Here is a 177,858-nt window from a genome sequence, read left to right as displayed (position 1 = left end):
TTGGGATAGGATGGATGCATGGCGATACTCCCTGGTTGTGTTCAGTGTAAATGACGTTTGAGCAGAGCGTATCGCTTTTTCCTCTGGATTTCCAGGGGTTCGATGTCGTCGGACACCCCGGGAGACGAGGGACCAACTGCATACAGATGATGGCGGGTTCATACGGCCACACTTGTGGCTGTTCTTCACATGTGAGATACTGAGATGACATGTCGAAAAACCTCCTCGATACAGCTGATGCTTCTCTTTTGCTTCAGTGTATCGTCGGAGGTTTTCTTTTGCTACCTCATCCGTGAAATTCGGGATGACTTATGTTTGCTGACGACGAAGTAGACAGCTTATGTGGAGCGCCAATGTTGGGGCTCCAGAGAAGGATAGGGCTATGAAGACGACCCGGAAACATTTGATCGAGGCAACCAAAGAGCTGCACTGGGAGCGAGGGTACGAGGCGATGAGTCCGCGCGCGGTCCTGGAGCGCAGCGGCGCGGGCCAGGGCAGCCTCTACCACCATTTTCGCGGCAAGGCTGAGCTGGTCTCAACCGCGCTGGACGAGATTGGCACGGACATGACCCGAAACCTGAGCACGTAACCCCAATCAGAAGCAGCTGACCGGGAATACGAAGATCAGCTCGCTTGTTTCTCGAATGTATTAGACTTTGTCTAAAGCAAAATTCTTTCTCTCAGAGCAGGGACACATTTCCGCGACCAGGGATGGGGACACGTGAAAGGGAGGTTGACTCCACGATGTGGAATACAAAGCAGACCGGGCGTGGCGCTTCTGTATCATGTGACATGCTCTTTGATGCCATTCCCCAGTTGGTTTGGACAACAGGACCCGACGGCTTGCACGACTACATCAATCAGCACAGGCGGGACTACACCGGACTCACACTTGAGCAGCTCCAGCGTGACCGCTGGGCGTATCTTCAGTCCGTCCATCCTGCTGATCAGGAAAGCAGCCGAGCGCACTGGCAGCATGCGCTGGAGACCGGAGCCTTGTATGAGCACGAACAGCGGATGCGCCAGGGCACGACCGGGGAGTATCGCTGGTTTTTAGTCCGGCGCCGTGCCAGTGCGTGATGAAACCGGTCAGATCGTCAAGTGGTTTGGCACCTGTACCAACATTGAGGACCAGAAGCGCATTGAGGAGGCCCTGCGCCAGAGTCAGGAGCACGTGAGCATCCTGATGAACTCCAACATTATCGGGATCTTTGTCGACGAAGGTGAGCAGATTGTGGAGGCCAACGACACCTTTCTGCGCATGACCGGCTATACCCGTGAAGACCTATGTGAAGGGCGCATCAACTGGAGGCATATGACCCCTCCAGAGTATCTAGCGCTCACCCTGCAGGCCAATCAGGCACTTGACGCTCAACACGTTGTGACGCCGTATGAAAAAGAGTATGTGTGTAAAGATGGCAGTCGCCTTCCGGCGCTCGTGGGCGCGGTCCTCCTCCAGCATCACCCACGCCAGGCGATCGGCTTTGTGCTGGATAACTCCGCACGCAAGGAACTGGAACAACGCAAAGATGACTTTATCAACATGGCCAGCCATGAACTAAGAAACCCGCTCACCGCCTTGAAGATGCAGACCCAACTGGTGCGCAAACGACTGGAAAAGCAATCCCAGCACGAGGCTGCCACAGCGCTTGCCCGGATGGAAGGTCCCATCAAACAACTCGAACGTCTGATCGCAGAGTTACTGGATGTCTCCAAGATCCAGGCAGGCAGACTAGAGTACGTCCGGGAGCGGGTGGACCTCGACGAGTTGTTGCGGGAGGTCACCGCCACCATCCACCACCTCCATCCAAGCCATACCATCCTGGTCCGTGGGAGCGTGCATACCAGCCTGATCGGGGATCGAGACCGGCTGGGACAGGTCTTCACCAACCTGCTCAGCAATGCCATCAAGTATTCGCCAGATGCCCAGACCGTTGAGATGGATCTCTCCGCCTCCGACGAGGTGGTCACGATCCGGGTCCGCGATCATGGCCTGGGCATCCCGCGAGAGCTGCGCGACAAAATTTTTGAGCGGTTCTATCGGGTCACTGATCCCAAGCGGAAAGCGATTCCGGGCCTGGGCATGGGGCTCTATATTGTGGCCGAGATCATCAAACATCATGGAGGAACCATCACGGTGGAGAGCGAGGTCGGAAAAGGATCGACCTTTACGGTGACCCTTCCTAGGAAGAGGGAGGCCTGGGCATGGAAAGGACGCCACGCGCGTCGTCAGAGGCTGTGAGGGCGGCGAGAGCCGTGTGCGGGCACCCTCGCGCGTTTCATGCCACCTGAGAGAATACTCCCCTCTGGCACGGCTCTCTCCCTGACACCTTTAAAAGCACATGGAGTTGATTGCGTGTCTGGCCGCGCATCAGGAGGAAGTTATCTCGCTGCGTGAGTCGTTACTCCAGCTCCTCATAAATGGCAGGAGGAGGGCTCTAAAGGCCAGGTTGAAGAAGAGCGGCTAACTGTGTAAATCCCTAATTGATTGCGGTGAGTTTTGTCTTATTCTCTGAGGGCAAGGAGCGAAGATGGCCCCCTCTCAAGGATGCCCGTTACCTCAAATAATTGTACAGAGATTACCGCACTCAATGCTAGGATTTACACCCTCTCCACACCGATGTATGCTCCCTTCGCTTTCTCTTCCCCTTCTTCCACCTACCTCCCTCCATTCGTCCGGTTGTCCATATTCCCACCGGGGGTTCAGCGCATTCGTCAAAGCGCGGCACGAGCGCGTTATAGCCCTGGGAATACTATGGTAGTGTCTGTTTGTTTTGATAAAGGAACACGTTATTTGAGTATTCTTCTTAACTTCTAGCAGGAATGCAGCTTCGTTCTCAGGGATGGGGAGGTACATGAAAGGGATCGCTATCACCATATGTCCAATATCAACCCGACCAAACGTCCTCTTCTAGCGTCGCACCAGACGCCCCTACAGATTCTAGAGACACTTCCCGGTGCCTTCTTTCTTGTCGACGACGCCGCCACGATTGTCTATGCCAATGCGAGTACGCAAGCCATCCTAGGCGCCACACGAGAGGATGTATTGGGCAAGCCTTTGTGGCGCGGCGCTCCCCAGTTGGTGAGCACCGCACTCTACCGGGCCGTCCAGAAGACCAGACAAACCAGAGCACCAAGCGAAGTGGAGTATGTGTCTCCCGTGACGGGGACCTGGCTGCACGTGCAGCTCTCTCCCACGGTTGGGGGGCTGATGGTGCAAGTCCACCAAGGCAGAACCGTAGCCCAGCGAGAGGCACCGGTTCCCCAGGGCGAGCGTCTCTCCATCGAGGACCTAGATGGCTTGTATAGCAGAATCAGCGTTCTGACCCCCGAGGGGATCGTCCTAGAGATCAACGAGGTCCCCTTGGCAGAGGCGCGCGTCCGACGCGAGGAGGTGATCGGCAAACCGCTGGCCGAAACTTCCTGGTGGTCCGATACTCCTGCCGCTCAAGAGCAGGTACATGCCGCGATCGCGCGAGCCAGCAGGGGAGAAACCGTGCGGTTCGAGGCGGTGATTCACCCCAGGGAAGGCCTGGACCGTCACCTGGAGGTCGCGATCACTCCCCACAGGGATGCAGATCACCACATCGCGTACCTCATCTTCGCCGGCATCGACATCACCGAGCGCAAGCGCGCCGAAGCGGAACTCCATGTCCTCATCGATGCGATCCCCCAGCAGGTCTGGATCATGCGACCCGACGGCTCTTATGACTCGTTTAATCAGCGCGCGCACGACTATACCGGCCTGAGTACCGAAGAATCTCAGGGGGAGGGATGGATGCAGTGCCTGCATCCAGAAGACCGGTCACGCGTCCGCTCCGCGTGGCAGTGCGCCGTCCAGACCGGCGGGGTGTATGAAACGGAAGTGCGCTTGCGCCAGAACACGACCGGGGAGTATCGCTGGTTCTTAGCCCGCGGCATGCCAATGCGCGATGACACTGGCCAGATTATCAAGTGGTTTGGCACCAGCACCGACATTGAGGAGCAGAAACGGGCGGAGCAGCAGCTCAAAGAAAGCCGAGAGAGCTTGCGCGTACTGACTGAAACGGTGCCCCAGCTAGTATGGGTGGCACGATCCGACGGCCTGCTCGAGTACTCGAACCAGCACTGGCAGGACTATACCAGGTTCACGTTTGAACACATGCAAAACGACCGCTGGGCTCATTTCCAGTTCATCCATCCTGCTGATCAGGAAGGCACCCGAGCTTGCTGGCAGCATGCCCTGGACATGGGAACCATGTATGAACACGAAGAGCGTCTCAGAAATGGCCAGAATGGGGAGTATCGCTGGTTCTTAACGCGCGGCATGCCGATGCGCGATGACACCGGCCAGATTATCAAGTGGTTTGGCACCAGCACCGACATTGAGGAGCAGAAACGGACGGAGGAAGCCTTACGCCAGAGTCAGGAACACGCGAGCATCCTGATGAACTCCAACATTATCGGGATCAATATCATCGAAGGTGAGCAGATTGTGGAGGCCAACGACACCTTTCTGCGCATGACCGGCTATACCCGCGAAGACCTGCGAGCCGGGAACATGAACTGGTTGCACATGACGGCTCCAGACGATCTGGCTCGTACCTTAGAGGCCCATCAGGAACATGCCACTCAGCTGTCTATAACGCCCTATGAGAAAGAGTACGTGTGTAAAGATGGCAGTCGCCTTCCGGTGCTTGTGGGTGGGGTCCTCTTCCAGCATCACCCACACCAAGCGATCGGCTTTGTGCTCGATAACTCGGCGCGCAAGGAACTGGAACAACGCAAAGATGACTTTATCAACATGGCCAGCCATGAACTAAGAAACCCGCTCACCGCCTTGAAGATGCAGACCCAACTAGTGCGCAAACGACTGGAAAAGCAATCCCAGCACGAGGCTGCCACAGCGCTTGCCCGGATGGAAGGTCCCATCAAACAACTCGAACGTCTGATCGCAGAGTTACTGGATGTCTCCAAGATCCAGGCAGGCAGACTAGAGTACGTCCGGGAGCGGGTGGACCTCGACGAGTTGTTGCGGGAGGTCACCGCCACCATCCACCACCTCCATCCAAGCCATACCATCCTGGTCCGTGGGAGCGTGCATACCAGCCTGATCGGGGATCGAGACCGGCTGGGACAGGTCTTCACCAACCTGCTCAGCAATGCCATCAAGTATTCGCCAGATGCCCAGACCGTTGAGATGGATCTCTCCGCCTCCGACGAGGTGGTCACGATCCGGGTCCGCGATCATGGCCTGGGCATTCCGCGAGAGCTGCGCGACAAAATTTTTGAGCGGTTCTATCGGGTCACTGATCCCAAGCGGAAAGCGATTCCGGGCCTGGGCATGGGGCTCTATATTGTGGCCGAGATCATCAAACATCATGGAGGAACCATCACGGCGGACAGCGCCGTTGGGGAAGGCTCGGCCTTTATGGTGACCCTTCCTCTCATGAGGGATGCCTGAGCAGTTGACGCGCGTGGCGTGCGCGTCAACTGAGACAGAGATCATGGTAGACACCTTTACCTTTTTGAGTCCTCCTGCCCCATATCCTCAGTTGTTTGTTCTCATCGTTCCTGATGCGGTCTCTGCCGGAATGCCGCATCGGGAGCAGGAACAGACGGAAGGAGTTGGCCATGCTGTGGTCAAAAGACCTGGGCCAGATTAAGGCAACTATTCGAGATTAAGCATTCGTCGGAAATACCTCAGTGAGTTGCCCCATGGGGCGAATCGTCGCTATCAGGAGAAGGAAGGGGCATCTGCTGGCGATGATTTACGGGTGGAAAGGTTGGCATCCTGTGGACCAGGTCTGTATCGTTGCCAGACCATGTGAGCTTGGTGCGACAGCAAAAAGCAGTGCTCGTTTTGTACAGGGCTGAGCACTGCTGAGCAGCCCTGGAAAAGTTAGCTCGGCGTCAGCGATTCCTGTTTCCATGGATACGATCAGGCTCACCCACTGCCCCGCTTGCGAAAAGCCTCTCAGCACATTACGCTTGAGGTGGTAAATTCACTGAAGGGTGGACCGATTTTACATCGAAGGGTGGGAATTTGCACTGAATGTTGGAAATCGGGGCTTCGTCTCCAGGCTATGCCGCCCCCGCTACGGCTTCTTCCATCGATATCTTGTAAATGAGGCCCCTCATGCTTGGCACGAACCGAGCACAATGGGTTGTATGGGTTGTGGTGGATGATCGGGACGGTGAGGTGAAGGTCAGGTGAAACATGCGGTGTTCAGCTTGCACCTCAAGTGCAGAATGGAAGTGTCCATACTTCTATTGATAGTGGGGAACTCGCCATTCTTCGTGGAGCGTGAATACTGGAAGCTCACTTCCATGTTCGTGTGACACACGTTGCCCCTACGCTCCGCAATGCCAGGCGACGAATTTACACGTCTGGCGTGGAAGGGAACCAGATGTAGCGAGGATGAAGAGGCGGCTTCACGATGATTCTCATGATTCGCGTCAATTTTCCATCCTTCAGCTCAAAATCTGACCACCCTTGAGTTAAATTACCATGAGGGTGCCAAAGCGTGAAGGACCTGAAAAATAGTCCAAGCTCATGGCATGGGGAGGTGGACAGCGATACCAAAAAGCTCCACTGTCCGCCTCTTTCCACGCCCCTAACCTGCATTTACTCCAAAGAAAGAAGGAGAAGCCAACATGATCTCTGCGGCATTTCCGTACCAAAAACAGCGGCGGCGGGTCCAGGGCCTCGAGATGGCGTACGTGGAGGTGGGAGAGGGCGACCCCATCGTGCTGCTGCACGGCAATCCCACCTCGTCGTACCTCTGGCGCAACGTGCTGCCGCACCTGCAGCCACGAGGCCGCTGCATCGCCCCCGACCTGATCGGCATGGGCGACTCCGACAAGCTGCCTGACAGCGGCCCCGGCTCGTATCGCTTCGTTGAGCACCGCCGCTACCTCGACGCTTTGCTCGAGGCCTTGGACGTGCGCGAGCGGGTCATCCTCGTCGTCCATGACTGGGGCTCGGCCCTCGGCTTCGACTGGGCCAATCGCCACCGCGAGGCTGTGAAGGGAATCGCGTTCATGGAGGCGATCGTGGCGCCGCAGGGCCCGGACCACTGGGACAAGATGGGAATGCGTCAAGCCTTGGAGGCGCTGCGTTCGGAGGCCGGCGAGGATATGGTCCTGCGAGACAACTTCTTCGTCGAGCAGATCCTGCCGAAGGCCGTCCTGCGCACCCTCTCCGACGAGGAGATGGCGGAATACCGACGGCCGTTCGCCGAGCCCGGCGAGGGGCGACGGCCAACGCTGACGTGGCCCCGGGAAATCCCCATCGAGGGCGAGCCCGCCGATGTGACTGCGATCGCGGCTGATTACGCGGACTGGCTGGGGACGAGCAATGTGCCTAAGCTGTTCCTGAAGGCTGAGCCAGGTGCGATCCTCGCCAACGATACACTGGTCAACCTCGTCCGCGGGTGGCCCGCGCTGACCGAGAACAAGGTGTCGGGGATCCATTTCGTCCAGGAAGATTCGCCGGACGAAGTCGGGCGGGCTATCGCCGGCTGGATGGGGGCGTTGGGCTGACGGAGGCCATGTAGGGCCACGATGGCGTGGTGTCGTCCAGCTGGCTCGGCTCAGTAAGGTGAATGCCGGTCAAGTGAAGGCTTGATGAGTGCTAGCGATACAGAGATTGTAACCTGCCTCCGTAAAAAGCCGGGTAAGCCAATATTTGCCTCTTGCGGACCAGTAGGCTATTGCACTCAGCCGCTATGGCGAAGCTACCTTAATGGTATGCACAAACCGGTTTATTGCCACAGAGATGAATGGGGAAACCCGATGCATCTCCAGAAAGCCTGGTGAACCTCTGCGCCGGGCTTTTCTTTTGCGCGGCAATGAGAAAGGCCCTGGACGACACCAGGGCCTTCGCTCTTTCAAATGTCGTTGCTCAGAAGAGTTCATTTACCAGAGTTGTTATTTACAACATTCTACGTTGATACGCTAGATGGGGAGTGGGGTGCCCAGGTACAATATGTATCAGTGCTCATATTGGAGGGCAAATGCTTACGTCCGACGTAGGGTAAGAGGCCGGGTCCTGATGACTCAGGAACACCAACCCCTCCCCTCCGAACGCAGCATGCACCCTTTCGATGCACTACGCTCTCACGAAATCACCTACGTTTTTCTGAGGCGTATGGGTTGTACGCCAAGTCAGTAAGACGCATCCCGTCATATTCGCCGCGATGAATCTTCTGGTGACATGATCTACAAACTGGGAGTTGCTTTCGGTTGAGTGCTTGCAAAATGGCATTAAATCCTGTTGGTGGTTTTGCTCCCGTCTTGCGAATATGGCGGACATGGTGCATTTCCACCTGTAAGGGATCGTTGCATACACAGCACGCTTTCCCTAATTTTGAACGCGTTCGCATCGTGATTGTCCACAGCAAGAGGTCAATTTTGGCATTCCCGACCTGGAACCCGTTTCGTTGTTTTTTCCAATCATGGTTGACATAAAACGATACCTTGCGGTCTGGTTTGTCCTTGATTTTCACAGGGATCGTGATCGTTTTGCCAAATCTCTTGTAGATGCGTCTCACGGAGTATCGGTACTTCGCTGCCAGGGTTTTTGCAAGCGAGTATTGGAGAATATATTGAATTCTCATGAAGTGCTGAAAGTTGTCAGCGAACCGGTAGTAATTTTGAAGGCCCCGGTTAATTCCATTGTAGAGTTGAACGATTTGATCCGGATCGAGGGCGATCCACGCCTTTTTCGTCGTAGGTATCCCTTTTGCCGTACAGAACCCTTTGCTCTCCAATTTTTTGATAAGTTTGTGGGTTGGGGCTTCCATGATGATCTCTGAACCCGTTGACCGTCGTTTGAATGGTTTGCTCAGACCATTGTTGATCGTGACGACTCTTTGGATTCCTCCTCTACCAATGAAGAGTTGCGTTCCCAAAAACTGAGCTTGTTCTTCTCGTGCATGGGTGATACGAGTCTTTTCCTCGCTCAGCGTGAGCTTGAGATGGTCACGCAAGAAGGACTTGAGTTCTTCCTTTACTTGTTCTGCCAGCGTTCGTGGACCACATATACCCACCAACCAATCATCGGCATACCTCAGGTATTTGACCCGAATGAAATCGGGGTCGTTGACCTCGACTGCTGGCATACTCCTCATCTGCCTCACCAGTTCGCGGTAGGCTTTGGTGTGTCCTCCTCCTTTCTTTTGTAGTCGTCTTTTGCGTTCTACCAGATTGTGGTAAAGCGGATTCTTCCGTTTCTTTTTCCCTCGTTCTAAGCGTGCGCGTATCCCTTCGACTTTTTCATCTAATTCATGGAGATATACGTTCGCTAATATTGGGCTGGCAATTCCCCCCTGAGGGGTTCCTGCCAGACTATCATGTCTTGCTTCTTGCAGGTCCAGGTATCCTGCCCGAAGCAGTTTCCAGATGAGATTGAGGAAACGTTCGTCTCGGATCTTCTTACGAAGCAGGCCGACGAGCACTCCATGCTCGATGCTTCCGAAACAGTCGGAGATATCGCCTTCTAGGAACCAATTCGTCGCAGGCCATTTCCCGCGAATCTCTCGGAGGGCAGTATGGCAACTTCGACCCGGTCGGAAGCCGTGGCTGGCTTCGTGGAAGTAGGGGCCGTGTGGGCTATCGTAGATACATTCGAGGATCAGACGAATCACCTCTTGTACCACCTTATCCCGTGTAGAAGGGATACCCAGTTTCCGCATTTTTCCATTGGGTTTGGGGATGTAGACGGTGCGAACCGGTTTGAACTGGAATTGCTCCGTTCGCATCTCTTGGATGATTTGTTGGATCGCTTGAAGTGAAAAACCGTCGATGGTTTTTCCATCTGATCCAGGGGTTATATTTCCTGGGGCTGATTTCATCCTTTCGTAGGCTACAATGTAGAGATCAACCTTGTAGAGCAATCGATACAGATTGCTATTGAGCCATTCCCGGTCTGTATTCAGTTTTCGTAGGCATTCAAGTCGCTGTAGGGTCTTCTGTGACTCGTCCAAGTCAACCCTCCTCGATTGAATTTGATTCCCTAGAGTCCTTCGCCCTCATCTTGAGGCACTACTATGACTCCTCCGTGACCGTGGCCTTTACAGGCTTTAGGCCATCCCTCAGTTCCTCCGAACATCTCGGTCTGTACGTAGGTGCTTCGTTCGTCATTTCCCTCTCCATGAGGGCTGGCTCCAACAAGAGCTTGAGCAGGAAGTAGTACCGTTCCCACTCACGTTGGACACAGGCAGTAGTCTCGTTTCCTGTGGGCTGTCACCCGGTTCCGCCGTGACTAAAGTTCAAACAATGCAGTTTTCACCATATACAGCCTGACTGACCGACCTCTGGTTCTTGAGACTAGAACTTCACCGGCCTTTGTTCCGGCATGCTATTGTCCCCCCTCCCTTTCGGGTTGAAGGTAAGCCGTTGTCTTATTCACCTTGCTCTAGTGAACCCGCTTCCCTGCGGGAGAGACGTTCGTGGCACAGAGGCGCACTACTACGAAGACTCCGTCCCCATAGACCTCGCGGTCCTTAGGGGATCCCGCGTTTGCGCAGATGAAACGTTAAGTGCGTGTAGGTCCCCTTCCGTTCCTTCTCAGGCTCCTTGCCTGCCACTTGCTGGAGAGAGCATTGCGCATCCGGCTACAACTGATGCGTATTCCAGCGTCATCACTTCAGGCATGATGTGATGGATATGGATGGTATCGCGCGGAACTCAGATTCGACAGTCCCAGTCTAACCATGCGCACAGGACTTGCGGAGCAGCGACATACATGCCTTCTCTCGTTCTCCACTTTATAGACATGCTGTTGTCCTCTTTGGGTTTCCCCTCTAAGTAAGTCATTGTCCTAGAGGTTGTTTTGCTCTCAACCTCTCCTGCATAGTGTAGGAATTTCATCTGCACCGACACGGCGCACGTAGCCGACCCAACTTGTGCTCCTCTTCTTGCTGTAATGAGCCTCTTCGTCGTAGGGAGAACCGATGTAGCGAGAGGATGGAGGTATATCCTCAGAAGAACGCCAGCGCACGACATCATCAATACGTTGGTAATTTTGCACCCACATCTGCCGCATGATCTCAACAGCTGGAACGTGACGGAGCCACTCTGGGGCGGTTGGATCAAACACGGCTTCGAGCAGCTCCCTTCCCTGCTGCCCAATTTCTTCGGCAAACGCGAGGCGTGCGGCTTCGCCCACAGGGATGCGCGAATCTTCACTGCGAGGGCCATAGCGTTCCACCCACGCTGGGTGATTATGAGCTCGTAGCCAGTCGGGAGCAACCACTGCGAGACTATTGAGGGCCGCGCGCATCGTTTCCCAGACACACAGTACCCGGTTGAGGGCGCGGATCTTGGCCAAGACATGGGTTGAGTCAGTCCGTTGCCTTCTATGTGCTTTGAGCCAGCCTTTTTGCTGAAAGAGGCTGAGCATCTTCTCCAGCAGAAGCTCTTGAGCATGGTTATCTATCAGACGTGAACGAAATTCGGAGAGCACCGAAGCGTCAAAGCCCGGATCCGTGAGTTCCAAGCCCAGAAGATACTTCCAATCGAGCCTCCCTCGTACAGCGTCTGCCGCTTGCCGATCAGAGAGGTTCTCCACAAATTGCATGACAGTAACCAGCGCCAATCGCCATGGAGCTTCGGCTGGCTGGCCTTCCTTAGGAAAGAGATCGGCGAAATCTTCATCGGTGTAGATACTTCCCAAGACAGTGCGCATCTGCATGTAGATATTGCCTTTGGGGTAGGCGGCGCCTGCTATGCGTGCGGTTTCTTGAGGAACTGGACCGATGGCTTGTGCTTTGAGGGACATTGATGCTCTCCTTGTGGTGATTCTTCGCTTGTTGTGTCTTCCTCTTTTTTCTCATCTCTTTCTTTATCGTCAGATTTTTGGGGATTCGACAGCGGTATCAAGCCTGCGGAAGAACCAACATATGTGTCACTGGCAAGGACGAAGAGATTGTCAAATCACAGCATGAAGCCAGAAACGGCCAGCAGAGCGGGACGATTTTTCTCCTAACGCTAAATAAAAAACGCTTCTATGCCTTATTGCTTGTTTTGCAGCTCAATTAATCATCAAATCTCTTCAGACAGTATCGTTGTTCTTGCAGCCATCGCTGCTTTCTTCTCTGTTCTCTGTGTCTTGCCGTCTGTCTGATTCTGCTCCGACACAGCAGAGGGAAGTGAAGAGAGCGTGCTGGCAGACCATGGGCACGCTCCCAGAGGCACACGTCAGCGTCCTGCTTCCACGTCAGGCTGGGAAACGGGCAACCTGCTCGATGGGTGGACGGCAGCGCTCCTCGCCCTCATGGCCCAACTCCAGCCAGGAGACAGCTGGAAGCCTGGGGATGTCAGCGGCGCCGTGATCGCGTTGGCCAAAGAGCAGCCTGAAGGCGTCGTGTCGGCGAACGGCGGACGCAATTCAGGCAGCCTCTTCACGACACTCGCACCAAGCAGGGGATCTTCGGCTCTCTCAGAACGCGTGTCTCATGCTGCCATGACCCTCAGAACGGCCATTTTCTGTCCAGAATCGGATGCATTGATTTCGTCCAAACAAATTCGTGGTCAAGCCGCTCCACGCCTCGAATTTTGGGGGGTGTTCTACAGGAGTAACACTCCTGTAGATCCCCTTTGTTGACGAGTGTCTCTGCTCAGCACTTCTTTCTCCCCAACGGTGTCATCTCGAGTTGCTCCATCTCTCTGGGTCTATCCATCTCAGCCAGGCTTTTCTGTATGCGGTGTTTCTTCAGGTTCCTTCTCCATACGCTCTCTCTCCGCTCTCTCCTTTGTTGTTCCCCTACGTGTTCCATACGCTCCGCAGAGAGCATGCCTCTCTCTTTCGTGTGTTTGCTGTGACCACAGCAAACACACGATCTCCCTCTCCTGGGGGACGTGGTCTCTCGCTGTGGTGGACCGCTGGCTTTCCGTGGCAGCGTGACCTGAGACGCTGCCAGGTGCAGGGCGTGGGAGACGTGCACGGTCGCACGGTGGGCGTGCACGCCGTGTGCTGAGGCACACCACGTTGAGATGCGGCTGGAGGTGCCTGAGAAGGTGGCACGCGTGGGTTGGTATGCTGGAGGCGTGACAGCGGGGCTGAAGGGCTTCCTGGGGGCAGACTGGAGGGCAGACTGGGGCACACGCTCTGGAGGCGGTCTCTGCTTCTGGGAGGCGTCTGGGAGGCGTTGGGAACAGCAGCGGCTCATGATCGTGCGCGTGGATGGAGCGGAGCAGTCCAGTGCATCATGATGCCATGCCCTTTTCCCAGCCAGCCATGGGTGAGCTCACCCATGGCTGGCTGGGAACGCTCCTGCTGAGCGGCTGCCGAGAACTCCGCGCACCGTCTCGGGGTCCTGACCGTGTGTTTGACCGTGTGCTTTGGTTCTTGTGGTACATATATATGTTCCTGTTTGACAAGAATGGAGTAACACAGTATACTCTGACAAGACAGACGTGGAGTTGTGCTTGTGGTGGGCCAGGCTGGTCGGGGCTTGCCACAGGCGCAGGTGAAGGCAAACGTACGCATCACACAACGGAGGGCCGAGATGGCACAGATATTAGGATGGGTACGCGATCGCTGGCTTCAGGCGTTAGAGCCCGTGCTGTGGACCGCGACCACGGCTCAGGAGGCTGAGCTGCGCACGCTGTGGGAGCACGAATTACAGTGGTGGAAGACGCAGCGGGGACTGGCTGGGGATTCGTTACGCAAACCGATCACGCAGGTGCGGTCCTTGATCAAAGCACTCCCGGTGACGGAGCAGAATAGCTGGGAGAATCCGCGTACCGGGGAACGGGAACATATCGGGCTGAAGGTGTTCAACCTGTCGGAGGGGGAATGGGTGCAGATGAATGCGCGCAATCAGGGCGTGACGCAGGAACGACTCAGCCAGCAGGTGTTTCTCAAGGACCCGGACGGCCTGGTGGAGCGAGCCATGTCGTTGTTGTTTTCAGAGACGTGGGCGGATCTGGTGGTGGGCATTGCGGTGTGTACGGGCAGACGTCTGGCCGAGATCATGAAGACGGGAACCTTCACGGTCAAGGAACCTTATACGGTCTGGTTTGAGGGGCAGGTCAAAGGGCGTGGCCGCGAGCCGGGGCGCTCTGAGATTCCCACGCTGGTGCGCGCATTTCTCGTGGTTGAAGCTGTCCAGCGGCTGCGTGCCCTGGTGGATTGCACGGGCCTGGAGATCGAGCAGGTGAGCCAGAAGTATGGCAAGGCGGTCAACGAGGCAGCAGCGCGGTCCTACGGCGATCTGGAGGAGTTGGTGCGAGCGACGCGGGAGAAGGTGAGTGTGCACAACTTTCGCGGCATGTATGCGCGCATTGCCACCTTCTGGTATGCACCGCCCCCCGTCGCCGACATCACCTACATGGCGCAGATCCAGGGCCATCGCTTTGTGCTGGAGCCACGCGTCGAAGCGGGCACCTCGGCGGAGGAGGTGGAGCAGATCCGGCACCACTATGCCAGCCATGCCAACTATGCGGATTATAAGATCGCCGATACCGATGGCAATATTGATGGCCGGCAAGGGGTGCAGTTAGGGCAGCCGGGCGTGACGGTGCTCGATGTGTTCCGCAGCGAGTACGAGGCATGGCGGGAGAAGATGCATGCGGAGCCGCCGGTGGTGGCCCCCACGAAGGGACGCCAGAAAGCGGCCACGGAGAATAAGACGGGCTATTCCGTGTTCAGGCCGACGATTCAGACGCGCGCCTGGGGCGACGATCTGCGCGAAGGAATGCGCCGCCAACTGGGCCATGAGATCAAGGATGATGAGTTGTTGCGCCGGGTCTTTGCCGTCTATGAACAGCAGGACCATCACGCAGGACCGGCGCAGGGGCGTGTGGTGAGGAGTGTTGTGGGGAGTGGGGTGCGGCAGGCTGGAACCCTCTCCCTGGAGCAGCTGGACCTGCCAGCGGAGACGCAGAGGCTCTTACAGGAAGGGATGGCGCTCACCGGGGCCGCGGATCTGCTCGCGTATTTGCTGGCCGCCGGTGAGCGGGAGGCGCGCAATGTGCGCAGCCAGACGCGGCGCCATGATAGTGAACGCTATGCCGCCATGCCAACCTCGAAACTGGCGGGCATGAAGGTCCCAGAGGCGGGCACGGAGCGGTATCGGCGGGCGGTGTATACCCTGATGCAGTGGAATGAGGCCCACCGTCCGTTAGAGCAGTGGTACATTACCACGCTCTCCATTCAGAAGCTCGTCGGTGGCCGCAAAGAGGCGATCAATGCGTACCTGGATGCGCACCGCGACGAGATCGAGGAGCATCATCGGAAACTGGACATCAAACCGTCGTATAATCGCAAGGCCGAACCGATTGGCCAGATGATCACGATTGCCGAGGAGCCAATGGCCTTCCCCTGGGGGTCGGCATCGCCCGCAGCAGGAGCATGAGCATTCCTGCTGCGGGCACGTTGGAGACGTGTGACGTGTCGCTGGTGCGGGCACTTCTGCAGGTCAGGCGGAAATCGGCATCCTCCCGAATATCCTGGAATTCCGACAGTTGCTGAAATTCGGCCCAGGGATCGCCCGTCTGGTTATAACGGGCGACACCTCGTCGTATGATGCCTGAAAATGGTACATCCCACGACTTGCGCAACGAGATGTAACCCGTAGCAAAACGGCGTAGAAATATGCCTCCTTCGAATTCTGACAGAACCATGGGCCTGATAGGGCTCTTCGTGCTTATTGGTGTCTACCTCTTGATCGTCTATCGTGGCTATCGTGTTGCTATGCAAGCCTCGGGTGTCTTTAACCAACTGCTCGCTGCGGGCCTTACGACTATCCTGGCGGGGCTGGTGATCATGGCAGGAGGCAACCTCAAACTTATGCCGCTAACGGGTATTCCCTTGCCTTTCTTGAGCAATGGAGCCAGCTCAATCCTGGCCAACGATAATGAAGTTGGCCTGCTACTGCGCATCTCGCATAACACCGCCATAGAAAATGGTGAGTAGGGAGGTGACCTCCAGCCTGCACCCATACGCATGAAGTAAAAAGACCGTAATCTCTCATTCTGCTACGAGGAGAAATAACCAGCCGCATTGAGGTATCGAACATGCTATGATGTACCTGTGAATATACTCATGCAAGGTTATGAAGCGCTTCCGCTTCCTTCAAGGAGGAGATAGTGTGACGTCAAAAGCTACCTGCTTGTCCTGTCGAGATTGCCCATTAGATATATTGCCCGAATCCGACTCAAAGATTACGTTCTATCGCTGTTCTACGTGTCATCGCCATTTTGCCCAACTCCCAGGTCGATCGCTCACCGAAAGATGGGGGGGATCCCTCAGTCTGGTCTTATACGGCACGATCTTCTCTCAGAAGCCGCAGGCAGATGCCCAGCATATTGCGAGTATGTTGCGCAACCGAGAGAGCCGCGAACAATTAGCTCGCATCGTTGCCGATATTCGACAAGAACTTGCCTATCCGAGTCAGCACGTGCGGGACATCCATGGTCAATCCGCTTCCGAAGAGGACCTGAGAGCATTTTTAGCCCTGGTCGCGGATATCTTAACGGAGGAAGTGAAAGAAGATGCGGTCTTGCAGACCCTGAAGGGACATACGAGTTGGGTGCGTTGCCTTGCCTTTCGTCCCGATGGGCAGATCCTTGCCAGTGGCAGTATCGATGGCACCATCAAGCTTTGGGATCCTTTGCGCGGCCACTTGCTGCATACCCTCACGGGTCATGACGGCGGGGTATTCGCTCTCGTCTGGAGTCCGAACGGACAACTTCTGGTCAGTGGTGGACAGGACAGCACCATCAAACTCTGGGATGCTCACAGCGGGAAACGCTTGCGCACTCTTGAAGGCCATGTCAATGCAGTACGCTCCCTTGCGCTGAGCACTGACGGAGAAACCCTTGTCAGCGCGAGTATCGACAAGACGGTCAGACGCTGGAATCTGCAAACAGGACGACTTCTGCAGTCCTTCACCAAACACCCAAGTCCGCTTTACAGCGTTGCCATGAGTCCCGATCAGCAGCTCATTGCAAGTGGAGACGAGAGCGGCGTGATTCGCTTGTGGCACACTCACACTCGAAAACTCCTCCACACCCTCAAAGGCCATAGCGGGAACGTGCTGTCTTTGACTATGGTGAACGACGGGCAATTTCCCATCAGCTCAACGATGCTGATCAGTGGGAGTGCAGATCGGACCATGAAATGGTGGGGAGCCGATGACGGGAGGCTCATTTCCACCTTCACGGGTCACACCGGGGCTGTCCGTTCAGTAGCTTTTGATCCCGCATGGCAAACGATCATCAGTAGTAGCGAAGACAAAACCATCAAGGAATGGAATCTCTACGGCTCTCAAGAAATTATTCGCACCTTGCCGGGCCATGCAGGTCCTATCTACAGCCTTGCCATCAGTCCCGATAGCCGGTTCATTGCCAGTGGCAGTCTCTCAATCAAGATTTGGGGGAAAACAGGTTGATGCCTGGCTTAATCACTGTAGTCGACTTCACATGGGGCAGGCGATGAAAGGAGAGAAGTCTCTGGTTTCATGCGCAACTCATCTTCACTAACATACGGGATTGGTGCTGGTGCGCGCGAGCGGCTCTTTCGATATCCGAACCAAAATGGCACTTCGGTAGGAATTAGTGTGTATAAAATGCGGGTAGGATGGTGAAAGCAATCGTGAATGTGCGAGAGAAGTGGGGTGAAGAGCTGTTTTCAGAAGGAGGAAAGCCCACGGGTTGCGCAACGAGTTTGAGAAAGCAAGTGATGGAAAAAGAGAGCAGAAAGGCTTGAATATGAATAGAGGAACGATTCTGTCCGCAAGAGAGGATATATTGAGTAGCGAAACGTACAACGTTTCGCGGAAAGATATGTCTCAGGAAAAGTGAGCAGACAGGAGAGAAGAGAATGGCTTCTATTCACAAGGAAATTCTGATCCAGGCTCGCCCCCAGGACGTGTGGGCGGCGATTCGCGATGTTGGCGCGGTCCACCAGCGCCTCGCCCCTGGCTTCGTCATCGATGCGCGCCTCGACGGAGATGCCAGAATCGTGACCTTTGCTAATGGCGCAGTGGTTCGCGAACTGATCGTCACCATTGACGACCAGGCGAGGCGGTTGGTCTACGCAGCGGTTGGTGGGCGAACCACCCACCACAATGCGTCCATGCAGGTCCTAGCTTCGGGGGAGAACCAGAGTCGGCTCGTCTGGATCACCGACCTGCTGCCCAATGAGGTCACTGCAATCATTCGTGAACTGGTCGAGCAGGGAGCGGCCACAATGAAGCGGACGCTGGAAGCGCAGACCACAGGCGGGGAGACGAGGAAGGAGTGAACTCTTCAAGAACCTCATTGCACAATTTGTGGGAAAAGAGACCAAAAAGAGGCCATGGTCCTGCACTCGGAGAAGCAAGCCTGTCCGAGGAGAGAGAATACCGAGATAGCCGAGGCGAGATTTAAGCTGTCACCAAGCCGAGCGAGGTGGCAACGCTTTCTGGGACGCCGAACAGCCGGATCGTTACCTGTCCAGGCGTGAGGGGACGCGCATTACGAGCTAGCCGCTCTGCCCATGTGAGCCGAGAATGTGCCCGTTGCATCCGAGAAAGGATCACCGCCTTCTGCTCTGGAGGGGATGGAGGATCAGTGTGCTTCACCTGGATCTCGACGTTCTGGCTGTCGAGTCCTTTCTTGCATACCCGTCGATGAAGCCTCCGACTCCAATCTTTCCAGAGCAAAGGCGCGGAACCGACACCCAATGGATGTAACAGCACGCTGACTTGGCGTGGCTTCTTGGTGGTGTTACCCTGCCACTGGCACTGCTCACGCAGCGGACAGGGGCGACAACTGCGAATGCTGGCACCATACACGACGCGCAGGCTTCCATCGGCTTCTCTGCGTTGCTCATGCGGAATCAGCTTCTGATCAGCAGGACAACGCAGCGTCCCATCGGGCTGGAGCGCAAAGTCCTGTCCAGAGAAACGACCAGCCTTCCACGGCAAGGCGACAGCGGGCGCACCATAGCCCTGCACGGGCGCCTGCTTCGTCCCTGTCTCCGGGCGACCGACCATGGCAGGGGCGAACGTGGTCGTGCGCAACGGCTGCGCTTCGAGCTGATGTCCCAGTTCAAGCCGCAGGTTCCACACCCATTGCGAGATCACCTGCCAGCACTCCTGCCCGCAGGCCGAGTGCGAGCACCAGCGATCCGGGTCTTGTTCGGCGTCCTCATCGGAAAGGAGCGGCTCAAAAGCGCCGCGGTGCAGATACAGTTCGACGACATCACAGGCCGTAAACGCCTGTTGCGGCAAATTGGTGAAGAAGAGTTCATAGACAATGCCTGCGCGTGTGACCCCAACGGGACTTTTCTTTTTGTCCGCAGGATGCGTGACGACGATCACGCGGCAGCGCACTCCCTCAGACCCCACTGGCACATCTGGGCAGTCGTAAAGGTTACGCACCATCTGGCTTTCCGGCCGTTGTTGAAGCTGATCAGGGGGCAGGTGCAGGCGCGCCTGGATCAGCGGGTGATCGAGCACACTGTACTCACGGCCTCTGGTCACAAACGCGAAGCCCGCCAGATCTGCGAGCGCGGCTCCGGTGCCATATTGCCCATCGAGCCGCAGGAGGGTGCGCGAAGGGTCGAGTTGATGCGCACTGAGATAGCGCCTGATGGCGGCAAGCCCTTTACGCAATTCTTTCCGGTAGCGACCGTTCCCTCGGTTGCCAAACGAACCGAGCCACTGGAAGCTGTGAGCTTGAGAAACCGTCGTGCGCGTCCGAACAACCTCGCCACGTTTACGCCCTCGGTAGCCAGGAGCACAAACGTCATCCAACCGGCGAAAAGGCGGAGGCAGGTCGTCGCTCTGGGGTAAGGCTCGTTGCCGAGCCGCCTCACGCGTGCCATCGATATCAAAGACCATCCAGGCGTTTCCCGCTCGATCCACTAGGCCCCGGTTTGCTTCTCGTGCGAGATCGGGCGATTGAGCAGATCATCGATAAAGAGCGTGCGTAGGGCTCCGACGGGTGCCTCCGTCACCGCCGCTAAAAAACGGGAGAGCGCCGAACGGGAGGGGAGTTGGTCCCGGTCAAATAAGGCCATGAACGGAGCGGCAAAGGGTAGGAGCCGCTCGTAGAACGCCTCCAGAGTGCGTTCGCCGCTGATGGCATAGCCGAAGAGGACGGCAAGAAAATCGATGACCTCGTAGTGCCCGAAACGCCGTCGCGCAAAGCGCACGCGCTCACTGATCTTGGCCAGGACACCGTGCTTCTGAAGATGCGCGGCCATCAGCACGACTTCCTCGAATACGTCATAATGCCTCCCTTTTTGATCGTCTGGTACGTCGGCCTTGACATCGCAGCCATTCGTGAAGTCGTCTTTCATCATCTTCCGTCATGTAAATTTTCCAGGGCATGCTTCTGGCCAGGTGTTCGCCTTTGAGTCTGCCTGTTTTCAGCCAATTGAAAATCGTGTCCTGGCCCACATCCAGCTTTGCTGCAGCACCTTCGACCGAGTAAGAGCCATCTTCCCATTGAGCCAGGTTGTGCTGATTTTTGTTGAGCTTGACCGTGGGGATCTGCCACTGATGACGTAAGTGGCAGACGATCTTGCTCGTAATCGGGTGAACAAGCCCAGGGGTCTGATATCCCTCAGCCTCCAATATCGCAGCAATCTGCGCATCCATTAGCCCTGCTGCGTTGAGCTCACGCACGCGTTGCTCAAGCACTTGGGCACCGGCGAAGAGGACATAACTGCTTATCCGGCGTTGGTACCAGAACTGCTCGCTTGCCCCTGTTTGCCAGTTGATTTGCGCCCAGACCTGGCCTCCAATGCGCCTGCTATCGACGATGACCTCCCGGATCACCAGGCGCAACATCTGCTTGCGCTCAGCACTCGTCGTCGTCGGGGCGTGCCAGAGCGCTGGTAAATCGCTGCCCAGGGCTACAATGGCTTCTCGGTCTGCCTGGGTAAAGGTCCCACCGCGACTGGATTTCCAGGCATGATACTCTTTCTCTACGGTTTCCACTCCCCGGAGTTGCTCTTCCCACTGCCTCTCCAGCGAGCGAGCCACCAAGCGGTTTTCTGGCTCTACCGCCTGGTATTGTCGTTCGGCCCGCTTGGCCTGGTAGCGCGCACGCTCCAGGCGCAGCTCCCATTGCTTGCTTTCGACTTGCTCCTCCTGTTCCAATTGCGCCAAGGCCGCGAGCGCGAGCGCCAGTTGATCGGGCTGCAGCGCCTCCAGAAACCGCTGTTCAACCTGGGTATCCAGAGCCAGCGCGCGCACCCGTTGGCAGTCTGTTCCTCCAAACTGGCTCTGGTCGGCGCTACACCGATACTCGGGATATTCACCCTGCTTCCCAGAGTAGTGGAGGTGGAATAAGGCCCCACAGCGCCCACAGCGCACGATACCTTGCAATAACGCTTGGCCTGTGCGTGCCATGCCGGGTTGCTCCTCTCGATACTTCATGCTATTGGCGCGTAATTGTGCCTGATTCGCTACAAATTCGTCCCACGAAATATACGCTGGATATCTATTGTGTAAACAAATCTCCCATTTGTCAATGGGTTGGAGAATCCGCCCTCCAGATGGATGCCCTGCGGTGCGGCGTGCCGGGTCAAACTGCTTGCGTCCATAGACATAGGCCCCAGCATAGGCCGGGTTGTGGAGGATATCGAGAATGGCAGAGGTGCGGGCGGGTTGCCAGACCACCTCATAGGGAGCAGGGCCGACTCTGGGGCAGGCTGGCAGAGGCAAGTGCGCCGCTCTCAGACACCGCATCACGCCGCTGGCCGAGCGGATTTCACGGAATTTCTCAAAGACCAGCCGGATGCGCGCCTGCACCTCTTCGTCGGGATTCAAGGTCACAACTCCAGCAGGCCCGCGAATCAACCCCACAGGCAATCCCTGGTGCAGTTCTCCCCGTTCGGCTTTGTGTCGGGCTCCCGCCAGCATACGCTGTTTGAGCTGGTGGAGTTCAGCCTCGCTCATCATGCCCGTTAATCCCAACAGTAATCGGTCGTGGTAGAGCCGTGGATCGTAGAGTCGTTCACCGTCGGCGATCAGTGTGCCGAAGATGGAGCAGACTTCCAGCAATTGATACCAATCGCGATTGTTGCGCGCCAGGCGGGAGGCATCGAAGCTGAGCACTAAGCCTGCACGAGCCAGACTAATCTCAGCGAGCAGATACTGGAAACCGCCACGGGAAAAGACATTGGCCCCTGATTTGCCCAGATCCTCATCAATCACTTCCACCCGTTCACGAGGCCATCCCAATTTGACAGCTCGCTCCACCAACGAGTACTGCAGTTCGGTGCTCTCGGCGTGGCGCGTGACTTGCATGAGGGAGGATTGGCGAATGTAGACATAGGCCATCTTCGCCCGCTGTTCGGTAGTCGGCATGAGAGCCAACGACTCAGCGTTCATGGTCGCCCTCCCTCTCTTGTGCGGCTGTGCGCAGGCGTCGAATGAGGTCGGCGATCAGATGGGCGAGTTGCTGCTGGTGGCTCTGGGGAAGCCGTTGGAAGATCGTCGTGGGATCTGCGGACACAGGACGCTGTTGGATGAATGGTTGACATTGTTTGCTCGGCATGGCTTTCCTCCTTGGCCTGCTTGAGTTGTTGCACCAGGCGTGCTAGAGGAAGAATAGTCCGGACCGAGATGGAAGGCAAGGGAGAAGGAGGCGAGACAGTCTCTGCTGGGCGTTCAAGGTTCGTGGCAGCGCGTGGAACCATGTGCCGCCGCCCGCTTGGCAGCAGCACCATCACATGGGGCGTGCGGCGATTGATCCGTACAGGAAGCTGCGGGAAGGTTTGACCATAGAGGGCATGAGTGGGATCAGTTATCGTAACCTCACCACATACCCTGTCTAAAAGTGGGGTTTCTTGTTGGGTTCGATTCTCCGAACCAGGAAGGGGTCGAGGGAACGGACTCGGAAGAGGCCTGGATACGCACCGATCCATCGGCGATACTGGTCATATGTGCCTCCTTTGAAGGAAAATGCTTGATTCTTCCTTCTCAAAAAGGCACATTTTTATCTCTGCTTGCTACAGGGTCCATCTCGTTGCGCAATTCGTGGGTACATAAGCCCAAAACGGAGAAAGTAGTCACTGGAAAGCCGGATGCCGAGAAATTGGCCTGTCCGGTTTGGGAAGGGGCAGTTGGAAACGTGCCGCAAGGCAACGCGCTGGCCACCTACTTCACATGAAGGGCAGAGTAGCAGTTACTATATGCATAAGCTACATACCGCGTTACTCATTGCTAGTACTCAGTCCGCTTAGCTTTTGAGGGATATGATAGTCTAGTGATATGTGAAGGAAGATGTTCCGGATGTTTCTCGGGAAAGGAAGAGGTCGGATAGACCGTGCGGGGAACCAGGTCCTTCCTTCTCCATTTTCCGCTACATCTGTGTCATGTATGGATAGGAGGGACACAAAGTCGGAAGAGGAACGTTGCTCAACAGGGCGAAAAGAACCTATCCGTTTCCTCTGACAGAAAGGATCTTTTTTTGTACCGCAACAATCTCTTGCATTTTTGTTACCCAATGTGTATACTCCTGGGAAAAGAGAAGACCTTGGGTAACAAAAACCGATGAGGAGAGTATGCCAAAAGCCGCCCCATACCATCTGATCTGGCATGTCGAACATGAGAACTATGAACTGTACGACCAGAGAGAGAGACCCATCCTCACGGTCACCCCTGGAGAACCTGGGTGGTTTCCCTGGCTCGATACGATTGCCTCCTTCGCCTTTCGCGGGAGGCAGGGACAACTAACGGTGCGTAAGGAGTCCAGGCAATGGGGCCATGGGTATTGGTACGCTTACAACCGCGTCGGTCCCAAGCTCATGAAGAGATATCTGGGACGGACAGCAGACCTCACGCTCACGCACCTGGAGGAGATGGCAGCTCAGCTCAGTGGTGAAGTGACCTTCCCACCTGATGACGTTTCTGGCGAAACGCTCTCCGATGAGCGGGAACAGAACCCATGGGCAAGCGGTGTGAGCGTGGACGGATCAAAGATGAAAGCTGTGGAAGCAGAGGACAATCGTCTTCGGCCTTCCGAGTTGCCCACGCAGCTCGCGCTCTTGTTCTCAACCAGGCTTCAGGTGCCGCGTCCAAGAGTCCGGTTGGTGTCGCGCACCCGTCTCGTCGAGCAACTCCAACAGGGGAGGGAACGCGGACTCACCCTCATTTCGGCACCTGCTGGCTTCGGCAAGACGACCCTGCTTGCCCAATGGCTTACCGACCAGAAGCATCTCTCGCCCATGTCTATCGCCTGGCTTTCCCTGGAGGCGCAAGACAATGATCCTACCTGTTTTCTCTCCTCCCTGATCGCTGCCTTGCAGACTGTTGATCTGCGTCTGGGCGCGACCGCCCTCTCCTTGCTCCAGACGGGAGAGCGCATGCTACCGGAAACAGTGATGACCTTGCTTGTCAATGACCTGATGCACTACGCAAGAGAGGATCTTGCCCTTGTGCTCGATGACTACCATGTCATCGAAGCTTCACCCATTCATCGCGCCCTTGCCACGCTCGTCGAGCACCTGCCCGCAAGGGTGCATCTCATCCTCGCCACGAGAGCAGACCCTCCTTTGCCGCTCGCCCGCCTGCGGGCACGTGGACACATCCTGGAAGTGCGAGCAGCCGATCTTCGCTTCTCCCTGGAAGAGAGCCGTTCATTTTTTCAGTCTACGATGGGTCTCTCGCTCTCAGAAGAGCACGTCACTAGTCTGCAGAGCCGCACCGAAGGATGGATCGCAGGACTGCAACTAGCTGGCCTCGCGCTGGCGGGGCATCCTGATCCCTCAGGCTTTCTTTCTGCCTTCAACGGCAGTCATCGTTTCGTGCTTGATTATCTCTGTGAAGAAGTGCTCTCGTGGCAACCGGCCTCGATACAGTCGTTCCTCCTGCACACGGCGATACTTCCGCGCCTCTCTGCGCCGCTCTGTGATGCCGTCATGGGACAACGGGCAAGTCAGGAGATGCTGGAAAGCCTGGATCGGGCGAACCTGTTTGTGGTCTCACTGGACGAGAAGCGAGAGTGGTATCGCTATCATCACCTTTTTGCCGAGGTCCTCACTAATCGCCTGAAGCTCACAATGCCCGAGATGGTATCTGAATTGCATCGTCGCGCCAGCATCTGGTATGAGGAGCACGCATTCGTGAATGAGGCTGTACAGCATGGGCTGGCAGCTCAAGATGATGAGCGTGTGGTTTGCTTGATTGAACGAGAGGCAATCGCTCTCGAATTGAGCGGTCAGCATCAAACCGTTCTCAACTGGATAAGAGGGCTTCCCGAGGAAATAGTCCGTACGCGCCCAATGCTCTCTCTTATTTGCGCGATGGGACTCATTTTTGCCAGACAATTTGAGCAGGCTGAGACGCGCCTGCGGGATGCTGAAGACAGCCGATCTTGCGACCACCCTGACGAACAGGTACAGATGATACTGGGTGGGATAGCATATTGTCGTGCAGAACTGAGGAGTCTCTCCTCCAATGATCTGGCAGGCAGCATCGCTCTGGCACGCCGGGCGCTCTCCCTGTTGCCAGAGACGCGAGACGCGGCTCCTCTGCGAGCCGGGGCACTCATGTATGTTGCTCGCGCCTATCAACTCAGCGGAGATGTAACCTCTTCAAACGAAGATGCCGTGTTGGCTGCAATGAGATTGGTGTCTGTCATTGGTCCTCTTGGGCGCTTACGCATCACTCATCAACTGGCGCGATTGAGAGCGCTGCAAGGTCGGCTCAGCGAGGCGCTTGCCATCTATGAACAACTACAACCGGTGGCCGAGGAGTTTCGCTCCTCCGGTGCCAGCGCCTTTTATTATCTCAATCGGAGTCATCTTCTGTGCGAACACAACCAGTTGGAAGCGGCTGAGCGCATCCTGGCAAAAGGGATGGAGGCGATGAGGAAAGGGGTCTTTCTTGAACCCATTACCGTCATGCTTGGATACGCAACGCAGGCCCGCTTGCAACAGGCACGAGGGGAGCTCAGTCATGCTCGCTCTACCATGGACGAACTGGTACGACAGACTGAGCGCGACCACTTCCCCTCTCCCCTTATGAACGACGGTGTATAATTGCGCCCAGTTAAAATTGACCGACCCCCGATATGGCAGTAGTCTGTAGGAGATGTGGTTCACCATTCCTACAGGAGACGGCCATGATCAGGAGCAGGACAGTGAATACGATACACGAATTAGCCGCACAAGGGAAGTCGATTCAAGACATTGCGATCAGTCTAGGGATCGCCAGGAATACCGTACGCAAGTATCTGCGCCATCCAGAGTTATGCACGATGCCGCATCCACGGCCCAATCGTCACTCTAAACTTGATCCGTTCAAAGCACAGGTCAAGCAGTGGACCGAGCAAGATCATTGCTACAATTGCGAAGCGATGTTGCCCCGTCTGCTGGAGATGGGCTACACTGGGAGCTTGAGCGTGCTCAAAGCCTTCGTCCATCCCTTGCGTCCTCCAGCGGGAGGACACTATCCCATCGTGCGCTACGAAACGGAGCCGGGAGAACAAGTCCAGTTTGACTGGGGCGAGTTCACGTATGAGCAGCAGGGAGCGCCCCGCAAGGTCTACGGCTTTACCGCCGTGCTCTGCTACTCGCGCATGCGCTTTGTGACCTTCGTCAAGCGCTGCGATTGTCCCACCATGATCCGGTGTTTGATGGAAGCGTTTGAATACTTTGGTGGATTGCCCAAAGCCGCCTTGACCGACCGCATGAAGAGCGTTTTGCTGGAAATGGAGGACAAGACGCCGCGCTGGAACGCGCGCTTTGCCGATTTCATGGCCTCCATTGGTGTCGCCCCACGGATCTGCAAGCCGTACACGCCACAAACGAAAGGGAAAGTCGAGCGCTCAGTGGGTTTTGTCAAGCAGAGCTTCTGGGCGGGAGTGAACTTCACCGATATCGATGACCTCAACCGTCAGGCCCACATCTGGTGTGAGCGTATCAATAGCCGGGTGCATCGCACCACCCACGAACGCCCCAGAGAGCGCCGCGAGCAGGAACCGCTCTCGCCCTTGCCTGCCGCCTTTGCCTGGGAACGTTTTGCCACTGAAGAGCGCAAAGTGGGCTGGGATGGCTACGTGTCCTACGATGGCGTCTTGTATGGCTTGCCCTCTGAGGCGCGAGTGGCAGGCTCAGTCGTGCAAGTCCGTGAGCGCCACGGCATGCTTTCGGTCTGGTCGGCTGGACAACTCCTGGTGGAACTGGCGAAACGCCCACATTCCCAGGACACAGTCACCCATCCCGACCAATTTCGCACGGTGGCCCCTGCTGCCTCGTTGCGTGAACGGACGATACCGTTGGGACATCAGCGTGCCGCCCCGGTGGTGCTTACACGAGCGCTTGCTGAGTATGATCAGTTGTGTGGACTGGAGGTGCACTCATGCAACCTCAATTGAAGCAGTTGGGGTTAACCCAATTGGAGCAAGCGCTGCCTCAACTCTTTGAGACCGCCAGGCAGGAGCAATGGACGTATGAGCAATTCCTCAAGCAGGCCATCGCCGCTGAGATCGAAGGGAGGGATCGTCGTGCAGCAGAGCGTCGGCTCAGTGCGGCTCATCTGCCTGTGGTCAAAACGTTGGAGGCGTTCGACTTTTCCTTTCAACCCGGCCTCTGCGAGCGTTTGCTGTGGGAACTGGCCGACCTCTCCTTTGTGCAGAGCGCCACGAATGTCATTTTTTGGGGACCGCCGGGCACTGGAAAAACTCGATCAACTGACTACCCCCATTGATCTGATCATGTCACCCCCCGAGGAGACGGTGACAGTGGTCGATCCGCGCCACCCGCTCTTTGGGCGCACATTGCCGTGCCTGGGGATCGCTCATTCCTCGCATCGTGGGCGCTGCTGTATTGTCTGGATTCGCCCAACGGTGGAGCGTCATGTGCCTGTCGAAGCGACCAATCTCGCATACGATCCCGCAACCTTGTACCCCCTTCCCATTTCGGTCGAATCGCTGCAACAATTCTTGCAGGAGTTTTTGTTGGTGTTCGGTGGCTGGAAAGGAGGCCCCACCCATGACGATTCGACCGCTATTGGCCCCTCCGGCTCAGCCGAAGGAGCAACGCCCGCGTCAGATCAGGCCGATGCGAGTCTGGACGACGCTCACGCCGGCGCAACAAACCGCTGTCTTCCAGGAGGTCGTCACCATGTGTCAGGAATGTTTACTTACCGCAGAGGAGGCCAGTCATGATGCCCATTCCCCGCTCGCTGAAAATTACGTCCACCCATCTTGAACGCAAGGCAGTGGTCTACATTCGGCAATCCACTCCCAAGCAAGTACGGATGAACACCGAGAGCCAGCACAATCAACGAGCACTGGTGGAGCGTGCCCAAAGTCTGGGATGGAACTCTTCCCGCATTGTGGTGCTCGACGCCGATCTGGGCCACACGGCCACGACGACCGAAGGTCGTGATGACTTTACCGAGTTGGCTGCCGAGGTCGCGCTGGGTCATGTGGGCATCATCTTTGGCTGGGAAGTCTCGCGTCTGGCGCGCAACAATGCTGACTGGTACCAGCTCCTGGATCTGGCTGCTGTGGTGGGGACCTTGATTGCTGATATCGAAGGGGTGTATGATCCTCGTAGTTACAATGATCGTCTGCTGCTCGGGTTAAAGGGGACCATGTCCGAAGCGGAGCTGCATATGATGCGTCAACGCCTGAATGCAGGCCGGCTCAGCAAAGTTGAGCGCGGCGACTATGTACAACACCTGCCCACCGGTCTGGTGCGGACCGAACAGGGTCAGGCCGAGTTCGATCCGGATGAGCAAATCCGGAGCTGCATCGCGCTGCTCTTCTCCACCTTTGCCGAACTGGGCAGTGCCATGAAGACGCTCCACTACCTCAAAACCCATCACATCCTGCTCCCGCGGCACCAGACGAGTGGACTGCGCAAAGGAGAACTCCTCTGGAAGGAGCCCACCGAATCGATGCTGATTGAGATCCTGCATAATCCAGCGTATGCGGGAGCCTTTGTCTACGGGCGCCGTCCGACGAATCCACTGCTCCGCCGACCCGGCCATCGTGGCTCAGGAGTCGTACGCAAGCCCATGGAGGAATGGGTGACGATTCAACACGGCGTCTATCCTGCCTACATTAGCTGGGAGCAATACCTGCGCAACCAGGCACGGCTCGCCGAAAATGCCCAGGAGGCTCATGCTAAACAAGCAGCCATGCGAGGAGCGCACGGAGCCCCGCGCGAAGGCGAGGCTTTGCTGCAAGGACTGATGTGCTGTGGCATGTGTGGACATCGCATGCGCGTCGCTTACAAAGCCCATGTCCGCTATCTCTGTGATGGCTTGAAACGCCATTATGCAGGTGTCACCTGCATGTCTCTGGATGGTCCCTCAATTGAGGACGTGGTGGTGCAGGCATTCTTTGATGCGCTGCGCCCGGCGCAATTGGATGCCCTTCAAGCCTTGCTGGCCCAACAAGTGAAAACAGAGCAACAGCTCCAGCAGTATCACCGCGACCAGGTGACGCGCGCCACGTATGAGGCGCACCTGGCTCGACGACGCTATGAGGCGGTTGACCCTGACAACCGGCTGGTGGCGGCCTCACTGGAGCACACCTGGGAAGAAAAACTGGTGGCCCTGCACCAGGCGGAGGAAGAGGCCGAGCGAGTCGCGTATCGCACTGCCTTTCCTCTCCTGACGCCAGAGCAACGTCAGCAACTGGAGCATATTGGGCCTGCGCTACCAGCGTTGTGGGCCAGCGGGAAAATCAGCAATGAGCACAAAAAGCGCTTGTTGCGCTCGCTCATCAGTCGCGTGATTGCCACCCGGCTGGCCTCCGATCGCATCGAAATCAAAATTGTCTGGATCAGCGGGCACTTTTCGGTCGTGCAGGTGATCCCCCCGATTCACCGGCAAACGGATGCGAGCAACTACGAGGGACTGGTAGCTCGTCTGGATGAACTGACCAGGCAGGGACTGACTGATCCAGAGATTGCTGCACAACTCACCGCCGAGGGCTTTCACACGGCTCGCCGATTAGCTGTCACACCTGGCACGATCCACAAGCTGCGGAAGAACCATGGCCAGGTCAGTTCCCTGCATCGGCATCGGAAGGTTTCCATGATCGATGGGTTCTGGACCATTCCTGGCTTGACCCGAGAACTCGGCGTTGGCCAGAAATGGCTCTACCAGCAGATTTATCAGGGCAAGCTGCAAGTGCCGGATATTGAGCGTCTCCCTGGCTATCGTGTCTACTTGATCCGTAACGATCCTGGTCTCTTAGCGCGACTTCGCGCGGAAGCTGCTGCTTCTCGCCGATATGATACAACATCGCGCCACCAATCTCACTCTTAGGAGGGCATTCTGATGGATGGACGAAAACGCATCTCTCGATTGCGCTCTCGCTCAAAGCCCTGGCGGCGGGCTATTCGGCGTTGTTTACGACGCTCTCGCATCTGGCTGAAGCCCTGGAAACCGCCTCCTATCCAACCTTGTTGCGCCAGCGGCTGCGTCGCTACACGACACCCAGCGTGCTGGTGATTGATGAGGTCGGCTACACCACACTCTCACCCGCGCAGGCGCATCATTTCTTTGAGCTCGTCACGGCGCGCTATGAGCATGGGTCGATTCTGCTGACCTCCAACACCGTCTTCTCTCACTGGGGCAAGTTGCTTGGAGACGAGATTCTTGCCGCCGCCCTGCTGGACAGGCTGCTGCACCATGCTGAGGTGATTGCCATTAATGGGCGGAGTTATCGCATGAAAGATCGACGAGAGACACTGGGAACAGGAGATGAAAAATGAACAGAGGGTCAAAATTACGTTGGCGGATCAAAATTATGCTGGCGCATGCCGAGTCGACGTCAGGATGACCACATCCTGGCGCGATGCGGCTGGCGTTTGAGGGTACAAGGTGATCATGTACGAGGGCGGGAAGGCCCTGTTCTGCGGGCATCCAGAGTGAGTGAGTTGAGGCATGGGGGGCGGCAGGTCATCCCACCTGGACCTCCTGTGATCTACGGCTGGTGCCGAGACGAGCGTACGACGGATATACCGCAGAACTCCTGCGTACGCTCGTCTCGGCCACCCAGCCTACCACAGGGGTCCAGGTGGAGATGGCCTACCGCAGGGTGGAGGGAAGCATCGATCTATTACGTAGGGCAATCAACGTAGAGAAGAACTTTGGAGATGGTCCACGTATGGAAAGCGGAGAGCAACCAATGGGTGGTCAAAATGAAACGGGCGCAAAAGTGTGCGGGCGTTGACACCCCTCAGAGCATTGGCAATGGCGGTACGGGCGCAGCTCCTGTTAGCCCAGGGTAATCTGGAGCATGCCATTGCCTGGGCAAATGCATCTGGCCTGTCCACCGAAGACGAGATCAGCTACTCACGCGAGCTGGAATACCTGATTCTGGCACGAGTCCGCATCGAAGAGGGACGCACCGACCCGGCAGGGCCGCTACTGCACGCTGTCCTGAGCTTGCTCTCCCGCCTTCTCAAGGACGCGGAGGAGAAAGCACGCATGGGCAGTGTGGTGGAGATCCTCATCTTGCGGGCGCTGGCTCTCCACGCAAGGCGAGATCAATCAGGTGCCCTCACCACCCTGGGACGTGCCCTTGCGCTGGCAGAGAGAGAGCATTATATCCGCCTCTTCATTGACGAGGGGACACCGCTGCTCACTTTGTTGCGTCAGGCACAGGAACGTGGCATAGCGCCTGACTACGTTGCGATACTTCTTTCCGCCTCCGGGGCAACAGCACTCGGCTTGCAGGCTTCGCCCCCTCCACGTCTGGGGGAGCTTGTCGAACCCCTCACCCAGCGCGAACGCGAGGTGTTGCAACTCTTAGCTTCGGGGGCCTCCAATGGCGAAATTGCGCATCGCCTCGTCCTGAGTCTGGGCACCGTCAAAAAATATGTCTCGAACATTACCGGGAAACTCGGGGTGCAGACCCGTACACAGGCGGTCATTCGCGCTCAAACACTCCGCCTCCTCTAGCAGAGTCTCGCTGGTACATGACCCGAAATATGGGCTCTATACCAGTGAGGCTCTACTCATCTTTTCCCTCCAAAACCAACCTTCATCATCCACTTTGGTCTACTGTATCCCAACCTCTCTCCGCTCTATACTCGGCACAGATCACGAAAACACGCTATGGCAGAAGTGACAAGGCGAAGGAGGGCACAACGATGACCATTTACGAATTCCATATTCAGGGACATCTCGATCAGCATTGGTCCGCCTGGTTTGAGGAGTTGACAATCACGTATCAAGAAGATTACACCGTGCTGCGCGGCCCTCTTGCAGATGAGGCCGCTCTCCACGGAGTGCTTATCAAAATACGTGATCTGGCTTTACCCCTGCTTGCGCTAAAGCGGGAGGACCTGGACGTTTCGCGCCAATCGTGAAGAAGCCTACCCACTCCGTTCACCGACGTAATCTCGAAAGGATCAGATATCATGAATTTCTCTCCCTCTGCGCTGCCTTCCCATGAAGATGCAGCTCTCACTAGCCTGAGTGCATCAGAGCTAGCTCGCCGCATTGCTGATGGTCTCATTTCCTCGCAGGAGGTCGTTGAGGCGCATATTCGCCGGATTGAAGCGGTCAATCCCCGTCTGAACGCAGTTGTGGTATCGCTTTTTGAGCAAGCGCGCGCTGAGGCCAGCCGCGCTGATCGTCTGCGTGAGCAAGGAACGCTTCTTGGTCCACTCCATGGCGTGCCCATCACGCTCAAAGAGCAATTTATGGTCTCTGGAACCCCAACCACGGTTGGTATTCTGCATCAGAAATCTCAGCCTATGGAGCAGGAAGGTCCCCTGGTGCAGCGACTTCGCCAGGCAGGGGCTATTCCACTGGGGAAGACCAATGTCTCACAACTGCTGATGTACCACGAATCTGATAACCCGGTCTATGGTCGCACAAATAATCCCTGGGATCTGATGCGTACTCCTGGCGGAAGCAGTGGAGGCGAGGCCGCTATTATTGCCGCTGGTGGCTCTCCTCTCGGCCTGGGAGGCGATTTCGGCGGCAGTATTCGCGTGCCTGCACATTTCTGCGGTCTCTATAGCTTGCTTCCCACTGCCAGAAGATTGACCCATCACGATACCGCCCCCCATGCCTACGTTGGTGGGCAGGAAGGCATTATCGCTCAGCCAGCTCCCATTGCTCGTAGTGTTGAGGATCTGCGTCTGGCGATGAGCATTCTGGCGGCTCCTGGCTTGAACGCGCTTGATCCATTGGTGCCACCTGTTCCCTGGCCCGACCCCACCGCCGTCTCTCTTACTGGCCTGCGTATCGGTATGTATACCGAGAATGGCATTTTTTCCGTGGCTCCGGCTGTCCGTCGTGCGGTGGAGGAGGCGGCGCAGGCCTTGCGTGCGCGTGGTGCGATCGTTGAGTCCTGGAACCCGCCCGATGTGGCAGAAGCGGTCCGGCTCTATGTTGGCCTGGTGGGCGCGGATGGTTTTGCAACCTATAAGCGCAATCTCGCAGGAGATCCCCGTGATCGCCGCATCAGCTTCAATATGCGGGTAAGCAGTCTGCCTGGGATCGTTCGTGCGCCACTGATAGGTCTGCTCAGGCGAAGTGGACAGGCTCACCTGGCGTCTTCGTTGCAGCACATTCGTGGCGCGTTATCGGTCGATCAGTACTGGCATCTGGTAGAAGAGCGCAATCAGTATCGTCAGCGTTTCCTGGCCGCCCTTGATGCCGAACGTTTTGATGCTCTGCTCTGCCCGCCGCACGCACTTCCAGCCCTGACCCATGGCAACAGTGGCACCTTAAATCCGACCAATGCCGGCAGCTATGCCATCCTTTACAATTTGCTTGGTCTGCCCGCAGGCGTGGCGCCCATGACCCGCGTGCGCCCAGGTGAAGAGAGCGAGCGGAGTGTTGGGAAAGATAGCGTTGAGCGGACAGCTCGTACCGTTGAGATGGGCAGCGCCGGTCTGCCGGTAGGCGTGCAGGTAGTGGCTCGTCCCTGGAGAGAGGATATCATCTTAGCGCTGCTGGCCGCACTGGAAGAGCATACAGGTATAAGCATGCCCGTTTCGGGAGATGCTCAACTATCATAGATGATACGTTTTCGGAAGGAAAGAGAAGGATATGTTTTCAGAACAGGAACGCGCATTTCTTCAAAGCCAGACACTGGCAAGGCTTGCAACAGTGGCGGTAAGTGGTCAGCCAGACGTTGATGCGGTCGGCTTTGGATTTGATGGGGAGCGCTTCTATATTAGCGGCTATGCCTTAGAGCGCTCACGCAAGTATCAAAATGTCGCCGCCGGGCACACCCTGGTCTCGCTCATCATCGATGACCTGCCCTCCGTTGAGCCGCTGGTGCCACGGGCGATCAAGATCCATGGGGAGGCTGAGATTGTCACCCTTGAGCAAGGATACCGAGGTCCTGGGATCTATATAGTCATTACGCCCAGAGTCTCCTGGAGTTGGGGCGTCGATGCCCCGGCCTTTCAAGATGGGCAGTTTGTCACCAAGAAAATCACCTGGCAATAAAGCAAAAGGGGTGTCATGATGAAAGCAGTTCGTATCATTCATTGGATCAGTAATATTGCGGGCACAGGAGCATTGGTGTTAGGGCTTTTGCACTGGTTCGCTAATATCAGTTTCCTTTCTGCGCATATGTTGTTCGGTTTTACGGTCACGCTGGCTCTGTTCGCCTTGAGTATCATTTTGCTCTTGACCAGAGGAATGAGGGTAGTTGGAACGCTGGGCATCATCTATGCGCTGATCATCCCGCTCTTTGGCATGAATCAGTTTCTGCTTCTCATTGGCGATTGGCATTGGCTCGTTCGGGTGGCGCACTTGCTGGTCAGTGCAGGTGCGATGGGGTTTGTGGGTATCATGAGTGCGCGCTATCTCAAGCGGAAGCAGGCTGAGGAAAAAGAGGCACCTCAGATGCCTACACTCCAGACCGCAAGATAAGGGATGCACTCCCAACGCAGCTATCTGCATGTGTGTTGGGAGTGCGTTGGACACCGACTCACATGATAGGGAATCTCCCGCTAATTTGATGAAAAATACTGACTGCTTGTTGAAAAGGCCAAGATATTAATAAGCTTTTTATGTCATCGGAAAAGCACTTCTGCTACACTTGCAGCATTACGAGAAATCTGCTAGGCGTGGATGACTTTTCATTTTGCAAGAGAAAGACCTATGGAACGATCCTGATTGATTTAGAGCGACGAGTGCTCATCGAACTCCTTCCTGACCGTGAAGCAACGACTTTAGCAACTTGGCTGCAAAATCATCCAGGGGTTGAGATCATCAGCCGCGATCGTGGAGGTCCCTATGCTGATGGGGCCAGGCAAGGAGCACCTCAAGCCAGGCAAGTTGCGGATCGGTTCCATTTATTGATGAACTTGAGTGAAACCATGAAGGGGTTCTTCTCGAACCCAGCAGGCGCAGCTCAAAGCTCTCGTTCAAAAGCCGCCTCAAGAGGTTTCTGAGGAAGAGGCCAAGCAACTCTCTCCCTGGTACGCTGGAATGAACAAGCGTCAAGAAGAGAAAAGCGAGCGACTTCATCAGGAGCAGGTCCAGCGCTATCACCAGATCCATGATCTGCATGCGAAAAAGGTGGATACAGCTAACATCGCTCGCCAAGTGGGAGTCAGCCGTAGAACCGTCTATTATTACCTGAAGATGACAGAGCCCCCAGCGCGTACTCGTATCAATCGCCAATACAAACCAGTCATTGCGCCATACAAGGAGTATCTCATCAAGCGCTGGAACGAGGGATGTCGGAATGCTCAACAAGTTCATCGTGAACTGAAAGAGCAGGGCTACACGGGCTCGGATCAACCGATTGTGCGCTACTTTGCTCAGTTTCGTACCAAAAAGGATGCCAGGAAATTCAAGCAAATTGATCCCCAAACCGCTACTCCGGTCAAAGCACCTCCGAAGCGCCCGCCAACTGCTTCCCAGGTGGCTCATTGGATTACCTTCAAAGAAGATCAGCGTCTGGATTGGCAGCAGCAGTACCTCATTCAACTGTGTGAGGCCGATCCACAAATCGCTCAAACGTATGAACTGATCCAAAGCTTTACGACGATGCTGCGAGAGCGAAAGGGCGAAGGGTTGGATACATGGCTCGCCCAGGTCGAAGCACAAGGTGTCTCTGAACTCAAGAGTTTTGCTCAGGGATTGAAAAAGATTACGATGCCGTGAAAGCAGGACTCACCTTGCCTTGGAGTCAAGGACCTGTGGAGGGCCATGTGCATCGGTTGAAGCTCACCAAGAGACAAGCGTATGGTCGGGCAAACTTCGATATCCTGCGCAAGCGGGTGCTACAATGCGCCTAGCCACAGGTCCGGAGGCGGACACATCTTCGAATCATCAAAAGTTCGGGAGAGAAGCCAACATGCTTTACGCCGTTGGGGAGCTCAAACTGGCAAAGCCCCTTGCCAGCTCCCGCGCCAGTTCTTACACTGAGAACAAAAGCGCAGGACCCGCGCAAACAACCTCGGCGAAAGGAGTGGCGTATGCAGTCAACCAATATCCGCCAGATCAAGGCGGCTATCTACGCGCTGAAAAAGGGCTTGATCTGGCTGGGAGAGAGAGATCTGCCTTGATCAAGCCCCACCTGGAGAGAGATGAGTGAACCAGATTGCCTTCAAGCAACGATGACAATATCGGTAGTATCTACTAATCGTCCTGGATAGCTGTTGAGCACCATGCCACTTTTTGACCAGACTTTTATCTTCTGCCCAGTTTTCAGGTTGCTTAATGGGGCGGGTTTGCACTCGTTTCCTTGTTGACGGAAAACACGTGTAGAAGAGTTTACCCCGACAATGAGATTCACTCCCGCCAGACTGGGATCAGAAGCCTGTGTCGAGTCGTGGATGCCGATGTCTTCTCTGATAGTGGACTGCCGTTTCCCCCCATCTAGCCGAACGATGGTACCAGAGGCAAAAGCTTGCTTGCTACAAAGAGAGGAAGCTGGCCCCGAATCGGACACAACGTTTTTAGCCAGAATGAAGCCTGCTGGAAGAGTGAACAAGAGTAGAACCAGGGTGAGTGGTATCCATACCTTCGGTGATCTGATGAGTCGCATCTGTGTGGTCCTCCTCATTTATCAGAAATATCTTCTTGATGAGAAAGACGTACGTGAATAAGGGAAAGTTCCTTGGGAGGCTCTGGAAATGTGGTTCCTCATTATGCTGTGGGTCATACCCTACCCGGTCGCGCCAAATTCAGGTAGGACGAGTTGCTCGGCCAGAGCAACGATCGTGCTTCGTCTCTTCCGTGGACCTGGCTCTAGACGCCGCAGAGCCAGGAGCCATTCGTGTCAGAGACCTGCCACAAATCTAATTGGGGACTGCGAAAACGCGTTTCCAGGCGACGCGGATTCGTGACCTCTGTGATCTGTTGATCGGGGGAAAGGCGAACCGAGTACAACGAGAGGGCCGTTGTCTGGTACTCAATTTTGAGCGTCCCATCGTAGACCCACACTGACACCTCTTCTCCGGCAAGTCCATTTTCCCCGAAGAGCCGCCAGTTCTTGAATTTGATATATCCATGCCGATCGAGATGGCGCGTAAATTGCGTGGCATACAAGATCCGCGAGAGCACCTCTGGCGGATACGTGCGCCCCAACACCCCACGGAGCACCTTGGATGGACTGTGCCGCCCGTCCTGGCGCTCGCGATGGGCGTAGTGGTCTTCTTGATTGTAGTTGGTCCACCAGGTCTGGTGGGCCTGCTGGATTTCCGCCCAGGTGCGCACGTTGGAAAACGCGTGGTCCGCTAGTGGTCTGACCACCAAAATTTAACAGGTTCAAAAGTCAACGTTCAAAGCCATCGTGCTAACGCTAACATGATGGCTTCTCCTTCCCAGCGTGGTTTCACGTCACCTCGGCGCAGAGCCGGAGTGGACAGATGTCGAACCTGGGCAAGCGAGAGCTTTCATCACCCACCCAAATCAAGACGCGCGCTAGGTTCGCGCCCTTTCAGCAGTCTAGGGAGCCCGCTCGACGCCTGAGTCCAGGATCACGAGATCGAGATGGCGAAGGTGCTCGGGGTCGGCGACCATAGTGATCTCGACGATCTTGCCGCTCTCGATCGTGAGATGGAAGACGAGGATCTGTTGTCCACGCTGGGCAACAGCTCCCACGGCTCCGTTCACCAGCGCTGGTTGTACTCCCCTGGCGCGCCCGGAGAACTGCCGGGCCACGGCTCTTGCCCCGCGAACTTCGCCTGGCGCGCCCCCAGACACGGCGGCATGGTCGGCCCGCAGGACCACATCCGGATCCAGCAGCGCGAGCAGCGCGTCGAAGTCCCCCTCGCGCGAAGCCTTGAGGAAGGCTTCGACCACTGCTCGGCTTCCTGGATAATCCGCTTCTTTTCCTCTCCCGGCCTCCCGCACTCGGCTGCGTGCACGGCTCGCCAGCTTCCTTGCCGCTGTCTCTGAGCGCCCGACAATGGGGGCAATCTCGTTGAAAGGCACGTCAAAGAGATCGTGCAGCACGAAAGCCAGACGCTCGGCGGGCGAAAGCGTGTCCAAGATGATCAGTAGCGCCTGGCCGACCGAGTCGGCCAACTCTATCTCTTCCTCAGGGTCGATCCTGCCCTGCCTTTCTCCGCCAGGTTCCGGTGCAACCAATCCGATGGGCTCCTCACGGCGCGATGTGCGCGAGCGCAACATGTCCAGGCAGATTCGCGCAACCACGGTCGTCAGCCATCCGCGCAGATTCCCGATCCCGCTCGTGTCGGAACGGCTGAGGTGGAGCCAGCCCTCTTGCACGGCGTCCTCTGCTTCGGGACGCGAGCCGAGCATGCGGTAGGCCACTGCCCACAGGCGGGGACGTTGTGCCTCAAATTGTGCGGCCAACCAGTCGTGTTCGTCCATTCCTCATCTTCCCTTTCGCTCATCGGTCACACTTCTTTAGTGTGTTCCGTCACTTTATTGACGGAAGAAATTCACGCAATGTGACCGGGAAATAGGCTCTCATGGAACGAGAGTGAGCGACACCGTCTCGATCGAAGTGGCGATGACCATTTCGGAATCTGGGATCGGCGTCATCGGACTCTGCCACTCACTCGGGTTCCTCCGTCGGTCACCTTCCTTCCTCGTCTTCCATCAAAGGAGTGACAAGAGCAATTCCCCCGATCTCATCGGGAGACCAGTTCGAAGTGGAAGATCGAGTGGGCAATATGGTCAATCAAGATCGAAACTGGGGCCATGAACGTCCAGGTTTTAGGAAAAGGAGAAATTATGAAGTACATGCTACTGCTTTACGGAAACACGTCTCAACCGCCAAACTATACCCCTGAAGAAGCGCGAGCCGCAATGCAAGGCTGGTTTGATCTGGTAGCGGAAATGAAAGCGGCCCAGGTGTATCTTTCGAATGATGGACTTTCCCCGGTCACCGACGCGACGACGGTGCGTGTCCGCAACGGCGAGACGATGACCACCGATGGCCCGTTTGCCGAAACGCCTGAGCAATTGGGCGGATACTTTCTGCTCGACTGCAAGAACCTCGATGAGGCGGTTGGTTGGGCAGCGAAAATTCCCTATGCGATGTTCGGCTCAGTTGAGATCCGCCCGGTGATTACCTACACCGAGGGGTGACAAGAGAAGCAATGCTCATCAGATTGGGAGGTGGCGGCCCGCCCGCCATTTCCCTGTCTGATGCCGATTTCCTCTCCATTTCTCTGCGCGCGCGTCGTGGGATGACTGCTGGAGGAAAACTCGTTGCACAACCCGTGGGAAGAACCGACAAGTGAGCAGCTTTTGAGGTGAAGAGTGAGCAATCAGCACGAAGCACTACAGTCGCACTTGTTGAGAATCAGAGGAGATCATTGACAGCAAAGAGCGCGACAATCTAGCGCGCTTCGATGTCAGATTGGAGCCTGGCAGCTGTGCGCTCCAGGTTGGCAATGGTCAAGCTCTCCGTCATGCCAAGATACTGCTTGTAGGTATGACGGCGGACACAACGAGAAGCCGACCAATAGCGCGTCTGTTGACCATCCTTGTATCCTCGATGCTCCGTAAAGCGCCCCATAGGCCCAACGAAACGGAAGGAGGAAAGGGTAGCCAACCAGTCAAACCACGCGCGCGAATTGGGTTCCAGATGCACCTCGCCTTCTTGCGAACTGATGATCACGTAGGTGCCCGGCGCGCTGTATTCGATCAGGGGAGGCATGCGAGAGCGAGCGCGTTGTTCAACGGGATGCAGAGGTCTCGGTACGGGCTGTGGACCAGGAGGTTCTTGCTCAACCCCAGGAATCGACAGTGCGGAGAGCTGCGTTCCCACCAGTGGTTGCAGGAAGGATTCTAGGGCTGTGAGACGATGCTCGACCGATCGCTCCCGCTCCTGGAGCAGCGCCAGCGTGAGCTGGGCAATCTGCTCCTGAAGAGTCACCACCTTGGTTTCCAGGGAAGCCAGCCTTTGGATCTGGTCCGCTTCCTGCATGTGGGAGGGGGGCAACGAGCAGGCGGTGGAGGCCGGTTCCCTTTCATTTTTAGGCGCTGAGAGGGCTTGCACTTGAGAAGGGACGAGAAGAGGAGAGGCTACATCCAACGGCCGAGATGCCTGGAGTGGGCGGCCATGCAGACTGGCTACCTGTTGCAGGTGTTCCTCCATCACACATTTAATTCGTGCATCCGTCGGATGGGTGGACAAGGGCACATGGGCCTCTTTGAGCCAGTGGTGGAGCGTCTTGGGATGAATGCCAAGCAGACGAGCACCGTCTGCGACAGGAAGAAGAGTCATATGCTCAGAACTCCTTTCGAGGAAAGAACAAATGGGAGACAACACGCGCACAAATTTCCTGGAAGTGCGGGAGTTCCAGGAAATTTGTGCGCGTGTCTAGGAAATGACACGCGCCAGGGCAAAGCCAAGAGCGTAGGAATCAGCCAGGATTAGCCGGCCTTCAAACGACGTTTGATGTGGTAAGAGCTCGCCGTGCTTTGGTGGCAACGACGCCACCACGACCAGGCAAGCACCCGGCGTGTGGACGAAGGCAAAGGCCAGATGAGCCGTGCGAGCAAATGGCGCACTTCAGGAATGGTCAAGGGAAGTACGGGAGGTTGGGTAGCAGACGCAGAAGTCGTAGGATGACCAGTGGGGAAACGCTCTGTTGCGCAAATTCCTGCAAGATAAGCAAGAGCCAACAGCACGAGTGTCATGTGCCGGTACCAACCGATGAAGCTCCGCACTTCGTAGTGGTCCATGCCGAGATCTTTGCCGTTTTCAAAATGTTCCTCAACATGCCATCTGGCGCCAATGGCCTTGACCATTGCTGGCAGGGTGGTTCCTTGCGGGGCAAAGACAAAGTAGTACGCTTTCTCAGATGGATCAGCGAGGCTACGACGAATGAGCAACCAATGTTTTCCATCATCCTCCCACTGGTGCAGCATGGGGATGATGGCCCAGTCGAAAAGTCTGGGGCCTTTGGTGCCTTCGCTCATTGACAGGTGCTGCCAATCCCCATCGTGAAGGACGGACGCTTCGACCAATGCTGCCTCTTCGCGTCTCCGTCCGGTCGGTATCTGGAATCCGATAGGTTCATTGCAAGCCACAGCCATCACATAGGGATACCCATGCGCTTCCAACCAGATACGCAGGTCCAGATTGCCACCGTAGACCGTATCAGCCACGACCCAGGAAATGGGGACCTGAGCCTGGAAAATCCGCTCGATCATCTTTTGAGCCAGTTGTGGCTTTGTCTGGAAGCGAACTGAGTCCGGGATGCCTGCGGCTCGACACCGATCGCGATCCTCACACCAGTCTAAGGGCAGATACAGTTCGCGATCAATCAGAGTATGTCCTTCGGCCGTCACATATGAGAGAAAGACTCCGACCTGGCAATTCTCGACTCGGCCCGTGGTTCCGCAATACTGCAGGCCAACGCCAGCTGATTTTTCGCCTCGCTTGGGAAAGCAGCTTTCGTCGATGACCAGGATAGGCGATTGCAAGCCCAGTTGTTCAAGCACATGCGTACGCAAATCATCACGTACGCCATCGGTGTCCCAAACGGCTTGCGAGAGCAGGCGTTGCATGCCATCAGGACGAGCTTCTCCGGCGTGTTCAGCTAATTGCCAGCCATTTTTGCGGGATGTTTCGCTCAAAATCCCTTGCAGGTAGGCCAGTACCCGGCGATGTGGCTCTGGTCGGGCAAAGCGCTGGGCGAGGCGCTCATGCAGACGAAAAAGGGGTTGGACCCAGCGACAGACATCGGCAGGGGTCGTCTTGGTTCCGGTGAAGGTGGCATGCTTGTTTCGCTTCATCTTCTTCTCCTTTTAGATGTCGCTATCTGATTTCAGGTTTCACACCTATAGATTGCCACATCTGGAAGAAGATAATGCTGTTGCTTTTCTTATACTTTTCTGGTTCTTATTGCTGAGTTAACAAGTGCGACTGTAGTGACGAAGAGAGAGCAACTCAACCATTGACGGCGGGAGAAAGCGCTCCAGAGGCAGATTGTTACGCACCATTTTTGGAAATTCGCTGGTTTTCGGGAATATTCTCTCATCCTTTTTACTTATAACTAGCAAGATGCTCATCTATCGAAAAGAGAGACAAAAACCGTTGGGCTGGCTGGCGATGAGAGGGTGATGAGCATCGTGTGAACTATTTTTGTTGATGCAATTGATATGAATAAAGGGAGGAATGATTGAACGATTTTGAGGCTTGGAATCGCCAAGTTATAGAGAAATTTCGTGCGAACGAAGGCAAGGTTGGTGGACAGACTGAAGGAATGCCTCTGCTCCTCCTTACCACAACGGGCGCGAAGAGCGGCAAGCAGCGTATTAACCCGCTGGCATACACAACTGATGGTGAGCGCCTAGTCATCATCGCCTCCAAAGGCGGCACACCAACCAATCCTGATTGGTATCACAATGTCGTCGCCCATCCCGATGTGACTGTTGAGGTCGGAGCCGAAACCTTTGAGGCCAGAGCCACCGTCGTAGAAGGCGCGGAACGGGATGAGTTATACGCCAAACAGGCAGCTATTATGCCCAATTTCGCCGAGTACCAGGCGAAGACCACACGCAAAATCCCGGTTATCGTACTGACACGCAAGTAGTAAATAAAACTCGATTTGCCGGTTCATTTGCTCGTATCTCGCATCTTTTCGCTGAAAAGATGCGAGATACGAGGCGAACCATTTTGCCGTGAATTTACATCAGTCGAGTGCCGTGATCCGCTCCAGAGGCGGCTTCTTTGGTTGTCAATAGCAGAGCTGCTTACTCTCCGTGCTGATTACTCACTCTTCACCTTAAAAGCTGCTCAACTCTACACGCTTACTACCACCTTCTCCACAGGAATTCTCAACCATCCTGACCTACATCCAAAACCAGCATACCTTTTCAGCCGAGTTCCCGTTCACACAGCAGCAACTCACTGAGGACATCACTGCCAAATTACGGCTCATGGCCGGATTTGGTGAATCAGCTCGTTTGCTCCTTTTTGCCGTAAAGTAAGAAAAAATGATATACTCCCTTTCATTAGAAACCTCTGGAGTGCGGTTTTGCTTGAGAAGCGAGGTTACGATGGAAGGGTCCCCATTTCTACTGCTGCCCAAAGGGATGCTCATCGATCAAATTCAGATCACCGAAACTGGCCTGCTCATTGCAGTGATCGCCACGCATCCGACGTCTCGTTGTCCTCTTTGTTCTGAAGTATCGTCGTCGATTCATAGCTTCTACCGCCGAAGTTTACGAGATGTTTCCTGCTGCGGGCGCCAGGTCCAGCTGTCCCTTACTATGAGGAAATTCTTCTGCAGCAATGCTCTGTGCTCGCGCAAAGTCTTTACCGAACGGATACCTCAGTTTGTTAAGCCGTGGGCGCGAATGACCCTCCGACTGTGTCAGGCGCTGCAATCCATCGGCCTAGCGACCTGTGGCAAAGGGGTGACCCGGCTCGCTGCTCGTTTAGGGGTTCTGTCAGAACTGAGGACACAGAAACGTATCAAAGTTCTACGGAAGGCTGGCTCCTGCTTGTCTCTTGCTATGAGGCTGCTTGTAGCAGGGTTTGTAAGGCAACAAACCGATTGAGGAAAACCTGTCGCCGTTCGGAGAGTGAGATCGTTTCTCCCATGAAGCGGTGCGGACGGAGATAATTCCGCAATCCGTCAAAGGCACAACAGAAACGTGATGCTGCTTCAAATGTCCCAAATCCGCGCATCGGATAGTACCGTTGTTTGATGCCACAGTGGTCTTGCTCCAACCGATTATTGAGATAGGCATTGGTTCGGTGCACGACCGCATTGCCAATCGTCTCGTGAACCGCACGTGGATAGGAGTCATGTCCATCGGTCGTCACCCGTTTTGGGGCGTGACCAACAGTTGCCACAGCCTGGCTGAAGAACCGCTTTGCCGCCTCCATATCTCGCTTCTCACTCAGACGTGAATCGACCAGATTGCCATCTCGATCAATCGCACGATACAGATAACACCACTTTCCATGCACTTTCACGTAGGTTTCGTCAACGTACCACGATGTTCCCGCTTGTCCACGTCGCTTAGCGCGCAGGTGCTCAGCAAGCAAGGGAGCAAAACGAGCTTCCCAGTCTCGAACAGCTTCATGAGTAAACACAAAGCCGCGTTCTAAAAACATTTCAGCGAGATCACGCAAGCTCAACTTGTACCGTAGCCGCCATACAACGACGAGGAGGATAATATCGGTGGGGTATTCGAGATAATTGAAAGGGGTCCCAGTCCGCTCGTTGAAGGTGCATCGGCACGCCGAACATCGGAACGTTCGATAGCCGAGCACGGTGGTCTTGCGTTGTTCTTTCGTTACAGGGGATGTGCAGTGTGGGCAGTTCATGCTTCCCTCCTCATAACGATGTGTGCATGTTCTTCATGATCAATGATCATCAGTGTACCACAAGAGCGATTTCTCCTCTCATTGTTCTCAGTTCTGACGCTTCCAAAAATTGAGCTCTTAAGTTTGGAAAGAACAGGACGAAATATATCTTTAGAAAGAGCCCTCGTCTTCTCCTTGTGATGGCTCAAGGCTTTCAAATACCGCTGTAACGGTAATTTGTGAACTCGGGAAATCGCAACTGATCTCAGGCGCCTATCCTGAGCAATTTGAGCTCAGATGATCAGTACGTGATGGGTTTAAAACGAGACAAAATCCTGAGTCCACAAACTACCGGTAGTGAAAGCAGGGTCCAGGGTCTCCAGGCAAAACATGCGCTGCGTATGGAAGATGAGACTCCCTTCCTCTCTCCTCCGGGTTTGTAGCTTTGTGGCAATTGGCACGGTGAGACGTGCATCAGGCCCGGTGACACAACCTGGCAGAAGAGGGGTCATGGCCATGGAGGTGCGACGTCGTTGTTGATCAACTGCTGGCATGCAGCGTAGCCGCACGAAAAACGCGTGCCTCCTTGCTCAGGAACAGGAGGCACAGGGCTCATCCCATTCTTGATGAGCACACGGAGTGAGTGGCCGTGACTCTGCTGATGTACGACTGGACACGCTGATGGTTTTTTCCATCTGAACACGGGAGGTTATGGCGATGCCTACCATTGAGGAAAACCGACAAAATTGGACGAATTATAGCTGGCCCCAGCAAGGCAATGAATGGTCTGGGTTCTGGGGCGGAACTGAGTTTTTGTGGTGGGGGACCTTGTTTCCTCGTATCCATGCCTTTGTCCCAACTGAGACGATCTTAGAAATTGGGCCAGGATATGGTCGTGTAACGACCTATTTAAAAGATCTGTGCAAAAGATTGATCGTTGTGGACGTCACGGAAGACTGCATTCAGGCCTGCCAACAACAGTTTGCGGCCAATTCCCATATTACCTATTATGTCAATGATGGCAAGTCTCTCGAGATGATCCCAGCGGAATCGATCGATTTTGTCATCAGTCACGATTCATTGGTGCATGCTGAGCGGGACGTCATCGAAGCCTACCTGAGTCAAATGAGTAGAATCCTCAAACCAAATGGGGTCGGCTTTCTGCAACACTCTCATGTCGGTGCCATTCCCCCTCTCTTTAGAAGCGTCCCTCCGCTACGAAAAAGACTGGCCAGGATCTGGCGCGCCGAAAGTATGACTGCTAGGTTGTTTCAGCAGTATTGTGAGAAGGCGGATTTGCAATGTGTGAGTCAAGAAATTATTAATCGGGCCACCAAATATCCGCTCCCGCATGACTGCTTTTCCCTGTTTGCTCGGAAACATTCTGTGTGGGCTCGGCCGAACCGTGTCTTTACAAACGTGCTTTTTTCATATGAGGCCTTGTATCTCACCAAATTAGCGAGTCTCTACGCTGCCTCCTCCTTTGAGGAACGGTATCGATTGCTGCACTTACAATGATAGCGGCTCAGGAGACGGACGGGTTCTGTTGCAAAAAAGTACGGAGGAAGCAAAGAAAGTGTGAATGCCCCTCTCACTCGTTTTTAGATTGCCACTCCAAAGAGCTTGGCAACCAGTGCAATCTGGCTTCTCACATCACCTTTTCCCACTTCGGGTACTTGCCCTTTCCGTATCATGTTCATCACCTCGAATCCTTGGAAGGTTCGCCAGGCCGTCTCAAACGAGAAAAAGCCCATTCTGGTTTCGTCAAGCGTTTGATGAAGCGATGATCTTGTTCAATCAGATTGTTGAGGTATTTCACCTGCCGCAATTCCACGTGCAGAGGCAGCACTCCAGCGGCTTTTAAGTCAGCAATGGCCTTGGGATAGGCCGCGTTCTTGTCGACGTTGATCAACCGAGGAACTGCCGTGGTGATGGGGTCAGTCGAAATCAGAGGTTGGGCGACAGGCTCTTCAATTGGATGATTTAGAGGAGCTGAACACGTAGAAACGTGCAGCGCTTTGTCGAAAAAGCGTGTGGCCGCCTCGGCATCGCGGGTTGGACTCAAAAGAAACTCCAGCGTGTTCCCCTGCGAATCCACGGCCCGATACAGATACATCCAAACTTTCTTGACTTTACTATACGTCTCATCCACTTTCCAGGAGTCGTTGCAGGCTTTCAGGTACGGTCGACAGCGTTTCTCCAGTTCGGGTGCGTAGCGCTGCACCCAGCGAAAGATGGTGGTGTGATCGACAGGCAGACCCCGTTCAGCCATCATCTCTTCCAGATCACGATAGCTGAGCGCATAGCGCACATACCAGCGCACGCACAGGAGAATGATTTCGGGCTGGAAATGACGCCATTTGAACGGGGTTTGCTCAATCATGATGAAGAACTCCTCTGCTCTGTTTCAAATAAGGAAGAGTTTATCATCACGCCTTCATTCTTGCAACATAACCGCAATCGTTCGGTGATCGACTGCTGGACGACCTGTCCATGCTTTTTGAGGCGGCAGCAAGGGAGACAAAAGATCCCAAATCTCGTCCGTTAACACGGGTAGACCTCGCAAGCGCATCGGCTCGCAGGCACCCGATGAGCACATGAACGGTGCCTGACGAGTACGGCGCTAGTAATGACATCGCTGTGCTCCTGCCTGGTGCTCTCGCCGGAAGCGTGACCAGCGCAGCCGCATCTGACGCACCTCTTCTGACTCTTGGAGCGCGCAGAACACACGGCGCACTTCGGCAACACTTACCTGGATGAGACCTTCCCCTCCCCCATTTTTTTTCCTGTGTATTGAGCTGGGCACGGAGCACGACAAGGACGGCATGAGCTAGCAGAGCCCACGAATTGCGCAACGAACTTGTTGAAGAGTTAATTTCTGATCTGGTGAGAGAAACCATGCGGAACTGGACGCTCCACTCCTGAGAGAGGCAGAAACAGGGGATGGAAGGTGAAAAGAGCAGAAGAGAAGAGAAATCGAGGCGCGGCCAGGAAAAGAGGCCATGAGGCTTCGCGCAGAGAAGCAAGCCAGTCCGAGGAGAGGGAACCTAAAGACTGCTGAGGGCGTGTTGTTAAGCTGTGGCCAGTCCGAGCAAGGTCGCCACGTTTTCTGGGATACCGAACAGCTTAAGAGTGATCCGACCAGCCGTTGGGGCTCGCGCGTTGCGTGCCAGTCGCTCTTGCCAACCGAGCCGATAATGCGCCCGCTGTGCACGGGAGAGAGGCAAAGGGGTGACAGATGGAGCGGATGGGAGAGCTGACTCCATCTGGACTTCCAGGCGTTGACCGTGCAGGTGGAGAAAGGCCCGTCGATGGTGCCGTCGGCTCCAGTCACGCCAGAGGACAGGAGCAGATCCTAAGGCCAGAGGATGCAACAGGGCACTGACCTGACGCGGCTTCTTCGTGGCGTGGCCTTGCCATTGACACTGCTCCCGCAGCGAGCAGGGCCGGCAACTGCGAATGCTGGCCGTATAGACCACGCGCAGACTCCCATCGGGTTCTCTGCGCCGCTCATGCGGGTGAAGACGCTGGTCTGCTGGACAGCGCAGTGTGCCATCTGGCTGGCGAAGAAAGTCTTGACCGGAGAAGCGACCCGTTTTCCAGGGCAAGCCCACCTGGGGAGAAGCATAGCCTGAGGGGAGAGGCGTGTGCGCTGGGACAATGAGAACGCTTGTGGTCTTTCTCCTCAAGGAGGCATATTTTTCAGGGAGCTGGCTACTGGGTAGCAGTTCGTCATGCATCGCGTGTGGTTTGCTCCAGGGGATCAAGACGGAAGGCGGGGCAGCGTGGTGCCGCCGCTGCGAAGGCCTCTGGATTGCCGGGCAGGTTGAGCAGCTTTTCGAAGTAGGCAACGCCGTGTGGAACCTGGCGTGGAAATTCGCGAAGAATTGACCCACGCTCTTCAACCGGCAGCTCGACCACAGCCACCTTCTCTTTCTTCCACCCACGCCGTAGCGTCCCCCAGCCAACTTGGCGGGCATTCTTGACCCACTGCGTCTCAAAGCCGGTGACCACATACCGCCGCCCATTCACGTGTAGCACGGAGACAGGAGTGCTGCGCATTTTCCCCGTCTTGCGGCCCGGTATGGAAAGAATAGACCAGGTTCCAAAACCAATGCCCAGATAGTTGAGAGCAATAATCAGACGATTAGCCACTTTGAGCCACTTCGGGAAGGTAGGTTGAGTGGACATATGTGCTCCTTCTCATACATTTGTCAGTGTTTCACCAGCGATCTGAGCCGCAATGATGCGTTCCCGCAGTCGCTGCGCCCACGCACGCTCTAACTCCCACTGCTCTGCGGCTGTTGCCATAAGATCGAGCGCCGAAGCCCTCAACATCTCGCTTGAAGTCTCGCGCTTGAGAGCATTTGTCTTCATATCCTGCGCTTCCTCTCGCAGATAGTGTGCGGCTGTCTGGCAGTAATACAGGTAATGGTCCACCAGGAAGAGCTGATCCTTGGGTGGAAGAAACTCCAGGTGCAGGGCTTTCAGGCGGAAGATGCGCTGATAGTTCCCTGGATTTGAGGTGGTATCCATCATGAGCTGGAAAAAGCGCTCCCTGCCCGCTGCGGTAATGGCAAAGACTCGCGCTGGCCGAGTAGGCGGAAATGGCACGAGTGCCGGGTCTCCCTGTTCAATCATCCCACTGTGCTCTAACTTTGCCAGCAGTCCCGAGAGCGATCCCCGACTGATCTTCTCCCACGGTCCCATGATGCTATTGGTGATATCTGCAATGAGGTAGGCATGCAACGGCCATCGCATCAACAAGGCCAGCACAAGCAATTCATACATAGTCATCCTCATTTCTATGAGAACGTTCTATTAGAACTAACAAGAATAGAATATCCCAAAGAGGGTTCTCTGTCAAGGGGAAAATTGCTGTCCAATTCTCAGTCGAGGTTTGGAGTTTGTGGGAGCTTTCCGTTCTGAACGGACTGCTTCTCCTCACACGGTCATTAGCTCAGCTTCAAACTCGTTGCGCAACTCGTGGGTAGGGGGAGCAGAAGGACCGGAAGGTGGATCACGCCTTCCTGGCTCCCCCTGACGCATTGGTGATGCTGCCTAAACACGGTGGATCACGTGCTTCCTACGAGGTTTCGGCTGTCGAGGTGGTGGGTTTGGTGGGGATGAGCCACGGCCAACTGGCGCGTGCTGTGTGTTCGGGGTTGTTGGAGGCACATACATACTGCTGGCGGTCTGGGTCCCGGCGCCAGCAGGTTTCTCCACAGACATAGCAGGCCCGCTGGGGAGGCGGGTAGGGGGCATCTCCCAGTGGGGTTCGTTCAGGAGTGGATGATGGTGTTTCAAGTGCTGTGGGGAACCAGGACGTCCAATAGGTAAACGCAGGAGCACAGACCTCGCACAGGTGCCAGGTAGGGAAATGCCGGCGGCTATCGACCCCCCAGGAGTTCGCATCGACCTGTGGGACAGAGATCAATGGTGTTGAGCGTCCAGCGTCCAAGTTCTGCATCATAGACATAACTGAGAGGATGATGTCCCAGTGCTGTAATCTCCAGGTTCCAATGCTGTTGATGTGGAGCAATCGTGGAAAGGCCCTGTGGCATGATCTCGCGTGGATGACTTTCCAGGTAGGAGGTGACGGCATGGGGAATGCAGCTGAAATACAGATTCGTTGATTGAGCATCATCGAGCATCATCCAGATGCCGGTGCCTGGCAGCGTCAGAACCCGTGATGTTTGCTCCGGTTTGAGGTGTGCGATCATCGCAAGCGCCGAAGGTTTGATCCGGTATTTCTGGGCAGTGTCTACCTCCCAAAGCATGATGTTACATGTTGTTCGAGCATCCCTGCGTTCCTGGCTGGTCTGGGCATGTGCGATAGTATGTTCAAAAGACGCGATTGTCTTAGCGGTATAGTCTTTTAGGGCTGCAAGCGGTGTCAGGTGTGGCTGCTTGGTATGCTTGCCTTTCATGGAAGTGAGACCTCATAGTTCGGTTGCTACTACCATTGTATGTGCCTATCCAACACCGATTGTATGTGTGGCAAACGGTGATAGAGATAGCATATGCTCGAGCTGCAAGCAGAGCGTTGCAGGTGCTTTGCATTGGTGGGTTGATGGTGTGTGTGAGCATTATATCGCCGTGGAGATGGGTGGAGCACGCCGGTTCCTGATGATGGCGAGCCTTCTTTGAGCTCAAAGGGAGGCTCGCTGTTGCGAACAGTTTTCTGAGGCGCTGGCGTCAACGCTTGCGATAACGGACACAGGATGCAGATAAGCAGGGAGGAAAAGATTTTCCTCCCATACCGCCTCTTGGTTTGCAAGGTGACCTGATTGGATAGGATGCGCCCATGATCTAGAACACGGGCGATGGAATGGTTCTACCAGACTAGGGCTCCGTTTCCATTATCGTTCTCGATGGCATTGTACAATTGCTGTTGAGAGATGGTATAGTGGCCCGTACCCGCCGTTCCACAGACTCCTGCCGTGCAGGTCTCAGCATAGGTGAAGGTGCCTGCATTGTTGTCGTAGCCGATGACCGCGACATCATGGCTGCCGCCACGGTATGGGCTGCTGCTCCAGTCCGGTAGGTAGGCATCGTTGACCGAGACCACTGGAGGCACATTATAGTTGGCGATATCGGAGGCGACATTATTTTTCAGGGTGGTCAGTGATAGATTGCCGGGTTGGACGAGCAGATAAAAGTAGGTAAACCAGTTCGAGCTATTGTGGTTCGATGCCTCCCAGTTCAGAGCGTCCGTCAGATCCTGATTGGTGGTGCCGGCGTTGGGATAACTCCCGTAGCTCATTTCGCCGGCGGATGTATAGTAGGGGGGATAGACCTGAGTGGCGATATACATCATATAGGCGCGTTCATGGCTATCGTTCCAGTAGGTTGTGACGTGCGGATCACTATAGTTGTGGCCACCTACAGCACGGGTGTTGACGTTATTCCAGTAGTCCAGGGCGACAGTGGTTGCTCCGGGACCACACATCTGGCCCATGTAGTAATCGGTATAGGAGTGGCCAGCGGCATCTGTGCCGACTGTGGCTGGCTCCCAGATAGTATCAGAGTAAGAGGTACTGAGCGTTTTGGTCGCCGGCACTGATAAAGGGTGAACCCCATAGCCGGGCCGAACCACCTGATAGGCCTGTTTGCTCCGGGCCCAGGCCGTGTTCTGCTGGGTATGATGCGATTTTCCTGCCCGGTTCAATTGACCATAGGAGAGATTTTGCCCCGGCCCTGTCATTGGGATGCTAGCAGCGAAAGCGGCAGGGGTACACGCTAACATCAAAGCAAGCACGGCAGCAAACAGCCATAAACCGGACCAGCGAGGCGTTAAAACAACTTTCATTGGTTCCTTCCTTACACATTATGTAGAGTTGAACAATAACCATATCGGATACCCGCCATTGAACGTTTGCCTTCACGTTTCGAACGGAGAGATTTTGCTCCTGAATGTGCTCTTGCCGCTTCGCCGTTCTCCACATCGCTATCTCCGTGCGGCTCCCTGGCGCAGATCTCGCGTCCGAAAACCGAACGGCTTCCCTGGCATTCTCATTATGGGCGGGACCTGCTTCGACTATACGCGGATCAGCCCACCGAATCTATGCCGTTTTCCTGTCGTTTTCCTGCCTTTTGTACGGCTACATGGACATTTCCACCTTATCTGGACTTATTTAAAAAGAGCATGCGATCTTGTATAATATTCTGGCGTGAATTATTGATTTTACCGTCAATTACCTGCTAGGGAGATGTTCATGGATGAAACTCAAAGAGAGCAGAAAAAGCGTGATCCTCTAAAGAAGACCCAATATGCACCCAATTTGAAATTAAAACACGAGCGAGAATTACGGGGCTGGTCTCAGGCACTGGTGGCGGAACAGATTGGAGCACAGACTAACCTGATAACGCGTTGGGAAACCGGGGCCGCTTTTCCCAGTCCTTATTACAGGCAGAAGCTGTGTACGCTCTTTGAAAGAGATGCCGCCTATCTTGGATTGGTGAAAGGTGATGCGGCTGGCGCCGTGAGTGAATTTCACAAGGATGTCCCTGTTCCTCATGCGCAGCAGACCGACCCGGAAGTCGGAAGTGCGTTTCAACGAGAACAAGTAACTGAGCCGCCTGTCCGTGGGACTCCGGTTGTGGCCCGACGAATGCTCATTTTAGGAGGGTTGGGTGGAGTTGCTCTGACTGGAATAATCGGGGGGAGTGTCTGGTGGCTCGGAGGGATGGTAAAAACGTCTGCCTCTGCGTCGCCCAGAGCACACACTCCATCAAATCCTTTGCGGTATAGATATACGCCACAAGCTGATGTATTCGTCAATGATGTAGCCTGGTCGCCGAATGGAACACAAATTGTGTGCGCTGTAGGAGATAATACGGCGCAGCTTCTTGATGGGAGAAGAGGAACGGTGATCCGTGTTTATCGCGGCCATAAAGGTTACGTGAATTGTGCGCAATGGGCTTCTGATGGGGTACGGGTGGCGTCTGCCAGTGCCGACAAAACCGCACAGATATGGAGTGCGACGACAGGGACGTTGCTGACAACATACACCAGGCATCAAAAATCGGTGCTATATCTCGCGTGGTCGCACAGTGGAACGATGGTGGCTTCCGGCAGTCGAGATGGAACGGTTCATGTCTGGGACGCGTTTACCGGCGAGAAAATGAGTATGTACACGGGCCATACGGGGAGTGTCTGGAGTATCCGTTGGTCTCCTGATGATAAAAGCGTGGTTTCTGGTGGAGATGATGGTATTATTCACGTCTGGGAGCCAGCTGAGGGGAAACCAAGTGCTGACTTTCATTATGTTGGCCCTGCCACAAGTGGCATCAATGAAGTTGATTGGTCCCCGAATGGGAAATGGATTGCTTCTGCTCATGGAGATGGACATGTCTATATCTGGGATGCCTTGACCGGGACCCATGTCTTGACCTACCCTGAGCACAAGGCAGTGGTCAGAACGGCTAGGTGGTCGCCATCTGGTACATTGATTGCCTCGGGCGGCGCTGATAATGCGGTTCATGTCTGGAATGCAGTAACTGGGAAACGCCTGTTGGAGTATCAGCAGCAGACGAATGACATTTTGGAAGTTTCGTGGTCACCTGACAGTAAACAGCTTGCCTCTGCCAGTAAAGATAAATCCATGGTTGTGTACACAGTAGACGTACCTAATATGTGACTACCCCCGGATAAATCAGGTGGCTTCAAGGGGCAAGCCCAAGCCCTATTATCGTCCATGGGCAATCTTCATATACAGATGCTTTGCCCATGTCCAATCGTCTGGTTGCGGTGGGAGTTGTCCTCTGGTCATCTTTTGTGTTTTTCCCCAGTCGGCAGGTGTGAGCACAGGGGCATGTTCATGATCCAGTTGAAGAATTTCTCGACCCTCTACGTGTAGGAGGCGGCATTCCGCAGCGCGCAGGTGGTGATGTGTTTGACGTTTGTAGTAGTCCGTGACATAGTTTCTCCACAGAGCTTCATCGAAGTGATTTGGTGTGCGGAAAGATCCGTAAACAGCCGATGCAGGCTCAGTTCGGCCCAGACCACATCGATGGAAAGATCTGGTGTGGTCTCAAGGAGGGCGGAGAGGCAAATGCCGGGGTGACGTTCGACAAGATCATGGAGAAGGGCGGCTTGAGCTGTTTCAATGGGAACAGGATGCGCCCAGAAATCCTGCAAAAATTTGAGATTCTCAATGAAGAGCGGATGATACTCGGCAGATGAACGGAGGCGATACGTCAGCCCGAACTGCTCCGCGTAGGCTTCTCCTGGTGGACAGCGAAACTTTCCGGTGGCATCACGCATGTAGCGTCCAGGCTGGTCCTGGGCAAGCTTGTCGAGGCGTGATGCCGGTTTCCATTCTTCCCACCCAGCAAAATCCCGCCTGAGCACAAAAAAGTCTGGAGTATGCCACTGGGTCGTAGCGCGGCCAGACTTGGCGCGGTAGTGCAAGGGGATGCGCGCTGACTGATCGTAGAATTCGAGTACATCGTCATCGCGCTCCATCGCATAAATCGCCCACAACTCGACATACTGGCTTTCAAATTGAATGGAGACCCCCATTTTGAAACTGGGATACCGCCCTGAAACGTTGTTAGCTCGCCCTCTGACCTTGCGAACAGGGGGCGACTCCCGAATCGTGGCACTGAGTGCTTCGGTTTCTTTTGAAAGATGTAGGTGCTGGCACCAGGAGTGAAACTCCTCTGCTGTTAACCTCATGACATCCTTCCATAGATGCGATATCTCTCTGCTTCATGCTTCTTGAAGCAAGTATACCTCAAGAGAAGGGAATATACGAGTTTTTGTCGCATTTATTGCGTTTTTGCCAAATATGTTGTTGGGAGGAAAAAACAGTCAGGAGATCGCTTGTGAAGAGGAAGCCTACCACATCGACGTTACATTATGCAATGTCCATATTGCATAATATAACGTGATACCACCCATCAGGAGATCAATCGCATTTCTGCTAGTAGCAGGTGTCCGAATGTACGGTCACCTGTCCTTTTGTTGATTCCTCTTGCCCTCGCGCATCGGTTTTCGTACCGTTGTAGCCTGGTGCTCTCTGACACCTCGTGGCCTGGCTATGAGATGATCCCACAATGGGTGATCGAGGGATACGCGACCATCCTGCAGGAAGTTGACGAGGAATTGGCACGAGGGCAGCAAAGTGGGCCTGACCTTGTCATCGTTCAGATATCTAGGACAGCCACTGGGAGATGACAAACACCTCCCTCATACTTTCCCGGTCTTTGCAGAGTAACCTCATCAAGAAGAGAGTTGATAAAGCATGCATGGTGAGTTCAAAGGTTGCCAAGCTGTTTGGAGTAGCAGCCTGACCGGAACGAGGAGAACCCTTCATGCCATTCTCGCCTTCGTCATCGTTTTATAGGATAGACACACAACGCCTTAACCTGTTTCATGTCAGGTTTCTGTGTGTCTTCCTCCGAACCGGACGGACCAATTTCTTGGTATCCGGCTCTCCAGCCATTGCCAAGAATATTCTTGGTGCTCAGAGCATCCCATTGGCTCATTTGCATTACGCATACCGTTGTTGGCTTTCAACTCAATGGCCTGCTTCCCTTCGCCATGTAAGAGGCGTTATCTCTCTCAGACTACTATAGAAGCTCTGGCACCATATCAGGTTTCCCTGACGTAGGTGCTCTCCGTTTAGCGCTTTTTCCACGTTCGATTGGTTTAGGCTCCTGTTCGTTTCTTTCACACACTTCTTGTGCGCTCAGAGGTGTTAGAGAGTCCAGGTGTCGTTGCAAATAACCCCTGGAAACATCCTCTGTGGACGTTTCAATCAGCCTTCGTCCACCCCGGTTGTTAAGGCCAAGAAACGAGGTTTCAAGCAGTGTAGCTTTGGCCATGCCAATCCTTGGTCTTGCATCACGTCCTGTACACTGATTTTCAGAACTGACGCTTTGCGAGCATGCTCTGTTCCCATGTAACGTTTCCATCTCCGGTAATCTCGTTGACCACGCGGGTTCTCTCTACCCGCCACTTCCTCAGAAGCGATGTAAAAAAACGCCTTTTATGGACGCACTGCAACACTACCCTTGTGAGAACGTCCTCGCCCTCGCTTCACCGATTTCTTCGCGGTGTTTCTTCAGAGAGGCTTGACAAATTCTATGGCTTCTGTAGGAGTAGATTTTCTGCTCACAACTCACCATCCAAACAGTGGCGGCGATCCACGGAATACAGCGCATCGCGAGTCTCTCCAATGAATCGCCGTCAGCAACGCACTCAGCGCCGCCGGAACATGGAGGTGTGACCAGGCTCCACACATCAGGATTTCAAGCCACTCAATGCATTTGCCTATCTAGACAGAAACATCACAGAAACATCCCCATCTGTTATCCTCTGTTCGTATTGGAAGCCTCATCAGTTCATGTCTGTCTCTTCACCTCCAAGATATAAAAGGAAGAAACCCCCTGTTAATGGACTTATCACCGGCCTTCTTTGACCTCCAGCTACGCTTTGCTGACTCCATTGTTCGGGTAAGCCACCTCAGCTTCGAGGAGGCATTGCTCAACTTCACCAATCTGTATGTGCAGTTTATCGGGCGATCCTTTAACCCAGCTCATCCAGTAAGGCGGCCTCCTTCGTTGACTGATCTTTTCGTTGTTTTCAGTCTACCTCTTGAGGTCGCCTTTTGTTTCCTTTTTGGCCTTTAGGCCATCCGTTTCAAAACTTTATTCTGGATCATGGGAAAGGCATCCTCAGGGACTTCAAGCCGCTCACGATGCTAAACTTAAGCCAATGAATGGCATACTGTCAAGAAGCTCCAGGCACGCGCAAGGATGGTTCGCCTTGCCTTACAAAGAGAGGCTAGTGCGATTTATCGTCGTGCGCGTTCAGTCATCACGAGCTCACGCGTGGCGGGTGCTACCTCGGCCGCGAAAAGTTCAATTGCGCGTGCATCATCTTCCATAAGGATGAATCCGGTAATCCCGTATGTAAGCGTTAGCTCCGCTAGCTGTTCTGCCCATTGTTGAGGCGTTCCCTTGAGCAGAGCGCCGTGACCGGATCGCGTGAACTGACCCGTAATATTCAATAACCGACGTATATCGGATGGGTCGCGTCCCACAGAGGCGGCTCCCTCGTCAATGTAGTTGTTCAATTCTTCAAGGCCAGCCAATCTCCCAGAAAAGTACGACATTGTTGGGAGCCATCCGTCGGCGACACGTCCAAGCATATGTAGAATCTTTGGTCTATGTGCACCGATCCATATGCCAATATTGTGCGCTGGTCTGGGACCGCGCCTGACACCTTTGACCTGATAGTATGTACCGTCAACATGTACTACACCGGGCTTCTCGGCCGCCCAGATCTCGCGGATAATCTGGATCGCCTCTTCCAATGCATCAATTGATTGGGCTGGTTTCAGGCGTCGTCCGCCCATTGACTCGATCGCGTCCCAGTGGCCGCCAGCACCTATACCCAACTCGAAGCGACCGCTGCTGAGGAGATCCAGGCTAGTGGCGCTACGGGCGATGACCGCTGGTTGCCTCAAAGGCAAGTTGAGGACATTCCCACTGACATGGATCCGCCTGGTGCTCGCCGCGACATATGAAAGCAATGTCCAGGCATCGTGGAATGTCGGTTGATAGGGATGGTCCTGGAACGTCACCAGATCGAGACCAGCACGATCCGCCACCTGAGCGAGTTCAACAGCGTGCATGATGGGCCGGACCACCGGCGTGATAAAGGCACCGAACAACAGATCGTGTCCGTAGTCTGTATTTGTCATAAGATACTCTCTTTCGTGTGGCTAAACAATAGAGGCGGAGCTATGGTGTCCGCATGTCGCCTCAGACGATGAGCGTCTGCGGAGCGATATTGAAATTATCTCGAAAGACATTCTCAGGATCATAGTGGGCCTTCAGCGTTCGCAGGCGTTCGATAGTACGGGGCGGAAACGCATCGTTCAGACGTTCTGGACGCAAGTCAGTCTCAAAGTTCAGATAGAGTCCCTTAAAATGGACCGCCATCTCGTCCCACAACGCATCCAGGCGTGCGCGTCTTGCTCCAAAAGCTACCACTGAGAAACTGGCGGAGCGGTTACCATAAGCTGTTGCATCAGGGTCAACGTCTGATACGGCTCCTCCCACAGAGCGAATGTGGAAAAGGTGGACCTCGCCGCTACGGATCAGCCGTGTTGCCGCCGCTGCGAACGCAGGAGTAATGTGGTCAACAAGCCCGGAGCGTGAGACCGGCTCGCCCTGCCCGTTGTGTTCATTGCCCTGTGCATTTGCTATGAGGTCGGCATAAGACGTGATAACGACCTGTTGATCATACAACGGAGCAATATTAGCAATTGGCTGCAGCCGATTGATGATGGTGTCCGGTTTATCCGAATCAATAACCGCCGTTACCTGCGCCACTACCGGTTGTCCTCCGCGCGCTGGACCGATGATGAGGGCGCTGGTGATATCACGCGGTGACGCCTCGATGGTTGCGCCCCACTTTTCAATGAAATGAGCCGTATCGCTCGCATCGAGGACAAGTTGCGCCCAGCCAACAGGACCCGTCTCGTCAACTTCAAACTCAAACGATGTGACGATGCCAAAGTTTGCTCCGGCGCCACGAACCGCCCAGAACAGATCAGTATTTTCTTTTGCGTCTGCATGCACTACCGAACCATCCGCGAGCACCATATCGACGGCGCGTATATGATCGATAGTCAGACCGTGTTCGCGTGCAAACCAGCCGACACCGGCTGCAGTTGCAAGACCACCGACACCGACACCGCCGTAATCGCCTGAGCTAAGCGCCCACCCATGTGGAGCTAACGCGGTCGCAACATCCATCCAGCGTGCGCCCGGTCCGATGCGAACGCGACGCGTTGCCTTATCAAGGATCTCAATCGTATTCATTTGGGATAGATCGATGACGATACCACCATGATTGGTCGACCGGCCACTGATGCCGTGCCCACCGCTACGTACTGAGAGCGGCAAATTGGCATGCGCGCGCGCGAAGGCGATGGCATCGATGATCTGGCTTGTATCCTTCACCTGAAAAACGATACCTGGAGATCCACCACGCAGAAAGGTTGACTTCACACGTGCGTAACCAGTATCTCCTGGTTCTATCACGGCATCGACCAGTGAGGCAGGGACATGATCATAATCTACGCCCGCATGTCGCTTAGCACGCACCGACGCACGACGTAACACGGGGCCTGAAGCGTCTGGACGCATATGTTCCACCGCCTCGCGCAAGACTGGAATGACCTCACGTGCGAACTGCTCGATCGTCTCAGCATCATCCGACGTTAGAATAAACGTCCCGACGCCATCTTCGACAACGAGCGGGAGGAGGTCATCGACCCATTGTTTACTCGGCCCACGCAGAAAGCCCTCATGAGCAGATAAGAATTCCCCTGAGATGTTCACAAGCCGTCGCAGTTCACGTGGGTCTCGTCCGGCCTTGATCGCGGCCTCGTCAATAATCTTATGAGCAGCCTGGAATTCACCAGCTTTCATGGATCCGATCGAGGTTAGCCAGCCATCGGCCTGCTGCCCGACCAGGCGGAGCACCGACAGCTGAGTGCCTTCCAACCAGATCGGAATGTCATGTGCTGACACAGGCCCTCTCTGCGCACCAGCGAGTTGATAATAATTGCCGCGGAAGCGCAGTGGCATTCTGGTTGATCCGGCCAGGAGGCCGCGCACGACTTCCATCGCTTCGTTGAGGACATCAGCAGCCTCGCTCTGTGTCAGCCGGAGGCCCCCCATCGCTTCGATCTCATTCCAGGATTGCCCGGCACCGAGCGCAAGATCCAACCGACCAGCCGAGAGCAGGTCAAGGCTGGCTGCGGCGTGTGCCAGGACCGCTGGTGGTCGCATCGGTACATTGAGTGCAGTGGCGGCAATATGGATGCGCTTCGTCTGGGCCGCAACCCACGACAGAAGCGTCCAGGTATCGAGAAGTTCTGGCTGATCAGGGTGATCCTGAAATGCCACCAGATCATAGCCAAGCTCCTCGCTGCGCTTTGCGAGAGAGACAGCCATCTCTGGCGTATCGTGTACTGGAGTAATGGAGGTACCAAACTTTAGCAGATGACCATAATTCATAGGTAGACGCTCTCTTTCGATATCGTTGGTTGATATGTCAACCAATGATATCCCAAAATTGTTGATATGTCAACAGCGATATCCTGACATTGTTGACGTGCCAACCAATAGAGAGATATAATGGGCAGCATGATGAAACAAGTACCTCTCGATCAAAAAACAGCGGCTTGGATCAGTTATCAGCGTATGCGTGCGCGACTGACCGAGCGCATCGGCCGAGAACTTGCCAGGGTCGGGCTGTCAGAAGCAGACTTTGAGGTATTGTCTGCCCTCACGGACGCACCGGGCGCGTCCGTGAGGGCGTTTGCCCTGCGTTGCGGACTGGAATGGGAAAAGAGCCGGCTCTCCCATCAGCTTCGGCGTATGGAAGCGCGAGGGCTCATCACACGAGAAGAGTGCGTTGAGGACAACCGGGGATCGGTCATCAGTATAACTGATGCTGGACAAGAGCTTTTGGCAGAAGCTCAGGTCTACTATGATCAGGCTGTGCGACGCTACGTTACAGATATTCTCACCATGGAGCAGATAGAAGCGCTCGGAACAATTGCGGAGACTGTACTCAGCCGGCTCGAAGAACCATCTACCCCATAGCGTTCGTGTCGATATCGATCTATACCATCCCGGACCGATAGACATGCTCCCTGTGGGCATTGTTTATCTATTGTTTTTCTTATCTATTAATGAGCCTCACATCTAGAAGACGCACCTTTGCATACGATTGTCCGTTCCTGGCGACAATACACCTGTTCAACATCATATCAATCAGGACTCAGATCGTCGTGAAGATCCACATTGTGCGTTTGCCTGTACAGATCGTGGGCGCATTGGGCGTCCGAACCTCAAAAAACAAAGGATATTGCCCAGTGATCCTTTGAGGAGGAAAGATGTGCTGAGAAAAAGCTTATCAGGCAACAATGGCAGATGAGAACGAAGGGAAGAGGCTCGTTATGTCACTGTTTTCTCAGCGGTAATCTCATGCCACGTCTGAAATCGTGCCTTCATGAGGGCACGAGAGCCCAAAGCTGTAAGAAGATGCCTCTTTGGTCGAAAATGATCTGAGCCAGATCGTATTCTCGATAAACTCGCGCCGCTCGTTTCTCTCCTTATGCTACCTGTCTCACGATCATCAATTTAAATTCACGCGTGTAGGTTCTTCTCGTCGGTGTCATCATTTTCTCCTCGCGGGTCTCTCTTCTTCACACGGTGGTTTTCTCACCCCGATGATACTTGGTCTGGCACAAGGGGTTCAATTCATTTTTCTATGCGTGTTTTTGTTACTGGAGCGACCGGGCACATTGTAAGGTTTCACTGGACCCTAATAAGGATAATTCACACGAGTAAAACGGACGATTATACGCGATACTTATCCCCGCGGCTTCTTCTAAAGAGGCGAAAGATGGAGTAGTAAGTCCATAGTACTATACCTGCGCCTAAACAGATCAAAATAATAGCTGTCGTGAAAGGCTTCTCAGGGATAATATGGCTGAATAATGTTCCAGCGATAAGCTCCCATGATACCATGGATGGTAGTGTAATAAGAGGACACCATCCCGAATCATGGAGTGGTCGCGGCTCTTGATCAGCATCGAGAGGAACAGGAGCAGGGACGGATGTGCGTGGATCATCCTCTTCTTGAAAAAGCTCCTCCAGATGGTTTTGGAAAGCTTGGCGTGCCTCGACGGCAAACCGCGTGGTCAGAGAATCCACGGAGGCATTGGCATCGACTTTCGTCGCGTCGATGTAGAGTTCTTTTCCCCAGATCAATTTGGCGCGTTGACATTGTTCAAGAATAGCATCAAAAAAGCGGCGAAAGATGTCGAGGCCATAACGGGTTCGGATACGGCTTAAGCTCGAATGATCGGGCAACGGCTCATGGAAATCATAGCCCAGGTACCACCTCACACTGAGGCGGTCCGCAACCAGGCGCATCAGTAAGCGCTCCGAACGGATCCCCTCAAAAAACATGACCAACTGGAGTTTAAAAAACACAACGGGATCGAGAGACGCTCGTCCGACAGGAGCATAGGACCTGCGTACCAGATCAGGCACAAAGGAGAGATCCAGGATCTGTTGCAAATGGCGATAGAAGTGATCCTGGGACACTAGCTCCTCGAGGGATACTGCGACGCAGGGGGCAAATGTGCGTTCTTTGAAACCCATCATATGTGTTTTCCTCCTCCTGCAGTGCACTTCACCCGTGGTCTTTTGTCAAGCTCTACAAACAATAAGCCCAACAAAGACTTTTTCAACAGGCTGCGGTCAATTTCAAGACGCAACGACAAAGCCGCGCGGGAGGTTTGCTGCGGGTTGAGTATCTTGCAGATCTTCAGCGTCGTGTAATAGAGAGATGCGCGTATATGCTGGCGATACGACGAGAAGCATATCATGTTGCTTTGAGAGGGCAGAGCGTTGGTCTGGTAAACTCAGCTTATTACAGGGACTGGAAGAAAGAAAGTTCGATCCACAGAAGCGAATCCTCCCGGAGCGCGAAAGGGGAGTGTGGGGTTTGCGCATCACCCGGCTTTTCCCAGATGCCACGCGGCGGGCAGAAGGCTTGCGGCTTGTGGAGCCCGACCTGGCTTTTCTGCGGCATCGGCTTCTTCCTCGCTCTTCCGTGGAGCAGGGCTTTCCACGTTGCAGCATCGAGAAGACATCGTACAGGGATCACTACGAAGAAAGAAGCAGAGGAGTATGTCAACAGTCTTGGTCACAGGTGGAACAGGAGGGCTTGGCAGCCAGGTGGTCACACGCTTGCTGCAGGGGCATCATCGCGTGCGCATCATGAGTTCGCGGCCAGCTTCCCCGCAGTCGCAGGGACTGCGCGTCTATGGGGACATGGCATCGCGCATAGGCTTACACGAGGCCGTTGCTGGCGTGGATGCGATTATCCATTGTGCCACCAGTCTGAAAGACACGCAGGGGGTAGATGTCGAAGGCACGCGGGCGCTGGTGACTTCAGCAAAAGAAAGCGGTTCGCCGCATCTCATCTACATCTCCATTGTGGGCGTCGAGGCGAGCGATTTCTTCTACTACCAGAAGAAATATGAGGCGGAACAGATCGTGTTGCAATCCGGCCTCCCTTGGAGCATCCTGCGTGCCACGCAGTACCATAGCTTCGCACAATCCATTATCGAATCGCTCTTGGCCCGGAGCGAAACAGAGGTAAGGGTTCCCGCTGGTGTGCACATGCAGTCCATCAATAGCGGTGAAGTGGCTGATCGCTTGGTCGCCATCGCAGAACTCGGGCCGCTCTACCGCGTGGTGGAGTTTGGCGGACCGCAGGTCCTCACCATCGAGGAGATGACGCAAGCCTATTTACAGAGCCGTGGTCGGACGGCAGTCGTGCGCGCGGAGCCGTTCTCCGACCCGCTGTTCAGCGCGCTCAGTTCCAACTCCATTCTGACCCCCAATCACGCGACAGGTCTGATGACCTGGAAGGAGTTTTAGGAAGACCATTATCATTCTATAATTTTGCCAGGTAAAGCACTTCGGAGCCATATGCAGGTATGTATCCGTTCAGAAGCTCCCCTTTAGCTCAAGACTTCTCGGCGTCTGCGGCATTTCGTTGGGTCATGCGTAGGTCCTGCTGGAGAGATCAGCGTGGAAATGCTCTGGAAGAATGGGGAATAACAAGGAGACATGTGAACGATGAAAGTCATTTGCCTAGATGGTCAGAATGACCACCTGACGTTCGAAGATGCGCCACAATCTCGGCCAGGAATGGGAGAAGTCCTGATTCGTGTCCATGTGGTAAGTGTGATGTGGCAGGAACCTCCCTGGTCGGAAACCTGAAAACCACCGAATGAAGGAAAGGAGGAATATGAGCAATGATTCTTGTTACAGGTGCGACAAGCGCTGTTGGGAAGGCCATCATTAAAGAGCTTCTGGCAAGGAAGGTTCCAGTACGTGCCTTCGTGCGTAAACCGGTTGATGCCGCGAAATTACAGGCTCAGGGAGTGGAAGCTTTTTTAGGTGATATGACGGAGCAAGCGAGCGTTACGCAGGCACTGCAAGGAATCGAGAGCATTTATCTCATTACTCCGGTCACAGAGCATCTCTTAGAAACCGAGGTGTTATGGGCACAGGAAGGTAAAAAAGCCGGTATACGTCACCTCGTCAAACAATCTGAAATAGGGGCGGACCCTCGATCGTCGAGTCCATTACTGCAATATCATGGGAAAGCTGAGGACGCAATTCGTGCCTTAGGGGTACCGTACACAATTCTACGTACACTTTTTCTAATGCAAAACTTTGAGCCAATGTATGCCCGGCCAATTATCACTCAGGGGATGATGTATGCTCCGCTGGCGGATGCACGTATGAGCTACGTTGATGCACGTGATATCGGCGCTGTTGCGGCACATCTGCTCGGCGAGGAGAAATACCAGTACAAGGAATATGATGCGACCGGTCCAGAGGCGATCACGTGCACACAACTGGCGGAGATATTCTCTTCGTTATTGCATACCCCGGTTCACTACGCAACCATCTCTGACGAGGAGGCAGAAAAAGCATTCCTGGGGCTTTACTCCCCCTGGACGGCGCATGCGGTTGTTACGCTGCTACAGTTTTATCGTCAGGGCGGTGGGGACCTGGTTACCCCGGTTGTGGATGAGGTCACAGGCCACAAGCCTTGTACGGCAACCACGTTCATTTCTGAGCACTTACAGAGCTTCCAGACTGCCTGAAGAGAGGAAAAGATGTGTTGTTAAGACAAGTGGTGTATGTTCCTTCGTTCCTGTCAAGTAAGGAGTGTGTCTCGTAACATGCTTTACGTAGATGGGGAGTCCAAACTGGCTAACATTTCCTGATTCCTTGCAACCTTTTGAGGATTGGGTACGCTTGAAGTAAGTGTTGTTGGATTGGAAGGCAGGGGGAGATGCCTGGACCGAAACGCAATCGTCGAGAGTGCACTGAGGGGTGGACCTCGATCAAGCAATGGACGCTGTGGCCTGAGCAGGAGTTGTACGAGCAAATCAGACCCCTCGTCCTGTTCCACGAAACCCCAGGGGAGCGAGCCAAAGAAATCGATGTCCCTCAGCGTACGCTTGCCCGTAAAGCCGATGAATTTGAACGCTATAGGATGGCGAGCCTGTTTCCTTCCGAGGAACAAGGCGGGGAAAGAGAAACCTCAAAAACGCTCCCACCCGAGATCCGCCAACACATCGTGGACCTGCATGCTGAATTACCGACGATGTCCTGGCGAGAAATTGCTGAGATTTGCTACATTCGTTATGGAAGAAGGCCAGACCATAAGAGTATCAAACGCATCGCCACGAACTCTCCCCCGCCCAAGAAGCGAGAGCGACGCTACCAACCCTGGCACCTGATCGCTGATCCAGAGGAACGCAAACTCGTGGTGGTTCGGCTCCATAGCGAGGGATAGTCCATTACATCCATTGCAGAGTATCTACAAACCACTCGCCCAACCATTTACGCCACGCTCCAGCGCTGGACGGAGGAAGGAGTGGCAGGCTTAGAACCAAAGTCTAGAGCACGCAAGGGACCGCGCAAGGTCACGCTCAAAGTTACGAATGAAGTCAGGAAGCTCCAGAAGAATCCTCTGCTCGGAAAGTGGCGGATGCATACGACGCTCAAACGGCTGGGAATCGAGGTGAGTCCTGCTACCTGTGCCCGCATCATGGCTGCGAATCGACAGATCTATGGCATCGAGAAGCCCCCGCGTTCTCCGCGTCTCAAGCGAGAGATGCCATTTAAAGCCTCCAGGCGTCATGAGTATTGGAGCTGTGATGTCAGATATATTGAAGAGCATCTGCTCGAAAACCCCAGGCCGGTCTACGTGATCACCATTTTTGAGAATTTTTCGCGGATGGTGCTCTCCTCCACCATCTCAAGAACGCAAAATCAATGGGACTACCTCATGGTCTTGGCTGATGCCATTCGTCGCTATGGGGCACCAGAAGCCATTGTGACCGATGAGGGTGGAATCTTCTACGCTCATGTCGCCCTAGAACTGTATGAGATGCTTGGTATTCGTAAAGAACGCATCCGATCCTGGGGAACCATTGAATACCAGGCCACGATGCTCTCAGAATATACGCTCCACTTTTCGCCCGATCATAAGAACATCGAAGCAGTGAAGAACCCTCGGCGTATCGAAACCTCTTTTCGCAGCCCTCAACTTCACCTGTGGCAACGTGGTGAGACCTCGTGGCTCTTGGTGATGCCCCAACCCGCACGGCACAAACGAAAGATGAAGCGTTCTGACGATTCCGTCGTGCAACTTCGATTTCCTGAAATGAACGATCAAAAGGCAGATGCTGCCCTCTAATGGGCCTGCCGGTGCGATCCTGACAAAACATACGATGCATCATAGAGTCGGAAGACATTCAGGTCCTGGTCCTCCCTCGTATATAGTAATAGCAAATGGTTCATAATGTAATACAGCAGAAAGGAAATCATCATGGCTGGAATATCTCATCCGGCGGAAATAACGATCGTTCTTGTCCATGGTTCCTTCGTGGACGGGTCCAGTTGGGAGGGCGTTTATAAGATCCTGAAGAAGGACGGTTACCATGTCGCTATCGTCCAGAATCCAACGATCTCGCTGGCCGATGATGTCGCCGCAACCAAACGCATTGTTCACGCGCAGGCCGGCCCGGTGATTCTCGTCGGCCAACTCCTACGGAGGAGCGGTGATCACCGAAGCTGGCAACGATCCACAGGTCGTGAGGCTTGTGTATATCGCAGCCTTTGCCCCCGACAAGGGCGAGTCCGTGTCCACACTTCTCAAAGAGGCCCAGCCTGGCACGCCTGCGTCCTCAATACTGCCGCCCCAGGATGGCTATCTGTACCAAGACAAGAGCACGCGTTCTGACCAACACACGATTGGGAGAACGCCTCTAACACCTCTCCAGAATCACAAGGAATGAATTCCGACATCCTCATGCACCTTCATGCAAGATCAATTGCTCCCCATGTATGCGATGCTCATTGCTCGTCATGGACGGCTGGGCGAGGGAGCTTGATGCTCCTCGGTTGGGTCGAGCACAAACAATTGATGATATGGCTTAGGCGGGCGGAAGAAGGTGTAGAGGTCTACGAGAATCTCTGTCGCAAGCTCCGCTATGCGACGAGAGGAATGTGTTCGGCTCCGTTTGCCACGCTCCGCACGCCAGATCCAGCGGGCCGTCGTCGCCTTCCAGGCGCAATTCCAGACAGCGTGCTATCTCTTTGTCTCCGGATCGCTGCTGCCAACCGGACACACCTGTCTGGCCCCCACCTGGCTCTCCGTGTGCCGCATTGACCCCGAACTCGATCTGCTCGCCATCGGTGACCCCAACGAGGATACGACCGACGCCGACGACGAGAACACCCTTGCCTGGGTCGCGCAGACCGACCACGCCACGCTCCTGCTCTCCTCCGCACTCCCGCACCACTGATCCACTCAGCGCCGCGCACTCCAGCGCACCACCAGGATATCCATCCTTTCCCGTGCCTCTCCCTCTCCCAGCCGAACACGCTCCCCGGCTCTCCAGCAGGCGGGGATTTGTCCGGTCGTCCTTTTCCCTACCAGGGTTCGGCGCAGTCAAACGCACGCAGCACGAGAGAATGCATTCTCTCGTGCGTTTCAACGTAAGCGTAGAAAAGTGAGATCCATCAGCCCACGCGTAGAAAAACCATATCGCCCTGCCAAAATCAGTTCAGATCAGTTTCTTCTCTGTCTACGCTTGCGTTGAAACCCACATGATGGCACCGGGGATAGTATGGTACAGCTTGCTTGTCGCTTGAAAATATCACATCATGAGAGAAGACATGTTGAGCTTCGAGCAGGAATGCGGCTTCGTTCTCAGGGATGGGGAGTGCATGAAAGGGATCGTTATCGCCATATGTCCACTACCAATCAGACCAACCATCTCCGACAGATTCTAGAGGCACTGCCCGGTGCCGTCTTTGTCCTCAATGACACCGACACGATTGTCTATGCCAATGCACGTGCACAGGCCATAACCAGAGCAGCACCAGAAGCATTCCTTGGAACCTCCTTCTGGCGCAGCGTGCCCCATCTGGTAAGCTCCACGCTCTACCAGGCCGTGCGCACGAGCACACAACGTCAAGAACTCACCGAGGTGGAGTATTGTTCTTCCATCACCCACACCTGGCTGCACGTGCAGCTCGCTCCGGCTGGTGGAGGGCTGCTGATGCAGTTCCAAGAGCGGAAAGAACCAACCCGACAGCAGGAGGGAGTGACTCAGGGCAAATGCCTCTGCATCGATGACCTGGATAGCTTGCAGAGCCGGATCGCTCTGCTGACCCCTGAGGGGCTCGTCCTGGAGATCAATGCGGTCCCCTTCGCCGATGCGCACTTCCGACGCGAGGAGATCATTGGCCAACCGCTGGCCGAAGCCCCCTGGTGGTCATTTTCCCCTCGGAGTCAAGAGCAGTTGCACGCCGCCCTCAAACGCGCCAGCAGAGGCGAAACGGTGCGGTTCGAGACGGTGGCTCAGCCCCGGGAAGGCCTAGACCGTTACCTTGACGTCGTGATCACTCCGCATCGAGATGCGGATCATCACATCGCCTACCTCGTCATGGTTGGCAACGACATCACTGCCCGCAAGCGCACCGAAGCGGAAATCCATGCTCTGATCGATGCCATCCCCCAGTTGGTCTGGACCGCGCGACCGGACGGCTCCAATGACTCTGTGAATCAACGGTACCGCGACTATACGGGACTGACCAGTGAAGAAGCCCAGGGGGAAGGATGGACGGAGTGTCTCCATCTGGAGGACCGACCACGCGTCCTCGCGGCCTGGCAGCGCGCTGTCCGGACCGGCGAGGTGTATGAAACGGAAGAGCGCCTGCGCCAGCACACAACCGGAACCTATCACTGGTTTTTAGCCCGTGCTGTGCCCATGCGTGATGAAGCAGGTCAGATCATCAGGTGGTTTGGCACCAGCATCGATATTCATGAGAAAAAGCAGGCTGAAGAAGAACTGCGTGTCCTGATCGATGCTATCCCCCAATTTGTCTGGATGATGCACCCCGATGGCTCAAGTGAATATGGCAACCAGCGTTGGTATGACTATACTGGCATGACCCCTGAACAAACACAAGGGGATGGCTGGCTCCAGGCCCTCCACCCCGACGATTATCAACGCACGCTGTCGCTCTGGCGTCATGCGCGCCTCGGGAGAACCCTTTGAGATCGAATATCGTTTCAAGGACGGCAAAACAGGAGGCTATCGCTGGTTCTTAGGTCGCGCTATGCCGGTGCGTGATGCAACAGGCCAGATCCTCAAATGGTTTGGCACCAGCACCGACATCGAGGACCAGAAACAGGCCGAAGAGAGAAGCAAAATCAGTGAGGAGAACTGGCGCATGCTTGCCGAAGCGGTACCACAGTTGGTCTGGACTATCCAATCCAATGGTCGTCTCGAGTATGCGAATCAACGGTATCGTGACTGGATGCAGCCCGATTTTGAGCTCAGTGGGGACAATTTCTGGCGTCAGTTTGTCCATCCTGCGGATATTGAGCGCACATTGGCGCTTCGGCACCAGTCGCTGGAAACGGGTGAGCCGTATGAGAATGAATACCGTCTCAAGAATCGTCAGACTGGTACGTATCACTGGTTCTTAACCCGTGGCCTGCCAGTGCGTGACGAAGGAGGTCACATCGTCAAGTGGTTTGGCACCAGCACCGACATTGAGGAGCAGAAACGCCTGGAGGAAGCCTTGCGCCAGAGCCAGGAACGCGTCAACGTCCTGATGAACTCCAGGATTATTGGGACCTTTCTCGCCGAAGATGAGCAGGTGGTGGATGCCAATGACACCTATCTGCGCATGACTGGCTATAGCCGGGAAGATTTGTGCGCTGGGCGCATCAACTGGATGCAGATGACGCCTCCAGAGTATCTGGCTCGCACCCAACAGGAACGCCAGGAACTCGTTGTCCACCAATATGGAACGCCCTACGAGAAAGAATATATCTGTCAAGATGGCAGCCGCCTTCCGGTGCTCGTGGGAGTCGTGGCCTTACAACTCGACCCACTCTACACGATCGGCTTTGTGCTGGATAATTCGGCGCGCAAGGAGCTAGACAACGCAAGGATGACTTTATCAATATGGCGAGTCACGAACTAAGGAATCCGCTCACGACCTTGAAGATGCAGATCCAGCTGGCGCGCAAACGACAGGAAAAACAATCACATTATGAGGTGGTTACAGCGCTTTCCACCCTGGAGGGGCCCATCAAGCAACTCGAACGTCTGATCGGAGAGTTACTGGATGTCTCCAAGATCCAGGCAGGCAAGCTGGAGTATCGGCAGGAGCGAGTGGATCTCAACGAACTCCTCCGGGAGATCACCGACACCTTGCAACACAGCAATCCAGACCATAGTATTGTGGTACGTGCACCAGCGAGAGCCTACATGATCGGGGATCGAGACCGCCTGGGACAGGTCTTCACCAACCTGATCAGCAACGCCATCAAATACTCCCCCCAGGCAAAGACGGTCGAAGTGGAGATGGACACCACTGAAGATGTGATCACAGTTCGGGTGCGCGATCATGGCCTCGGCATTCCGCGAGAACAGTGCGAGAAAATCTTTGAACGCTTCTATCGGGTCGCCAATCCCAGACAGAAAGGGATTGCCGGTCTGGGCATGGGGCTCTACATTGTGGCCAGGATCGTCAAGGACCATGAGGGTACCATCACGGTGGAGAGCGAGGTTGGAAAAGGCTCCACCTTTACAGTCACCCTTCCCAATATGAGGTGCGCTTGAACCACTTAGACAGAATTATTCGATGAATGATTCTGTCTAAGTGGTTCAAGCGCATCCAGCGAAGGGAGTAAACTATCCTTGTGGAAGAACCTGGTGCTATTCACAAAGTCAATCGAATAGGTCTCAAGAAACCTCGCCAAGATCCTCTTGACACATACCCGACCTACCTATTGGACTAAAACCTTGTCAGGACAACCGAGTCTGGTAAGAGGTTTACAGGGAACACCCACGCTTTTCATCGACACCAGGTAGGTTGAAGGGAGAGCTATGCCTAAACGGCCTAATAGGCTGATTCTATCTTCAAAGACGAAAGCCTCTGAGAAGTCACTATTTCATTGATTTGCAAAATACGTGATAATAAAGTCGCGAAATTCGCGTGCGGCAACGGAGAGATATCGCTCTTTCGACCAGAGCAGAAGCAATTCTCGCTGACAGCGTGGCTCTTCGATATGGACGGCGACTCCTATCTCAGGTATACTCTTCCAGATAAGAGCGGGAATAAAGGCAATGCCCAGTCCAGAATTGACAAGGTGCAACAGCGCCGTAGGTTCGTCTCCCTCAAACACGACCTGTGGAGTAAAACCTGCCTGTTGGCAAAAAGTATCAGTGAGTTTGCGCAGACTATATTCCTGTTTGAGTGCTAAAAAAGGCTCTTGCGCAACTTCGCTCAAACGGACTGTCTCGCGGTCCGCCAGCCAATGCCCCGGAGGGACCGCAAGCACAATTTCCTCCATCATTAATGACGCTTGCTCTATCCCTGGCTGTTCGATTGGGCGGGCAACGAAGCAGAGATCAATCTCTCCGCGTTCAAGTTGAGCGAATATTACCTGACGAGGATTGCTAAAAAGGCGAATGATAAAGCCTGGATGACTATCACGAAAGCACTGGAGGAGACCCGGGAGGAGATACTCACTCATAGACGCAATCGCCACCTGCCCCTGCTTTCCTGCTGCCAGATCAGCCAATTCGCGTTGTCCTTCATTCAATGTGGTAAATACCTGCTCGACCCGCCGAAGAAACGCTTTGCCATACTGGTTGAGTTGGATTCTGCGTCCCTGGCGATCGAACAACGAGACGCCCAGTTCGTGTTCAAGATGGATAATGGTCTTACTCAGCGAGGATTGTGAAATATAGAGTTCCTGTGCTGCCCGAGTCATGTGCTCAAGCCGGGCAACGGTCTGAAAATAGCGAAGTTGGAGCAGATCCATTAACGTTGACCTTTCCTCCTCTTATGGCCTACATGCCATGAACAAATGGATATATATGTATTGTATCGCATAAGCAAAGCAGACTACAATGAAACCACAAGGTTAAGAGCTTCTATTGAGCATATTTTCTCTATAGAAGAGAAGTATAGAAAAGGAGAATTTTGTAATGGATAATTCATTAATGGGAAAAAGTTGCAATAGTAACCGAGCCTCATCCGGTATTGGTGAGGCAACGGCTTGTGCTCTGTCCGCTCAGAGAGCATCCGTTGTGCTGGCAGTATGCCGTATGGATCGTTTGAATGTGCTGGCTGCACATATTCGCAATCAAGGGGGCAAAGCTGTGCCCGTGGATGAGGGCATATGAAGAAAGTCAAAAACAGAAATGAGTGAGTCATAGTATGAGAGAAGAACCAGGACTGAAACCCCTAACGCTCAATAGTCGTGTCTTCAGCAAAAGAGCGACTGGCGAAGCGTCTTGCTGGTGCCGGAAGAGGTTCATCTATTGCTCTGTTGTAAGGAGGTATTATGGAACTTGGAGTTGCATTACCTACATCTGGTCATTTTGTCTCACGTGAGGCTATTGTGCGCGTAGCTCAGGAAGCTGAGCGCCTGGGTTACAAAGGACTCTGGACATATGAACGCTTGCTTTATCCTCTCGCGGAGGTTGATTATGTTGGCAAAGGTAAGACCGCGCCTCTTGATAGATACTATCGTATAGCGTTTGAGCCTATTGAAACCCTCTCTTATGTTGCAGCTAAAACTGAGCATATCAAACTGGGTACCAGTATCGTCAACACCCCGTTTCATTCACCGGTTGTCCTTGCGCGCCGCTTTGCGGCGCTTGATCAGTTCAGTAATGGGCGAGCCATTGCTGGTCTGGGTCAGGGATGGATGGAACAGGAGTTTATCACGTCGAATGTCACACGCAAATATCGGGGGCGTGGCTCAGAAGAATTCATTGCTGCCATGCGTGCAGCCTGGGGACCTGATCCGGTCCAGTTCAAGGGAGAGTTCTATACCATTCCACCTTCCCTCATTGACCCCAAACCTATTCAAAAAGGAGGAATCCCTGTTATCATGGGGGGATTCTCCACTGCTGCTCTGAAGCGTGCTGCGCGTATAGCTGATGGATTCAATCCACTTACAACGAGTTTCGAGGGGTTGGAAGAAGTGATTCGTACATTCCGCTCGTATGCACAAGAATTTGGACGCGATCCATCCACACTCAAGATTTATGTTCGTGTGAACGGATTGATCACCACCTCTCCTATGCCTGAAAATCGCCGACCTTTCCTTGGTGGCTCTCCAGATCAAATCGCACGTGACCTGGACCGCGTGCGCAAGTTAGATGTTGAGCAGATCTTCTTTAGCGAAATGGTCGATCCCGATATGGATGAGTATGTCACTTCCAATCTAGATGATTACATCGATAGTCTTGCACGCTTACAATCTCTTGTACATGCGTAAATTTATCAGGAAAACGCAAAAGCAAGGAACTTGGGAACCGATCTGGGAGGAGTTGCTGAGCCAACTCAAACCAGCGGTGCCCAACGACTCTGGTCAGTTGTGATCGTGGCATCAGCGGAGCAGCTTGTTCTCTCACATCGTGGCCCTGGGATGGCACCCCTTCTTGCGTCTGAAGCATTGGGCAATGTGTGGGTGCAGGGCCGAGACGATTACCAGCCGATGAAAGAGGTGCTGGCCCGGCAAGGCATTGGCTGATGTGGCAGGGTCGTCTGTTATTCGGGCGTCCAATTGGCTTGCACGATGCTGACCGGGCAAGGGGAGAGGCAGAAGCAGATCTGGATTGTGATCAGTGATCTGGAGCCGGACGAAGCGGTGTTGGGATAGTATCAAATGCGCTTCTGGATCGAATGTGGCTTTGCCGATCTCAAAAGTCGCGGATGGAGATGGCAGCACAGCAAGATCGAGTAGGCCCATCGCATGCAGTGGTATCTGCTGGTGATGGCAGTGAGCACGTTATGGCAGATCAGCCAGGCCCCCGAGGCGGAGGCGGCGATCCCCCAGACGCATCTGGAACGCCTGCCCCAACAGCATCCGACGCGCAAAGCGGCCACAGGCCGGCAGCCACCACGGGAATTGAGTTGCTTGAGCCTGGGAAATTTATGGATGCTTTACATGGCCATCTTTGACTGCTGGCAAATGCAGGGACGCTTTCCAGCTTTTGCCTGGCCCGAACATCTGCCAGCGGCCACGCGCAAACGGGGTCCCAACAAACGACCCCAAAAAGGGAAGGAGGCTACCAAACGTACGCGCCAACGCCACTCTCTTGCTCGCAAACAGAACGGCATTTAAAAAACTACCCTTGCAAAGATCCCGCCACCCACCCGGAATTTTAGTCCAAGGGATCCGACGAGTATGTGTCAAGACGGTCTTGGCGAGGTTTGAGACGCGAACCAACACTTCTCCCTGACCAGGATGTGGTTGTGGCACATCTTCATAAACAAGCCCCTCTGGACCGCCACGACCATGCATACGGATTGCTTTCATCTCGTTGTGTCCTTCCCAAAGGATCTCCCTCTCTCAACGCCAGATCAACTGAAAGGAGCTGACTGGAGCTGGATTCAATGATACTACTCGGCAAAGGCAACCCATGGTCATTCATTCCATGGAGACTGCAGGACGAAGTCACAATAGTTCGGACGTTTGTAGCCAGGAAGGTAGCGCTCACAGATGTCGGCATTGATATTGCCATACGTGGTCTCTGGTTTGTGTCGAAAGCCATCAAGAAACGTCTGCAGAATCTTCTGCTTGAACCCATCACGAGGGAAGGCTGACACGACTTGAGAGCGAGTCTCCTCGGAAAGTTCTGCAAAGTGATCCCCTATCACATCGAAAACGACACCACGATAGAGAAGTGCCACCACTGGCTCCTTGTATTGAGCTACTCCTCTCGTGGTATGGAGCGCAATCGCGTCCCACACCAGCCGGGTAGCCTCATGAGAAATGCCATGTTGCTCCAGGAAACTGCGTGCGGCATTGGCTCCATCAACCTCAAAGCGTTTGTCTGGACTCCGGTAATGGCTGGTGAGGCCAAGGTCATGAAACAGTGCACTAATATAGAGGAGCTCAGGGTCGTACGTCAGCTTGTCTTGACGACTAAAGAGCGACCCAAAGAGGAATACCCGATGCGAATGGTTCCACAACAGTGAACTGCCGTAGTTGTGAAGCAGATCTGCGGCTTCCTTTGCCAATTGACTATCCGGAATGGCGATACCAGCAATATGTTTTGTCATACTCCCATGCTCCTTTAGATTTGCTCGACATCCAGGCTCAGTTTTTTAAAGGCGTTCTGAGCTTGTGGGTCGGCTTTGACATGACAAGGACGCACCACTCGTTTGCTGAAACGGAGACGTCGAAGTTACTCCATCCACATTGGGTATGAACCCTGCGACCAACCTGCTCGGTAATCCAATTGGCGACTTTGGGTCCTGACCAGAGCCCTCCATTGGGTGGACGCACTCCAGGGCTTCTTGCAATTGGCACTACTGTGGTGGCGACAAGATGTATGGACACTAAAGTTCTCATGATGTCCATCACTCACGGCCTTGGCCTGTCTTGATTGTAGCGCTGGACCAGCATCCACACCCATGTGTAGCCGTAACTGGTCGTGCCGTGCAGGCATAACTTGTACGGTCAGCCAGATGACCTGCAAGCCGTCACGTGCGATGCCGTCTTTTTCCTTGCGATAGCGCCTTTCTATTTCCTCGCAGGGCAAATGCTCTGCCATACGAAATTTGTCTTCATGGCACAAGTGTAGCATATCTCATTCCCACGAGTTGCGCAACGAGATTGTAGAAGAGCTATCCGTTGGGGAAGGGATGCCACTCTCTTGAAACTGGACCATATGCACACGAGAACCGGTCGTCACCGAGGAATATGGGTCAAAGAGAAACGCCACGAGAGACCAGCGAGAGCAAACAGGCAGCAAGAAGTGCTCGGAGCAACAGGTGTTCCGAGAAGCAAGCCAAACGATATGGCACGGAAGCGGGGTTACAGCGTCGCCAGACCCAACCAGGTCGCAAAGGATGCAGGAACGCCAAAGAGGGTGAGGGACACGCGACCAGAGGTCAAGGTCTTCTCATTGCGTGCGAGCCTGTCTTCCCCCGAGAGCCGAGTATGGGCTCGCTCTGCCCGAGAAAGGATCGGGATCGGCTCCGACAAGGCCGAACCAGGTGATCGAGCCACTTCCACCAGCACCTCCACCCGTTGATGGCGCAGGAGGTCTCTGCACGCTCGCCGATGACGTCTGCGACTCCAATCACGCCAGAGGAGCGGGGCCGATCCAACGGCCAGAGGATGCAGGAGCACACAGTGGACGCAATCGGCGATGAGCGAGAGGCGAGTTCTGAGTCCTGGGTAAGGCTCGTTGACGGGCCGCTTCCCGCGTGCCAGCAATATCGAAGACGATCCAGCAGGTTGCTTGCCGATCCCATAAGCCGGCCAGATGCTCCTGTGTATCCAGCGGACGAGCCAATTGATCCGAGAGGAAGAGCGTGCGCAGAGCGTCGACAGGCTCAGGGGAGAGTGCAGCCAAAAAGAACGTCGTGCAGGCGAAGGTGATGAGCCATGAGCGTTACTTCGCCCATCCAACTAGGAGTGGAGAGCGCAGATCGGGCAGAAGTCTGGATAGTCACGGCAGAATCGGCGATACTGTTCATATGGCCTCCTTAGTAAGGGAATTTCTTTTGCTTCCCTCTTAAGAAGGCTCATTTCTTCCCTCCACCGCTACCCTTTACAACCTCGTTGCGCAACCCGTGGGCCAGTGGAGCAGGTGGCAGATGCAGGGAATTCATCTGTATTTGCCGCCTGCTCACAATCTCCTTACCTTACTGAACAACTTTCCTTTATAGCTGCTAAAGATGTGCCATAGGTTTCGGGTGAGGATATGTTCTTGTTAAGCCCTTTCTCTTTTGCCCGAAACGTTTAAGATTGGGCTTTTAGAACTTCCTGCATGAAGCGGGGCTCAGGGAGTGCCCCGGTAAATTCAACACGGTCATTGATGACAGTTTTGGGTACTGCCTGAACATGGTAACGTTGGGCAAGATCAATGAACTCGGAGGCTTCTATCACGTCGGCGGTAATATGCACGTTCTCAATAGCTAATTGGTGGGCCAACCTGGCCGCTCTTGGACAATAGGGTCAAGTGGGAGTTACGAACACCTGTATATGCAGGTCATGATCGATTTTTGAAACTGCCTCCTGTGTGGTGGAGTGCAACTTCGTCGTTCCCTTGGAGATATCCAGAATGTCTTCAATCAAGGTAGAAAATTCATACCCTGCTGGAACTCCAAAAAAGCGAACGGCCCCTTTAGCGCTTCCCTGAAGGATAGTGGCTGGAATATGCGTGACACCAAGGCGTTGGGCCTCTGGCTCGTCTTGAACAAAATCCTTCACAGTGAGATGAATTTTCTCCGAGAGGCCAGTAACCTCTTCAAGCAACTCACGAGTATCCTTACAAGTGGTACACTCCTGGCCTCGAACTCGCATTACTGACTCCAGTTGTGTGAAGTACAGAAGAGTTACGTCATTCTGAAGCTCTTGTGAGAAGAGTGTTCGTAATGTCTGCTGATCTTGGGGCGAGATGAAAGCCATGTGCTTTCTCCTCTCATGGTAGTGTATTGATGACTATTATCGGGTAGCCATCAAGTGTACTTCATAAGTAGACGAAACAATGACCTTGCTTGTTTTAGTCTACACCTTAGAGGGAAAGAAAAGCAACAAGTTGTTTTCCCTTAACCAGGGCTGAGACAAGGACCGCTTTATGCATTCCAAAAATCTTAACTTTGGCCTGAGTAGATAGGCAGTGATTGCGAGTTGATGGTAGAATAGAGATCAAAAAGCTTGGATTTCAGAGCATGAAAGAATGTAGGCCACTTTTAGCGCAAAGGAGTCAGCGAGAGATATCGCGACGGACCCTTGTTTAAGGTCTTCTAGGAATGGCAGCAGCGGAAAGCGTACTGACAGGTTTCTCTGCGTGCAGTGCGACGGTTCTGTCAGAACTGAGGGCATGAAAGCCAAGGGGTGGAAGTCCCTCAACCATATCCGTTGAGTTAGGAAGCCATCCGCATCCAAAGTTGCAGGGTAGCAAGTTTTTCACAGAACAACCGTCGTTGCTCCAGAAGAGACTGTGTTTCGCCCATGGTGTGGCGTGGGCAAAAATACTTGCGCAATTCATCAAAAGCATGGCAAAAACGCGCCGCTGATGCGAAATTCCCAAAGCCACGCATCGGGTAGTACCGTTGTTTCACTCCTCGATGGTCTTGCTCCAACTGATTATTGAGATATGTATTGGTTCGATGCTGTACATCGCTCCCAAGGATCTCACGAACTGCTCGTGGATACGCTCGTTGAAGCGGCGTTTGCAAGCTGAGCAACGAAACGTTCCATAGCCAAGCGTAGTCTTCTGGGTTTGTTCGCTGGTGATGGTCGAGGCACAATGTGGACAGTTCATGAGGCACTCCCGATCAGAGAAATTGTGCTCTTAGCATACCTGCAAACGGTGTCCAAGACAAGCCTTTCTCTGAATTCTGACAGAACCCACTGAGAGAACTGAGACATGTCTTCTGCGAAAGACTTGCGACATTGCAACACCTGATGCGAACAGCCTCATAGCCCAGCGAATGATGTTGGGGAACTTTCCTGTGGACCTCAATATTCTCAGTTCTGACAGAACCGCTCTCTTAACAATCTCCGACCGCTCCGCGTGAACCTGTCCAATGAGGAGGCACCTGCGGCAAGCAACGTCGCCGATTAAATCCCTGCAATTCGTGCCAAAATCGTTGGTTTGTTGCCACAAACAGGAGAGTTCAAGAGAACGGAAGTTGTTTCGATAGCTGCGTGCACGGCTATGAGGAATGAGCAGCACACGAGGCTTTGCGCAGTTCATCGGAAACGTGCAGAGAATGTGCACGTTTCCGATTTTATGGCTCTGTATTGCATTTCTCGTGTCATAAAGCGGCTACAGGGAGAAGAACTCCACAAGCGCTGGCACCAAAACATCAGGGTCCACATTGTGGCTTTGACCTTCCAGCACACGGAGTTCTGCATGAGGCATTGCCTGACTCAATGCTCGTGCCGTGTCATGCATAAAGGGATAACTCGCGCCACCGCTCATTACGAGTACAGGTATGGTTACCCTGGCTGCCCATTGGGTGGGGACTGAGGCGTCTTCGCCCAAGATGGCAGCGTGGTCATAGGCAAGTGTCGGTGCTATGGCCTCCAACAGTGGCCATATCAGGGCATGGCGCATTCCCTCAATCTGCTCGGTCGGAGTCTCAACCAACTTCATAAACAGCGCTACGGCATCGCCTCGGCGGTCGGCTGCTAAAAGCTCTGTGAGGTGTTTGAGGTATTCCCTCCAGGCCCGCTGGGCCTGAGAATCATCATTGTAAGGAGCCTCGTACATAGCAAGCTTCTTGACTTTCTTGCCAAGCCTTATGGCTGTTTCCATGGCAAGAGCCGCACCCGAGGAATGGCCGTAGAGATACGCTGCCCCGCCAGCTGCATCAATCAATGCCTCAGTATCCTCAATCTCCCGCTCGACGGCATAGGGTTTGGTATCCTCGCTGTCACCTCGCCCCCTACGATCATAGCTATAGACCGTAAAGTGCGCCGCAAGGAGCTTGACCAGTTCTGGTTTGGAACCGGTTGAGCGGGTGCATAGCGCACCGTCAACCAGAAGAACTGTCGGCCCCTCGCCTTCTTTGTCGTACGCAATCTTTGTACCGTCTTTTGAAGTTACTGTGTTCATTATTGTCTCCTTGTTTGTGTTATCGAGTGAAAGTCGTCATCGAAGGTTCCTTGTTTGATTCCTTATGCCAAACGGCTCAAACAAGATAGAACAGAACGTCTTACGGGCACAAAGGCTGCTTTCCTGGTCTGGAGTTCGTTGCAGGCTGTTTCTGGATGAAAACCGCAGCAATCAGTGCTCCAAGAGCTGCACCTCCTGCTAGGACCAGGAGCCCTGCATGTAAGCCACTGAGTGGCGCCATCACCGATGGGGACGAGTTCGGCGCAAAGTCCTGAACAGATGCCGTACTCATTGCCACCACTGCCGCCGTGATGGCAAGCATGAGCTCCTCCGCCAGCCTGCCCCACGGTCCCCTGGAGGCCGGCTGCCAGGCCCTGCTCACCCTGTTCGATCCCGATAACGGCAGCAATAGAGAACGTAGGAATACAAATGCCCATGCTGATCTGGCAGAGAATGGTGGATGGCAAGATGATTCCAATATAGTCAGCGCTCGCTCCACTTCTGAATGAGTGCTTGTTCACTCCTTCTTTTCCCTGCCAATCCGCTTTTCCTTTGCGCTTCATGGCCGCTTGCGTAGTACTGGGCCTACTTGGTCACCACCCGCACCGGCCGGCGGCGCTCCTGCGGTGTCAACTCCCAACACGGCACCGAGCACGACCATCGTGAGTTGGCCGCGCTGCACGCCACCGCCGCGTCGGTTCTGATCAAAAGGCTCACAGCTGGTTTTGGCTGCCGTGTGGGTCGGGGGAGGGAGCCCTGGTGCCGAGGTCGTCGGAGCATCCGGCCGCAAGCCGGGACCATTGGGCGGTAGGACGTCCGTCCGTGCGGAACTGGTCGCCGGTGTTTTCCCACCGTTGCGGCCAGCTAGCAGGCGAGTCTTCCCAGGTCTCTTGCCGACCGTACACGGTCATGTCCAACAGCCCGTAGCTGGGGGCCATCGCCTCCACGCCGCGACCGGTGGTCCAGTAGGTCTTGAACACGCGGTCGCCGTGCCGCAGGTAGCATACCAGCATGCCGAACCCGCGCCCAGCGAACAGAGCGTCGGCGGAGTCTTGTACCGAGTACCATGGGACATCCCACCCCATGAAGTCGCGGTAACGGACGCTCTCCTCGTACGGGCCTTCGCAGAACGTGGCGTAGGTGACGTCGCGGGAATGCAGGTAGGACAGCTCGTGGACCTGGCCATTGAAGAAGGTGCAGCCCTCGCACTGGGCACTGGTGGGTTGACCGGTGTGCCACATGTGAAAGTAGACGATTAGTTGCCGGCGACCCTCGAAGACCTCCAGCAGCGTGACCGGTCCGTGCGGGCCGAGAAGCTGGATGGTGGGGTCCACCTCCACTATCGGCAGATGCCTTCGAGCCGCCGCGATCGCATCCCCTTGGCGGGTGTGCGCCTTTTCCCGAACCAGCAGCTTGTCCAATTCCGCCTGCCAGGTGGCCCGGTCAACTACCGCAGGCAGCGCAGAGGTGTCGAGGCCGGTGGTGAAATGGTGCTGATCACGTGTGTTCATAGTGTTTCCTTCTTTCCTTTCCCTCTTCCATTGGGAATGACTCATGGGGGCGTAGATCTGCTTGCAATTTGCAAGTGCATCTATTCTACTGGCAGAGAAAGAAAAAAACTTCTCCTGGCTTGCTCTTCTTACCACGCAGGGCCACCGCTGTGCATTCCAAAACACGCTTACTACAGTCCCACTTAGAGAGCGGATGTGATAGACTGCTGCCAGGAGGAACAGCAGATGATCACGGAAGCACAGGACCAGGAAGGTCCGATCCCCGAAGAAGTGGTACTCCAGCACGCCCTCGAGGAATTGGCCCAGGTGCAGGTTCGCATCGGAGCACATTTCCGCCGAGCCGAAGCCCGCAACAGGGCAGGCCGCTTCGTGCGCGCATTTTGCCTGAAGGGGGCGAGCCCCTCGAGGAAGCAGACGAGAAGAGCAGCGAGAGCTGCCAGGCACGGTTTCTGCTGCTGTGGCGTTCGCTCTCTGATCCCAGCCACCGGGCGTACTACCGCGTGGCTGGCCCGGCTACACTCACGCTGCCGGAGGTGGTGCGCATCACAGGCCGACGCTGGACCATCGAAGAAGGAATTGAGGAGGCAAAAGGCGAAGTTGGTCTGGATCAGTATGAAGTTCGCACGTATCGCGCCTGGTACCGGTTCATGACGTTGGCCCTCTTTGCACACGCTGTGCTGGCCGTGGTGCGACACCGGACGCGCGAAAAAAAAAGCTCCAGCGAGCAGCTTGGTCTCCCGCTGAGTCTGGCAGAAGTGCGCCATCTCTACTCATTCTTCTATTACGGGAAATCCAACTCAGTGTTCGCTCCACCACCCACCGTCTAGGTAAAATACTGAAGCCGCGTGTGCTGGGCGTGCGCTCGACCACTTCGAGATCCCAGCCACCTTCCGCCTGGCACCAAGCAGCCAACTCCTGTCCACGGTACGCCGCATCGGCCCAGATCTTTTTGAGACGTAGGTGCAATGGAGCGAGTCCGGCGAGCAGGCACCGAGCCCCTTTCCCACCGTGCAGATCAGCGGGAGTGACATATACAGCCAGGAGAAGGCCAAGCGTATCGACAAGAATGTGGCGCTTGCGTCCTTTCACGCATTTATGCGCATCGAAACCACAAATCCCGGCAGATTCCTCGACAGTCTTGACGCTTTGCGCATCCATGATGGCAGCACTGGGCTGGACATTTCTCCCGACCCGCTCACGTTCAGCTTCTCGTAGCGCCGTGAGCAGCCGAAACCAGGTGCCTTTAAGAACGAGTTTGGGAATGGGTCAAAGTGCTCTTGATCGGAGCCATGCTGGCTCCAGGAGAACGGATGGTGACAGCGATTTTGCGGGTGATGGGTCTCAATCAAGAACGACAATTCCAGAATTATCACCGGGTGCTCAACCGAGCGAAGTGGTCTTCGCGAGCACTCAGCTGCGTGCTCTTGCGCTTGTTGATCCTGTTCTTTGTGTCGGAGGATGCGCCTCTTGTCGTGGGTATCGACGAGACCATTGAACGTCGTCGTGGAGCCAAGATAGCGGCCAAAGGCATCTATCGTGATCCGGTGCGTTCGAGCAAAGAGTTCTTTGTCAAAACGAGCGGGTTGCGATGGATCTCGATGATGCTGTTGACGCCTATTCCCTGGGCGCAGCGTGTCTGGGCCTTGCCCTTTTTCACTGTCCTGGCTCCCTCGGAGCGCTGCAACCAGCAGCACCGCCGCCGACACAAAAAGCTCACCGATTGGGGACGACAAATGATTCGGCAACTGCGTCGGTGGTTGCCTGAACACGAGTTGGTGGTCGTCGCAGACAGCACCTACGCGGTGCTGGAGTTGCTCGCCTGTGCGGCCAGGATGATTCAACCCGTCACTATCGTCACCCGTTTGCGCCTGGATACGGCTCTTTATGATCCCGCTCCAGTTCGCCAACCGGGAACCAATGGGCGCCCCCGCCTCAAAGGAGCACGTCAGCCTACGCTGGCGCAGCGGCTCGTCGATCCAGCCCACCATCTGGCAGCGTGTCACCGTGGCTTGGTATGGCGGGACGACACGCACCGTCGAACTGGCGAGTGAAACGGCGGTGTGGTATCACACCGGACTGCCACCGGTGGCGATTCGTTGGGTGCTCATTCGAGATCCACAGGGGCAGTTCGATTCCCAGGCGCTTCTGTGCACCGATCAGCAGGCTTGTGCCCAAGCCATCTTGGAGTGGTTTGTGCCGCGATGGCAAATGGAAGTAAACTTTTCATGAGGTCCGCGCTCATCTGGGCGTGGAGACACAGCGGCAATGGTCTGACCTTGCCATCTTGCGCACCACCCCTGCTCTGCTTGCCCTCTTTTCTCTGGTCACTATCTTTGCTCATCAGTTGCTCCAGGGTCAGCCTTTGCCTGTTCGCCAAGCAGCCTGGTATACCAAAGCGCTTCCCACGTTTTCTGATACGCTGGCTTTTGTCCGCTGCTTCTTTCTTCCTCTTCTCCATTTCTCTCAAAAGCTCTTCAACTTCTTCATCAAGTTGACAATACCGTATGGCATCTCCCTTGTGTGATCTGCAGTCAAACTAAAGGATGTCTCTTTTTCCCCCGCTTCGTCCACAAGGGTTGTGGAAACGCAAAAGCTGGAAAAATCGCTGCTGTGCGTTCTCTTTCTCTCACCAAAATGCAAGGCCTGGCTGACCATCAACAGCGTTGTTGGTGATCACCCAGGCCTTGCATAGAATCAATCGGCGGTACGAGCATTCTGATCAGCATTTGTGTCATGAAGAAGCACATTCGATAGACCTTCCCGCTATCGATCGAGAAGGTTCACGATACCGTTTATACGCCTATGCCAGACTCACCTGTACCAGAGTATGGGCCTCTTCTATAGGCTCAGGAACACGTCCCATTACCTGATGAGGACTCGTTACAACAAGAGCAAGTACATGCCTTCCCGCCTTTGTCATCGGATCTGCCCTCAGCGAGAGGCGATAGAAACCTGGCAAACCTGCGCTGCGTAGCTCTGCAACAGTGAGATCGGTATCACTGGCGATATTACGCACAATAAAGTTATTCTCGCTCAGATTCTGAATCCCTAACCCATCGCTATCTGTAACAGAGACCGCAACGGTGAAACGCGACGGGCTTCCATTCTGATCCAGGGCCAGGGCCGTAACATTAAAGCCAGCCATGAGACTTCCTTCTTTCTCACATATGGTTATGGTGTACTCCGTTCAACCATATGAATGTACAAAAGATGACGTAACGTACTACTGACGCAATATACTACGCAAGAAAGACTTATTCTACATAGAGGGAGTACTTTCAATCGCTCACACGCGAAATGCCCCCACCAACTCATGAGAGAGGTATCGTAGCTCAATGTTAAGGTCTGATATGGTCAGAGAGATCAACAATATATATCGTATTTTGCTTCTCAGACGCGCCAAAAATTGGTTCTAGTCGTACAATGCCCACCCAGAATTGTGTCCCTTGTGTGATCTGCAGTCAAACTGAAGGATGTCTGTTTTTCCCCTGTTTCGTACACAAGTGTTATGGAAACGCAAAAGCTAGAAAAATCGCTGCTGTACGTTCTCTTTCGCGTAACAAAACACCCCACATCGGGCGAATCAGGGTGAAGTTTTTTGCCCAATTCGAGTGCGCACCCCTTTCAAGCATCATGGGTCTCCCCGTAGGGCAGGCCGCCAGCGAGGTACTGTTGTCAGTCCTTTTCTGTCGGCTCGCCGAGTAGCCGGGAGGCGTTACCGCCTCCAAGCCCTCTAAGAACGGCACGTGCAAGTTTCCCTGCATGCCGCTCAAGCCTTTCTAACGCCCCGGGAGGGAAGCGGTTTCGAGACGGTTAACCCTTGGCGATGAAGTCGTTCATGACAATCAGGAAGGAAGTGAAGTATTTCTTCGGGAGTCTTTCTGCCTTGGTTTTCCGTCACTCGTTTGACGGCAAGTGCTTTGCCGCTGAATGAGTGGGTGAGAGACGTTACAGGGCTTTAACTTTGCCCCATCTGCCTTCCTTCGTTGCCTGAACGATACGCATTTGGAGCCGACGCACGTTTTGGTGAGTTGTATTCCAATCAATGGACTCCCACTCATCCTCAACGTGAGAAACCGCACCAGCATCCGTTCGGTGGTCATACGGGATCTCTCTACCCGTAGTCCTTTCCAGGACATTACAAAACGTACCTTACGGGCGCACATCTGTGGCCCATTTTGTGTTGGGCTCCGTTGCCGTAAAATTCCGCTGTGAGAGATTGGGAGCCACAGGATGGGAAACGTCTCTGCGGGTCGTGATCACTCGACGTCGTTTTCCTTTGGCACCCAGCCCCGCCTCACGCATCAGCCGAGCCACCCGTTTGCGAGAGATCCGTTTCCCTTGGTCTTTCAGCTCAGCGTGCAGGCGCGGGCTTCCATATCTGCCTTGATGCGTGGTAAATATCTGCCGAATCTGGGTGCGAAGGTGAGCATCTTCTCGTTTGCGCCGGCAGTCTGGACGCTTGCGCCATGCATAAAAGCCACTTTCTGAAACACCCAGGACCTGGCGCATGACGATAATGGGGAATTCCTGCTTTTGCTGTTCGATAAACTGATATTTCATTTGGATTCCCGTGAAAAGATGCTCACTACTTTTTTAGGATATCACGCTCCTGATGTACTCTCTCCAACTCGCGTTTGAGGCGGCGGTTTTCTTCTTCCAGTGTCGTTTGGTGCCCACTGCTAGGAAAAGCTTCTTGACCATGCTGAGCCAATTCCTTGCGCCATTGATGAATAGATGTGTCAGAGATTCCTAGCTCGCGTGCCACCTGCGTGATCGGCTTGCCGCTCGTTTGGGCGAGTCGCACCGCTTCTTCTTTAAACTCTCGCGTGTAGACTTTTTGGATTTTTCCCATGTTGGTCCTCTTCTTCATTTGATAGAGTATATCTCAGCTTTCGGGACTCTATCAAATCGGGGCAGGATCACGGCAAGAAATTGAAATGTACTTTGCGGCACTTGTGAAGTCATGGGAAAACAACGGGAACTCAAGGATATCAAAGTCCACACGTATGTCTATGGAAGGGGTGCTCTGATCAGCCACCAAATGGAGCAAACAGCTTCAGTGCATAAAAAATAACGCCAGCAAACAAAGAAGTCAGAAGTTCAAAAACACCGTCTCGAACTCCTGGCTTCTTTAACAACTTGCCACAGGCTCTTATTTCAGCGCACCCTGCGTCAGACCGGTCAGGAATTGACGCTGGAAGAACAAAAACATAATGATGATTGGCAATGCTCCCAACGCAGCCCCCGAGAGCAATATACCATACTGAGCATCATAAGTCCCGACCAACGACGAAATACCAAGATTAATGACAAACATCGAAGTATCGGTAGTTACAACCATCGGCCAGATGAAATCGTTCCAGAAACCGGTAAATGCAAGGATGCCTAGCACAGCCAGCCCCGGTCTCACCAAAGGCAACACAACACGCCACCAGATACCAAACTCACTGGAACCATCAACACGCGCTGCATCCAGCAGTTCACTGGGTACATTCACTGTATACTGTCGCATCAAGAAAATACCAAAGGCTCCCACAGCACGTGGAATAATCAAACCTTGATACGTATTAAACCAGTGAAGAGCACGGATAATCTGGAATTGTGGCAACAACAACACCTGATAGGGAATCAGTAGAGTCGCCAGCATGACAAAAAAGAGAACGTTTTTGAAGCGAAAATCGTATTTCGCGAATGCAAAACCCGCCAGCGAACTCAAAGCCACCGATAAAAATGTGCCAACAAAAGCTACAATAGCTGTATTAAGGAACCAGCGAGCAAAAGGAAATTGCGTCAGGAGAGCTGCTATATTTGCCAGCGTTGGATGCGCAGGCCAGAAGGTCAGCGGTACTCCAAAAATCTCAGTGTTGGGCTTAAACGCACTGAAGATCATATAGAGGAATGGAAATACAGTTAACCCAATTAAAACCAGGAAGACCAGGTTAATACACAGAGCTCCCAGGTAAAATCGCCCATTCCTGAGAGAGAACGACATACCGATAAATTTCATGCGGGTTTCCGACATACTCAATTTTGTATGTGCCATGAGCTTATCCTTTCTTACGCTCGCACAGATACACGTCTCCCTATGTACAGTTACAGACATGATGTAGAACGCTTGTCTGTGCTATCATCCTGTGCCTCTCGGATAAAGAGAGGATATGGTCACGCTAGGAATCTGCAGCTGTACCAAAGCCACCAAAGAACTTAATATTGAGAATGGAAAGGATCAGGAGTAGCGCGGTCATTGTATAGGCAATTGCGCTTGCGTAGCCAACATTCAGACTTTCAAAGCCCTGGTTGTAGAGATAGAGTGTGATCGTCAAAGATGCATCGGATGGTCCACCATTCGTCAGCAAAAGTGGTTCGGCAAACAAATTATAGGAACTAATGATCATCTGTATCACCACAAAAAGCGTCACAGGACGCAGAAGCGGCAACGTCATCTGAAAAAAAGACTGCCAACGTCCGGCACCATCAATCGATGCTGCTTCATAAATCTGCTGATCAATTCCATTCAAACCCGCCAGCCAGAAGAGCATCGTAATACCCAGATTCGTCCAGATTCCGATCAGGATAAAGGATGGCATCACGATAGGCTTGTTAGAGAGCCAGCCGACAGCACCAATATGGAACCAACTCAGCAGCGCGTTGAGCAAGCCATACTTCATATCAAACACCCGCGCAAAGATCACCGAGATAATCACCGAGGATGTAATAATTGGAAAGAACAGCGCTGTTTTGTAGAGTCCTTTCCAGCGTACAAATGCCGAGTTAAGTGCAACCGCAAGCAGTAGCGCCAGAGGCGCAAGAATGAGCACATTGCCAAGCACATACTCGCTTGTATTGAGTACCGCACTATAGTAGCGAGGATCTTGAAAGAGAAGCATATAGTTGCCCAGGCCAAAAAAGGTCTTGTTATCAAAACCAAAGCCTTTAAAAAAGCTCAATATGAACGAATAAACGATCGGATAGACCCCAAAGATCAGAAAGATGATGAAGAAAGGCGCGATGAAAATATATGGCGCCATTCTACGTTGATAACGCTGCCACCACGCCTTCGTAGCTTTTGTGACGTTCGTTGTAAGGACTGCATCTGTGACGGCCATAGTTTATACCTCCCTATAGATACTATGCGGTTTCCAGACTGACAATACGATTGACCTCATGTTGCGCAGCCAGCAGTGCCGCTTCGGGTGCATTCCCCTGCAATAAACATGGTGTCACGGCTTTACGCACGAACGCATCAGTGGTCTCAGACCAGAAAGGCGAGGTGTACCATTTGTTAATCTCAGGTGAGAGGGTCCTGATCAAGTTGCCAACACGTTGATGATCAAAGAAAGCAAGTGGCTCATTCAGGCGGGGATCTAGCAGAGCTGGTTTATATGCTGGCCAGATCTGGCGTGCTGCAAAGTCAAAGTAGAGTGCATCGGGAGTCGTATGTTCAAACAGGATAAAATCTATAGCTTCGTCAGGATAATGTGATGTTTTAAGGGTTGTGGTACCCGTTCCTCCCCAGGTAGCGGTCGGCGAGCTATGGGGCGTCCAGCGTGGCAGAGGTTGTACGTGCCACTTGCCACTGGTGTTGGCTGCTACCTGTTCAACCTGACTTCCAAAGTTCCAGGGAGGTCCCATGACACAGGCAATCGCACCAGTTGATAGAGCGGTATTGTACGACTGACCCAGAGGACGTAATACCGACCAACTATCAATCGCTTGCTTCTGATACTGTAACGTGTTGAGGCCCTGTGCAGAGGTGAAGGTGAGTTTTGAGTCTGGCCCAAAGAAGCCACTGTCCTGCTGCAAAGCCATCACCCACCAGCTGGTCCAATCATTATAAGGGAAATCTATCAGATATTGACCGGTATTTTGATGATAGCGCTTTGCCTGTTCAGCGAAATCATCCCAGGTGATAAATGGCGTCTTCACACCAGCTTTCTCTAGCAAATCCCAGCGGTACGCCAGAAAACAGGTATTCAGCTGGCTCCCCAGTCCATACACTTTGCCCTGCCAGCTCCAAGGCGCGAGAGCAGAGGGCCCGTAAAAATCATCCAACACGCCCGCTTGCTGCAACCGGGGGGTCAAATCAACAAAAATAACATCCCCTTTGATGAAACGTGAAAATGCGCTGATCTCGATATCTGCGATGTCGGGCCCACCAGAACCGGCCTGCGAAGTGATCAACACCATGTCGTGCATCTGCTGGTAGGGCAGAAGAGTCCAGTCAATCACAAAATCCGGGTTTTTCCGTTGCTGATAGAGCTTCCAGGATTTCACATGCCATTTATAGCGTCCGCTTGAAAATACCCAGGCCTTGAGCACTTTTTTCGCGCCCGTGTTGACTGCCGGGGCACAACCACTCAAGAGTATCTCGCTTACGCCACCACTCACGATCAGACCACCTGTTCCACTGAGAAAGGTTCGTCGACTGATCGACTTCATTGTATGCTCCTCTCTCTCATAGAGAGCTATCATGAGAAGGGGTACCACGTTAACGATTCGATCCCCCACCGTGTCATTGACGCTATACCCCTTCAATGTCCAGTTGCCACTGCCAACAGACATGCTATGCTGCGCTCGTTATTTTCTCCAGCTATGCAGTGACATTTCTATCCATGATCTTGATTCTGTGATGCTCTTTACAGGTCTAAAAACGGGAACGCCAGCATCACCTACTACTTCCCGGCCCGAATCCGTTTAAAGCGTCTGGTGTTCTCGGTCATTGCAACCTCCGTTGGTAGGCGCTCCATACTGGATGCGCCGAAGAAGCCAACGACACCGCGAGTATGAGCCAGCACATATGCCGCATCGTCAGGCTCTGCAATTGGACCACCGTGACAAAGCACCAGAATATCCGGATTGACAGATGTAGCTGCATCATGCATGGCCTGAACGCGCTCGACACATTGATCCAGTGTCAGGGCTGTATGCGCACCGATTGAACCTTTTGTCGTCAATCCCATATGTGGCACCAGAATATCCGCCCCAGCTTGCGCCATTGCACGCGCATCCTCCGGCGAAAATACATATGGTGAGGTCAACAGATCCAGTTCATGCGCCTGATGAATCATTTCCACTTCCTGACTATAGCTCATACCTGTCTCTTCCAGGTTCTGTCGGAAGGTTCCATCGATGAGACCTACCGTAGGAAAATTCTGCACACCTGTGAAGCCAAGGTCCTTAAGCTGCCTCAGGAAGTATGGCATGAGACGAAATGGATCCGTACCACAGACACCCGCAAGCACCGGCGTATGCTCAACAATCGGCAACACTTCACTGGCCATATCAACGACGATGGCATTAGCGTCACCATATGGCATCAAACCTGCCAGTGAACCACGGCCAGCCATGCGATAGCGGCCAGAATTATAGATGATAATGAGGTCAACACCACCAGCCTCGACACATTTGGCCGATAAGCCCGTTCCCGCCCCAGCACCGATAATCACTCCACCAGACTGAATGGTATTTCGCAGACGCCGAAGCGCTTCAGCTCTCTCCATAGTATTTCTCCTTAGTGCGCGGCTACTGCTTGAGACGCAAGCAATTCGTCCATACGTTGGGCCATAGCCTGCGCGAAACGCGGATCATTGATATCCATAGTCAGTTCATGGACCTCAACATGGCTCTCCAGTCCTGCCTTCAAATTCTCAAAAAGGCAGTGATCTGCTTCGGCATCGTAGAAAGCTCCATCGGGGGTGGCAATCAACGAAATACCATTCAAGGGAATAAAGAGAGCGACAGGTCCCTGTGCTTGATTCAGCTTGCGCGCGATCGTACGACCAAGCTCAGCACATTCTTCAGGTGTGGTACGCATTAATGTCACTGTCGGGTTGTGCTTATAGAGGGTACGCTGGCGAAATTTTTCGGGGACGGTGTCCATTGGCCCAAAGTTTACCATGTCCAACGCTCCCAACGAGACAACCTGCGGAATACCATGCTTGCCTGCTGCTTCCAATCGCTCTGGTCCCGCGCTAAATACACCTCCAACAAGGTTATCAGCAAGTTCGGTCGTCGTGATGTCGAGTACCCCTGCGAGAAAACCTCCATTAACCAGGGCTTCCATAGATTGGCCGCCCGTTCCAGTAGCGTGGAAAACCAGAACCTCATAACCTCGCTCTTCCAGGTACTTACGGGCTTCGTTGACACAAGGAGTGGTGACGCCAAACATGGTTGCACCCACAAGAGGCTTTGTTGATGCAGCTGGCAGAAATTCTGCATAATTCCTGGCCATGGCTGCAATAGCTACGGCGGCATTACTAAGGATGCGCTCGGAAATACGATTAATGCCTGCAATATCAACCACAGAATACATCATCGTGATATCAAGTGCCCCTACATAGGGACGAGTGTCGCCTGATGCGACGGTGGATACCATGAGTTTCGGGACGCCAACAGGAAGCGATCGCATAGCCTGCGTGACCAGCGATGACCCTCCGGTACCTCCAAGTCCTAGCACCCCATGGAGACGCTGGCGAGCAAATAAATCGGTGATGATGGTTGTGGCACCACGTGCCATCGTTTCTACCGCGACACCACGATCTCCTGCGGCGGCCAGCTGCGCAACATCTGCACCAACTGCTCTAGCAACTTCCTCCCGTGAAATGTCGGGGCTGGTCAAGGGCACTCCCTTAATACCCGCATCGATAAGGATGACATCACATCCAGTAGTCTGTATAGAGGTACGTAAAAACTCGTACTCGATACCTTTTGTATCAAGCGTTCCCAGAAGTACAACCGTTGCCATGCTCTTAGATTCCCCTTTCTGCATCTCTTAATCTTCAATAAAGCATATAAAAATACTGGTGCTCATTCACAAGAGGAAAATTATGCGCGTAATCGGAAAACGAATGTATAACTCTCCGGCTGTATGACGATCAGCATATTTAGGAATGCTCTCGATGAAGAGAGATACTCCATTGTTCTCCTCCTATTTGTTCTAGCTGCATTGACATAACCCATCGGTCGCTTCTCTCATCACGCCCACTATCGCACATACAACACTGTACTGAGCAGACTATGCGGGAGCGAAGGCTAGCAACGCATAGGGTAATTCTCTATCCCGGTTGTCATAAACTTATCTTTATGCTAGAATATACAATATACAATATACCAAGTCAATAGTTCCGCATCAGGAAGGGGCTGGTGGAAGATGAACGGCGAGCGTTCAATCGGCGCCTGAAGCGCCGTAAATAGAGTAAAATATTCGTAAATAGAGAACCCTGATGGAGGAACACTATGGAAGAAAGCACCATGATGAACGAACTGGAGCATCATCCCCTTAATCGACGCATCTACTATAAAGTTCGCGATCTGATCGCATCGGGCCGTATTCCGCCGGGGGCACAACTCGATGAGCGCTCATTAGCAAATGATCTGGCGGTAAGCCGGACTCCCCTGCGCGAGGCTATTGCCACGCTGGTCGAAGAGGGACTCGTCGAACGTCGCCCGTATCGCGGCAACTTTGTGCGTATGTTCACGGCCAAACAGGTGAATGATCTGTATGTGGTGCGCAAAGTCCTTGAAGGATTGGCCACGCGCCTAGCAGTCCTTTCGTTAACAGAAGAGGACTTGCACAAGATTCGCGCTATCCTGGATGAGACGCAACAGGCTCTGGCACAGGATGATATGGCGGCGTATAGCATCGCCGATGAGCGTTTTCACGATACTATTGCCCAGATGTCGAAAAACGAGACGCTGATAGAATCCATTGGTCGCCTCAAACGACAGATTCAGATTGTACGTCTGGGCGCTAATCGGGATCCACAGGTTGTAGCACGCACTGCGCTTGAAAGACCTCAAATTCTGGCGGCACTGGAAGCACGCGATGCTGATCTGGCAGCTCGCCTGATGGAGGAGCACATTGATGGCGTTCGGAACTCAATGGTAGCGTTGCTCCAGTCATCGGAGGCACCAGAGGAGGATCTCTCCTGATCCTTTTGTATTTATCCTGATGGCAGTGGTATGGGCTGTCCACGTTGATATAGCAGTAAACATCTGCTGCCATTTTTATACATATATGCCAATGTATTTCATGAAGCGCATTATGAAAGGAGTCTTTGTTGGACAAGAATGATGTAATCAGACAGGTGCAGGAAGAGAACACAGATCGGCTCAGTTGGGGAAACCTCTCATGGCTAGTCGGCGCGTCTCAGATGCCGGGAGCGGAGCAAACATTCGGCATTGTCACGATCCATCCAGGAAAACGCAATCCATTGCACCTCCACCCCAATTGTGAGGAACTGCTCTACGTCATTTCAGGTGAATGTGAACACAAGTTGGGAGATGAAATCTTCTCACTGGCTCCTGGCTCGGTCATTCGCATTCCACGTGGTATCCCCCACTGGGCCCGATGCACGAGCACAGAACCGCTCGTAGCTGTCATCTCCTTTTCGTCGGCCGATCGACAGGCGGAAAGTTTAGAAGGGGATGAAATCGCTTAATAGAATAGAATAGTACAATTAGACGCGGAAGGATCAACGACAAGGTAAAGGAGTTCAATCAAAGATGAAGCAATTTCGTATCGCCATTGTTGGTTGTGGTAATATTTCACGTATGCATTTTGACGCTTACCTGCCCCATCCTGAACGGATTCAGATCGTAGCTGCATGCGATACCGTTCCTGAACATGTGCAGGAGGCACAACAGAAATATGGTTTCGCTCAGGGCTTTTCTTCTCTTGAAGAGATGATTGAGGGAGCCGAATGGGACGTCGCGGTGGTATGTACCCCAACAAACGTTCGGAAGCAGGTCGTCGATACGCTTGCCGCCGCAGGCAAACATATCTTCGTTGAGAAACCCTTCGCCGATAGCTATCAGGATGCTCAACATATGGTCGACACATGCTTACAGGCTGACGTGAAGCTAGCGGTCAACCAGAACTTCCGCTATCATTATCCCTTTGAGATGGCTCGTCAGCAAGTAGCACAGGGAAGGATCGGCCACGTTGCCGCTATTGTGCATCAAGACCTGATGTTCCGTCAGGACTCAGGGTGGCGTATCCAGCTGCAACGGCACGCTCTGGCGATTATGGGTATTCACTGGTTCGATGGTTTTCGCTGGATTCTGGGTGACGAAGCAACATCATTGACCTGCGCGCTCAATTCATCGAAGGCCATTCAATGCACAGGCGAGACTGAGGCATCGATTACGGTGAATTTCTCCCAGGACACTCTGGTCTCTTATGTGGAAAGCTTTTCGGCACCCAGGGGAAGAACGGAAACAATTATTCTTGGTGAAACAGGGGAACTGGTCCTTACCTATAATGAGATGAGTTTGTTTGACCGAGACAACCGCAGTACACCTCGTGAGCAATGGGAGAATCCCTATCGTGGCAACAACAAACCAAAGGCGTCCTTTACCGGCCTGGACCAGTTGTTGACAGCGATAGAACAGGGTGGTGAACCGGCGAATAGTGGTCGCGATAATCTGAAGACGGTTGCTCTACTGGATGGTGCCTACAGATCAGCAGAGACACAGCAAATTGTAACGTTCCTCGAGGGCACACCGCTATGAAGATGGCTTTTTCCAAACCAACGACGGATGCAACTGAGCAACAATTGCTGTTCTCGCACTTCCGCTCTGCTGGTTATAACGGCCTACAACTGAAGGCCGGTCAGTACCGTGAGTATATTGCTCAGCCGGAGCGCTTCCTTGATCAGTGGGGAGATGACGCCAGTGCTCTTGCCTCTGGCTTGATCACTGGAGGCTTGCTAGACGAAGCAGGCATTGCGGATCTGCGTGCCCTCTTCACGTTCGCCCAGAGTGTCGGATCGGAACGGATCGTCTTTTGCCATGCGCAACCCAGAGAGGGGTTGTCACATGCCGATATTCAGGGCTATGCTCACATTCTCTCAGATCTGGGTAAAGAAGCGCAACAGCATGGGGTTGTGTTATCGCTCCACCATCACTATAACCAGCCAGTCATGTATCGCCAGGACTTCGCCGTCTTTTTTGATGCGGTGAGTGACCAATCGGTCAAGCTGACCATTGATACCGCACACCTGGTCAAGTCTGGCATCGACGATATCGGAGGCGTCATTCGCGAGTACCGGGCGGTCCTCGATAACATGCATATCAAGGATATTGCCAGGAATGAATTCAAAGTGCTTGGGAAGGGGACCATTGACTTTGCACCCGTATTCGCCGCGCTGCATGATATCGGATACCAGGGATGGCTCTGTGCCGATGAAGAAAGCGGCGACGATCTTACGGGGGCCATGGAAACCTGTGCACGGTTTCTTACAAAAAACTGCTCAGAAAGCCCTGCCTTCAGGCGAGGGGATGAATGAGCGTTCCTTGTTGACAAAACAGTAGAATAGTCATTCTACCCATGTGTAGAGAAAGGAAGCCACTGCAACAGAGCCTCCTGTGGGCGATGAGGCATATGACCCACCTCACGGTCGGTTTGGCTTCAAACATCCACACATGTATGGTGTTGGTACCGTAGGGCATACGGGAACCTGCAAACCTCGGTTTGTGCAACGATTCTGGACACCTGGCCTCTCCCTCCTGGTTGCAAGACCATGGGGCGCGTCGGATGGCTGAAAGAAGAATCCCCCGGATTTGATCCGGGTGAAGTGTCAAATTCCACTATGTGTACGATATCGGCATTCGACGATCACGCTAGATACCATTGACGTGTAAACCAGCATAGAAAAATGGTCCTTTCTTCTTTATATGAGACTCTCGTGTAAAGAAGAAAGGACCATTTTTCACAATAACATACAAGGTGTGCGCTCTCTCCCACGAAGCCAAATAGCAGGTTGTGTTGCAAGAAATAAGAAGAAACAAGATGAGCGTGGTATGCCTCTCCTTGTTCAGCTTAGGCAACAACTCCAAAGAGTCTGGCGACCAGTGCGGCCTGCCCTTGTACATCTCCTTTGTTCACTCCTTGTACCTGCCCCTTCCTCAGCATGTTCATCACCTCGAAGCCTTGGACGGTTCGCCAGGCTGTTTCGAAGGAGAAAAAGCCCATCCCTGGCTTGGTCAAGCGTTTGATGAACCGATGATCTTGCTCGATGAGATTGTTGAGATATTTGACCTGCCTCAATTCCACGTGCTGAGGCAGCACTCCAGTGGCTTTGAGCTCAGCAATTGCTTTGGGATACGCCGCGTTCTTGTCGACATTGATCACGCGAGGAGGTGACGTGATGATTGTGGTGTCAGTCGGAGTCGTGGGTGGAGCTACCTGCTCTGCAACCGGACACGCTTGAGAAACTGATCGAGCAGTCGATGCGAGCGCTTTGACGAAAAAGCGCTTGGCGGACTCGGCATCCCGCGTTGGACTCAAGAGAAACTCTCGGGTATTGCCATCTGAATCCATGGCACGGTAGAGATACATCCAAACTTTCTTAACCTTGATGTACGTCTCATCGACTTTCCACGAGTCATTGCAGGCTTTCAGATGCGACCGGGAACGCTTCTCCAGTTCGGGTGCGTAGCGTTGGACCCAGCGATAGACCGTGGTGTGATCGACGTGCAGACCCCGTTCCATCATCATCTCTTCTACGTCACGATAGCTCAATGCATACCGCAAGTACCAGCGTATGCACAAAAGAATGATCTCAGCTTCAAAGTGACACCATTTGAACGGACTCGCATTGTTCATGATGAAGGGCTCCCCTGCGATGCCCCAAATAAAGAAGAGTTTACTGCTCTGTCAATCATTCTTTGCAACATTGCCTGTTGGAGAGGTCGACTTCTTTTTCTCAAGGGATGGGTAAAGCCGTTTGAGCTTGATACGCGCATCAGCGGTGGTAAAACGCCAATTGACAGTGATGGCCTCCTCATTGCGATTCTGTTGCCAGGTCAAGACCTCTCGCTCCAGTTCCTTCTGTGTCCCAATGCGACGGGAAAGACATTGGCGGGCCAGAGCAGAGAGCTCAATTTCGGCCATATTCAACCAACTCCCATGGACGGGCGTGTAGTGGATTTCCAATTTCTTGAGGAGGCGAAGGGCTTCCGGCGGCGCAAAGGTGGAATACAAGGAAGATGGTGTGTGGGTGTTGAGATTGTCCATCACCAGCACAATTTTCTCTGCCTTCGGATACTGGACATCGACGAGTTCACGAATGAAATGAGCCCAATCCTCGCTTGTCCGGCGCTCTGTCACTTTGACGAATCTCTTGCCCGCCAGCGGCTCACATGCCAGAAAAAGCTTGCGCATCCCTGCTGATTCAAAGGTGTAATCGACCCGCTCAGGCTGGCCCGGTTGCATGGGCAGGCTTTCTCGTTTGTCCTGCAGCAGCAGTTTGGCACTTTCATCCATGCACACCTGTGGAAAGCGTGGGTCAAACGGACGCGTGTAGATCTCTAAGATATCTTCCATGCGCCAGACAAAGGCGGCGCTCGCTTCTGGGGGAATACACCAGCATTGTTTTAACCAAGGCTTGAGCTCGTTTTTTTGAGCGTTTTGCGCACGGTTTCGTGACTCACGTGTTCCACATAGCCCAGTTCCACCATACGATCAGCTAGAAAACGTAACGTCCAGCGGGCTTGGCCGGTAGGACATGGGCTGCACGAAAGGGCAATGAGATGGGCTTCTTGCTCTCCATCCAGGGCTCGGGCTCGTGTTTGGGTATGGAGACGGTGGTTGAGGGCATCATCCAGGCCGCGGGTGACAAAGCGCTCACGAATACGGATCACGGTGTAGCGGCTCATCTCAAATGCTTCGGCTACTTGCTCATCGGTCCAGCGCGGACCGGGAGCGTTCTGGTCGATTTTGAGTAAGATACGAGCGTGCGCTTGTTGCCTGACGGGTGCCTTGCCTCCCGCCAGCAATTGTTGTAACAGAAACCGTTGTTCCTCGCTCAATGTGACCTCATACTTGTGGGGGCGCTCTCTCATCTGTCTCTCCTTGCAAAAACTATTCTTGAGCTTTCAAGGATAACAGATTGGCTCTTCCGTTGCAAACCTCGCTTGACAGAGCATTACCATCACCCCTTCATTCTTGCAACACAACCCTCCGAGACATCTCAGCGGCCTCACAGCGATGGAGCGTTCCATGCCCAGGCTGGTTCGCGGTTCGACCTTTGGGTGTGGTATACTTCTGCGTGTTGGGGATTGGGGGGATGGAATACCCAACGGCAAGGGAAGAAAACGATGCCTAAACCATTAGTCCATGCGCTCATCTGGTCACACGAGCACAAACACTACACCCTCTATAGCCACGGCCAACCTGAGCAGGATTTCCTTCCAGAAGACCAGTCAACATTTGCTCGCTGGTTAGACGGACATGCCGCTTTTGCCTTTGAGGGGCAAGCGGGAAGGATCTCGGTCCTCAAGGAAGCCCGCTCCCGTGGAAGCGGCTATTGGTATGCCTATCGCACGCACCATCGCCGCACCCGCAAGCGCTATCTGGGGCGGACGCAGACCCTCTCGCTGGCTCGCTTAGAGGAGACCGCCAGGATGCTCTTGCCCGAACAGAAGCCCGCGCCCGCAACTTCCCAGGGGATAGCGCCGCTTTCCAGCAAGCTCTCTCCGCCGCGCTTGCCGAACGTGTTCGTCGAGCGCGAGCGCTTGCTTTCCGCCCTCGATGCGGCGCTTGCTACGAGGCTCTCCCTGGTCTCGGCTCCGGCAGGTTTTGGCAAAACGACGTTGCTGGCCACCTGGGCCAGTCGGCGAAAGAGCCAGGTCGCCTGGCTCTCGCTGGACGAACTGGACACGACGCCGACGCGCTTCTGGGTCGCGCTCATCGCAGCTCTGCGCCACTGCCCCGGCTTTCCCTCCAGCTTTGGAGCAGGCCCGATGGCGCTGCTGCAATCCCCCCAGCCGCCACCACTATCCACCGTGCTCACGGCGTTGCTCCAGGAACTGGAAGGTTGTGAGGGACATGCTGCCCCCATCGTGTTGATTGTCGACGATTATCAGGTAATCCAGGACCCAGCTATTCACGAGGGCTTGTGCTTCTACCTGGAGCATCTCCCTGCGCACGTCCACCTGATCCTCTCCAGCCGCGTCGACCCGGAGCTGCCCCTTGCACGCCTGCGGGTGCGCGGACACCTGACCGAGATCCGTGCAGACGAACTGCGCTTTGCAGAGGGGGAGGCGAGCCAGTATCTGGGCCAGCTGCTCTCCCCTGCGCTCGAAGCCGACGAGGTGCGCAAGCTGGTGAGCCGAACCGAGGGCTGGATTGCCGGCTTGCATCTGACCGCGCTCACCCTGCAGAAACGCGCAGATCGCGCGGCCTACCTTGAGAAGTTGACCGGCAGTCAGCGCTATCTTCTGGACTACGTCCAAGAGGAGATCCTGGTCCATCTGCCTGAGAGCGTGCGCGACTTTCTGCTCAAGAGCGCTCTCCTCTCGCACATGTCAGCCGCCGCGTGCCAGGCCGTGACCGCTGCCCCCACCAGGGCAGCCAGCCAACAGATGCTCGTCTTCCTGGAGCGAGCCAACCTCTTTGTCGTGCCGCTGGATGAGGAGCGCCGCAGCTATCGCCTGTACGAGCTCTTCCGTGAAGCGCTGCTCGCCGTTCTGCACGCTACCCAGCCAGATCTGGCGACACTTTTGCACCGCCGGGCCGCCGCCTTTTATGAGGCAGAGGGCGACGTTCACGAGGCGATGAGCCATGCCCTCCAGGCTGCTGACTACTCTATGGCAGCCAATCTCATGGAGCAGACGGTCGAAGCGTTCTGGCTGCGTGGAGAGATAGCGACGATGGCCCGTTGGGCACTGGTACTGCCGGAGCAGACGGTGCGCGAGCACGCACCTCTCTTGCTCACGACAGCACTCTACCTGCTCTCCACGGTGACCCAGACCCCCCAGGACCGGCGCACCAGAAGCTCCCAGGAGGCCCGGCAACTCATGGCGCGGGTGGAAACGCTCCTGCGGCTACCTGGTAGCGAGATCGATCAGGAGCTCTCGGCCACAAGAGCAGGCGCCCTCTCTTTCGCCGAAGGTCGAGAAGCCCAGCCCGGCCAGGACATCCTGCTGCCCCGGCGTCTGCGCCTGCTCCAGATCCATCTGGCCTTTTGGGAAGCTGTGGCCCATGGGGATGAAGAGCGTATGAAGAATATGGAGCAGGAGATCGAGGAGGAGCTTGAGCGCGAGGAGGAGGCGATCTGGCAGCTCGTGCCGCTCGCCTGTAGCTTCCTGCTTCACTACGGGGTCCGGCAAGAGGGAGCAAGCCTGGTGCCACGGCTGCTCTCTGCTAAAAAGCAGGCGAGCCGGTCGGAAAGCCGCTATGCGACCTACAAGGTCGGGCAATGGCTGGCAATGGCGGTGCTGGAGGCGGGACAACTGCGCCTGGCGTATGAGGAGAGCCTGGCGGCTCTCGATCTGATCGGGCAAACTGCAGGCTATGCTCTGCTCAAAGGCTACTTTGAAGTCGTGCTGGCACGGGTGTATTACCAGTGGAACCGCCTGGAGGAAGCACGCAGTCGGCTCCACACGGTCGTGCAGGACGCCACTACCTGGCAGCATCTGGATGTGCTCGCAGAAGGATACATCGAGGGCGTCAGAGTTGCGCTCGCGAGAGGTGCGTGGTCGGAGGCCGAGCTCGCGCTGCACGAGCTGGAGCGGTGGATGCAACGCGAGCGCTCAGCGATCTTCTCTGACTGGTTACCCATCGTGCGAGCGCAGTGGTGGCTGGCGCAAGGACAGCTCAAGGAGGCGTCCGATTGGGTGCGTGGCGTCTTTTTTCCAGAGGGGCCATGGGACAGAAACCTGTATGAAGCTTTCCCGGTTGTGATCCGCGTGTATTTCGCCCAGCGTCGCTTTCGAGAAGCATTGAACTTGCTGGACGGCTTTAGCGGACACCTGGATCGACCGGCCAATGTCAGGATCACCATGACGTATCTGGCTCAGTTGCTGGTAGCGCTGCAGCAGGTAGGCCAGCGTGAGCAGGGACGCGTGATCGCGGAGCGCCTCTTTGCTCTCACGGAGCCAGAGGGCTACCTGCGCGTGTACCTGGATGAAGGCAAACTGATGAAGGAGGCGCTCCAGGCGCTGTTCACCCCACATTCCCAGCAACACGAGTGGGCAGTTTCTCCCACGGCCTCCATCGCAAAGTTGCTAGCTGCCTTCGAGCAGGAGCAGTCGGGCGCGAGCAGATCGCTAGAGGGGGCAATCACATCCGAGCCTGCGCTTTCCTCGGCTCGGCAGCCATCGGTCATCTCCTCCGCGCCAGAGATTTCATTCACTCGACGCGAACAGGAAGTCCTGCGCTTGTTGGCTGCCGGAGCCTCCAATCAGGATATCGCTCAGACCCTGGTGATTTCTCTGGACACCGTCAAGAAACATGTCAGTCACCTGCTCGGCAAGCTGGGAGCGAGCAGCCGCACACAGGCAGTGGCTCTGGCGCGTGCCCACTCGCTGCTCTAGCACCTCGTTCTCCCCAACAGGGCGTCATCCTGCCTTTCAAAACTTCCCCTTTTCTTCCACTTTTGAGGGCTGTGTTGGAGGGCATGCCCCATCTATACTTTCCCCATGAACAGAGCACTCCACAGAGACAGAGGAGGAGACCGATGTACTACCGCATTCGCATCCAGGGACATCTGGACCCATCCTGGCAAGACCGGTTTGGGGGATTACACCTCGAGCAGCAGGAGACTGACACCACGCTGCTCTCAGGAGTGCTGCCGGATCAGTCAGCGCTCTATGGGGTGCTCTTACAGCTCATCCGGCTTGGCCTGGTGCTGCTCTCGCTTGAAACGAGCCAGGCGGAAGGTGCGTGAGCAGGCACGAGATCGCCCATGAAAGACAGATGATGTGCGCGTGACTCCGAGGGGTCATGGCGATTGAAGCACTCAGACGAAGGAGAACATCAATGAGCAATTTAGAGAGTATTGTTGATCGCTTCGAGATCGAGGCGCTGCGCGGCGAGTTCACTGACGCAGTGATGATGCGTGACCCCGACCGCCTGGCGTCGCTGTTCACCGAGGACGGCGTGTGGCAGATACCCCCCATCGTCGAACTCACTGGCCGGGAGCAGATCCGCGCCGGGAGCAAGCGGTTGCAGGGGCAGTGGGACTACTTCGTGCAAACTACGCATCCAGGCACGATCCAGCTGGAGGGCTCCACCGCGGCCGGCCGGGCCTACATCTGTGAGCTCGCGCGCCTGCGCGACGGCAGGTCTGGGCTGAACTACGCCGTGTACCACGACCGCTACCAGCGCACTGAGGGCGGCTGGAAGTTCGCCGAGCGCGTCTACGAGGTCAGATACCTCGACCACACACCGCTTGCGGGCTCGGCGCCCCAGGCAACGGAGGAAACGATGACAGTTGAAGACAACAAGAAAAACGATGAAGCCGCAATCAAAAGGGTAATAGAAGGTGGAGTCGAGGCGATTCGCGCGAAGGACCTCGATGGGGTGATGTCCATGTACGCGCCCGAACTGGTGTCGTTCGATATCGTGCCCCCGCTGCAATACGTGGGAGCAGATGCATACAGGAAACAATGGAAAGAGGTGTTCTCGTTGTTTCCAGGTCCGATCAACTATGAAATGGTTGACCTGTCCATCACGGTGGGTGATGACGTGGCATTCGCCCACAGCTTCAATCGGCTCAGCGCAACCCTGCCCACCGGGCAGAAGATCGGGAACTGGTTGCGTTGGACCGCTTGCTTTCAGAAGATGAACGGTAAGTGGCTGATCGCGCACATGCAGGCTTCGGTGCCTGTCGATTTGGAGCATGGCAAAGCGGTGCTCGACCTCAAGCCATAGCCATAATTGAAGAGACATTTTGAGATGAATCTGATCACCTGTGGACCTTTCTTCTGTTGATGAATGCTTCTCTCAGCAACGAGAGGATCGACCAGATGAGGTGAGAGGGGATAACTCATCAACAGAGTCGTCAGCAACCTTCCATCAGGTTCATCTCAAAATGGACAAAAGATAAGAAAGAGAAAACAATCGCAATGACGACTAATCTATCACAGACCGAATTCACGCAACTGGCATCAGAGCAGCAGATCGAGAAAACCGTCCAGACCCTGCAAGCGCACGGCATACAAGCTGTCATCTTTGAAACCGGCGAAGAAGCACAAAAGTATGTGCTTGACCTGATCCCCGAGGGCGCAGCGGTCTATAATTCGCCCTCGCGTACCCTTGAGGTGATTGGCCTGGCGGAGCAGATCGAACACGCAAGCCACTTTCAAGCGGTGCGCACTCAGTTATCGACACTTGATTACGCGACCCAGCGCAACGAGATGCGCAAACTGGTCGCAGCCCCCGATGTCCTGGTGGGAAGCGTCCAGGCGATCACCGAACAGGGTGAGGTGCTCATTGCATCAGCCGCTGGCAGCCAGTTAAGTGCCGCCGTCTTTGGCGCGAACACAGTGATCTGGGTGGTTGGCACACAAAAGCTCGTGCGCACGCTGGAAGAGGGACTTCGCCGTATCCGCGAATATAGCCTTCCCTTAGAAGAGGTACGTGCCCAGCAAGCCTACGGCCGGCCCAGCGCGATCAATAAACTGTTGACCATCAATGCAGAGCACGAGCCCGGTCGTATCACGATGGTCCTGGTCAAGCAGCAGCTTGGCTTCTAGGAGATCTGGTCGCAGAAAAAGAAGTAGAAGAATAAGAAAGGTGCTATAGATATGCAGGATGGAACAACAACAGGAACGCAAGAAAAGCCACGGCAGGCAGTGGTGATTGGTGCAGGCATCGCTGGCCTGCTGGCGACACGGGTGCTTGCGGAGTATTATGAGCAGGTACTGGTGGTAGAACGAGACGCATTGCCCGCAGAACCTCGACCACGTGCAGGCACACCACAGTCCCATCATCTTCATCGGGTGTTGCCACGTGGCAAGATGATTTTGGAACGCCTGTTTCCTGGTTTTCTTGATGGCTTGCTTGAGCACGGAGCTTTCTCGCTGGAGCATACCAAAAGTCTTCTGATTGCCAGGGATGGACGCACGGCCCTCAGCGCTCCCAACGCGACGGGCAAGGATGTATCGTGTAGCCGGGCTCTGCTGGAGTGGGAAATACGGAAGCGGGTGCAAGCGCTTGCAGGCGTGGGTTTTCTGTCTCATCAGGACGTGATTGGCCTCGTCGCGTCACATGACCGCAAACGTATCACAGGGATCTGCGTGCGTGAGCATGGACAACTCGCCGAGCGGACAACCTTAGCTGCGGACCTGATCGTTGACGCCAGTGGACGTTCCTCCAAACTCACCCACTGGCTCCAGGAACTGGGCTATTCTCTGCCTGAGGATGAGCAGGTCCATTCCGCCATTGGCTATAGCACTCGCTATTACCAGTTCCCGCCAGACGCGCATCACGAGTGGAGTACCGCGCTCAAACCATTCTCTCAGAGCGATGGGGTTGCGTTCTCGCTCCTTGAGAACCACACCTGCGCTATGATCATCGGCAATATCGGAGGCCATTATCCTCCTACCGATGCCGAGGCGTTTGAGCAACGACTCGCCGCCATCGGGCCATACCTTCCCACCTTGTTGCAAGACGCTCAGCCACTGAACGATCCGCGCGGCTACCGCATCCCGGTGTGTGTGCGCCATCACTTTGAGCAGATGGAGGATTGGCCCACTGGTCTGCTGGTCATGGGAGACGCCTTCTGCAATTTTGACCCCATCTACGGACAAGGCATGAGCGTGGCCGCGATTGAGGCAGAGACCCTGGCGCGTTGTTTACACGAGCAGCAGAGCTATCCTCACCCCGGCTTTGAACGGTATGTGCTCCAGCGCATGCAGGAGGCCATTGCCCCGGCCTGGTGGCTCAGTAGTGTCTCTGATCTCAATACGGCTGGAGTGACCTATACGGGTTCCTCGCCATTGCGCGGCGTCAGGTTAATCCAATTGTATCTCGACCTGTATCTCAAATATGGCCCGGTGCTTGATCGGGAATTGATCCAAAAAGGCATGCAGGGGCAAACGTATATGCTCAAAAACTTCTTGATGAATGGACTGCTGATCTCACCACGCGAAGTGATTAATGCACGCGTGCTCGCCACCTTACTCGCTGTGGGAGAAGCTTCAGAGGAGCGGCAACTGCTAGCAGAGCTTCTCCAGGGCTATCCTCAACGCTTCGAGGCGATCCTTGATGAGATCATCCCCGACTTTTCCCGCTCTTTTGAAGATCTGCAAGCCTTTGCGCAGGAGGAAGAAGTCTTAGTGTCTCAGTAGTCTGACTGATTGCAATACGGAAAACAACACGTATGGAGGAATATATGTACGTATCAATTCACTTTGTTGATGATATCATTCTTTTTCTACTGCTTATAGTATGGATCATTGCTGGATCTCAGGTTTTTCTTCTTCCCAGACAGGCGTCGTCGAAGAGGCAACGGCTGGGAATACGGAGAAGTTTGTTCTGGTTGGGATTCTCTGAACTGCTTGTGCTGATAAAGTTGGGGGCTGTTGTTGCTAAATGGGTCCTCTTTGGCTGGATTTTTGCTCAGGAGAGAATGCTTCTGGACCTCCCATTGCTGTTTCTGCCGGCTTTCTCCGTTCTCCTTTTCTCGTTTCCGTTCTTGCGCAGAATGTCGCGTAACCTCCCGCAAGATGGAGAGTCACCTGCCAAACAAGATGCTACGGCACCGGCTTTGTTGGTACCAACTCTGATAACGGTCGTTGGTGTTGTGCTCGATACCTACCTTACGCTTATATACACCGACCCTTCGTCTTTGCCTCTTATCCTGATTTTGTTTGCGCTCTTTTGTGTTGTTCTTTGGTTCTGGTATACATTTGGAAAGAAGCTACCTCTCTTCTCCAATGGGAGGAAGACACCTCAATTGGCGGAAACGCGGGTGAGATGGTGGCACCTTCCATTACGCATTGTGATTGTTCTCGCGGTAGTAGCTCTCTGCCTGACCGGCTGGTTTTCCTGGTCCGTTCAAGCGAGTCGTCTTCCTGATCGCATCCCTATGACAGGCAATATGATGGACAATATGACGGGCGGTATGACAGGTCACAATATGCAACATAGTCAGCAAAATGACGTTTCTGTGACCAGCCTTGTCGGACCGCAGAGTGGAGAGCCGAATGAGCGTTTTACTCTTGTTGCGCAGGAGGCGCAGATGCGCTTAAGTTCTGGGGCTACGGTCAATGCCTGGACCTTTAATGGACAGTTCCCAGGGCCAGAATTGCGGGTTCATCAGGGAGATCTGGTTGAGGTAAAACTGATCAACAAGCTTCCCAAAGAAGGCGTTACGTTACACTGGCATGGGCTGGATGTCCCAAATGCAGAAGACGGCGTTGCCGGGGTCACACAAAATGCCGTTCAGCCGGGAGAGAGCTTTACCTATCGTTTTGTGGTAAAGAACCAGCCAGGAACGTATTGGTATCATTCACATCAAGCGTCTCAAGAAGCGGTAGAGAAGGGGCTGTTTGGCGCGTTGATCGTGCTCCCACGAGACGATTCATTCACCGGAAAGGATATCCCGGTTCTTGCTCATAGCTGGCCAACAAAGGAGGGAAGCTATCAGCAGGCATTTGATACGTTCGATACGTTAAAACGGCTGGCCGTACAGTTGGGGACTCCTGTTCGCTTACGCCTGATTAATACCGATAGTCTCCCGATCAATTTTGTCCTCTCTGGCACCTCCTTTAAAGTAATTGCTATCGATGGGACGGATCTGCATGCTCCTACAGAACTGACCAGGCAACGGCTTCTGGTCGCCGCTGGCGGGCGGTATGATATTCAATTTACGATGCCAGATACGGCAGTGTCGCTCGATTGGCTGCAAAAGAGTTCGAAAGTGGGATTACTCCTGAGCCGAGACGGGACAGGGAACGCCCCTGCGCTGGCAGATGGTCCCGTCTTCAATCCAGCCACATATGGGAGTCCACAACAGACGCCATTTAGTCTGTCAAGTCACTTTGACAAGGAATTCTCGCTCGTGCTTGATGACATGATAGGCTTCTACGATGGCAAAATGCAATCTGTATGGCCCATCAATGGAAAAGTGTTTCCGAATACACCGATGCTGATGGTGCATGAAGGAGATCTGGTCAAAGTGAGCTTTGTCAACCGAAGCTGGATGGATCATCCAATGCATCTGCATGGACACCATATGTTGGTGCTGAGCTACAATGGGCGACCTGTCACAGGAAGTCCCTGGTGGGTTGATACGCTCAACATCGCTCCGGGAGAAAGCTATGAAGTTGCTTTTCGTGCCGATAATCTGGGGATATGAATGAATCACTGTCATAATCTCGATCATGCGGCGGCGGGGATGATCCTTCACCTGGCGTATGAAGGGGTTTCCAGCCCCTTTGAGGTCGGGCCTGGCACGGTAAACCAGCCAGAATGAAGCCCAACGCGCTGGGAGTGCTTTAGATCCACAACGAAGGGACCCACCGCGACCATCGTGCGCCGTTTCGTCGCGCGTAAGATCCTCTCTTGAGGGGGTCAAGATCACGTGTCTGACAGATCACTCTACTGAATAGAAGCCATAACATTTGTCAAGCCCCCTTTTGGGGGCGGGAATTTGTTCTCGTTTGACTGGAGAAGATCTGTTTTGGAAAAAAGACACAATCTCTCCCCCTAGCGCCTGGAAGCCTTCCAGGTGCAACCCCACCGCATTCCCTTGGGGTGGGGGGCGCATTCAATGGGTGAGCTAGCCGCGCGGCTAGCTCACCCATTGAATGCCAACCTTGTTCGCATCGTAGAAATCCTGCGTCTTGAGCAGGTGAACAGCTACGATGATCATTTTTCGCATCACGGCAACTAGAGCCATCCCTTTTTTCATGCCACGATCCAGCAGACGCTGATAGTAGTCCTTGAAGGGAGAATGTTTCTCATGCAGCGAGCGCAAGGCCGCCAGGTAGAGCAAGCGACGTACTCGTCCGCTCCCCTGTTTGGAGAGCTTGCGTTGTCCTTTCCATTTTCCGCTCTGCTTGACCTGGATATCCAACCCAACGTAGGCCACGACTTGATCCATACGGGTAAAGCGCTGCACATCCCCCAATTCGGCTCGCAGCACCACAACCGTCAGCGGCCCAAACTCGGTAACAGCAAGCAAGCGCCTTGCCTGGGGATCGTTGCTGAGCAACTGATCGATTTCTTGCTCAAGCTGAGCCAGATTGGCTTGGGTATGTTCCAACTGGTCACACACTATCGAGAGGCTCTTGGAGCGCGCGGCTACGGCTCTCCCGCTGGCAATCGAGGTGCGAGCCAGTTCAACGAGCGCTTGAGCCGTTGGGCCCACGGGTTGCGCAACCCGTGGGAATAGTCAGACCTTTCTTCCTTCTCTTCATATGCCTGAAGAACCTGTTCAACCTCCTCCATATGTTCTTCTGCCCACTGTCGCAGGGCAGCCATCAGCGGGATGAGGGTGGTTCCTAGCGGAGAGAGTGAGTATTCTACGGCAGGCGGAAGAGTCGGCGTGACCTTGCGTTCGACAATTCCCCTGCGCTCCAAATTGCGTAGCGTTTGCGTGAGCATCTTGTGGGAAATTCCTTCAATCGCACGCTCTAGCTCATTGAAGCGCGTGGGCTGCTTTTCCAGCAGAGCAAAGATGAGGGCGATCCACTTATCAGCAATCAGATCGAATACTTCCCGCGAATAACAGCGGGCCATCAGCACACTATGGGCTGAAGATCTTGGCAGTGTTCTTTTTGATCTGCTTGATCGAGACGACTGTCACGAGAAATTGAGCGGCCTTACCCAGGTCACACACATTTTCTATGCCGCATACCAGGACCGGCCAACCTGGGCTGAACTGGTTCCGCCCAATCTTGCCATGCTTGTCCATGTAATCGAGGCAATCGAACCAATTGCACCCAATTTGCAGCATGTGAGCCTGATGCAGGGCTATAAGGTCTATGGCGCGCATCTAGGCCCGTTCAAGACACCAGCTAGCGGGACTGACGCCCCTCATATGCCTCCTGAGTTCAATGTTGATCAGCAGAACTTCCTTGAGCAGCGGCAGAAGGGCAAAACCTGGACGTGGTCAGCGATTCGTCCATCTGTGGTCGGAGGCTTCGCACTGGGCAACCCGATGAATCTGGCCGCCGTGATCGCAGTCTACACCTCCATCTCGAAGGAACTAGGGCTGCCGCTGCGCTTTCCAGGCAAGACAGGCGCATACGATAAGCTGCTAGAAATGACCGACGCGGGACTACTGGCGCATGCGACCGTCTGGACCGCCACCGACGAACGATGCGCCAATCAGGCGTTCAACATCAACAACGGTGATCTTTTCCGCTGGAGCGAAATGTGACCGAAGATTGCGCACTTCTTTGACCTGGAGGTGGCTCCTCCGCTGCCAATGTCGCTGAACGTCGTTATGGCCGACAAGGAGCCACTTTGGAATGCCATGATCGAGAAGTACGGGCTTGCTCCCCACCCCTATCAAAAGATAGCGCCCTGGGGCTTCGGTGATTTTGTCTTCTCCTGGGACTATGACATGTTCGCGGACGGTTCAAAAGCTCGTCGCTTTGGCTTCCACGAGTATGTTGACACAGAAGTGATGTTCTTGAACATTTTCGAGGATTTTCGTCGCCGCAAGGTCATCCCTTAGATCGGTCATGCAGTAAACTGGTCATACTGTTCTCTGTGAGGACAATGGAGGGAAGCGGACACCCATGCCAATGACTCGCAGCATCCACCGAGGAACCTGGAGAAACAGGTGGAGCAGTTGCAAAGCAATGGGGCGCAGGTAGAGATGATCGCGCCTGATGAGGCCAGGAAAGCGGTCCTGACTTCCATCGGAGGAAACCCGCTCGCCCCCTCAGTACGAGATCTGGCTGCCCGTGCTGGTCGTGATCAGGGGCGAAGCATCGCAAATTGTGTGGCCGCCTGTGGCAATAGGCTCATTTCAGCGGCAATAAAAATAACATGTACCGATCTTCAAAAGAAGAGAAAGGATATTTTACATGATAGACATACATCATCCAAAGATTCAGAAGATCTTGCAATCGAAGGCATTTGCCTTCCTTGCGACGATTGGATCTCACGGCGAGCCACAGTCTTCTCCAATGTGGTTTTTGTGGGATGGGGAGTATCTCAAATTCACCCATACCACCAATCGACAGAAATATCAGAATATCCAGCGAGACCCGCGTGTCTCCATTTCTATTGCAGACAGGGATGATCCCCACCTTTATGCTGAGTTTCGTGAGATGGTTGAACGAATAGACGAAGACCCCAATGGAGTCTTTTATAATGCGCTGTCCGACCGCTACGAAAGTTCCTGGCGTTATCAGGATGAACCGCGTGTGATTCTCTCTGTGAAGGTGCATCACATCGTTGGTCAGGGTCTCTAATCTCTAAGAAGGAAAACAAACATGGTACTCCATCTCTCAACACGCCGATTTTTCTCGGTCAGCGCTCTACTCATTGTTCTCCTGATTGCTACCACCTTGTTTTTTTCGGTGGAACCAGTGCGAGCCTTCAATAGGACCAGTATCCATCAAAGCACAACCACGAGCAAACCAGGGTGGGTAGGGTCTTGGACTGCAAGTCCACAAGCCGCTTCTTCCCTGATCCCCTCGTTTTCCCCGCGGATCTGGCAGCACATGGTTTCGATGATCAGACGGTACGGAATATTCTCTTCACCAGCATAGGCGGTACGACAGTTCGTATTCGACTGAGTAATACCTTTGGCACTCAGGCGGTCACAATTGGCCGGGCGACAATCGGAACTGAGTTGAGTGGTGCGCAGCTTGTGTCGAATACGGTGAAGGCCGTGACATTCTCTGGACACACGGAAGTGACGATTCCTCTAGGTGCCGAAGTGGTCAGCGATCCGATTCCGCTGGCGGTGCAACCATTTGAAAACTTGGCCGTGAGTTTGTACCTGCCTCACGAGACGGGTCCGGCGACTCATCACGCGGATGCGCAACAAATCAACTTTGTGGCAGCAGGCAATCACGCCACTGATTGGGGTCTGTGGTGCAATGGAACAGAAAAGTGGTTTAGGAAAAAACGGTAAAAAGAGCAGAAGGCGCATAGAACGGAGGCACCTTCTGCTCTTTCATAGGGGAAGAACCATTTTTATGGTTCGTCGTCAGGCTGCTCTGGTGTGCGCAATGGACGATGTTGCCCAGCAGAAAGATTGTCGGGTAAGTGAAAATGATACGTGCCCGAGAAATTGATGTGCTGGGAGATCAACGGAGACAACCGGGCTACATCAGAAGCCAGCACTTCTTTGCCTGCTTCTCAAAGTTCTTCTAAGGCATCTTGCATATGGCCATTGAGTATGAATGGAACGAAAAACAACGCTAAGGAAACTGGATCAAAAAAGGCCAATTGATCAAGGGTTTGTCACGATCGGGTGAGTCGTTCTGTGGGGCATGTCTTATAGAGGCAGGCTCAGGATACGTATAAAGCTCGATCACAAAGCAATGTGTTCTATTTTCTCTTGGCAGGTGTTCTTACAAGAGAGAATTACTTATCATTATGAAATGGACGATGCCGTATCGGACGGGCATTCTGGCTCAGCGGTCAGAATAGGTGAGAACCTCTTCCCGCAGCCGTTGCACGTCGCGCATGGGTGGAACGCCGAAGAGGCTTTTGTACTCGCGATTGAAGTGGGAGGCATCCTGGTAGCCCACGCAATAAGCCGCTCCTTGAGCATCGAGATCTTCCGAAAGCATCAGACGCCGCGCCTCTTGCAGCCGCAGCCGCTTCTGGAATTGCAGGGGACTCAGCGCGGTGACGGCTTTGAAGTGCTGATGGAACGCCGAGACGCTCATGTCCAGTTCGCGGGCGAGCTGCTCGACGCGCAGAGGCTGGTCGAAGTTGTGACGGAGCCGCTCGACCGCCCTCGCGATGCGAGAAGAGTACCCCTCCGGAGTCGCCAGGTGGCGGAGCCGGGCACCCTGCTCACCCATCAGGAGCCGATAGACAATTTCCCGTGTGATCAGCGGCAGAAGGACCGGCGCTTCGGTAGGGGAATCCAGGAGCCTTACCAGCCGCACGGTAGCGTCCAGCAGGTTTCCGTCCAACGGACTAACATCGATGGCCTTCACATCCGTACGATCTCTCGGTGAGGCATGGCCGGCATCAAGCATGACCGAAGTGACAAGAGTGGGGACAAGATCCAGACGGAAACCGAGGTAGGGTCGCTCCTTCGAGGCTTCCAGGATCTGGCCGACGGTGGGCAGATCGACCGTCACTAGAAGGTAGTGAAAGGGGTCGTATCGGTAGCGGCTCTCGGCCAGGAGGAACTCCTTACTCCCTTGGGCCACCACGCACACCGACGGATTGGTCACGCTGTGAACTGGCTCAGGAGGCACGGAGTGGCGGTACAGGTGCAGCCCTTGGAGCGGTTGGACGGTCCCATCTTCGCGGATGGCTCGCCCGATCCGCTCAACCAGTTCCTTGCGGTTGGCTTGCACCCACAGGGCCTCATGTTCTCCCTGCTGGTAAATCATGACAGTCATAGCAACCCCTTTCCTGGTTTCTGTCTTGCCCATCTGGAAGATGTGCAGAATCAGACAATCATTTTCGAGAATTATTCTACCACCCTGTACGAAGGCGCGTCTATAATGACCTGCAGAGAACCTTCTTGGAAAGGGCTTTCTGACAGGAAAGATCAGCGAACACATGACGTTCGATCGTGTTGACTTCCGCAACACCATCCCTCGCTTTACGCCTGAGGCTCAAGAAGCGAATCAGGCGTTGGTTGAGCTGCTTGGCACGATCGCAGAACGCAAGCAGGTAACACTTACTCAGATAGCGCTCGCATGGCTGCTAGCGCAGAAGCCGTGGATTGTTCCCATTCCCGGCACCACGAAGCTCTCTCGCTGGAGGAAAACATCGGAGCAGTTGCCGTTAATCTCTCGTCCGACGATCTGCGCGAGATCGAGAGCGTTGCCTCACAGGTCACGATACAAGGGGCTCGGTATCCCGAACAGATGGAGCGAATGAGCGGTCGCTGAGCGAAAAAAAGGGGGTATGACGTACGTCGCATTTTGGTTTATCACGAGTGAAAAGGAGATGAAGTCGTTATGAAAACAGCAATATTTAAGGGTAAAGGCCAAATCGAAGTAAGCGAACGCCCAAAACCAACGATTCAAGAACAGACTGATGCCATCGTACGTGTTATACGGGCCTGTGTGTGCGGTTCTGACCTCTGGTTTTATCGGGGGATCTCACCACACCAAGAGGGTCCGGTCGGTCATGAGTTTATCGGCGTGGTCGAAGCAGTCGGAACTGACGTAAAAGACATCAAGAAAGGCGACTTCGTCATTGCACCTTTCGCTTTCAGCGATGGCACGTGCCCGAACTGTCAGGCCGGTTTTCACACAGCCTGCACGCATGGCGGTTTCTTTGGCATGGGGAACGAAGGTGATGGTGGGCAGGCAGAGTTTACGCGTGTCCCACACGCTGACGGTACGCTCGTTGTTGTTCCAGGTTCCGATTTTTCTGATGAAACACTGGCTTCGCTCCTGACCCTTTCAGACGTGATGGCTACTGGCTATCATGCGGCAGTCTCGGCTGGGGTGAAACAGGGAGACACCGTGGCTGTTGTTGGTGATGGTGCGGTTGGCTTGTCTGCAGTGCTGTCCGCCAAGCTCCTCGGTGCCAGGCGCATTATTGTGATGAGCCGCCAAGCTGAGCGCCAGGCGCTTGCTCATGAGTTCGGTGCAACTGACATTGTCGAGGAGCGTGGTAATGAGGCCGTCAAATCCATCATGGCTTTGACGGATGGCATCGGTGTTGACGCGGTGCTTGAGTGTGTCGGAACAAAGGAAGCGAACCAGACATCCTTTGCGATTGCGCGAGCCGGCTCGATTGTCGGTCGTGTTGGTGTGCCACACGATGTAGAGATTCCGGCCGAGGGGACGTTCTATCGCAATGTTGGGATGCGCGGTGGTCCCGCTCCGGCTCGTGCCTACATGGCTGAACTGCTGGATGCGGTCCTCACTGGTAAGATTCACCCGGGCCGCGTCTTTGATTTCACCACCGATCTTGACCATATTGCCGACGCCTATGCCGCGATGGATGAGCGCCGCGCGATTAAATCCCTGATCAAAGTAGGGGCGATGTAGAAAACGTGAAAGAAACGGCTGGACGGCGCACAACGATCTTAGCAATAATTCTCATGAGCTATTTCATGGTTGTGCTGGATTGGTGCGAGCTTTAGTTTTCTCTACTTCTTCTCACAATTCCTGCAAAACGGCAGAGGCTACAGCCCGTTCCAGACGGGCATAGCATTCCTGCCGTTGCCGCTTGCGCGACTATTACGCAAGCTTGCAGCCGCCGTTCATTCCAGGAATGGATATTGCCGGGGCTATCGACGAGGTCGGCGACGGAGCCGAACGGTCGCATGGCTGGTCAGTCGGCCAGGATGTCGTGGCAGTCGTCGACAATCACGGCAGCTACGGCGGCTACAGTCAGTACGTCGTCGTCCCGGCATCCTCGGTTGCCCGCAAGCCAACGGGATCGACCTTTGTTGAGGCGTCGACATTCCTGATGAATGCTCTCACTGCCCGCGTTGCTCTTAACACCCTCGCGCTGCCCGCCGGCGCCACGCTGGGAGTTACCGGCGGAGCCGGTGCCTTCGGCGGCTACGTCAATCCAGCTTGCGGCCGCCGAGGGTCTTCATGTGGTCGCAGACGCCGCTGAGACTGACGTCGACCTCATCCGCTCCTTCGGTGCCAGTGAGATTGTGCGTCGTGGCGACGGTATGGCGCAACGGTTCCGCAATGTCGTGTCCGCTAGGCTCGACGCAGTCGCCGACGGCGCGTTGTTGTGCGAGCAGATCACCCCGGCAATCCGCAACGGCGGGCAAATCGTCGTCGTGCGTTTCTGGGATGGTGAGCCAGGCCGCGACATCACCGTGCACCGGATCAATGTCCGCGGTTCAGTGACTGACCACGCGGACATTGCGCGTTTGGCCGAGCAGGTCGAGTCCGGAGTCCTTACTCTCAGGGTGACCGCCGTGTTTCCAGCCGACCAGGCAGTCGACGCGCACCGGATGCTCGATCGTGGTGGGGTTCGGGGCCGCATCGTTTTAGAGTTCTAGACAGGAACTCCTTGCTGCCTTGCGCAGCCATGCATAGAAATGGCTCGACCACACAGTAAACCCGCTCCAGAGGCACAAAGTGGCGATACAGATGCAACCCTTGGAGCGATTGGGCGGTCCCATCTTCGCGGATGGCCTGCCCGATCCGCTCCACCAGAGCCTCACGGTTGGCTTGCATCAGTTCGGCCTCGCGTGCGCATCATCACATCCATAGCAATCTCTTCTCTGGTTTCTCTATCATCTCTTGGGAAATTCTGCAGCATCAGGCAATCATTTTCCGCAATTATTCTATTACCCTGCGCTCCAGAGCGTCTATACTGCTCTCAGATAGAGGATACTGTTCCAGATAAGTTGGGACGTCCCTTTGAGGAAAGATCTGCCATTGTATAGGCATGAGACCTGTCAGATAGAGGGGCCAATTCATCAGCGAATACTCATGGAAAAAGTTTTCCGAAGCAAGTCAGGGTCATCAGCATTGATGACTTTATCGCGGAACAAACATGATAGAAAAGAGTGTAAAGTCGGTATGCATCCTAAAATTATTTGTCATATGGTCAGTTCAGTTGACGGTCGCTTGCTGGTTGATCGGTGGGCCAAACCTGCCGCCGGAATCGATGAGACACTTTTGCACGGATACTACAACCAAATTTCCAGTCGATTTCATGCCGACGGCTGGATGGTCGGACGCACTACGATGGAGGATTATGCCAAAGGCACCGCCCGCAAGATCGAAAAACCGATGATTGACCTGCGCGAACCGTTCATCGGCAATCGTAACGGGCGCGCTGTCGCGGTCGTCATCGATCTTCATGGGAAGCTCCATTACGGACAGGACCACGCCGATGGCGACCACATTATCGCTGTTCTCAGAGAGAACGTATCGGACGATTACCTTGCTGAGCTTCATCATGACGGCGTTTCCTACCTCTTTACCGCCTCGAAGGGCGATGAGGGCAATGAATCCCAAAGTAGAGAGCTGCAGTATGCGATGAATGTTCTCAGTGACACCTTCGGCATCAAAACCCTTCTTCTCGAAGGAGGTGGCATGACGAATGGCTTCTTCCTGAAAGCCGGATTGATCGATGAAATCAGCCTGCTGGTCTATCCCGGTATTGATGGCCTTGCTGGTGTGCCGAGCATTTTTAATTATCTCGGCAAAGCCAATGAACGGCCCGCTGAGGGTCAATCGTTACGCCTTATCGGCACGGAATTCCTAGAGGGAGGGATGGTATGGCTCCATTATGCAGTGGAGAAAAGTCCGTCAGGCCAGTGAGAGGGATGAAAGATGTGCAGAATTAGACAATCATTTTCGAGAATTCTTCTACCACCCTGTGCGAAGGCGCGTCTATAATTGTGACAGACAGAGAACATGTTTCGCTGCTTGTGCATGCAAGCAGGGCCTTTCTTCAAGAAGGAACAACCTGAAAACCGCAAGATACGGGATCGTGAGTCTTCATGCGTGACCAACAAAGCTCTCTCGTTGGCGGATTTTGTGGATATTTAATGCTGTGAGTCACATTATCTGCCTTGTTTGAAAGAAAGGGGAAAGATATGCAGTACACACGTCTTGGGCGAACGGGACTCAAGATCAGCCGTTTATGCCTTGGCACGATGAACTTCGGCATGGTGGCGGACGAGACCACCAGCTTCGGGATCATGGACAAGGCTCTGGAGACCGGGATCAATTTCATCGACACCGCGGACGTGTACGGGGGCCCGCAGTCCCCAGACATGGAGCAGGGCTATGGTATCTCCGAGGAGATCATCGGGCGATGGCTGGCCCAGAGTGGCCGGCGCGAGCGGATTGTCCTGGCGACCAAGGTGTACCAGCCGATGGGGACCGGCCCCAATGACCGGCACCTGTCCGCCTACCACATCCGCAAAGCCTGCGAGGACAGCCTGCGTCGCCTCCAGACCGATCACATCGACCTCTACCAGATGCATCACATCGACCGCGCGACGCCGTGGGAGGAGATCTGGCAGGCGATGGAGCAGTTAGTGCGCGAAGGCAAGGTGATCTATGTTGGCAGTAGCAACTTCGCCGCCTGGAACATTGCACAGGCCAATGAGACGGCCCGTCATCGCCACTTCCTGGGGCTGGTTTCCGAGCAGAGCCTCTACAATCTGCTCACCCGCACGGTGGAGCTAGAGGTGTTGCCTGTCTGTGAGGCATATGGATTGGGTGTCATTCCCTGGAGTCCTCTGGGCGGTGGCTTGCTCTCTGGCGCGTTGCGGAAGGCAGAAGCGGGTCGCCGAGCCAGTTCCGGCGTAAAGGTCGCCATAGAGCAAAATCGCACAAAACTGGAGGCGTATGAGCACTTGTGTACCCAATTGGGAGAGGAACCGGCACAGGTGGCACTGGCCTGGCTGCTGGCGAACCCCGTCGTGACGGCACCCATCATCGGGCCGCGCACCACCGAGCAGCTTGACGAGAATCTGCGTGCGCTTGAGATAGCCATGTCGAAAGAGACGCTTTCCAAACTCGACGAGATCTTCCCCGGTCCAGGTGGGGCTGCTCCCGAAGCTTATGCCTGGTAAGAAAGGCAGGCTGCAATGCCTGGGGATATGCTCAAGCCGCTCATCATGAAAAGGAGATGAAATCAAGATGAACGAATGGTTCGACGGGAAAGTTGCGCTGGTGACTGGGGCCGGTTCAGGCATCGGTCTGGCGACCGCGAAAGCCTTCGCGGAGGCGGGGGCGGCAGTGGTGCTGGCGGACATCCAAGAGGAAGCGGTATGTGCTGCCGCAGAACAACTTGAAGCCTCCGGTCGGAAGGCTCTCGCTCTTCGCTGCGATGTGACCAATGACGATCAGGTGGCATCCCTGATCGAGCGAACCGTGTCCAGCTTCGGGCGACTGGACGCGGCATTCAACAACGCGGGTGTCATGCAACGCCGTGCTGACACGGCAGACATCAGCAGCGACGAGTGGGATCGCGTGCTGGCAATCAACCTGCGCGGGGTGTGGAGCTGTATGAAATACGAGTTGCGCCAGATGCTCAGGCAAGGCGGCGGTACCATTGTCAATTGCTCGTCGATTAGCGGTGTCGTCGGCAATCCCGGACTGGGGGCCTATCAGGCCGCCAAGCACGGCGTGCTCGGCCTGACGCAGACTGCCACCCTCGACTACGCCGCCCGTGGCATCCGTATCAACGCGGTTTGCCCAGGGACCATCCAGACGCCAATGACGCAGGCGATGATCGGCGGTAATTCTACTACCCTGACCCGGATGGTGCAGGACGAACCAATTGGGCGTCTGGGCGAGCCAGAGGAGATTGCGAGTGCCGTTCTCTGGCTCTGTAGCCCTGGTGCCAGCTTTGTAATCGATCACGCGCTCCTGGTGGACGGTGGCTATACGGCACGCTGAAGATGACTGTTATGAGCTATTCCGTAATAATGAGCTTAACGCCCAGCACACGCTGCTGACAAGCGTCCTCAACAAGAAGGAGATGGAACATGCGAGCAACTAGGGGTCCCGACATTTTTGCCCCCCCAAAATCCCCGCTAAGGGGGCGAGGTGATGCTGCCTGATTTTTTCCCGCTAAGCCCTGTCTGTCGATTACGTGTTCACAAAGCAATGTGTTCTATTCGCTCCTCAGTCCGTTTCCCATCATGCATCCTCTTTTGTGGCGAGGAGAGCAATGCGTGCGTTCACGGAAGAGCGATAGATGACGGTTCTGGCGAGTTGTTCGAGATCAACTCCAGAGGCTGTCAATTGTTCAACACCAGCCGAGGCGATCATAGTGGCGAGCGTTTCGCCTGGACAGATGTGGGGACCTGCCCCGAAGGTAAATATGTGTCGGTCCTTTCTAAAAATGTCAAATTGCTCAGGGTTTGGATTGGCCAATGGATCACGATTTGCAGCTGCCAAAACGACGAGAACAACATCACCCTCTTTCATTTCTTGATTCGCAACCCTTCCATCCTGAGCGAGGAAGCGGCGTGTATTCTGAATGGGTGGGTCGTATCGAAGCACCTCTTTGATCACAGAGCGAAAAAGACTGGGATCGGCTCTCACCTGTTCACGCACAGTGCGATGAGAAGCTAACGCGACGATGGTATTGCCGATCAAACCAGCCGTTGCCTCATAGGCTTGAGATAAGAAGCCGATTCCATTGGCGACAATAACCTCTGTCTCTTCACATCCGACTTGCTTCGCCTCTTCTGCGAGCGTTGCAAGCAGACCAGCGGAGCGTCCCACTTGTTGAGAGCTTAAAAGAGAGTGAAACAGATCACGCAAATGATCTGCTGCTTCCTTCCCTCGTTTCACCTGTTCAGGACTGCTGGATGGCGCGAGACAAGGGACAAAATCACTCATCCACAGTGCTATTTGGTGCAGGGTATCGTGCGGGACACCGAGCAGGCTCGCGATTACATAGACTGGCAGATGAAAGGAAAAATCAGAGCAATAGCTGGAAGCCGCCTTTTGTCCGACCTCGTCGATGAGAACCTGTGCCCATTTGTGGCTCTGGTCCGCAATTTGAGTTGCATCAATTGATTTTAATATTGTAGAGACGGCTTGCTTGAAAGGGCAATGGCCGTTGCTATCGTTCATACGAACGAGGTATCGAAAGATATCAGCGACCGATGATCCAAGCAATGTTTTGGGAATAGGTTCTGTCAGCGGTCGTACTCGACAGTGATCACTTGTCAGAACAGCGTTCACCGCAGCAGCGCTTGAGGCGATCCAAAGTTCTTGTGTTTCGTCGCGATAGATTGGTTTTCATGCGGCCAAATCTGCATAGTAGGGATAAGGATCGAGGTGGGTCACCGCTGCGATCGCATCTTGCGGAAATGTCATCTCTATCTATTCTCCTTTCGCTTCCATAGGCCCTGAGAGGGAATGCGTAGTGCCCGGTTAAATTTGCTCGAAGCGTTTTCCCAGGCAATGATCTCCGTTAACTCGACCAATTCATCCTCGTTATAGAATAGGCGCAGGCGGGCGAAGAGTTCATCGCTCACCTCTCGCTCTGTAATCGTCATACTCTCGGCGTATTCCAGCGTGACCCGCTCCATCTCATTATAGAGCGGACTGGTCGCATAGTCCGCTAGCGCGAGGATTTTCTCATCAGAGATCCCCAGATTGCTACCCACGGCAGCATTAATATCTTGTCAGAACTCGCACCCGTTCAACGCCGCCACGCGCCGGTTGACCAGGGCTTGTAACTTCTCATCGATCAGGCCGGAGGTGCTAATGCCCGTCCACATCGCGCGTGCCCCTCGAAAGATCGAGGGGCGCCGCGCGTAGACCAGATGGTTAAGTAGCGGCGCCCCCCAGGTTTTTGCCTGTGCCTCCAGGACCTTTTTGATGTAGCTTTCTACCTCTTCCGGGTTCACCCCATCGATTCGTGCCATGATTTGGTTCTACCTCTTTTCTTATCTTTGCCTCTGTTTCGTATCGTTACAAAACAATATTTCGCGTGAGATTCACTATCTGGACACTACCAAAGTATAGTGAGCAGTTTCCCCATTTGTCAAATAGATAGCTTTTATCCTTGCCATCAGTTATACTGATAGCTATGGAACTGAGTGAAATTGAGGCATTTGTCACCATCCATCGTGCTGGTGGCTTTACGCGGGCTGCAGAGCTCTTACACCTGTCACAACCGGCAGTCAGTCGACGAATCGAACTGCTGGAACGCGAATTGGGAGCACCTTTGTTTGAACGCCTCTCCAGTGGGATTCGCTTGACCGAGGCGGGTCTGGCGTTTCTGCCCTATGCGCAGCAGGTACTGGCCGGAATTTCGGATGGAAGAACAGCCGTGCATGCGCTTGAAGAGGAGGAGCAGGGAACTATTACGTTCGCGCTTGTCGGAACATTAGCCAGCACCAAACTGACGACACACTTGCAAGCATTCCGTGAGACCTATCCGCGTATTCGTTTGAGGCTTCGCACTGCACGAAGTGATGAGGTGAGTACTCTGGTGCAGCAAGGCGATGCGCACCTGGGTCTGAGATACTTTGCTGATCCTCGCCCGGATATCCATTCATTGTTTGCCATAAATGAGCCATTACTGGTGATCAGTGCGGCTCATTCACGCTTCGGAACGTCAGAACCAACCGAGCCAGCAGCATTGCTTGGCGTCCCCTGGGTAACGTTTCCTCGAAGTAGTGGGTCATCTGGCGAACCATTCGCTCGCCTGCTTGAACGGCAGTTAGTGCGGCATGAACTGGATACCGCCGAGAGGATCGTGATCGATAGTTTGACAGCACAAAAGCGTCTGATCGAAGCAGATTTTGGGGTTGGGCTTTTGCCAGCAAGCAGTATCGAAGAAGAACTTCATCTCGGGACGGTGCGCGTACTGCCTATCGCTGCCCTGCAAACGAGTGTCCCTGTAATGATTATTCATCGTCGTCAGGCCTATCTCAGCCGTGCAGTTCGCCTTCTGCCGGCAATGTTCTCATCACAGTCTAGTACTTCTTGAAAGAAGAAACCTGATAAAAGGGTAGGTTACAAGCGTCATTTACGAATAGCTACTTCTATTTCTTCTACAGCTTTTGCTTAAACTACTTTTCTGTTCCACTGCACCATAGACCCCTTTACTGCCGAGTATGAACACACCATGCCGTTTTGGAGCGTGCAAGAACACGCCTTTACTCTTCTCGATCGGCAACGCTTAACACGCGTTGCTGAGTATATGGTCAACGAGGTGAGCTGCGATGAAATCGCCTTTGAATGGGAGCATATTGACTCTATGGCCCGGCGCTTCAAGCAACATCTCCGCCCTCTCTTGCGCGCCATCGATCTCTCTGCCACCCGAGTCAACGCGCCCATTCAGGAAGCCATTCACTTTCTCAAGGCCGCCTTTCAAAAAGACCACTCACTCCATCAGATCGCGTCGGGAGACTTTCCCACCGATTTCGTTCCCGTCCGAGAGAAACGCTACCTCTACCAGCGGAATGAAACTGGTCAGAAACCCATCATCCCCGACCGCTATGAATTTCTCGTCTACCGTCTGGTGCGTCATCGACTTGAAGCAGGCGATCTCTTTTGCCGCGATAGTGTCCACTTTCGCAGCTTTGAGGATGATTTAGTGGACGATCAGCAGTGGGCTAACAAAGAGGTGTTACTTGCTACGACAATATCATTAGCAGCCTCTATTTACTCGATTTTGTAGACTCGCCGCGTCTGCGCAAGAACGTCTAGACTGCGCTCAATCGGGGCGAAAGCTACCAACAACTTCGCCGTGCTGTTTTCTACGCCAATTTTGGGAAATTGCGCTTCACGTCAGAAGATGACCAACACCTCGGGCATGAGTGTAGCCGATTGGTCACCTCGCACCTGCCCCCGATCCGCACGTCCTCCTGGCGCCAAACCGCTTAATCCCTCTTCCCGATACACCCGCATCCACTGCTGCACCGTCGACAAGGAAGGACACCTGCTGCTCTCGCGCCACCCTCGACTGCGTCATCCCCTCTTCCAGACACGGCCGCAGCAACGCATACCGCTCCAGCGCACACTCCTGCTGCCTCGGCGTTAAACCCACCAACATCACCGACTGCTCTTCTTCCATCCCCTTTCCTTCCTCCTCCTCGCTCTCTCATCTCCCTCCGCCTACCACGCACTCTATCAAGCAATACATCCTCTGTCAATCAATACGCGTGACACTATCTTCATACTTCACTCTATTCACAAAGATGTATTTCCATCACGAGACAAAAAACGGAATCACTTTCTCCACTCTTTTCCGCAATTCTTTCGCCGCTTTTTCACGAAGCAACCTGTCTTTCCCTACACTGCAGATCCCCTTCACCCCGCTTCTCAGCCTCTCCTAGATTATCATTAAATGCCTATATGAAAATGAAGCCCTTCACATACTTCGCAAAAATATACTCCATTTTGCGTGACAATTTACACCTGATGAGGACCTTTTGGGGATTGAAGCCATCTATTATGTTTCCGTTGAAACGTCTCTGAGATCTAAGGCATGGGCGCAAGGAAAATAAAGTTCCAAAGGATACTCTCGCGCCTTCAAGGCTGTGAAGCATGAGGTTGGCAAGATGAAAGCGATTTCGATCAGTATGGAGAACTCACGCAGGTTCTGACGCTGCGGGAAACGCCAATACCTGATCCAGGAAAGGGGGAAGCGCGCGTTCGTATGATTGCCAGTCCCGTCAATCCATCTGACCTGCTGTTTGTGCACGGATGGTATGTAGGCGTTCAACCGCACTTCCCAGCCCCTGTCGGATTTGAAGGGGTAGGTCTCGTGGATGCAATGGGCCCCCAGACGCAAGGGTTTGCCCATGGGCAACAGGTGGCGGTGCTCAATGGAGGAGGCAACAGGGCAGAATACGCTGTTGTTCCCATAAATCGCCTGGTTTCTGTCCCCAATGACTTTTCCAATGAGCAGGCGGCTCCTTCTATATTCATCCCACATCGGCCCTTGCCATGGTTCATCACATCCTTGCTGTGCCACAAGGCGAGTGGCTGCTCCAGTCCGCTGTGGGTTCAGAACTGGGACGCATGATCATCAAATTGGCCAGGCGTGATGGTATTCGCACGGTCAATGTCATTCGCCGACACGCATCGATCGCGGAACTCGAACAACTGGGTGCCGACGCTGTCATTGCCTCCGAAGACGGACCGATTGACGAGCAAGCGCACAGGATTGTCGGTCCTCAAGGGGTCAAGTACGCCATTGACCCGGTGGCAGTCGACACCGGAACCCAAATATTTCAGGCGCTCAACGATGATGGTCACATGTTCGTCTATAGCTCCTTAACAGGTGAACAAATCCGTGTTGGAGCTGACCCATGCTTCATATTAGCTGGCAACCGAACCCTGGAAGTCTATTGGCTTGGCTATTGGATACGGGGGCTTGGCGATACCGCGAAACAGAATCTGTTCAACGATAGCGTCACACTCATACGCGAGGGCATTTTAGGAACTATAAGTGCGCACTCTTTCTCTCTCGACGAGATTGGAGCTGCCGTCAAGCAAGCGGAGACACCAGGTCGGCACGGAGAGGTGTTGCTCGTGCCTACCAAACCGTAGAAGTGGAGTGAGCGTGCGTCAAGTAGATTATGCTGCAAAACAGAAAACGCCGAATTTTAAGCGTTCATCAAGAAAATTTAAAGAGGCCTAGAAATGAATCTTAAGCTCGAAGCCGTTATCATTCTCGTCTCGGACGTCGATCGTGCCAGGGAATTCTATGAAAAGGCTCTGGGTTTCAGGGTCGATGTCGACCATCGCGCCGCCACCTACGAGGAGGCCCTCGGCTTTAGGCATCGCGGCCAAAAGAGCTATCGCATCGTGCAGCTGACGCCGCCGGGATCGGAGTGCTCGATCCAGATCGGTGAAGGGATCACGCAGGCGACACCAGGTTCATACCAGGGGCTGTACCTGATCACGTCAGACATTGATGCCACGCGGGCTGAGCTTGTCAATCGTGGAGTGCAGGTGAGCGAACCCTTCCACTTTGGACCGCAAGGACTGACGCCCGGCATTGAACCCGGGCGGGCTGACTACAACAGTTTCGCACGTTCAGCGACCCGGACGGTAACGGCTGGTTGATCCAGGAAGTCAAGCAGCGCGCTCCTGGACGGTAATGGCAACAGGCCCTTACAGAGGGTATGTGGCAAAGAGCAAGGTCGCTTGCTCTCAAAGCAAACGAGCGAGGACCAGGTATGGACGGGGGAGATCCTGGTGTGCTCTCCTGAACATCGTCCAGGATGCTCAGGATCAATAAGGGATTTTTATTCTACCATAGCAATACCTCAAGGAGATTGAGATGAAATTAGAACACAAAACGGCCCTGATCACTGGAGGAACCAGTGGCATTGGCCTGGCAACGGCGCGCGTGTTTATCGCGGAAGGGGCTCAGGTGGTGATTACAGGCAGAGATCAGCAGAAGCTTGCCACTGCAATACAAGAACTGGGCTCAAACGTCGTGGATGTCCAGGCCGACGCATCCGACATTGAGGCGATGGAAACAGCCTTGGTGCCGGCTCTCGAGAAGATAGGCCATCTCGACATCCTTTTTGTCAACGTTGGCATTAGTGGGAAGACCCCGCTTGGGGAAACTGCGCTGGCAGACTTTGAAAAGATCCTGCGCACTAATCTAACAGCGGCCTTTTTCACCGTTCAGACCTGCCTCCCTTACCTCAGCGATGGCGCGTCGATCATATTCAATGGCTCAATCAGAAGCATATCTGGTGCGCCCGGAAGCTCAGCCTACGCGGCTAGTAAGGCCGGGTTACGCTCCATAACTCGTGTGTTAGCTACTGAACTCTCTCCGCGAAAAATCAGAGTGAATATTGTGATCCCCGGGGGCACTGAGACACCGATCTGGGATAAATCAGCACCCACGCCCGAAGCATACGCTGAGCTCGAAAAAAAGTACTCTCGACAAGTTCTGCTGGAACGTTTTGGCCAGGCAGAAGAGATTGCAAAGGCCGTGTTGTTCCTCGCTTCCGATGATGCGTCCTATGTTCAAGCAACCGAAATTGTCGTCGATGGTGGCCAGACCGGATCTCCTGAGGGCGCTCCAATATATCAGCAGAAGGGATAGTCAATTGCAGGAAAATGGCAGAGATGAATAGAAAAGCAACGAAAAAAGTTATGGGGAAGAAAAGGGATATAGAATATGAGTCACGTCAACTTCAACCCTGATCGCCGCCGCTCCACTCAGCATGAGCGGTTGTGCGCAACTCATGCAAGTGACCGAACTGGAGCAGGCGTACACCAAAGCCGAGCAAGAAGCGAGCTTCACCCTTACTCCAGAGGAACGGGCAGCCACGCAGACCCTTGCCGGAGATCTTTCGGCGCTGTGGCAGGCAGAAACCACCACCTATGCAGACCAAAAGCAATTGCTCCGTTTGGCAATTGAGTCGGTACAGCTCAATGGGGTAAGCCAGCCTGGCTGGATCGAACTCCAAATCCGCTGGCGTTCAGGCGTGGTCACGCGCTTAGAGGTGAAGCGTATTCAGCGGGGAGAATGGTCGTTGAAAACGCCTGTGCAGGTTGTCGCACGGATTCACGAACTCGCTGCCAACTTGAGCTATGCCCAGATTGCGAAAGAGCTGAATGCGGCAGGTTGGCACACGGCTTTTGGGCGGCCCTTTACCAGCCAGCACGTCGGCTATATTTGTCGACGGGATGGGTGTGGGCACAAAGGGCATCGTGCGTTGGGAGACGCTGATCAAACCAGGGTATGAGAGAAACGTAAGATGAGCCGAGAGGTGTCGGCCACGGTCGAAGTGTGCAGACACCTCTGGTCTCGTTGAACAAGAGGTGTTTTATGACGCAGGTCTTTTCAATCCGAGCAAGAGCCGATCATTAAAGGTGGAAGGATCGTAGAGACCTTCTTCATCCAGGATCAAGGTATGAGTGGGCGCGCAGATTTCCAACAGATGATGCCAATCGCTGGAGTTGCGTGCGAGCCGAGAAACCTCCAACCCTAAGACCAGCCCCACCGGTCCGAGTCCCACGGACGCGACAAGGTGCTGGAAGCCGAGGCGGTCAGCAGTGAAGGCGGCTGAATGACCCAGATCTTGGTCGATCACGAGGATACGCTCATCAGCCCATCCTAACGCCACAGCCCGTTCACGCAAGGCATATTGGCGAGCTGTACTTTCCGTATTTTCAAACACCTGCAGGAGCGTGCTTTGCCGAACATACAAACACGCCAGACGCGTGAGATGATGAGCGGCTACCAGATGAACCATATCAGCGATCCTCCTGAGCGTAAACTGTTGTGTGTCTAAGGAACTGCGTGAGCCGTTGTAGATCTTGCCAGCGTAGCACAGCGTTGCCGTCGGCTACAATGAGAAAAGGATCAGGTGGGGCAACGCTTGTCCACGTCAGGGGCAGAGAGCGAACCTCATGAGTCTGCGGGTCGAGAAAGAAGATGCGCTGCTCTCCCCAAGCAAATCGTTGCGACAGCAAGGGAAAGGATTGCCGAAAGAGAGGATGAAACGGATGAGTAATGGTAAGGCCATGCTCACCATTCGGGTTATCAGGTGTAGTTGACAGTTCGTTTAAATGGCCAGACCGAGGGCCAGGTGCATCGATTGAAACTTTTGAAGAGACAAATGTATGGCCGCGGCCGCTTCGATCTCCTACGGAAACGCGTTCTGAAGCGAGCCTAGAAAAAGTCCTCCAGGAAAGAGCACAACCACAAAAGCTGGGGCGCGTTTTTTGCAGGCGAGATCAGCTTATTACTCAGCAGAAAGGAGGCCAAGCGTTCGCGCTCGTGCAACTGCCTGGGTGCGATTGGCGACTTCGAGTTTGCTGAGGATATTGCTGACATGATGCTTTATCGTGTCGATTGCAAGCACCAATGTTTCCGCAATCTTCTGGTTCGAGGCACCGCGTGCGAGCAGGTGTAACACTTCCTGTTCACGCGCGCTCAAAGGGTCTAGCAACATCGAGGATGGCCCGCTTTCCAGATGGGTTGGTTGGGCCCTCGGCTGCTGGCTGAACGCACGCAAAAGCGTCTCCAGATAGGGGAGATCTTTCTCCTGGAGCTCCTGTTTTCTGAGTTGGGAGAGCAATTCAGCCATGAGTGGTCCTTCGTCCACAAAGCGACGGATGTAGCCTTCTGGTGCGCTCAGATGCACAGCCTGCGAAAGCCGTGCCAATGCTTCTTGCTGTTGCTGGAGCATGTGATATGCCTGTATCTGCAAGAGCCACATTTCCAGCACATCGTACCACCGCTGCGTAACTGTTGCTCCTTCTACCAGGGAGAGAAGCAGGTGCAAGGCATGTTCCGGTTGGGCTTCGGCAAGCAGCAGTCGGACGAACGCTACGCCCTGTTTTTCCCGTGCCAGAGGAGAGACCAGCGGCGCTTCTCGCTTTATATCTCCCACCCAGCGTCGTGCCTGTTCCAGGTCGCCACAGGCCAGCCAGAAACGCATCTGATCGACGCAACTCCAGAGAGCTGCGCGATACGGCGATGACGTGATTCGCCCGACGTATGCGAGTTGTTGAGAGACTTTCCTGGCCTCCTCCCATCGCTCTTGCGAGAGGGCAAGCTGCAACAACACGGCATATCCGAAATGTAAAAACGCCAGCATTTCGGTCTGTTCGCCCTGTTGGATCGCCTGTTCGGCCAGGCGTTGGGCTTCCTCTAATCTGTTCCATTCATGCAAGATCTTTGCTTGATAGCCATAGGGCCAGCATAACAGAGCTGGCAGGGGTGGCAAGGGCTCCTCAATGGTTTGGAGAGCGTGGATTGCCTGCTGGCTCAACTGCCATGCCTGGTGCAATTGACCCGCCATCATGCTTTCCCAGACTGCCTCGCGCCAGTAGATACTCTCGAGCGTTTGATCGCCCTCCGTTTTGATCCGGTTCCATGCGATTTGCATTTGCTGCATAGCACGCTCGAAATCCCCCTGAGCGATGTTTGCCCGAGTCTGGGCAAACATCACCTGGAGCTGTGCCTCCCATTGCTGCTCCTCAAGATGGGTCAGAGCTTCCTGACAGAAGGCCTGTGTTGCTCCTGCATCCCCATGATAGAAACCCGCAACCGTGGCCTGCAATGCTGCGATTTCCCCCAGGAGAGACGTTGGCGCCTCTGGTTCGTGGATGCCTCGCGCTCTGTCGGTCTGTTCTTTCCGCTGATGGGCTCGTGTCCAGGCGCTTCTGGCATCGCGCACCCAGCTTTCAGTGATCCCTGGTGGGACTATCCAGAACAGGCTTGAAGCCTCGGCCAGACATAAACGAGGCCGCTCACGTACGACCTCGCGGGGAAGCTGCTCAATCCAGGAACGGAGCAACGCATCCTTGAACCGACTCCAGATGTGCTGACTGGGGATCTTGTTCCATCAGCGTCGCAGCCCAGGACCACTCGTGCGCCTGCAGCGCGTGCTGGATCGCTTCGTTGTGCATCTGATGTGCCGCATACCACTGACTGGCTCGTAGATGCAGAAGTGGCACCTCTGTGGGAGCGGTCTGTTCCAACCGAGCACGCAGTACTTCAGCAAAGAAGGGGTGATAGGCATACCACTGGCGCTGTTCATCAAGGGGACTCAGAAAGAGATTGGCTCGTTCTACTTCCTCCAGGAAGAGTTGGCAGTCCTGTTGCTCCAGGACTGCATTACCCAGGGAGTTGCACAGGCGGGGTAAGATAGACGTTCGCAAGAGGAAGGTCTGCACCTGCTCTGGTTGGCGGAGCAGTACCTCCTGCACCAGATACTCGAAAAGAGCAGGCTGGTTTCCCTGGGACACTTGCAGCAGATTTTTCGGAGGTGCCTTCCCTTTGAAGGCAAGCGCCGCCAGTTGCATGCCCGCCCACCAACCCTGGAGACGTTCGTCCACTTCCTGGATGTTCTGCATGGACAGCCGAAGATTCATCACACCGCGGAGAAAGGTGGTCATTTCCTCGCTCGTTGCGCGCAACTGCTCGGTGCGTAATTCCAGAATCTGTGCCTGAGCGCGCAACCGAGCAAGGGAAAAAGGGGGATCAGTCCGTGTTATCAGCACCACACACAGAGTAGGTGGCAGGTGATTGAGCAACGAGGAAAGCAAGCCATGAATCGCTGGCTCCGTAATCTCCTCGTAATTGTCCAGCACCAGCACCAGGGGTTCGCTTTGCCGAGCCAGGCTATTGATCAGTGCCGTGTGTACCGCTTGCCAGGTTGGTTGTGGCATTTCTAACAAGGTAGCAAAAGGGAGAGTCGAGATCCCGGGCCGGCACTGCTGCAGTGCAGTGAGAACATACGTCCAAAACTGAACGGGAGCATTGTCGCCTGCGTCAAGCGACACCCAGGCTACTGGTGGGTGACCTGGATTAAATGAGCGAACCCAGCTTGCAAGCAGCGTGGTCTTCCCAAAGCCCGCGGCGGCGGATACGAGAATGACGCGTTGACGAAGACCAGCATTGAGCAGGGCTAAGAGGTGTGGGCGAGCAATGAGTTCATGGGAGGCGGCCGGGAGAAGGAACTTGGTCGCAAGTAGAGAATCAAGAGACGGGCGTGAGATGGGCTCGGGTGCGTTGCTGTGGTGCCCATGGTTCTTGTGGTCCATGATGGTTCTTCCTTTCTGACATCTCCCTGACTTTTTGTAGCAAGCATCCTTTGCGAAAATGCTTTGGCACAATATAGTAGAGAAGGCCCCTGCATCTTGTCGCGAGAGCATCGTTCTCCTGATTGGCTGCATCCCTGCTCATGCGCTTCAACGGGCAAAGATCGCTAGCACTTTCGTGTCGATCCCTGGCTGTTATTGTTCCCTGAGAATAGCTCTTTCTCGCCATGATTTCCCCCCTTCTTTCCAAGTATACTCCAATTGTCTTTGAACGGAGACGTTCGAGAGATCGGAAATTGACCCGTCAAGTGACCAATCTGAAAGACTCCGACTCACATGATGCTAGGTCTTACGACAAGTTGATGAGTACTGCTTGTTTGTTGGCAGCATCATGAGGATAGGGTAGTATGAGAGGCGGATTCAGAAAATGGCCAGCAATGGTCACAACCACTAACAATCCTCTTCATGACGATTCATCCTCAAATCATCAACTTCGTGGAAGACCCATGATGCTTGACTCATGTGAGTCGGAGTCCTCTGAAATGTATCAAAACAAAGGAGAACTCTTATGGACACCCACGAAATCACATCGACCCGCATGGCGCTTCGTCCCTTCCGCGTCGACATTCCCGAAGAAGAACTTGTCGAGCTGCGCCGACGCATCACGGCTACACGCTGGCCCGAGAAGGAGACCGTCGCAGATCAGTCGCAGGGCGTGCAACTGGCGACGATTCAGGAACTCGCACGCTATTGGGCGACCGCGTACGATTGGCGCAAATGCGAGGCGAAACTGAACGCCCTGCCGCAGTTCATCACCGAGATCGATGGGCTCGACATCCATTTCATTCACGTTCGTTCGAAGCATGAGAATGCGTTGCCGCTCATCGTCACGCACGGATGGCCCGGCTCGGTCGTCGAGCAGTTGAAGATTATCGATCCACTGACCAATCCCACAGCACATGGCGGTAGCGCATCGGACGCGTTCCATCTGGTGATCCCGTCGATGCCCGGCTACGGGTTTTCCGGCAAGCCAACCACAGCCGGCTGGGGTCCCGACCGCATCGCACGTGCCTGGGTGGAACTGATGAAGCGCCTTGGATACACGCAATTTGTGGCGCAGGGCGGCGATTGGGGTGCGATTATCACAGAACTCATGGCTGTGCAGGCGCCTTCGGAGCTGCTCGGCATTCACACCAACATGGCTGGCGTTTTTCCACCCGACATTGCAACGACGTTCGATGTGTTCCAGCCCGGCAATCCGCCATCCGGTCTCTCTGCCGACGAAAGACGCGCGTATGAGCAGATGGACTACTTCTATAAGCACGTCGGCTACGCAGTCATGATGGGGACACGCCCGCAAACGCTAACCGGATTAGCAGATTCCCCCGTCGGCCTGGCTGCCTTTATGATTGACCACGACACGCGCAGTTACGAGCTGATCGCACGCGCCTTTGCCGGACATCCCGGCGGCCTGACACGAGACGACGTGCTCGACAACATCACGCTCTTCTGGTTGACGAACACGGCTATTTCTGCGGCTCGTCTCTACCGGGAAAATAAGTTCGGCTTTTTCGACGTCAAGAACGTCTCCATCCCGGTTGCCGTGAGCGTCTTTCCTGACGAGCTCTATCAGGCCCCGCGCAGTTGGGCCGAGCAGGCATATCCCAAACTGGTCTATTACAACGCGCTTGACAAAGGCGGGCACTTTGCGGCCTGGGAACAGCCCCAACGCTTGTCAGAAGAGGTTCGCGCGGGCTTCAGATCCCTGCGCTAATCGGAAAGGGGGACGGCGGGCCCAGAGCGTGCCCGCCGTCCTACAGCACCGCATAAACGATGGGCTCGTTGGCCAATCAGTCAACGATCCTCTTGACTGATTGGCCGACACGTATCCAGGAAAGGAACGCTCCTGCCTCAGACCCCCTGGCGCGGCTGGGCCTCTCACCTCGCCCAGATCATGTGGCGAGAACGTACGCACAGCGATGCTGGTGTGCCGCATGGGGCAGGCGCGCATCACTGAGACATCCAAACAGCGGAAAGGCATTTATGATGAACAGAAACCCGTTCTTGCCCGCTGCGAGACACCCCGCGGCGGTTTCATTCCCCGTTGAGGGGGAGCTGCCGTCTTTGGGCGGCGCGACCACGTGGCTCAATTCGCCGCCCATCTCGGCGGCCGACCTGAGAGGAAATGTCGTCCTGATCAACTTCTGGACCTACACCTGCATCAATTGGCTGCGCTCACTTCCCTATGTGCGGGCATGGGCCGAGAAATACCGGGATCACGGCGTGGTGGTGATCGGCGTGCACACGCCTGAGTTCTCCTTTGAGCACGACCTGGAGAACGTGAGCCGGGCGGCCAGGGACCTGCGGGTCTCCTATCCTATCGCCATCGATAACGACTATGTGATCTGGCGAGCTTTCTATAATCACTATTGGCCGGCCCTCTATTTCGTTGATGCGCAGGGCCGTATTCGACATCATCACTTCGGGGAGGGCGCCTATGAACAGTCGGAAATAATTCTTCAACACTTGCTGGCCGAGGCTGGCATCGGTGGTATCGGTGATGAACTGGTTTCGGTCGATGCCCAGGGGGTTGAAGCGGCCGCTGATTGGGGTGACTTGAAGTCTCCAGAAAATTATCTCGGGCACGCGCGTACCGAGCACTTTGCGTCTCCCGGTGGGGCAGCCCTGGGTACGCGTCGCGTCTATGCTGCTCCCGCGCGATTGAGCCTCAATCGTTGGGCTCTTTCAGGCGATTGGACAGGGGAGAGAGAAGCCATTGTGCTGAACACGGCCAACGGGCGCATCGCGTCCTGCTTTCATTCCCGTGATGTCCATCTCGTCATGGGGCCGCCAGCGCGAGGAACGCCCGTGCGCTTTCGCGTGTTCCTCGATGGACAGGCACCGGGGGCGGCTCATGGCATTGACGTTGACGAGCAGGGCAACGGTATGGTGACCGAATCCCGGCTGTATCAACTGATCCGGCAACCCAAGCCCATTGCTGATCGCCAGTTCGAGATCGAGTTTCTCGATGTGGGCGTGCGGGCTTTCGCGTTCACGTTCGGCTGATCCACGATAGAGGCACTTCTCTGCCAATTCGCGAGTGAAGTGGGGGGATTGGTAAAAATTTTGGGAATGAAATGGGAAAGCAAGCAATTAACATGAATCGGCGCGACACGAGAGATCTCGAAACTTCGCCTCGATGGGTAGCACAAATGTTGCTCGTCTTTTGCCTGTTCTACCGCCCATTTGATTGTCAAGATTTAGTCAGAATCCGTCCACTTCATACACAAATTGACACTTGCAGGCAATCGTTGGGCAATGAGGCTTGATTGTTCTAGGAGAGGCTCGATTCTACCGGGTAAAAGAGAGAAAACATATGATGACAATACGAGAAGAGAGAAAAACATATAATGACAATACAAGAATTGCAAGAAATCGTTGGGCAATTGGGATTGATTGATCTAGGAGAAGCTCAACAGTATTGGGGAAATGGAACAACGGAGAAAGAAGTGAACGGCAACAATGGAACAATGGGGAAAGACGTGAACAACAACAATGGAGCGATATAAGTACTCAGCCTTGGGCCTACGTTTTGCAACATATCGCTGTCGAAACCCCTGGAACAATTGAAGTCGCCTTGCAGCTTCATGGGATCTCCACACGCGTGATTCGTTCTTTTGCAGGGAGCCAGGCAGGCACATTGTCGCTACTGATGTGTTTTCACCAGGATTGGGCCAGTTCCACCAAGTGAGCAGGTTGAGCCCTGAAACGTGAGCACTTGCCCTGAAGAGTGAGCACTGCTGATTCAGAATCAGGAGAAACCGCTCCCGAGTTGGCTTCTTCCATTAACAGCTTGTAAATGAGCTTCCAGAGCAAACCGCTCAGAAAAGGCTTGACATCCTTTTCTCTTTCTGTTATTCTACTAGTAACCATTGGTAAATTAAAATAACAAAGGTAAGTTTATGGGTAGGAAAGAACGACGGCTGCGAGATCAGCAAGAGCTCAAACAGAGTGTGTTGGAGGCAGCGCGCACCATCGCTCTGGCCGATGGGTGGAGCAATGTGACGATGCGCAAGATCGCTGACCACATTGAGTACAGCCATGCCGCCATTTATGCCTACTTTGAAAACAAAGAGGTGCTTCTCTTAGAACTCGTGCACGAGGGCTTTCGTCTGCTGGAGGCAGATCTGAAGCGAGCCCGAGCACAAGCTCATGATCCAGAGGAGGCGATGCGACTCATCGCTCATGGCTATCTCGAATTCGCCTGGCGCTATCCCGAGCTCTACCGCCTGATGTATGGTCTGGACGGCGTCACTTTCAGCATCTCAGAGCCAGAGAAAGAGGGACTACAAATAGAGGATGTGGTAACACTGACCGTCAAAGATGTCCTTGATTTTCATGGCTGGTCAACAGAGCACCTCGCTGACCAGGTGAATATCCTCTGGGGGACCGCGCATGGGCTGGTAACGCTCACGCTGGCAGACCGCATTCGCGGTGGACAGGCGCAGGCAGCACAATTAATCGAGCAAGCAATTCAAGGCATGCTGCCGGCCTGGGAACACGAGACGGATACCGCCCACTCGGCTTCCCCTTCCGAACATGGAGCTCCACTCTAGGTCCATTTCATCCGTAGCGAACCTGAGGAACATCGTCGCTTTTATTTACCAAAGGCCATTAAATAAACAAAGGTAAGTAGCAATACTCATGGAGGAGACATCATGCTTTATCCTTATCTGCTTTTACTCCACATTGTCGGTGTGTGTGGCCTGTTTATCGCTCTCAGCCTGGAAGTGATTATCGTGTCTCGTCTACATGCGGCGAAGACGACGCTGCAAGTCCATGAATGGCTCACTCTCAGCCGTGTGATTGATCTGGTTTTACCAGCCTCTGCTTTCTTCATTCTCGTCAGTGGCCTCGCGCTAGCATGGACGGGGTGGGGATGGGAGCACGCCTGGATTGTGTTTTCGCTGGGTTTACTCGTTCTCCTGGGTATCCTGGGACCGGTGATCAACGGGCCTCGCATGAAGGCGATTCACGTGGCAGCGCAAGCCACGCCCGTGGGCGAGATCTCTCCCGCGCTAAGAAAGGTCATCGCTCATCCAGTGCTACGGGCTTACGCACCCATCCCGAGCCTGGCCGCGTTGGGCGCTGTTATCATGATGGTCTTGAAGCTAGATTGGCTTGGTTCGGGGGTCGTGATCGCTCTGATCCTCATCGTCGGCCTCATCCTGGCCTTCGTGCGTAAAGGGTAGAGCAGGTATGGTGCGAAACGGCCATTGTAAAGGCATATTCGTAAAGCAATAGTGAGAGAAAGAGAGAAAAAAGATGTTTTCGGAACAAGAGCTCGCATTTTTGCGCACACAGCCGCTCGCCAGACTGGCAACGGTAGCCATCACTGGTCAACCAGATGCAGATGCGGTTGGCTTCGCCTTTGAGAATGGGCGCTTCTATATTGGCGGGTATTTTCTCGAACGCACGCGCAAGTATAAAAATATCGCTGCCGGACAGTACAAGGTGTCACTCCTTATTGATGAACTACGCTCACTCGATCCTCTGGAACCACGCTCGATCAAGCTTCATGGAGAGGCCGAGATTCTGCAACTTGAGGAGGGATTCCGAGGTCCTGGCACCTATATTGTGATTACGCCAAAGGTCTCCTGGAGTAGCGGCATTGAAGGGCCGGCTTTTCAGGATGGCAAGCCGGTCATCAAGAAAATTACCTGGGAATAATAGTCTGTTTTTAAAGAATCTTTGAGGCGTTTTTCTGCTTTCCGGGGGGCAAGAAGAACGAGGTATCAGGAGGAGAACTCTCTCCAGTTCCTTTGCCTTCACGGCAGGCGACCTTCCTTTTCCTTTCTCGCCCTGAAAAATTGGACGCCGAAGAGCAGGAGACGCTTCGTCAGCTTTGCCACTGCCATCCGGAAGTCGACCTGACTTATGACCTCGTTCAACAGTTTGCCCAGATGCTGCGCACGCGCACCAGAGAAGATTTCGATGCCTGGCTAACCAAAGCAAGAGAGAGCCAGATTCCCGAATTGCGTAGCTTTGTTCAAGGAATTGAACGAGACAAAGCTGCGGTCAATGCGGGCCTGACTTTGCCCATCAGTAACGGTCTTGTCGAGGGGAAAGTGAATAAGCTGAAGCTTATCAAAAGAATGGGCTATGGTCGGGCTGGGTTTCCTCTGCTCCGTCAGCGCGTCCTCCATGCATTGTAGGAGATGCTCAAACAATGGAAGATGTTAGCCAGCAACCTTGCTGTCTCGCTTTGGTACTGTCAACTTGTTCGCAGGAATGAAATATATTGATGAGTTAGGAAGAGAATAGGTATCGAAGGCCAGGAAGAGCGAGGAGATCTGTGTGGCTATGCGACCAGTTTGACGCCAGTCACCTCATTCCAGGTTTGAAATCGGTCCTGTAAAATGGCACGATATTCCTCGGCTTCCAAACAATGACGTCGCGGTTGAAAATGTCTAGCAATGAGACCGAAGCAGAGAGAAAGCGCTGTGCCTGTTTGGCGGACTTGAATCGCCGCATCTTCTTTTCACGCAGTCGCGTGGGCTGGTGCGAATTTTCCGCACGATTGTTCAGCCCTTTGTGCTGACGATGCTCCACACCAGGCAAGATTTCTCGTTTCGCCGCGCCATAACTCTTCAGCTTATCAGTGAGAATCACGCGCGGAACGTATTGCAACCCTTTGAGAAGCTTGCGGAAAAATCGTTTGGCGGCTTTCTTGTTCCGTCGGCTCTGCACGAGGATGTCCAGGACGTTGCCGTCCTGGTCCACTGCTCGCCAGAGATACTGTCTCTCGCCACGGATCGTGAGAAAGACCTCGTCCAGGTGCCATTTGTCGCCACAATGGGAGCGACGGCGACGAAGTTCATTCGCGTATGTCTGCCCAAACTTCAAGCACCATTGTCGCACGGTTTCATAGCTCACGACCACTCCTCGTTGTGCCAGAAGCTCTTCCACATCGCGAAAACTGAGCGAGAAGCGAAAATACAACCACACTGCGTGGGCTCACGATTTCAGGCGGGTAAGGAAGCGAAAACCTTTGTAGTTGGTGGGAGTGGTGTGTGTTTTCATACAGCTATTCTAGCATATTGTTCAGCTATCTTACCAAGTTGACAATACCCACAAAATTGGGGAGAGAATCTGTGGATAACCCCCTCGCCAGGATACGTGCCGCTCCAGTACACTTACGGAAGAGAGACAAACATCCGTATCGCTGATCCCGTTACCAGCTCAGCAACAGCAGGAGAACAAGCCATGTCTTCCACGATAGGACTCACCCCGCGCAGCGCGCTTCGCCACCGCCCAATTGGTAGCGCATTGACCGACATCCCGCCCTGGGTTCGCGCCTCGCAAGCGCTTCGCAAGCAGAGGCGCAGGTAGCCGTTTCCGGGCCAGGCGATGCTGCTCCGCTTCACGGCACGATTCCCATCGGCCTCGCTCGCCACCCTGGTTGGCCTGGGGGATGGCGATTATGCTCGCGCTCATCCTCGTCGGGCAGTGGGTCGCTGGTTGGGGAACCATGGTGGTCAACGATTGGCAGTACGGCCGGCCGCGCACCTATCAAACCGATGCCTTTGTCGGCCACGAACACACGGAGCAGCTCAGCCACTTTGTGGCGCTCAATATCCACGGCCAGGCGGAAGTCCTGGAACTCCCTGGTAATGACCCCACGCACGCTCGCCTCATCCTGGGGCCTCGTCTTTCCGGGCCGCAGGCGGATCTCGTTCCCGTCACCATCCAATTTGTGCCATCGTCCAACCCTCACACGCCTGATATGCGCCTGGATATTGGAATAACATCCATCTTCTTTCAAAACAGCCACGGGCAGTTCCAGATGCATAAATAGCCAGTAGAGCTCCCATATTCTGAGTATATTGCTTGAGTTCTGGAACTGGTCCAATCTTGGTGAAAACACATCAGTAGCGGTGATTTTGCCCTTCTTTCCATGCTCAGAAAAAGAGAGAGCAATCGTCAGATACGCTCATCATTCGCCAGGAGTGAGCCAGGGCCAGGTTATGTAAGCAATTCTTGCTATGTCCTTTGTGTTCGGCTATACTCGGTGGGAAGGAAATATGGGAGAGCTTTGAAAGAGAACATCCCATGAGAGAATGTCGCTCGTCCTTGGATTTGCTCCCATGCTTGTTGTGTGATGAAGGATGAGCTAAAAAGGCATTGAGAAGAAGGAGAGGATCATTGAAACAGTTCACCTGTGAGGCAGTGTTATTCGACCTGGATGGAGTGCTCGTTGATTCAACAGCCTGTATTGAGCGCCACTGGAAGGACTGGGCGCAGAAACATGGGCTCGATCTTCAAGAGATTCTTGCGATTGCGCATGGTCGGCGAAGCATTGACACCATACGTCTCATAGCCCCCTCCCTCTCGGCAAAGAGGGAGGCTCACCTCCTTGAGCAGATCGAAGTTCAGGATACCGAAGGAGTGATCACCTTGCCTGGGGCTGCGTCCTTGTTAGCCACTCTTGCGCTTTCACACTGGGCTGTGGTCACGTCTGGCTCGCAAGCTCTTGCAGCCGCACGCTTGCAGGCTGCGGGCTTACCTGTACCCACCGTGCTGATTGGAGCAGAGGATGTCGTCGAGGGCAAGCCGCATCCAGACGGGTATCTGCAGGCAGTTCAGCGTCTGGGCTTGAAGCCGCAACACTGTCTCGTGATTGAGGATGCGCCAGCAGGCATTGCCGCGGCCTGCGCAGCACAGATCCCCGTGATTGCTGTGGCTACGACACATGCTCCAGCTCAATTGCAGAACGCGGATGTCTGTGTTCCCTCACTGGAAGTGCTCTGCGTCTCACCCACACCCGTTTCAGGGGCGACTCGGACTGCTTCTCTGACCCTGACCGTCACTGCTGAGCCTTCTCATGGATAGGGGAGTTTGCCCGGACGTTTCTTTTCTCGCTTTACCCCATCCTTGACTGGCAATATGCAGGAGCCGGATGTTCCATTGGGTGGATGGAGATCGTCTCCTTCCGCTTTCTGAGGCGTACATCGACGTCTCGTGCAGCGAAAGCTGAGAAAGAAGGTGATGGCGCGTGTTGACTGACGATGATTTTCATCTCTGGTGTTTGCGCAATACTATCACGCCAGAAACGGCAGCCTACAGTGAGCGGATTCGGCAGTCGCAGCTCGTGCGAAAGATGCGCAGCCGCGCTTCCAACGTCAGTATGAGAGCAAAATATATTACATTTCTTGTGCAGTATCTCAAATTACGCTCTTATGCTATCATAGTACTCGCAAAAATCTGGAACTGTTCTTTATTGCTTTCGCGGACAGTTCCGGTGTCATGCAGCACTGCATCGCTGCCAGCTCCCTTGGCGCCCTTTTTTTTCGGTGATACGCGGTGATGCCAGAGTGGTGGTGAGTAAGTAGTTCTTCTCTGAATGAGGTAGGAATGATAGCGAATGAGATGCAAGACCATATGTCCCCGTTTGAGGCAATCCGGCAGATCAATGAGCAGGGGCAGGAAGTATGAAGCGCACGCGATCTCTATAAGATTTTAGGCTATAGCGAATGGCGGAATTTCTCGACGATTGTCATCCAACGGGCAAAGAAAGCATGCGAGGAGAACGGGCAGCCCGTGTCGGACCATTTTGTACAATCATACAAAATGGTTTTGTTAGGCAGCGGGAGCCAGCGCAGGATGGAAGATGTGCTGCTCTCGCGCTACGCAGCCTATCTCACGGTGATGAATGGTGACCCGAAAATGTTGGTCGTCGCCCTGGGGCAGTCCTACTTTGCAGTGCAGACCCGCCGACAGGAACTGACCGATGCGGATGCGCTGGGAAGGCTCACTGAAGATCAGCGGCGATTGCTGATGCGCGACCAGGTCACACTTCAGAACCGGCAACTCGCGGAAACAGCGAGCCAGGCGGGCGTAATCACCGCCAAAGACTTCGCCATCTTCCAGGACCACGGCTACCAGGGACTCTACGGGGCAACCAGTTCTTTCTCTGGATCAGCATTCTGAATTGTCGGATAACAGCCATAGCGAGAGAGATGGACATCATCAACTTCCCGCTGCGCACCAGAGCCAATTGAGACCATTTTGCGCATGTGCGCAAAATGGTCTGCAACCGCTTCATTGCTATTCTGACACGCTTCTTCAGCCTTGCGAATAGCCTTTTGAAAGTTACGATAATTCGTGGAATATCCTAAAATACGTCCTAGACTACGAGCTGACCAATATTCATTACCATACTCATCAATCTGCCGAATGGCCTCAAACGGAGACATACGCCCTTGCTCGTCACTCGTCATAATCCGCCACCCTTTCAGAGAAACATTTATCATGTATATACAGCATTATTTTACATGAAACGAGCCAGAAAGCCCAGTCTTTTAAGGCTGATTCTTACCCACAATTTACAAACGGAGGTGAAAAGCGAGGTGAACCCCCTCAAGCAGTGTTTGCAACTCAAGCCAGCCTTTCCAGATGGTCCGCCACCCAGGAGGACCATCATGGGAGCGTGCCAGATAGCCGCCCAGGCGTGCCACCTCCGTCCAGAAGGTGCCCAGGGTCATGCTCTCAAGAGATTGACCAGCACGTTGAGCCAACACGGCCAGCATCAGAGGCTCAATCACCTCAGTTGCAGGGCGCTCGGGCTCTTGACGAGCATGCTCACGCACTTGCATCAGGCGCTCGGCAAGAGGGGACAACAGACCCAACAAGCGTATCAAGCCATCAACACTTTGCAATTGCCGTTCCTCAATGCGGCACCCACTCTTGAGGCATTGATGATAGTCGACCAACCAGCGCTGCCGATATCATTCCACGCGTTCCCAGGCCTGTTCGAGCGTGGTGGTGGATACCGAGGTCACCAGGAGCCATTCCAGCGGTTCTTCACCTTCTGGCGCCTGTTCTTCCCAGACGCGGATCACTCAGACGGTCAAAGGCTCCTTGTGCTGGCGGGGATCAAGGCGTGGTGGCAACAACGTCATGTGCCCAAACGCCAGGTGAACCTGAGTCGAACGGGCCTTGTGCCCATGCCGAGCAGGGACCTCCAGCGGACGGATCGCTTGGCTCGGCCAAGACCGTGCGCGATCCAGAGAATAACGGATCTCTTCTTCGCTGTGCTCGACACGCCGATTTTGAGCCGCTCGCACCAGAAAGTGCGTCTGGGTGGCTTGGCAAGCGTGAAAGAACGGAAATATATCGGCACCGCGATCTCCGACGTGGACCCAGATGCTTGCTGGACGAGGAGTGCCAATATGGCGCACCTGGCGCATCCAGACATCGGTTTCGCGCGCTGCTCGCTTTCTGCGCTCGTGGCGTTGTTCTCCTTCGGGAGCAGGAATGCGCACAAAGGGTTCTTGAGCGATGCATCCAAGCACTTCCCGGTGCTCAGGACACACCGCCAACACCGTCTGCACGAAAAAGCCTCGCCCACGTTCGTTCCCGATTTGTCCCACACCACTGATTTTGTGACGGTGCGACAGATCAATATCCGTCGTATCTTGCACCAACAGAACCACCGGAGAGGCATTCGCTCGTTCTCTGGTCTGGTGGAAATGCGGGTGCATCAATGCCGGAAAGGTCACATCTGGCTCATCAAGCAAACGATACAAGGCTTTCGTCTCCTTCCAGGCGTGCATTTGAGCTGGCAGCGAGTCCAAAGGCTTCTCTGCCAGCTTGCTGGCCGCTTTTACCATGCGTCTCGTTCGACGCAGATCATGCAGTTGGACATTCCCAAAGGTTTGCTCGGCCCAGCTTTTGAGATCCAACAGTTCTTGTGCGTTCATCCTCGATTCTATTCACTTTGTCAATTGTGGGTAAGAATCAGCCATCAAGGGCAAGAGCTTCCTACAGAGGAAATTGCGGCACTTCCAATTCGCTCTGGCAGTAAGAAGAACGGTTCCTATATGGAACCACTGGGCGCCCAGAGCTTCACCGATTTCGATTGGTTCGCTGTCCTGGATACGTGGTAAATTGACGGCATACAATGGGTGGGGCCATCTCTCAAAGGCTGGAGCCCACGTTCCGAGCAATAACGTCCTCCGATCGCGAGATGCGCGGACGCTGAGTGAGAAAGAGACCATTCCAATTTGAAGGCAAACAAAAAAGCGGAGAGCCTCCGTTTTGGAGTGGTCGCTACCTCGTCATACCTTTTGCCTTGCTCGCGAAAACTGAAATTGCAGACGTATTGCACCTGGCGGAATTCAACAGGTGGTTCTTTCCGTAGCTCCAGTTGGTGTTGCATCATCCCCCATTATCCCAGCGACGAGAGAAGCAATAATTTGCTCGCGTACATGTGTGTCCTTCGACTCGAAGGGCCTACTTCTACGCCTCTGCCCTGACCAGGAGACAGCGCGTGGCCGCTCCCCCTGCGCCTCTCGCTCTACTGGACCTCCGAGGAACAGCTGACGGAGGCCCTGGTGGAGATCCCCTATCGCGCGGACGATCTCAACCAGTTGGAGCAGAATCTGCACGAAACCATCACCCGCATTCAGTAGCAGCAATTCGCCGTCCTGGAGCCGCCTCCCAGACTGTCTGCAAAAGCTGCGACATCCGCTCGCTCTGTCGCCGGGAACAGATTATCGGCTAGCCAGACCTATTATAGATACTGGCTGGTCAGGGAATTTTTGGCGTTGAGCAGGTCGCGCGGGGTGCCTTCGAAGATGACAGTGCCGCCCTTGTGGCCGCCTTCGGGTCCCATGTCGATGATCCAGTCGGCGTTGCGAATGATGTCGAGGTGGTGCTCGATGACGACGACGGTGTTGCCGCCATCGACCAGGCGGTTCATGATGGTGAGCAGGCGACCGATGTCCGAGAGGTGCAGGCCGGTGGTGGGCTCGTCCATGACGTAGATGCTGCCCCGCTTGTGGAGTTCGCTGGCGAGTTTGATGCGCTGGCACTCACCGCCGGAGAGGGTGCTCAGGGGCTGGCCGAGGGTCAGGTAGTCCAGGCCGACATCGCTCAGCGCCTGGAGTTTGGGCCGCACTTCTTTGATGGTGAAAAACTCCAGCGCCTGGCGCACGGTCATGCCCAGCACGTCGGCGATGGATTTCCCATTCAGGGTGTAAGCTAGCACTTCGTCCTTGAAACGCTTGCCGCCACAGACCTCGCAGGGGAGTTTGACGCCCTCAAGGAAGCCGAGGTCGGTGTAGGTGACGCCAAGTCCCTGGCAGTTGGGGCAGGCGCCTTTGGAGTTGAAGCTGAACAGACCGGCGTCGGCGTTGTTGGCGGCGGCGAAGGCTTTGCGCACGTCGTCCATGATGCCGGTGTAGGTGGCGGGATTCGAGCGGCTGGAGGTGCTCAGGGAGCCCTGGTCGATCACGACTGCCTCGCGATGCTGGCTGAGGAAGGCTTCGTTGATGAGCGAACTCTTGCCCGAACCGGCCACGCCGGTGACGACGGTCAGGATGCCGGTGGGGATGTTCACGCTGACGTTTTTCAGGTTGTTGACGGTGGCGCGCACAATCGGCAGGCTGCCGCTCGCCTGGCGAAAGCTCTCTTTGAGCGGCCTGGTCCGCAGAAGGTGGTTGCCGGTGAGAGTGTCGGCTTGAAGCAGACCGGCGTAACTGCCTTGATACACGACTTGGCCGCCCTCGCTGCCGGCGTATGGCCCCATGTCGACAACATAGTCGGCGACTTTGATGACATCGGGATCGTGTTCTACCACAATGACCGTGTTGCCTTTATCACGCAGCTTCACCAGAAGTTCGTTTAGACGGTGCACGTCCCGCGAGTGCAGGCCGACGCTGGGTTCGTCGAAGATATACATGACATCGACGAGGCTGCCGTTGAGGTGTTTGACCATCTTGACGCGCTGGGACTCGCCGCCGGAGAGCGTGTCGGTGGCGCGCTCCAGGCTCAGGTACTCCAGGCCGATATCCACCAGGTGCTGGAGCCGCTCGACCAGCGTGTTGACCAGCGGGGCCACCGCAGGATCATCGATCTCCCTGACGATCTCGATCAGGTCATCGATTTCCAGCGCCGCCAGTTGCGCGATATTGTAGCCGTTGATCTTGCAGTTCAGCGCCGCCTGGTTGAGCCGGGCACCCTTACAGAGCGGGCAGGGGCCGAGCTTCAAGAAGGGCTCGACCTGGCGCCGGGTGCGCTCCGAGAGGGTTTGAATATCCCGGCTGATAAACTTCCGGTTAAATTTGACAACCAGACCCTCATAGGTAGCATTCATCTCCTGGTTGCCGATGGCCAGTTTGTATTTGCGCGGCCCACTGTTGAGCAGCAGCTCCCATTCCTCGGGCGTGTAATCGGCCAGTTTCTTGTCGTTGTCAAACAGACCGGAGCGCTGATAGAGATCGCGCTCCCAACCGGCCAGGCCGGGGGCGATGACAGCTCCCTCGTTCAGAGACTTCGTGCGGTCAACCAGCGCCTCGGGGTCCACACCAATCTTGCGGCCAAGACCATTGCACTCCAGGCACATGCCCTGGGGATCGTTGAACGAAAAGACATTCGCGTAGCCCACGTGCGGCTGGCCGAGCCGCGAGAAGAGCATACGCAGCAGCGGCGCGATGTCGGTGACCGTGCCCACCGTCGACTGCGAGCCGCCGCCCAGGCGCTTCTGGTCAACCAGCACCGCCATGTTCAGGTTCTCAATTGCCTCGGCGTCCGGCTGGGGATAGCGCGGTAAGAAGTTGCGCACAAACATACTAAAATTCTCAAACAGGAGCCGCTGCGCTTCATTGGCAATAGTATCAAAGACCAGAGAGGACTTCCCCGAACCCGACACGCCCGTAAAAATGATTATCTTGCGCTTGAGCAAGCGCAGCGAGACATCCTGCAAATTGTTCTCGCGCGCGCCCCGAATCTCAATATATTCCTGAGCCATACTCATGGATACTCCCTCTCCTATCGCCAGCAACATGCCAGCCAGATCAACCATTCTCGTGTTAACAGCTTACCAATTGTTGTTCTTTTTTGTCCAAAGACCCAGTATAGCAGAGATGGAAAGGCAAAACTTCTCCGATGTTGCTCATACTCGAGGGCCATAAACTGTAAACCCCAACATTCAGTTGGGGTTTTACACATACTCTTTCCGCCAGCAGAGTGTTTCAAAGGGGAATGGAGGCCAATACGCACGAGGCAAAATCTTGGTCTACGAGAAACAACAGGGCGTGCGCATCTCATTTGTTCATGGCAAGAAAACCGTCTTCTGTCATTCTGGACTACTTATGAAATTGACCCATATTTTGTCCGACTTCTCTTTGACTCATATTTTGTCCGAAAATGTGACTGGAAGCAATTTCTGGCGGTCCGCGCGGGGCTATTTAATTTTCCGTCAGAGACGGAAGCAAGAGACGAACGGCTCGAAGCGGTTGAGCATCAAGGAGTCGTAGGAACAGCTTGGCATTGGTGACCTGCCAGAAATCGAAGAGCCCCAACACAAACGAATTGAGCACGGCGAGTACATGAGGAGCGCTTCCTTTGCGAACTTGACACGCATCCTCTCCCAAGGTGACATCACGCCGATAATGCAGGCGGTTTTCAATGGTACAATCACAAATGACAAATTTTGCTTGAGTCGGCTGAGATATCTTCCCAAAAGGTCAGCACGAAAAGGCTTCCCACATGAGAGACAATACGCTTCAGAGACCATCAAGATCATAGATTGCCCGAAGGTAGAAGTCTATGAACAAACGACAATGGAGCATCCATCATTCCACGATTGAGGCTCCTGGTGCTGAGCGTCGATGGGATCAAGCCTATCAGCTGCTTCTCCAATGGAGCAGGCCATCTTCGCCTTCCACCTTCCAGGAGTCAGGACACCGGGAGGATGACAATGAACATCGCAGTCTACGTCCGCGTTTCAACGCAACGACAAACACAGACACAAACGATCGAACAACAACTCGACAGTTTGCACAACTATCATGAAGCACAAGGCTGGCCGTGGCAAGAGGAACACATCTTTCGTGATGATGGCTACAGCGGGGCCAAACTGCGTCGTCCGGGGCTAGATCGGTTACGAGAGCAAATCGGACGGGCCATCTTTGATCGCGTAGTGATCACGGCCCCTGATCGACTGGCTCGTAACTACGTGCATCAGATGCTGCTCATTGAAGAATTTGAACAAGGTGGATGTCAGGTGGAGTTTGTGGATCGTCCCATGAGCCATGATCCCCACGATCAACTTCTGCTCCAAATTCGCGGAGCCGTTTCCGAGTACGAACGCAGTTTGATTGCCGAGCGTATGAGGCGGGGACGACGTCAGAAGTACCTGGCAGGTGGGTTGCTTCCTTGGACCCGCGCACCCTATGGATATCGGGTTGATCCTGCCCATCCCCGTGATCCGGCAGGGGTCCGTCTTGACCTGGCAGAAGCCGCGGTCGTGGCAGAACTGTTCTCAAGCTACCTGCAAGAAGGCAAGAGCTTAAAGGCGGAAATCCAACGCTTAACAAACCTGGGTGTGGCCAGTCCTGCCGGGAAAACCCGATGGAATCAGGCCACCCTCCGAGGCATTCTTACCAACCCTGTCTACACGGGAACTGTCTACATTGGACGCAGTCGTCCTACTGAGGCTCGTGGACGACACTCAGCCCTGGTCCCTATTGGCCGAGGTCGAGGAGGACATGTCCAGACGAACCAGGAGGAATGGACTGCCATCACTCAAGTTCCAGCAGTGATCAACCAGGAGCAATTTGATTTGGTGCAACAAAAACTGGTACACAATCAGCAATTTGCCCGTCGCAACAATACCGCCTATCCCTACCTGCTACGTGCCATGGTCAGTTGTGGGACATGTCGGCTTGGCTGTATTGGTCGCAGTAGCCGCGGAGGCTATGCGTACTATGTCTGTGTGGGCAAAAGCCATGGAACTATCTCGCACCGAGATGAAAAATGTCCAGCACGTTCGATTCCTGTTGAGCAACTCGATGAACTGGTCTGGCAAGATGTCTGTGAGATACTCACGCATCCCAACGCCATTACCACTGCGCTCGCTCGTGCTCAAGGTGGGCTGTGGCTTCCTCAAGAACTGCAAGCTCGTCGGGAGAATCTGCGCAAGGCGAGAGTTAGTTTGGAACAGCAGATGGAACGGCTAACGGATGCCTATCTGGCGAATGTGCTTCAACTCGAAGAGTACAAGAGACGCAAGATTGAATTGGAACAGCGCCTGTCTGTTATTGCCGAACAAAAGCGGCAATTGGAAGCTACTGTGGGATGCCATGATCAGCTTGCTGGAATGGTGCAATCGATTGAAATATTCTGCCAGCGCGTTCAGCAAGGGCTCAGTGCCGCCACCTTTGAACAGAAGCGGCAGCTCATCGAATTGCTTGTTGATCGTGTCATCGTCACGAACGAAGAGGTTGAGATCCGCTATGTGATCCCAACCTCTTCCAAGGGCGAAACGACTCGTTTTTGTCATTTGCGATTAGACTATTTCGATCGCCCAGTGTCCACGAGCCAGTTCCAACAACTGCGAGGCATCGGCCTGCTTGGGCGTCAAACTGGTGATACCATAGACGATGTGCTGGGTACAGATGAGGCTATGTTCCACTCGTCGACGCAGATGAAAGACTTGTCCCACGCCACACCAATCGCGCGCCAGAAAGTCATTAAGCTCGCTTGAGGTGGTCAAGTGCCGCTGTTCGAGGCGACCATGTCCTTTCGTGATGCTTGAGGCGCTACGCCAATCCCGGCAATCGTGGGGCGGCTCCTCAAAAAAACAGCGCGAGATCCTGGTGCAAGCTCGGCTGATTCTGTTTCACAAAGAGCAGATAATCGCCTCCGGCAGCCACGACCTGCTGGCACACGTGGCGCTGGGTAAAGAGCGCGTCGGCGCTCAAGAGGCGGCCCTTCATCAAGACAGGCGTGAGGAACGTCTCGATCCGGCTGAGCTCATGCTCTTTCTCGGCCACCATCTGCTCTTTGAGCACAATGCCCGTGTGGGCTTCGTAGAGGTTCATGTGGTGCATTCTCCTCTGGTCCGGCGCCAGAGCGAGGCCGAGGCTACCCTGGAGAATGAGGCAGCCTCCTGATGAAGCCAGGGTGAGAATGGTAACTTTATGGTGACAAATCCAACCAGGAGAGACTGCCCGAATCAGAGGAAGGCGGCTTTCTGCTGCCTTCCTCTGGTGTGATGTTCACGGTCTCTGCGACATCTTCTTCTGCCAGTGTAAGTCAGCCCGAATCTGTACGGCGGTTTTACGGTAAAAATGCTTGACATCTTCCCGGATGTGTTCGTTATAAGAGTCCCACGCGTCCAGGTGACCAAGCAGCAAGTGGTGATCTCTGCCCTTGGCTTCACATAGCGTAATCAGGTTATCTGGGTCAAGTTCCAGATGAGGATGAAGATGGAAAGGTTTGATATGATGGACTTGCAGATCTTTGCCTCTATAGCCACAGGCCATACATGCAGGCTCGCGGAGTCGGTGCTCTTTCGCTATTCTGGCCCACTCTGAACTTCGTTCACGCCCATGCTTTCTGGCTATGTGTAGTCCATGGTCCCGCCTCCTGCGCCTTGTGGGTCGCAAGAGAGCGTAGCCCAAGATGAGTACCGCAACCACCGCCAGGAGTAACACCGGTAACGGAAGATGAAGCAGCCAAGAGATATTCATGTCTCCTCCTTAAATATATGTCAAAATAATAACTTTGTCGGAAGCAATCATTATAAAAACCAGATTTCATGGTGATTGCTTCTGAACACAGTGGGCAATGATTATAATTTACATCTCTAAAAGTGTTATTGTCCCAATGCCTGATACGAGAGAAGCTCTATCATCTTACCACCACCACCGCAACCTATACATCAGGATGGCATTTTATTTGAATATGGGTCATTGTTTCGGGATGCTCGCTCCCCGTTCCTTGTGCTGTTCCTGACTATGCTGGCATTATACTACTCTTCCTTCTCATTGTCCCAAATGATCGCGCAAACCGCCTGAAGTGTTCGCCAGTTTTCCATATCAGACTTTCGCCTCCCCTCATTTTTCTTTTTTCCTAGAGGGATCTTGACAATTTCTATAGCTTCTTTTAAATAGCCCTGGATACTCAAGGGCCGTAGTTGACAACCAGCGACAGATTGTTCTCTGTCTATTTATAGGAATTTATTGCACTATTGATTTATATCTTTATTTATGCTATACACTTTCATAAGAAATAGTGATAGATTATTAGTCGTTCTTTTTATATAAAGCATAGTAAAGAGCACCTATCATTGATCCCTACCTCAAACATTTCCCATGAAACAATGCGCACTCCACGGAATCGGGCCAGGGTCAATAGCAAGCTTGTTTCAGAAAGAGTGTCCTTGAGATTGTATGGAGGCGTAAAGATAAATGTATCGCTAACAAATTGTTGGCAAAGCCGAGCATAAAGGGAGGAGTATCTGCTATGACTAGCATCGATTCTGCTATTATGTGGCCTAATGGGAAAATCTACTTCTTTAGTGGGAATCAGTACTACGGCTACGACATTCAAAACGAGAGTGTTGATCTTACTATCTACCCACGCCCGATCGCAGGTAATTGGCCAGGGCTAGCGGGTGTTGATATACAGGGAGCCATCGTCTGGCCTGAGCTTGTAGGAGGGCGGCAAAAGGCCTACTTCTTCAGCCAAGACCAGTTTTATAGTTACGATCTTGCAAACAACCAGGTTGATCCGGGATCGCCCCTGCCTACATCCCTGAACTGGCCAGGAGTATTAGCAGGCCCCCAACTGGATCATCGTGTTGATGTTGCCGTACAGTGGCCAACCGGAAAAGTATACTTGTTCCAATATGATAGATATTATGGCATAACAAATCTCGTCCAAAAAAAAGTTGATTTTAACTACCCGCAATTTATCCAGGGAAACTGGCCAGGGCTGATGGCAACAGGCCAGGAATTTAGGGCTGCTATTGTCTGGCCCAAGCTAGTGGGAGGACGGCAAAAGGCCTATTTCTTTCTCAATGGCTTGTACATGAGTTATGACATTGCAAACGATGCAACTGACCCTAACTACCCGCAACCTATTCAGGGAAACTGGCAGGGGTTATAGCATGTTTCTATTGAGAATCGCTGCGGACAGACGGGGATCATTTACATGTAAGGAGTCCGACTGTGGATCACAGGGAACTAGCAAACGCGCTCATCGAACTGACGGGCTCACTTGAACCTGGACAGGAAGCAACCAGCGATGATTTACAGCTTGCACGCATCGAATTGGCACGTGTGCTCCTGTCCGGACAATCGCTCGAAACTGTGCGTACGGCGGCTAGCCAATCCCTGGCGATGGTGGAAGCGCTCCATCGCTCGACACTGCAGCACCTTTCTGACGAATTGCTCACTTGTATTGATAATCTCTCTGCGATCGCCTTGCATGAGAGCGTCGATGGACCTCCTACCGACTCCTGTATGCTGGCCACTCTCCGCACGACACCGCTGCAAACAGATTTTGACCCCTCACTCCCCTCGTGGGCGCGAGGGATGAAAATCACTCGCTCACTTGGCCCGTTCTCTGGGCCAGCAGGGATTCAGGTCTGGGTCGACTTCTTCCACAGCGAGAAATTGCTCCCACTTGTATATGACCAAAATAACAAGATACGCTGCAAATTTCTCTGCTCGTGGCATAAGTGCGAACGATACACCGATTGGTTTGCTCGGGGCGACGATCAATTGGCACACAACTGTTCAACCTCATCTCATGCTTACGGTGGCGTCTGAAACAAGCGCGCAGAGTAAGAGCATATCTGAGATTCTATTAGAGACAGCGACAAGCAATGCTGTGAATGAGGCTATGGAACCTGCCGCTCTCGCGCTGCTTGATGTTTCAAGTAATGCCGATCAGCTAGGCGTGGTGTTACTGGCACAGGAGAGTATAGACAGCACAGGTGTGACTATCGATAACCTCGTGCTGGCTGCGAGACAAAGGTCCCTTGCCATTTTTACCATGCCTGTTGTTTCATGGGAACCGATGGCTTCAGTCCCCTTGACGCACTCTGCCGGAAATTTGCCCGTTCCCTTGCCACCTGGTGATGGGGGCGCTACTCTACTCCAGGTACCGACAGTACACCTATCCCCAATTAAGCCGCTACCGTTGCTCAAGCAATATATCAGCAATGTTAATACTGAAGGAGCCTCTATTCTGGCCGATTTCAGTCTGCCGTTTGGCCTGCGGGCACATGTTCAGGTTGTGAATCTGAAAAAGCAGCGGGGGAAGTTTCAGCTTAATCAGCCTATCTTTAGTAACGCGTGCGTTGGTGGTTTACAGCTTACTATGACTCCTCCCTGGCCCTGGCGTGAAAATGCTTCTTTCCCAGGCTATACCCTGGTAATTCCCCCCTATCTCCATCGCCTTCAGCCGATCAGCGTCGACAATCTGCCGTCGCCGCTAGCCACCGGCTGGCTGATTTGACCGGTGGAGGGCCAGACGAACACGATGTTCCGCTAAACCAGGCTCCCGCTAATACGACACAGTGTCTATTTCAGCGCTTCGTTCCTCCTAAGTCTGTCCGCATTAAGACGACGCCTCCGGTGTCGGACGGCTCCAATCCATATCCTGCGTTCCAGCCAATTGATACCATTTCCGTTTGGCGGCCGCTCCTGGGGTATCCTGAGTTCACCTTTGCCGGAATTACCGACCCTGCTGTCGTACAGAAGTTGATTACCCGCGTTTCAAGCGCCCAGGCCAATAAGGAGATTCTTGGCGTCAATGATCCGGGAGTCGAGAAATTGCGCATCGCCATTGAGATACGCGCACCAGTTTATGATACCGGCACCCAAGGTGAGATGCCAGGCAATCTCGATGGCTCATTCCGTGTTGCCTACCAGCTTGAGCGCGCTTTTCCACCCTTACCTGCTGATCCGCTCGATCCCAGCAAGGCGCTTGAGCTTGCGCTGGATTTCCGTGACATCAAAAATATTCAAGAACTCGAAACGCTCGTTATTGGAGATGGGGACCCGTTGCCTATCCCACGTGCGCGAGACGTGCGTATCCGTTTAACACCCATTGGGCATAATCTCGCTAACTACTGGGGTAATGATGCGGTACGCGCTGATTTGACCACCGATCTGATCACGCGCAAGGAAGCGGTGATGGAGCAGGATCTGTATGTCCCCAACATAGACGCACAGCAGTTGAACGCGATCTTCCTCCAACCAGGCAGTGACATTGCCCAGTTGCTGGCCCAGCAACTCGACCTCGCGGTGAGCGGACTCACCTTCTCAGCCAGACCAGGACAACGAATAGTATTTGGAGCTTCCAAATCGCTACGGCATACGCTTTCCAGCGACCATTCGGCGATTACCTTCGCCGCTCAGAGCGAATTATTACACCACTGGGTGATTGCCATCCTGTTAGACCTCAATCGCGATTGGACGTGGGATTGCCTGACCGACGCGGGCTTCGAGGTGAAGCGCGACGGGGAGATGGTGGGAACATTGGAGGTACGGCAGACGGTCAGTGCATTGGCAGTAGCATATGGTCCGATAGTCGATCCCAAGAAGCGAGATGTGACGCATCTGGTCTTTTTCGACGCGGTTAATCCAAATCCGCCCGTTGGTGAGCCACCGGTGTTACTTTCGCCAACCTGGATGGTAATGCCGAGCTTCAAGAGTCAGTCCTCTACCATTGGTAATACCAAGATGTTGAGCGCCACTCTGCCTGTCGCTGTTCAGCCACAACAGACGCCGAAGATCGTGTCCGCTGGCATTGCACTCACTCCCTATCAACACACTCCGGATTATGCAGCGACGGAGCCGCGTCAGCGCATGCTCTGGCTAGAGTTCGAGGAGCCGGTGCAGGATCCCAATGACCGTTATTTTGCTCGCGTGACCCCCTGTTAGTCGGCAGGCTGGTCGCAAGCCTGGAACAGAACGATGCTCCCTTGCCAAAACCGGTCGAGCCAGTATTGCCCATCGATCCGGAGCCGATACGGGTGATTACCCCAGGTCAATCAGCGGACACGTCGGGCCTGGATGCTATGGTGGAGCTTATTCCCTCGCCGTCCTCCAGGGGAAAAGGAGATTGAGAGGATTCTGAGCGAACTGGCGCTCCCACTTGACTCGCCGTTGAGCGTTCTGGCCGTAGAGTTACTGCCTGGAGGCTCAACGGCACCCAGGGACCCACTTGGCACGAATCTCGGTCAGCAACGTATCCTGCGTACCTCGCCATTGACACCGGTGCCGGCAGTTTGCCTGATCAGAGAATGACTGGAGTCCCTCTTCATCACGGGAAGCTGTATTTCCCACGAAGTGCGCAACGAGCGTTTTGAAGAGTTAATTCCTGATCTGGAGAGAGAAACCGCGTGGAACTGGATGCCTTCCTGCTGAGAGAGAGCAGAAAGGCGAGCGTTGACGGCAGGGCATGTGAAGCTGACTCTCTTCGGGGTTCCCGTCGCCTTTGCAATGTGGTTGGGTTTGCCCACAACGTAACACCGTTTGGTGGCCTCATCTGTTTTCTTGCTGTTCGGGACAACGGCTGTTGCGCGGATCTCCTGCTGCCCACAGGAACCTGTTGATCCCTGGCTTCTTTCCTCTATTGCTCTTGGTGTGCTCTTTTCCTCAGGAAGCCCGCTGCTTTTTGGTGGATGATCTCTTGCTGAGCAGCTTCTGTCTCCTCTCTTCTCTGCTAGCTCTTCCACAATCTCGTTGCGCATCCCGTGGGCTAAGCCAGCCAGTCTCGTTTTCATCATATTGCTGAGCACGAAAGTTGCGGAAGATCCGCTTTGGTGGAGTTGAAGAACGAGGAAGAAGGGCAACGAGCGGGACACTTGTTCTCTCATCTATTTTCTGCAAAGGATCTACTTTCTTCGAACATCAAAAGGCACATAGAGTGATAATCGCTCAACGAAGGATTGACATTTATCTCTTTATGCGTATACTCTTATTAAGAGCATCTAGTGCCACAGAGTAGGTAGCAACTCTGACTACGTATTCATGATGTATGCTCGATACATGTGCAAAGAGGAATTGTGCATCTCCTTGGGCAGGAAGCCGCCTCGCACTTCACAATATCGGCCTTCTTTTCCTCTTGCCTGTTTTGAGGTCTGGTGTGTCCTTGTGTAGGCAAGCTGTGCAATGGAGCGCCTGGGCTTGCGCAATAGATGCACGAGCTCTCCTAGTCTCTTTCAGGAAAAAAGGGATAATGCAGATGAAACAGTATTTTCGTCTTCTCTGTTTAACAACCGTCGCATCCCTCGCCATTCTGGCCTTCTCCGCGCCTGCGTTTGCCAAGCAAACCTCGAATGGGTTTCGATCCCATCACATCTGCACGACCGCTGCTGCTGGCTTTGCCCAGTGTAGTGCCATTCAGGTTGATAGTACCAACCAAGGCCTGACCCCCAAAGCCAGCAATCCTTCGGGACTCAATCCAGCTGACTTACAGGCTGCGTACAACCTGCCGTCCGCAACAGCGGGCAGCGGGCAAACGATTGCCATTGTCGATGCCTACGATGATCCCAACGCTGAATCAGATCTGGCTGTCTACCGCTCTCAATTTGGCCTGCCTGCCTGCACGACGGCCAACGGCTGCTTCCGCAAGGTGGACCAGAATGGTGGCACCAAGTATCCACGCGGCAACAGCGGGTGGGCGGAGGAAATCTCACTCGACCTGGACATGGTGAGCGCGATCTGCCCCAACTGCCACATCTTGCTGGTGGAGGCGTCTTCCAATTCGTTCACCAACCTGGGGACAGCGGTCAATACCGCCGTCAGCCTGGGCGCCAATGCCGTCAGTAACAGTTACGGCGGCAGCGAGTCCAGCGGTGAATCGTCGTATGCCTCGTACTACAATCATCCCGGCCATATCATCACTGCCAGTTCTGGTGACAATGGCTACGGCGTCGAGGTCCCTGCCGCCTACAATACCGTAGTGGCAGTTGGTGGTACCTCCCTGAAACGGAGTAGCACGACACGTGGGTGGACGGAAACCGCCTGGAGTGGTGCCGGAAGCGGGTGCAGCGCCTATATCACCAAACCAAGCTGGCAGAGTGATAGTGGGTGTGCCAGACGAACGGTTGCCGATGTATCGGCGATTGCCGATCCAAATACAGGCGTCTCGGTCTACGATACCTATGCTCAGGGGTCTGGCTGGATGGTCTTTGGTGGGACGAGCGTTGCCTCTCCCATCATCGCCAGTGTGTATGGTCTAGCTGGTAACGCGAGTAGCGTCAACGCAGCCTCCTCCCTCTACAGCCACACCGGTAGCTTGTATGATGTGACCAGTGGCAGTAACGGCAGTTGCGGCGGTTCCTACCTCTGTACCGCCACAACGGGCTATGATGGCCCGACTGGTCTGGGAACACCAAACGGGACAGGTGCTTTCTAACGAAAGGCATCCTGCTCGAAAAAGAGACCTTGCACGCGAGGCAGCAAGGCCTCTTTTCAACTTGAGGCCACAACTATGCAGTTTAGAACGCGCGAACCTCATGAGGAGGAAGCTATGACAAACAAGAAGGGTGCTCTCCGTCTACTCGGCATCTTTACAGCACTGTTGCTTCTCTTTGTTCACGTCCCCCTGAGCAAAGCTGCATCTCATCTGGCAACCACTACATCACCCCCCATCTCGGTCTATGGCGCCTGGCATTGTAGCAACGATGCCTGTCTCTGGGGTACAGTACGCAGTGTGACCGAATTTGACAGTAAGAACCATTGGCTCATTGATCGAGGTGATGGTACCCCCTCTGTGAATCTGGTCGTTTTGAGTTTTGTCCAACCACTCAAACTCCTCAACAAGACAACGGATGCCCAGACCATTCAGGGGATTCCCATTGGGATGACATCAGATATCGTGAACTATTTCAAGAGCCACAATATCCGCGTCATGCTCTCCATCGGCGGAATTACCTACGTCAGTGCCTGGAATCAGGCACTTGCCACCAATCCCACCCAACTGGGGCTCAATGCAGCAGCAGTCGCACAGCAATTGGGGGTGGGCATTGAGATCGACTACGAAGAGTCAAGCTCTCCGAACCTGACAGGACTGCAAGCGTTCATTGATGCCTACCGCTCTGTGGAACCCTACGATGCAACAGGCAATAACCCCGCCGCGCGCCTGACCATTGACCTGGCTGCTGGAGATCGATGGCTCATAGGATTAACGACCAAGGCAACCACGTCCTGGCTGACGACCTCTACTCCCGTCCTCGATTATGCCAACGCCATGGTGCCGAGCAGACAACCAAACAGTGCGAGCAGTGCCGAGAGCAATTGGCAAGAACATATCGATGGCAAGCCACAGTATAGTCCCCCGATCCCCCCTCTCGCCCCGGCCAAGTTCACGGGAAGCCTCTACATTACCAGTGCCAGCGGGTCCGTTCAGCCGGAATGCTACCACTTCAGTGGGTCGCTCATCGACACCACCGGGAGCTATGTGCAGTCCGTGGCGCCCAATGGGGTGGGGACCACGAATGGAATGTTGGGCTATATGTTCTGGGCTGCCGAGTGCCCTTCATCGCGTGGCAGCTGTACAACCCCTCCGAATACATGCGAAGGGGGAGTAGGCGTGGGTGGTCAGACCTATGCCATTCCGATTCCCATGCCTTCGCTTCGGCAGGGGTGAGTGAACCCGTCTGGGAAAACGTGGCTATGGAGGAGAACAACTCTACGTTGTTCTCCGTCATCCTCTTCCCAGAGATCTATTCTTGGAGAACTATGGAAGAAAAATCGTAAGCGTCACATCGCAATTTCTCAACGGTACATCGTCGTCCGCTTTGATCAGGTGATCAAGGGAAAGGATAGGTTTATGCTTACGCGTACACCTTTCGCGCTGAAGTTGCTCGGGAGTTACCGCCCGAGACACTTTGCCACGGCAACGCTCTCTGTGATTGTGATACTGCTGATATGGCAATTGATATTGCCAGCCTACGCTGCAAATGCTCGAACACTCTCACGTCTTACCCCTTTTGCTTCCGGATGCATTTCGCCCAGTGACTGTGTCTCGAAGATGACCCTGCCTGAAAAAGAGGGGCAGATGACCCAGGTAGAGAAAAACGCTTTCACCATGGCTGGCAACTCGATAACGGATATTACGACCTATTTTATCGGGTCGGTGTTGAGTGGCGGCGGCGGTGGCCCGAATGGCGCGGGTGGCACCGCCACACAGTGGGCGGATATGGTGGACAATTTCCAGAACTACGCGCTGCAGACCCGTTTGGGCATTCCGCTCATCTACGGCGCCGACGCGGTCCACGGGCACAACAACGTGTATGGCGCAACGCTCTTTCCACATAATATCGGGTTGGGAGCAATGCATGATCCTACCCTGATCACCCAGGTAGAGCAGGTGACCCGTGACGAGGTCTTGGGGACAGGCGTACGGTGGACGTTTGCTCCATGTGTGTGTACACCGCAGGACATTCGCTGGGGACGCACCTACGAGGGCTATAGCGAGGTTCCATCTGATAATGCGACTGACGGTTCGGCTGCCATCGTGGGGTTCCAGGGGTCGAATGGTGCATTGGGACCAACCAACATCCTGGCGACGGCCAAACACTTTATCGGCGATGGCCACACCACCTGGGGCACTGGATCGCCTTACCTCAACGAGGGTGATGATCAAATTTCCGAGCAGCAGCTGGATGCCATTGATCTTCCGCCCTATCAGTCAGCAGTTTCGAACAAAGTCGGTTCGGTGATGATCTCGTACAGTAGCTGGAATGGACTCAAAGATCATGCTAATCAGTATCTGATCACGACCAAACTGAAAGGCACGGGAACAGACAGCTACGGCACACCCAATTTAGGGTTCCAGGGCTTTGTCGTCTCGGACTGGCAGGCCATCGACCAGATCTCTTCGGACTACAACTATGACGTCCGTACCGCGATAAACGCTGGTATCGATATGGTGATGGTCCCGGACAAATACAAAACCTTCATCAGCACCCTCGATACCGAGATCAAGGCGGGGAACATTCCGATGTCCCGCATCGATGATGCGGTCACGCGCATCTTGACCGCGAAGTTCGCGGCAGGCCTGTTTACGCAACCTTACACGGATCGCAGCTATACCCCCAATGTGGGATCGGCAGCGCATCGCGCAGTCGCGCGGCAGGCAGAGCGGGAGTCGCTGGTATTGTTGAAGAACAACGGTGTGCTGCCCCTATCGAAGACCGGGAGCTATACCCTGGTTGTGGGAGGCGATCACGCGGATAATCTGGGCTATCAGTTGGGCGGTTGGTCAATCTCCTGGCAGGGAGGGAGTGGAACCACCACCGTTGGAACAACGCTCTGGCAGGCTATTCAGCAAGCGGGACTGTCATCCTCAGTGAAACTCAACTTCGTCGGTACCCGTACGAAGGGAAATTATAGAGGGGATGTCGGGATCGTCGCTGTTGGGGAAACGCCGTATGCCGAAGGCAATGGTGATACCAGTACTCTGGCACTCAGCAGCACTGACACGTCTGAAGTCTCGGACGTTTGCAGCCGGGTAACGAAGTGTATCGTTTTCTTATTCTCCGGGCGTCCGATGATCATTAACACCCAGTTGAATCAATCCTCCGCATTCGTTGCCGGGTGGATCGGTTCAACGGAAGGAGAAGGGATCACCGATGTGCTGTTTGGCGATTATGGTTTTCAGGGCAAACTGACCTACACCTGGCCAAACGCGGTGACGCAGGAACCCTGCAATCAGAATAATGGCTGCACAGGTGCCTTATTCCCGTATGGGTATGGCATCACTCCCTTCTAATCGAAGTTCCCATGAAACCCGCTCCCCTGAGACCTCAGGGGAGCGGGTTTCATGGCTTTTCTGGGTATTGTCAACTTAACGGGTGAAAGGGAGAGCTTTTCTAAAAAGGACAACGAGAGGAAGGGAAGAGGCAGAAAATCACAAGGCTGAGACGGTGCTATGCGGCAGTTTGTACGCTGGTTACTTCGTTCTATTCCTGGAATTGTCTCTGAATGAGGGCTCGATACTCTGAGGCGTTGAGACGATGCCTCTGTGGCTGAAAATGCCCATAAATGGGACCGAAGGCAGAGAGAAAGCGTTGGGCCTGTTTGGCGGATTTGAAACGCCGCATCTTCTTTTCACGCAGTCGCGTGGGTTGATGCGAATTTTCCGCACGATTGTTCAACCCTTTGTGCTGCCAATGCTCCACCCCTGGCAAGATCTCACGTTTTGCTGCTCCGAAACTTTTCAGTGTATCGGTGATAATCACCCGTGGCGCGTATTGAAGCCCTTTGAGGAGCTTGCGAAAAAAACGTTTTGCCGCCTGCTTGTTGCGGCGGCTCTGCACCAGGATGTCCAGCACGTTGCCATCCTGATCTACAGCCCTCCAGAGATAATGCGTTTTCCCGTTGATCTTCAGATAGACTTCATCCAGGTGCCATGTGTCGCCACAACGAGGGCGGCGGCGACGTAACTCATTGGCAGAGGTCTGCCCAAACTTCAAGCACCACTGACGTACGGTTTCATAGGTCACGACAATCCTGCGCTGTGCCAGAAGCTCTTCCACATCACGAAAACTGAGCGAGAAACGGAAATACAGCCACACCGCGTGGCTGATAATCTCTGGTGGGAATCGGAATCCTTTGTAGGGTGAGGTTGAGATGTTCGTTTTCATGAGGGCATTCTATCATATTACTCAGCTGTTTGTAGAGGGCCACGCCAAGTTGACAATACCCAGCCACCACCATCCAGCCTGGCTCTCCTCGTCTGGACCTTTGGGGGATTTGCCCTCATCTACTATCATCTCCATAGAACAAATGAGTGGAATAGCATCGTTTGTAAGACACAATACGATGTGTTGAATGGGCAAATGAAATGGCAGTAGCAGCGAACGATGAGGTCACATCTATGAAAAAAGGCAAGTATACTGAGCAGCCACGCCTGACGCCGCTTGTCCTCCTGCACGGTGCCGGGATGGATAGTGCAGGTTTCGATGTGCCTGTTGAGAATATTTCGCTCGTCGATGCACTTGCTCGTAACGGATCACGGACGTTTGCCTTCGATTTCCGTGGTCATGGTCGCTCCAGCCGAGTCGCCGATGGTTTCTCCGTCACAGTAGAGACCAGTGTGGCCGATACCATTGCCGTGCTCGACTATGTTCAGGAAGTGACAAGTGCCAGTCAGATCGTTTTGGTGGGAGTAAGTTATGGGACCGTTGTAGCCTCGGTAATCGCTGTGCGTTATCCTGAGAGGATCACAGGTATTGTCTTGCTCGGTCTGATCTATAAGACTACTGGCGTCTCGCTTGATGATGCGCTTGCTGAGGCGACCAAAGATCCTGCTGGCTATGCCTTCACCACTGAAGAGGAATGGCCTGAGTTGTTCATTAGAGACAAAGGAAAAAAGGAGTTGCTCTATGTCCATTGTCGATGAGTTTTTACAGGCAAACAACGCGTATGCAGCACACTTTCAGAAAGGTGATCTTCCCTTACCTCCTGCGCGCAAAGTAGCAGTCCTTGCCTGTATGGATGCTCGCCTTGATCCGGCTCGCATCCTGGGCCTGGAGGAAGGCGATGCCCATATCATTCGTAACGCAGGTGGACGAGCGGCTGACGCCTTGCGTTCTCTGGTGATCTCTGAACAACTTCTTGGCACCAATACGATTGTCATCCTCCATCATACCGATTGCGGCATGTTGACATTTACCGATGACACTATCCATGAAAAAGTGAAGAAGGAGTTATCTGCTGACGCCGACCACATTGCCTTCCTGCCATTTAAGGACCTGGAACAATCTGTGCGTGATGATATTGCTTTCCTGCGCTCGTCGCCGCTCATTCCCCAGAGCATAGAGATTCGCGGCTTTATCTACGATGTGAGAACGGGGAAACTCCAGGCAGTGGAATAGTTACGTAGTCCGATAGGCCAATATTGGCACTCTCGCAAGCAGTACCAAATTGGCCTATCGGACTACCTAGCTTGGTAGCGTTGCAAAAAAATTTGAGCTGAGAAAATGGAACGGGTAATGACGGCACAAGAATCATTGCCGCAGAGAAAAGGTGCATGTTCTGCATCTTTTTCCTGGCGAGAGATGTTCGAGTGCACTTCAATTTGCTGAGCTTTAAATTTTTTGCAACACTACCTGCTATGGTATCCTCTTTCCTGATGAGCTTGTTGTGGGCTTTTTCAACAGGATGCTTGGGTTCTTGCAGCGAAGGCATCAGGACACGATGGCAAGATGCGAGAAGTTTTTTCCTTTTCAACATGCTATACTGATCGAGTAAAGCGTTTGGGTGAGAACTGTCACATGACAGGCAATCAAGTTGCGAGGCCGAATATACTGGCAAGGAAGGAGATAAACCTATGACAGACAAAAAGCTCTTCGCGACTATTGACGAATACATCAGCATCTTTCCGGCGGATATCCAGGTCATCCTTGAAAAGGTGAGGCAGGCAATACACAAAGCGGCTCCCGAAGCCGTGGAGACAATGAGCTACGCGATACCTACCTTCGACCTCAATGGCAAACACGTCGTGTTCTTCGCTGGTTGGAAACACCATATTTCCTTGTATCCGCTCCCAGCAGGCGATGAAGCTTTCCAGCAAGCCATAGCGCACTATAAAAGAGCAAAGGGCTCCATACAGTTCCCTTTAGATAAACCGATCCCTTACGATTTGGTGGAGCACATCGTGACCCTCCTCATAGAGGAAACCCCAGAAAAATGATCCTGACCGTTTTCCAGAGCGCGAGATTCAGATAAACGAGCAACCCAGGAGATGTTATGAAGCACGTCCAGTCAGCCGATGGCACAACCATCGCATACGATCAAATTGGACATGGACCCGCAGTAATTCTGGTAGATGGAGCATTAGGCTCTCGAGCGTTTGGATTTCTGGTGCCGCTAGCAACCGGGCTTTCACCACACTTCACGGTCATCATCTATGACCGTAGGGGACGAGGCGAGAGCACGGATACGCAGCCGTTTGCCCTTGAGCGCGAAATTGAGGATATTGAGGCCCTCATCAACGAAGTCGGAGATGAGGCATTCTTGTACGGGATCTCCTCCGGCGCCGCTCTGGCTCTGGAGGCCACCGTCAAGCTCGGCCACAAGGTGAAGAAACTGGCTCTATACGAGGCTCCTTATGACTCTGATGCTGCCAGAAAGCTCGCATTCAGAACCTATAGAAAACAGCTGGTGGAAGTCCTTGCAGAAGGACGGCGAGGCGACGCGTTGGGCCTCTTTATGATGTTCGTGGGAATGCCGCCCGAACATCTTGAGGGAGCGCGCCAGCAGCCGATGTGGCCGATGTGGGAAGCCGTAGCTCACACGCTGCCCTATGATGCCGCCGCTCTTGGCGAGGATGGCTCAGTCCCCACTGAGAAAGCCACCCGGGTTCCTGTGCTGACGCTCGTCATGGACGGTTCTGCATCATTCCCTTTCATGAATACCACAGCAATAGCGTTGGCGAAGGCTATCCCTAACGGCGAGCATCGTACCTTGGAAGGTCAGACCCACGAAGTCGAGGCAAAAGTCCTTGCTCCCGCGCTGGTGGAATTCTTCAACACGTAACACTGCTATTGATCTTGGCAGATGGGCTTTCTCTCATAATCTGGCTCATGGCCGCGTTTGGTGCACACAGCTCTCTTGCTTACGGCAGAGAGATACAAAATGATATACTCTTCCATAAGACTCCTTTACAATTCAGTTTGAACTGAAAGAGCGAGGGGATGCGTCACCAGTCAGATCTCGCGGTGATCAGTCGTGATCATGGAGGAGAATATGCCTCTGCAGCACGAGAAGGCGCTTCCCAGGCCATCCAGTGCGCGGACAGATTTCACATCGTGAAAAATTTGACTGAGGCTATCCAGGTGCTTCTAGCTCGTTGTCAGGCAGAAATCCTGGCTGAAAAGAAACAGCGAGCGTCAGGCTCAGATGAGCAGAAGACCCCTGTGATCTCCATCGAAGAATGGCGTCCTCCAGAGCCTGCATATGTGGAGAAAGTCCGATTGGCCCGACGAGCTGGTCGCTATGCCCACTATCAGCAAGTCGTGGAGTCGCGACAGCAGGGAATGAAGCCTCAAGCCATTGCACAGCAACTTGGCCAAAGTGTGCGCACGATGCAACGATGGCTTGCGGCTGGGACCTTTCCCGAAACCAAGAAACGCCGCAAGAGGCAAAGTTCTTTTGATGTCTTTGCTCCCTACGTCCTCAAACGCTGGCAGGAAGGGGAACGCAATGGACTGGCTCTTTGGCGAGAGATCAAAGCCCAGGGCTACACGGGAACGGCGAATGGCGTCTATCGTCACCTGGAAACCCTCAAGCAAGCCGAAGTAAGGGCTTCGATCAATCCAGAGCGCATCCAGAAATATTCGGTGAATACGGCGATCTGGCTGTTTATGCGTGATCCCCAAAAGCTGGATGAGATCGAGCGAGAGGATCTGGTTGCCTTCTGCCAGGCCAGCGCTCCCCTCTAGAAGGCGTGTGATCTCCTCCAAGATTTTTTATCCATGGTCCACAAACGAGAAGGGCAACGGTTAGATGCCTGGCTGGCCAGAGTAGCGGAGAGCGGACTTCCAGAACTCCAATCCTTTGCGGCTGGAGTAGAAAAGGACAAAGACGCCGTGAAAGCTGGTTTGACTTGGCCGATCAACAATGGCATGGTCGAAGGCCATGTGACGAAGCTCAAGCTCATTAAGCGCCAAATGTATGGAAAAGCCGGATTCGCTTTGCTTCGCCAACGTGTCCTTCATGCATTGTAACGGGCGAGACGCTAAAGAAACGAGGAGTTGATCTGGGTCAGAATCTCTTCCACAATCTCTTCTGGGCGCTTTTCATCGGTTGGGATCTGCACAGCGAAACCAGGAGAAGCAAAGGCAGTCAGACACCGATCAAGCCGCTCTTGAATCCAGACAAGAGCTTGTGCAGTGTGTTCCTGTTGGCGTTGTGCAAGGCGATTGAAATAGTCTAATCGCAAATGACAAAAACGAGTCGTTTCGCCCTTGGAAGAGGTTGGGATCACATAGCGGATCTCAACCTCTTCGTTCGTGACGATGACACGATCAACAAGCAATTCGATGAGCTGCCGCTTCTGTTCAAAGGTGGCGGCACTGAGCCCTTGCTGAACGCGCTGGCAGAATATTTCAATCGATTGCACCATTCCAGCAAGCTGATCATGGCATCCCACAGTAGCTTCCAATTGCCGCTTTTGTTCGGCAATAACAGACAGGCGCTGTTCCAATTCAATCTTGCGTCTCTTGTACTCTTCGAGTTGAAGCACATTCGCCAGATAGGCATCCGTTAGCCGTTCCATCTGCTGTTCCAAACTAACTCTCGCCTTGCGCAGATTCTCCCGACGAGCTTGCAGTTCTTGAGGAAGCCACAGCCCACCTTGAGCACGAGCGAGCGCAGTGGTAATGGCGTTGGGATGCGTGAGTATCTCACAGACATCTTGCCAGACCAGTTCATCGAGTTGCTCAACAGGAATCGAACGTGCTGGACATTTTTCATCTCGGTGCGAGATAGTTCCATGGCTTTTGCCCACACAGACATAGTACGCATAGCCTCCGCGGCTACTGCGACCAATACAGCCAAGCCGACATGTCCCACAACTGACCATGGCACGTAGCAGGTAGGGATAGGCGGTATTGTTGCGACGGGCAAATTGCTGATTGTGTACCAGTTTTTGTTGCACCAAATCAAATTGCTCCTGGTTGATCACTGCTGGAACTTGAGTGATGGCAGTCCATTCCTCCTGGTTCGTCTGGACATGTCCTCCTCGACCTCGGCCAATAGGGACCAGGGCTGAGTGTCGTCCACGAGCCTCAGTAGGACGACTGCGTCCAATGTAGACAGTTCCCGTGTAGACAGGGTTGGTAAGAATGCCTCGGAGGGTGGCCTGATTCCATCGGGTTTTCCCGGCAGGACTGGCCACACCCAGGTTTGTTAAGCGTTGGATTTCCGCCTTTAAGCTCTTGCCTTCTTGCAGGTAGCTTGAGAACAGTTCTGCCACGACCGCGGCTTCTGCCAGGTCAAGACGGACCCCTGCCGGATCACGGGGATGGGCAGGATCAACCCGATATCCATAGGGTGCGCGGGTCCAAGGAAGCAACCCACCTGCCAGGTACTTCTGACGTCGTCCCCGCCTCATACGCTCGGCAATCAAACTGCGTTCGTACTCGGAAACGGCTCCGCGAATTTGGAGCAGAAGTTGATCGTGGGGATCATGGCTCATGGGACGATCCACAAACTCCACCTGACATCCACCTTGTTCAAATTCTTCAATGAGCAGCATCTGATGCACGTAGTTACGAGCCAGTCGATCAGGGGCCGTGATCACTACGCGATCAAAGATGGCCCGTCCGATTTGCTCTCGTAACCGATCTAGCCCCGGACGACGCAGTTTGGCCCCGCTGTAGCCATCATCACGAAAGATGTGTTCCTCTTGCCACGGCCAGCCTTGTGCTTCATGATAGTTGTGCAAACTGTCGAGTTGTTGTTCGATCGTTTGTGTCTGTGTTTGTCGTTGCGTTGAAACGCGGACGTAGACTGCGATGTTCATTGTCATCCTCCCGGTGTCCTGACTCCTGGAAGGTGGAAGGCGAAGATGGCCTGCTCCATTGGAGAAGCAGCTGATAGGCTTGATCCCATCGACGCTCAGCACCAGGAGCCTCAATCGTGGAATGATGGATGCTCCATTGTCGTTTGTTCATAGACTTCTACCTTCGGGCAATCTATGATCTTGATGGTCTCTGAAGCGTATTGTCTCTCATGTGGGAAGCCTTTTCGTGCTGACCTTTTGGGAAGATATCTCAGCCGACTCAAGCAAAATTTGTCATTTGTGATTGTACCATTGAGGAGCGTTTCCTTCCGCGCAGTGAGACAGAAATGGTAGAAGTGTGGATCAATCTGGCGAAGGCCATCGGTAATCTCCTCAAAGTAGGGGCGGTGCCACAAGGTCATGGGAATGATTAACGTCCGTCCATACACCTGCTTGAGCACGCGTGCTGTTTCTATCACGAGGGGACGCCATGCGGTCAGATCCTGAAAGTCGGTAAAGGCTTCGATGGGTTTGACGATAGCGGCTAACCCAGCTCCTACTATCTCGGGGTCATAGAGCATGCTATGGTACAGACGCTGAACCAGTAGTTCTGCTGTCGTGGTCTTCCCGGATGCAAACGAGCCATTAATCAGAATGATCATTGGTATGAGCTTCTTTCAATGTTTTTCTCGTCTATTATCCCCAATGCCTCGCGCCAGCGCAATCAAGTCGCCTCTTTTTCTCAACTCTCCCATGTTTTGAGCAAGCAGGTAGTATGCACCAAACGCGGCCATGAGACATTTTATGAGAGAAAAATTGGCCATTTCACTCTACAGGCTGATGAAGAACGCAATTTGAGCTTGGATCATGAATTGGGCTACAGAGTCAATGTATGTATAGCGCCCTGGCCTGGGGCCTTCCCACCGAACTCGTGATCCATGATATGCGTAACGAGTACGCCGGGAAAGTGGCTGCCCGGTATCGCATTCGCTACACGGTGCCGTCGGATTGGCAGCATCTGGGCCTGTTTATGATACCGCGAGACGTGGTGACCGGAAACCAGCGCGATCGACATACGTGGATCTTTCCAGGCAATTGCGCCAGTATCCTGGCTCTTTACTAGCCAGAAGCCGCACCAGATAGTCTATATGGCAGATGCATAGCGGACATAAAAGGCTTTTGTTTGAGCTTTGACGCATATCTCCCCTTTTTGGCGAAGTAAGGAGCAACCGCTTCGTCTCATTTTCTTGCCATCTGCCCCGAATATAACTATACTTGAATATATATCTATCTATAGCTCGCACCAAAGGAGGGTCGGTCGTGTTTTACATTGCGCTGTTATTTTTGATCCTGCTGGTCGCAGCTGCCCTGGTTATGCTGATACAGAACTTTGCGATATTGTTATCCAGCGTTCACCTGACTTTCTTTTCCTGGCATCTTCCAGGCATTCCGGTGTTCCTGCTCTTTTTCTTCGGAGCCTTCCTGGGTGGGCTCTTGCTCTACATCTTTTCGACGCGCTCGGTTCGGCACGACGCTCGGGAGATCAAGAGACTGAACGCGCGCGTAAAGGAGTTGTGTGCCCAGATCGAGGAACTAGAAAAGTTGCAGATGAGATCGCCCAGCGGGGCGCTGTCCACGAATTTCGCGCCGCCCGCGGTGCCCGTTCCGGTTTTTTCGCCTTCTGGTGCTCTAGGGCCCTCCGGCCCTCTCGGACAGAGGCAGACCGTGCAGCCTCCCCAGCCTGCTCAGCCTCCACAACCCAAGCAGCCGAAATGGCGCCAGGATTCCAACTGGCTCAAGTAAGAGCGTGTCTGATATCAAATCTGGTTGGGTAATACCTATTGCGTGAATATCGCAGGCGAGGGATGCAATGCTTCTTTTTCCGTTGCAAAGAGTGTTGTCCTCATCTGAGTCCGTTTGTATCGGATCGGGGCGTGCAATATGCCAGTTCTGCTTACACTGAGCGATTGATGAGCATGGGTATCCAAATCAGCATGTCAGCCAAAGGCAATGCCTACGACAATACCAAAGCGGAAAGTTTCTTCAAAACCTTGAAACAGGAAGAGGTCTATCTTAAGCAGTACCAAACGTTTGAAGAGGCGTCGGCCAACATTGGACAATGTATTGATGAAGTTTACAATGCCAAACGTTTGCATTCCAGCCTTGGCTATGTACCTCCCATCGAATTTGAAGCCGCGTATTATCAAGGGTTAGGGTGTTGACTTCGGTTGTGGTCTGGTGGCAAGGGGTCACTCCAGTTGTGCAAGTTCTCGATACCAACCATCATCAGAACCAGACGAGCAATCACCACCCGTTCACGCGACGCCATATGGCATCAATGGTTGCGGGTCTAGCGTCCTCAATGGCTGACGTGAGATGAATCACGTGGTACTTGTCATATTGAGCAGCCGTCGCGCAGGCGTGATTTGGCAGAATTCGCACCCGGGTCCCGATAGGGAGAGAGGGAAGAACAGCGGCGCTATCGGGACGGATGGTGAGGATGCCATGCTCTTGGCTGGCGTGACTCATGATCAGGTCCGTGTAAGGAACACCATCGAGGTCGGTGACCATGCCATATCCCTGGTCAACCCGTTGGCGCGCGGTCCCGCGGTCGCTGGATGTTGCCATCCATCCGCCATCAGTGACGATCCATCCCCGGCTTTCGCGGTGCCCGATCACCGTGACAACTACAGAGAGCGCCAAGTTGTCAATGTCGCAGACTCCGACGCCTGCCATGACGAGGTCGAAGAACATATAGTTGCCGGCACGGACCTCTGTGACGCCTGTGAGATCGACGGCTGCATATGCAGTCGGTGTCGAACCAACACTCACGACAGGACACGGCAGGCCCATGGTTTGCAGAGCATTCGCTGCGGTAACAGCAACTGCGCGTTCATTTTCGGCTGCGACTGCTAACGCTTCTGGGGTGTCAGCAAAGTACGACTCGCCAGCGTGTGTGAGCACGCCCCGCAACTCCGCAGCGCTGTCCAAAATCCGGCCAATGTCGATCAGGGCTGGATCGTCTACCAGGACACCACCACGGTGTCCATCACAGTCGATCTCAACGAAGGCAGGGATGCGCGTCCTTGCCTCACATGAGGCCTGGGCAACGGCCTCAGCCTGTTCTTGACTGTCAAGCAGGACAGCGAGATCGACGCCACGCGCACGAAGTGCGAGGACGTGTGGGAGTTTGTGTGGAGCGATGCCAACAGCGTATATCATGTCAGTGTACCCAGCATCCGCGAAGGCGTCAGCCTCGGCCAGTGTCGAGACCGTGATGGGTCCAGGAACGTCGTCGAAGAGGCAGTTCGCAACGTCGACGGACTTCGCTGTTTTGATGTGGGGCCGAAGTGTCACCCCAAGCCGATCGATGTGTTGCCGCATGCGAAGAATATTTTGGAGCAGTTTGGCGTGATCGAGCACCGCGAACGGCGTGTCGGGACCGACGATCGTCAGTGAATTCATAGCGAGGGTTTCCTCCAGTTCTGGATGGTCCAGCGACAGTCTGTGCGACTATCGACGTCCCTCCAAGCGCAATAGGTGATGTGTAACAATGATGGAGCTGAGAGAAGATGCTTCATTTACAAAGCTCTGCCCAAGTATACCAGATGAGAAACGATTTGCCCAAGCAAGGCTTACATCTCTAGGGAAATATGTAGGCGCTGGCACCACATACGGCAAGTACGATATACTTAATGCGGCGCCTACAACCACTCCTCAAAATTGCCAGATTGGGTCACGTAGCCAGTCATTTTGATTCATACCCTACCCTCCGCCACATTCCAGTCTATTTCCTCTTCTCACCTGGCAGCCATACCTGCTCCTGCCTTGCATCAAAACAGCACCATCCCTTCCCTCACTTGCCCAGTCCGTACATGTGACGACGCATCGCCTTATTTACACGCAAACACATACGCCGCCTTCCCCATCGACGCGATCCCACCACGAGTCGTCACCAGGCGTGGCTAAGTACAATCACACAACTTTTGCGGCATCGAGGTATACTGCTGAGATAGCAAGAAACATCTTCGGGCAATTGCCTTGTAGTGCCGGGACAAACTCTGTACAATAGTGCCAGCATGACTACACAATCAGCAAAGGAAGGGAGATATGTCCTCGATCCTACCTCCATTGCACTTCAACGAAGCTTTTCTTTCTTGGTTTCGAGAACGAACCGAGGCAGCCTGGAACAATTGTCACACCATCACCCTTGATGATTATCCCAATGCTGAGGCTGGGGAGATATACGATTGCGATTGGCAACAAGGAACGGATGCCATGCCGAGTTCTGTGTCTTTACACAGAACTCGGCATGGCATCGCGCTGATAGCGACGGTATCCATTCATACTCAAGGGCCTTTTTTACCAGGATTGTTCTTGAAAAATCATAACCAGCTTCTAAGCAATACCCGATCCTTCCACGATCCGCGCCTCATCGCACTTCTCAAACACACACTCCGGCTGATCGCCTCGCCGTACCGCTCTGTTTATCAGCCAGACGCTCCAGAACAACACGATGAGGGCAATCAATTCCCAGCCGCTACCTATCCAGCCGAGCGTGGTCAGTGGCGTGAAACGCACCATCAGACCCCCAGAGCAGACCCCCGGCAGAGCCAAGGTAGATCGCGGAACTATTGAGCGAGAGGACCACGCCCGGCCCCTCCGGCGATAACGCGATCAAACGATGCTGCTGGGCGGGCAATATCGTTGTTCCGGCTATGCTCCACATGGCAATCGCCACAGCAACGGTAAGAAACGAAGTAGCCGCCAGCGAGAGCGTAAGAAACGCCAGCCCAACTACGACCACGCAGGGTACAATGGTCCGTACAGCTCCCCAACGGTCGATGCTATAGGCACCGATGGCGTTCCCCAGCAGACCCACTAGTCCGAAGAGGAAGAAGACACTACTGATGCCAACGCCATTCAGATGCGTCACCTGCTGCAAGAAGGGGCCGAGATACGTATAGACGGTAAAATTGCCGACGATACAGGCAAGCGTGACCAGTAATGTTACGAATACGGTTGGCTTGCGTAATAGAGCCAGGCGAGTGCTCAGCTTAATCGCTGGGGGATTGGCAACAGTAGGAAAGAGAGCCAGTACCCCGACCAGGGCAAGCGCACTCAAGGTCGCGATCAGCACAAAGGTCATCTGCCAACCAAATTGCGAGCCGATCACAATGCCCAGCGGCACGCCCAGGATCAGCGAAACGGTCATCCCGGTCATTACCAACGAAAGAGCCCGCCCGCGCTTCTCAGCCGGGGCTAAGGCAGCCGCTACCGCCGACGCGGTAGGGGTATATAAAGCCGCGCCAATTGCAGCCAGGACTCGCGCCACGATCAGGACACCAAAGCTGGTCGCTACAGCCGCCAGCACGTTCGCCGCGACAAACAGAGACAGGCTGAACAATAACAACCGCTTGCGTCCTACATTACCTGCCAGCGTAGCCAGCACAGGCGCTCCCAGCGCGTAGGTCAGGGAAAATACAGTCACTAATTGACCGGCCAGATCAACCGATATGTTGAGCTGATGTGCCATATCAGGCAAAATGCCGGAAATCACAAATGCGTCCGTCCCCAACGCAAAGGTTCCCACCGCCAGCACCAGAATACGAAACCACATGCAGTCTCTCCTCAACTATTCGTTTCATTGTTCACGAACAATTGAAATTATGCTCCCAAAAGTGCTACAATAGGGATGAAAAGAACGCCGTACCACACCACCAGATGTGTTAAGCAACGCGCCGTTTCTCTCCACACAATTTCTATTGTTCTACAATCATCGAACAATTGGGATTGTACCATAGAAAAAAAGGAATGACAAGTGAGAACGCAGCATCATCCAGCCAGAGATGATATCAAGCTGTCGGATATCTTCTACGCCTTGAGCGACCCTAGCCGGCAGAGCATTATCAAAGAACTGGCTAAGAAAACGGTATTGAACTGTAAAAACTTTGAGCTTGAGGTTGCCAAGTCAACACTGTCGCATCATCTCAAAGTGCTGCGCGAATCTGGCCTGACGCAGACTCGTCAGAGCGGGACGATGGCCTTTATATCCCTGCGGCGCGAGGATCTTGATGCACGCTTTCCCGGCCTGCTGGATGCAATTCTCGGTGCCTACGCAAAAGAAGAGCAGGATGCCTCTGGGGCCTGATGGTGTCCCCTGCCGCTTGGTCGTCGCCACACATCCTGCACGCAAAAAGAAGAGCCCGGTGGGCTCACACGTTCAGGCGTCGTCTACGAGCTCTTTTTCACCAATCTCCCGCCGCAAGCATTCACCACCTGCGATGTCGTCGAGCTGTATTTGCATCGTGGCGCCTTTGAGCCTGCCCTTTCCGATGAAGATCAGGAAATCGATCCCGACCGGTGGTGCTCTCATTCGACCTGGGGACAGGAATGCTGGCAGATGGTATCCCAATGGTCTGGAACCTCCGCCTGGAATTAGGGCATATACTTTCGCCTGAACCGGAGCGCACCACCGAGTTTGCTCCTGCTCTCTTCCCGCCTGCACCACACACGGCCCTGCCTCTGGCAATGCTCCTCCAGAGGTGGGCTCCACATGGAAGGCTGGTCGCTTCTCGGGCCACGATTTCACCCTCCAATCAGACGGGACCCTGCACTGTCCCGCAAACCAGGAGCTTCCCACGGGTTGCGCAACGAGAATCAAAACTGAACAATAAGAGCGGGCACACGAGCGGAAACCATGTCTCCTTGAGCGAGAATACGTCAAGAGACCTATTTCGAGACAAGGAGGTGTAAATTTGGGCAATCTGTGAGCGAAATTCGGATAAGTCGGTGAGTGGGCTTTTGGCTCGGCGAAGGGGCAAACCAACCACAAATGTATCAAAATCTGCTCACGGATTGCCCAAATTTACAGCTTGGCCTGGAGCTACGTAAGCTGTCAGGCTTAGCCGTGCCAACCGGGGCTGCCAGATAAAGCCCGCTCATGCTCAGCCATTCCATCGTCCCTGATGACACTGGCAACGCCGAGCCGAGAGTACTCGAATGCCTTGCTAGTCTTGATCCTGCCGATCACGTTCCCGTGCAGGAATGAGCACTGCGGCCCACCACAGCAACTCGTTTACCATCTTCTCCAAAGCCCGGTCCAGAAATGCCCCACTTGGCGAATCAGGCTTGTCGGATACGTTGGGAACCACGCCAGGGACCAACGAGATGCCAACTTGCTCGCGAATGGGGACCATTTTCAACTCGATGAGCACCAGGCGCAACTGCTCGGCTACCCGATATCCTGCGGAGAAACCACCATAGTTCACGATAGCCGCTGGCTTATGGACCCACTGGAGGTACAGGTGGTCAATGGCATTCTTGAGCACAGCCGGATAGCCATAATTATATTCAGGGGTGACAAAAATAAAGCCATCAGCCCGCTCAACCTGTGCTGCCCACCTCTCAGCTTCGGGAGCAAGATGTCCATACACTGGCAAGGTGGGGGAATCAAAGAAAGGGAGGGAGATATCGCGGAGATCAATAAACTCATATGTTGCATCGGTGCGCAAAGCTAGGCGATCCATAAGCCAGTTTGCCACAACTTCACCTCTGCGGCCTTGCCGCGTACTCCCAAAAATCACCAAAATATGGGGATTGGTACTCATTTTTTCTCCTCTTGTTTGTAGAATGAGTCAGCAGAGACACTGCTCTCTCTTTGTGCTATACTCACTATAAGAGAGTCAAAGCCTTGAGACAAGAACGCACTTTTGGGTGCATGACTTACCAGGAGGTGAGTGCCATGGAAACAGGAGCCTTGCTTGGGAAGATTCGTGGATCTGACGTGTGGAGTGCACGCTGCCCATCCCGACGCTTGCTCGATCTGATTGCCGACAAGTGGACCACGCTGGTGATTGTGGCCCTGGCAGACGGACCCAGGCACTACAGCCAGTTGAAGCGCGATGTGAGTGGGATCTCGCACAAGATGCTCAGCCAAACGTTACAGCGGTTAGAGAAACAATGCTTTGTCACACGGACGGTCTACCCGACCGTGCCCCCGCGTGTCGAGTATGCGCTCACGGCGCTTGCTCAAACGCTGCTTCCAACACTGTGTGCGCTCATCGATTGGGCCCAGACCCACGCCGCCGAGTTTCCCATGCTTGAGGAAGAGGTCAAGTGAGTGGATAGGATGCTGCGGTCCATTTGGGTTTTGCGATGATATGCTTCATGTCCATGGATGGTAGGTTTCCGGGCTGCTTGTCTGTGTCATCGAACGGGATGTTTCGTCTGGTAGTGTTCTCCTTGCATACAGCAAGCGAGCGCTTTTCCCCTCATAGAGGTATGCGGCATGTCACCCCAAAGTAGATATGTACCCAAATATTCTTGCTCTCCTGAACGATTGTGAGCGCCCGGTGGCTACTGCGGATGCTCTGTTGCACCTGTCCACTATTCACTTGCGCGAACGCCTGGAATGCACAGCACATGGCTTCTGACGCAAGATTTGCCAAGGGTTGGGTGGGTGGAGCACCGATCAGGAAGTGTGCCAGTGAAAGTTCTCGCGACGCGCCTGGCTCGGTGTCCAATGCTATGTAAAACCCCAGGGATGTTTCCAGATAGGGCATAGCTTCCTCAAAGTCTCCTCTCAGAATATGGATCACGCCAAACGTGGAACGACTTCGCGCTTCCAGCTCCTTATCATGGCTCGCTTGTGCCAATTCCAGCACATGTTCTCCATGAGTTAAGGAGCTCGTGAGAGCGTCCCAGACGATGGCGATGATCTGTGCCAGGTCCCATTCTGTTTCTACCAGTGCTTGCTGATCACGACTCGTCTCGGTCATGCGCCACGCTTCCTCCAGGAGCGCCTGCACCGGTAGTTTGTTATGCGACTGTTGGACGGCCAGAATCGCCAGGAGGTTGAGCGTCAGACTCACCAGCCGGGCAGCTGGTGGCGCTGCGCATAAGCGACTAGCTCTTTGATAGGCGTCCTGAGCCTGTTTCCAGGCCTGCTGGAAGGTGTAGGCCTGCCCCAGGTGGGCGTAGAGACATTCGACCACTGGGGCCCCTAACACCATCTGGACTCCTGCAACAAGGTGCGCGCCTGGTGGGGTTCACTATCGGGCCAGAGGAAGGCGGCCAGCTTGCAGCGGGAGTGCATTATTCCTCCGATTGCCAGGTAGAGCAGCAAGGCCTGCGCTTTGCGTAAGGCAAAACTAATGCCACAAGCCAATTGAGGAAAGCTCTCCGTAGTTCGGAGAGTGAGATCGATCTTACCAAGTGAGAGAATGCTATGCTATAGTATTCTTAGCAGATAGAAAGGTCAATCCCTTTCTGGGAATGGAGCAGCGTTCCTAGGGAAGCAATACTAGAAACGTCTACGTGCATAGACATATATTGGTTTGTTCGTACATCCCTCTGAACAAGGGATCGGACCATACAAAGTTGTCACCGACATCTCGAGGAGAACGTATGGGGGCTGGAGAAGCGCTCTCCCTTCTTGCCATCCGCTTCTGAGAAAAACCAATCAATAAGGAAAGAGGTCGATGACACAGAGAATATATCTGGTGGTCCCTGCGAGTTCGCGGGGCTACCGCCAGGGAGGTCGAAGCGATGAGCTACCGTCTGTCGCCGGCTGATGACGCCGGCGCGTTTCCCACACTCGATGACTCTGAGCTTGCCGTTCTCGAGGCGCTTGGGACCCGACGGTCGGTGGCCGTGGGCGAGTACCTCTATCGGGAAGGGGACATCACCTACGACTTCTACGTGATCCTCTCGGGAGCGGCCGAGATCGTAGTCCACTCCGACGGCGAGGAACGGTCCATCGCTCGCCACGGTCCTGGTCGATTTCTGGGCGAGCTGAACTTGCTGACCGGCCAGCGGGTGTATCTATCGGCTCGTGTTACTCAGTCCGGCGAGGTCATCGTAGTACCGAGGGCAGCACTGCAACATGTGATCGCGACGAACCCCAGCCTCAGCAACACGATCCTCGCCTCCTTTCTCGTCCGCAGGTCCATGCTGCTGAGCGGGGCATCAGCTGCCATTCGCGTCGTGGGTTCCCGGTTCTCGCCCGAGTCGCTCCGGGTCCGGGAGTTCCTGGCCCGCAACCGCATTCCCCATGAGTGGCTGGACTCGGATCACGACGCTGCCGTCGAACTCCTCCTGCGCGAGTTCTCTGTCCACCCGGGCGAGTTGCCAGTCGTGATCGCCTCCGGCTGGGTCTTGCGCCACCCGACCCCTGGAGAGCTGGCGGAGTACCTCGGATTGACCATCAACAGCCTTCCCGAACGCTGTTTCGACCTCGTCGTGGTCGGTGCGGGGCCAGCCGGTCTCGCAGCAGCGGTCTATGGCGCCTCCGAGGGACTGCGAACCCTGGTCGTCGAGATGGCCGCTGTCGGAGGCCAGGCAGGGACCAGCTCACTCATCGAGAACTACCTCGGGTTCCCGACCGGGATTTCCGGCGGCGACCTTACCCAGCGGGCCGTTGTGCAAGCGGAGAAGTTTGGCGCCCATCTCACAAGTCCGTGTACAGCCTCGTCGCTACGTGAGAAGGCCGGCCATCTCGTGATCCGCCTTTCGGATGGGACTGATGTCGCTGGTCGTGCTGTGATCGTCGCCAGCGGGGCTCGCTACCGACGACTCGCAGCGGCCCGTCTCGCGGATTTCGAAGGCAACGGGGTGTACTACGCAGCTACCGAAATGGAAGCGCGCCTCTGTGCCGGGTCACCGGTCATGGTCGCAGGCGGAGGCAACTCAGCCGGACAGGCTGCATTGTTCCTGGCAGCGGCAGGCAGCCCGACTACTATCGTCATCCGCGGCCATGACCTGAACGCTAACATGTCGCGCTACCTCGTCGACCGGATCGAGGCCGATGCTCGAATCAACGTGCGAACCAACACCAAGATCGTCAGTCTGGACGGTGACCGGACCCTCGCGTTAGTACGTGTCACAACCGTTGGCGGAGATGCCGTGGTGCCGTGCAACGCTCTGTTCTCCTTCATCGGCGTAGATCCTGCCGCGAATTGGCTATCAGGATGCGCGGCCCTCGATGAGCACGGTTTCGTGCTTACCGACCGGTCCCTAGGCGAAGAGCGCCTCGACGAACGATGGGAAGCGCTGGGCCGACGACCGCTGCCCTTTGAGACTAGCTATCCCGGATTGTTCGCCGTCGGCGACGTCCGGGCGGGCTCGGTCAAGCGGGTCGCGGCAGCCGTTGGCGAAGGCTCGGCCTCAGTACGTTCCGTCCACGAGCACCTCGCATTCGCTCGCTGAGCAGCGAGCGAATGCCATCTGTGAACGCTTTTTGGGAAGTGTGCGGCGCGAGTATCTCGATCACCTGTTCACATTGGTTTCTCTGGCTCGAACAGCAAAGATGTTGCCTCTCATCACAAGCTCAATTTTTGATTTCGTCACCAATATCTTCTGCAGTGTGTATGCCTCATCGGGGGTGGTGCGTCCACGACGCATGACGTTTCAAGATTGGGCCAGGTCCGTTTTTTCTCTTTCAAGTTTACTCATTTCACAAAGGTTGACCATAGCCATTCCTGTTTCTCTCCATCAAGCATGGGACGAAAGGACATGCTTTCGACTGCGGTAGGTGGGTGTGGTGTCATTGTCGCTTGCTTGTTCGTGTTAGAGAGGAACAGGGGAGAGCACTCTCGTATTGTTGAGGATGTCAGAGGGAGAGAGACAACCATGTGAGTTTTAGACGATGTGAGGATCGCGTGGTATCGGTGCGACAACCGCTCGTACGCTCGCTAAGAATGGTGCTGATGTCGCGATAAGCTCTAGGCGTCTATTGCCACGGTAAATGCCATTGCCCCTGGCCCAACATATACTCCGGGAACAGCAGGCGTAGAAGAAATTCTGGCGCAATTGGCAAGTACCTCTCCGGCTAGAAGAATAGCTCAGGCAACAGAACTGGTTGGCCCCGCCGTCTTCCTTGCCAACGATGAAGCAAGCTATGTGCATGGCATAACCCTTCCAGTTGAAGGAGGCGGCACTGCCGTCTAAACGAGAAAGGAAGAGTGTAAGACCATACAACGCTTCGATCTATCATCGCTCAAAGACCTTTAAATTGGAAGGGATACGCAGGTAAATCCCAGCATTATTCGGACCTTAACCACATCGGGGCTTGCAGCTCTCTTCCATGCTTTTCGAGGAGACCTTCTATCTCCTCCTCAAAAGCACCCACGGTCCATCTGATCAGGTTTTGACAGAGAACCTATGCTGATTGGCTTGGAAAGAGAGCGCTCACTGAGCGTATCTGACACATCCCTCGCTTCCATTGATAGCACTAACCCGTAGGGTAGGCCGCCAGCGAGGTACTGTTGTCAGTCCTTTTCTGT

164 protein-coding genes and 26 pseudogenes are annotated in these 177,858 nt (G+C 54.2%); 109 read left to right on the top strand and 81 right to left on the bottom strand.

Annotated features, from left to right (window positions below; translation table 11 throughout):
- The coding region (locus JMI88_RS39650) for a hypothetical protein (protein ID WP_236023064.1) at nt 1–211 on the bottom strand (211 nt) is incomplete at its 3' end.
- 129 nt (nt 212–340) lie between these two features.
- Between JMI88_RS39650 and JMI88_RS25430 the strand changes: the two genes are divergently transcribed.
- From JMI88_RS25430 to JMI88_RS25410, 5 genes and pseudogenes are all read left to right on the top strand, one after another.
- Complete coding sequence (locus tag JMI88_RS25430; protein WP_201364755.1) at nt 341–589, top strand: helix-turn-helix domain-containing protein; 249 nt, start codon at nt 341–343, stop codon at nt 587–589.
- A gap of 215 nt (nt 590–804) precedes the next feature.
- Nucleotides 805–2,242 (top strand): annotated as a pseudogene (locus JMI88_RS25425) (PAS domain-containing sensor histidine kinase); the annotation flags it as partial.
- A gap of 636 nt (nt 2,243–2,878) precedes the next feature.
- Nucleotides 2,879–5,443 (top strand): PAS domain S-box protein, encoded by a 2,565-nt coding sequence (locus tag JMI88_RS25420; RefSeq protein WP_201364754.1) that lies wholly within the window; start codon nt 2,879–2,881, stop codon nt 5,441–5,443.
- The gene (locus tag JMI88_RS25415) at nt 5,436–5,645 is read left to right on the top strand and encodes a hypothetical protein (protein WP_201364753.1); all 210 of its coding nucleotides are present in this window, start codon (nt 5,436–5,438) and stop codon (nt 5,643–5,645) included. Before JMI88_RS25420 ends, JMI88_RS25415 begins: the two co-directional genes overlap by 8 nt.
- A gap of 991 nt (nt 5,646–6,636) precedes the next feature.
- Complete coding sequence (locus JMI88_RS25410) at nt 6,637–7,524, top strand: haloalkane dehalogenase (RefSeq protein ID WP_201364752.1); 888 nt, start codon at nt 6,637–6,639, stop codon at nt 7,522–7,524.
- 584 nt (nt 7,525–8,108) lie between these two features.
- On the opposite strand, the gene JMI88_RS25405 is transcribed toward JMI88_RS25410, so the two are convergent.
- Both JMI88_RS25405 and JMI88_RS25400 read right to left on the bottom strand, forming a co-directional pair.
- A complete protein-coding gene (locus JMI88_RS25405; RefSeq protein ID WP_201360246.1) occupies nt 8,109–9,968 on the bottom strand; it encodes a reverse transcriptase/maturase family protein in 1,860 nt (619 codons plus the stop codon).
- An 854-nt stretch (nt 9,969–10,822) separates the two neighbouring features.
- Nucleotides 10,823–11,764 carry a transposase gene (locus JMI88_RS25400; protein ID WP_201364751.1) on the bottom strand — a complete coding sequence of 314 codons (942 nt, stop codon included), beginning with the start codon at nt 11,762–11,764 and terminating at the stop codon, nt 10,823–10,825.
- Nucleotides 11,765–12,145: 381 nt separating this feature from the next.
- On the opposite strand from JMI88_RS25400, the gene JMI88_RS25395 reads away from it, so the two are divergent.
- The 3 genes from JMI88_RS25395 to JMI88_RS25385 all read left to right on the top strand — a co-directional run bounded on the left by JMI88_RS25395 (nt 12,146) and on the right by JMI88_RS25385 (nt 15,344).
- Nucleotides 12,146–12,589: a hypothetical protein gene (locus JMI88_RS25395; protein ID WP_201364750.1), complete on the top strand. Its 444-nt coding sequence runs from the start codon at nt 12,146–12,148 to the stop codon at nt 12,587–12,589.
- Nucleotides 12,590–12,978: 389 nt separating this feature from the next.
- On the top strand, nt 12,979–13,197 hold the full coding sequence (locus tag JMI88_RS25390; RefSeq protein WP_201364749.1) for a hypothetical protein: 219 nt from the start codon (nt 12,979–12,981) through the stop codon (nt 13,195–13,197).
- A gap of 296 nt (nt 13,198–13,493) precedes the next feature.
- Nucleotides 13,494–15,344, top strand: a complete 1,851-nt coding sequence (locus JMI88_RS25385; protein WP_201364748.1) for a protelomerase family protein — start codon at nt 13,494–13,496, stop codon at nt 15,342–15,344.
- Here the strand turns inward: JMI88_RS25385 and JMI88_RS25380 are convergent.
- Nucleotides 15,280–15,612 carry a hypothetical protein gene (locus JMI88_RS25380; RefSeq protein ID WP_201364747.1) on the bottom strand — a complete coding sequence of 111 codons (333 nt, stop codon included), beginning with the start codon at nt 15,610–15,612 and terminating at the stop codon, nt 15,280–15,282. The two genes, JMI88_RS25385 and JMI88_RS25380, sit on opposite strands and share 65 nt — an antisense overlap.
- Nucleotides 15,613–15,631: 19 nt before the next feature.
- Between JMI88_RS25380 and JMI88_RS25375 the strand changes: the two genes are divergently transcribed.
- From JMI88_RS25375 to JMI88_RS25365, 3 genes are all read left to right on the top strand, one after another.
- A complete protein-coding gene (locus tag JMI88_RS25375) occupies nt 15,632–15,904 on the top strand; it encodes an FtsW/RodA/SpoVE family cell cycle protein (RefSeq protein ID WP_236023063.1) in 273 nt (90 codons plus the stop codon).
- 175 nt (nt 15,905–16,079) lie between these two features.
- Nucleotides 16,080–17,381 (top strand): WD40 repeat domain-containing protein, encoded by a 1,302-nt coding sequence (locus JMI88_RS25370; RefSeq protein ID WP_201364746.1) that lies wholly within the window; start codon nt 16,080–16,082, stop codon nt 17,379–17,381.
- Between the two features lie 431 nt (nt 17,382–17,812).
- Nucleotides 17,813–18,235 carry an SRPBCC family protein gene (locus tag JMI88_RS25365; RefSeq protein ID WP_201364745.1) on the top strand — a complete coding sequence of 141 codons (423 nt, stop codon included), beginning with the start codon at nt 17,813–17,815 and terminating at the stop codon, nt 18,233–18,235.
- A gap of 121 nt (nt 18,236–18,356) precedes the next feature.
- Here JMI88_RS25365 and JMI88_RS25360 read toward each other — a convergent pair whose 3' ends face one another.
- The 5 genes from JMI88_RS25360 to JMI88_RS40220 all read right to left on the bottom strand — a co-directional run bounded on the left by JMI88_RS25360 (nt 18,357) and on the right by JMI88_RS40220 (nt 22,871).
- Entirely contained in the window at nt 18,357–19,841 is a 1,485-nt protein-coding gene (locus tag JMI88_RS25360) for a hypothetical protein (protein WP_236023062.1), read from the bottom strand.
- Nucleotides 19,841–20,182, bottom strand: coding sequence for a hypothetical protein (locus tag JMI88_RS25355; RefSeq protein ID WP_201364744.1), 342 nt, complete (start codon nt 20,180–20,182; stop codon nt 19,841–19,843). Before JMI88_RS25355 ends, JMI88_RS25360 begins: the two co-directional genes overlap by 1 nt.
- Before the next feature lie 22 nt (nt 20,183–20,204).
- Nucleotides 20,205–22,319 carry a recombinase family protein gene (locus tag JMI88_RS25350; protein ID WP_201364743.1) on the bottom strand — a complete coding sequence of 705 codons (2,115 nt, stop codon included), beginning with the start codon at nt 22,317–22,319 and terminating at the stop codon, nt 20,205–20,207.
- Complete coding sequence (locus JMI88_RS25345; protein ID WP_201360191.1) at nt 22,309–22,485, bottom strand: hypothetical protein; 177 nt, start codon at nt 22,483–22,485, stop codon at nt 22,309–22,311. The genes JMI88_RS25350 and JMI88_RS25345 overlap by 11 nt, the downstream gene beginning before the upstream one ends.
- 260 nt (nt 22,486–22,745) lie before the next feature.
- Nucleotides 22,746–22,871, bottom strand: coding sequence for a hypothetical protein (locus JMI88_RS40220; RefSeq protein ID WP_268906016.1), 126 nt, complete (start codon nt 22,869–22,871; stop codon nt 22,746–22,748).
- A 623-nt stretch (nt 22,872–23,494) separates the two neighbouring features.
- On the opposite strand from JMI88_RS40220, the gene JMI88_RS25340 reads away from it, so the two are divergent.
- From JMI88_RS25340 to JMI88_RS25280, 13 genes and pseudogenes are all read left to right on the top strand, one after another.
- On the top strand, nt 23,495–25,972 hold the full coding sequence (locus JMI88_RS25340; RefSeq protein ID WP_201364742.1) for a winged helix-turn-helix domain-containing protein: 2,478 nt from the start codon (nt 23,495–23,497) through the stop codon (nt 25,970–25,972).
- 101 nt (nt 25,973–26,073) lie between these two features.
- Nucleotides 26,074–27,309, top strand: coding sequence for an IS21 family transposase (gene istA / locus JMI88_RS25335; RefSeq protein WP_201364741.1), 1,236 nt, complete (start codon nt 26,074–26,076; stop codon nt 27,307–27,309).
- Entirely contained in the window at nt 27,294–27,641 is a 348-nt protein-coding gene (locus JMI88_RS25330; RefSeq protein WP_201364740.1) for an ATP-binding protein, read from the top strand. The genes istA and JMI88_RS25330 overlap by 16 nt, the downstream gene beginning before the upstream one ends.
- On the top strand, nt 27,580–28,101 hold the full coding sequence (locus tag JMI88_RS25325; protein WP_201364739.1) for a hypothetical protein: 522 nt from the start codon (nt 27,580–27,582) through the stop codon (nt 28,099–28,101). The genes JMI88_RS25330 and JMI88_RS25325 overlap by 62 nt, the downstream gene beginning before the upstream one ends.
- Nucleotides 28,098–30,218, top strand: a complete 2,121-nt coding sequence (locus JMI88_RS25320) for a recombinase family protein (RefSeq protein WP_201364738.1) — start codon at nt 28,098–28,100, stop codon at nt 30,216–30,218. Before JMI88_RS25325 ends, JMI88_RS25320 begins: the two co-directional genes overlap by 4 nt.
- Nucleotides 30,194–30,667, top strand: coding sequence for an ATP-binding protein (locus JMI88_RS25315; protein ID WP_201364766.1), 474 nt, complete (start codon nt 30,194–30,196; stop codon nt 30,665–30,667). The genes JMI88_RS25320 and JMI88_RS25315 overlap by 25 nt, the downstream gene beginning before the upstream one ends.
- A 457-nt stretch (nt 30,668–31,124) precedes the next feature.
- A complete protein-coding gene (locus JMI88_RS39645) occupies nt 31,125–31,859 on the top strand; it encodes a LuxR C-terminal-related transcriptional regulator (protein WP_236023061.1) in 735 nt (244 codons plus the stop codon).
- Nucleotides 31,860–32,050: 191 nt separating this feature from the next.
- On the top strand, nt 32,051–32,269 hold the full coding sequence (locus tag JMI88_RS25305; RefSeq protein WP_201364737.1) for a DUF8691 family protein: 219 nt from the start codon (nt 32,051–32,053) through the stop codon (nt 32,267–32,269).
- Between the two features lie 51 nt (nt 32,270–32,320).
- The gene (locus tag JMI88_RS25300; RefSeq protein WP_201364736.1) at nt 32,321–33,934 is read left to right on the top strand and encodes an amidase; all 1,614 of its coding nucleotides are present in this window, start codon (nt 32,321–32,323) and stop codon (nt 33,932–33,934) included.
- A 31-nt stretch (nt 33,935–33,965) separates the two neighbouring features.
- Nucleotides 33,966–34,370 carry a PPOX class F420-dependent oxidoreductase gene (locus tag JMI88_RS25295; protein ID WP_201364735.1) on the top strand — a complete coding sequence of 135 codons (405 nt, stop codon included), beginning with the start codon at nt 33,966–33,968 and terminating at the stop codon, nt 34,368–34,370.
- Nucleotides 34,371–34,385: 15 nt separating this feature from the next.
- Nucleotides 34,386–34,799 (top strand): NfeD family protein, encoded by a 414-nt coding sequence (locus tag JMI88_RS25290; protein ID WP_201364734.1) that lies wholly within the window; start codon nt 34,386–34,388, stop codon nt 34,797–34,799.
- A 224-nt stretch (nt 34,800–35,023) separates the two neighbouring features.
- Nucleotides 35,024–35,240: pseudogene (locus tag JMI88_RS25285) on the top strand (transposase); the annotation flags it as partial.
- 120 nt (nt 35,241–35,360) lie between these two features.
- A pseudogene (locus JMI88_RS25280) lies at nt 35,361–36,175 on the top strand (ISL3 family transposase).
- A gap of 311 nt (nt 36,176–36,486) precedes the next feature.
- Here the strand turns inward: JMI88_RS25280 and JMI88_RS25270 are convergent.
- From JMI88_RS25270 to JMI88_RS25260, 3 genes are all read right to left on the bottom strand, one after another.
- On the bottom strand, nt 36,487–36,927 hold the full coding sequence (locus JMI88_RS25270; RefSeq protein ID WP_201364730.1) for a hypothetical protein: 441 nt from the start codon (nt 36,925–36,927) through the stop codon (nt 36,487–36,489).
- A 203-nt stretch (nt 36,928–37,130) separates the two neighbouring features.
- Complete coding sequence (locus JMI88_RS25265) at nt 37,131–37,637, bottom strand: hypothetical protein (RefSeq protein WP_201364729.1); 507 nt, start codon at nt 37,635–37,637, stop codon at nt 37,131–37,133.
- 192 nt (nt 37,638–37,829) lie between these two features.
- The gene (locus tag JMI88_RS25260) at nt 37,830–38,720 is read right to left on the bottom strand and encodes a sigma-70 family RNA polymerase sigma factor (protein WP_201364728.1); all 891 of its coding nucleotides are present in this window, start codon (nt 38,718–38,720) and stop codon (nt 37,830–37,832) included.
- Nucleotides 38,721–39,086: 366 nt separating this feature from the next.
- Here JMI88_RS25260 and JMI88_RS25255 point away from each other — a divergent pair, with 366 nt between their 5' ends.
- Nucleotides 39,087–39,443, top strand: coding sequence for a YciI family protein (locus JMI88_RS25255; protein WP_201364727.1), 357 nt, complete (start codon nt 39,087–39,089; stop codon nt 39,441–39,443).
- 253 nt (nt 39,444–39,696) lie between these two features.
- Here the strand turns inward: JMI88_RS25255 and JMI88_RS25250 are convergent, their stop codons facing one another.
- Together JMI88_RS25250 and JMI88_RS25245 are read right to left on the bottom strand one after the other, a co-directional pair.
- The gene (locus JMI88_RS25250) at nt 39,697–40,587 is read right to left on the bottom strand and encodes a hypothetical protein (protein ID WP_201364726.1); all 891 of its coding nucleotides are present in this window, start codon (nt 40,585–40,587) and stop codon (nt 39,697–39,699) included.
- Nucleotides 40,588–40,736: 149 nt separating this feature from the next.
- Nucleotides 40,737–42,104, bottom strand: coding sequence for an IS701 family transposase (locus tag JMI88_RS25245; protein ID WP_201364725.1), 1,368 nt, complete (start codon nt 42,102–42,104; stop codon nt 40,737–40,739).
- 386 nt (nt 42,105–42,490) lie between these two features.
- Here JMI88_RS25245 and JMI88_RS25240 point away from each other — a divergent pair, with 386 nt between their 5' ends.
- Complete coding sequence (locus JMI88_RS25240) at nt 42,491–42,904, top strand: nitroreductase family deazaflavin-dependent oxidoreductase (RefSeq protein WP_201364724.1); 414 nt, start codon at nt 42,491–42,493, stop codon at nt 42,902–42,904.
- 403 nt (nt 42,905–43,307) lie between these two features.
- Nucleotides 43,308–43,874, top strand: coding sequence for a transposase family protein (locus tag JMI88_RS25235; protein WP_308438864.1), 567 nt, complete (start codon nt 43,308–43,310; stop codon nt 43,872–43,874).
- On the opposite strand, the gene JMI88_RS25230 is transcribed toward JMI88_RS25235, so the two are convergent.
- Both JMI88_RS25230 and JMI88_RS25225 read right to left on the bottom strand, forming a co-directional pair.
- Complete coding sequence (locus JMI88_RS25230; protein ID WP_201364722.1) at nt 43,828–44,649, bottom strand: IS6 family transposase; 822 nt, start codon at nt 44,647–44,649, stop codon at nt 43,828–43,830. The genes JMI88_RS25235 and JMI88_RS25230 overlap by 47 nt on opposite strands.
- 296 nt (nt 44,650–44,945) lie before the next feature.
- Nucleotides 44,946–45,197, bottom strand: a complete 252-nt coding sequence (locus JMI88_RS25225) for a hypothetical protein (RefSeq protein WP_201364721.1) — start codon at nt 45,195–45,197, stop codon at nt 44,946–44,948.
- Between the two features lie 148 nt (nt 45,198–45,345).
- On the opposite strand from JMI88_RS25225, the gene JMI88_RS25220 reads away from it, so the two are divergent.
- Nucleotides 45,346–46,146, top strand: a complete 801-nt coding sequence (locus JMI88_RS25220) for a class I SAM-dependent methyltransferase (RefSeq protein WP_201364720.1) — start codon at nt 45,346–45,348, stop codon at nt 46,144–46,146.
- An 83-nt stretch (nt 46,147–46,229) separates the two neighbouring features.
- On the opposite strand, the pseudogene JMI88_RS25215 reads toward JMI88_RS25220, so the two are convergent.
- The 7 genes and pseudogenes from JMI88_RS25215 to JMI88_RS25185 all read right to left on the bottom strand — a co-directional run bounded on the left by JMI88_RS25215 (nt 46,230) and on the right by JMI88_RS25185 (nt 51,940).
- Nucleotides 46,230–47,011, bottom strand: a pseudogene (locus tag JMI88_RS25215) (IS6 family transposase).
- A 688-nt stretch (nt 47,012–47,699) separates the two neighbouring features.
- Complete coding sequence (locus JMI88_RS25210) at nt 47,700–48,368, bottom strand: hypothetical protein (protein ID WP_201364719.1); 669 nt, start codon at nt 48,366–48,368, stop codon at nt 47,700–47,702.
- Entirely contained in the window at nt 48,361–48,819 is a 459-nt protein-coding gene (locus JMI88_RS25205; RefSeq protein ID WP_201364718.1) for a PNPOx family protein, read from the bottom strand. Before JMI88_RS25205 ends, JMI88_RS25210 begins: the two co-directional genes overlap by 8 nt.
- A 12-nt stretch (nt 48,820–48,831) precedes the next feature.
- Complete coding sequence (locus JMI88_RS25200) at nt 48,832–49,419, bottom strand: PadR family transcriptional regulator (RefSeq protein ID WP_201364717.1); 588 nt, start codon at nt 49,417–49,419, stop codon at nt 48,832–48,834.
- 295 nt (nt 49,420–49,714) lie between these two features.
- The gene (locus JMI88_RS25195; RefSeq protein WP_201364716.1) at nt 49,715–50,065 is read right to left on the bottom strand and encodes a hypothetical protein; all 351 of its coding nucleotides are present in this window, start codon (nt 50,063–50,065) and stop codon (nt 49,715–49,717) included.
- Nucleotides 50,019–50,558: a hypothetical protein gene (locus tag JMI88_RS25190; protein WP_201364715.1), complete on the bottom strand. Its 540-nt coding sequence runs from the start codon at nt 50,556–50,558 to the stop codon at nt 50,019–50,021. Before JMI88_RS25190 ends, JMI88_RS25195 begins: the two co-directional genes overlap by 47 nt.
- Before the next feature lie 407 nt (nt 50,559–50,965).
- Nucleotides 50,966–51,940, bottom strand: coding sequence for an alpha/beta hydrolase family protein (locus tag JMI88_RS25185; RefSeq protein WP_201364714.1), 975 nt, complete (start codon nt 51,938–51,940; stop codon nt 50,966–50,968).
- Nucleotides 51,941–52,346: 406 nt separating this feature from the next.
- On the opposite strand from JMI88_RS25185, the gene JMI88_RS25180 reads away from it, so the two are divergent.
- The gene (locus JMI88_RS25180) at nt 52,347–53,771 is read left to right on the top strand and encodes a WD40 domain-containing protein (RefSeq protein WP_201364713.1); all 1,425 of its coding nucleotides are present in this window, start codon (nt 52,347–52,349) and stop codon (nt 53,769–53,771) included.
- Between the two features lie 209 nt (nt 53,772–53,980).
- Here JMI88_RS25180 and JMI88_RS25175 read toward each other — a convergent pair whose 3' ends face one another.
- The 3 genes from JMI88_RS25175 to JMI88_RS25165 all read right to left on the bottom strand — a co-directional run bounded on the left by JMI88_RS25175 (nt 53,981) and on the right by JMI88_RS25165 (nt 60,174).
- Nucleotides 53,981–54,811, bottom strand: coding sequence for a TnsA endonuclease N-terminal domain-containing protein (locus JMI88_RS25175; protein ID WP_201364712.1), 831 nt, complete (start codon nt 54,809–54,811; stop codon nt 53,981–53,983).
- Nucleotides 54,812–56,933: 2,122 nt separating this feature from the next.
- Nucleotides 56,934–57,845 (bottom strand): LLM class flavin-dependent oxidoreductase, encoded by a 912-nt coding sequence (locus JMI88_RS25170; protein WP_201364711.1) that lies wholly within the window; start codon nt 57,843–57,845, stop codon nt 56,934–56,936.
- Between the two features lie 61 nt (nt 57,846–57,906).
- Nucleotides 57,907–60,174, bottom strand: a complete 2,268-nt coding sequence (locus JMI88_RS25165) for an LLM class flavin-dependent oxidoreductase (RefSeq protein WP_201364710.1) — start codon at nt 60,172–60,174, stop codon at nt 57,907–57,909.
- 129 nt (nt 60,175–60,303) lie between these two features.
- Here JMI88_RS25165 and JMI88_RS25160 point away from each other — a divergent pair, with 129 nt between their 5' ends.
- Nucleotides 60,304–60,765 carry a MarR family winged helix-turn-helix transcriptional regulator gene (locus JMI88_RS25160; RefSeq protein ID WP_201364709.1) on the top strand — a complete coding sequence of 154 codons (462 nt, stop codon included), beginning with the start codon at nt 60,304–60,306 and terminating at the stop codon, nt 60,763–60,765.
- 759 nt (nt 60,766–61,524) lie between these two features.
- On the opposite strand, the gene JMI88_RS25155 is transcribed toward JMI88_RS25160, so the two are convergent.
- Both JMI88_RS25155 and JMI88_RS25150 read right to left on the bottom strand, forming a co-directional pair.
- Nucleotides 61,525–62,337: a transposase gene (locus JMI88_RS25155; RefSeq protein WP_236023060.1), complete on the bottom strand. Its 813-nt coding sequence runs from the start codon at nt 62,335–62,337 to the stop codon at nt 61,525–61,527.
- A gap of 268 nt (nt 62,338–62,605) precedes the next feature.
- Entirely contained in the window at nt 62,606–62,767 is a 162-nt protein-coding gene (locus tag JMI88_RS25150) for a hypothetical protein (protein WP_201364708.1), read from the bottom strand.
- A 98-nt stretch (nt 62,768–62,865) separates the two neighbouring features.
- On the opposite strand from JMI88_RS25150, the gene JMI88_RS25145 reads away from it, so the two are divergent.
- From JMI88_RS25145 to JMI88_RS40870, 6 genes and pseudogenes are all read left to right on the top strand, one after another.
- Nucleotides 62,866–63,621, top strand: a complete 756-nt coding sequence (locus tag JMI88_RS25145) for an SDR family oxidoreductase (RefSeq protein ID WP_201364707.1) — start codon at nt 62,866–62,868, stop codon at nt 63,619–63,621.
- Between the two features lie 201 nt (nt 63,622–63,822).
- Complete coding sequence (locus JMI88_RS25140; RefSeq protein WP_201364706.1) at nt 63,823–63,966, top strand: hypothetical protein; 144 nt, start codon at nt 63,823–63,825, stop codon at nt 63,964–63,966.
- A 35-nt stretch (nt 63,967–64,001) separates the two neighbouring features.
- Nucleotides 64,002–64,862 carry an NmrA family NAD(P)-binding protein gene (locus JMI88_RS25135; RefSeq protein WP_201364705.1) on the top strand — a complete coding sequence of 287 codons (861 nt, stop codon included), beginning with the start codon at nt 64,002–64,004 and terminating at the stop codon, nt 64,860–64,862.
- A gap of 191 nt (nt 64,863–65,053) precedes the next feature.
- Nucleotides 65,054–65,560: a hypothetical protein gene (locus JMI88_RS25130; RefSeq protein WP_201364704.1), complete on the top strand. Its 507-nt coding sequence runs from the start codon at nt 65,054–65,056 to the stop codon at nt 65,558–65,560.
- Nucleotides 65,561–65,563: 3 nt separating this feature from the next.
- Complete coding sequence (locus tag JMI88_RS25125) at nt 65,564–66,466, top strand: helix-turn-helix domain-containing protein (protein ID WP_308438865.1); 903 nt, start codon at nt 65,564–65,566, stop codon at nt 66,464–66,466.
- Between the two features lie 132 nt (nt 66,467–66,598).
- A pseudogene (locus JMI88_RS40870) lies at nt 66,599–67,001 on the top strand (alpha/beta fold hydrolase); the annotation flags it as partial.
- Nucleotides 67,002–67,205: 204 nt separating this feature from the next.
- Here the strand turns inward: JMI88_RS40870 and JMI88_RS25115 are convergent.
- Complete coding sequence (locus JMI88_RS25115) at nt 67,206–67,727, bottom strand: hypothetical protein (RefSeq protein ID WP_201364701.1); 522 nt, start codon at nt 67,725–67,727, stop codon at nt 67,206–67,208.
- A 297-nt stretch (nt 67,728–68,024) separates the two neighbouring features.
- Here JMI88_RS25115 and JMI88_RS25110 point away from each other — a divergent pair.
- Nucleotides 68,025–70,916, top strand: a pseudogene (locus tag JMI88_RS25110) (PAS domain S-box protein).
- 332 nt (nt 70,917–71,248) lie between these two features.
- Here JMI88_RS25110 and JMI88_RS25105 read toward each other — a convergent pair.
- A complete protein-coding gene (locus JMI88_RS25105) occupies nt 71,249–72,124 on the bottom strand; it encodes a LysR family transcriptional regulator (protein WP_201364700.1) in 876 nt (291 codons plus the stop codon).
- 166 nt (nt 72,125–72,290) lie between these two features.
- Here JMI88_RS25105 and JMI88_RS25100 point away from each other — a divergent pair, with 166 nt between their 5' ends.
- From JMI88_RS25100 to JMI88_RS25085, 4 genes are all read left to right on the top strand, one after another.
- A complete protein-coding gene (locus tag JMI88_RS25100) occupies nt 72,291–72,488 on the top strand; it encodes a hypothetical protein (RefSeq protein WP_201364699.1) in 198 nt (65 codons plus the stop codon).
- Between the two features lie 161 nt (nt 72,489–72,649).
- On the top strand, nt 72,650–73,591 hold the full coding sequence (locus JMI88_RS25095) for an LLM class flavin-dependent oxidoreductase (protein ID WP_201364698.1): 942 nt from the start codon (nt 72,650–72,652) through the stop codon (nt 73,589–73,591).
- Between the two features lie 30 nt (nt 73,592–73,621).
- On the top strand, nt 73,622–73,846 hold the full coding sequence (locus tag JMI88_RS25090) for a hypothetical protein (RefSeq protein WP_201364697.1): 225 nt from the start codon (nt 73,622–73,624) through the stop codon (nt 73,844–73,846).
- Nucleotides 73,847–74,068: 222 nt separating this feature from the next.
- Nucleotides 74,069–74,440 (top strand): hypothetical protein, encoded by a 372-nt coding sequence (locus JMI88_RS25085; RefSeq protein ID WP_201364696.1) that lies wholly within the window; start codon nt 74,069–74,071, stop codon nt 74,438–74,440.
- 96 nt (nt 74,441–74,536) lie between these two features.
- On the opposite strand, the pseudogene JMI88_RS40865 reads toward JMI88_RS25085, so the two are convergent.
- From JMI88_RS40865 to JMI88_RS25030, 12 genes and pseudogenes are all read right to left on the bottom strand, one after another.
- Nucleotides 74,537–74,635, bottom strand: a pseudogene (locus JMI88_RS40865) (quinone oxidoreductase family protein); the annotation flags it as partial.
- A gap of 107 nt (nt 74,636–74,742) precedes the next feature.
- Nucleotides 74,743–75,381, bottom strand: a complete 639-nt coding sequence (locus tag JMI88_RS25080; RefSeq protein WP_201364695.1) for an HD domain-containing protein — start codon at nt 75,379–75,381, stop codon at nt 74,743–74,745.
- A gap of 14 nt (nt 75,382–75,395) precedes the next feature.
- Nucleotides 75,396–75,494, bottom strand: a pseudogene (locus JMI88_RS40860) (helix-turn-helix domain-containing protein); the annotation flags it as partial.
- A 12-nt stretch (nt 75,495–75,506) separates the two neighbouring features.
- Nucleotides 75,507–75,875: a hypothetical protein gene (locus JMI88_RS25070; RefSeq protein ID WP_201364694.1), complete on the bottom strand. Its 369-nt coding sequence runs from the start codon at nt 75,873–75,875 to the stop codon at nt 75,507–75,509.
- Nucleotides 75,876–76,138: 263 nt separating this feature from the next.
- Nucleotides 76,139–76,333, bottom strand: coding sequence for a hypothetical protein (locus JMI88_RS25065; RefSeq protein WP_201364693.1), 195 nt, complete (start codon nt 76,331–76,333; stop codon nt 76,139–76,141).
- A gap of 73 nt (nt 76,334–76,406) precedes the next feature.
- A complete protein-coding gene (locus JMI88_RS25060; RefSeq protein ID WP_201364692.1) occupies nt 76,407–76,682 on the bottom strand; it encodes a hypothetical protein in 276 nt (91 codons plus the stop codon).
- Complete coding sequence (locus JMI88_RS25055) at nt 76,663–76,806, bottom strand: hypothetical protein (protein WP_201364691.1); 144 nt, start codon at nt 76,804–76,806, stop codon at nt 76,663–76,665. Before JMI88_RS25055 ends, JMI88_RS25060 begins: the two co-directional genes overlap by 20 nt.
- A 265-nt stretch (nt 76,807–77,071) precedes the next feature.
- Nucleotides 77,072–77,275 (bottom strand): annotated as a pseudogene (locus JMI88_RS25050) (thioredoxin family protein); the annotation flags it as partial.
- 12 nt (nt 77,276–77,287) lie between these two features.
- A complete protein-coding gene (locus JMI88_RS25045; protein ID WP_201364689.1) occupies nt 77,288–77,740 on the bottom strand; it encodes a thioredoxin family protein in 453 nt (150 codons plus the stop codon).
- Nucleotides 77,741–78,198: 458 nt separating this feature from the next.
- Nucleotides 78,199–78,507: pseudogene (locus JMI88_RS39640) on the bottom strand (DDE-type integrase/transposase/recombinase); the annotation flags it as partial.
- Between the two features lie 599 nt (nt 78,508–79,106).
- Nucleotides 79,107–79,898, bottom strand: a complete 792-nt coding sequence (locus tag JMI88_RS25035; protein ID WP_201364688.1) for an alpha/beta fold hydrolase — start codon at nt 79,896–79,898, stop codon at nt 79,107–79,109.
- Between the two features lie 100 nt (nt 79,899–79,998).
- The gene (locus JMI88_RS25030; protein WP_201364687.1) at nt 79,999–80,220 is read right to left on the bottom strand and encodes a hypothetical protein; all 222 of its coding nucleotides are present in this window, start codon (nt 80,218–80,220) and stop codon (nt 79,999–80,001) included.
- On the opposite strand from JMI88_RS25030, the gene JMI88_RS25025 reads away from it, so the two are divergent.
- Complete coding sequence (locus JMI88_RS25025) at nt 80,219–80,407, top strand: hypothetical protein (RefSeq protein WP_201364686.1); 189 nt, start codon at nt 80,219–80,221, stop codon at nt 80,405–80,407. The genes JMI88_RS25030 and JMI88_RS25025 overlap by 2 nt on opposite strands.
- A 204-nt stretch (nt 80,408–80,611) precedes the next feature.
- Here the strand turns inward: JMI88_RS25025 and JMI88_RS25020 are convergent, their stop codons facing one another.
- On the bottom strand, nt 80,612–81,409 hold the full coding sequence (locus tag JMI88_RS25020; RefSeq protein WP_201364685.1) for a DUF899 family protein: 798 nt from the start codon (nt 81,407–81,409) through the stop codon (nt 80,612–80,614).
- 542 nt (nt 81,410–81,951) lie between these two features.
- Here JMI88_RS25020 and JMI88_RS39635 point away from each other — a divergent pair.
- Nucleotides 81,952–82,236 (top strand): annotated as a pseudogene (locus JMI88_RS39635) (hypothetical protein); the annotation flags it as partial.
- Here the strand turns inward: JMI88_RS39635 and JMI88_RS25010 are convergent.
- Nucleotides 82,172–82,666 (bottom strand): annotated as a pseudogene (locus tag JMI88_RS25010) (transposase); the annotation flags it as partial. The pseudogenes JMI88_RS39635 and JMI88_RS25010 sit on opposite strands and share 65 nt — an antisense overlap.
- Between JMI88_RS25010 and JMI88_RS41170 the strand changes: the two are divergent.
- Nucleotides 82,657–83,873, top strand: a pseudogene (locus JMI88_RS41170) (IS701 family transposase); the annotation flags it as partial. The pseudogenes JMI88_RS25010 and JMI88_RS41170 sit on opposite strands and share 10 nt — an antisense overlap.
- Before the next feature lie 336 nt (nt 83,874–84,209).
- Here the strand turns inward: JMI88_RS41170 and JMI88_RS25000 are convergent.
- From JMI88_RS25000 to JMI88_RS24960, 8 genes and pseudogenes are all read right to left on the bottom strand, one after another.
- Nucleotides 84,210–84,554 carry a hypothetical protein gene (locus JMI88_RS25000; RefSeq protein WP_201364683.1) on the bottom strand — a complete coding sequence of 115 codons (345 nt, stop codon included), beginning with the start codon at nt 84,552–84,554 and terminating at the stop codon, nt 84,210–84,212.
- 726 nt (nt 84,555–85,280) lie between these two features.
- A pseudogene (locus JMI88_RS40855) lies at nt 85,281–85,456 on the bottom strand (reverse transcriptase N-terminal domain-containing protein); the annotation flags it as partial.
- Between the two features lie 114 nt (nt 85,457–85,570).
- A pseudogene (locus tag JMI88_RS41165) lies at nt 85,571–86,264 on the bottom strand (IS3 family transposase); the annotation flags it as partial.
- Nucleotides 86,265–86,564: 300 nt separating this feature from the next.
- Nucleotides 86,565–87,455 (bottom strand): carbohydrate ABC transporter permease, encoded by an 891-nt coding sequence (locus JMI88_RS24980; protein ID WP_201364680.1) that lies wholly within the window; start codon nt 87,453–87,455, stop codon nt 86,565–86,567.
- A gap of 124 nt (nt 87,456–87,579) precedes the next feature.
- Complete coding sequence (locus JMI88_RS24975; RefSeq protein WP_201364679.1) at nt 87,580–88,518, bottom strand: carbohydrate ABC transporter permease; 939 nt, start codon at nt 88,516–88,518, stop codon at nt 87,580–87,582.
- Between the two features lie 22 nt (nt 88,519–88,540).
- Nucleotides 88,541–89,974 carry an ABC transporter substrate-binding protein gene (locus JMI88_RS24970; RefSeq protein ID WP_236023057.1) on the bottom strand — a complete coding sequence of 478 codons (1,434 nt, stop codon included), beginning with the start codon at nt 89,972–89,974 and terminating at the stop codon, nt 88,541–88,543.
- A 110-nt stretch (nt 89,975–90,084) separates the two neighbouring features.
- Nucleotides 90,085–90,912, bottom strand: a complete 828-nt coding sequence (locus tag JMI88_RS24965) for a phosphoenolpyruvate hydrolase family protein (protein ID WP_201364678.1) — start codon at nt 90,910–90,912, stop codon at nt 90,085–90,087.
- Nucleotides 90,913–90,923: 11 nt separating this feature from the next.
- Nucleotides 90,924–92,156: a Tm-1-like ATP-binding domain-containing protein gene (locus JMI88_RS24960; RefSeq protein WP_201364677.1), complete on the bottom strand. Its 1,233-nt coding sequence runs from the start codon at nt 92,154–92,156 to the stop codon at nt 90,924–90,926.
- A 491-nt stretch (nt 92,157–92,647) separates the two neighbouring features.
- Here JMI88_RS24960 and JMI88_RS24955 point away from each other — a divergent pair, with 491 nt between their 5' ends.
- The 4 genes from JMI88_RS24955 to JMI88_RS24940 all read left to right on the top strand — a co-directional run bounded on the left by JMI88_RS24955 (nt 92,648) and on the right by JMI88_RS24940 (nt 95,700).
- On the top strand, nt 92,648–93,343 hold the full coding sequence (locus tag JMI88_RS24955; RefSeq protein ID WP_201364676.1) for a GntR family transcriptional regulator: 696 nt from the start codon (nt 92,648–92,650) through the stop codon (nt 93,341–93,343).
- 128 nt (nt 93,344–93,471) lie between these two features.
- Complete coding sequence (locus tag JMI88_RS24950) at nt 93,472–93,852, top strand: cupin domain-containing protein (RefSeq protein WP_201364675.1); 381 nt, start codon at nt 93,472–93,474, stop codon at nt 93,850–93,852.
- Between the two features lie 64 nt (nt 93,853–93,916).
- Nucleotides 93,917–94,924, top strand: a complete 1,008-nt coding sequence (locus tag JMI88_RS24945; protein ID WP_201364674.1) for a Gfo/Idh/MocA family protein — start codon at nt 93,917–93,919, stop codon at nt 94,922–94,924.
- Nucleotides 94,921–95,700: a sugar phosphate isomerase/epimerase family protein gene (locus JMI88_RS24940; RefSeq protein WP_201364673.1), complete on the top strand. Its 780-nt coding sequence runs from the start codon at nt 94,921–94,923 to the stop codon at nt 95,698–95,700. Before JMI88_RS24945 ends, JMI88_RS24940 begins: the two co-directional genes overlap by 4 nt.
- 533 nt (nt 95,701–96,233) lie before the next feature.
- Here the strand turns inward: JMI88_RS24940 and JMI88_RS24935 are convergent.
- Complete coding sequence (locus tag JMI88_RS24935; RefSeq protein WP_201364672.1) at nt 96,234–97,019, bottom strand: IS6 family transposase; 786 nt, start codon at nt 97,017–97,019, stop codon at nt 96,234–96,236.
- Between the two features lie 51 nt (nt 97,020–97,070).
- Nucleotides 97,071–98,257, bottom strand: a protein-coding gene (locus JMI88_RS24930) for an IS630 family transposase (protein WP_201364671.1) whose coding sequence is annotated in 2 segments (ribosomal slippage) — nt 97,071–97,816 and nt 97,816–98,257 — 1,188 coding nt in all. Because the reading frame shifts where the segments join, the coding sequence is not laid out codon by codon here.
- Between the two features lie 255 nt (nt 98,258–98,512).
- On the opposite strand from JMI88_RS24930, the gene JMI88_RS24925 reads away from it, so the two are divergent.
- From JMI88_RS24925 to JMI88_RS24895, 7 genes and pseudogenes are all read left to right on the top strand, one after another.
- Entirely contained in the window at nt 98,513–101,731 is a 3,219-nt protein-coding gene (locus JMI88_RS24925; RefSeq protein WP_201364670.1) for a winged helix-turn-helix domain-containing protein, read from the top strand.
- 143 nt (nt 101,732–101,874) lie between these two features.
- The gene (locus JMI88_RS24920) at nt 101,875–102,084 is read left to right on the top strand and encodes a DUF8691 family protein (RefSeq protein WP_201364669.1); all 210 of its coding nucleotides are present in this window, start codon (nt 101,875–101,877) and stop codon (nt 102,082–102,084) included.
- A gap of 92 nt (nt 102,085–102,176) precedes the next feature.
- Nucleotides 102,177–102,623: pseudogene (locus JMI88_RS40850) on the top strand (nuclear transport factor 2 family protein); the annotation flags it as partial.
- A complete protein-coding gene (locus JMI88_RS40845) occupies nt 102,624–103,070 on the top strand; it encodes a YybH family protein (protein ID WP_201364762.1) in 447 nt (148 codons plus the stop codon).
- 194 nt (nt 103,071–103,264) lie between these two features.
- A complete protein-coding gene (locus JMI88_RS24905; RefSeq protein WP_201364668.1) occupies nt 103,265–103,894 on the top strand; it encodes a lactate utilization protein in 630 nt (209 codons plus the stop codon).
- A gap of 51 nt (nt 103,895–103,945) precedes the next feature.
- A complete protein-coding gene (locus JMI88_RS24900) occupies nt 103,946–105,490 on the top strand; it encodes an FAD-dependent oxidoreductase (RefSeq protein WP_201364667.1) in 1,545 nt (514 codons plus the stop codon).
- Between the two features lie 44 nt (nt 105,491–105,534).
- Nucleotides 105,535–107,502: a multicopper oxidase family protein gene (locus tag JMI88_RS24895; protein ID WP_201364666.1), complete on the top strand. Its 1,968-nt coding sequence runs from the start codon at nt 105,535–105,537 to the stop codon at nt 107,500–107,502.
- A 435-nt stretch (nt 107,503–107,937) separates the two neighbouring features.
- Here the strand turns inward: JMI88_RS24895 and JMI88_RS24890 are convergent, their stop codons facing one another.
- Nucleotides 107,938–108,516: a transposase gene (locus JMI88_RS24890; protein ID WP_236023055.1), complete on the bottom strand. Its 579-nt coding sequence runs from the start codon at nt 108,514–108,516 to the stop codon at nt 107,938–107,940.
- On the bottom strand, nt 108,450–108,887 hold the full coding sequence (locus JMI88_RS24885) for a winged helix-turn-helix transcriptional regulator (protein ID WP_236023054.1): 438 nt from the start codon (nt 108,885–108,887) through the stop codon (nt 108,450–108,452). Before JMI88_RS24885 ends, JMI88_RS24890 begins: the two co-directional genes overlap by 67 nt.
- Nucleotides 108,888–108,927: 40 nt before the next feature.
- Here JMI88_RS24885 and JMI88_RS40840 point away from each other — a divergent pair.
- From JMI88_RS40840 to JMI88_RS24865, 3 genes and pseudogenes are all read left to right on the top strand, one after another.
- Nucleotides 108,928–109,830: pseudogene (locus tag JMI88_RS40840) on the top strand (SDR family oxidoreductase); the annotation flags it as partial.
- Nucleotides 109,831–110,185: 355 nt separating this feature from the next.
- Nucleotides 110,186–110,575 carry a PPOX class F420-dependent oxidoreductase gene (locus tag JMI88_RS24870; RefSeq protein WP_201364663.1) on the top strand — a complete coding sequence of 130 codons (390 nt, stop codon included), beginning with the start codon at nt 110,186–110,188 and terminating at the stop codon, nt 110,573–110,575.
- A 173-nt stretch (nt 110,576–110,748) separates the two neighbouring features.
- Nucleotides 110,749–111,243 (top strand): hypothetical protein, encoded by a 495-nt coding sequence (locus JMI88_RS24865; protein ID WP_201364662.1) that lies wholly within the window; start codon nt 110,749–110,751, stop codon nt 111,241–111,243.
- A 62-nt stretch (nt 111,244–111,305) separates the two neighbouring features.
- Here the strand turns inward: JMI88_RS24865 and JMI88_RS24860 are convergent, their stop codons facing one another.
- Both JMI88_RS24860 and JMI88_RS24855 read right to left on the bottom strand, forming a co-directional pair.
- Nucleotides 111,306–111,455 carry a hypothetical protein gene (locus JMI88_RS24860; protein ID WP_201364661.1) on the bottom strand — a complete coding sequence of 50 codons (150 nt, stop codon included), beginning with the start codon at nt 111,453–111,455 and terminating at the stop codon, nt 111,306–111,308.
- Nucleotides 111,456–111,748: 293 nt separating this feature from the next.
- On the bottom strand, nt 111,749–112,696 hold the full coding sequence (locus tag JMI88_RS24855; RefSeq protein WP_201364660.1) for an AraC family transcriptional regulator: 948 nt from the start codon (nt 112,694–112,696) through the stop codon (nt 111,749–111,751).
- Between the two features lie 124 nt (nt 112,697–112,820).
- Here JMI88_RS24855 and JMI88_RS24850 point away from each other — a divergent pair.
- The 9 genes and pseudogenes from JMI88_RS24850 to JMI88_RS40830 all read left to right on the top strand — a co-directional run.
- Nucleotides 112,821–113,194: pseudogene (locus tag JMI88_RS24850) on the top strand (aldo/keto reductase); the annotation flags it as partial.
- Nucleotides 113,195–113,263: 69 nt separating this feature from the next.
- Entirely contained in the window at nt 113,264–114,307 is a 1,044-nt protein-coding gene (locus tag JMI88_RS24845) for a zinc-dependent alcohol dehydrogenase family protein (protein ID WP_201364659.1), read from the top strand.
- Nucleotides 114,308–114,533: 226 nt separating this feature from the next.
- Nucleotides 114,534–114,635, top strand: a pseudogene (locus JMI88_RS40835) (NADP-dependent oxidoreductase); the annotation flags it as partial.
- Nucleotides 114,636–114,731: 96 nt separating this feature from the next.
- Nucleotides 114,732–114,884 (top strand): hypothetical protein, encoded by a 153-nt coding sequence (locus JMI88_RS24835; protein ID WP_201364657.1) that lies wholly within the window; start codon nt 114,732–114,734, stop codon nt 114,882–114,884.
- Entirely contained in the window at nt 114,865–115,284 is a 420-nt protein-coding gene (locus tag JMI88_RS24830; RefSeq protein ID WP_201364656.1) for a zinc-binding dehydrogenase, read from the top strand. The genes JMI88_RS24835 and JMI88_RS24830 overlap by 20 nt, the downstream gene beginning before the upstream one ends.
- 91 nt (nt 115,285–115,375) lie before the next feature.
- Nucleotides 115,376–115,498, top strand: coding sequence for a hypothetical protein (locus tag JMI88_RS40205; RefSeq protein WP_268906015.1), 123 nt, complete (start codon nt 115,376–115,378; stop codon nt 115,496–115,498).
- 312 nt (nt 115,499–115,810) lie between these two features.
- The gene (locus JMI88_RS24825) at nt 115,811–116,557 is read left to right on the top strand and encodes a dihydrofolate reductase family protein (RefSeq protein WP_201364655.1); all 747 of its coding nucleotides are present in this window, start codon (nt 115,811–115,813) and stop codon (nt 116,555–116,557) included.
- A gap of 278 nt (nt 116,558–116,835) precedes the next feature.
- Nucleotides 116,836–117,822, top strand: a complete 987-nt coding sequence (locus JMI88_RS24820; protein ID WP_201364654.1) for an aldo/keto reductase — start codon at nt 116,836–116,838, stop codon at nt 117,820–117,822.
- Between the two features lie 67 nt (nt 117,823–117,889).
- On the top strand, nt 117,890–118,651 hold the full coding sequence (locus JMI88_RS40830) for a glucose 1-dehydrogenase (RefSeq protein ID WP_201364653.1): 762 nt from the start codon (nt 117,890–117,892) through the stop codon (nt 118,649–118,651).
- Between the two features lie 243 nt (nt 118,652–118,894).
- Here the strand turns inward: JMI88_RS40830 and JMI88_RS24810 are convergent, their stop codons facing one another.
- Together JMI88_RS24810 and JMI88_RS41235 are read right to left on the bottom strand one after the other, a co-directional pair.
- Nucleotides 118,895–119,950: a cytochrome P450 gene (locus JMI88_RS24810; RefSeq protein WP_201364652.1), complete on the bottom strand. Its 1,056-nt coding sequence runs from the start codon at nt 119,948–119,950 to the stop codon at nt 118,895–118,897.
- Nucleotides 119,951–120,087: 137 nt separating this feature from the next.
- Complete coding sequence (locus JMI88_RS41235) at nt 120,088–120,639, bottom strand: YciW-related (seleno)protein (protein WP_505712012.1); 552 nt, start codon at nt 120,637–120,639, stop codon at nt 120,088–120,090.
- Between the two features lie 140 nt (nt 120,640–120,779).
- Here JMI88_RS41235 and JMI88_RS24795 point away from each other — a divergent pair, with 140 nt between their 5' ends.
- The 9 genes and pseudogenes from JMI88_RS24795 to JMI88_RS24765 all read left to right on the top strand — a co-directional run bounded on the left by JMI88_RS24795 (nt 120,780) and on the right by JMI88_RS24765 (nt 126,441).
- Nucleotides 120,780–121,709 carry a LysR family transcriptional regulator gene (locus tag JMI88_RS24795; RefSeq protein WP_201364650.1) on the top strand — a complete coding sequence of 310 codons (930 nt, stop codon included), beginning with the start codon at nt 120,780–120,782 and terminating at the stop codon, nt 121,707–121,709.
- Nucleotides 121,710–121,847: 138 nt separating this feature from the next.
- The gene (locus tag JMI88_RS24790) at nt 121,848–122,402 is read left to right on the top strand and encodes a hypothetical protein (RefSeq protein WP_201364649.1); all 555 of its coding nucleotides are present in this window, start codon (nt 121,848–121,850) and stop codon (nt 122,400–122,402) included.
- Nucleotides 122,354–122,563: pseudogene (locus JMI88_RS41160) on the top strand (Tn3 family transposase); the annotation flags it as partial. The gene JMI88_RS24790 and the pseudogene JMI88_RS41160, both read left to right, overlap by 49 nt.
- Nucleotides 122,520–122,765 carry a hypothetical protein gene (locus JMI88_RS39610; protein ID WP_236023052.1) on the top strand — a complete coding sequence of 82 codons (246 nt, stop codon included), beginning with the start codon at nt 122,520–122,522 and terminating at the stop codon, nt 122,763–122,765. The pseudogene JMI88_RS41160 and the gene JMI88_RS39610, both read left to right, overlap by 44 nt.
- 618 nt (nt 122,766–123,383) lie before the next feature.
- Nucleotides 123,384–123,752 carry an alcohol dehydrogenase catalytic domain-containing protein gene (locus JMI88_RS39605; RefSeq protein ID WP_236023051.1) on the top strand — a complete coding sequence of 123 codons (369 nt, stop codon included), beginning with the start codon at nt 123,384–123,386 and terminating at the stop codon, nt 123,750–123,752.
- Complete coding sequence (locus JMI88_RS39600) at nt 123,749–124,279, top strand: zinc-binding dehydrogenase (RefSeq protein ID WP_236023050.1); 531 nt, start codon at nt 123,749–123,751, stop codon at nt 124,277–124,279. Before JMI88_RS39605 ends, JMI88_RS39600 begins: the two co-directional genes overlap by 4 nt.
- 93 nt (nt 124,280–124,372) lie before the next feature.
- Nucleotides 124,373–124,798 (top strand): VOC family protein, encoded by a 426-nt coding sequence (locus tag JMI88_RS24775; protein WP_201364648.1) that lies wholly within the window; start codon nt 124,373–124,375, stop codon nt 124,796–124,798.
- 217 nt (nt 124,799–125,015) lie between these two features.
- Nucleotides 125,016–125,795, top strand: a complete 780-nt coding sequence (locus JMI88_RS24770; protein WP_201364647.1) for an SDR family oxidoreductase — start codon at nt 125,016–125,018, stop codon at nt 125,793–125,795.
- A 142-nt stretch (nt 125,796–125,937) separates the two neighbouring features.
- Nucleotides 125,938–126,441, top strand: coding sequence for a hypothetical protein (locus JMI88_RS24765; RefSeq protein WP_201364646.1), 504 nt, complete (start codon nt 125,938–125,940; stop codon nt 126,439–126,441).
- 96 nt (nt 126,442–126,537) lie between these two features.
- Here JMI88_RS24765 and JMI88_RS24760 read toward each other — a convergent pair.
- The 4 genes and pseudogenes from JMI88_RS24760 to JMI88_RS39590 all read right to left on the bottom strand — a co-directional run.
- A pseudogene (locus JMI88_RS24760) lies at nt 126,538–126,951 on the bottom strand (recombinase family protein); the annotation flags it as partial.
- A gap of 1 nt (nt 126,952) precedes the next feature.
- Nucleotides 126,953–127,213, bottom strand: coding sequence for a DUF5372 family protein (locus JMI88_RS40825; RefSeq protein WP_373323974.1), 261 nt, complete (start codon nt 127,211–127,213; stop codon nt 126,953–126,955).
- 230 nt (nt 127,214–127,443) lie between these two features.
- The gene (locus tag JMI88_RS39595; RefSeq protein WP_236023049.1) at nt 127,444–129,003 is read right to left on the bottom strand and encodes a LuxR C-terminal-related transcriptional regulator; all 1,560 of its coding nucleotides are present in this window, start codon (nt 129,001–129,003) and stop codon (nt 127,444–127,446) included.
- A complete protein-coding gene (locus JMI88_RS39590; RefSeq protein ID WP_236023048.1) occupies nt 128,984–130,252 on the bottom strand; it encodes a winged helix-turn-helix domain-containing protein in 1,269 nt (422 codons plus the stop codon). The genes JMI88_RS39595 and JMI88_RS39590 overlap by 20 nt, the downstream gene beginning before the upstream one ends.
- 565 nt (nt 130,253–130,817) lie before the next feature.
- On the opposite strand from JMI88_RS39590, the gene JMI88_RS24745 reads away from it, so the two are divergent.
- From JMI88_RS24745 to JMI88_RS24715, 7 genes and pseudogenes are all read left to right on the top strand, one after another.
- Nucleotides 130,818–132,023 (top strand): epoxide hydrolase family protein, encoded by a 1,206-nt coding sequence (locus JMI88_RS24745; protein WP_201364644.1) that lies wholly within the window; start codon nt 130,818–130,820, stop codon nt 132,021–132,023.
- Nucleotides 132,024–132,082: 59 nt separating this feature from the next.
- Complete coding sequence (locus JMI88_RS24740; RefSeq protein WP_308438863.1) at nt 132,083–133,315, top strand: thioredoxin family protein; 1,233 nt, start codon at nt 132,083–132,085, stop codon at nt 133,313–133,315.
- A gap of 344 nt (nt 133,316–133,659) precedes the next feature.
- Nucleotides 133,660–133,818, top strand: coding sequence for a hypothetical protein (locus tag JMI88_RS24735; RefSeq protein ID WP_201364642.1), 159 nt, complete (start codon nt 133,660–133,662; stop codon nt 133,816–133,818).
- 393 nt (nt 133,819–134,211) lie between these two features.
- Nucleotides 134,212–134,865, top strand: a complete 654-nt coding sequence (locus tag JMI88_RS24730) for a TetR/AcrR family transcriptional regulator (protein ID WP_201364641.1) — start codon at nt 134,212–134,214, stop codon at nt 134,863–134,865.
- A gap of 102 nt (nt 134,866–134,967) precedes the next feature.
- Nucleotides 134,968–135,501, top strand: coding sequence for a DUF2269 family protein (locus JMI88_RS24725; RefSeq protein ID WP_201364640.1), 534 nt, complete (start codon nt 134,968–134,970; stop codon nt 135,499–135,501).
- Between the two features lie 73 nt (nt 135,502–135,574).
- Nucleotides 135,575–135,979, top strand: coding sequence for a PPOX class F420-dependent oxidoreductase (locus JMI88_RS24720; protein WP_201364639.1), 405 nt, complete (start codon nt 135,575–135,577; stop codon nt 135,977–135,979).
- 104 nt (nt 135,980–136,083) lie between these two features.
- Nucleotides 136,084–136,464: pseudogene (locus JMI88_RS24715) on the top strand (ISL3 family transposase); the annotation flags it as partial.
- Between the two features lie 146 nt (nt 136,465–136,610).
- Here the strand turns inward: JMI88_RS24715 and JMI88_RS24710 are convergent.
- Nucleotides 136,611–137,332: pseudogene (locus JMI88_RS24710) on the bottom strand (IS6 family transposase).
- 183 nt (nt 137,333–137,515) lie between these two features.
- Between JMI88_RS24710 and JMI88_RS40200 the strand changes: the two are divergent.
- The gene (locus tag JMI88_RS40200; protein ID WP_268906014.1) at nt 137,516–137,641 is read left to right on the top strand and encodes a hypothetical protein; all 126 of its coding nucleotides are present in this window, start codon (nt 137,516–137,518) and stop codon (nt 137,639–137,641) included.
- Between the two features lie 31 nt (nt 137,642–137,672).
- Here the strand turns inward: JMI88_RS40200 and JMI88_RS24705 are convergent, their stop codons facing one another.
- Entirely contained in the window at nt 137,673–138,083 is a 411-nt protein-coding gene (locus tag JMI88_RS24705) for a hypothetical protein (RefSeq protein ID WP_201364637.1), read from the bottom strand.
- Between the two features lie 371 nt (nt 138,084–138,454).
- Here JMI88_RS24705 and JMI88_RS24700 point away from each other — a divergent pair, with 371 nt between their 5' ends.
- The 3 genes and pseudogenes from JMI88_RS24700 to JMI88_RS41225 all read left to right on the top strand — a co-directional run bounded on the left by JMI88_RS24700 (nt 138,455) and on the right by JMI88_RS41225 (nt 140,239).
- On the top strand, nt 138,455–139,141 hold the full coding sequence (locus JMI88_RS24700; protein ID WP_201364636.1) for an HAD-IA family hydrolase: 687 nt from the start codon (nt 138,455–138,457) through the stop codon (nt 139,139–139,141).
- A 618-nt stretch (nt 139,142–139,759) separates the two neighbouring features.
- A pseudogene (locus JMI88_RS41230) lies at nt 139,760–139,963 on the top strand (DNA damage-inducible protein D); the annotation flags it as partial.
- Complete coding sequence (locus tag JMI88_RS41225) at nt 139,958–140,239, top strand: hypothetical protein (protein WP_505712013.1); 282 nt, start codon at nt 139,958–139,960, stop codon at nt 140,237–140,239. The pseudogene JMI88_RS41230 and the gene JMI88_RS41225, both read left to right, overlap by 6 nt.
- Here JMI88_RS41225 and JMI88_RS24690 read toward each other — a convergent pair.
- The 5 genes from JMI88_RS24690 to JMI88_RS24675 all read right to left on the bottom strand — a co-directional run bounded on the left by JMI88_RS24690 (nt 140,200) and on the right by JMI88_RS24675 (nt 145,061).
- Entirely contained in the window at nt 140,200–140,529 is a 330-nt protein-coding gene (locus tag JMI88_RS24690; RefSeq protein WP_201364634.1) for a BRO family protein, read from the bottom strand. The genes JMI88_RS41225 and JMI88_RS24690 overlap by 40 nt on opposite strands.
- Nucleotides 140,530–140,634: 105 nt before the next feature.
- The gene (locus JMI88_RS39585; RefSeq protein WP_236023047.1) at nt 140,635–140,967 is read right to left on the bottom strand and encodes an IS4 family transposase; all 333 of its coding nucleotides are present in this window, start codon (nt 140,965–140,967) and stop codon (nt 140,635–140,637) included.
- 183 nt (nt 140,968–141,150) lie between these two features.
- Nucleotides 141,151–142,011, bottom strand: a complete 861-nt coding sequence (locus tag JMI88_RS39580; protein WP_236023046.1) for an IS4/Tn5 family transposase DNA-binding protein — start codon at nt 142,009–142,011, stop codon at nt 141,151–141,153.
- Between the two features lie 417 nt (nt 142,012–142,428).
- Entirely contained in the window at nt 142,429–142,728 is a 300-nt protein-coding gene (locus tag JMI88_RS24680; protein ID WP_201364633.1) for a hypothetical protein, read from the bottom strand.
- Nucleotides 142,729–142,823: 95 nt separating this feature from the next.
- Nucleotides 142,824–145,061: an ATP-binding cassette domain-containing protein gene (locus JMI88_RS24675; RefSeq protein ID WP_201364632.1), complete on the bottom strand. Its 2,238-nt coding sequence runs from the start codon at nt 145,059–145,061 to the stop codon at nt 142,824–142,826.
- A gap of 945 nt (nt 145,062–146,006) precedes the next feature.
- Between JMI88_RS24675 and JMI88_RS24670 the strand changes: the two genes are divergently transcribed.
- Nucleotides 146,007–147,800: a recombinase family protein gene (locus JMI88_RS24670; RefSeq protein ID WP_236023045.1), complete on the top strand. Its 1,794-nt coding sequence runs from the start codon at nt 146,007–146,009 to the stop codon at nt 147,798–147,800.
- An 88-nt stretch (nt 147,801–147,888) separates the two neighbouring features.
- On the opposite strand, the gene JMI88_RS40820 is transcribed toward JMI88_RS24670, so the two are convergent.
- Both JMI88_RS40820 and JMI88_RS24660 read right to left on the bottom strand, forming a co-directional pair.
- On the bottom strand, nt 147,889–148,137 hold the full coding sequence (locus JMI88_RS40820) for a transposase (RefSeq protein ID WP_201364631.1): 249 nt from the start codon (nt 148,135–148,137) through the stop codon (nt 147,889–147,891).
- Nucleotides 148,138–148,314: 177 nt separating this feature from the next.
- Nucleotides 148,315–148,788, bottom strand: a complete 474-nt coding sequence (locus tag JMI88_RS24660; RefSeq protein ID WP_201364630.1) for an HNH endonuclease — start codon at nt 148,786–148,788, stop codon at nt 148,315–148,317.
- Nucleotides 148,789–149,563: 775 nt separating this feature from the next.
- Here JMI88_RS24660 and JMI88_RS24655 point away from each other — a divergent pair.
- The 8 genes from JMI88_RS24655 to JMI88_RS24620 all read left to right on the top strand — a co-directional run bounded on the left by JMI88_RS24655 (nt 149,564) and on the right by JMI88_RS24620 (nt 158,836).
- Nucleotides 149,564–150,208, top strand: coding sequence for a hemopexin repeat-containing protein (locus JMI88_RS24655; RefSeq protein ID WP_201364629.1), 645 nt, complete (start codon nt 149,564–149,566; stop codon nt 150,206–150,208).
- 62 nt (nt 150,209–150,270) lie between these two features.
- Nucleotides 150,271–150,873 (top strand): hypothetical protein, encoded by a 603-nt coding sequence (locus JMI88_RS24650; protein WP_201364628.1) that lies wholly within the window; start codon nt 150,271–150,273, stop codon nt 150,871–150,873.
- Between the two features lie 73 nt (nt 150,874–150,946).
- Nucleotides 150,947–151,564, top strand: a complete 618-nt coding sequence (locus JMI88_RS24645; protein WP_201364627.1) for a hypothetical protein — start codon at nt 150,947–150,949, stop codon at nt 151,562–151,564.
- Entirely contained in the window at nt 151,561–152,994 is a 1,434-nt protein-coding gene (locus JMI88_RS24640; RefSeq protein WP_201364626.1) for a hypothetical protein, read from the top strand. The genes JMI88_RS24645 and JMI88_RS24640 overlap by 4 nt, the downstream gene beginning before the upstream one ends.
- 132 nt (nt 152,995–153,126) lie before the next feature.
- Nucleotides 153,127–153,360, top strand: coding sequence for a hypothetical protein (locus JMI88_RS24635; protein ID WP_201364625.1), 234 nt, complete (start codon nt 153,127–153,129; stop codon nt 153,358–153,360).
- Between the two features lie 934 nt (nt 153,361–154,294).
- Nucleotides 154,295–155,476, top strand: a complete 1,182-nt coding sequence (locus tag JMI88_RS24630) for a S53 family peptidase (RefSeq protein ID WP_373323969.1) — start codon at nt 154,295–154,297, stop codon at nt 155,474–155,476.
- Nucleotides 155,477–155,590: 114 nt separating this feature from the next.
- Nucleotides 155,591–156,709, top strand: coding sequence for a glycoside hydrolase family 18 protein (locus JMI88_RS24625; RefSeq protein ID WP_201364623.1), 1,119 nt, complete (start codon nt 155,591–155,593; stop codon nt 156,707–156,709).
- 183 nt (nt 156,710–156,892) lie between these two features.
- On the top strand, nt 156,893–158,836 hold the full coding sequence (locus JMI88_RS24620) for a glycoside hydrolase family 3 protein (RefSeq protein ID WP_201364622.1): 1,944 nt from the start codon (nt 156,893–156,895) through the stop codon (nt 158,834–158,836).
- A 190-nt stretch (nt 158,837–159,026) separates the two neighbouring features.
- Here JMI88_RS24620 and JMI88_RS24615 read toward each other — a convergent pair whose 3' ends face one another.
- Entirely contained in the window at nt 159,027–159,710 is a 684-nt protein-coding gene (locus JMI88_RS24615) for an IS6 family transposase (protein ID WP_201364621.1), read from the bottom strand.
- Nucleotides 159,711–159,943: 233 nt separating this feature from the next.
- On the opposite strand from JMI88_RS24615, the gene JMI88_RS24610 reads away from it, so the two are divergent.
- The 5 genes and pseudogenes from JMI88_RS24610 to JMI88_RS24590 all read left to right on the top strand — a co-directional run.
- Complete coding sequence (locus JMI88_RS24610; RefSeq protein WP_201364620.1) at nt 159,944–160,468, top strand: alpha/beta fold hydrolase; 525 nt, start codon at nt 159,944–159,946, stop codon at nt 160,466–160,468.
- Nucleotides 160,452–160,943, top strand: coding sequence for a beta-class carbonic anhydrase (locus tag JMI88_RS24605; RefSeq protein WP_201364619.1), 492 nt, complete (start codon nt 160,452–160,454; stop codon nt 160,941–160,943). Before JMI88_RS24610 ends, JMI88_RS24605 begins: the two co-directional genes overlap by 17 nt.
- 455 nt (nt 160,944–161,398) lie before the next feature.
- Nucleotides 161,399–161,761: an iron chaperone gene (locus JMI88_RS24600; RefSeq protein ID WP_201364618.1), complete on the top strand. Its 363-nt coding sequence runs from the start codon at nt 161,399–161,401 to the stop codon at nt 161,759–161,761.
- A gap of 56 nt (nt 161,762–161,817) precedes the next feature.
- Nucleotides 161,818–162,606, top strand: a complete 789-nt coding sequence (locus JMI88_RS24595) for an alpha/beta fold hydrolase (protein ID WP_201364617.1) — start codon at nt 161,818–161,820, stop codon at nt 162,604–162,606.
- Between the two features lie 158 nt (nt 162,607–162,764).
- Nucleotides 162,765–163,796, top strand: a pseudogene (locus JMI88_RS24590) (transposase); the annotation flags it as partial.
- Nucleotides 163,797–163,807: 11 nt separating this feature from the next.
- Here JMI88_RS24590 and JMI88_RS24580 read toward each other — a convergent pair.
- Nucleotides 163,808–165,601 (bottom strand): recombinase family protein, encoded by a 1,794-nt coding sequence (locus JMI88_RS24580; protein WP_236023043.1) that lies wholly within the window; start codon nt 165,599–165,601, stop codon nt 163,808–163,810.
- Between the two features lie 104 nt (nt 165,602–165,705).
- Nucleotides 165,706–166,236 (bottom strand): P-loop nucleotide/nucleoside kinase family protein, encoded by a 531-nt coding sequence (locus tag JMI88_RS24575; RefSeq protein WP_201364614.1) that lies wholly within the window; start codon nt 166,234–166,236, stop codon nt 165,706–165,708.
- 230 nt (nt 166,237–166,466) lie between these two features.
- On the opposite strand from JMI88_RS24575, the gene JMI88_RS24570 reads away from it, so the two are divergent.
- The 3 genes and pseudogenes from JMI88_RS24570 to JMI88_RS24560 all read left to right on the top strand — a co-directional run.
- Nucleotides 166,467–166,697: a hypothetical protein gene (locus tag JMI88_RS24570; protein WP_201364613.1), complete on the top strand. Its 231-nt coding sequence runs from the start codon at nt 166,467–166,469 to the stop codon at nt 166,695–166,697.
- A 197-nt stretch (nt 166,698–166,894) separates the two neighbouring features.
- Nucleotides 166,895–167,377 (top strand): hypothetical protein, encoded by a 483-nt coding sequence (locus tag JMI88_RS24565; RefSeq protein WP_201364612.1) that lies wholly within the window; start codon nt 166,895–166,897, stop codon nt 167,375–167,377.
- A 119-nt stretch (nt 167,378–167,496) separates the two neighbouring features.
- A pseudogene (locus JMI88_RS24560) lies at nt 167,497–167,796 on the top strand (transposase); the annotation flags it as partial.
- 82 nt (nt 167,797–167,878) lie between these two features.
- Here JMI88_RS24560 and JMI88_RS24555 read toward each other — a convergent pair.
- The 3 genes from JMI88_RS24555 to JMI88_RS24545 all read right to left on the bottom strand — a co-directional run bounded on the left by JMI88_RS24555 (nt 167,879) and on the right by JMI88_RS24545 (nt 171,194).
- Nucleotides 167,879–169,039, bottom strand: a complete 1,161-nt coding sequence (locus JMI88_RS24555; RefSeq protein ID WP_268906013.1) for a DSD1 family PLP-dependent enzyme — start codon at nt 169,037–169,039, stop codon at nt 167,879–167,881.
- Between the two features lie 933 nt (nt 169,040–169,972).
- Nucleotides 169,973–170,158, bottom strand: coding sequence for a hypothetical protein (locus JMI88_RS24550; protein WP_201364609.1), 186 nt, complete (start codon nt 170,156–170,158; stop codon nt 169,973–169,975).
- On the bottom strand, nt 170,115–171,194 hold the full coding sequence (locus JMI88_RS24545) for an MFS transporter (protein ID WP_201364608.1): 1,080 nt from the start codon (nt 171,192–171,194) through the stop codon (nt 170,115–170,117). Before JMI88_RS24545 ends, JMI88_RS24550 begins: the two co-directional genes overlap by 44 nt.
- A 201-nt stretch (nt 171,195–171,395) precedes the next feature.
- Here JMI88_RS24545 and JMI88_RS24540 point away from each other — a divergent pair, with 201 nt between their 5' ends.
- Nucleotides 171,396–171,725 (top strand): ArsR/SmtB family transcription factor, encoded by a 330-nt coding sequence (locus JMI88_RS24540; RefSeq protein ID WP_201364607.1) that lies wholly within the window; start codon nt 171,396–171,398, stop codon nt 171,723–171,725.
- Nucleotides 171,726–171,937: 212 nt separating this feature from the next.
- Nucleotides 171,938–172,330 carry a WecB/TagA/CpsF family glycosyltransferase gene (locus JMI88_RS39570; RefSeq protein ID WP_236023042.1) on the top strand — a complete coding sequence of 131 codons (393 nt, stop codon included), beginning with the start codon at nt 171,938–171,940 and terminating at the stop codon, nt 172,328–172,330.
- A 254-nt stretch (nt 172,331–172,584) separates the two neighbouring features.
- On the opposite strand, the gene JMI88_RS24530 is transcribed toward JMI88_RS39570, so the two are convergent.
- Nucleotides 172,585–173,184, bottom strand: a complete 600-nt coding sequence (locus JMI88_RS24530; protein WP_201364606.1) for an NADPH-dependent FMN reductase — start codon at nt 173,182–173,184, stop codon at nt 172,585–172,587.
- Nucleotides 173,185–173,318: 134 nt separating this feature from the next.
- On the opposite strand from JMI88_RS24530, the gene JMI88_RS24525 reads away from it, so the two are divergent.
- A complete protein-coding gene (locus JMI88_RS24525; RefSeq protein ID WP_201364605.1) occupies nt 173,319–173,696 on the top strand; it encodes a winged helix-turn-helix transcriptional regulator in 378 nt (125 codons plus the stop codon).
- 151 nt (nt 173,697–173,847) lie between these two features.
- Here the strand turns inward: JMI88_RS24525 and JMI88_RS24520 are convergent, their stop codons facing one another.
- Nucleotides 173,848–174,588 carry a hypothetical protein gene (locus tag JMI88_RS24520; protein WP_201364604.1) on the bottom strand — a complete coding sequence of 247 codons (741 nt, stop codon included), beginning with the start codon at nt 174,586–174,588 and terminating at the stop codon, nt 173,848–173,850.
- Nucleotides 174,589–175,123: 535 nt separating this feature from the next.
- On the opposite strand from JMI88_RS24520, the gene JMI88_RS24515 reads away from it, so the two are divergent.
- Complete coding sequence (locus tag JMI88_RS24515) at nt 175,124–176,782, top strand: FAD-dependent oxidoreductase (protein WP_201364603.1); 1,659 nt, start codon at nt 175,124–175,126, stop codon at nt 176,780–176,782.
- Nucleotides 176,783–177,307: 525 nt separating this feature from the next.
- The gene (locus tag JMI88_RS24510) at nt 177,308–177,523 is read left to right on the top strand and encodes an SDR family oxidoreductase (RefSeq protein ID WP_201364757.1); all 216 of its coding nucleotides are present in this window, start codon (nt 177,308–177,310) and stop codon (nt 177,521–177,523) included.
- The last annotated feature ends 335 nt before the right edge of the window (nt 177,524–177,858 follow it).

This window comes from Dictyobacter formicarum (genome assembly GCF_016587435.1).
This window is presented reverse-complemented; position numbering and strand designations above follow the sequence as displayed.

Excerpts from the sequence above, each read along its gene's own strand:
- JMI88_RS24945 (WP_201364674.1), top strand. The coding sequence starts at position 93,917 with ATGAAGCAATTTCGTATCGCCATTGTTGGTTGTGGTAATATTTCACGT.
- JMI88_RS25150 (WP_201364708.1), bottom strand. The coding sequence starts at position 62,767 with ATGCCGCAGAAAAGCCAGGTCGGGCTCCACAAGCCGCAAGCCTTCTGC.
- JMI88_RS24575 (WP_201364614.1), bottom strand. The coding sequence starts at position 166,236 with ATGATCATTCTGATTAATGGCTCGTTTGCATCCGGGAAGACCACGACA.
- JMI88_RS25430 (WP_201364755.1), top strand. The coding sequence starts at position 341 with ATGTGGAGCGCCAATGTTGGGGCTCCAGAGAAGGATAGGGCTATGAAG.
- JMI88_RS24550 (WP_201364609.1), bottom strand. The coding sequence starts at position 170,158 with ATGGTGCGTTTCACGCCACTGACCACGCTCGGCTGGATAGGTAGCGGC.
- JMI88_RS25185 (WP_201364714.1), bottom strand. The coding sequence starts at position 51,940 with ATGAAAGTTGTTTTAACGCCTCGCTGGTCCGGTTTATGGCTGTTTGCT.
- JMI88_RS24855 (WP_201364660.1), bottom strand. The coding sequence starts at position 112,696 with ATGACTGTCATGATTTACCAGCAGGGAGAACATGAGGCCCTGTGGGTG.
- JMI88_RS39610 (WP_236023052.1), top strand. The coding sequence starts at position 122,520 with ATGACCAACACCTCGGGCATGAGTGTAGCCGATTGGTCACCTCGCACC.
- JMI88_RS24725 (WP_201364640.1), top strand. The coding sequence starts at position 134,968 with ATGCTTTATCCTTATCTGCTTTTACTCCACATTGTCGGTGTGTGTGGC.
- JMI88_RS24635 (WP_201364625.1), top strand. The coding sequence starts at position 153,127 with ATGCTATGGTGGAGCTTATTCCCTCGCCGTCCTCCAGGGGAAAAGGAG.
- JMI88_RS24905 (WP_201364668.1), top strand. The coding sequence starts at position 103,265 with ATGACGACTAATCTATCACAGACCGAATTCACGCAACTGGCATCAGAG.
- JMI88_RS24745 (WP_201364644.1), top strand. The coding sequence starts at position 130,818 with ATGGACACCCACGAAATCACATCGACCCGCATGGCGCTTCGTCCCTTC.
- JMI88_RS25340 (WP_201364742.1), top strand. The coding sequence starts at position 23,495 with ATGCCAAAAGCCGCCCCATACCATCTGATCTGGCATGTCGAACATGAG.
- JMI88_RS40220 (WP_268906016.1), bottom strand. The coding sequence starts at position 22,871 with ATGACCAGTATCGCCGATGGATCGGTGCGTATCCAGGCCTCTTCCGAG.
- JMI88_RS25325 (WP_201364739.1), top strand. The coding sequence starts at position 27,580 with ATGTCATTTTTTGGGGACCGCCGGGCACTGGAAAAACTCGATCAACTG.
- JMI88_RS39600 (WP_236023050.1), top strand. The coding sequence starts at position 123,749 with ATGATCATCAAATTGGCCAGGCGTGATGGTATTCGCACGGTCAATGTC.
- JMI88_RS41225 (WP_505712013.1), top strand. The coding sequence starts at position 139,958 with ATGAATGGTGACCCGAAAATGTTGGTCGTCGCCCTGGGGCAGTCCTAC.
- JMI88_RS24620 (WP_201364622.1), top strand. The coding sequence starts at position 156,893 with ATGCTTACGCGTACACCTTTCGCGCTGAAGTTGCTCGGGAGTTACCGC.
- JMI88_RS24935 (WP_201364672.1), bottom strand. The coding sequence starts at position 97,019 with ATGAACAATGCGAGTCCGTTCAAATGGTGTCACTTTGAAGCTGAGATC.
- JMI88_RS25290 (WP_201364734.1), top strand. The coding sequence starts at position 34,386 with ATGATGAAAGCAGTTCGTATCATTCATTGGATCAGTAATATTGCGGGC.
- JMI88_RS25365 (WP_201364745.1), top strand. The coding sequence starts at position 17,813 with ATGGCTTCTATTCACAAGGAAATTCTGATCCAGGCTCGCCCCCAGGAC.
- JMI88_RS25410 (WP_201364752.1), top strand. The coding sequence starts at position 6,637 with ATGATCTCTGCGGCATTTCCGTACCAAAAACAGCGGCGGCGGGTCCAG.
- JMI88_RS39590 (WP_236023048.1), bottom strand. The coding sequence starts at position 130,252 with ATGGACCACAAGAACCATGGGCACCACAGCAACGCACCCGAGCCCATC.
- JMI88_RS40205 (WP_268906015.1), top strand. The coding sequence starts at position 115,376 with ATGCAACCCTTGGAGCGATTGGGCGGTCCCATCTTCGCGGATGGCCTG.
- JMI88_RS24770 (WP_201364647.1), top strand. The coding sequence starts at position 125,016 with ATGAAATTAGAACACAAAACGGCCCTGATCACTGGAGGAACCAGTGGC.
- JMI88_RS24735 (WP_201364642.1), top strand. The coding sequence starts at position 133,660 with ATGACAATACAAGAATTGCAAGAAATCGTTGGGCAATTGGGATTGATT.
- JMI88_RS25420 (WP_201364754.1), top strand. The coding sequence starts at position 2,879 with ATGTCCAATATCAACCCGACCAAACGTCCTCTTCTAGCGTCGCACCAG.
- JMI88_RS24820 (WP_201364654.1), top strand. The coding sequence starts at position 116,836 with ATGCAGTACACACGTCTTGGGCGAACGGGACTCAAGATCAGCCGTTTA.
- JMI88_RS25270 (WP_201364730.1), bottom strand. The coding sequence starts at position 36,927 with ATGCGACTCATCAGATCACCGAAGGTATGGATACCACTCACCCTGGTT.
- JMI88_RS25020 (WP_201364685.1), bottom strand. The coding sequence starts at position 81,409 with ATGAACACACGTGATCAGCACCATTTCACCACCGGCCTCGACACCTCT.
- JMI88_RS25415 (WP_201364753.1), top strand. The coding sequence starts at position 5,436 with ATGCCTGAGCAGTTGACGCGCGTGGCGTGCGCGTCAACTGAGACAGAG.
- JMI88_RS24845 (WP_201364659.1), top strand. The coding sequence starts at position 113,264 with ATGAAAACAGCAATATTTAAGGGTAAAGGCCAAATCGAAGTAAGCGAA.
- JMI88_RS24625 (WP_201364623.1), top strand. The coding sequence starts at position 155,591 with ATGACAAACAAGAAGGGTGCTCTCCGTCTACTCGGCATCTTTACAGCA.
- JMI88_RS25245 (WP_201364725.1), bottom strand. The coding sequence starts at position 42,104 with ATGAAGCGAAACAAGCATGCCACCTTCACCGGAACCAAGACGACCCCT.
- JMI88_RS24605 (WP_201364619.1), top strand. The coding sequence starts at position 160,452 with ATGTCCATTGTCGATGAGTTTTTACAGGCAAACAACGCGTATGCAGCA.
- JMI88_RS25130 (WP_201364704.1), top strand. The coding sequence starts at position 65,054 with ATGCCTGGACCGAAACGCAATCGTCGAGAGTGCACTGAGGGGTGGACC.
- JMI88_RS24790 (WP_201364649.1), top strand. The coding sequence starts at position 121,848 with ATGCCGTTTTGGAGCGTGCAAGAACACGCCTTTACTCTTCTCGATCGG.
- JMI88_RS24870 (WP_201364663.1), top strand. The coding sequence starts at position 110,186 with ATGATAGACATACATCATCCAAAGATTCAGAAGATCTTGCAATCGAAG.
- JMI88_RS24580 (WP_236023043.1), bottom strand. The coding sequence starts at position 165,601 with ATGACAATGAACATCGCAGTCTACGTCCGCGTTTCAACGCAACGACAA.
- JMI88_RS24975 (WP_201364679.1), bottom strand. The coding sequence starts at position 88,518 with ATGGCCGTCACAGATGCAGTCCTTACAACGAACGTCACAAAAGCTACG.
- JMI88_RS25045 (WP_201364689.1), bottom strand. The coding sequence starts at position 77,740 with ATGGCTTTCATCTCGCCCCAAGATCAGCAGACATTACGAACACTCTTC.
- JMI88_RS24970 (WP_236023057.1), bottom strand. The coding sequence starts at position 89,974 with ATGTCTGTTGGCAGTGGCAACTGGACATTGAAGGGGTATAGCGTCAAT.
- JMI88_RS25260 (WP_201364728.1), bottom strand. The coding sequence starts at position 38,720 with ATGGACGAACACGACTGGTTGGCCGCACAATTTGAGGCACAACGTCCC.
- JMI88_RS25105 (WP_201364700.1), bottom strand. The coding sequence starts at position 72,124 with ATGGATCTGCTCCAACTTCGCTATTTTCAGACCGTTGCCCGGCTTGAG.
- JMI88_RS25165 (WP_201364710.1), bottom strand. The coding sequence starts at position 60,174 with ATGAATTATGGTCATCTGCTAAAGTTTGGTACCTCCATTACTCCAGTA.
- JMI88_RS25135 (WP_201364705.1), top strand. The coding sequence starts at position 64,002 with ATGATTCTTGTTACAGGTGCGACAAGCGCTGTTGGGAAGGCCATCATT.
- JMI88_RS24940 (WP_201364673.1), top strand. The coding sequence starts at position 94,921 with ATGAAGATGGCTTTTTCCAAACCAACGACGGATGCAACTGAGCAACAA.
- JMI88_RS40820 (WP_201364631.1), bottom strand. The coding sequence starts at position 148,137 with ATGAACCTCTACGAAGCCCACACGGGCATTGTGCTCAAAGAGCAGATG.
- JMI88_RS24520 (WP_201364604.1), bottom strand. The coding sequence starts at position 174,588 with ATGGTGTTAGGGGCCCCAGTGGTCGAATGTCTCTACGCCCACCTGGGG.
- JMI88_RS25095 (WP_201364698.1), top strand. The coding sequence starts at position 72,650 with ATGGAACTTGGAGTTGCATTACCTACATCTGGTCATTTTGTCTCACGT.
- JMI88_RS25170 (WP_201364711.1), bottom strand. The coding sequence starts at position 57,845 with ATGACAAATACAGACTACGGACACGATCTGTTGTTCGGTGCCTTTATC.
- JMI88_RS25080 (WP_201364695.1), bottom strand. The coding sequence starts at position 75,381 with ATGACAAAACATATTGCTGGTATCGCCATTCCGGATAGTCAATTGGCA.
- JMI88_RS24720 (WP_201364639.1), top strand. The coding sequence starts at position 135,575 with ATGTTTTCGGAACAAGAGCTCGCATTTTTGCGCACACAGCCGCTCGCC.
- JMI88_RS24660 (WP_201364630.1), bottom strand. The coding sequence starts at position 148,788 with ATGAATATCTCTTGGCTGCTTCATCTTCCGTTACCGGTGTTACTCCTG.
- JMI88_RS39580 (WP_236023046.1), bottom strand. The coding sequence starts at position 142,011 with ATGAACGCACAAGAACTGTTGGATCTCAAAAGCTGGGCCGAGCAAACC.
- JMI88_RS24730 (WP_201364641.1), top strand. The coding sequence starts at position 134,212 with ATGGGTAGGAAAGAACGACGGCTGCGAGATCAGCAAGAGCTCAAACAG.
- JMI88_RS25345 (WP_201360191.1), bottom strand. The coding sequence starts at position 22,485 with ATGCCGAGCAAACAATGTCAACCATTCATCCAACAGCGTCCTGTGTCC.
- JMI88_RS40200 (WP_268906014.1), top strand. The coding sequence starts at position 137,516 with ATGTCTTCCACGATAGGACTCACCCCGCGCAGCGCGCTTCGCCACCGC.
- JMI88_RS25055 (WP_201364691.1), bottom strand. The coding sequence starts at position 76,806 with ATGAACAGTATCGCCGATTCTGCCGTGACTATCCAGACTTCTGCCCGA.
- JMI88_RS25155 (WP_236023060.1), bottom strand. The coding sequence starts at position 62,337 with ATGATGGGTTTCAAAGAACGCACATTTGCCCCCTGCGTCGCAGTATCC.
- JMI88_RS24965 (WP_201364678.1), bottom strand. The coding sequence starts at position 90,912 with ATGGAGAGAGCTGAAGCGCTTCGGCGTCTGCGAAATACCATTCAGTCT.
- JMI88_RS24925 (WP_201364670.1), top strand. The coding sequence starts at position 98,513 with ATGCCTAAACCATTAGTCCATGCGCTCATCTGGTCACACGAGCACAAA.
- JMI88_RS25210 (WP_201364719.1), bottom strand. The coding sequence starts at position 48,368 with ATGCATGACGAACTGCTACCCAGTAGCCAGCTCCCTGAAAAATATGCC.
- JMI88_RS24670 (WP_236023045.1), top strand. The coding sequence starts at position 146,007 with ATGACAATGAACATCGCAGTCTACGTCCGCGTTTCAACGCAACGACAA.
- JMI88_RS40845 (WP_201364762.1), top strand. The coding sequence starts at position 102,624 with ATGACAGTTGAAGACAACAAGAAAAACGATGAAGCCGCAATCAAAAGG.
- JMI88_RS25400 (WP_201364751.1), bottom strand. The coding sequence starts at position 11,764 with ATGTCCCTCAAAGCACAAGCCATCGGTCCAGTTCCTCAAGAAACCGCA.
- JMI88_RS24545 (WP_201364608.1), bottom strand. The coding sequence starts at position 171,194 with ATGTGGTTTCGTATTCTGGTGCTGGCGGTGGGAACCTTTGCGTTGGGG.
- JMI88_RS25295 (WP_201364735.1), top strand. The coding sequence starts at position 33,966 with ATGTTTTCAGAACAGGAACGCGCATTTCTTCAAAGCCAGACACTGGCA.
- JMI88_RS24655 (WP_201364629.1), top strand. The coding sequence starts at position 149,564 with ATGACTAGCATCGATTCTGCTATTATGTGGCCTAATGGGAAAATCTAC.
- JMI88_RS25160 (WP_201364709.1), top strand. The coding sequence starts at position 60,304 with ATGATGAAACAAGTACCTCTCGATCAAAAAACAGCGGCTTGGATCAGT.
- JMI88_RS25380 (WP_201364747.1), bottom strand. The coding sequence starts at position 15,612 with ATGGTTCTGTCAGAATTCGAAGGAGGCATATTTCTACGCCGTTTTGCT.
- JMI88_RS25230 (WP_201364722.1), bottom strand. The coding sequence starts at position 44,649 with ATGAACTGCCCACACTGCACATCCCCTGTAACGAAAGAACAACGCAAG.
- JMI88_RS25085 (WP_201364696.1), top strand. The coding sequence starts at position 74,069 with ATGCAGTGGTATCTGCTGGTGATGGCAGTGAGCACGTTATGGCAGATC.
- JMI88_RS25000 (WP_201364683.1), bottom strand. The coding sequence starts at position 84,554 with ATGGCTGGCTTTAATGTTACGGCCCTGGCCCTGGATCAGAATGGAAGC.
- JMI88_RS40830 (WP_201364653.1), top strand. The coding sequence starts at position 117,890 with ATGAACGAATGGTTCGACGGGAAAGTTGCGCTGGTGACTGGGGCCGGT.
- JMI88_RS24570 (WP_201364613.1), top strand. The coding sequence starts at position 166,467 with ATGTATAGCGCCCTGGCCTGGGGCCTTCCCACCGAACTCGTGATCCAT.
- JMI88_RS24895 (WP_201364666.1), top strand. The coding sequence starts at position 105,535 with ATGTACGTATCAATTCACTTTGTTGATGATATCATTCTTTTTCTACTG.
- JMI88_RS25200 (WP_201364717.1), bottom strand. The coding sequence starts at position 49,419 with ATGTATGAATTGCTTGTGCTGGCCTTGTTGATGCGATGGCCGTTGCAT.
- JMI88_RS24630 (WP_373323969.1), top strand. The coding sequence starts at position 154,295 with ATGCAGATGAAACAGTATTTTCGTCTTCTCTGTTTAACAACCGTCGCA.
- JMI88_RS25385 (WP_201364748.1), top strand. The coding sequence starts at position 13,494 with ATGGCACAGATATTAGGATGGGTACGCGATCGCTGGCTTCAGGCGTTA.
- JMI88_RS25175 (WP_201364712.1), bottom strand. The coding sequence starts at position 54,811 with ATGAGGTTAACAGCAGAGGAGTTTCACTCCTGGTGCCAGCACCTACAT.
- JMI88_RS25300 (WP_201364736.1), top strand. The coding sequence starts at position 32,321 with ATGAATTTCTCTCCCTCTGCGCTGCCTTCCCATGAAGATGCAGCTCTC.
- JMI88_RS25235 (WP_308438864.1), top strand. The coding sequence starts at position 43,308 with ATGATATACTCCCTTTCATTAGAAACCTCTGGAGTGCGGTTTTGCTTG.
- JMI88_RS25180 (WP_201364713.1), top strand. The coding sequence starts at position 52,347 with ATGGATGAAACTCAAAGAGAGCAGAAAAAGCGTGATCCTCTAAAGAAG.
- JMI88_RS25255 (WP_201364727.1), top strand. The coding sequence starts at position 39,087 with ATGAAGTACATGCTACTGCTTTACGGAAACACGTCTCAACCGCCAAAC.
- JMI88_RS24555 (WP_268906013.1), bottom strand. The coding sequence starts at position 169,039 with ATGAATTCACTGACGATCGTCGGTCCCGACACGCCGTTCGCGGTGCTC.
- JMI88_RS24885 (WP_236023054.1), bottom strand. The coding sequence starts at position 108,887 with ATGGCCCGCTGTTATTCGCGGGAAGTATTCGATCTGATTGCTGATAAG.
- JMI88_RS25355 (WP_201364744.1), bottom strand. The coding sequence starts at position 20,182 with ATGGCCGCGCATCTTCAGAAGCACGGTGTCCTGGCCAAGATCAGTGAG.
- JMI88_RS25320 (WP_201364738.1), top strand. The coding sequence starts at position 28,098 with ATGATGCCCATTCCCCGCTCGCTGAAAATTACGTCCACCCATCTTGAA.
- JMI88_RS25035 (WP_201364688.1), bottom strand. The coding sequence starts at position 79,898 with ATGAACACAGTAACTTCAAAAGACGGTACAAAGATTGCGTACGACAAA.
- JMI88_RS24955 (WP_201364676.1), top strand. The coding sequence starts at position 92,648 with ATGGAAGAAAGCACCATGATGAACGAACTGGAGCATCATCCCCTTAAT.
- JMI88_RS25030 (WP_201364687.1), bottom strand. The coding sequence starts at position 80,220 with ATGCTTGCCATCACGGCGGCAGTGGTGGCAATGAGTACGGCATCTGTT.
- JMI88_RS24525 (WP_201364605.1), top strand. The coding sequence starts at position 173,319 with ATGGAAACAGGAGCCTTGCTTGGGAAGATTCGTGGATCTGACGTGTGG.
- JMI88_RS24610 (WP_201364620.1), top strand. The coding sequence starts at position 159,944 with ATGAAAAAAGGCAAGTATACTGAGCAGCCACGCCTGACGCCGCTTGTC.
- JMI88_RS24900 (WP_201364667.1), top strand. The coding sequence starts at position 103,946 with ATGCAGGATGGAACAACAACAGGAACGCAAGAAAAGCCACGGCAGGCA.
- JMI88_RS25145 (WP_201364707.1), top strand. The coding sequence starts at position 62,866 with ATGTCAACAGTCTTGGTCACAGGTGGAACAGGAGGGCTTGGCAGCCAG.
- JMI88_RS24530 (WP_201364606.1), bottom strand. The coding sequence starts at position 173,184 with ATGAGTACCAATCCCCATATTTTGGTGATTTTTGGGAGTACGCGGCAA.
- JMI88_RS24825 (WP_201364655.1), top strand. The coding sequence starts at position 115,811 with ATGCATCCTAAAATTATTTGTCATATGGTCAGTTCAGTTGACGGTCGC.
- JMI88_RS25350 (WP_201364743.1), bottom strand. The coding sequence starts at position 22,319 with ATGAACGCTGAGTCGTTGGCTCTCATGCCGACTACCGAACAGCGGGCG.
- JMI88_RS24595 (WP_201364617.1), top strand. The coding sequence starts at position 161,818 with ATGAAGCACGTCCAGTCAGCCGATGGCACAACCATCGCATACGATCAA.
- JMI88_RS24690 (WP_201364634.1), bottom strand. The coding sequence starts at position 140,529 with ATGACGAGTGACGAGCAAGGGCGTATGTCTCCGTTTGAGGCCATTCGG.
- JMI88_RS24775 (WP_201364648.1), top strand. The coding sequence starts at position 124,373 with ATGAATCTTAAGCTCGAAGCCGTTATCATTCTCGTCTCGGACGTCGAT.
- JMI88_RS25305 (WP_201364737.1), top strand. The coding sequence starts at position 32,051 with ATGACCATTTACGAATTCCATATTCAGGGACATCTCGATCAGCATTGG.
- JMI88_RS25390 (WP_201364749.1), top strand. The coding sequence starts at position 12,979 with ATGCGGCTGGAGGTGCCTGAGAAGGTGGCACGCGTGGGTTGGTATGCT.
- JMI88_RS24615 (WP_201364621.1), bottom strand. The coding sequence starts at position 159,710 with ATGAAAACGAACATCTCAACCTCACCCTACAAAGGATTCCGATTCCCA.
- JMI88_RS25100 (WP_201364699.1), top strand. The coding sequence starts at position 72,291 with ATGGATAATTCATTAATGGGAAAAAGTTGCAATAGTAACCGAGCCTCA.
- JMI88_RS25140 (WP_201364706.1), top strand. The coding sequence starts at position 63,823 with ATGAAAGTCATTTGCCTAGATGGTCAGAATGACCACCTGACGTTCGAA.
- JMI88_RS24675 (WP_201364632.1), bottom strand. The coding sequence starts at position 145,061 with ATGGCTCAGGAATATATTGAGATTCGGGGCGCGCGCGAGAACAATTTG.
- JMI88_RS25205 (WP_201364718.1), bottom strand. The coding sequence starts at position 48,819 with ATGTCCACTCAACCTACCTTCCCGAAGTGGCTCAAAGTGGCTAATCGT.
- JMI88_RS25070 (WP_201364694.1), bottom strand. The coding sequence starts at position 75,875 with ATGGCAGAGCATTTGCCCTGCGAGGAAATAGAAAGGCGCTATCGCAAG.
- JMI88_RS24835 (WP_201364657.1), top strand. The coding sequence starts at position 114,732 with ATGAATGCTCTCACTGCCCGCGTTGCTCTTAACACCCTCGCGCTGCCC.
- JMI88_RS24960 (WP_201364677.1), bottom strand. The coding sequence starts at position 92,156 with ATGGCAACGGTTGTACTTCTGGGAACGCTTGATACAAAAGGTATCGAG.
- JMI88_RS24515 (WP_201364603.1), top strand. The coding sequence starts at position 175,124 with ATGAGCTACCGTCTGTCGCCGGCTGATGACGCCGGCGCGTTTCCCACA.
- JMI88_RS24600 (WP_201364618.1), top strand. The coding sequence starts at position 161,399 with ATGACAGACAAAAAGCTCTTCGCGACTATTGACGAATACATCAGCATC.
- JMI88_RS25220 (WP_201364720.1), top strand. The coding sequence starts at position 45,346 with ATGCCTACCATTGAGGAAAACCGACAAAATTGGACGAATTATAGCTGG.
- JMI88_RS24645 (WP_201364627.1), top strand. The coding sequence starts at position 150,947 with ATGGAACCTGCCGCTCTCGCGCTGCTTGATGTTTCAAGTAATGCCGAT.
- JMI88_RS24765 (WP_201364646.1), top strand. The coding sequence starts at position 125,938 with ATGCAAGTGACCGAACTGGAGCAGGCGTACACCAAAGCCGAGCAAGAA.
- JMI88_RS25250 (WP_201364726.1), bottom strand. The coding sequence starts at position 40,587 with ATGACTCTTCTTCCTGTCGCAGACGGTGCTCGTCTGCTTGGCATTCAT.
- JMI88_RS25025 (WP_201364686.1), top strand. The coding sequence starts at position 80,219 with ATGAGCTCCTCCGCCAGCCTGCCCCACGGTCCCCTGGAGGCCGGCTGC.
- JMI88_RS24920 (WP_201364669.1), top strand. The coding sequence starts at position 101,875 with ATGTACTACCGCATTCGCATCCAGGGACATCTGGACCCATCCTGGCAA.
- JMI88_RS25190 (WP_201364715.1), bottom strand. The coding sequence starts at position 50,558 with ATGAAAGGCAAGCATACCAAGCAGCCACACCTGACACCGCTTGCAGCC.
- JMI88_RS39605 (WP_236023051.1), top strand. The coding sequence starts at position 123,384 with ATGATTGCCAGTCCCGTCAATCCATCTGACCTGCTGTTTGTGCACGGA.
- JMI88_RS24740 (WP_308438863.1), top strand. The coding sequence starts at position 132,083 with ATGGGCTCGTTGGCCAATCAGTCAACGATCCTCTTGACTGATTGGCCG.
- JMI88_RS25330 (WP_201364740.1), top strand. The coding sequence starts at position 27,294 with ATGCAACCTCAATTGAAGCAGTTGGGGTTAACCCAATTGGAGCAAGCG.
- JMI88_RS24980 (WP_201364680.1), bottom strand. The coding sequence starts at position 87,455 with ATGGCACATACAAAATTGAGTATGTCGGAAACCCGCATGAAATTTATC.